The 230686-nt window shown below is 41.3% G+C and carries 201 protein-coding genes, 1 tRNA gene, 3 pseudogenes and 1 CRISPR repeat array; of the genes and pseudogenes, 109 read left to right on the top strand and 96 right to left on the bottom strand.

Annotation, left to right across the window (positions count from 1 at the left end; all coding sequences use genetic code 11):
* Positions 1 to 15: 15 nt before the first annotated feature.
* From EDD70_RS03450 to clpB, 7 genes are all read right to left on the bottom strand, one after another.
* Entirely contained in the window at positions 16 to 1017 is a 1002-nt protein-coding gene (locus tag EDD70_RS03450) for a deoxyguanosinetriphosphate triphosphohydrolase (protein WP_092752986.1), read from the bottom strand.
* Positions 1018 to 1141: 124 nt separating this feature from the next.
* The gene (locus EDD70_RS03445; RefSeq protein WP_092752988.1) at positions 1142 to 1564 is read right to left on the bottom strand and encodes a GNAT family N-acetyltransferase; all 423 of its coding nucleotides are present in this window, start codon (positions 1562 to 1564) and stop codon (positions 1142 to 1144) included.
* Between the two features lie 36 nt (positions 1565 to 1600).
* On the bottom strand, positions 1601 to 3148 hold the full coding sequence (locus EDD70_RS03440; RefSeq protein WP_341465115.1) for a YifB family Mg chelatase-like AAA ATPase: 1548 nt from the start codon (positions 3146 to 3148) through the stop codon (positions 1601 to 1603).
* 43 nt (positions 3149 to 3191) lie between these two features.
* Complete coding sequence (locus EDD70_RS03435) at positions 3192 to 3818, bottom strand: YigZ family protein (RefSeq protein ID WP_092752990.1); 627 nt, start codon at positions 3816 to 3818, stop codon at positions 3192 to 3194.
* A 199-nt stretch (positions 3819 to 4017) separates the two neighbouring features.
* Entirely contained in the window at positions 4018 to 4221 is a 204-nt protein-coding gene (rpmE, locus tag EDD70_RS03430) for a 50S ribosomal protein L31 (RefSeq protein ID WP_092752992.1), read from the bottom strand.
* Positions 4222 to 4324: 103 nt separating this feature from the next.
* Positions 4325 to 6034 carry a phospho-sugar mutase gene (locus EDD70_RS03425; protein ID WP_092752994.1) on the bottom strand — a complete coding sequence of 570 codons (1710 nt, stop codon included), beginning with the start codon at positions 6032 to 6034 and terminating at the stop codon, positions 4325 to 4327.
* Positions 6035 to 6291: 257 nt separating this feature from the next.
* On the bottom strand, positions 6292 to 8895 hold the full coding sequence (gene clpB / locus EDD70_RS03420; RefSeq protein WP_092752996.1) for an ATP-dependent chaperone ClpB: 2604 nt from the start codon (positions 8893 to 8895) through the stop codon (positions 6292 to 6294).
* 216 nt (positions 8896 to 9111) lie between these two features.
* Between clpB and EDD70_RS03415 the strand changes: the two genes are divergently transcribed.
* On the top strand, positions 9112 to 9435 hold the full coding sequence (locus EDD70_RS03415) for a DUF2500 family protein (protein ID WP_162840830.1): 324 nt from the start codon (positions 9112 to 9114) through the stop codon (positions 9433 to 9435).
* 193 nt (positions 9436 to 9628) lie between these two features.
* On the opposite strand, the gene EDD70_RS03410 is transcribed toward EDD70_RS03415, so the two are convergent.
* The 10 genes from EDD70_RS03410 to EDD70_RS03365 all read right to left on the bottom strand — a co-directional run bounded on the left by EDD70_RS03410 (position 9629) and on the right by EDD70_RS03365 (position 20272).
* Positions 9629 to 9832, bottom strand: a complete 204-nt coding sequence (locus EDD70_RS03410; protein WP_092753000.1) for a hypothetical protein — start codon at positions 9830 to 9832, stop codon at positions 9629 to 9631.
* 22 nt (positions 9833 to 9854) lie between these two features.
* Positions 9855 to 10868, bottom strand: a complete 1014-nt coding sequence (locus EDD70_RS03405; RefSeq protein ID WP_092753002.1) for a galactose/methyl galactoside ABC transporter permease MglC — start codon at positions 10866 to 10868, stop codon at positions 9855 to 9857.
* Between the two features lie 15 nt (positions 10869 to 10883).
* Complete coding sequence (locus tag EDD70_RS03400; protein WP_092753004.1) at positions 10884 to 12392, bottom strand: sugar ABC transporter ATP-binding protein; 1509 nt, start codon at positions 12390 to 12392, stop codon at positions 10884 to 10886.
* Positions 12393 to 12486: 94 nt separating this feature from the next.
* Positions 12487 to 13530, bottom strand: coding sequence for a galactose ABC transporter substrate-binding protein (locus EDD70_RS03395; RefSeq protein ID WP_092753006.1), 1044 nt, complete (start codon positions 13528 to 13530; stop codon positions 12487 to 12489).
* A 277-nt stretch (positions 13531 to 13807) separates the two neighbouring features.
* On the bottom strand, positions 13808 to 14797 hold the full coding sequence (locus EDD70_RS03390) for a substrate-binding domain-containing protein (RefSeq protein WP_092753008.1): 990 nt from the start codon (positions 14795 to 14797) through the stop codon (positions 13808 to 13810).
* Complete coding sequence (locus tag EDD70_RS03385; protein ID WP_162840831.1) at positions 14766 to 16550, bottom strand: sensor histidine kinase; 1785 nt, start codon at positions 16548 to 16550, stop codon at positions 14766 to 14768. Before EDD70_RS03385 ends, EDD70_RS03390 begins: the two co-directional genes overlap by 32 nt.
* Before the next feature lie 77 nt (positions 16551 to 16627).
* Positions 16628 to 18262, bottom strand: coding sequence for a response regulator transcription factor (locus EDD70_RS03380; RefSeq protein ID WP_092753012.1), 1635 nt, complete (start codon positions 18260 to 18262; stop codon positions 16628 to 16630).
* A 138-nt stretch (positions 18263 to 18400) separates the two neighbouring features.
* Positions 18401 to 18754, bottom strand: coding sequence for a hypothetical protein (locus EDD70_RS03375; protein ID WP_092753014.1), 354 nt, complete (start codon positions 18752 to 18754; stop codon positions 18401 to 18403).
* 48 nt (positions 18755 to 18802) lie between these two features.
* The gene (locus tag EDD70_RS03370) at positions 18803 to 19279 is read right to left on the bottom strand and encodes a DUF4358 domain-containing protein (RefSeq protein ID WP_092753016.1); all 477 of its coding nucleotides are present in this window, start codon (positions 19277 to 19279) and stop codon (positions 18803 to 18805) included.
* Positions 19280 to 19324: 45 nt separating this feature from the next.
* Entirely contained in the window at positions 19325 to 20272 is a 948-nt protein-coding gene (locus EDD70_RS03365) for a GDSL-type esterase/lipase family protein (RefSeq protein ID WP_092753017.1), read from the bottom strand.
* Between the two features lie 403 nt (positions 20273 to 20675).
* Between EDD70_RS03365 and EDD70_RS03360 the strand changes: the two genes are divergently transcribed.
* From EDD70_RS03360 to EDD70_RS03330, 7 genes are all read left to right on the top strand, one after another.
* Positions 20676 to 20751: transfer RNA gene (locus EDD70_RS03360), tRNA-Thr, on the top strand.
* A 211-nt stretch (positions 20752 to 20962) separates the two neighbouring features.
* A complete protein-coding gene (locus EDD70_RS03355; protein ID WP_092753019.1) occupies positions 20963 to 21862 on the top strand; it encodes a helix-turn-helix domain-containing protein in 900 nt (299 codons plus the stop codon).
* Complete coding sequence (locus EDD70_RS03350) at positions 21859 to 22395, top strand: hypothetical protein (protein ID WP_092753021.1); 537 nt, start codon at positions 21859 to 21861, stop codon at positions 22393 to 22395. The genes EDD70_RS03355 and EDD70_RS03350 overlap by 4 nt, the downstream gene beginning before the upstream one ends.
* 484 nt (positions 22396 to 22879) lie before the next feature.
* A complete protein-coding gene (locus EDD70_RS03345) occupies positions 22880 to 24973 on the top strand; it encodes a methyl-accepting chemotaxis protein (protein WP_092753023.1) in 2094 nt (697 codons plus the stop codon).
* Positions 24974 to 25206: 233 nt separating this feature from the next.
* Positions 25207 to 25926 carry an AzlC family ABC transporter permease gene (locus EDD70_RS03340; RefSeq protein WP_092753025.1) on the top strand — a complete coding sequence of 240 codons (720 nt, stop codon included), beginning with the start codon at positions 25207 to 25209 and terminating at the stop codon, positions 25924 to 25926.
* Positions 25923 to 26243, top strand: a complete 321-nt coding sequence (locus EDD70_RS03335; RefSeq protein WP_092753027.1) for an AzlD domain-containing protein — start codon at positions 25923 to 25925, stop codon at positions 26241 to 26243. Before EDD70_RS03340 ends, EDD70_RS03335 begins: the two co-directional genes overlap by 4 nt.
* Before the next feature lie 141 nt (positions 26244 to 26384).
* Complete coding sequence (locus EDD70_RS03330; protein WP_162840832.1) at positions 26385 to 26912, top strand: putative signal transducing protein; 528 nt, start codon at positions 26385 to 26387, stop codon at positions 26910 to 26912.
* Here EDD70_RS03330 and EDD70_RS03325 read toward each other — a convergent pair whose 3' ends face one another.
* The 5 genes from EDD70_RS03325 to EDD70_RS03305 form a co-directional block, all read right to left on the bottom strand.
* Positions 26913 to 27131: a DUF1653 domain-containing protein gene (locus tag EDD70_RS03325; RefSeq protein ID WP_092753031.1), complete on the bottom strand. Its 219-nt coding sequence runs from the start codon at positions 27129 to 27131 to the stop codon at positions 26913 to 26915. It lies immediately after the preceding gene.
* Positions 27132 to 27145: 14 nt separating this feature from the next.
* Positions 27146 to 27898 (bottom strand): exodeoxyribonuclease III, encoded by a 753-nt coding sequence (locus tag EDD70_RS03320; protein WP_092753033.1) that lies wholly within the window; start codon positions 27896 to 27898, stop codon positions 27146 to 27148.
* Positions 27899 to 28018: 120 nt separating this feature from the next.
* The gene (locus EDD70_RS03315) at positions 28019 to 29425 is read right to left on the bottom strand and encodes an ABC transporter permease (RefSeq protein WP_092753035.1); all 1407 of its coding nucleotides are present in this window, start codon (positions 29423 to 29425) and stop codon (positions 28019 to 28021) included.
* A complete protein-coding gene (locus EDD70_RS03310) occupies positions 29412 to 30959 on the bottom strand; it encodes a COG1361 S-layer family protein (protein WP_092753037.1) in 1548 nt (515 codons plus the stop codon). The genes EDD70_RS03315 and EDD70_RS03310 overlap by 14 nt, the downstream gene beginning before the upstream one ends.
* Positions 30960 to 30963: 4 nt before the next feature.
* The gene (locus EDD70_RS03305) at positions 30964 to 31758 is read right to left on the bottom strand and encodes an ABC transporter ATP-binding protein (RefSeq protein WP_162840888.1); all 795 of its coding nucleotides are present in this window, start codon (positions 31756 to 31758) and stop codon (positions 30964 to 30966) included.
* Positions 31759 to 32150: 392 nt separating this feature from the next.
* Between EDD70_RS03305 and EDD70_RS03300 the strand changes: the two genes are divergently transcribed.
* The 14 genes from EDD70_RS03300 (at position 32151) to EDD70_RS14875 (ending at position 45464) form a co-directional block, all read left to right on the top strand.
* A complete protein-coding gene (locus EDD70_RS03300; protein ID WP_092753039.1) occupies positions 32151 to 33584 on the top strand; it encodes an efflux RND transporter periplasmic adaptor subunit in 1434 nt (477 codons plus the stop codon).
* Positions 33585 to 33598: 14 nt separating this feature from the next.
* Positions 33599 to 34819: an ABC transporter permease gene (locus tag EDD70_RS03295; protein WP_092753041.1), complete on the top strand. Its 1221-nt coding sequence runs from the start codon at positions 33599 to 33601 to the stop codon at positions 34817 to 34819.
* Positions 34820 to 34858: 39 nt separating this feature from the next.
* On the top strand, positions 34859 to 35308 hold the full coding sequence (locus tag EDD70_RS03290) for a GNAT family N-acetyltransferase (protein WP_162840833.1): 450 nt from the start codon (positions 34859 to 34861) through the stop codon (positions 35306 to 35308).
* Positions 35309 to 35452: 144 nt separating this feature from the next.
* Positions 35453 to 36823 (top strand): 23S rRNA (uracil(1939)-C(5))-methyltransferase RlmD, encoded by a 1371-nt coding sequence (gene rlmD / locus EDD70_RS03285; protein WP_092753045.1) that lies wholly within the window; start codon positions 35453 to 35455, stop codon positions 36821 to 36823.
* A gap of 435 nt (positions 36824 to 37258) precedes the next feature.
* A complete protein-coding gene (locus tag EDD70_RS03280) occupies positions 37259 to 37693 on the top strand; it encodes a cytochrome b5 domain-containing protein (protein WP_092753048.1) in 435 nt (144 codons plus the stop codon).
* Positions 37690 to 38577, top strand: a complete 888-nt coding sequence (locus EDD70_RS03275; RefSeq protein ID WP_092753050.1) for a hydrogenase small subunit — start codon at positions 37690 to 37692, stop codon at positions 38575 to 38577. The genes EDD70_RS03280 and EDD70_RS03275 overlap by 4 nt, the downstream gene beginning before the upstream one ends.
* Before the next feature lie 15 nt (positions 38578 to 38592).
* Positions 38593 to 40002 (top strand): nickel-dependent hydrogenase large subunit, encoded by a 1410-nt coding sequence (locus tag EDD70_RS03270; protein ID WP_092753052.1) that lies wholly within the window; start codon positions 38593 to 38595, stop codon positions 40000 to 40002.
* Positions 39999 to 40466 carry a hydrogenase maturation protease gene (locus tag EDD70_RS03265; protein WP_162840834.1) on the top strand — a complete coding sequence of 156 codons (468 nt, stop codon included), beginning with the start codon at positions 39999 to 40001 and terminating at the stop codon, positions 40464 to 40466. The genes EDD70_RS03270 and EDD70_RS03265 overlap by 4 nt, the downstream gene beginning before the upstream one ends.
* A complete protein-coding gene (locus tag EDD70_RS03260) occupies positions 40459 to 40716 on the top strand; it encodes a hypothetical protein (RefSeq protein ID WP_092753056.1) in 258 nt (85 codons plus the stop codon). The genes EDD70_RS03265 and EDD70_RS03260 overlap by 8 nt, the downstream gene beginning before the upstream one ends.
* Complete coding sequence (hypF, locus tag EDD70_RS03255) at positions 40709 to 43009, top strand: carbamoyltransferase HypF (RefSeq protein ID WP_162840835.1); 2301 nt, start codon at positions 40709 to 40711, stop codon at positions 43007 to 43009. Before EDD70_RS03260 ends, hypF begins: the two co-directional genes overlap by 8 nt.
* Positions 42972 to 43193, top strand: a complete 222-nt coding sequence (locus tag EDD70_RS03250) for a HypC/HybG/HupF family hydrogenase formation chaperone (RefSeq protein ID WP_092753060.1) — start codon at positions 42972 to 42974, stop codon at positions 43191 to 43193. The genes hypF and EDD70_RS03250 overlap by 38 nt, the downstream gene beginning before the upstream one ends.
* Entirely contained in the window at positions 43190 to 44281 is a 1092-nt protein-coding gene (gene hypD / locus EDD70_RS03245) for a hydrogenase formation protein HypD (protein WP_092753062.1), read from the top strand. Before EDD70_RS03250 ends, hypD begins: the two co-directional genes overlap by 4 nt.
* Entirely contained in the window at positions 44274 to 45272 is a 999-nt protein-coding gene (gene hypE / locus EDD70_RS03240) for a hydrogenase expression/formation protein HypE (RefSeq protein ID WP_092753064.1), read from the top strand. The genes hypD and hypE overlap by 8 nt, the downstream gene beginning before the upstream one ends.
* Before the next feature lie 39 nt (positions 45273 to 45311).
* Complete coding sequence (locus EDD70_RS14875; protein ID WP_162840836.1) at positions 45312 to 45464, top strand: hypothetical protein; 153 nt, start codon at positions 45312 to 45314, stop codon at positions 45462 to 45464.
* Between the two features lie 224 nt (positions 45465 to 45688).
* Here EDD70_RS14875 and EDD70_RS03235 read toward each other — a convergent pair whose 3' ends face one another.
* The 3 genes from EDD70_RS03235 to EDD70_RS03225 form a co-directional block, all read right to left on the bottom strand.
* Positions 45689 to 46105 carry a hypothetical protein gene (locus EDD70_RS03235; protein WP_123811008.1) on the bottom strand — a complete coding sequence of 139 codons (417 nt, stop codon included), beginning with the start codon at positions 46103 to 46105 and terminating at the stop codon, positions 45689 to 45691.
* 60 nt (positions 46106 to 46165) lie between these two features.
* Complete coding sequence (locus EDD70_RS03230; RefSeq protein WP_092753068.1) at positions 46166 to 46546, bottom strand: nucleotidyltransferase domain-containing protein; 381 nt, start codon at positions 46544 to 46546, stop codon at positions 46166 to 46168.
* Positions 46547 to 47127: 581 nt separating this feature from the next.
* Complete coding sequence (locus EDD70_RS03225; protein ID WP_092753072.1) at positions 47128 to 47523, bottom strand: RidA family protein; 396 nt, start codon at positions 47521 to 47523, stop codon at positions 47128 to 47130.
* 715 nt (positions 47524 to 48238) lie between these two features.
* On the opposite strand from EDD70_RS03225, the gene EDD70_RS03220 reads away from it, so the two are divergent.
* Positions 48239 to 48739, top strand: a complete 501-nt coding sequence (locus EDD70_RS03220) for a dihydrofolate reductase family protein (protein ID WP_341465116.1) — start codon at positions 48239 to 48241, stop codon at positions 48737 to 48739.
* 402 nt (positions 48740 to 49141) lie between these two features.
* On the opposite strand, the gene EDD70_RS03215 is transcribed toward EDD70_RS03220, so the two are convergent.
* The 5 genes from EDD70_RS03215 to EDD70_RS03195 all read right to left on the bottom strand — a co-directional run bounded on the left by EDD70_RS03215 (position 49142) and on the right by EDD70_RS03195 (position 53933).
* Entirely contained in the window at positions 49142 to 49852 is a 711-nt protein-coding gene (locus EDD70_RS03215; protein ID WP_092753076.1) for an MgtC/SapB family protein, read from the bottom strand.
* Between the two features lie 173 nt (positions 49853 to 50025).
* Positions 50026 to 50862, bottom strand: coding sequence for a carbohydrate ABC transporter permease (locus tag EDD70_RS03210; RefSeq protein WP_092753078.1), 837 nt, complete (start codon positions 50860 to 50862; stop codon positions 50026 to 50028).
* 6 nt (positions 50863 to 50868) lie between these two features.
* Positions 50869 to 51744 (bottom strand): carbohydrate ABC transporter permease, encoded by an 876-nt coding sequence (locus tag EDD70_RS03205; RefSeq protein WP_092753080.1) that lies wholly within the window; start codon positions 51742 to 51744, stop codon positions 50869 to 50871.
* Positions 51745 to 51801: 57 nt separating this feature from the next.
* Entirely contained in the window at positions 51802 to 53085 is a 1284-nt protein-coding gene (locus tag EDD70_RS03200; protein WP_092753082.1) for an ABC transporter substrate-binding protein, read from the bottom strand.
* Positions 53082 to 53933, bottom strand: a complete 852-nt coding sequence (locus tag EDD70_RS03195) for a glycerophosphodiester phosphodiesterase family protein (protein ID WP_092753084.1) — start codon at positions 53931 to 53933, stop codon at positions 53082 to 53084. The genes EDD70_RS03200 and EDD70_RS03195 overlap by 4 nt, the downstream gene beginning before the upstream one ends.
* Before the next feature lie 264 nt (positions 53934 to 54197).
* Between EDD70_RS03195 and EDD70_RS03190 the strand changes: the two genes are divergently transcribed.
* Positions 54198 to 56387, top strand: coding sequence for an extracellular solute-binding protein (locus EDD70_RS03190; RefSeq protein WP_092753086.1), 2190 nt, complete (start codon positions 54198 to 54200; stop codon positions 56385 to 56387).
* Positions 56388 to 56505: 118 nt separating this feature from the next.
* Positions 56506 to 56751: a hypothetical protein gene (locus tag EDD70_RS03185; RefSeq protein WP_123811007.1), complete on the top strand. Its 246-nt coding sequence runs from the start codon at positions 56506 to 56508 to the stop codon at positions 56749 to 56751.
* A gap of 267 nt (positions 56752 to 57018) precedes the next feature.
* On the opposite strand, the gene EDD70_RS03180 is transcribed toward EDD70_RS03185, so the two are convergent.
* The 8 genes from EDD70_RS03180 to EDD70_RS03145 all read right to left on the bottom strand — a co-directional run bounded on the left by EDD70_RS03180 (position 57019) and on the right by EDD70_RS03145 (position 67457).
* Positions 57019 to 57447: a VOC family protein gene (locus tag EDD70_RS03180; protein WP_092753090.1), complete on the bottom strand. Its 429-nt coding sequence runs from the start codon at positions 57445 to 57447 to the stop codon at positions 57019 to 57021.
* 164 nt (positions 57448 to 57611) lie between these two features.
* On the bottom strand, positions 57612 to 58172 hold the full coding sequence (locus EDD70_RS03175) for an alpha-amylase family protein (protein ID WP_092753092.1): 561 nt from the start codon (positions 58170 to 58172) through the stop codon (positions 57612 to 57614).
* 441 nt (positions 58173 to 58613) lie between these two features.
* Complete coding sequence (locus EDD70_RS03170) at positions 58614 to 59066, bottom strand: hypothetical protein (RefSeq protein ID WP_092753094.1); 453 nt, start codon at positions 59064 to 59066, stop codon at positions 58614 to 58616.
* A gap of 29 nt (positions 59067 to 59095) precedes the next feature.
* Complete coding sequence (locus EDD70_RS03165) at positions 59096 to 60037, bottom strand: hypothetical protein (protein WP_092753096.1); 942 nt, start codon at positions 60035 to 60037, stop codon at positions 59096 to 59098.
* Between the two features lie 24 nt (positions 60038 to 60061).
* On the bottom strand, positions 60062 to 63181 hold the full coding sequence (locus EDD70_RS03160; protein ID WP_092753098.1) for a type I restriction endonuclease subunit R, EcoR124 family: 3120 nt from the start codon (positions 63179 to 63181) through the stop codon (positions 60062 to 60064).
* A gap of 15 nt (positions 63182 to 63196) precedes the next feature.
* Positions 63197 to 64414 (bottom strand): restriction endonuclease subunit S, encoded by a 1218-nt coding sequence (locus tag EDD70_RS15055; protein WP_205408589.1) that lies wholly within the window; start codon positions 64412 to 64414, stop codon positions 63197 to 63199.
* Positions 64407 to 67199 carry a type I restriction-modification system subunit M gene (locus EDD70_RS03150; RefSeq protein ID WP_092753100.1) on the bottom strand — a complete coding sequence of 931 codons (2793 nt, stop codon included), beginning with the start codon at positions 67197 to 67199 and terminating at the stop codon, positions 64407 to 64409. Before EDD70_RS03150 ends, EDD70_RS15055 begins: the two co-directional genes overlap by 8 nt.
* A 12-nt stretch (positions 67200 to 67211) precedes the next feature.
* A complete protein-coding gene (locus EDD70_RS03145) occupies positions 67212 to 67457 on the bottom strand; it encodes a MerR family transcriptional regulator (RefSeq protein WP_092753102.1) in 246 nt (81 codons plus the stop codon).
* Between the two features lie 186 nt (positions 67458 to 67643).
* On the opposite strand from EDD70_RS03145, the gene EDD70_RS03140 reads away from it, so the two are divergent.
* Together EDD70_RS03140 and EDD70_RS03135 are read left to right on the top strand one after the other, a co-directional pair.
* Positions 67644 to 67970, top strand: a complete 327-nt coding sequence (locus tag EDD70_RS03140; protein ID WP_092753104.1) for a DUF6809 family protein — start codon at positions 67644 to 67646, stop codon at positions 67968 to 67970.
* Entirely contained in the window at positions 67957 to 68493 is a 537-nt protein-coding gene (locus EDD70_RS03135) for a DUF6550 family protein (protein ID WP_092753106.1), read from the top strand. Before EDD70_RS03140 ends, EDD70_RS03135 begins: the two co-directional genes overlap by 14 nt.
* Positions 68494 to 68587: 94 nt before the next feature.
* Here EDD70_RS03135 and EDD70_RS03130 read toward each other — a convergent pair whose 3' ends face one another.
* On the bottom strand, positions 68588 to 69700 hold the full coding sequence (locus EDD70_RS03130; protein WP_123811006.1) for a DUF6076 domain-containing protein: 1113 nt from the start codon (positions 69698 to 69700) through the stop codon (positions 68588 to 68590).
* 287 nt (positions 69701 to 69987) lie between these two features.
* Between EDD70_RS03130 and EDD70_RS03125 the strand changes: the two genes are divergently transcribed.
* The 5 genes from EDD70_RS03125 to EDD70_RS03105 all read left to right on the top strand — a co-directional run bounded on the left by EDD70_RS03125 (position 69988) and on the right by EDD70_RS03105 (position 74744).
* Complete coding sequence (locus tag EDD70_RS03125) at positions 69988 to 71088, top strand: AAA family ATPase (RefSeq protein WP_092753110.1); 1101 nt, start codon at positions 69988 to 69990, stop codon at positions 71086 to 71088.
* A 220-nt stretch (positions 71089 to 71308) separates the two neighbouring features.
* A complete protein-coding gene (locus EDD70_RS03120; protein ID WP_092753112.1) occupies positions 71309 to 71638 on the top strand; it encodes a plasmid mobilization protein in 330 nt (109 codons plus the stop codon).
* Entirely contained in the window at positions 71625 to 72647 is a 1023-nt protein-coding gene (locus tag EDD70_RS03115; RefSeq protein ID WP_092753114.1) for a relaxase/mobilization nuclease domain-containing protein, read from the top strand. The genes EDD70_RS03120 and EDD70_RS03115 overlap by 14 nt, the downstream gene beginning before the upstream one ends.
* A 17-nt stretch (positions 72648 to 72664) precedes the next feature.
* A complete protein-coding gene (locus EDD70_RS03110) occupies positions 72665 to 72958 on the top strand; it encodes a hypothetical protein (protein WP_092753116.1) in 294 nt (97 codons plus the stop codon).
* A gap of 82 nt (positions 72959 to 73040) precedes the next feature.
* On the top strand, positions 73041 to 74744 hold the full coding sequence (locus tag EDD70_RS03105) for a recombinase family protein (protein ID WP_092753118.1): 1704 nt from the start codon (positions 73041 to 73043) through the stop codon (positions 74742 to 74744).
* Positions 74745 to 74845: 101 nt separating this feature from the next.
* On the opposite strand, the gene EDD70_RS03100 is transcribed toward EDD70_RS03105, so the two are convergent.
* Positions 74846 to 75154, bottom strand: a complete 309-nt coding sequence (locus EDD70_RS03100; protein ID WP_092753120.1) for a helix-turn-helix domain-containing protein — start codon at positions 75152 to 75154, stop codon at positions 74846 to 74848.
* A 43-nt stretch (positions 75155 to 75197) separates the two neighbouring features.
* The gene (locus EDD70_RS03095) at positions 75198 to 75506 is read right to left on the bottom strand and encodes a helix-turn-helix domain-containing protein (RefSeq protein WP_092753122.1); all 309 of its coding nucleotides are present in this window, start codon (positions 75504 to 75506) and stop codon (positions 75198 to 75200) included.
* A 141-nt stretch (positions 75507 to 75647) separates the two neighbouring features.
* Here EDD70_RS03095 and EDD70_RS03090 point away from each other — a divergent pair, with 141 nt between their 5' ends.
* Positions 75648 to 75875 carry a sporulation initiation factor Spo0A C-terminal domain-containing protein gene (locus EDD70_RS03090; protein WP_092753124.1) on the top strand — a complete coding sequence of 76 codons (228 nt, stop codon included), beginning with the start codon at positions 75648 to 75650 and terminating at the stop codon, positions 75873 to 75875.
* Positions 75876 to 75916: 41 nt separating this feature from the next.
* On the opposite strand, the gene EDD70_RS03085 is transcribed toward EDD70_RS03090, so the two are convergent.
* The 9 genes and pseudogenes from EDD70_RS03085 to EDD70_RS03045 form a co-directional block, all read right to left on the bottom strand.
* On the bottom strand, positions 75917 to 76660 hold the full coding sequence (locus EDD70_RS03085) for an ABC transporter permease (protein WP_092753126.1): 744 nt from the start codon (positions 76658 to 76660) through the stop codon (positions 75917 to 75919).
* Positions 76647 to 77381 (bottom strand): ABC transporter ATP-binding protein, encoded by a 735-nt coding sequence (locus EDD70_RS03080; RefSeq protein ID WP_092753128.1) that lies wholly within the window; start codon positions 77379 to 77381, stop codon positions 76647 to 76649. The genes EDD70_RS03085 and EDD70_RS03080 overlap by 14 nt, the downstream gene beginning before the upstream one ends.
* 55 nt (positions 77382 to 77436) lie before the next feature.
* Positions 77437 to 78213 carry a MerR family transcriptional regulator gene (locus tag EDD70_RS03075; RefSeq protein ID WP_242943094.1) on the bottom strand — a complete coding sequence of 259 codons (777 nt, stop codon included), beginning with the start codon at positions 78211 to 78213 and terminating at the stop codon, positions 77437 to 77439.
* 47 nt (positions 78214 to 78260) lie between these two features.
* Positions 78261 to 78353 (bottom strand): annotated as a pseudogene (locus EDD70_RS03070) (arsenate reductase/protein-tyrosine-phosphatase family protein); the annotation flags it as partial.
* A 2-nt stretch (positions 78354 to 78355) separates the two neighbouring features.
* Positions 78356 to 78460, bottom strand: a pseudogene (locus tag EDD70_RS15130) (thioredoxin family protein); the annotation flags it as partial.
* 250 nt (positions 78461 to 78710) lie between these two features.
* A pseudogene (locus tag EDD70_RS15125) lies at positions 78711 to 78978 on the bottom strand (permease); the annotation flags it as partial.
* A 62-nt stretch (positions 78979 to 79040) separates the two neighbouring features.
* A complete protein-coding gene (locus EDD70_RS03055; protein WP_123811005.1) occupies positions 79041 to 80036 on the bottom strand; it encodes a C45 family autoproteolytic acyltransferase/hydrolase in 996 nt (331 codons plus the stop codon).
* Between the two features lie 278 nt (positions 80037 to 80314).
* A complete protein-coding gene (locus EDD70_RS03050; protein WP_092753130.1) occupies positions 80315 to 81328 on the bottom strand; it encodes an SIS domain-containing protein in 1014 nt (337 codons plus the stop codon).
* 42 nt (positions 81329 to 81370) lie between these two features.
* A complete protein-coding gene (locus EDD70_RS03045) occupies positions 81371 to 82918 on the bottom strand; it encodes an amidohydrolase (protein WP_092753132.1) in 1548 nt (515 codons plus the stop codon).
* Between the two features lie 449 nt (positions 82919 to 83367).
* Between EDD70_RS03045 and frlC the strand changes: the two genes are divergently transcribed.
* From frlC to EDD70_RS03015, 6 genes are all read left to right on the top strand, one after another.
* Positions 83368 to 84198, top strand: a complete 831-nt coding sequence (gene frlC / locus EDD70_RS03040) for a fructoselysine 3-epimerase (RefSeq protein ID WP_092753134.1) — start codon at positions 83368 to 83370, stop codon at positions 84196 to 84198.
* 552 nt (positions 84199 to 84750) lie between these two features.
* Complete coding sequence (locus EDD70_RS03035) at positions 84751 to 86124, top strand: amino acid permease (RefSeq protein ID WP_092753136.1); 1374 nt, start codon at positions 84751 to 84753, stop codon at positions 86122 to 86124.
* 174 nt (positions 86125 to 86298) lie between these two features.
* Complete coding sequence (locus EDD70_RS03030) at positions 86299 to 87042, top strand: GntR family transcriptional regulator (protein WP_242943095.1); 744 nt, start codon at positions 86299 to 86301, stop codon at positions 87040 to 87042.
* A 31-nt stretch (positions 87043 to 87073) separates the two neighbouring features.
* Entirely contained in the window at positions 87074 to 87862 is a 789-nt protein-coding gene (frlD, locus tag EDD70_RS03025) for a fructoselysine 6-kinase (protein WP_092753140.1), read from the top strand.
* 25 nt (positions 87863 to 87887) lie between these two features.
* On the top strand, positions 87888 to 88619 hold the full coding sequence (locus EDD70_RS03020) for a GntR family transcriptional regulator (RefSeq protein ID WP_092753142.1): 732 nt from the start codon (positions 87888 to 87890) through the stop codon (positions 88617 to 88619).
* Between the two features lie 51 nt (positions 88620 to 88670).
* Complete coding sequence (locus EDD70_RS03015; protein ID WP_092753144.1) at positions 88671 to 89471, top strand: alpha/beta hydrolase; 801 nt, start codon at positions 88671 to 88673, stop codon at positions 89469 to 89471.
* Between the two features lie 315 nt (positions 89472 to 89786).
* Here the strand turns inward: EDD70_RS03015 and EDD70_RS03010 are convergent, their stop codons facing one another.
* The gene (locus tag EDD70_RS03010; RefSeq protein ID WP_162840837.1) at positions 89787 to 96854 is read right to left on the bottom strand and encodes a discoidin domain-containing protein; all 7068 of its coding nucleotides are present in this window, start codon (positions 96852 to 96854) and stop codon (positions 89787 to 89789) included.
* Positions 96855 to 97328: 474 nt separating this feature from the next.
* On the opposite strand from EDD70_RS03010, the gene EDD70_RS03005 reads away from it, so the two are divergent.
* The 5 genes from EDD70_RS03005 to EDD70_RS02985 all read left to right on the top strand — a co-directional run bounded on the left by EDD70_RS03005 (position 97329) and on the right by EDD70_RS02985 (position 103532).
* Complete coding sequence (locus EDD70_RS03005) at positions 97329 to 98993, top strand: HD-GYP domain-containing protein (RefSeq protein ID WP_092753148.1); 1665 nt, start codon at positions 97329 to 97331, stop codon at positions 98991 to 98993.
* 125 nt (positions 98994 to 99118) lie between these two features.
* Positions 99119 to 100297 (top strand): DEAD/DEAH box helicase, encoded by a 1179-nt coding sequence (locus tag EDD70_RS03000; protein ID WP_092753150.1) that lies wholly within the window; start codon positions 99119 to 99121, stop codon positions 100295 to 100297.
* A gap of 98 nt (positions 100298 to 100395) precedes the next feature.
* Positions 100396 to 102165, top strand: a complete 1770-nt coding sequence (locus EDD70_RS02995) for an ABC transporter ATP-binding protein (RefSeq protein ID WP_092753152.1) — start codon at positions 100396 to 100398, stop codon at positions 102163 to 102165.
* A 126-nt stretch (positions 102166 to 102291) separates the two neighbouring features.
* Positions 102292 to 102723, top strand: coding sequence for a large-conductance mechanosensitive channel protein MscL (mscL, locus tag EDD70_RS02990; protein WP_092753154.1), 432 nt, complete (start codon positions 102292 to 102294; stop codon positions 102721 to 102723).
* The gene (locus EDD70_RS02985) at positions 102720 to 103532 is read left to right on the top strand and encodes an amidohydrolase family protein (RefSeq protein ID WP_092753156.1); all 813 of its coding nucleotides are present in this window, start codon (positions 102720 to 102722) and stop codon (positions 103530 to 103532) included. Before mscL ends, EDD70_RS02985 begins: the two co-directional genes overlap by 4 nt.
* 70 nt (positions 103533 to 103602) lie before the next feature.
* On the opposite strand, the gene EDD70_RS02980 is transcribed toward EDD70_RS02985, so the two are convergent.
* On the bottom strand, positions 103603 to 104976 hold the full coding sequence (locus tag EDD70_RS02980; RefSeq protein ID WP_092753159.1) for a sodium-dependent transporter: 1374 nt from the start codon (positions 104974 to 104976) through the stop codon (positions 103603 to 103605).
* 184 nt (positions 104977 to 105160) lie between these two features.
* Between EDD70_RS02980 and mutY the strand changes: the two genes are divergently transcribed.
* From mutY to EDD70_RS02945, 7 genes are all read left to right on the top strand, one after another.
* Positions 105161 to 106285 (top strand): A/G-specific adenine glycosylase, encoded by a 1125-nt coding sequence (mutY, locus tag EDD70_RS02975; protein WP_092753161.1) that lies wholly within the window; start codon positions 105161 to 105163, stop codon positions 106283 to 106285.
* Entirely contained in the window at positions 106282 to 107157 is an 876-nt protein-coding gene (locus EDD70_RS02970; protein ID WP_092753163.1) for a radical SAM/SPASM domain-containing protein, read from the top strand. The genes mutY and EDD70_RS02970 overlap by 4 nt, the downstream gene beginning before the upstream one ends.
* Before the next feature lie 221 nt (positions 107158 to 107378).
* Complete coding sequence (locus tag EDD70_RS02965) at positions 107379 to 107954, top strand: xanthine phosphoribosyltransferase (protein WP_092753165.1); 576 nt, start codon at positions 107379 to 107381, stop codon at positions 107952 to 107954.
* A 223-nt stretch (positions 107955 to 108177) separates the two neighbouring features.
* Positions 108178 to 109005: a putative RNA methyltransferase gene (locus EDD70_RS02960; protein WP_092753167.1), complete on the top strand. Its 828-nt coding sequence runs from the start codon at positions 108178 to 108180 to the stop codon at positions 109003 to 109005.
* Between the two features lie 173 nt (positions 109006 to 109178).
* Positions 109179 to 109748: a LemA family protein gene (locus EDD70_RS02955; RefSeq protein WP_092754597.1), complete on the top strand. Its 570-nt coding sequence runs from the start codon at positions 109179 to 109181 to the stop codon at positions 109746 to 109748.
* 30 nt (positions 109749 to 109778) lie between these two features.
* Entirely contained in the window at positions 109779 to 110579 is an 801-nt protein-coding gene (locus EDD70_RS02950) for a TPM domain-containing protein (RefSeq protein ID WP_092753169.1), read from the top strand.
* Positions 110580 to 110621: 42 nt separating this feature from the next.
* Positions 110622 to 111335, top strand: coding sequence for a flavodoxin family protein (locus EDD70_RS02945; RefSeq protein ID WP_162840838.1), 714 nt, complete (start codon positions 110622 to 110624; stop codon positions 111333 to 111335).
* 42 nt (positions 111336 to 111377) lie between these two features.
* On the opposite strand, the gene rnr is transcribed toward EDD70_RS02945, so the two are convergent.
* From rnr to EDD70_RS02875, 14 genes are all read right to left on the bottom strand, one after another.
* Entirely contained in the window at positions 111378 to 113486 is a 2109-nt protein-coding gene (gene rnr, locus EDD70_RS02940; RefSeq protein WP_092753173.1) for a ribonuclease R, read from the bottom strand.
* Positions 113487 to 113643: 157 nt separating this feature from the next.
* A complete protein-coding gene (gene secG / locus EDD70_RS02935; protein ID WP_092753175.1) occupies positions 113644 to 113895 on the bottom strand; it encodes a preprotein translocase subunit SecG in 252 nt (83 codons plus the stop codon).
* Between the two features lie 278 nt (positions 113896 to 114173).
* On the bottom strand, positions 114174 to 116414 hold the full coding sequence (locus tag EDD70_RS02930) for a DNA gyrase/topoisomerase IV subunit A (RefSeq protein ID WP_092753177.1): 2241 nt from the start codon (positions 116412 to 116414) through the stop codon (positions 114174 to 114176).
* 25 nt (positions 116415 to 116439) lie between these two features.
* Positions 116440 to 117480 carry a threonine aldolase family protein gene (locus tag EDD70_RS02925; RefSeq protein ID WP_092753179.1) on the bottom strand — a complete coding sequence of 347 codons (1041 nt, stop codon included), beginning with the start codon at positions 117478 to 117480 and terminating at the stop codon, positions 116440 to 116442.
* 44 nt (positions 117481 to 117524) lie between these two features.
* Positions 117525 to 119507, bottom strand: coding sequence for a DNA gyrase/topoisomerase IV subunit B (locus EDD70_RS02920; RefSeq protein ID WP_092753181.1), 1983 nt, complete (start codon positions 119505 to 119507; stop codon positions 117525 to 117527).
* Positions 119508 to 119720: 213 nt separating this feature from the next.
* Complete coding sequence (gene ftsH / locus EDD70_RS02915) at positions 119721 to 121589, bottom strand: ATP-dependent zinc metalloprotease FtsH (RefSeq protein ID WP_207667223.1); 1869 nt, start codon at positions 121587 to 121589, stop codon at positions 119721 to 119723.
* 42 nt (positions 121590 to 121631) lie between these two features.
* A complete protein-coding gene (locus EDD70_RS02910) occupies positions 121632 to 121886 on the bottom strand; it encodes an ATP-dependent metallopeptidase FtsH/Yme1/Tma family protein (RefSeq protein WP_123811004.1) in 255 nt (84 codons plus the stop codon).
* Positions 121887 to 121933: 47 nt separating this feature from the next.
* Positions 121934 to 122473 (bottom strand): hypoxanthine phosphoribosyltransferase, encoded by a 540-nt coding sequence (gene hpt, locus EDD70_RS02905; RefSeq protein ID WP_092753183.1) that lies wholly within the window; start codon positions 122471 to 122473, stop codon positions 121934 to 121936.
* Positions 122470 to 123831: a tRNA lysidine(34) synthetase TilS gene (tilS, locus tag EDD70_RS02900; protein ID WP_092753185.1), complete on the bottom strand. Its 1362-nt coding sequence runs from the start codon at positions 123829 to 123831 to the stop codon at positions 122470 to 122472. Before tilS ends, hpt begins: the two co-directional genes overlap by 4 nt.
* Positions 123821 to 125170 carry a replicative DNA helicase gene (dnaB, locus tag EDD70_RS02895; protein ID WP_092753187.1) on the bottom strand — a complete coding sequence of 450 codons (1350 nt, stop codon included), beginning with the start codon at positions 125168 to 125170 and terminating at the stop codon, positions 123821 to 123823. The genes tilS and dnaB overlap by 11 nt, the downstream gene beginning before the upstream one ends.
* 67 nt (positions 125171 to 125237) lie before the next feature.
* Positions 125238 to 125684, bottom strand: a complete 447-nt coding sequence (rplI, locus tag EDD70_RS02890) for a 50S ribosomal protein L9 (RefSeq protein WP_092753189.1) — start codon at positions 125682 to 125684, stop codon at positions 125238 to 125240.
* A 42-nt stretch (positions 125685 to 125726) separates the two neighbouring features.
* Entirely contained in the window at positions 125727 to 127733 is a 2007-nt protein-coding gene (locus EDD70_RS02885) for a DHH family phosphoesterase (RefSeq protein WP_092753191.1), read from the bottom strand.
* A gap of 153 nt (positions 127734 to 127886) precedes the next feature.
* Positions 127887 to 129728: a ribonuclease J gene (locus EDD70_RS02880; protein WP_423230123.1), complete on the bottom strand. Its 1842-nt coding sequence runs from the start codon at positions 129726 to 129728 to the stop codon at positions 127887 to 127889.
* 677 nt (positions 129729 to 130405) lie between these two features.
* Positions 130406 to 132799 (bottom strand): sugar phosphate nucleotidyltransferase, encoded by a 2394-nt coding sequence (locus EDD70_RS02875; RefSeq protein ID WP_092753195.1) that lies wholly within the window; start codon positions 132797 to 132799, stop codon positions 130406 to 130408.
* A 320-nt stretch (positions 132800 to 133119) separates the two neighbouring features.
* Between EDD70_RS02875 and rnhA the strand changes: the two genes are divergently transcribed.
* The 4 genes from rnhA to mnmA all read left to right on the top strand — a co-directional run bounded on the left by rnhA (position 133120) and on the right by mnmA (position 136442).
* The gene (gene rnhA, locus EDD70_RS02870) at positions 133120 to 133569 is read left to right on the top strand and encodes a ribonuclease HI (protein WP_092753197.1); all 450 of its coding nucleotides are present in this window, start codon (positions 133120 to 133122) and stop codon (positions 133567 to 133569) included.
* 107 nt (positions 133570 to 133676) lie between these two features.
* Complete coding sequence (gene nifS, locus EDD70_RS02865) at positions 133677 to 134861, top strand: cysteine desulfurase NifS (protein WP_092753199.1); 1185 nt, start codon at positions 133677 to 133679, stop codon at positions 134859 to 134861.
* Between the two features lie 107 nt (positions 134862 to 134968).
* Positions 134969 to 135394 carry a Fe-S cluster assembly scaffold protein NifU gene (gene nifU, locus EDD70_RS02860; protein ID WP_092754603.1) on the top strand — a complete coding sequence of 142 codons (426 nt, stop codon included), beginning with the start codon at positions 134969 to 134971 and terminating at the stop codon, positions 135392 to 135394.
* Entirely contained in the window at positions 135378 to 136442 is a 1065-nt protein-coding gene (mnmA, locus tag EDD70_RS02855; RefSeq protein ID WP_092753201.1) for a tRNA 2-thiouridine(34) synthase MnmA, read from the top strand. Before nifU ends, mnmA begins: the two co-directional genes overlap by 17 nt.
* 70 nt (positions 136443 to 136512) lie before the next feature.
* On the opposite strand, the gene EDD70_RS02850 is transcribed toward mnmA, so the two are convergent.
* The 17 genes from EDD70_RS02850 to EDD70_RS02770 all read right to left on the bottom strand — a co-directional run bounded on the left by EDD70_RS02850 (position 136513) and on the right by EDD70_RS02770 (position 153194).
* A complete protein-coding gene (locus EDD70_RS02850; RefSeq protein WP_092753203.1) occupies positions 136513 to 137307 on the bottom strand; it encodes an ABC transporter ATP-binding protein in 795 nt (264 codons plus the stop codon).
* A gap of 16 nt (positions 137308 to 137323) precedes the next feature.
* Complete coding sequence (locus EDD70_RS02845; RefSeq protein ID WP_205408592.1) at positions 137324 to 138247, bottom strand: ABC transporter permease; 924 nt, start codon at positions 138245 to 138247, stop codon at positions 137324 to 137326.
* Between the two features lie 162 nt (positions 138248 to 138409).
* Positions 138410 to 139453 (bottom strand): ABC transporter substrate-binding protein, encoded by a 1044-nt coding sequence (locus EDD70_RS02840; protein WP_092753205.1) that lies wholly within the window; start codon positions 139451 to 139453, stop codon positions 138410 to 138412.
* A 225-nt stretch (positions 139454 to 139678) separates the two neighbouring features.
* A complete protein-coding gene (locus EDD70_RS02835; protein WP_092753208.1) occupies positions 139679 to 140113 on the bottom strand; it encodes a hypothetical protein in 435 nt (144 codons plus the stop codon).
* Positions 140114 to 140277: 164 nt separating this feature from the next.
* On the bottom strand, positions 140278 to 142398 hold the full coding sequence (locus tag EDD70_RS02830) for a polyribonucleotide nucleotidyltransferase (RefSeq protein ID WP_092753210.1): 2121 nt from the start codon (positions 142396 to 142398) through the stop codon (positions 140278 to 140280).
* A 240-nt stretch (positions 142399 to 142638) separates the two neighbouring features.
* Complete coding sequence (rpsO, locus tag EDD70_RS02825) at positions 142639 to 142905, bottom strand: 30S ribosomal protein S15 (RefSeq protein ID WP_092753212.1); 267 nt, start codon at positions 142903 to 142905, stop codon at positions 142639 to 142641.
* Between the two features lie 127 nt (positions 142906 to 143032).
* On the bottom strand, positions 143033 to 143947 hold the full coding sequence (locus EDD70_RS02820) for a bifunctional riboflavin kinase/FAD synthetase (RefSeq protein ID WP_092753215.1): 915 nt from the start codon (positions 143945 to 143947) through the stop codon (positions 143033 to 143035).
* Between the two features lie 14 nt (positions 143948 to 143961).
* Entirely contained in the window at positions 143962 to 144858 is an 897-nt protein-coding gene (gene truB / locus EDD70_RS02815; protein WP_092753217.1) for a tRNA pseudouridine(55) synthase TruB, read from the bottom strand.
* Between the two features lie 189 nt (positions 144859 to 145047).
* Positions 145048 to 146010 carry a DHH family phosphoesterase gene (locus tag EDD70_RS02810; RefSeq protein ID WP_092753219.1) on the bottom strand — a complete coding sequence of 321 codons (963 nt, stop codon included), beginning with the start codon at positions 146008 to 146010 and terminating at the stop codon, positions 145048 to 145050.
* Positions 146011 to 146027: 17 nt separating this feature from the next.
* Positions 146028 to 146381 carry a 30S ribosome-binding factor RbfA gene (rbfA, locus tag EDD70_RS02805; protein ID WP_092753221.1) on the bottom strand — a complete coding sequence of 118 codons (354 nt, stop codon included), beginning with the start codon at positions 146379 to 146381 and terminating at the stop codon, positions 146028 to 146030.
* 109 nt (positions 146382 to 146490) lie between these two features.
* On the bottom strand, positions 146491 to 149130 hold the full coding sequence (gene infB, locus EDD70_RS02800; RefSeq protein WP_092753223.1) for a translation initiation factor IF-2: 2640 nt from the start codon (positions 149128 to 149130) through the stop codon (positions 146491 to 146493).
* Between the two features lie 15 nt (positions 149131 to 149145).
* A complete protein-coding gene (locus EDD70_RS02795; protein ID WP_092753225.1) occupies positions 149146 to 149457 on the bottom strand; it encodes a L7Ae/L30e/S12e/Gadd45 family ribosomal protein in 312 nt (103 codons plus the stop codon).
* Positions 149450 to 149719, bottom strand: a complete 270-nt coding sequence (gene rnpM / locus EDD70_RS02790) for an RNase P modulator RnpM (protein WP_092753227.1) — start codon at positions 149717 to 149719, stop codon at positions 149450 to 149452. Before rnpM ends, EDD70_RS02795 begins: the two co-directional genes overlap by 8 nt.
* A 27-nt stretch (positions 149720 to 149746) precedes the next feature.
* Positions 149747 to 150808: a transcription termination factor NusA gene (gene nusA / locus EDD70_RS02785; RefSeq protein WP_092753229.1), complete on the bottom strand. Its 1062-nt coding sequence runs from the start codon at positions 150806 to 150808 to the stop codon at positions 149747 to 149749.
* A gap of 1 nt (position 150809) precedes the next feature.
* Positions 150810 to 151295, bottom strand: coding sequence for a ribosome maturation factor RimP (locus EDD70_RS02780; protein WP_242943097.1), 486 nt, complete (start codon positions 151293 to 151295; stop codon positions 150810 to 150812).
* 481 nt (positions 151296 to 151776) lie between these two features.
* Positions 151777 to 152901, bottom strand: coding sequence for a hypothetical protein (locus EDD70_RS02775; RefSeq protein ID WP_092753231.1), 1125 nt, complete (start codon positions 152899 to 152901; stop codon positions 151777 to 151779).
* A 56-nt stretch (positions 152902 to 152957) separates the two neighbouring features.
* Positions 152958 to 153194 (bottom strand): XRE family transcriptional regulator, encoded by a 237-nt coding sequence (locus tag EDD70_RS02770; RefSeq protein ID WP_123811003.1) that lies wholly within the window; start codon positions 153192 to 153194, stop codon positions 152958 to 152960.
* 328 nt (positions 153195 to 153522) lie between these two features.
* On the opposite strand from EDD70_RS02770, the gene EDD70_RS02765 reads away from it, so the two are divergent.
* From EDD70_RS02765 to EDD70_RS02750, 4 genes are all read left to right on the top strand, one after another.
* Positions 153523 to 153852, top strand: a complete 330-nt coding sequence (locus EDD70_RS02765) for a helix-turn-helix domain-containing protein (RefSeq protein ID WP_092753235.1) — start codon at positions 153523 to 153525, stop codon at positions 153850 to 153852.
* A 248-nt stretch (positions 153853 to 154100) separates the two neighbouring features.
* Entirely contained in the window at positions 154101 to 155060 is a 960-nt protein-coding gene (locus tag EDD70_RS02760) for a biotin synthase BioB (protein WP_092753237.1), read from the top strand.
* Positions 155061 to 155324: 264 nt separating this feature from the next.
* Complete coding sequence (locus EDD70_RS02755) at positions 155325 to 156158, top strand: MerR family transcriptional regulator (RefSeq protein ID WP_092753239.1); 834 nt, start codon at positions 155325 to 155327, stop codon at positions 156156 to 156158.
* Positions 156159 to 156307: 149 nt separating this feature from the next.
* On the top strand, positions 156308 to 157345 hold the full coding sequence (locus EDD70_RS02750; protein ID WP_092753241.1) for an NAD(P)H-dependent amine dehydrogenase family protein: 1038 nt from the start codon (positions 156308 to 156310) through the stop codon (positions 157343 to 157345).
* A 199-nt stretch (positions 157346 to 157544) separates the two neighbouring features.
* Here the strand turns inward: EDD70_RS02750 and EDD70_RS02745 are convergent, their stop codons facing one another.
* The 10 genes from EDD70_RS02745 to EDD70_RS02700 all read right to left on the bottom strand — a co-directional run bounded on the left by EDD70_RS02745 (position 157545) and on the right by EDD70_RS02700 (position 171701).
* Complete coding sequence (locus EDD70_RS02745) at positions 157545 to 158897, bottom strand: MATE family efflux transporter (protein ID WP_092753243.1); 1353 nt, start codon at positions 158895 to 158897, stop codon at positions 157545 to 157547.
* Positions 158898 to 158996: 99 nt separating this feature from the next.
* Positions 158997 to 160295: an ABC transporter substrate-binding protein gene (locus EDD70_RS02740; RefSeq protein ID WP_092753245.1), complete on the bottom strand. Its 1299-nt coding sequence runs from the start codon at positions 160293 to 160295 to the stop codon at positions 158997 to 158999.
* A 71-nt stretch (positions 160296 to 160366) separates the two neighbouring features.
* Positions 160367 to 161194: a carbohydrate ABC transporter permease gene (locus tag EDD70_RS02735; protein WP_092753247.1), complete on the bottom strand. Its 828-nt coding sequence runs from the start codon at positions 161192 to 161194 to the stop codon at positions 160367 to 160369.
* A complete protein-coding gene (locus EDD70_RS02730) occupies positions 161194 to 162105 on the bottom strand; it encodes a carbohydrate ABC transporter permease (RefSeq protein WP_242943098.1) in 912 nt (303 codons plus the stop codon). Before EDD70_RS02730 ends, EDD70_RS02735 begins: the two co-directional genes overlap by 1 nt.
* Before the next feature lie 64 nt (positions 162106 to 162169).
* Positions 162170 to 165274, bottom strand: a complete 3105-nt coding sequence (locus EDD70_RS02725; RefSeq protein ID WP_092753249.1) for a glycoside hydrolase family 2 TIM barrel-domain containing protein — start codon at positions 165272 to 165274, stop codon at positions 162170 to 162172.
* A gap of 4 nt (positions 165275 to 165278) precedes the next feature.
* Positions 165279 to 166202 (bottom strand): DMT family transporter, encoded by a 924-nt coding sequence (locus EDD70_RS02720; protein WP_092753251.1) that lies wholly within the window; start codon positions 166200 to 166202, stop codon positions 165279 to 165281.
* Between the two features lie 2 nt (positions 166203 to 166204).
* Positions 166205 to 167245 carry a LacI family DNA-binding transcriptional regulator gene (locus EDD70_RS02715; RefSeq protein ID WP_092753253.1) on the bottom strand — a complete coding sequence of 347 codons (1041 nt, stop codon included), beginning with the start codon at positions 167243 to 167245 and terminating at the stop codon, positions 166205 to 166207.
* A gap of 301 nt (positions 167246 to 167546) precedes the next feature.
* A complete protein-coding gene (locus tag EDD70_RS02710) occupies positions 167547 to 169334 on the bottom strand; it encodes a flavocytochrome c (protein WP_242943099.1) in 1788 nt (595 codons plus the stop codon).
* Between the two features lie 112 nt (positions 169335 to 169446).
* A complete protein-coding gene (locus tag EDD70_RS02705) occupies positions 169447 to 170121 on the bottom strand; it encodes a response regulator (RefSeq protein ID WP_092753257.1) in 675 nt (224 codons plus the stop codon).
* On the bottom strand, positions 170118 to 171701 hold the full coding sequence (locus EDD70_RS02700) for an ATP-binding protein (protein ID WP_162840839.1): 1584 nt from the start codon (positions 171699 to 171701) through the stop codon (positions 170118 to 170120). Before EDD70_RS02700 ends, EDD70_RS02705 begins: the two co-directional genes overlap by 4 nt.
* A 372-nt stretch (positions 171702 to 172073) precedes the next feature.
* On the opposite strand from EDD70_RS02700, the gene EDD70_RS02695 reads away from it, so the two are divergent.
* From EDD70_RS02695 to EDD70_RS02640, 12 genes are all read left to right on the top strand, one after another.
* Positions 172074 to 173450 (top strand): DUF6385 domain-containing protein, encoded by a 1377-nt coding sequence (locus EDD70_RS02695; RefSeq protein ID WP_123811002.1) that lies wholly within the window; start codon positions 172074 to 172076, stop codon positions 173448 to 173450.
* 81 nt (positions 173451 to 173531) lie between these two features.
* Positions 173532 to 175316: a glycosyltransferase family 2 protein gene (locus EDD70_RS02690; RefSeq protein WP_092753261.1), complete on the top strand. Its 1785-nt coding sequence runs from the start codon at positions 173532 to 173534 to the stop codon at positions 175314 to 175316.
* 229 nt (positions 175317 to 175545) lie between these two features.
* Complete coding sequence (locus tag EDD70_RS02685) at positions 175546 to 176451, top strand: DUF2935 domain-containing protein (protein WP_092753263.1); 906 nt, start codon at positions 175546 to 175548, stop codon at positions 176449 to 176451.
* 290 nt (positions 176452 to 176741) lie between these two features.
* Entirely contained in the window at positions 176742 to 177359 is a 618-nt protein-coding gene (locus EDD70_RS02680; protein WP_092753265.1) for a hypothetical protein, read from the top strand.
* Between the two features lie 85 nt (positions 177360 to 177444).
* A complete protein-coding gene (locus tag EDD70_RS02675) occupies positions 177445 to 177759 on the top strand; it encodes an ArsR/SmtB family transcription factor (protein WP_092753267.1) in 315 nt (104 codons plus the stop codon).
* An 81-nt stretch (positions 177760 to 177840) separates the two neighbouring features.
* Positions 177841 to 178857 (top strand): permease, encoded by a 1017-nt coding sequence (locus EDD70_RS02670; protein WP_092753269.1) that lies wholly within the window; start codon positions 177841 to 177843, stop codon positions 178855 to 178857.
* 29 nt (positions 178858 to 178886) lie between these two features.
* Entirely contained in the window at positions 178887 to 179243 is a 357-nt protein-coding gene (locus tag EDD70_RS02665) for a thioredoxin family protein (protein ID WP_205408593.1), read from the top strand.
* 103 nt (positions 179244 to 179346) lie between these two features.
* Positions 179347 to 179751 carry an arsenate reductase ArsC gene (locus EDD70_RS02660; protein ID WP_092753271.1) on the top strand — a complete coding sequence of 135 codons (405 nt, stop codon included), beginning with the start codon at positions 179347 to 179349 and terminating at the stop codon, positions 179749 to 179751.
* Positions 179752 to 180872: 1121 nt separating this feature from the next.
* The gene (locus EDD70_RS02655) at positions 180873 to 182687 is read left to right on the top strand and encodes a flavocytochrome c (RefSeq protein WP_092753275.1); all 1815 of its coding nucleotides are present in this window, start codon (positions 180873 to 180875) and stop codon (positions 182685 to 182687) included.
* 279 nt (positions 182688 to 182966) lie between these two features.
* Complete coding sequence (locus EDD70_RS02650; RefSeq protein WP_092753277.1) at positions 182967 to 185297, top strand: xanthine dehydrogenase family protein molybdopterin-binding subunit; 2331 nt, start codon at positions 182967 to 182969, stop codon at positions 185295 to 185297.
* Entirely contained in the window at positions 185294 to 186121 is an 828-nt protein-coding gene (locus tag EDD70_RS02645; protein ID WP_092753279.1) for an FAD binding domain-containing protein, read from the top strand. The genes EDD70_RS02650 and EDD70_RS02645 overlap by 4 nt, the downstream gene beginning before the upstream one ends.
* A 1-nt stretch (position 186122) precedes the next feature.
* Positions 186123 to 186608 (top strand): (2Fe-2S)-binding protein, encoded by a 486-nt coding sequence (locus EDD70_RS02640; protein WP_092753281.1) that lies wholly within the window; start codon positions 186123 to 186125, stop codon positions 186606 to 186608.
* A gap of 84 nt (positions 186609 to 186692) precedes the next feature.
* Here EDD70_RS02640 and EDD70_RS02635 read toward each other — a convergent pair whose 3' ends face one another.
* Positions 186693 to 186950: a GlsB/YeaQ/YmgE family stress response membrane protein gene (locus tag EDD70_RS02635; RefSeq protein ID WP_092753283.1), complete on the bottom strand. Its 258-nt coding sequence runs from the start codon at positions 186948 to 186950 to the stop codon at positions 186693 to 186695.
* 601 nt (positions 186951 to 187551) lie between these two features.
* Positions 187552 to 188307: a CRISPR direct-repeat array (repeat unit 32 nt; unit sequence GTCGCACCCTACGCAGGTGCGTGGATTGAAAT).
* 177 nt (positions 188308 to 188484) lie between these two features.
* Here EDD70_RS02635 and EDD70_RS02630 point away from each other — a divergent pair.
* The 28 genes from EDD70_RS02630 to EDD70_RS02495 all read left to right on the top strand — a co-directional run bounded on the left by EDD70_RS02630 (position 188485) and on the right by EDD70_RS02495 (position 215078).
* Positions 188485 to 188664, top strand: coding sequence for a hypothetical protein (locus EDD70_RS02630; RefSeq protein WP_092753285.1), 180 nt, complete (start codon positions 188485 to 188487; stop codon positions 188662 to 188664).
* Between the two features lie 53 nt (positions 188665 to 188717).
* A complete protein-coding gene (locus tag EDD70_RS02625) occupies positions 188718 to 189584 on the top strand; it encodes a tyrosine-type recombinase/integrase (protein WP_092753287.1) in 867 nt (288 codons plus the stop codon).
* Between the two features lie 77 nt (positions 189585 to 189661).
* The gene (locus EDD70_RS02620) at positions 189662 to 190435 is read left to right on the top strand and encodes a ParA family protein (protein ID WP_092753289.1); all 774 of its coding nucleotides are present in this window, start codon (positions 189662 to 189664) and stop codon (positions 190433 to 190435) included.
* Positions 190428 to 191348, top strand: coding sequence for a ParB/RepB/Spo0J family partition protein (locus tag EDD70_RS02615; protein ID WP_092753291.1), 921 nt, complete (start codon positions 190428 to 190430; stop codon positions 191346 to 191348). The genes EDD70_RS02620 and EDD70_RS02615 overlap by 8 nt, the downstream gene beginning before the upstream one ends.
* Positions 191349 to 191362: 14 nt before the next feature.
* The gene (locus EDD70_RS02610; protein ID WP_092753293.1) at positions 191363 to 191575 is read left to right on the top strand and encodes a transposon-transfer assisting family protein; all 213 of its coding nucleotides are present in this window, start codon (positions 191363 to 191365) and stop codon (positions 191573 to 191575) included.
* Between the two features lie 34 nt (positions 191576 to 191609).
* A complete protein-coding gene (locus tag EDD70_RS02605; RefSeq protein ID WP_092753295.1) occupies positions 191610 to 192716 on the top strand; it encodes an ArdC family protein in 1107 nt (368 codons plus the stop codon).
* Positions 192717 to 192757: 41 nt separating this feature from the next.
* The gene (locus EDD70_RS15335; RefSeq protein ID WP_162840843.1) at positions 192758 to 193207 is read left to right on the top strand and encodes a prepilin peptidase; all 450 of its coding nucleotides are present in this window, start codon (positions 192758 to 192760) and stop codon (positions 193205 to 193207) included.
* Positions 193208 to 193209: 2 nt separating this feature from the next.
* The gene (locus EDD70_RS02595) at positions 193210 to 193569 is read left to right on the top strand and encodes a division/cell wall cluster transcriptional repressor MraZ (RefSeq protein WP_092753300.1); all 360 of its coding nucleotides are present in this window, start codon (positions 193210 to 193212) and stop codon (positions 193567 to 193569) included.
* Positions 193570 to 193970: 401 nt separating this feature from the next.
* Positions 193971 to 194531, top strand: a complete 561-nt coding sequence (locus EDD70_RS02590) for a DUF6550 family protein (RefSeq protein WP_092753302.1) — start codon at positions 193971 to 193973, stop codon at positions 194529 to 194531.
* A gap of 52 nt (positions 194532 to 194583) precedes the next feature.
* Positions 194584 to 195255, top strand: a complete 672-nt coding sequence (locus EDD70_RS02585; RefSeq protein ID WP_092753304.1) for a hypothetical protein — start codon at positions 194584 to 194586, stop codon at positions 195253 to 195255.
* Between the two features lie 83 nt (positions 195256 to 195338).
* Positions 195339 to 197252, top strand: a complete 1914-nt coding sequence (locus EDD70_RS02580; RefSeq protein WP_092753306.1) for a DUF8193 domain-containing protein — start codon at positions 195339 to 195341, stop codon at positions 197250 to 197252.
* 80 nt (positions 197253 to 197332) lie between these two features.
* Positions 197333 to 197806 (top strand): hypothetical protein, encoded by a 474-nt coding sequence (locus EDD70_RS02575; RefSeq protein ID WP_092753308.1) that lies wholly within the window; start codon positions 197333 to 197335, stop codon positions 197804 to 197806.
* A gap of 18 nt (positions 197807 to 197824) precedes the next feature.
* Positions 197825 to 198085, top strand: a complete 261-nt coding sequence (locus tag EDD70_RS02570; protein WP_123811000.1) for a hypothetical protein — start codon at positions 197825 to 197827, stop codon at positions 198083 to 198085.
* Positions 197997 to 202718: a hypothetical protein gene (locus EDD70_RS02565; protein WP_092753310.1), complete on the top strand. Its 4722-nt coding sequence runs from the start codon at positions 197997 to 197999 to the stop codon at positions 202716 to 202718. Before EDD70_RS02570 ends, EDD70_RS02565 begins: the two co-directional genes overlap by 89 nt.
* A gap of 56 nt (positions 202719 to 202774) precedes the next feature.
* The gene (cpaB, locus tag EDD70_RS02560) at positions 202775 to 203869 is read left to right on the top strand and encodes a Flp pilus assembly protein CpaB (RefSeq protein WP_092753312.1); all 1095 of its coding nucleotides are present in this window, start codon (positions 202775 to 202777) and stop codon (positions 203867 to 203869) included.
* Positions 203866 to 204612 carry a MinD/ParA family ATP-binding protein gene (locus EDD70_RS02555; protein WP_092753314.1) on the top strand — a complete coding sequence of 249 codons (747 nt, stop codon included), beginning with the start codon at positions 203866 to 203868 and terminating at the stop codon, positions 204610 to 204612. The genes cpaB and EDD70_RS02555 overlap by 4 nt, the downstream gene beginning before the upstream one ends.
* Positions 204605 to 205948, top strand: a complete 1344-nt coding sequence (locus EDD70_RS02550) for an ATPase, T2SS/T4P/T4SS family (RefSeq protein WP_092753316.1) — start codon at positions 204605 to 204607, stop codon at positions 205946 to 205948. Before EDD70_RS02555 ends, EDD70_RS02550 begins: the two co-directional genes overlap by 8 nt.
* 14 nt (positions 205949 to 205962) lie before the next feature.
* Positions 205963 to 206928, top strand: coding sequence for a type II secretion system F family protein (locus EDD70_RS02545; protein WP_092753318.1), 966 nt, complete (start codon positions 205963 to 205965; stop codon positions 206926 to 206928).
* A 15-nt stretch (positions 206929 to 206943) separates the two neighbouring features.
* Entirely contained in the window at positions 206944 to 207807 is an 864-nt protein-coding gene (locus EDD70_RS02540) for a type II secretion system F family protein (RefSeq protein ID WP_092753320.1), read from the top strand.
* 33 nt (positions 207808 to 207840) lie between these two features.
* Positions 207841 to 208095, top strand: a complete 255-nt coding sequence (locus EDD70_RS02535; protein WP_092753322.1) for a hypothetical protein — start codon at positions 207841 to 207843, stop codon at positions 208093 to 208095.
* A 7-nt stretch (positions 208096 to 208102) separates the two neighbouring features.
* Positions 208103 to 208537 (top strand): DUF4320 family protein, encoded by a 435-nt coding sequence (locus tag EDD70_RS02530; RefSeq protein WP_162840844.1) that lies wholly within the window; start codon positions 208103 to 208105, stop codon positions 208535 to 208537.
* A complete protein-coding gene (locus EDD70_RS02525) occupies positions 208494 to 209063 on the top strand; it encodes a hypothetical protein (RefSeq protein WP_123810998.1) in 570 nt (189 codons plus the stop codon). Before EDD70_RS02530 ends, EDD70_RS02525 begins: the two co-directional genes overlap by 44 nt.
* A gap of 57 nt (positions 209064 to 209120) precedes the next feature.
* Entirely contained in the window at positions 209121 to 210155 is a 1035-nt protein-coding gene (locus EDD70_RS02520; protein ID WP_092753328.1) for a DUF3991 and TOPRIM domain-containing protein, read from the top strand.
* Positions 210140 to 210487, top strand: coding sequence for a hypothetical protein (locus EDD70_RS02515; protein WP_092753330.1), 348 nt, complete (start codon positions 210140 to 210142; stop codon positions 210485 to 210487). The genes EDD70_RS02520 and EDD70_RS02515 overlap by 16 nt, the downstream gene beginning before the upstream one ends.
* 4 nt (positions 210488 to 210491) lie before the next feature.
* Entirely contained in the window at positions 210492 to 211364 is an 873-nt protein-coding gene (locus tag EDD70_RS02510; RefSeq protein WP_092753332.1) for a hypothetical protein, read from the top strand.
* A gap of 12 nt (positions 211365 to 211376) precedes the next feature.
* Positions 211377 to 211697 (top strand): hypothetical protein, encoded by a 321-nt coding sequence (locus tag EDD70_RS02505; protein WP_092753334.1) that lies wholly within the window; start codon positions 211377 to 211379, stop codon positions 211695 to 211697.
* Positions 211675 to 214035 (top strand): VirB4 family type IV secretion system protein, encoded by a 2361-nt coding sequence (locus EDD70_RS02500; RefSeq protein WP_092753336.1) that lies wholly within the window; start codon positions 211675 to 211677, stop codon positions 214033 to 214035. Before EDD70_RS02505 ends, EDD70_RS02500 begins: the two co-directional genes overlap by 23 nt.
* Before the next feature lie 2 nt (positions 214036 to 214037).
* A complete protein-coding gene (locus EDD70_RS02495; protein WP_092753338.1) occupies positions 214038 to 215078 on the top strand; it encodes a M23 family metallopeptidase in 1041 nt (346 codons plus the stop codon).
* 45 nt (positions 215079 to 215123) lie between these two features.
* Here the strand turns inward: EDD70_RS02495 and EDD70_RS02490 are convergent, their stop codons facing one another.
* A complete protein-coding gene (locus EDD70_RS02490) occupies positions 215124 to 216065 on the bottom strand; it encodes a hypothetical protein (protein WP_092753340.1) in 942 nt (313 codons plus the stop codon).
* 421 nt (positions 216066 to 216486) lie between these two features.
* On the opposite strand from EDD70_RS02490, the gene EDD70_RS02485 reads away from it, so the two are divergent.
* The 8 genes from EDD70_RS02485 to EDD70_RS02450 all read left to right on the top strand — a co-directional run bounded on the left by EDD70_RS02485 (position 216487) and on the right by EDD70_RS02450 (position 228095).
* The gene (locus tag EDD70_RS02485) at positions 216487 to 216885 is read left to right on the top strand and encodes a hypothetical protein (protein ID WP_092753343.1); all 399 of its coding nucleotides are present in this window, start codon (positions 216487 to 216489) and stop codon (positions 216883 to 216885) included.
* The gene (gene mobP3 / locus EDD70_RS02480) at positions 216878 to 221434 is read left to right on the top strand and encodes a MobP3 family relaxase (protein ID WP_092753345.1); all 4557 of its coding nucleotides are present in this window, start codon (positions 216878 to 216880) and stop codon (positions 221432 to 221434) included. Before EDD70_RS02485 ends, mobP3 begins: the two co-directional genes overlap by 8 nt.
* A 19-nt stretch (positions 221435 to 221453) precedes the next feature.
* A complete protein-coding gene (locus EDD70_RS02475) occupies positions 221454 to 221966 on the top strand; it encodes a hypothetical protein (RefSeq protein WP_092753347.1) in 513 nt (170 codons plus the stop codon).
* A 108-nt stretch (positions 221967 to 222074) separates the two neighbouring features.
* Positions 222075 to 224066, top strand: coding sequence for a 5' nucleotidase, NT5C type (locus tag EDD70_RS02470; RefSeq protein WP_242943100.1), 1992 nt, complete (start codon positions 222075 to 222077; stop codon positions 224064 to 224066).
* A gap of 252 nt (positions 224067 to 224318) precedes the next feature.
* Positions 224319 to 225962, top strand: a complete 1644-nt coding sequence (locus EDD70_RS02465) for a type IV secretory system conjugative DNA transfer family protein (protein ID WP_162840845.1) — start codon at positions 224319 to 224321, stop codon at positions 225960 to 225962.
* A 144-nt stretch (positions 225963 to 226106) separates the two neighbouring features.
* Positions 226107 to 226763, top strand: a complete 657-nt coding sequence (locus tag EDD70_RS02460) for a hypothetical protein (protein WP_092753355.1) — start codon at positions 226107 to 226109, stop codon at positions 226761 to 226763.
* A gap of 64 nt (positions 226764 to 226827) precedes the next feature.
* On the top strand, positions 226828 to 227568 hold the full coding sequence (locus tag EDD70_RS02455; RefSeq protein WP_092753357.1) for a helix-turn-helix domain-containing protein: 741 nt from the start codon (positions 226828 to 226830) through the stop codon (positions 227566 to 227568).
* Between the two features lie 323 nt (positions 227569 to 227891).
* Complete coding sequence (locus tag EDD70_RS02450; RefSeq protein WP_092753359.1) at positions 227892 to 228095, top strand: AbrB/MazE/SpoVT family DNA-binding domain-containing protein; 204 nt, start codon at positions 227892 to 227894, stop codon at positions 228093 to 228095.
* A 3-nt stretch (positions 228096 to 228098) separates the two neighbouring features.
* Here the strand turns inward: EDD70_RS02450 and EDD70_RS02445 are convergent, their stop codons facing one another.
* Positions 228099 to 228674 carry an SOS response-associated peptidase gene (locus EDD70_RS02445; protein WP_092753361.1) on the bottom strand — a complete coding sequence of 192 codons (576 nt, stop codon included), beginning with the start codon at positions 228672 to 228674 and terminating at the stop codon, positions 228099 to 228101.
* A 128-nt stretch (positions 228675 to 228802) separates the two neighbouring features.
* On the opposite strand from EDD70_RS02445, the gene dinB reads away from it, so the two are divergent.
* On the top strand, positions 228803 to 230044 hold the full coding sequence (gene dinB / locus EDD70_RS02440) for a DNA polymerase IV (RefSeq protein WP_092753363.1): 1242 nt from the start codon (positions 228803 to 228805) through the stop codon (positions 230042 to 230044).
* A gap of 6 nt (positions 230045 to 230050) precedes the next feature.
* Complete coding sequence (locus EDD70_RS02435) at positions 230051 to 230290, top strand: hypothetical protein (RefSeq protein WP_162840846.1); 240 nt, start codon at positions 230051 to 230053, stop codon at positions 230288 to 230290.
* Positions 230291 to 230686: the final 396 nt, after the last annotated feature.

Below are 230686 nucleotides of genomic sequence, written 5' to 3'. Positions count from 1 at the left end.
TCTCCTGTCTAAAACTCATTGCTGTTTTGTCCACGAGCGCGGAATAAACAGCTCATCGTACAAACTGATAGCAAAACGGTCGCTCATACCGGAAATATAATCGCAAATAGCACGGTCTGCCCCTTCTTTATCTACAATTAATTTGTATTCTGTGGGAAGTTTATCCGCATGACGTGCAAAATATTCATAAAGCCGTTTCACAAGCTCGGTTGCCTTATCTTCTTCATCTCGCACAATAGGGCTTTTGTATACCTGTGCGAACATAAATTCGCGCAATTCTTTGTAAGCGGCAAGCTCTGGCGCACCCATCACAATGTCTTCTCCGCTGTTGCGCACAATCGAATCTACCAACGAACTGATGCGTTCGGATTTGCTGCGCCCCAGTGTGCATTTTACATGAAACGGCAGCTCCTCTTCGGTAATAATCTGCGCACGTACAGCGTCTTCAATATCATGGTTCATGTAGGCGGTTTTGTCGGCAAAACGGACAATCCTGCCCTCTTGCGTTACTGCATCCTCCCCGTGGCTATGGCATTGGATGCCGTTGCGCACTTCAAAGGTGAGGTTCAGCCCCGCACCGCCATGTTCAAGGTGTTCGACCACACGCACGCTTTGCATATAATGCTTGTACCCGTTGGGGCTAATTTCATCAAGCCCCTTTTCGCCCGCATGCCCAAACGGTGTATGCCCAAGGTCGTGCCCCATAGCAATTGCCTCGGTTAAATCCTCATTTAACCGCAAAGCACGTGCGATGGTGCGCGCAATCTGCGAAACTTCGAGGGTATGTGTCAAACGGGTGCGATAGTGGTCTCCCTCAGGGCAGATGAATACTTGGGTTTTATGCATTAAACGGCGAAACGAGTTGCAATGCAATATGCGGTCTCGGTCGCGCTGAAACGCGGTGCGTATATCGCATTCCGGCTCTTCACGGCCGCGCCCTCTGGTTTGGTCGGCAAATGCAGCATGGCACGAAAGCGTTTGGTGCTCCCAATCCTCACTACGTTTACGAATGGTCAAATTTACACCGCCCTTTCTTCAATCTAACTATACTATACCAAGATAATATAAAAAATCCTGCTTAAAATTATAAATATTTTTTCTTTCTGAATAATTTATCACAATTCAACAAAATAAATTAATTTTATACATTTTTTTGCATTAAAATATGGGGGACATGTTCGTCGGGATATTCTTTGCCAACAGGCATGTAGCCCAATTTTTTATAAAAACCTTTAACGCGCACCTGTGCTGAGAGTTCCAATTTTTTAGCACCCAACTGCAATGCCTTTTTTTCTAGACTTTGCACCACAAGTGCCCCTAAGTGTAACCCACGATACTCTTTTAAAACAGCAATGCGCCCCAAATGGTAGGTTTCTCCGTTTTCAGAAAAGGTTCTGCCTGTTGCCATGGGGCGGTTGCCGTCGTACACCACAACATGGTGTGCTGTTTTATCGGTTTCATCAAACTCGTCGCTGAACCCCTGTTCCCGCATAAAAACAGCCTCGCGGATTGCCGCGGCATCGGGAAGCATCGCCAAACCAAGCGCAAACTTTACCTCATACATATGTATTCTCCTTGAATAATAAAAACAATCGTGTGTTTACCTGTGTGCATTGCCTGCCCAATATTTACGGTCCAAGCTGCGGTATTGCACTGCCTCGGCAATATGGCAAGTATCAATTTTCTGTGCTCGGTCTAAATCGGCAATGGTACGTGCTACTTTTAAAATACGGTCATATCCGCGTGCTGAAAGCCCCATCGTATCAAACGCACGCTTTAAAATATTTTTTGCTGCGGGCGTCATAATACAAAACTCGTCCAGCATGGCAGGGGTAATCTTTGCGTTGCAGGATATGCCGAATTTTTTATATCGTTCTACCTGCAAAGCACGGGCGGCACTCACCCGTGCTCGAATATCTGCAGAGCATTCTGCCTTTTGCCCCGAAGAGAGATGTTCAAACTCAACGGGCATAACCTCGATATGCAAATCGAGCCTGTCGAGCAGAGGCCCCGATATTTTGGAAAGGTATTTTGAAACCGATACAGGCGAGCAACTGCATTGGCGTGTAGGATGCCCAAAGTAACCGCATTTGCACGGGTTCATTGCGCCTACAAGCATAACCGAGCACGGGTATGTATAGGTACCGTTTACACGCGAGATGCTGACGCAGCCATCTTCAATCGGCTGCCGAAGTACCTCCATAGCCGGTCTTGTAAATTCGGGCAGTTCGTCTAAAAACAACACACCATTGTGTGCCAAACTGATTTCGCCTGGCTTGGGGTAGGCACTTCCGCCCGAGAGTGCAACCGCCGAAACAGTATGATGGGGGTGGCGGTATGGGCGTGCGGAGATAAGCGATACTCCGGCAGGGAGTGCACCGGCGATGGAATGTATTTTTGTGGTTTCTATCGCCTCATCAAACGTTAACGGCGGCAAAATGGTTGGCAACCGTTTTGCAAGCATACTTTTACCCGAACCCGGCGGACCGATAAGTAAAACATTATGCCCGCCCGCGGCGGCAATTTCAAGCGCACGTTTTGCGCCTGCCTGCCCCTTTACCTCGCTGTAATCGAGCAAGCTGTCGGCAACTCCCGCCTCAAAAGGTTTTGCCTGAGCCGCGGGAAGAGTTTTAGTACCCTTTAAATGGTCAATCAATTCAGTGATGTTTTTAACGGGGTATACCTCAATACCTTCTACCACCGCGCCTTCGGCACTATTTGCATAGGGTACAAAGATAGAACGAATTCCCTGCGCTTTTGCCTCCATCACCATGGGAAGAATCCCGCTCGCGGGGCATATTTCTCCCGAAAGAGAAAGCTCGCCGATAAACGCACAATCCGATAAATCCCGTTCAATCACGCCGCTTACATATAGCAGACCAATAAATAACGGCAAATCGTACAAAGAACCTATTTTTTTCACATCAGCCGGCGCAAGATTTACCACAACCCTGCCCAAAGGGAACTCGAACCCTCCGTTTTTGATTGCAGAACGTACACGGTCGCGCGATTCTTTTACCGCGGTATCGGGCAGCCCAACAATCTCAAACATCGGTATACCGCGCGAGAGGTCTATCTCCACCGATACCCCGTAGGCATTCATCCCAAACAAACCAAAGCTGTTGATACTCGTAAATATTTCTGTCACCCGCCCCTCAAAAATGTCGCTATCGTAAGCCTTTCAAAACACTCTATTCTAAATCGGCAAATTTTTCTTGTACTACCTTTGGTAAAACCGCAGCAGCGGTTAACTCATTAAGTTCTTTATGAAACGCTGTTACCTTATCGCTTGTCATCATAATTTGCAGCTGTACCAAAACACCAAAATCACTTTGCAGTGTCACCGCATTGTATTTGGGTAAAATATAAGAAATTTTACCGTATAATGAATAATCAAACTCCATTTGCAGGATAGTGCAGGGGTTCATATGCATCACACGTGCAGCATCTACCGCAAGCTTTGCTGCATGTGAATAGGCGCGTACCAAACCGCCGGCGCCCAACAGAGTACCGCCGAAATACCGCGTTACTACCACACACACATCTACAATGCCCTCTTTTTGCAGTACATCCAGCACGGGCACCCCCGCAGTACCCTGGGGTTCTCCGTCATCACTGCAACGTTTTGTAAATCCGTCGCGGAGCACATAAGCAAACACATTGTGCGTTGCATTCCAGTGTTGGGTGCGCTTTTCTGCAATAAACGCAAGTGCCTCCTCTTCGGTGGTAACCGGCTGAATGCAACCGATAAAGCGGGATTTGCGCTCAACAAACTCATCCTCTGCCCGCTCGTAAATCGTTGTGTAACCCTGTTCCATCGGTATTCGGCCTCCAATCCACCAAACACGCGCAGATATCAGTACCTGCTGCATTTATTCATAAACTTCATGCAATTTTCTTAAAATAGACCTTATTATGTATTCCATTTCGGCTTAAAAAGATATTTTTCGCCGCTATATTACAACAAAGGCGGTGCATAGAATGCACCGCCTTAATTGGCAAACAATTATAGAATGCTTATTTTTCGATGTTAAAACGCTTTTTAAATCTGTCAACACGACCGCCGGTATCTACCAGTTTCTGTTTGCCGGTAAAGAACGGATGGCATTTAGAGCAAATTTCAACCTTCAGATCTTTTTTAGTGGAACGTGTTTCGATTACTTCACCGCAAGCACATGTAATTGTGGTGGGCTCATACTTCGGATGAATTCCCTGTTTCATGTATAGTTCACCTCGGTTCAAAGTTGTCTCATCAAATTGAGATGCGACACTAAAATATAGAATATCATAACATTGTCCAAAAATCAAGCCCTAAAAACTAGTTTTAAAAACCCAACATTTTTGTAACATCGGCAACCAAAGCTTTGCTGATGTTTTCTGCCTCGTCATCCGTTGCGGCCTTAACCATATAATAGGCTTTTATTTTTGGCTCGGTGCCCGACGGGCGGATAACCACTTGAATATCCCCTTGCAAACCATATGCCAATACATTGGATTTGGGCAGAGTAATCTTTTCTTCTTTGCCGCTAATCGATTTGACAGAGGTTTGATAATCGGCTACCGAGACAACTTTCATCCCCGCAATCTCTTTGGGCGCATTGGCTCGCAGCCCGCTCATCAGCTCGTTCATGCGCTGCATGCCCGAAGCGCCCTCGCAGTAAAAGTTGGATTGAATATTTTTGTGTACGCCATATTTCTCGTACAATTTGCCAAGTGCATCGACCAATGTCATGCCCTGCTCTTTGTAGTAAGCTGTCATCTCACAAATCAGCATAGATGCAACCACCGCATCTTTATCGCGTACGTAGGTACCCGCAAGATAACCGTAGCTCTCCTCAAAACCAAGCAAAAAGCGGTTTTGCTCACCCTTTTCTTCAAGCAGTGCAATCTGCTCGCCGATATATTTAAAGCCTGTAAGGATGTTCACCACTTCAACACCCAAATCTGCACCCATTGCGTCCACCATAGAAGTGGTAACAATCGTTTTAACCACAATCGGGTTCTTGGGTATTGTGCCAAGCTCGGTGCGTGACGTTGCGATATAATGCGTAAGCAGCACACCAACCTCGTTGCCGGTAAGCAGCACATAGCTGCCGTTGTGGTTCACAGCAATACCAACGCGGTCGCAGTCAGGGTCGGTCGCCAGCAAGATAGACGGGTTTTCTTTTTCGCACAAGTCAAGCCCTTTTTGCAATGCTTCGCGAATTTCGGGGTTTGGGTATGGGCAAGTTGTAAAGTTACCGTCGGGTTTTTCCTGTTCCGGCACTACAACCACATTTTTTACACCAATACGGTCTAAAATTGAGCGTACACAGCGGTTACCGGCACCGTTCAGGGGTGTATATACCACTTTGAGATCTGCACGTTCGCAAATGCCCTTGCGGATAGACTGCGCCTGCACGTTATCGAGGAATTTTTGCACAATGGTTTCGGGTATCATCTCAATCAGCCCCTCTGCCAAAGCCTCGTTGAAATCTGCCAGTTTTACACCATCGAAAAGATCGGTTTGGTTGGCAAACTGCAATACACGCTCGGATTCTTCTGTACCAATCTGACAGCCGTCCGCCCCATAGGCTTTATAACCGTTGTATTTTGCGGGGTTATGGCTTGCGGTAACCATGATGCCTGCACTGCATTTTAGTTCACGTACGGCAAACGAAAGCGCAGGGGTAGGCATCAATTCGGCATAAAGATAAACCTTGACACCGTTGCCTGCAAGCACACGTGCCGCCTCTTTGGCGAAAAGGTCTGCCTTGATACGGCTGTCGTAGCTGATAGCAACCGATGGCTGCTTACAGCTTTCGCAGAGCATAGCGGCAAGCCCTTGTGTTGCTTTGCGAACCGTATAAATATTCATGCGGTTGGTGCCTGCACCGATAACGCCGCGCAAACCTGCTGTTCCAAACTCCAACTCACGGTAAAAACGGTCAAAAATTTCATCATCCTTGCCCGCAATTGCTACAAGTTCCTCATGCAAATCCTTGTCCTCGCAGGCTTTTTCAAGCCATCTTAGGTATAGCGATTTTTCACTCATTGCAATGCCTCCAATATATCATAATATCATACATCAATTGTTCTTTATCCTAAATTATAGCTAGTTTTAACCCGATTAGCAATATAAGATTGTCCCGCATCTATGGAATTTTATGCACCAACACAAAAGCAAGGGCAGTTGCAAACTACCCTTGCTCTTTTTTACAGAAATTTATCGGATGCTCAAAGCAGCTTCTTTGCTGTATGCGGTTGAACAAAGGGGGTTCAGGCATCCGAATAAAAAGTTCAATCGTTATACTAATTCTTTTGTATGGTAAGAGATGTACCGTCATAATCCACAAGCAGTTTTGTGCCGGGAGCTAAATCTTCACCGATTATCATTTTTGCAAGCAATGTCTCCACCTTTTGCTGTAAAAAGCGTTTCAACGGCCTTGCACCGTAAATCGGGTCGTAACCTTCATCCACTACATAATCTTTCGCCCTTTGGGTTACTGTAACTGTAAGTTGCTTGTCACGCAGACGATTTTGCAGGTCATCGATCAGCAAATCCACAATCGACGATATCTCAAGTTTCGTAAGCGGTTTATAGAACACAATCTCATCCAAACGGTTTAAAAACTCGGGGCGGAACTGCTGCTTGAGCAGGCTACTCACTTGGTTTTTCGTCTGTTCGGTGATGCTGCCGTTTTCGTCAATGCCCTCTAAAATATAGCTGCTGCCGAGGTTCGAGGTAAGAATGATAATTGTGTTTTTAAAATCGACTGTTCTGCCCTGCGAATCGGTAATTCTGCCATCGTCGAGCACCTGCAACAGGATGTTAAATACATCGGGATGTGCTTTTTCAATCTCATCGAATAAAATTACCGCATATGGTTTACGGCGAACTGCCTCAGTCAGCTGGCCGCCCTCGTCGTATCCGACATATCCCGGAGGAGCACCAATCAGACGAGACACGGAGAACTTCTCCATGTATTCACTCATATCAATACGAATGATGTTGTGTTCATCGTCGAACAGGCTTTGTGCCAACGCTTTTGCAAGTTCGGTTTTACCAACACCGGTAGGGCCAAGAAACAAGAACGAACCAATAGGGCGATTGGGGTCTTGAATACCTGCACGCGAACGCATAATGGCTTCGCTCACCTTTTCTACCGCCTCATCCTGCCCCACAACACGCTTGTGCAAAATATCCTCAAGGTGCAGCAGCTTTTCGCGTTCTCCCTCCATCAGCTTTGATACAGGAATGCCCGTCCAGCGGCAGATGATACGTGCTATTTCTTCATCGGTAACCTTGTCGCGCAGCAGCGAGGTTTCTTGCTCTGCTTTAGAGGCAATTTCTTCCTCCTCTTTCAGCGCTTTTTGGATGGCGGGCAACTTGCCGTATTTCAGCTCTGCTGCCTTGTTCAGGTCATAGGCACGCTCGACTTTTTCAATATCGGCGTTTATCTGCTCTAATTCTTCACGCAGTTTTTGTACCTTTTGGATTGCGTTCTTTTCGTTTTCCCATTTTGCTTTCATTTCGGCAAAACGAGCGCGCATATCGGCAAGCTCTTTTTGTATTTCTTTCAAATGCTCCTGCGAGAGCTGGTCTTTCTCTTTTTTCAGCGCCGCTTCTTCAATCTCATGCTGCATAATCTTGCGCGAAAGGTCATCCATTTCCGTCGGCATTGAATCAATCTCTGTACGTATCATTGCACATGCTTCGTCCACCAAGTCAATCGCCTTATCCGGCAGAAAACGGTCGGAGATATAGCGATTAGAAAGCGTAGCTGCAGCAATGAGCGCCTGGTCTTGAATCTTAACACCGTGGAACACTTCGTAGCGCTCTTTCAGCCCGCGCAGTATAGAAATGGTATCCTCCACGGTCGGCTCGGTCACGAGTACCGGTTGAAAACGACGCTCCAACGCAGCATCTTTTTCGATATACTGGCGGTACTCGTTGAGCGTGGTGGCACCAATACAATGCAGCTCACCGCGCGCAAGCATTGGTTTTAAGATGTTGCCCGCATCCATTGCACCATCGGTTTTGCCCGCACCAACAATGGTGTGCAGTTCATCGATAAATAAGATGATTTTGCCCTCGCTCTTTTTGATTTCGCCCAATACCGCTTTCAGACGTTCTTCAAATTCGCCGCGGAATTTCGCACCGGCAATCAGTGCACCCATATCTAGCGAGAATATTTTGCGGTTTTTTAATGAGTTGGGCACGTCACCGCGAACAATACGCAACGCCAGCCCTTCGGCAATAGCGGTTTTGCCAACGCCCGGCTCACCAATCAGCACGGGGTTGTTTTTGGTTTTACGCGAAAGAATACGAATAACATTACGGATTTCGCTGTCTCGCCCGATGACAGGGTCAAGTTTATGGTTTTTTGCAAGTTCAACCAAATCCTGCCCGTATTTTGCTAGTACGTCGTAAGTATCTTCGGGGGTATCACTGGTAACTCTGGTGTTACCTCGTACCGTTTGCAATACGGAAAGAAATTTGTTTTTATCCAGATTGTATGCACTGAACACTTTGCGCATCGCATTGTTCGGTTTTTCTAAAACTGCGAGAAAAATATGTTCCACCGAGACAAACTCATCTTTCATCTTATCGGCTGTTTTCTCCGCCGCAACAAGGGCTGTATCCACCTCGTGCGATATATAGATTTCTCCGCTCTTGCGCCCTGAACCGGTTACGCCCGGCAGTTTGTTAATTTCTGCTTTTACCGATTGCGCAAAATTTTGTGCATCTATATTCATCTTTTTCAGCAGCTGCGGAATGAGTCCGCTTTCTTGCTCGACAAGCGCATAGATGAGGTGCTCTTGTTCTATTTGCATATTTTGATTTTCAATTGCCAAATTCTGTGCGTTCTGCAACGCCTCTAAAGATTTTTGCGTAAATTTTTGAGCATTCATGCGACCACTCCTTTTTATAGTCATGAATCATTTTATATAATGTTAGCACTCAATGACATAGAGTGCTAACATTATAATAGCGCAAGATATCAAAAAAAACAAGTATAAATTGTTAATATTTATTAAACCGCATGATTTTCTGGAAAAATGCTAACATTTTTAAGCAGAGCATGTTAAAATAATAATATTATTATTCTTAGAATGGAGATGCTTTTTATGAGCCCTTTTACATGGATTTTAATAATTGGCGCGATTGCAGTAGTTGTTTGGCTGTTTCTACGCAAGAGGGGCGCTAAAGAACAAGTGGCACAAGCGAAAATATTGGATAAAAAAGCCGTTGCCCATCAGCCGCGGGGCAACGATGATGATTCTTTTCACACAGACTGTATCGTAAACTTTCAAGTTGCAAATAAAAATCTTTCTTTAATTGTCAACCGCTCATTTTACGATTCAGTACAGGTTGGAGCAGAAGGAAAACTCACTTTTAAAAAAGATGTTTTTATTGATTTTGAGGACAACAACCCCAGAACCTATCGGTAATACTATTTCGCATTTAAAAAGCTTTACAGCTTTTTAAATCTCAGCAATTCAGTGTGCTGCCAAAGCGGCAGCGCATAGCATCGTACAGCATTTGCACAACCTTTGCTTGTAGCCGCGTTTTACACAGCTAACCAGTACAACGTAAAAAAAGCCTTACATTTCAAAAAGAAATGTAAGGCTTTTTATTTTGCAACTAAGCGGTTCTTCCGGCAACCATGCCCAGAATTACAGTTACAACAATCGCTGCAATCAGCAGTTTGATGATGATATCCAATGTATGCACCGTTACAGGAATTTTATCGTACAATTTTTCTTTTGCATTTTTTTGCTCGGGCTTTGGTTGTGTTACATCATTGTTGTTACTCTGCTTTTCAGGTACAGGGATATTCTCTTGCATATGCCGCTGCCGCCTTTCAGTCTTATTTTTTCGCGAGGTATTTTCTCAAGTCGAGGGCAACCGCAACGATAATAACAAGACCCTGTACAATGTAGGTATAGTCGGTTGGTACACCCAAGAACTGCATGGATATTTTAAGAATCTCGAATACAAGTACACCTACAAGGATACCTGAAACTCTACCAACACCACCATTGGTGGAAACACCACCGATGGTACAACCTGCAATTGCTTCCAACTCGTAGCCCATACCCATGTTAACACTGGTACCGCCCGATTTAGCAGCCAGCAAAAAGCCACCAAGACCGTAAAGCAGTGCAGCGAGTGTATAAATAGCAATTTTGGTTTTACTGGTATTAACACCTGCAACCTCTGCGGCATTTTCGTTACCGCCAATTGCATACATATATTTACCATGACGGGTTTTGTTGTACAAAAACCACATAAACAGGCCGCATCCAAGCGCTACAAACAGCAAGTAAGGTAAAAATTTAATATCAAATAATTTACCATTTGCTACATCGGTAAAACTCTTTTTAAACCCGCCAATCGGTTTGGCTCCCGTATATACCAGACAAATACCATATACCAGAGTTTGCATACCGAGTGTTGCAATAAATGGCGGTACTTTAAGAAACGAAATAACCGAGCCGTTTATGGCGCCAAATATACCGGAAACAATCAGAACAAGTATTAACACCAACCATACCGGCATATCAGGTAAGTTGTGAAAAAACTTATCCGAGTAATCCGGTTTTTGCAACAATGTAGCTGCAATGCAGGCAGCTAAACCTGCAATACGGCCTGCCGAAAGGTCGGTGCCTTTTGTAATAAGGCATCCAGAAACACCCAACGCAATAATAAAACGAGGAGCAACGTTCATAATGAGGTTTACAAAGTTATTTGCCGAAAAGAAATTGTCTTTTCTAAAACCTACATAAAATGCTATGAGCACCATTAAAATAATAATGGCATTGTTTAGCATAAAAGATTTAATACTTTTTGCGGTAATTTTTTTAGTAGCAATTGCTTCCATATCCTTTTATCCTCCTTATGAAAACTTTGTAGCCAAGGCCATTACGTTTTCCTGATTGGCATTATTGCCATCAATAAATCCAGTAACTTTTCCGTCACACATCACCATAATGCGGTCGGACATGCCAATAAGTTCGCTCATTTCGGAGGAGATCATAATGATACTCTTACCCTGTTTAGCAAGCTCCGCTATGATACAGTAAATTTCGTATTTTGCACCCACATCAATGCCGCGAGTGGGTTCATCCAAAATTAGTACATCAGGGTTGTTTGCCAACCAACGGCTAATAAGCACTTTTTGTTGATTACCGCCGGAAAGCGATTGTATGAGTGTTTTACTAGAGGGCGTTTTAATCGATAATTTCGCTACGTTTTCTTGCACAAGCTTTTCAATTTTGTGCTTATTAAGCACAATACCATAATCAAGGTATTTATCCAAAGATGCAATAGCAACATTGTCTGCTACAGATAATACACCCATAATACCGGTTGCACGGCGATCTTCTGTAAGTAAAGCGATGCCTTTTCTGATTGCATCTTGCGGTCGATTAATCGTAACGGTTTGCCCTTTGTAACGAATTGTACCTTGTTCGTGGCATCGAATGCCGAACAAGCCTTCCATTAACTCAGTTCGCTGCGCACCTACCAGGCCGCCTACACCTAGAATTTCGCCTTTACGCAATGTAAAACTGACATTACGGAATGATTTAGGGTTAATAGAGGTATAGTTTTCTACCTCAAACACTACTTCACCGGGTATATTTTCACGAGGTGGGTAAAGATTAGTCAATTCACGCCCCACCATCTTGGTAATTATCATGTCTGTTGTAATACTTTTCGATTCCCATGTTCCTATGTACTGTCCATCACGCATGATGGTAACTTCATCAGAAATTCTAAGAATCTCATCCATTTTATGAGAAATATAAACGATTGATACTCCCTTAGCCTTGAGATTTTCTATAATCTCAAACAGCGCTTCTACTTCGTTTGCTGTAAGGGATGAGGTTGGCTCATCCAAAATCAGCACTCTACAATCTGCTGAAACTGCCTTTGCGATTTCAACCGATTGCATCTGCGAAACAGAAAGAGTGCTCAATTTTGCTTTGGGGTCAAAATTCATTTTAACCTCTTTCAGCAATTTTTCTGTATCTTTATACATTTTGTCGTGGTCAATTACAGGGATTCCGAGAATCCTTTTTATGGGATAACGACCAACAAAAATATTTTCAGCCACACTTCTTTCGGGAATTGGCTGGAGTTCCTGATGTACCATGGCAATTCCGCGGTTCAGAGCATTCATGGGGTCGGTAATAGTGATTTTTTCTCCCTCATAATACAGCTCTCCACTATCCATTTTATAAATACCGAACATACATTTCATCAGGGTGGATTTCCCCGCACCGTTCTCACCCATCAAAGCATGCACTGTACCTGGCTTTAGTTGCAAATTCGCTCCATCCAAAGCCTTTACACCAGGGAAGGTTTTGACGATATTGCGCATTTCCAAACGATACTCCGACATAAACCGGCCCCCTCATCTTTCATCTTAAAAAATTGCGTGTGCGCTAATAACGCACACGCAATCTTCTAAATACCAATTTCAAGCAGCTACGCTATTATTTTGTAACTTTAACATAGTCTACAGTGTAGTTCTTCTCGAGTTTCTCGCCTGCAATTGCTTTAACAGCAACATCAGCAGCAGTGTGAGACTGACCAATATGGTCGTTCAGAACAGTACCAGTCATGCCGCCCTCTTTTACAAGGTTTTGAGCTTCTTCCAAAGCATCTACGCCAACGAGGTAAATGTCTTTGCCAACAGTACGGCCGTTTGCAGCGATAGCTTGTACTGCACCCAGAGCCATAGCATCGTTGTTACAGAAGATAACGTCAACTTTATTGCCAAACTGTGTCAGAGCAGTGTTAGCAAGCTCTTGACCTTTTGCCTGATCCCAGTCGCCGCGCTGTTTGAACAGCTCTTCAGTTTTAATGCCAGCATCTTTAAGTGCTTTCACAGAGAACTCAGTTCTGTACTGAGCATCAACGTTCTCAGGGTCGCCCATAATCATAACATAAGAAACAACGCCATCGCCGTTCATATCGCCTTTGTTTGGTGTTTCAGCAATGATCTCGCCCTGGAATGTACCGGACTGACGAGCATCTGCACCAACGTAAGCAACTTTGTCCCAAGCGCCGAGGTCTTCAGCGGTAGGCTCGCGGTTGATGAAAACAACAGGGATATCGGCTGTTTTTGCTTTTTCAACTACGGTTGAAGCAGAAGAAGACTGAACCAGGTTGCAGATGATAACATCTACTTTGTTAGCAATAAAGGTATCAATCTGGTTGGTTTGCTCAGCTTGGTCACCTTTACCATCAACAATTGTAACATTGTATTTTACACCGTCTTTGCTCAAATCCTCTTTAAAGTATCTCTCAAGTTCTGTACGATACAAGGTCATAAAGTTATCATCAAATTTGTAAATTGCTACACCCACGTTTACTTCTTTTGCAGCCGGAGCAGCCTCAGAAGCATTGTCTGCAGGAGCATCGGAAGATGTTTCAGCAGGAGCAGCGGGAGTTGAAGCACCGCCACCGCAAGCAGCGAGAGACAACATCATTGTCAATGCAAGAATCATTGCCAATACTTTTGTTAACTTTTTCATTGAAAAAACTCTCCTTTACGATTTTATTCTGTCTTTTGTAGTCCCATACAGGTTTAAACTCTGAAACGGGATTTTGACTCTTCCCGAAGCAGTGTAGTTTTAACCTACGTGCCTATTATAACAGCTTGATGAGTCGAAAAGAAGTGAATTTCATTCTCAAAGTGTTAGAAATCATACGATTCTATTTACAAAATAATCAAAAAGCCACTATTTTGTTACTGTTTTTTAACTTTTTGTTTTTTATATAGAAATATTGAATTAATGCATTATCTGTATTTTATTTGACATTGCTGAACGGAAACAGAAGCTTTTGGTTTTCGATATTGTACATGTTTTCGGCAGTGATTACTTTCGTACCCGTATCAATAAAATCTTCATGCTGCTTGTTTTTTTTGTATTCAATCGCCTGCTGGATACCGATATACCCCATAGCAAACGGATTTTGTACAATCAAACCGTCAAAAATACCGCGCTCCAACTGTTCAATCGATTTTAAATTATTGTCAAAACCAATCACCGCAATTTTATCTTTATCTATATCCATTTCTTTCAGTGCTTCGCCCACACCTAAGGTCGTCCACTCATTAAAAGTAGCAATGGCGTTGATTTCAGGGTTTTCTTTGAGCATATCAATTGTGTTTAGCTTTGGGTTTTCTATATTCGAAAGGGTGTAGCGGATATCCACCACTTCCATATTCGGATATTTGAGAATTGCATCAAGGCATCCCCGCTCGCGCTGCATACCGTTTGCACTGCCCTCTTCAAAGTTAATGATACCCACTTTGCCTTTATAATCGGTCAGTTCAGCGAGCTTTTCACCTGCTTGCACACCCGCTAAAATGTTGTCTGTACCAATCATCATGAGCTCTTTGCTTGAATTAATGGGGCTGTCGATGCTGATTACGGGAATACCCGCGTCAATAACACGCTCTGCCGCTTTTACCGATTTGTCAAAATCGCAAGCAGAAAATACCACTGCATCCACACTGTTATCAATTGCCCACTGCAGCATCTCATTTTGTTTGCCGTAATCTTCTTCGGTTTCAGGTGCTTGAATAACAACATTGACGTTATATTCATTCCCGGCAGCGCGTGCCCCTTGAAATGCAGTCTTCCAAAAATTTGACTGGCTTGATTTTGCAATAAACATAATATTCATTTTAGATTTATCACTTTGCGTAAAAGTGGAAAGGGTAAAAATCAGGAAAGAGAGAATCATCACTGCTAAAATAACTCTAATCGTTATCTTCATTACTTTTCCGTTCATTTGCGTCCCCCTCTATTTTTGGAATACGGATATTTACCGTTGTGCCTTCGTCCAGCTCGCTTTGAAAAGATAAACCATACTCTTTGCCAAAGTAGATTTGAATGCGATGATGCACATTTTTAACGCCGATTCCGTAACTGTTGGATGATTCGGATTCGAGTATGTGATTGAGTACCGATTCCGGCATACCCAAGCCGTTGTCAACTACTTGCATCAGTATCGTATCTCCGCAATCTTTAATGCGAATGGTAATCTTCCCTTTATCTACCATACGGTCAATGCCATGGTAAATGGCGTTCTCAATCATAGGCTGCAGGATAATTTTAAGAGATTTACAGTTTTTTATATTTTCGTCCACGTCAATGGAATATTCAAACTGTTCTTTATATCGTACCTTTTGGATAATCAAATAGCTTTCGGCATGCTGCAATTCTTCTTTAATAGTGATAATCTCATTGCCCTTGCTGATGCTGATGCGAAACAAATTGGCAAGTGCTTGCACCATAACAACAGCGCCTTTTCCATCATTGCGCTCGCACATCCAAAGAATAGAACCCAATGTATTGTACAAAAAGTGCGGATTAATCTGCGCTTGCAGAGCCTTGAGCTCGCTTTTGCGCAGTTCCTGTTCCTCCGATTTAATGCGTTCCAGCAGCTCATTGATACGGTCAATCATGTGGTTAAAGCTGTGGCGCAGGCGACTGACCTCATAAAAACCATCCTCATAAGAGTGAATGGTGAGGTCCCCTTTCTCCACTTTATCCATCGTTTCGGTAAGGCGCACCAACGGCTTTGAAATACGCCGTGACATGACAACTGCAATCATTGTAACAAGGATAATTGCAATCATAAACAGCCTGCCAAGGAAGCTGATTACTTCTACACGTGTTGCTTCTGCATCTTTCAAAAAGCTGATGCCAATCAACTTCCAATTCGTTTGGTCTAGCGAGCGAATTACCACTACGCTGTTGTTCTCTGCCTGTACATACTCTCCGTCGGGTTTGCCGCTGATAAAACCGATATCTTCATTCTTAATACTCGAATAAATCATCTGCTGCTGCGGATGATAGATAATATTGTCGTTTTCATCGAGAATAAATACATATCCACGCGACCCAATGGTGACCCTGCTGCAATTTTCTTCAATAGAATTAAAATTCATATCGATAGTAAAAACGGCATTACCCGAAATGCTGCTGTTGTAAAGGTCAAGCTTTCGGCTGAGCGTAACCACCCAATTGTATTTGCCTTTGTAGATGTTTTGCACATGGGGCGGCGAAAAGGTATAAGGAGTATAAGATTGCATCGATGAGCGATACCAATCCTGCTCGGTGATATTCACATTGTTTTTTACCTCAAGCCCAAGCGGTGCAGCAGCAACCACATTGCCTTTTTCATCAAACACAGTCATCGAAACAATATCATCACGCAGCTTATAAGCGGTATTTAAGGTATCAACCACTGCCTGCTTGTCCGAAATAAAATACGTATTCATATCGGTGACAATGCGATCCGATACATCCATGGTATTGTTGATATAGGAGTTGAGCGTCATCATCACCTGATCAACCACCTGCACCGAGTTGGTAATAACGTTTGCTGTAAGGGTATTGTTAAATTTAAGAAACATCACAATAGCAACCGTGATCATAGCAGAAAGCGCAAACAAGCTAATCCAAAAGCTCAAAACAAACTGCACACTGGAAAGACTGTTGGAAAACAGCATTTTAATCTTTTTAAATGACGGTTTCAAAATATCCATCCTTTCTTTGTATACAATCTGTACGTATCATTCTGTGTGCATTGCCTGCTTACGATTATTGGGTTGTATCATGATTCACTTACAGCATCCGATGAATCGTTACCGCTTCCTCTTCGCATTTCGTTGGGAGATACCTGAAAGTATCGTTTAAAGCAGTAGCTGAAATAGTGCTGGTCGGTATATCCCGTCTCTTGGGCAATTTCAAAAATCTTTTTGTTTGTGGTTAAAACCAGCTCTTTCGCCTTCTCCATGCGGATTTTGATTAATATATTGGTAAAAGAATCACCCGTAAATTTTTTGAAAATCGAGCTGAAATAACTGGAACTGATATGCAGTTGATCACTGATCATTTTGAGGGAGAGGTCGGACTGATGATAGTTTTTTTTAATGTACTCGTAGCCCATGTCCGCCAAAATATCGGTACTGTCTTGACGCTGCAGGTTAATGTACTCTATAATGCGGTGGCATAAACGCTCAAACCACTTTTTCACATCATCGATACTCTCATGATTAAATATCTCGGTAATAAAATTAAGGTTATTGCCTACATTAAGGTCAAAATCCGGAATCAGGCTTTTTGCCGTTTTAACCACCACAGAGAACATTTCAATAATATAAATTTGATAGTCGGAAAGGGTTGCCTTTCTAAGACGCATATTTTCGAACATTTTATTCACAAACTGCGTTACTTGCTCTTTTGTGCCGGTTTTTAGAATGGATTTCAAATTAGCTTCGCTGTTCTCATCAAATAAAAAGCGTACCTTGCCATCAGGCTCAATGTCACTGATATGAATAATTTTGTTGTTGTCAAGTATCAGGCGGTATTCCAAAGCAGAAATGGCACTTTCGTATGCCAGCTTGGTTTTGCTGATATCATCAAACTTTTCGCTGACACCTGTCGTTGAGGTAACCCCATAAAAATGCTCGATATTCTGCTGAATTTCCAGCATGAGAATATTACTATTCTCTTCGATGTTTTTGCGTGTATCCGAAAGGATTGTGACGAAATGCTCCAAATGCCAAAAGCTCTCGTTACGCACATAACGGTCTGCGGTTTGCGTAACCAATTTGGATATAGAGGCCATAAGCAAATCGGTATCATCTACGCCGAGAATATTGCTCTCCAGTGAATGTCTGCTTGGTTTTGTTACAAAAACCAAATTGCATTCGCCGTCAAGTTTAAGCCCCAGTTTGGGGATTACGGATTCGATGTATTTTTTCGATACGCCCCCTGCCACCAAAGCGTGCAAAAAGCCCATACGCATAATCTGCCGGTCGGTTTCGTAATTCTTTTTCATCTGTTCAATATTGCGCAACGTATCGCGCTCGCTGTCCAACTTCTGCCGTACAGAAGTCAGCGTTTTACCGAGATTATCTGCTGAAATGGGTTTAAGCAGGTATTCCATTACATTATATTTTATTGCTGACTTTGCGTACTCAAAATCGTTAAATCCCGTTAAAAATATGATTTTTGTGATTGGATTTTCTTCACGAAGTTCTTTTACAAACTCAATACCATCCATAAAAGGCATTTTAATATCGGTAATAATGACGTCGGGGTTTAGGCGCTGCGCAACATCCAGTGCCTCACGGCCATTTTCTGCTTCGCCCACCACTTCAAATCCAAGTTCATTCCAGTTGATTGTCTCAAGAATCGCTTTGCGCACATCGCATTCATCGTCCACAAGCATCAAAGAATACATAGAAACCTCCAATAATTTACTCTCAACCAATAACCATAGAATCAGATAAATCTTACTGTAAGCATTTATGATTGTCAACGGGTTACAATAAAAAAGAGCGGACACCGTTGTCCGCCCCCGATTGTTGCGAGGTATTATTTATAAGGGAAGAATACTATTAACCAACACAATAGTGAGCAGCGCACTGAAAACACCGCAAAGGATCATATACATGCGTCTGCCGCGGCGCGAACCCATATTGCCTGCAAGCAGCCCGTAAAGTACACAGGCAATTACAAGCCCCGCTACATCGATAGAAACATGGAACAGATTACCCGACAACGTGGGGAACCAACTGTCTAAAATGCGCGAAAGCGGGCCGCCAATCAGGTGGAAGAACGGTACCGTTGTAAGCGGAAGTACAGCAACCGCTTGGCCTATCCTACCTGTGCGAAAAATAATAGATGCCATCAGCAGAATAAGTACAATAATTACCCAACATTCCACTACCACTGTGTTCCGCCTCCATTATCCTATACTACTAACATATCAATTATAACATCAACCCAGTTGTTCGTCTACTATCTTCTGTGCAGCCGCAGCGTCATCTGCCACAACCAAAACTACAACACTACCACTTGTCTCTGTAACAGCTTCGGTAATCTTTTTTACCTCAGCAGGAACATAATCCTCGAATTGGAGCTTTAAATCTTCAAGGCGGGTTTCAATTGCTTTTTCGATATCTTTTACACTTTCTGAATCTTTAGCCTGAAACACGGCAATTTCCTCAGCTGTTGCACCAGATGCACCCTTATACATTTTGAAACCATTCAGCGTACTTACATCTATAGTAGGGTAATAGTCGCCCAAACGCGTTTCAGCAATTTCGTTCATTTCATCTTGAAATGTCAGCCCATCGCGAAATGCCTGGGCTACAGCAGATACATCCACTTGTGCAGCCGCGTGCTTACCGCAGCCGGAAAGCACAGCCCCTATTGCCAATAAAACCGCTATAGCGGTGGTAAGTGTTTTTTTCATAAACAAATATCTCCTTATGTCCGCAGCATTAAAGCACCGGTTGTTTTAGTTTTGTATCGTATGAGTTTTCAAGTAGTCAAACCAAATCTGATAGTATTTTGATGAAAAGTGCATTCCGTCGTTGGGGCTTGCCTCATTTGGGAGCGCTCCATTTTCATCTTTAAATGCCTCGGCTACATTCAAATAATGTACGCCTAGTTTTTTTGCAAGTGCGATAATATCCGCATTGTATCGATCTATCTTGCTGTTTGCATAAGCAGCGTCCGAATCAGACTTTGCTTTGGTAACAGGCAGTATTGACTGAATATAAATAATTGCATCTGGGTGCTGTGCTATTACAGAACGCAGAAAATCTTCGTAATACTCTATAAATTGATCCTCTCCTATCCAAGCAAAGCCATTTGAACCCAGCATAATATAAATTTTCTTTTTATCTATATTGCTTTTCATTGCATCCAAAATGGTAACCAATTCACCGGAACTGCTGCGAAAAACCTTTTTGGTTCGTATCGTATCGGGGTTGATGCCGGTATGAGAAATAACGGTTGTATTTTGCATAATTTGGTAGGACAAAATGCCGTTGGTAATAGAATCGCCTACGAACATTGCATCATCAAAATAAGAACTGCTTACGCGCTCACTTTCCGGTACAGCAACCGAAAGATCCAGTTCTACATCTTGCTCGTGCTTTGATGCCTGCTCGCTGCTTGCAGATTCAGACTGACCGCTTGAAGATTGCGTATCATCGGCGGAGGTTTGGGGACTTGAAGCAGATTGGTCTTCTTGGCTACTTGCCTGCGACGAGGCTGTAGATGATGAGGACTGCGTTGATTTTTTTGCTTCCAACTTTGCTTGGTCACCGCTGAGCATCTGCCATACATATGCACCGCTTAAAGCAACTAACAATGATATTGCTATAATTACCAAAGCCGGTGTTGCTGCAGATGGCTTTTTTTTATCTCGATTTACAAATACTTGACGTTTTCTTCGCATGCTTCTTCCCCTTTAATGAGTTCCATAATGCAAATCGGCTTGCATTTTGCATTAACCAATTATTTATTATACTACAACTTCGTATCTTTTACTATTGAATTTTTATTAATTTATCTGCTCAATAAAGATGTTTGTCTTTTCATCGGGTGCACTTTCAACGTGTTATCAACATTTCAACAATTATACGCATAGTAATCAACATTTTCAACCGTTTTTTCCACTCATATCTGTTGATTCCTGTGGAAACGCCTTTTTTATCACGTTTTTTCTGTTGAAAGAACGGTGGAATGTGTTGAAAACACAAAAATGTAAAATCTACCAAATGTAATTTTTCGTTAATTTGTTTTCGTCTGCTAAATTATCTTGACTGCACCTTTGCTTATATGTATAATATATGTTGCGTGCTAATATGGCTCAGTTGGTAGAGCAGCTCATTCGTAATGAGCAGGTCGTCGGTTCGAATCCGACTATTAGCTCCATGTAAAAGCAGAACTTTAAGAAATTTCTTAAAGTTCTGCTTTTTTATATTTGCACTATTTTTATGGTTTTACTTAAAAAAATTTAAAAAGACAGTAAAAAAGACTACATTTTTTTGCTATGCAACGCTGAGTTGACAAAACGAAACGCTAACTTGGTTGCATATGACTGCCTTGCTATTTATAATTAAGGCAGAAAAGAGGATGATTCTATATGACATTTGGTGAAAAATTAAAAAATCTTCGAAAAGAGCAAGGATATTCACAAGAGGAATTTGCACAGTGTTTAGATGTCTCGCGCCAAGCTGTGAGTAAGTGGGAGAGCGACAGAGGTACACCGGAAACAGAAAAATTATTGCAGATTAGTACCATATTTGGTGTAACCTTAGATTATCTTTTAAAAGATGAACAAACAGAAGATAACCAATATAGCAAAGGATATTATGTCAGCCGTGAGATGATTGACGGGTTTCTATCTTACAAACGGCAGGGATCAAAAAGAATTACAGTGGGTGTTGGCCTCATAATCCTTTCCAACATCTTCGGCTGCGTTTCCGATTACAGGCAAGCTGCAATGGTATTCTATTGGGTAGCTACGGCATTGGGGATAGCCATATTAGTATGGCATGTTTTCCAGCCTAAGCATTACCAAGAGATAGAGGAAAAAACACTTCTGTTTGATGACACAACAATCAAAGAGTTCAGAGTGGAGCATGAAAAAAATCGAAAGCGATATGCTGTCATGATAATCATTGGAGTTTTTATTTTAATTTTAAGCCCAGAACTTACCACAATTGTTGAAAATTATTTTGACGCTAATGTAGCAAATGGATTGTCATGGGTGTTAAACACTGCTTGGGTCGCTCTTTTTATTCTCGCAGCTCTTGCACTCCGTGCAGAAAATATGATTGTGCAAAATGCGCAATATATGTCTAGAAAAAACAGCAAAGGGCGGTTTACATGGGTCTATGTGGCTCTGCCTGTTACAGCAATAGCAGTTGTAATCGGAATCATTACAAATGTTTGGAGCCCAGTTGTACCCATCATTGCTTTGTTCTGTATCTTGTTGGTGACAGTATGTAAATTGCTGATTGAGAGGAGAAATCCTAAATGAGCAAAAAAATAATATTTATCATGTCATTGTTACTAATTACTGTTTTAGGCGCTTGTTCCATTGATACAACCAAAAATGATAAAGAATATACCTCTCAGGAATTGCAACGGCTTTGCCGTATAGAAGTCTATTCATCAGAAGATAATTCATTAATCAATACCATTGAAGACAGCGATATACTGTTTAAGTTTAACCAATGGAGCAGTGAAATTACAGGCTTAAGCGGTGAAAAGAACGAAATAAAAGAAAAACTTGAGGATAGCGAATCGCTCTATTGTATTGCGGCTTATAAATCACCTGCGGCACTTCATAAAGATGGAGAATTAGAAAAGAACATTACAGTTACAATATTTAAAGATACAAATATGATTAAGGTAGAAATATCACCTGAAGCAATAAAGTCATTTTCGGTGCCGTCTGAATACCTAACATTTTATGAAGATATTACGGATGAAAAAATGCAATTTCTTATCTCGTTAGCTACTTCTTCCTTAAATGATGATAAATCTGACAGCATACAGGCAGTTAAATAATCATTGTGCTGTAAAAATTGTAGTGTATAAAAAAGAAAGTAAATGATGACTGCAGCAACAGCTTGCGGTCGTCGGTTCGAATCCGACTATCAGCTCCAAATAAAGTCGTATCATTAAGTCATTTTATTAAGGCTTAACGGTACGGCTTTTTTATGTGCATTTATTCGTTAATCATTAATCAAAAAATATATTATTATTAAAAAATGTTTACAATTTTAGCTAATATATGATAAAATAGCTTACAAGATTTGACTATATTTGAAAGAAGTTGGTGGATATAACCTGATTATATTTCACGAGCCAAAATACTCTAATTATCTAAACAGATTTTCAGTGTGTGGATATGCACCAATGGTAGGGTTGGCAAAAATCAAAGTTCCCTAAGCAGCTTACTACCGTAATCATCAATTTAAAAATAGCATCCTTACCATTATACAAAACCGCAATAATTGCAAATTAACTCAAGAAAGGGAATTTTAATACAATGAAAAAAAACAAAAAACAAGAAAAATCAAAAAGTTTAAGTACTCTTATTATGAGGTTAAATGCATACACTGTTGCAATCACAGTTACTATTACTTCTCTCATCGCACTTTTTTTATCCAATAATACAATTCACCAAATTGCTGTGAACGAATCGCTTTCCAACATCAAAGTTCTTCAATCGGAAATTGAATTTAAAAAAGAAAATCTGATTACTTCAGCGAAAGCAATCGCTCTCGATTCTGATATCGTCGGTGCCGTAACTATGAGGGATTCTGCTAAAATCATTGCAGAAATCGGTAAGAAAGCAGAAGCCCTAAAACTGGACGCAATTACAGTAACCGACGGTAAAGGGGTTGTTTTGGGGCGGTCACATGATCCGAATAAAAAAGGGGATGACGTTTCATCGCAACAAAACATTAAGAATGCACTTTCGGGGAAAGACGCATCCGAGATTGAAAGCGGTACCGTAATAAAATACGCAGTAAAAGCAGGGGTGCCAATATGCGATAAATTAGGAAAAATAATCGGTTGTATCTCTGTAGGATATCAGCTTGATAACCCTGAATTCGTAGATAATTTGAAAGCGATGATGGGCGATGAATTTACCATTTTTCAAGGTGATGTGAGAATAAACACCACACTGATCGATAACGGCCAAAGAGCAGTGGAAACAAAATTAGACAGCAAAATTGCCGATATTGTTATTAATCAAAAGAAAGATTATAAAGGCACTGTTGAATTATTTGGTAAAAACTATATAGCTGTTTACAGCCCAATCCTATCTGAGGACGGCAGCAAGGTTACCGGAATTTTATATTCGGGTAATGATTTAACACAATCAGAGCAGACTTTTCTATTTCAATTGACATTACTCGTTTCAACTGCGTTAATCGCTATTTTTATCAGTATATTCTTTGTTACCCGTGTTTTAAAAAGGCGCGTAAAAACCCCGCTTGAAAAAGTAGTAAATGCTGCAAAGGCGATTGAAACGGGCAAGATTGATGAGGCGGTTCATCAAGAGCTGGCATCCATTCACAGCAAAGACGAAATTGGCTCTTTGGCGCGCTCTATGGAAGGCGCAGTCAACTCTGTGCAACAAATTGCAGACGATACTTCTGTGCTTGCAAAAGCTATCACTAATAAAGATTTGACGATAAGCATCGATTCGCAAAGACATAACGGAATCTATAAAACAATCGCAGAGGTTATTAAAAATCTGTTTACAGAAATTAAAATGATACTGGAGCAAATCAAATCAACGGCTGACGGCATTGTTGTGGGTTCCGGCCATGTATCCTCTGCTTCGCAGACTTTGGCACAAGGTGCTACAGAACAGGCAAGTTCAACAGAAGAGCTGGCGGCAACTATTTCTGAAATTGCACAGCAAATAAATGATAATACCGCAAATGCCAGCCAGGCAAGCGTCATGGTGGACGAAACCGGTAATCAGGTATCGGTGAGCAGCGAATATATGATAGACATGCTCACGGCAATGGATGAAATTAGCAAAACCTCTGGTGAAATAGCAAAAATCATAAAAACAATTGATGATATTGCATTTCAAACCAATATTCTGGCTCTGAACGCAGCGGTTGAAGCTGCCAGAGCAGGTGCAGCCGGCAAAGGATTTGCCGTTGTTGCAGAGGAAGTTCGAAACCTTGCAACAAAAAGCGCAGAAGCTGCAAAAAGAACTGCCGATTTGATTGAAAAAGCTTCGTCTGCAGTAACAAAGGGCAGTAAAATTTCAAAAGATACCGAACAGGCATTGAAAAGTGTTGTTGAAAGCACCAATAAAATTAACGAAATTGTACGCGAAATTTACGATGCTGCTCAAAGGCAAAAAGAAGGTATCTATCAAATTAATGCAGGGGTTGACCTGATTTCGAATGTAGTACAGACAAACTCTGCAACCGCAGAAGAAACTGCCGCAGCAAGCGAGGAGCTTGACGGCCAAGCGCAGTTGCTGATGAAAATGGTAGGTAATTATAAGTTTAATAATCAGCTATCCGGCTCGTTCACGCCATCTTCAGAAGAAATTGCAATAGGCGAAGATGAACTGATGCATGAAACAAAAATGATGGAAAAATACTAATCACTCACTAGTTTTATCAATTCAATCAAAGCATCATAGTAATTTGATAAAACATGTGCTTGAAACTCGGTTCAACATTTGCTAAACTATAAGTTATGATAATCTGTCGAATCATGGTTCCATTATCTTTTTGTAATACATAGGCAGCAGCTGCGGCGGCTTAATAAAAAAGACGATCTTCATTTAAAGGTCGTCTTTTTCACGGTTATCAAAAACATTTGGGAGTTAAATCAGTGGACAAAAAAAATGCATTTTTAAAAGGAATAAAAGATGGCGTTCCGATTTGTTTGGGGTATCTTTCGGTGTCGTTTACCTTTGGAATGATGTGTACAGAAAACGGCTTACCGTTTTGGATTGCACTGCTTATTTCGATGACCAACCTTACTTCGGCAGGGCAATTTGCCGGAACAGCATTGATTTTAGCGGGAGGCGGATATTTTGAAATTGCCATCACCACCTTCGTCATCAATATTCGCTACATGTTGATGTCGCTTTCATTATCTCAAAAAGCCGACCCCAAAATGACTTCGCTGCAACGCAGTACACTTTCGTTTGTTGTTACCGATGAAATTTTTGCAGTTGCTATGCAAGAAAAAGGGATGGTTACAGCTACATATCTTGCAGGGTTAGGGTTTACACCTTACTGGGGGTGGGCATTGGGCACTCTACTTGGGGCTACCGCTACCAGTTTGCTGCCCTTGGCGGTGCGCAGTGCTTTGGGCATTGCCATTTACGGTATGTTTATTGCAATCATTGTCCCCCCGGCACGTAAAGTTAAGCCCATTGCTATAGTAATAGGCATTGCGGTTGTTTTAAGCTGTATTCTCAAATGGGTACTTGTGTTCAGCGCACTATCGGGAGGATGGAAAATCATTATCTGTGCGGTGGCTGCATCTGCCTATGCAGCCAAGCGTTACCCGGTGGATATGGATGAGGAGGCATGTGAAAAATGAACTATACCCGTATTTTCACCGCAATTGCAGTTATGGCACTTGTAACGTATATACCACGTATGCTTCCGCTTACTTTTATGAAGCGCAAAATCCAAAACCGCTTTATACAGTCTTTTTTGCAGTATGTGCCTTATGCTGTGCTTGCGGCTATGACATTTCCTGATATCCTCTATTCCACTTCCGCATTGGTTTCGGCAGTGGTTGGCTTGTTTGCTGCACTGGCACTTGCCTATTGGAATAAAAGCCTGATTACCGTTGCATTGGGCTCTACTGCTGCGGTATTTATTACAGAGCAGATAGTAAAAATAATTACTTGAAAAAAGAGATGCAGAGTTTTTTAAACATCTGCATCTCTTTTTTTGATATAATCTTTCCACTTCATGTATTTGCAATGATATAATTAAACTGCTATTCTAAAAACAATTATAAATGTGTGACTGTAATAAGGAGGAATTGCATTGCCTTGGTGCCCAAACTGTAAAACAGAATATCGCGATGGCTTTTTCAAATGTTCCGATTGCGGTGCGGAGTTGGTTGATGAACTTCCACAGGAACCACAGAAGCAAGACGAGAATTTCAATTATTTTTCCGAGTGCAGTCAACCTGTTTTCTTTCTATCATCTAATAATGAGGTTAAAATAAGACAGATTACAGATTTACTACGCCAAAATGAAATTGCATATTTTACGAAAAATCAACCCTACGGTTCTCACCTAAAATTGTATTTTGGACAGCCTAGTTCGACTGCTGATATTTATGTAGATGAAAAAGACATAAACACCGCGACAGAGATTGTTGCCGCTTATTTGACTACTAAAGAAGAAATAAGCAAACCCACCAGTTCTTGGAGCAACACAAGTTATCGTTCATTTGACGTACGAAAAACTATAACAAAAATTCTTATTCGCATCTGGCTGTTCTTTATAATTTTTTCGTTTATAATCTCTGTAATTTATATTTTTATTCAGTTTTTTCTAAATAATTAGTTATTCCTCAATTTTAGTAAAGCGCTTATAAGTTTTTCCGTCGCGTTCTACGGTTTCGTTCCACATGCTTGCAGGGCGCACCCAAATGCCGCCCTCGCCATAAAGTGCTTGATAAACCACATATTCCTCTAAGGTTTCGGAGTGGCGGGCGGTGTAGAGTACACGGTATTGGTTGCCTTTAAAGTGGCGGTAAAGCCCCGGTTTAATCTCATAATTCATATCAATTTTCCTTTTTAAAAAATATCCAGCTCCACAGGGCAATGGTCGCTGCCCATCACCTGTGCATGAATTTTCGCATCTTTTATTTCGTCCTTCAGCTGCTGCGAAACCAAAAAATAATCAATACGCCACCCGGTATTGTTGGCACGGGCGTTAAACATGTACGACCACCACGTATATGCGTCTTTCAAATCGGGGTTGAGGCAGCGGAACGAATCCACAAAGCCCGCATCCAGCAGGTCGGTCATCTTTTCGCGTTCTTCATCTGAAAAACCTGCATTTCCGCGGTTCGATTTTGCATTTTTGATATCGATTTCTTGGTGTGCTACGTTCATATCACCGCAGATAACCACCGGTTTTACCTTGTCCAATTTGCAAACATAAGCTCGGAAGTCATCTTCCCATTGCATACGATAGTCCAAGCGAGTGAGCCCTCTTTGTGCGTTGGGTGTATACACATTGACAAGATAAAAACGTTCAAACTCCAGCGTAATTACCCGCCCTTCTTGCGCATGTTCCTCAATGCCGATGCCATATTCCACCGAAAGCGGAGTGATGCGCGTAAAAACAGCTGTACCCGAATAGCCCTTTTTCACGGCACTGTTCCAATATTGAGTGTATCCGTCAAAAATAAAATCCGCTTGATCTTGCTGCATTTTGGTTTCTTGTACGCAAAACATATCCGCATCTATCTCATTAAAAAAATCTGCAAACCCCTTGTTCATACAGGCGCGCAAACCGTTCACATTCCATGAAATCAGTTTCATACGATTCATCCTTTCATTTTTTTGTCTTAAAATCCTCGTGTTTTGTACCACGAGCTTTATGATTATTATAGTGCATTTCAATTAAAAAATAAAGGACACCTTTTTGGTGTCCTTTATTTTTTAGTCGTGCTTAATCGCTTCTAACGCACTGATTTTAACCGCTCTGTTCGCAGGTGTAAAACCAGAAACCAAACCGATAAATATACCAAACACTACCGCAACCAGTACAAGCCACGGGGGAATAAGCGATACTTTTGAGCCGCCTGCCATACCGCCTATCATACCGCCCATGCCACCCATCATACCGCCGAAGCCGCCCATTTCACCGCCTTGATCGCCTACCATACCCAAAGCCATCTTAATTGTCTCCCAATTATTGATAACCCAGCTGATACCAAAGCTGAAAATGGTGCCTGCAATACCGCCCATTAAACCAATGATTCCTGCTTCGGTAAGGAACATAGTGCGAATATTGGGCACCTCACAGCCCAGTACCTTCATAATACCAATTTCGCGGGTACGCTCGTAGATAGACATTACCATTGTATTGGTAATACCGATTGCTGCAACAACCAGTGAAATCAAACCAAGCCCGCCAAGTACCATGCTTTGCTGCTTAATTTGCTGTTGCATTGGTTTTCGTATGCTCTCCATACTGTTGGTATTAAAACCAAGGGTTTCTGAGATATAGCTTTCAACGCTCTCAACGTATTTAATGTCGCTGGTTTTTACCACAACATTTTGGTAGCCTTTATCACTATTGGGGTTTTCTTTGATTTTATTTAACTTTTTATATTCCGAAACCAAACGCTTCATTTCATCGATTGGCATAAAAACAGAATCTTCTGTTTCCCAACCCTTGCTATAGTCGGCAATCAGCACGCCTTGGGGCTGAACTTCATACTCAACCAGTTTTATTTTTTCTTCATCACTTCTGCCCAAACGAAGAGTGATTTCATCTTTCATAACATTAACCAACGGATCAGGGATTTTGCCGTTAGCATCGGGATACGGATAAACCCAGCCATCTCTTTTTTTTGTATTGTAAAACTGATAAGCAGCCTTTTCGCCCAAAACAATCGGTATCTTTTTGCCGTTGCCCTCGGTAAGGTAGCCGCCTTCTTTCATCTCGTAACCCAGTTTTTCCATTGCCTCGGGGTAGATACCAATCACTTGTGAGCTAAAACGAAATTTATCGCCTATCCAAAATTCCATTGCATCCCAATCGGCCCGTGCCAAAGGGGTAACAATTTCTACACCCTCAAGCTGAGCAATCTGTTTGATTGTTTTATCATCTAAAACAGGGGATTCCTTACCTCCTCCGCCACGGTTGTAAATCTCAATTTTAGTCAAATCTCCCATTTGCGCCAAAGCTTCTTCTTGAATTTTGGTCATACCAAGCCCCAAAGAAACTGTTACGATAATGGCACATGTGCCAATTACTACGCCCAAAACCGTGAGAACCGTACGCATTTTACGACGAAAGAGGTTGCGGAAGCACATTGAAATTAAATCAAATGTCTTCATCTTGTTCGTCTTCCCTCTTCAATTTTACTTTTTTTACAATTACCGTTCCTGTAAGGCCTGCTATCATCAATCCGCCGACAACTGCCATTACAATGGTTGCCGTATTGGGCTTATCTTCAGGCATAGGCTGCGGTACATCTGTAGGTTCTTCCCCCGGCATCATACCACCCATATCCATTACGGTAGTAGAAAATGGGCGTTCAACTGATTTTTCATTCCCCTTGGCATCCTCGTAAGTAACAATGATTTTACCGCTGATATCTCCCGGTTCATTTACTGTAACGGTAAAATCAATGGTACCGGAATCGCCGGGTTTAACGTTACCGACAACCTGACTGTCGCTGATTCCCGGAGCGTCACTTTCAAGCCGAGCCGAAAGGTTGGGAATTTCTGATTTGCCTTTGTTGACATAGTCAATGCTGATATAAGCGTTATCACCCGGCCAAATTTGATCGGGTACGCTCAATTCGCCAACGCTAAAGCGATCGAGCTGTACAATGGGAATTGCCAAAACTTCGGTTCTTTCACCTGTTTTTCTGGTTTTATCCAGTATGTATTCATAAGAGAATTTCACAGTTACCTGCTGTGGTTTAGGCTCAATCGATGAGCTTGCGGTTATCTGCAGCGTTTTTGTTTGAGATTCGCCTTTGCTCAAATTTTCAATATACGCGGAGTTGGAACCGTTTGATATAGAAAGATCGGTGCTTGTTGTCACATCCATAATGATGTTTTCGAGACTAAAATCTTTGCTGGTGTTTGCAAAGTTGATCGTAAGCGGGAAATCGTTGCCTGCCATTACATCGCGCCCGCCGTAATTGTACGAAGTTACAATGATGTTTGGAGTAGCAAGCAGGTAGCTGTCTTCGTCTGTATCATTTGCATCATCATCAAGTACAGCCTCACCCACACGAACGTTAATAGTCCCTTGCGACTGTGACGAACCACCTTTAGTAGCACCGTCTACAGGAACTTTATTATAAGTGTAGCCTATTTCTAAATTCATATTTCTTCCTTTGCCGTTTGACTTAACATAAAACTCAATTGTAAGTTCAGGAGAACCACCTTTGTTACCTTGAGCTAATATTTTAGCATCAGAATCAAAATCATCAGTGTTGATTGTACTAAAGTTTCCTCCAGTGCTTACAACATATATATTGTAATCACCTATTGACCCATCTATATTATCATAAACAACATTCGGATCAATGATTGTCATTTCAACTTTATATACATAACCTTTTTTAACGCTTCTAGCGGGGTCTCCATCTTTGTCAACAACATCACCATGGCTATCGACTTTAAAAAATTTGGGGGTGTTAACTAATCTTAGAGAACCAGAAGATGTGAAACCGTCGTCATCATCCTTGCTGGATGAACTGCTACTGCTGCTGTCACTGCTGCTTTTACTGCTGCTGGTATCACTTTTACTGTCTGTGTTTGCTGCAAAAGCAAGCTGCGAAAACAGCATGCCAAATGTGGTAAGCAGCATAAGAGCTGCAAGAAAGATACAAATAATTCTTGTTGATGTTTTCATGGTTTTACTCCTTTTCCTCCTGTGCTGCCGCCTGTGCTGCATTTTTAGCTGCGAGTTCCTCAGCTGTTGCCTCCTCGGCTGCAGCTGCACGGGCAGCGTGAACACCTTTAAATGCTATGGAATCATTGTATACATCCGACACAACTTTACCGTCAATCAGCGTTAAAATTCTATCGGCATATTCAGCTATTTCAGGGTCATGCGTAACAATAATCAATGTCTGGTTGTTTTCGCGCGACATCTGCACCATCAGCTCCATAACCTCAATCGTTGTCTTTGTGTCAAGGTTTCCTGTAGGCTCGTCCGCAAATACAATTCGTGGCTTACTGACAAATGCACGCGCTATACCAACACGCTGCTGCTGACCGCCCGACATCTGTGAAGGCTTGTGCTCGTACCGATTGCCCAACCCAACATTTTTTAGCATGTGTTTTGCAGCTTTATTGCGTTTACCCTTACTCACACCGCGGAACATCAGCGGCATACTCACGTTTTCTAGTGCGGTAAGCGCAGATAGCAGGTTGTATGACTGAAATACAAACCCCACATATTTTTGCCGAAACTTCGCAAGAGCTGTCTCATCCATCCTGGCAATGTCGTGCTTTCCAATCAACACCTGGCCGCGGGTAGGTTTTTCCAACCCAGCTAGCATATTCAGCAGAGTGGATTTACCCGAACCTGAAGTACCCAGGATACAGCAGATTTCACCTTCTCCAATCGTGATGTTGATATTATCCAGCGCGATGACTTTTTCACTGCCCAACTTATACACCTTACGAAGATTGTTTACCGTAATCATCGCTTTTTTCAATGGTAATCCCTCTTCAATCTTATGATTTGCACTCAATCCTGCAATTTGAGCATCATTTGTGCTGTTAATTATGCTCAACAGGCTTTTCCAAAACAATAGTATGTTTTTATCAGGAAATTATTGCACGAGTGAAAAGAAAAGTTATACTATTCTTTTTCCACTAATCTAAAAAATATCTTACCATATTGAAACAGAGAGTGCAACGAACCCATCGGCGATATTCGCTACATTTAGCCACAGAATTTGTAAACTTTTTTAAAATCTTGGTGTTTATACTTAGTTTGTTCATTATAATTTTACATGTCCTCTTTTGACAAAAAAATTGCTGTTGGGTATAATTACCTTGTTTAGGGCAATTTAAGAAAGCGGTGTATAATTTTATGGAGCAAACAACCAATGCACAAGCAACTTCAGAAACCACCACTATACCAGTTTCAGCGGCTGAAGTATCAAAACCAAAAAAAGTAAAAAAACCGAAAAACAAAAAGAAGAGAAAAAAGGCTATTATTTGGTCCGTTATCTTGCTTTTGATTGCAGGATATATTGGATACAGCATTTATGCAGCGTCCAACTACATACCTTCTGTGAAAGCGGGAGAAGTATCTTACCAGAAAATCAATTCCTATCTAAGTACTACGGCAACCATCAGTTCGCCCGACAGCAAAGCTTATTTTGCACCACCGCAAAGTAAGGCGGTAAAAGTCAACTTTAAAGTTGGTGACACGGTGAAAGCGGGAGATTTGATTGCCACATTTGATTTGACAGACTTGAACAATCAAATTCGTTTAAATCAAATTTCGCTAGAGGATGCAAAAATCAATTATGAAAATGTAAAAACCAATTTTGATGAAATTAATAACAAAGACGAAGAACGGCAAAAAGATATTGATGAACTTTCGGAAGAAATACGTAATTATAACACCCGTATTCGTAAAATCAGAGACGATAACGGCGGTTATCCTGCCCCGGGTGAACCTGGATATGAAGCTTACACACGCTATCAGCAAAAGCTGACACAGGCAGAGATTGAACGCGAAGGATTAGAAAACCAAGAAACCTCGGAAACTGACCTTTCCAAAGCAAAAAACGCACTCACCACAGCAGAAAATGCAATGGAAAGCGCGAAGATAAGCATTGCGTCTTTGCAGAAATATCAAAAAGATAAGGGCATTGTCGCTGACTTTGACGGTATTGTTACCGAGATGAACCTTGTGGCGGGCGGCGTCGCTACAAACACCTCTACCGCATGCGTCATCCAAACTACCGAAAATCTCATCGCTACATTTAATATCGGCAAATACGATGTTGGCACCATTAAGCTTGAGCAGCCCGCAACTTTATCACTCGGTGAATTGAATTACCAAGGTAAAGTTACGAAAATCGGTGCTGTTGCTGTAAAAGGTGTTAATTCCAGCGGCAACACAACCGCTGCACAGGTTCCTGCAGAAATTACCATCGGCAATCCCGATTCAAACTTAATTATTGGTTTGGAATTTGATGCAGAAATTGAAACTTTCTCAAATGACAATGCACTTGCGTTGCCTGTAGAAGCAGTTTTAACCGACCGAGAGGGTGACTTCTGCTATAAGCTGATTCCAACCGAAAAAGCCGATGTATTTACCTACGAAAAGACCTATGTTAAGACCGGTAATGCATCAGATACCTATATTGAGATTTTTGATGGTCTCAAAGAAGGCGAAAAGGTTGTTCTCAGCCCGCCCACAACAATCGAAACTCTCCCCGTTGTAAAAGTAGAAACGCCTAAAGATGCAGAATCTGCTCCTGCTACCGAATCAACAGCTTCGGCTGCGTAAGGGAGTGGTGAACAATGAATATAATTGATAATATCAAGATGGCAATGTTCAGTATACGCAGCAACAAAATGCGTTCGTTTTTAACCATGCTGGGCATCATCATCGGCATCAGTTCTGTAATTATAATCTTGGGTGTAGGCGGCGGTGCCAAAGCCTATCTGATGGGCTCAATGGAGCAGATGGGTTCATCCACCGTTACCATTTCCGTTCAAGATAAAAATGCAACCGAATCGGATTACATCAACTTTGAGGATATTGAAGCAATCAAGCAAAAAGTGGATCATGTCAAGTATATATCCCCTGATTGGAACACCTATGGTTCCGTCAGTTTTAAAACCAAGACCAACGATGCGGTCATCTACGGCGGCAGCGACGACATGATTTATCTTGCTCGTACCGAGATGATATCCGGAAGATTTTTCAGTGAAGAAGATTACCTCTCGGCGCGCAATGTAGTGGTAATTGATGAAATGGCTGCTATGAAGTTATTCGGCAACACCAATGTGGCAGGTATGACGCTTGATATAAATATTTTTGGTGAACGTGCTAGACCAAAAATCCTCGGCGTGGCAAAAAGCCAGTCTGGGGGCTTTTATATGGAAGGCATGCCTTATTTCTTTTATATGCCGATTACCACTATGATGAATATCGGCGGTATTGATGAAAAGCTGTATTCTATGTATGTTATGGCGGATGACCCGGCTTTTGCTGAATCTATGGGTAATTCGGTAAAAAATGTTTTGGAATCTCGCCACAGCAACCGCGGCAGGGATGTTTATAAGGCAGAGAGTTTGATGGGGCAGATTGATATGGTTAACAATATGCTGAATATCATCACAGGCTTTATCGGTGCCGTCGCCGCAATTTCACTTTTGGTTGGCGGTATCGGTGTTATGAACATTATGCTGGTTGCAGTAACCGAACGAACGCGAGAAATCGGTATTCGTAAATCGCTGGGTGCTAAAACAGGTTCTATTATGTTCCAGTTTCTCACCGAATCAGCTATCCTTTCCCTAATCGGCGGTGCCATTGGTTTGACTTTAGGTATCTTAGGTGCACATGGTGTTTCCAGCATAGTAAGCTCAATCGCAAAAGACACCATCAGACCTGATATTACCATGTGGCATGTTGCACTCGCTCTTGGCTTCTCATGCTCGGTTGGTATTTTCTTTGGTATTTACCCTGCAAAAAAAGCCGCAAAACTCAATCCAATCGAGGCACTGCGTCACGAATAATACACAAGTATCAGCAAATTAATGGAGGACTATTACAAAATGACAGTCAGAAGCATTACTTCATCCGATCGTGAACTCTATATCCAACTTGCAAAAAAGTTTTACTCCGGCGAAGCTACCTTACACGCCGCAAACCTCAATCACATAAACCGTACTTTTGATGAATGCGTGAAAGGTTCACCTTATGCAAAAGCATTTATTATTGAGGAAAACGGCAAAACTGCCGGCTTTGCGTTGTTCAGCTTTACTTGGAGCAACGAAAGCGGCGGAATGGTGGTATGGCTGGAAGAGTTGTATATTGTTCCCGATTTTCGCGGCAAGCAAATCGGTAGCCGATTTATGGACTGGATGATGGATGAATACAAGGACGTATCACGTATTCGTCTTGAGGTCTGCCACTGCAACAACGGAGCCCGCCGCTTGTATGAACGCTATGGCTTTAAGCCGCTTGATTACGAACAGATGGTATGGGACAAAGAAAATAAATAGATTTTTCGTACTTACAGGCAACTGCAAAACACGCCGAATTCTTTGCTAAATCGTAAAGAATTCGGCGTAATTTTTTTACTAATGGTATTCTGATTTACTATGTGTTAAAATACCATTATCTAAACAATTTGGAAGGAAAACAACATGTTATTAAAGAATGAAATCGTTAAAATAGAAATCGTTGATATTACGGATGAAGGAAACGGCGTTGGCAAAGTAGATGGTTTTACAATATTTGTCCCCGGTACTGCTGTTGGAGATAAACTCCGTGTTCGCCTTGTAAAGCTGCAAAAGCATTTTGGATATGGTATTATCGAAGAAATGCTTGAGCCCTCGCCCGACCGTATTGAAATGGATTGTAGCGTATACCGCCAATGCGGAGGTTGTTCGCTGCGGCATATTTCCTATCAAGCAGAGCTCGCTATAAAGCAAAACTGGGTAACGCAGCATCTGAGGCGCATCGGGGGTATTACTGCACCCGTTTTGCCCATTATCGGCTCACCGCAACAAGACAGATACCGCAACAAGACGCAGTGCCCTATCCGAGATGATGGGCAAGGTGTGTGCCTTGGCATGTTTGGCAAACGCAGCCACCGTGTCATTCAATGCACTGATTGCAAGCTCAATCCGCCACATTTCAAGCTAATTTTGCAAACTGTGCAAGATTTCTGCAAAGAGCAGCATATTTCTACCTACAATGAGGAAAAACATGACGGTTTACTGCGACACGTATACATTCGTGATGCACAGGCAACCGATGAAACGATGGTTTGCCTTGTAATAAACGGTGACGAAATACCTCACAGCGATTTGCTTATTAAACAATTAATTGCCAATTGTCCATCGGTAAAATCGATTGTTCTCAACATCAATAAAGCAAAGACTAATGTGATTCTGGGCAAAACATGTAAAACACTGTGGGGCAAAGACCACATTACCGATATTTTGTGCGGTGTAAAAATTGAGCTCTCTCCCCTATCATTTTATCAGGTAAATCGAGAAGGTGCCGAACAACTTTACCACATTGCCGCAGACTTTGCAGAGCTTACAGGAAATGAGCTGCTGCTCGACCTCTACTGCGGTGCGGGCACTATCGGGCTTTCTATGGCACACAAGGTGCATGAACTCATCGGTGTTGAAATAATCCCGGCTGCAATAGAAAACGCAAAACAAAATGCAATAAACAATGGTATCACCAATACCCGCTTCATTTGCGATGATGCAAAAGGTGCCGCAGCTATGTTAAAGCAGCAAGGTCTCACACCAAATGTTGTAATACTTGACCCTCCGCGTAAGGGCTGTGAACCCGAGGTACTGCAAACGGTAGCTGATATGAACCCGCAACGTATTGTAATGGTTTCATGCAACAGTGCCACCCTTGCACGCGACCTTGCGGTACTGCAAACACTAGGCTACCAAACCATAAAGGCACAGCCTGTGGATATGTTCCCAAGAACGACGCACGTGGAAGCGATAATAATGATGACGAAATGTGGTTCAGAGGGCGAAAAGTAGACTTTTATCACAATATATTGTGGTTTTGGAGCAATCTTGAGGCTTGAAAATGGGTAAAAAAGTGCCGTTTTTGAGCCTCAAATAATGGTGAAAATATAGATGACATGGGTAAAAAATCTAAAATTTCAAGTGTTTTTTCTTTTGAAAGAATGCATATTAAAACTTTAATATTAGAAAAAGATTCAATAACGTGTCTTCAAACCATATAAATATCGTGTAAGTAAATGAATAATATCAAAAAGAAAAGGTTAAGTTTTAGGTCTTTAAAAGATTTAAAACTTAACCTTTTTATTTATCAATTATGATGACAGTAACAAAAATCGTTTACTGGTTTACTGATTTAAGAGTATTTTCAAGTAAACCCATATAAACACATTTGAATTTATATAGAATATAATGTAATTATATTTAATAGATATATAAGGAGATTTTTGCATGATGAATAGTAAGATTATGATAAATTTAATAAACAATAATTTAAACGAAATAAACAACATTATTGACTGTTTATATACAACCACAAACTCTTGTGTTAAAAATAAACTTTTAAACCAATTGCGTAAAAATATATCCAATCTTTGTATGTTGGTGCAAGGTTTACAGAATAGTGAAAACACTAATAGTCCTCAGATAGATACAATAAGAACATTTACGGAAGCTGAGCTATCAAAATATAATGGGAGGAATGGTAACCCAGCGTATGTAGCGGTAAATGGTATAGTGTATGATGTAACGAATAATGCAGCTTGGGGAGGAGCAACACATTTCGGACTTGTGGCAGGTACTGATGTAACTAGTCAGTTCGCTTCATGCCACGCAGGTCAACCGATTTTAAGCAAATTAAAGGTGGTTGGGAAGATGGTAGAATGAATCAGGTTAATAGCAATTGTCCTAATTTTAACACTAGGTTAGAGACGACTTCAGTGCTTGTTAATAAGGTAATAGACGGTGTTAAACAAAAAAGAATAAAGAAAAGAAATTTAATATGGCTTGAACTTACCGGATGTTCAGGAAATATCATCTCTCTTCTGGACGGAGCAAATCCAGATTTTAAAAGTCTTGCAACTCAAATGGTTAATTTCATTTACGACAACAGTCTGATGGTTTCAGAGGGTGAAGCCGCCATGGAAAAACTGTTTAGTGTTATCGATGACGATTACATATTAGCTGTTGAGGGAGCTGTTTCAACAAAGGATAACGGTTTGTACAATGTTATTGGAAGATGTAGAGGCCAGCCTGTAACCGCATATGAAGCAATTAAAAAATTTGGTGAAAAAGCTGCACACGTCATTGCCGTGGGTACATGCGCTTCTGATGGAGGAATTTCGGCTGCAAGACCAAATCCAGCCCAATGCGTTGGCATTCAGAATTTACTTGACAGAAAGGTTATAAAGCTGCCAGGTTGCCCATGCCATCCAGACTGGTTTATGGGAACACTGGCTTATATTATGCTTTTTGGAGAACCCGAACTGGATAATAGACAAAGACCAGTTATGTTTTACAGCACATTAATTCATGATATATGTCCCCGTAGAAAATATTTTGATAAAGGTATATTTGCATCAAAGCTTGGCGAAAAAACCTGTATGTTTAAGCTTGGATGTAGAGGACCAGTTACAAGAGTTGATTGCCCAGTTAGAAAATGGAACGAAGGTGTAAACTGGCCCATTGGCGACGATAGCCCTTGTATTGGTTGTGCCATGTTTGGCTTTCCCGATAAAATGGAGCCATTTATCAGCTACAACACTACTTAAGGGAGGCGAAAAACAATGCAGAGAATTAAAATTAGTCCGGTTACCCGAATCAGCGGGTTTATGGAAATAGACGCAATGATTGATAAAAACACCATAATAGACGCGAAAACAGAAGGTTTGCTTTTCAGAGGATTTGAAAAAATGCTTGAAGGAAGAAGTCCTTTCGATGCGGTATATTTTACACAGCGAATATGTGGAATTTGTTCAACCGCTCATTCTATCGCATCTACACTGGCCTTAGAAAATGCTATGGGCATTATTCCTTCTCAGCAAGGTAGATATTTGAGAGATATAATTCATGGGTGTGAGTTCCTTCAAAATCACATTAGGCACTTTTATCAGTATACGGCCCCCGATTTTATAAGGTTACCTGAAGGAAACACACTTTTTGAAACGGACCATAATGATTTTAGGTTGCCAAAACAAAAAAACGATTTGATTGTACAGCATTATTTTGATTCTCTCAAATACAGCAGAAATGCACATGAAATGCTGGCAATTTTAGGCGGAAAAGCTCCACATAATCACGGAGTTTTTATTGGTGGAATTACTACACAAGCAACACCAGAAAAAATAAAGCAACTGTGTTTTCTCCTAAATAATATTAGAGATTTTATCTGTAAAAAAATGATACCAGATGCTTATACAATCGCTGGATACTATAAAGAGTACTTCAAAATTGGACGAGGTTATGGAAATCTTTTAAGTTATGGTTGCTTTAACGGATATGAAAAGTTGGGAACCCTTTTTGTTAATCCTTCAGCATACAGTGACGGCAAAATTATGAAACTTGATCCAACAGAAATTACTGAAAATATTTATTCATCATGGTACGTAGCAAATTCTGATACATATACTCCCTATCAAACAATTGCTGAACCAAGCATGAAAAAGGACGATGCTTACTCATGGGTAAAAGCACCAAGGTATAGAGAGCTTCCTTATGAGGTTGGCCCGTTAGCAAGAATGTGGCTATCTGGTGATTATAGAAACGGAATATCTACTATGGATAGAACTTTGGCAAGAGTTTTGGAAGCAAAAAAAATAGCAGATATTATGTTTACACTGCTTAGTAATCTTATTCCCGGTGTTTCTGTCCAAAAAGAATATAAAGCCCCACAAAATGCTCAAGGTGCAGGTTTGATTGATACTACACGGGGTGCTTTAGGTCATTGGATTAAAATAGAAGATAGTGTCATATCCCTTTATCAAATTATTACACCGTCTGCATGGAATCTTTCAACAAGAAGCGAAGATAATTTACCGGGGCCGGGTGAAAAAGCATTGATTGGCACAATAATAAAAGATTATGATAATCCAGTGGAGATAGGAAGAACCATACGCTCATTTGATCCATGTATTTCTTGCGCTACTCATGTTTACTCAAATGGCAATTTAATCAAAACAATGCAGGTGGTGCCATGATGAAACGAATCGTTGTAATAGGCATTGGAAGCGTAATTATGCGTGATGATGGAATTGGCTCAAAGGTTGTCGAAACAATTGAGGATAACCTTCATACACATAATATTAATTCAATAGTTGGAGAAACAGACTTTCAATGCTGTTTTGATGAAATTAAGCCAGATGATTTTTTAATTATAATAGACGCTATGACTCAAGGAAAAGACCCCGGATGTATTGAGATAATGTGTCTTGTTGACGCATTAAAAAACCGTAGAAAACTACGAACACAACATGAATTCAGCCTGTTAGACTTAATTGAATTGCATTATCCGGAAATAGAAGGTTACTTTATTGGCATTGAAGCAGCCGAAATAGGATTTGGCTTTGAATTTAGTGATCCTTTGCAAAAATGCTATGTGCAAATTTGTGAATCCGTATTAAACACTATATTAAATATAAAGGAGGAAATGGAACGTGCATGATACACATTTGATAGAGAAAATATATCAATCTATTGTTACTCTTTGTAAGCAAAATTCAATTGTTAAAATAAATGAAATAAATATAGAAGTTGACGAAGGCAGCCATATTGATGGACCACATCTTTTATCTCATTTAAAAGATAGGGACAGCGAGATGTTCGGCGACTGGACAGTAATAAACGTTGAACGTAAGCCATATGCAAAACTTACAGCAGTTATAAAAAGTATAGACGGTGATGGTTGTGAGTGATGTAAATAGATATATTATTACTCTAACTGGAATTGTTCAGGGAGTTGGATTTCGACCTTTTGTATTTAGAGTTGCAAATCGTTTGCACCTTAATGGATGGGTGGAAAATGGGGGTTCAAGAGTTATAGTAGATGTTGAGGGAAAAGAAGATAGTATCAAAGAATTTATTCATATTCTGCAAAATGAATATCCAAGTAATGCTACTATTACAGACTTTCAAATAAAATCTCAACAACTTTTTGGATACACCGATTTTTCAATAAAAACTAGTGATGCTGAGGAAAATACAGCAAATTTCTTGCCAGCTGATATAGCAGTATGCAAAAGTTGTATAAAAGAATTTAATACGTTAGGCAACAATCGATTTCAATATCCTTTTATAAGCTGCACAAATTGTGGACCAAGATATTCTATTATAAGTAGCCTGCCGTATGACAGAGAAACTACTTCTATGTCTGAATTTAAAATGTGCTCACAATGTATAAGTGAATATTGTACCCCGAGAAATAGACGATTTCATGCTCAAACAAATTGCTGCTCTGATTGCGGGCCAGTGCTGAAACTGTTGGATGCCCATGGAAATACAGTAGATTCATCTGATTGTGTAAAGCTTGCCAGGCAGTTGATTTGTCGAGGTAAAATTCTTGCGGTGAAAGGAATTGGAGGATATCACCTATGTTGCAATGCAAAAGATTTGACTGCTGTGCAAAGACTTAGAAGGCTAAAACATAGACCGCATAAACCATTGGCAGTAATGGCTCGTAATATAGAATCAATTAATAAGATTTGTGAAGTATCAAAACAAGAAAAAGAAATTTTAACAGGAAGTAAAAAGCCAATCTTATTGCTCCAAAAAAAATCACCAGAGTATTTACCTCAAGATATTGCACCAAATCAAAAAAGGCTTGGAATTATGCTTCCCTATGCCCCACTTCAGTTTCTCCTTTTTTCCGATGAAACAAACTATCTTGTTATGACTAGTGGTAATATCAGCGGTTCTCCAATTTGTTATCAAGATGACGTTGCCGTAAGTTCTCTTAGTCATGTTGCAGATTATTTTTTAGTACACAATCGTGAAATTATTGTACCAGTGGATGATGCAGTTGTAAAAGTTGCAGATGGCTACGAGATACTTGTTCGGTGTGGACGTGGTTACGCTCCTTTGATAATACCAATAGAAGCTAAAAGTAGGGTTTTGGCAGTTGGAGCTGAGCAAAAATGCTCTTTATGTATTACTGAAAATGGCTATGCCACAGTAAGTCAATACATAGGAAACCTAAATGAATATCAAACTTATAAAGTTTTTAATAAGCAAATTAAGCATTTTGAAAGTTTGTTTCGTTACTGTCCAGACATTTATGCGTATGATCTTAATGCGGATTATCTTTCTACACGCTATGCAAAAGAACAAGTTGGTAAAAAAATTGCAATTCAGCATCATCATGCACATATGGCTGGCTGTATGGCTGAAAACAAATTGTCAAATAAGGCGATAGGTGTTATATACGACGGAACGGGGCTGGGTACAGATGATGCGATTTGGGGTGGAGAGTTTTTTGTTGGCTCTTTTTCTGGATTTAAAAGAGTGGGTCATCTAAAATATGTAACCCTTCAAGGAGGCGATAGTGTAGTAAGGGAACCATGGAGGTGTGCATTATCCTATCTGTTAGCTCTTGATATTGATCCACAAGAATTTTTACCACAAATTAATTTATTAGCAATAGAAATGGTTAAGTCTGCAATTAAGAATAAAATTAAGTGTTTTAAATCGTCCAGCATGGGGAGATTTTTTGACTGTGTTGCGGCTCTATGTGGTTTTGAAACACAAATCACTTATGATGCGCAAGCTGCAATTGAATTAGAAAGTATTGTTGATAAAGAAATTTATGATTTTTATAAATATTCTATTATTAATACCGAAGATGGTTTTGTACTAGGGTATGAACATATTTTAAATGAAATTTTAAGAGATATAAGAAAACAAGAACAAAAGTCCATTATATCAACAAAGTTTCATAACACTTTGATTGAATCTACCGCTGAATGTGTATGTAAAATCCGTGAAAAAACAGAAATAAAGGATATTGTACTAAGTGGTGGAGTTTTTGAAAATATATATTTACTAGAACGACTCGCTTCTAAACTTAGAAATTTAAAGTTTAATGTTTATTATAATCGGTTGACACCTTCGAATGACGGTGGAATATCTTTTGGACAGGCGGTGGCTGCCGGTTCTATTTTAAAGGAGAATCATTATGTGTCTTGCGGTTCCAGCAAAAGTAATCAACATTGATAGTTCTCATGCTGAGGTAGATATAATGGGAGTTCATAAAGAAGTCAACATTTTGCTAATTGATAATCCAAGGGTTGGAGATAAAGTTATGGTGCATGCAGGATTTGCAATTAATAAAATTGATGATGAGTATTATAATTTTCTTAGAGACACTCTTCAAAATATGCTGAGGGATATACCATGACGCAAGAAGATAAAATATTAATTGGTAAAGCTGTTGCACAAATTAATAAATCTATCACAAACGATATTCGTATTATGGAAATTTGCGGCACACACACATATCAAATAGCCAGATTTGGAATTAGAAAACTTCTTTCTCCAAAAATTCACCTTGTTTCAGGACCCGGTTGCCCAGTTTGCGTAACTGAGCCTGGCTATATTGACACATTAATAAAGCTTTTAGAATATGAAGATGTTGTTGTAGCTACATTTGGAGATCTATTGAGAGTTCGCGGCTCGTATGGCAGCTTGGAAGAACAGCTGGCTTTTGGTAAAAAAGTAATAACAGTTTATTCTCCGGAAAATGTACTTGATATAGCAAAAAAACGTAAAAATGAAAATATTGTATTTGCAGCAGTTGGGTTTGAAACGACAGCACCTTTGTATGCTGCCCTTATTAAAATGACTCGCAAAGAAAGAATAAATAATTTGTTTTTACTAACATCGATAAAGCAAATGAAGCCAGTAATTAGATTTATACTTGGAAAAGACAACGTTAATGTTGATGGTATGCTTTGTCCCGGTCATGTTGCAGCCATAACCGGCACAGCCCCTTTTTTACCGATAACCACAGATTACAATATACCTGCAGTCATATGTGGGTTTGAGGCAATGGACATTATTGCATCTATTAGTATTTTATGTAGGCAAATTACAGGAGAAATTCCTGTTCAATTCATGAATACATATAAGAGATGTGTATGTGACACAGGAAATAGGCTCGCACTTGATCTTATAAATGAAGTGTTTGAGATATCTGACGTAAATTGGAGAGGCATAGGAATGATAAAAGATTCCAGTCTAATATTAAACAGAAACTATAAAGAGTACGATGCTTTGATAAAATTTGGCATTAAAATGCAATCAAGTTCTAATCTTTTTCCTAAAGAATGTGAATGTGGGAAAGTACTTATTGGAGAGAAAACTCCCGATATGTGTGTGAATTTCGCATGTAAATGTACTCCTGAACATCCAATAGGTCCATGTATGATTTCATCAGAGGGAGCATGTGCATCGTATTATAGATATGGAGGTTATAGCCTTGGATAAACGAATTACACTTCGACACGGTGATGGAGGTCTACAGACAAATAAGCTGATTAGAAATATTTTTTATAAGCATTTTGACAATGAAATTCTTACTGGATATCAAGATTCTGCTATTTTTCAAATGGAAGCAGGACGGCTTGCTTATACTACAGATAGCTTTGTTGTAAAGCCAATCTTTTTTCCAGGCGGAGATATTGGAAAACTTGCCGTATGTGGGACAGTCAACGATTTGGCAGCAGCTGGAGCAGTTCCCCTATATCTGAGTGCGGGTTTTGTTATTGAGGAAGGGTTTGAAATCGAAAAACTGGATATGATTGCGAAATCCATGAGTGATATATGTAAAAAGGTAGGAGCAAAAATTGTAGCTGGGGATACAAAGGTTGTAGAAAAGGGATTAGTGGACGGTGTATATATCAATACCTCTGGTATAGGAAGAGTACATGAGTTCTTCAATCCAAGGCACATTACTTCAGGTGATGAAATTATACTTACAGGCACCATAGGAGAACATGGAACTACTATTTTACTTGAAAGAAATGACCTTAGGTTACAAGGAGATTTTAAAAGCGACTGCAACCCGCTTTCAGAAATTATTTATGAACTTGGTGATAGCATCAAATATGTTAAGCTTATGCGAGACCCTACACGTGGAGGTGTTGCAAATGCACTTTGTGAAATATCTGAAAGTCACAATATTGGAGCAATAATCGAAGAAGAAAAATTACAAATAAGATCAGCTGTAAAATCTGTTCATGAACTTTTAGGGACAGACCCTTTATACTTTGCCAGCGAAGGCAGGATGATACTTGTTGTTGAAAAAGGCTTTGGTACAAACATTCTTAATATGATTAATACATTAGACAATTGTCATAACTCTCGAATAATTGGAAAATTCGACAAGTCATACAGCAAGGTCTGTCTTAGAACATCGCTCGGAGGAGAACGAATACTAACTATGCTAGAAAACCAAATGATATCGAGAATCTGCTGATTACTAATTTTATATTTTTATTTAAATGAGGAATATATTATGGCATGTTTCTTAGCGCCAACAGTTGAAGCTATTGTAGTGACTATTCTTAAGGAAAGTGTAAAAAAAGAAATATCAAGGATTAAATTAAAATCTAATTCTACAATTATTGACAATCAATCTAAAACAGGTTTTTCTTGGAGTACCCTATAAAAATATTTTTTTCTTGAGTAAGCAATAACATATTTTTCTCCTTTCAATACAATCACAGTGTTTTGTTCGCAGGAATGCCCTACGATTATACAAAGGAAAAACTATATAAAATAAACTGTACTTTTTGATGTAAACATAACAGTTCCTCATATACAACAGAAGATTTTACAATTTTCCGTTTCCTTTCTTTAATTTATTAATGGTTAGACCAGACTCTGTGTATGTTATGACAGAGTATTGGCCTGTATATAGTGATTGAGCAAGTCATATTGTTGCTGAACTTTATCAAAGCTTGAAGCAATACTTTCTTGAGTGAGGTTATACAGTGCAGCTTCTACATCCTGTGCAAACCCTTTTGGAATGTATGCATCTTTTTGTTGCTGAAGTCTTTGCAGGCAACCTTTTTCATTTAGCATATATAACTCATTTATGGCATACAAAACTTGCAGTAAACTAATCCAGCAACGAAATAGCGAACCGGCGGCGTAGAGAACGTCTCCTTTTTGAATGGATTTTTTTCCGCAAAGCAGAGAAAATTCACACTCCCACATAAACTTTACGATTGCTGCCTTTTGATAAATTGGCGGAAAGGATTTTAGGCTATTTTTTTGTTTCTGAATCAACTGATTATTGCTGTTCAATATTTTACAGTATACGACCTCGCCCATATAGATAGAGTTGACAAAGCCAAATGGATGACCTCATTGATAGTCAATTGTGATGTTTCCTTCCACACAATCTTCAATAACGGCAATAACATTTTTGGTCTCTCGAAAAAGAATATCTACTGCCATGTCATCTATTTTCAGCCAGCCGCCTCCATTGATCCATGTGCCCCAATCTCCGGGACGTGTTATAGCATCTTGGCGATGTTCATCATCAAGCAAAATAGCTTTTTGTCGAAAGGTTATAAAATCAAAGGTGAAAGAATCATAATATATTCCGATATCAATATCGGAATCCTTTCCAGAGGTTTCTGTTGCACGAGAACCTCCTAAGACAATTGCATCAACTCCCGTTACTCCAATAAGAGAATGGGTGATTTTTTCTAAGATATATTCAACTTTCTTGTTATTAAGCATTATAATTTCTCCTTTTTATTGATCAATTTTCCGAATGGATGATATCGTCATGGCTAATGCACCTATAAGGCATATAAGAATGCCGGTAATGGTAAACCAATGCTGAATCCCTATCTTGTCAGCAAAAACACCGGATAGGATTAGTCCAAGCGGCATAGCAAAGGAATTCAGACTACTAAGCAGTCCAAATATACGTCCTAGAAATTCGGATGAAATTTTACTTTGAATTAATGCAGTCTGCACCCCTGCATAGAAAGGGGCAGAAAACCCCATAAGCAAGCTACACTAAGCAAAAATCACAAATGAGCTTTGCGGCAATAAGCCTGATATGGTAATGGAAGCCCCCATCATGAAAATAGAACTTATGATACTGACTGCACGATTTCGGAATCCTCCCCACACACCAAGAAGTGTTCTTCATGTAAATATTAGTGATGAATAAATCAAGAAATAGTTATTATAAATATGTTGACTGCATATTGATCTATTTTATAGGCATGAAAAATGTCCTCAACGTTTTTTAAAACATTGAGGACATTTTTTAATAATAAAATATTTCTATATACGAGTATAGGATAAAATTATTTTGCTGCCCATATTTCAATTTCTAATTTTATCTCTTCTAACCCTAATGCAGTTACATAAGCGACAGTCATTGAAGGGGAAGGCTTACCAAAAAAGCCATTATATACTTTATCAAAGTAATCCCAGTCAATTTCTTCTGTCGACCATATATTAACCTTAATAACATTATCCGGTGTTAAACCGATACTCTTTAATAGGTTTGATATATTTAAAAATGTATTATCTACTTGTTGATTGAATTCTTCAGGAAGATTTCCATCTAAATCTGCTCCAATTTGACCAGAAAATGTGTAAAATGTTGCATTGGGCTCTATTTTTGTTACGTGAGAATAATTGCCTACTGCTCTGCTTACTTTTGAAGAATCTAATCTAACAACTACATTATTATTCATAATATAAAATCCTTTCTGTATTGGGATAAAATAATTTCTACCACTATATATTGTTTATGATATATAGTTATCCATTGATAGAAATCTATTTATAGAAAACAGAAATACAATGTTCGTTATTTTCATTGTTCCTATAATGTAAACATTCTTTCATTTCAACACCTCCTACGACACAGTATATATATTAAAGTAGGTTTCGTCAATAAATTATACACAGATTTATATAAATCAATCAATTTCAGGTTTTGCAGAAATTTAGAAATACATTCTGCATGCATACCTCAAAGTTATTGTTGACATTGACGGTTTATAGGAAAATACATCTATGTTTAAAGCGCAAAAGGATGGCGAAATATGGTCAGTGTAAAAAAGCAAGGGCTAAACAAAAGATGTTGTGGTTTTGGAGCAATTTTGAGGCTTAAAAACAGGCAAAAAAGTGTGAATTTCGGCTTGTTCTTTGCCGTTTTCATAAGTGACAAAGAATTTTAGAATTCATGCTTGAATTCCTCATAATTGGAAGATAAAATGATTATAGAAACATAAACAAACAGGAGTTTATCAAATACTCATAATTGATGTATATAGTAAATGATCATTTTGCAAATAAAGTAAAAATGCTAACTGTATTTACTTTGATTTGTAATTTAATATGATTACTATGTGCACGTATTAGAAAGGGTTTAAAATGAGTGTGTTTTTTTATGGCTGCATAACTATGGATGGCTATCTTGCTGATAAAAACCATAATTTGGACTGGCTTTATCAGGCTGGAACAATAGAAGAAACCGATTATGAAAGTTTCTATAAAAGTATGGATATTACTATCATGGGTAAAAGGACGTTTAATGAAATTCAAAATATGCAGAATATAGATAGTTTTTATCCGTCTACGAAAAACTATGTTTTTACACATGCTGAAAGCTTACCCATTAAGGGGTTTATTCCTATTAATTGTGATATTGTAGAGTTTGTTAAACAAATAGAAAAGGATAAAAACATTTGGATTATTGGAGGAAACACATTAGTTGCTCCTTTATTAGATAATGATATGATAGATAATATGATAATACAGATTGCACCTGTGTTATTAGGGATGGGAATACCATTATTTTCACAGAAAGAAGCATTAAAGCGATTTTACCTGAAAGAAGTAAAAAAATACGGGCAGTTTGCAGAATTAATTTATGCTCAATTGAAAAAGCAGGTTTTAGACTAAGTATATAAAGGTTTTTTTGACAAAGGAGGATGCAGTAAGCAGGGCTTTCTCCAAGGGGGTACCGGTCTTTTTGACCACTCAAGGCACGCGAAAACGATAATAGCAACGACAAAAAGTTGAGCTTTAAAATATAGATAGCTATAAACTTATAGAGTTACACTTTACAAATTATATGTAAATGGAAATAGACTAAACCTTAGGTCAACTTATAACCTACAGACTTAGCCTATTTTTATTTCCAGAATTAAAGATATAATGTCAGAACTATCTATGTACGGCACAAGGTTACAAGAATTCGAACAGATGACGATATTCGTGCCTAATTTTACTAGGTGGGGAAAGGACGGATCGTATTAAAAGAGTTTTCGTTCAGCGAAGAAGAAATATTTATAATTAAAAGCGTTAAACCTCTTCCACCATTTCTACGCTGGGATTTTCACTTAGAAATAGAAGGATCGAATTACGCTGACTTGAATTTTTTAAATATAAATTCAATAATACAGATACTCCGCGCTCAATTTTTTTCTTATATCCCTTATCTTGCCGTGCAACCTGAACATCGTTAATTTTACAGCCCTGCTTTTTTACAGTCTTTATAATCTCCCCTATGCAGTGCAATTCATTTGTTTCAAAATATATATCCATTACTTTTGAATGCCTGTTAACAAGTTCTTCTACTCTGCTTATAACAATAAATATAAACAGTACGCCAAACAGCATTAATAAAGCACCAGAAACATAACCTATACCGATTGCCAACCCAATACAAGCCGAGCACCAAATACTGGCGGCTGTAGTTAACCCTTTTACTTTGTTGTTGCCGGTTAAAATAATAGTTCCTGCACCTAAAAATCCAATTCCGCTAATTACTTGTGCGCCCAAGCGTGCAACATCATTAGAGCCTCCAAATTCATTAAAAATAAATTGCCCTGTCATCATTACAAGTGCCGATGCCATACACACTAATGAATGCGTTTTTATTCCGGCAGGTCTTCCCTTTCTGCCTCGTTCCCAACCAATTACAATCCCTGCCAACATCGAAAAAAGTACCCTGACGGCACTTGAAACAATCGACAGTTCTGTAAGATTCCATAATTTTTCAATCGTTTCCACTCGGTTCTCCTTCTCGTTATATAATATTTTCTATTTTTTTATAACGCAGCCCCTCTTCTTATCAAGAAGAGGGGCTGCGTCTTTAGCGTCTCTATACTATATTTCATTTTTACAATTTTATGAATAATACATAAATAAAGCTTTCTAGCTATCTCGAATTTGTGAAACGGTTTTTATTCTTTTACACCGCCTTCCATAATGCCTCCTAAGATATTTTTCTGGAAGATGAGAACCATGACCATAAGCGGTAAAATAGTAATGATACCCGCAGCAGCAACCGTACCAAACGGTATAGTATGGGTTGTTTGATATAACGTTAAGCCCACAACAACCGTTCTGTAATTTTCAAATTGGTTTAGCACCTGCGACAGCAAGAATCTATTCCAAGCACCAATAAATACTAATATGCTGATTGAGAAAATACCTGCCTTCATCAATGGTAAAAGAATGCGTACAAATATTTGGAACATGTTCGCACCATCAAGCTGTGCGCTTTCTTCAATAGAAGGTTGTACATTTTTGAACATTGCTGTAAGAAACCAAATTGTCATTGGCAAATCTAAAACAGATACAATTAGCGCTAACCCAAAGTGTGTATTTAATAGCCCCAATTCGCTGTACATTTTAAAAATGGGGTTAATTAGGGTGATGGTTGGCAGCAATGAAATTGCCAAAACCATGATTAGAAATGTCTTTTTAAAACGGATTTGGGTTCTTGCCAATGCATAGGATGCCATACAGCCAACTGCAATACATATCAAAACAGCAATTATTGTGGTAATAAAACTATTCAATATATAACGCAATAACGGCTGCCTTTGAAAGGCATCGATATAATTTTGCAAATTAAACCCAGATGGGAAGAATTTTGGCGGAATAGAGTTTAACTCTTTTTTTGTCATAAAAGAAGCAGATAGCATATAGAGCAGAGGATAAATCATGACAAACAAATAGCCTATTAAAAAACAAGGATATATTATTTTGCCGACAGCATTTTTATTTTTTTTCATGAATTATCACCCCACCCTAGATTTTAGGCTATCAGTAAAGAACATGCTGATACCAACCGAAAGAATAAGCATTATAACAGAAATAGCTGCACCATAACCAATATTGCCGTAAGTAAAATAAGTATTAACCGCATACATAGATACTGTTTCGGTTTTCCCTGCCGGACCGCCATTTGTCATTGCAACAATCAAATCGTAAACGCGTGTTGCAGAAATAATTCTAAACAGAATGGTTACCATCATGGTTGGTTTAATGAGAGGTATTGTAATATGAAAGAACTGTTTTATTTTGCTTGCTCCATCAATTTCAGCTGCTTCGTAGTATTCGGGAGCAATTGTTACCAGCCCTGCCAATAAAAGCAATGACATATACGGTGTTGCCTTCCAAATATCCGCAATTAAAACAGCTAGCTTTGCAGTTGCTTCTTTACCAAGCCAACTAAACGGTGCATCTAATAGCCCAAGTGTTGTACTAATGTAATTTACTAACCCGTTCTGAGAGAAAAACTGCGTCCATACAATGCCAGAAACAATCGTAGGGATTGCCCACGGAACCAAAACTGCGGTTCTAATGGCACCTTGCCCCGGAATTTTCTTCTTCATAAGCAGCGCAAGTCCCATTCCGATAATTAACTCCAAACCAACAGATACAATAGTAAACGCTAAAGTCCAAATTGTTGTATCCCAGAAGTGTCGGTCTTTAAAGGCTTTCATATAGTTTTCAAACCCAACAAATTTGGCACCCTGCGCTGCGGTTTGAATTCTGATTTCAAAAAAGCTATCTATAACCGTTCTGATAGTAGGATACAAAATCAAAACAGCGATTAGCAGTATACTGGGGAGTAATAACATATACCCCATTCTTGTTTTTTTGCGTTCCATGGTTCATCCTCCTATTATTTAGCAGCAGAATAAAACCTGCTGCAAGAACAAAAGCCGCTAATTAAGCAAAGCGTCAATTTGTTGTTTGATGTTTGCTGCGCTTTGTTCAGGAGTTGTCAGCCCGGAGATTACACTGTGAATTTCCAATTGCATAATGCCGGAAAGCTCTGCATAATAAGGGCTTTGCGGTCTGGGCCTTGCTTGCTCCAACACAGGGATAAACTTCGGCAGATATGGCGTAAGTTCAAGCACAGCTTTATCTTCATACATAGATTTAATCGTTGGTACAATTCTGGTAATTTCGTTTGCAAGAACCTGACTTTCGTAGCTTGCGCGGAATTTTGCAAAACGTACCGCTGCATCTTTGTTTTTGGAGTACTCAGAAACCATAACACCCCAGCCGCCTAAAGTACCGTTTCCGGGCAGTGCTGCAATTTCCATTTTGCCTGCTGCAGCGGATGCCTCTTTATCATTAAACGGCGCATATCCACTTAACCAATCACGTGTAAAAATAGCGTTACCTGCAGTGACAACAGCACGAGATTCTGCAGTACCAAAGGTTTCAATGCCATCAACAGTCATATTTTCTGTTTTCATCATGTTTTGCATCATAGCTAAAGTTGCTGTCATTTTGCTTTCATCAATAATGCTTTTTCCATTTTCATCTACAATGTTACCGCCGTTTGCCCAGTAAATTTCAATGGCTACACAAGCAAGGCTTTCTGCTTGCTTCCAGTAAGAGCTATAACCGCGAAGGTCTTTGTTGCCTTCTTTTTTAAGAATTTCACTTGCGGTTTGCAGCATTTCATCCCATGTTTTAGGGGCGCTTTTGCCATACTTCTCAAGCAGATCAGAACGATAGTACAGCGCGCCTGTATCTGCCATAAACGGGAGACCATAAGTTTTGCCCTGCATTTGGAATGCACTTAACGGGCCAGCTAAATAACCATTTAGTTCATCTGGTTTCAAATAATCATCTAAAGGAATTACCCAGCCTGCCGACACAAAAATTGGGGGCCAAACAACATCTCCTGCAAATACATCTATCGAATCATCGCCCGATTGCAGTACCGTGCTGATTGTTTTCAAACGGTCACCGGATGAGTCAGGTAATTCTACATAATTTACTTTTACATCCGAATTTTGTTTTTCAAAATTTGCGACGATGGTAGATTCTACGCCTTTATCATCAGGGCGGCCATAATAGTTGATGGTAACTACACTGTTACCCTTATTATCTGAGCTGCTTTCGCTCGAACCGGTTTGTTTGCCCTTGCCGCATGCTGTTACTAAGTTGATTAGCAGTGCCGAAGCAAAAATAATAGCTAGACATTTTTTCATATTTTTTCTCCCTTTCCATAGTTGTTCTTAATGTATTGGCTTAAATGCAGAGGCCAGTCTGTTTGAATAATGTCAAATCCTTTGTCGATTATCCACCCCCAACCCTTGTCCATATTTTGTAATATAGACGTATTGTCATCATGTCCTGCAGAAAGATAGGTCGTATCATCCAGCGTAATTGCATTTGCCCATGCCAGTAAACCCTCATTATGTAAGTTATCTATAAAGCTATTTGTTACAAGCGGGCTTTCTTCTGTGTTAAATATAATTTCTGTGCCAATTAAATTAACCGCATAATTTTTTGCCGTCTCAAGCTGCCCTTCTCTGCGTATAATCGGCATATACATCAATTCTGCGCCAATATTCTGCAACACTTGCAGCAGTTCTTTTTCGGGTGCACTTTTTAAAATAATTTGGTCGGGCATATTGTGGCGTTTTAAAAGTTTAATGGTATCTTCCCAAAACCACCAGCTTCTGTCGATATTAATAAGACAGCGGTTTTTAAAATGTTCTAGAATATCATCCAATCGGTTAATTTTTTCTGAAACAAACTCTTGCGTACAATTTGTAAATTTGCATGCTTCTATTTCGGCAGTCGTCATTTCCTTTAAGTTTTTTTCAATTCTCAACAGCCCGGGTTCTTGTCCCGTATGAAATGCAAAAAAATCACCATCTGTTGATTGAACGACGTCTACTTCGATAATATGTGCTCCGCTTAATAGCGATGTTTCATAAGCGCCGATTGTATTTTGAATGATGTTGCCGCCCCATGTACCTCGATGTGCTGCTATTAAAACTTTTTTGTCTTGTATTGTTTGTAGTAATCTATCGTTTTTAATTTGTTTCAAGTCCTACACTCCTTTTCTGTTGCTTCATTGTAATTTAAAAATTGAAACGTGTCAATATTTTTTGTATAATTTGATTTGAATTTTTGCAGAAGCAACAGTTTTGTTGTTTGGTTTTTGTTAATATCAACAACTAGATAGGAAAACTATTGAATTTATATCTTAATACTATTATAATTTCAATAAGAAAATAAGCAGTTAAAATCGTATTATGTGTTTTAAAAGGGCTTTACTTAAAAAATTATAATGTTTCAATTTGGAGGTCTTATGCCAACTATTAAAGATATTGCCAAACTTGCCGGTGTTTCGCAGGGGACTGTTTCGAACGTGCTAAACGGAAAAAGCAATGTTAGCAGCAAAAAAATTCAGCTTGTAGAAAAGACCGCATTAGAACTTGGTTATACAATTAATGAACGTGCAAAATTGTTAAGAAAAGGCAGCTCTCAAATACTGGCAGTAATTCTGCCCAATATCTTATTTAAACCTTATGTCGACTTTTTTATGAGCTTTAAAGCGCATGCCGAAAGCCATGGCTATTCTGTGCTGCAGTATATTACCAACGATAACCCCAACTTGGAAAAAGACATGATCGTGCAAATTAAATCTGCTTTAGTTGCCGGCATTGCTACAATATCATGTCTGGCAGATGCTCCAACATACTATTTTGAAAACGTTTTTCCTCCACACACTGTATTATTCGTAGAACGCAAGCCAAATACAGATTGTTGCTACATTGGTTTTGATTATAAAAAATGTGGGCATGATTTGGCAATTCAAGCGCTTAATAAAAATTACAGTTCGGTTTCGCTATTAACTGGGAATCTTACTTTTTCTAATGAGCTTGAAATTTACCAAGCATTTTGCGAAAGTATACAAAAAAACGGCTCTTGCCGCTTTACACATATCCAAACAGATATGCGGCGTAAGAGCCAAAATACTTTACAATTATTTAATTCTGCTGCCCCGTTAAATGCAATTTTCATTTCAAATTATGGGTTTGCAGAAACGGTTAAAGATATTTGGAAAAATTTTTACAGCGACGTAAAATTGTCTTTGTATACAGTTTCTCCTGTGTTTACAATGCCTGAAAATGATTTTAAAAAATATGAATTAAACTATCGCCTTTTGGGAAAAGAATCTGCAAGTCAGCTTTTATTGCAAATAGAAGATAGTACATCTTCTTGCACAAAAATTTTAAATAATTATGGCTTTCGCGATTGGTTTGATAAGTGCCTGCTGATTAAACCTGCACCCGAAAGCATTAATGTTTTAACTCTGGACAGCCCCGAAGCTTCTATCATGCAAAATTTGTCTCCCCTATATACAGCTGCAACAGGTACTAACATAAACATTGCTGTTTTTTCTTACGAAGAACTGCATGATATTATTTCGAACTTGGGCAATCACCCGATTTATGATGTGATTCGGCTTGATGTTACATGGCTATCTTGGTTTGCCAACCAAATATTATTCCCCCTTGAAGATATTGACCCGAACATTAACTCTCTTTCCAATCGATATCTGGATGGAGTACTGCAATCTTATTCCATCGTAAATAATAAAATCTTTGCACTTCCCACTACACCAAGTATTCAGTTACTGTTTTATCGTACTGATTTATTTGACAGTGTAATTTTAAAGCGTATGTTTCAAGAACAATACAAGCGCCCGCTCGCCCCTCCTACAACATTTGATGAATTCAATAAAATTTCACGGTTTTTTACTAAACGATACAATCCCGCTTCGCCTGTTGAATATGGGGCGACACTTACTTTAGGTAGTTCCGGTGTTGCTTGTTCAGAGTTTTTAGCTAGATTTTTCAGCCATTGCAAAAGCCTTTTTGATGACAACGGAAATTTACTTTTAAATACCCCTGAAGCAGAGCAATCGTTGAATGAGTTAATTGAACTCAAAACATTTTCTAAACCGCAATATAATAATTGGTGGAAAGATACTGCCGCAGAATTCTCGCAAGGCAATGCCGCCATGGCGATTCTCTACAGCAACTATGCATCCGATTTATTAAAACATTCATCAAAAATAATAGGCAACATAGGCTGTACATTTGTACCGGGCAACAACCCCGTACTGGGTGGAGGAACTTTAGGTGTTTCTAAATACAGCGAAAAAGCAGATGCTGCACTTTCTTTTATAAAATGGGTATGCAGCGAGCCCGTTTCGTCGGCTGCCACTTTATTGGGCAGTGTTTCAGCATGCAAACAAACTTACGAAAATTATGAATTAATTGATGCTTTCCCATGGTTAGAGCTTGTAAAAAGCGGATTTTCACTATCGAAACACTATCGGGCACATCAGGCTTTTCCGTGCACATTAGATGAACGTCAATTAATGAATATCATTGGCAAAGCCGTTAAAAATGCGTATTGTAATGCCACAACATCGAAAGAAGCTCTTAAAATTGCACAACAAGAATATGCCCAGATTGTAAAATGGTAAGACGAAATAATTATTATGTAAGGGTCCATGGCGGTGGAAAAAAGAGCGCTTATATCCTATATTAGGTACAGAACAATACAATTCTGAATTAATAGAAAAATCTGAAATACTAAAACACTTGCTTGAAAACTATAACGATGGACGTAGAAAGAGCTTTTTTAGTATAGCTGTAAACCTTTTAAATTTGCATGATTTGAAAAATATTATAGAACAAATTAATTCAAAAACTGCATGTGAAAACTTAGTGTTAAAAGAAAAAGCAAATGTTGCAGTAACAGTTTTTCAAACTGCTGCAGAACAGAAAAATATTGTCTTAAAGCCAATAAAAAGCGTACAAAGAAGTAATATATTTCAGCAAAAATAAAGCACCCAATTTAATTAACAATTAACTAGGCAAGTGTGTAGGTGTTAAGTTGACCTAAGACTTAGCCTAGTTTTTTATGCCTAACACGAATTGAAAACACTGATAATAATATCAAAACCGGTTGCGGTGCAATAGCAAGGTATATTGCAAAGAGCGTTTTCTCTACACTGCTTTCCAGATGACGTAGCTTTCAACAGCACTTAAATGCCTTTCAGAATGATGTGTGGTAACTTCATCCTATCAACTTTTTACAATAGCCGCTCTCTTTTACAACGCTTCAGCACTGTCGTGAGTAAATTGCCAGCCGATACCGAACTTATCAGTTATAGAACCGTACCAGTCGCTCCAAAATGTCTCTTGAAGCTCCATGCCTACTTGTCCGCCATCGTCCTTTAGGCGGTTAAATATGTGAGTTATTTCCTCCTTGTTCTTTGTGCTGTATGCCAGGCTAAAATTATTACCTAGAGTAACGGGCATTCCCGGCAGGCAATCAGAGAACATGACATCCTGCCCGTTAATGCTTAAGCATGTGTGCATAATATAATTTTTTTCTTTCTCAGACATATGAAAGTCTGATTCATTATGGAATTGTGCGAACGTTAGGATGTTTGGTTTTTGGCAGCCTAAAACTTCTGCATAATATTCTACCGCTTGACGACAGTTGCCGTTGAATCTGATATACATGCTCAATGACATTGAAAACACTCCTTTAATTTGTGATAGGATAAGCGTAGCATACAAGCGTTGACAGCAGTATGTCATCATTTTATAATAAAGCCAAGTTTTTTTATTAAGTGACTGATACAGCGTGAAAATGAATAAGCTTATCTCTATTATTATGTTGCTCTTAGAGCGCAAAACTATACGCGCCACCGAGCTTGCCCGAACGCGTTTGAGGTATCTAAATGTACAAGTTTACGCGGCATCGAAATTATGTTGGGGAGTCGTGCGAGTACCTTAAGCTGCAAGCCGTAAGTGAAAAGTTCGTTTTGCATTCTGTAACAGTGTTTATAAGAAGTATAACACCCCAGCATCGAAAGGCTGTAAAAAACAATGTGTTGCTGCGGTATTAGGCGGTCTGCAATTCGCGGCTGATCGTGATTTTCTAAAATAATGCAAAGAAAGCCTTTATCTTCAGCATCATCTTGTTTTGCAAAAACGCGGCGGCGAATTTCCTCCATCATTTTGCTCGCCTGAGGCGCCCACTGCGGATCACTTAGATTAAAGCGTATATGGCTAAAATCAAATATTGTGGAGAAATAACCGTCCTCCCCAATAGAGTCGCTTAATTCGTCAGGGCGAACACCATCAATTTCTGCAATTGTAAAACGACCAGCGGGTTGAAAGCAACGCATCTTCAGCTCATTTAAAAATACATTCAGCCCCTCTGCATTGCAGTAGTACGGAAATCCATCCGCCAAGCCGTGTCCGCACCATCCAGCGGCAAAATACCGCAGCTATAGTCTTTTTTCAGGTGGCCGATGGGATCAATACGAAAACCTGCCAATCCACGCTCCATCCGAAAAAATTACGTTAGATGTTTCGCTTGTAGAAAGGCAGTCCGTCGGCAAGGTGAATACAAACAATTTTTAAACTTTGCTGTTACGTGCGGCAATTTCAGCGGCTTATCCCGATATGAATAAAAAAATAAAACAGGTGGCTAAAGGTGAGTAGTCATAAAGACAACTTGTGAACCGAGGGTCAAGGCAAACTGAATACGATAAAAAGATACCCATACAAAGCTAAATTTGCAATGTATGGGTATCTTTTATAATAATTTCATTGAGTTAATATGTAATTTCTCGATTGCATATCCCGAAGTACTTAAAATATAGTTTAAGTGCGTAGTAAAAAGCAAATAGTTAATCTTTTAGCTTTGAGATTATAAAAATCAAACGCTTAATACACCATGCAAAAAATATAATACCAATAATTAGTGTGGCTATTTCTACCTGTATCAGTATTTGTTTTATATTATAAGTAAAATCGATAAAAAGCAAGATGAAAGCAGAAATAATTGTTATAACATTTGATATCATCCCTATAAACGCAGAACGATAAAGATTATCCAGATAATTGTTATTCCATAACCGTTTTATGCGTTCTTTGTCAATGGCGGAAATCAAAATACTAATCCCTGTAAACAGAAATCCTCCAATTATTGCTGACATTGAAATCGCATTATAATGGAAATCAGGTGCCAATAATTCTATCTGTTTAGTATCAAAGTAAGAACAATGAAAGAGGGATAAAGAAATTCCAACAGACAAAATTAGAACCATACCTAATTTTAGCCAATTTTTTAATTTGGTCATATCCATCACCTCTCTCACAAACACAGAAATTATATTCTGCTATATCTAAGCAATTCTTCCTTATATTGATCATATGTTCGAACAAGAGCATCTTTAAAGTTATCCAACGAAAGTAATCCTTCGTCATCTTGTCCCAGAACAACTGTTTTAGTAAAGTTATATTGTAGCAGATCGTATGACTGAGATTTTTCGTCTGCATCTTTAACGTTGGCAGACAACCCCTTTAAGTTATCTCCATGTTTTAACTTAATTGCCCCGATGAGTTCAGCAAGCTTATTGCTTGATGAAAACAGGTTCTTATTTCTCTTTCCAACTATTTTATAAGTTGCTATTTTAGTTTTCACATTGCGGATTGCGTCAAAATTCTCTGCATTTAATCCAATATCGCTAAGTATCTGATCTTCAGGTACAGCAACTGAAACAGAAACTTTACTGATAATATTTTTATGGACGAGAATTTGTAATATATCGTTTGTCATGATTGCTGCAAGAGAGGTAGAAATTTTTTCCTCTTGCAAGAGGTTTTGATCAAAAAGGTTTCGAATAGCAGAAATTCTTGGAGCGCCATTGATACCAATATAACTGACAATCCCTGTTAGGAAGTCAATTAAACAAAATGTAAACAGTTCCAACAACTGGCTCTCACTCATGGGCACATCAGAAGTTTCTAATGTTTCACGATCACGGAGAGCAACCGTATTAGACGGATTTTGTTGACCTATTTTAATAAAGGCGCGATGTTCCTCAAAGTTCATAACTTCAATTACATATTGACTACTGGATACATTTATGTTTTTTGCATGATTGCCATTAGAAAGCTGTTGCATTTTATCGTCGTAAATTTCTCTGAATTTTTCTTCGATTTCATTGTTTGTTAACTGACTTTTCTGAACAGTATGGCTTCCTTCTATAAAAACGCTCTTTTCCAGAGAAAGTCGGTAAAACGAAACTTTTCTTGTTTTACTCGCCATATGTATACTATTACTCCTCTCTATTTATGCAATATCAAATCCACCTTCAAAAATAAACTTTCTTAATATTTGGTCTATTTTCATATTGAGCTGAAAAGGTTTAATCCCTTTTCCCTCAGTTCTTTCAAGAAAATCCTTTGCCATACTCCTGTTAATGGTTGCCTTTAATTTGTCGAATCTACCAAATTCATTAATGCTCGATTCAGTCACCTTTAGTTGCATAAAGTTCCTGAGGGCAGATTCATCGACACCGATAGCCACTGCAAAAATATGTATTTGATCATTTTTAGCTCTTGTCATATATTCTGTGATATAATCGCGAAGTGTTTTTCCTTCGTCAATCTGAACGTCTCCACTCTGCACGTCATGCAAAAAAATATTGGCGTATTTCTGTTCCTCTTGGTTCAAGGTTGCAAATGATTTATGAAGCTCATCTAAAACAGCAATCGTTTCTGTTCCATCTTGCAGTGCTTTTAGATATTTTTTGAAACGAGAGTTCATGTAATTTGCATCTATAACGCCAGTATTGATCTCTGTGAGATAAGAGTCGATTTCATACGGAACATCTCCACTTAATCCACCCCCACCACCTGAGAACAGCTCTTTGTAACGAAGTACAAGAATTAAATATGTTGTTTCATCCAAGTGTAAGTTGATGGTAATTTTTCCGGAATCAGTCTTGATATCGTAAGAGAGCTTTTCCCAATCAAAGCCTTGGATTTTAGCTGCCTCAAGGAAATTGTTAAACTGTTTAAACAATTTAGCAAACTGTCCACGCTCAGAATGATCAGCAGGAAGTTTCTGAAAATTTGCAATTCCTGCTGATCTGAAAATTGCATTTATTTCATCGAAAAGCTCATTCATTTTGTTTAGATTTTGCTCCAATTTATCTGCAAATAGTCCAAGTGGTTTATCACCAGAATAAAGCTTAAATGCCTCGTCAATATTTCTTTGCATCGTATATGGCTTTCGATAATATCGAATTGTTCCAAAGGGTTTTTCCGGACCGTACAGGCGATTTGTACGAGAAAATGCTTGTATTAACTTTTCATATATCTGAACTTTATCCAAGTACAGTGTGTTGATCCATTTGGAATCAAAGCCTGTAAGCATTTGGTCAACAACAATCAATAACTCAATCTGCTGTTCGGTAGAATGCTCAATGGCTTTGTATTGTTCTTTATGTGCCAAACGATAGGAGATATCTTTTTTGAATAAAGAATAGGTAGACATCTGAAATTTCATGCCATAGTGTGTATTATAGTCCTCAATGATTTCTATTATTGCATCTTCTTTAAAAATTGCACTGCCATTATTATCAATGGTAGGATCGAACAAAGCTGTTACTTTTAATGCACTTTTTGATTTAAATATCTTGTAGTATTGAATTGCTTCCGGAATGCTACTGGTTGCAAAAATTGCATGAAATCTACTGTTGTGACTAAGTGTGATCCAGTTATCTAAAATATCGTCTACGACTGCACATTGATGTTCTTCACGCTCATATTGTGAAGAAGGCAAATAATCCTCAATGCCTTTCAAATAATTTCCATCAGCTTGGATATATCCTGCCATTGGTACACAGGTGTGATTCATATAGTGTAAATAGATTTTCTTCTTTTTCTCATCAGACAAAGCCTCTTCTTCTGTTGTAGCCTTCGCTTTTTCAAGTGCTACTGCTTTTCGCAAATCACGGTCTTTGTAGGTTGGAACCATATAAGGGTCAAAGCCTAAAACATTCTTATCTCTGATTCCATCCGCAATACTATATCGATGCAGTTCATTGCCAAATATATCTGAAGTCGTGCTCATTTTCTTCTGATTTTCATCATGTATTGGTGTGCCGGTAAATCCAAAAAACATGGCATTTGGAAAGGTGTTTTTAATCGTGCGAAGCATATCCCCAAACACATCACGATGTGCTTCATCAATGATAAAAACAATTCTTTTATCTTGTATGATGCTAATGTCATGTGCATTGAAACCGTTGTCCTCCTCCACACGACTCATCTTTTGAATTGATGTTACAATTAAGGTGTTGGCAGGGTTATCACTTTTCAGCTTTCCAACCAAAATATCTGTATTCTCTGTTGCCTGTACAGAATCAGCATCATCTGCAAAACCACGATAATCCATTAAAGATTGTGTGCCAAGCTCCACACGATCCATCAAAAATACAACCTTGTCAGCATCCTTAGAATCCGCAATCAGCTGGGCAGATTTAAAACTGGTCAAAGTTTTGCCGGAACCAGTAGTATGCCAAATATAGCCTCCAAGCTGATCCTTATCTGCCCAATGCCGCATTGCCACTCGGCTCGTGATACGGGAAGCTGCAAAATACTGATAGCTACGCATGACTTTCAAAACACCGTCTGTATCATCTGCCACTGTATAAAACCCAATCAGTTGATGTGCCATAGGGATTGAGAGAAGATACTGAGCAATATCTTTCCAATGATTCAATGGCTCGTTATTGGCATCTGCCCAATGAAAATAAAAATCTTTGTTAAATCTTCCATCAGGACCGGGGTTTGAAAAATATACAGTCTCGTCAGGTTGCATTGCAATAAAAATCTGCACAAGAGCAAAGAGCCCGGTAAAAACACCTTCATGGGCATACTTTTCAATCTGGTTACAGGCTTGGCTGACATCCACTCCGCTGCGTTTGAGCTCACAATGAATGAGTGGCATTCCGTTAATCAGTAGAACAAAATCGCCTCGGCGATTTTGTAAAATAGAGCTTTTTGCCTTAAATACAGGCTGTTGTGCAATCTGATAACGGCTTTGCCCTGCGGCAATTTCTCTACTATCATATATTTTTAGACTAACTTCCTTGCCAAAATGCAATTCATCTTCTGGGTTATCTCGCTTGATGGCAACAGTTTTACCATTGATAAAGCCATTCAGCTTAAGGGGTGTACGTAGACGGGTAACTTGTTCCAAAACCTGTTGCATCTCTCCATCTGTTAGAGAAACATCATTTAAGCGATCTACCTCTCGATTATTCTCAAAAAGAATCTGCTTCCAGTTTTGAATCAAATCTTCTTCTGTTTTATACCGCAGAATTTCCGGCTCCCATCCGTACTTTTCTGTAAGCAAATTGATAAGTGCCGCTTCAAAGCCAGCTTCGTTATCGAATGTCATAGTCAACCTCCAATCTTATGCAAACATTTTTTCAAGTAGGGCTTTTTTTATATTTTGGAGCTTATCAAGTTCTTTCTGATGGACATTAATGAGACTATACAATTGCTTCATATATGCTCCAATTTTTGCTTGTTCCCCATCATCTTTAGGTAAGTACAAATCTATATCGAAAAAATCTTCTGCAGAAATATTCAATAGTCCATGGTTTCTTGCACCCTCGGTAGCTCGCTCCGATACACCTTTATGCCATCTATCTGTATCAAAAAAAACAGAAAGAAAATCACTGTTTACTGACTTATAATTTTTTATACTAAAAACAATATAAAGTGTAGATAATACGCCTTTTTCGTATAAATCAAGTCGTTTCACTGCACCAAACGGAAATCCATCCGATGTGCTTTTATTATAAGCAAATTCGCCATTCAAAACCAAGTAATAATTGCTGACATCTCTACTTGCAATGCGATTATTGAAGTAGGTGATCTGGTCAATCAAACCATACTGAGCTGAGATCGTCAATGGTAAGCTACATTCGTTATTTAAGTTTTTTCTTACAACTCGTTCGACCAAATCACCCAATTTATGTTTTTCCCACGCACCTGAAAATCCCTTAAAGCGAATTTCAGGCACATCGGCACCATCTTTTGGAAACATCTTTTCTAACATGGATTTTTTTACAGTGAGTAACTTGTCATATTTGTGTTGATGGAGGTTAATAATGTGGTCAAGATGAGTGAAAAGTAACGCTATTTGTTTCTGTTCATCAACTTTAGGCACCGCTGTCTCTATTACACTAAATGCAGGATACTTTAAATTCCAAGTATCTGAAGTAATTCCCTGAGAATTAAGTTGAAATATATGTATCATTTTCAATGTTTTCAAACAGTATGCAAAGTACTTTGAATCAGTACCGCTTTTAGGAGTGATAACTGTATAGGCAGGGCTTAATATTCCACTATATGGAGAATACCCACTTGCACCTTGCCACATTCTCATTGAATTGTAGGCAATGTCACCAATCTCAACTTTTTTGTAGTGTGATTTATCAGCACTTGAATTGTCATGTCTGCCAAGCTCTGAAAATCGTTTTATGCCTTCATTAATAGTGACTGAAATCAGTTCACCATCAGCTGAACGCTCTTGCCGCTCATCAAAACACTCTCTTAATTCAAGTTCTTCCCAATCATCGGTAAATCCCGAAAATCGTATTGTTGGCTTCATCTGCTTACTCATCGCCCTCACCTATCAAAAGCGATTTTAGTTCCGCCAACCCTTTCATATCATATTCGTTGCCTTCCAATTCGTCAATCATAGACGAAAGTGCTTTCTCAGAGCTTTGAATCTGTTCACCAATGCTAAGATAGGTAACAGCGTATTTGTTCAGCAAGCTCTGAACCTCTTTTTCAAGTTCATTTATGATTGAATTAGGCATGGAACGAAGCTCAGTAGACAAGGGGGCAATCCATTTGAGGCGCAACAAATCAAGGGCTTGCTCGTCAGTGAGTCCCTCGATGGTTTCTTTTGTTTTTAAGTGTAATTCCTCGGCCATAGTTTTAACGTCTTTTTTGACGGCTTTTTCTTCTGTCATAAGTGCATCGGCTTTTACCATCTTTGCCTCAAATGAATCCTCTGGAAAGGCATAAGTTGATTGCAATGCCTTGATGTATGGAATGACCTTTCCCTTTCCATAAGGGGCATTGCCATCAATCAGGCTCCAGTTAATTTCAGAATGTGTTGCAATATACTGTAACTTGATAGCTTTTCCTGCCTTAGCATCAATCAGTTCAATGTATCCTTGCAAGCCTTCAAGCTCAGGAGATGATACGTCGGAATAAATTTCCGCTAATTTTGTAGCAAATTCCTTTGCTACAAAAGCGGTATTTTCCTCGTTTAAAAAGTCTCCCTTGTCACTCTCGTCAATAGAATCAATGACTTCTGTTAATTCGGCAGCAATCTCTTCTAATCGTGACTCTTTTTCCTTTAGAGCATTATAATCTTCACTCAATAGAGTTGTTTGCACCAAATCAAATGGAATGACATGTCCGACCCAGCCGTTCTGTACTTCTTCTTCCTTATCACCCTTCTTTTTAATCACCATGTTGGGGTCTACTTGTTTCGTTGCTTCAAATCCTTCTGTTTGAATGATTTCAAGGTCAGTAGAGATTTTCCCCCATTGATTATCAAACAATTGGTATGCCTGATATTTGTCTATTAAAGGCAGCGGAGTTACACGATCAAAAATATTTTGGGTGATTTCTGATTCTGTCTGCGAAGTATGTAGCTCCATCATTTTTTCAATTAATTTATGATTCAGATAGCCATCAAAATCAGAAAAAGCTGACCTGTGTTTAGCAATAAATGCTTGCACATCAGCACTATTTTCAATGGAATCGTTTAATTTTTCAACAGCTAAAGATGAATACGGCGTTTCATCAGTAGAGAATAAAACATTTCTTAATTTAGGAAATGCTGTCCAGTATTTTTCGAGCAAGTCAATCTCGTGATTTGGAACTCCCCCAAACATTGTAGCGTAAATATCCCATGTTTCTGTTGCCTCGGAGGAATCTATATAACGAGGAATATTTAAATTATATCCGTTCTGTCGAATTTCCTCTTTTGATACAATACGGGCGAACTTGGGAATTTCCTGTGGACGAATTTCAATCGCATCCACAATTTTTTTAATATCAGAAGCCATGAGCTTATTTGTTTTACCCACTTTTGTAAACCCTTTGGAAGCATCAATAAACAACACATCAGACTCTGTGCGTTTTTGACGTAAAACCATAATAATGGTGGGAATTCCTGTACCAAAGAAAATATTAGCAGGTAGTCCAATAATAGCTTCAATATTGTTATTTTCAATTAAGTTACGGCGAATACGACCTTCACCTTCACCTTGACCGTCCGCACCTCCAAGTGCATCTCCTCTAAATAGCACACCGTGTGGAAGAACAATTGTCATAATACCATTTGGCTTTACATGATATAGATCATGTAATAAAAACGCATAATCGGCTTTGCCTTTGGGAGCCATTCCATAACGATAGCGAGGATCGGTTTCTTTATGGGAAGGGTCCCAATGCTGAGAATACGGTGGGTTAGATACAACTGCATCAAAAGGCAATTTATAATATGTTCCAGATGGATTAGCATCATCAAACCATGGCCAGTCCTCTTCAAGAGTATCACCACAACGTGCAAAAATATTATCTGGCTTAATTCCACGCATAACCAGATTCATTCTTGTTAAATTGTAAGTGTTCTCTTTCCATTCCTGTGCGTAATATTTGATGTTATCCTTGCTTTTCATATATTTTGCAACACTTTTGCCTATGGTAATAAGCAAAGAACCAGAACCACTTGTTGGATCAAAAATCTCAATTTTTTCCCTGTCTTTCAAATGACTTGCAACAATTTCAGACATAAGCTGAGATACTTCGTGTGGTGTATAGAATTCTCCGGCTTTTTTACCAGCATTGGCAGCAAAATTACTGATAAGATATTCATAGATAAATCCCAAAACATCATAATCCTGTTTACCGTCAGTAGGGATATCCTTGATCAATTGAATTAGGTCACGAATCGCCTTTGTTTGATTGTTGGTATTGTCCCCAAGCTTACTTAATCCGGTTTCCAATGTATTAAATATTTTGCTGAATACTTTTTTCTTATTATTGCTGATTAAGCGATTGAACGCAGAAAGTGCAGTTCTTACATTATCAACTGTAAAGCTATTTCCTTTGGTCAACCATGTAGAAAATAGGTTATCATATGCAATAAAATAACCAAGCTGTTGCTGACAATAATCCACCAACTGCTCATTATTTTCATGCACCTCAGAGATGATATCTTCTTCCTCATAGCCATCTTTTTTTAGAAGTGTGACTTCTTTGTCAGAAAGAAATTTATAAAATATGAATCCCAAAATATAATCTTTGTATTCATTAGCTTCAATTTTGGATCGCATTTTATTTGCAGATTCCCATATCTTATTTGCAAGCTGTTGTTTATTCATCGGTTAATTCTCCTAATTTATAGTTTCATCTGGTTTGTGCTCCATATGAGAATCAAAATTCTTTTTATTTGATTTTGTTTTTATGTATTTTCCAGACTTGATTCTGCCATCTATCGGCTTTAAAGCATTTTCGGGTATACCCCATGTACGCCCAATAAGTATCGCACCTGGGATACGTCCTTCTTTACAGAGTATCTGTATGCGTCGTGTAGATATTTCCCACCGTTTTGCAGTTTCTGTGATGGAAAGATATTTCATTTCAAACCTCCTGAGACAGTATTCGACATAACTTACCATATATATTATAGTCACTTAAGCGAATAAAATCAATATATCGATACTAATAACATCCTGCAATTGCAAAATTAAATTATTACTAAATAAATGTATAGCTTTACTGAAATCTTTGTGGTATCCTTTGTGCTTACAAAGGAGGCGAAAAATATGCCAAACAGATTAGATGACCTATACCACAGCTTTTACAAGCCAATCGAGCAAACAGAACTTAAATCTTCAATTGAAGAAAACCACAAAAAGCTTATACAAATACTATCAAAAGAAGATAAAGTCTTGGTATTAAGAATTATTGATGCCTTGGAAATGATTTGTAACTACCAAAGCAAAGACAGTTTCATTCAAGGCTTTAAATTAGGCTTTGAGTTAACAAATGAATTACAGAGTTACAATGACCACAGTTTTGAGAAAGAAAATCTTAATGACTGTGGTCAATTTTTTATGTCTCAGGAGGTGCAGAAAGATGAAGAAAACTAAAATAGCATTGACAGCAACCACACTTGCAATTCTTTCTCTGATGATAAACGCTTATCATGCAGAGCCACAAGCACTACCAAGCCCGCCCCACAATCGCCCTGTGTCGGAGACTATAGAGATGGATAAGGCGTATGCACCAACAATAGAAACACCGTCACTTGCAAGTGACGAACCCCAACAAATCAGTACCCAAATTGAGGAAATTATTGAACCACCAACTGAAGAAAGCTCCACACCACAGCCAACAGAAAATATTGAACCGACCAATACTCCAACCACACCAATACAAGCGGCTACAAAGCCAACTACACCAACACCTAAAGAGCCACCAACTCCCAAAATGGGTGACACTCGTATAGTGGACGGTCAAAAGCAAAGCTACTTTTTAGGCTTCGGTTGGATAGACGATATGGGTGAAAACGAATGTATCTTCGTAGAAGATATGTTTGAGAACGGCAACAAGATTGGAATTATGGGTCAAAGCGACGGCGACATCAATAAAATGGTTGGCACTATGGATTAATGAGATAACGAATTGTTACATGATATAGAAAGGGCTGTCCGAATTGGACAGCCCTTGTCGTTGTTGATAACTCAAATGGAGGGTCGTAAATATCTTAAAACTTCTTCATCATTTCCATATACTCAAAATCCGAAAGCTCACCATTTTTGTTCTTCTCCATGAGCTCAACAGCCTCGGAAACTTTTGTGTTCCATTCATCAACAGTTAGCTTGCCACGATTTTTGCGTGTCTTGAGCCTATTATAAACCTTGTCGTACTCTTGCTGAGCAGGGGTACGCTTTTCTTTTTTCTGTGTTTCTTTAATATGAGCACCAATATCACGGCAGGTTTTTGTGTCACCCATGTTCTTTTGGTTAGGTGCGATATTGGAACAATAGCAAGTGTTATGTCCCGACAGCAACAGAAAGTATTTGCCACAGTTGTGGCATCTGCGTGGACAATGACCTTTCATTAGTGCTCGAAAAAAATCCATGTGAAAAAATGTACCCATGCTTTTAAATACAATGCGTTCAGCAATCAAATATTCTTTTTCATTTTCGGGATTACGCATGGGAGCATACTCAATTCCGACTTCTCTTGTCTGTGTAAAATCAAAAGTTGGCATGGGTGGCATAGTCATACGAATTTCATTTAAAAGTTTCGTGTCTGTAAAAAAGCTGTAAACTCCAACAGCATAATGCTCCTCGTTGCGTTTATTTAGTTTCTCAAAATACAAATCAAGCATCACTGAAATATATTTTTTGAAAGCAATAGTTTCATCAATAATAGAAATCAGCTTGAAAATAAAGTGATGAAAAACCTCACCTTGATGTGTGTTTCTGTCTGTCATTGCAACGAACCCTTGCGGCTGACTATTAAAAATATCAATGAGCATGGAGTGCCCAAACCCCTTATCAATTAAATAGTAAAACGGCGGTAAGGCAATCGCCAAATCTAAAACCTTGTTTAACTTGTCCTGTATTTCAGTAACGGTTGCAAGGTCTTTTTTTATGTTTGGATTAAACAAAGTCTGCATTCCGCCAACAAGAGCATTGCGACAGGTATTCATTTCAACTAAATAGTCATCGCTTAAATTGAGAATATCAGTTGTACACTGCCCCAAAGGAATTTTACTCTCATCTATCAATATTTGGTTTTGCCAAAACATCAAGGTGAATTCCTGTAATGTATTCACTTTTTCGTTTGTTCCTTTTATTTCCTCAATCATATCTTCCTCTTCCTTTGTATCAGATGAATTTTTGAGATGTACCTGACCTTGCGATACAGCCCCAAAAGCTATTGAAAAGTTTTTAAAATCTGTTACCATTATTGTATCAGATATATTTGAGAATATCAATCAGTAACTTCGTATCTTGAAAATTGAATGATCGTCTAAAGGTGATACGGTTGCCACGACCTCGAAAGAGCGAGCGACGGAAACGGCGGAGAGAACCTCGGTCAGGAACTGCTTTAGGTAGAACGACAACAACTGAAAATCAAAAAAGGAGTATGCAAATGAAAAACAAACTTGAAACTATGGATGCCGAAACTTTAATGACCACACCGCTTGAACAACTGAAATTTATTGTAGATGGTCTGATACCGCAAGGACTGCACATCTTAGCAGGTTCACCAAAAATCGGCAAGAGTTGGTTATCACTTTGGATTTGTCTGCAAGTTGCAAAAGGTGAAAATGTTTGGGAGTTTGAAACTCACAAAAGCGAAGTTTTATATCTTTGCCTTGAAGATAGCTTTGCAAGAATTCAAAACAGGCTGTTTGAAATTACAGATGATGCACCATCTAATTTACACTTTGCAATTATGAGCGACACTATTGGTAATGGTTTAGAAATTCAAATTGAAAACTTCATCAAGGAACATTCTGAAACTGGATTAATAGTAATTGATACTTTGCAAAAAGTTCGCAGCAATACATCAGCAAATATAAATCCCTACGCCGCCGACTACGATGACATCAACGCACTAAAACAAATTGCTGATAAAAATAAGATTGCGATTGTTTTGGTGCACCACCTTAGAAAAACGTGTGACAGCGATCCACTCAATATGATTTCCGGCACCAGTGGAATTGCCGGCGGTGCTGATACAAATTTTGTTTTGCAAAAGGACAAACGAACTGAAAATACAGCAAAGCTTATTTGTACCGGCAGAGATATTGAGGGGAGAGAATTGTTTTTGGAATTTAATAAAAATACTTTTGTTTGGGAACTACGAGAACCAATTGAAGTAGAACAGAAAAATGTTGACGAGGTGATTATTATTCTTTCTGGCTTTATAAAATCAGTTGGCACTTTCACTGGTACGGCAACGGAGCTTGCAGAAAGTTTAAAACTGGAGTGCAACCCATCTGCACTGAAAAAGAAAATCATTAAGCATATGAGTTATTTGACTGAAAACAACATTACCTATTCTGAAAACCGAACCTTTGAAAGGCGAGAGTTTTCTCTCAGTTATATTCCCAATGACACGATGACGGATGAAAACTCCCCTCAAAATCTCCCGTCTACGTGTCAGCTCCCGTCAGCAGAGAGTAATCTCGCCACTGTTGCCACCTGTTCGCCCCTTTGTGCCGAGAATGACGATGGAGTGGCATAATGCCCACCCATACAAATAAAACGCAAATTTAGCCACCGTTGACAACAACTTTTAATTTATACCAATTTCAGGTTAGCAGTGGAACTTTCGGTTACGAAATCCTACCCTTTTAGGGTAGGGCGAGCATAGCGTCCGCCTATACAGCGGCCACTGCTCGGCGGGAGACCCGCACCCCTTTAGAACTAAGAAACGACATATCAATGTGAAACGGAGGAATTTAATGAAACAAATAAAAGATAAGAATTACGCATTTAGAATATCCAGCAAGGACTTGAAAGAGATACAGGCTAAGGCTAAAAAAGCTAAAATGACCGTTACCAAATATATCACACAGTCAGCATTAGGCAAAGAAGTCATCATTATAGATGGACTTCCCGAAATAGTAAGTCAGCTAAAAAAGATTGGAAACAACCTCAATCAGCTAACAATGCTCAGCCACCAAGGTGTGATTAACACAGTTAAACTTGATGAAACCGAGGAAAGTCTAACTGCAATCTATTGGAAAATTAACGAACTTACAAAGGTGGTGGACAGCGATGGCAGTGTTTAGTGCAGTCAAAAACAAGAAGCAAACCAAGGGCGCAATGGCTGGGGTTCTCAATTATATCTCTGATAGTAACAAGGTTTATTACAACGACATGCCACTTCGCACAGGAATAAACTGTAATTATTACAGTGGCTTTGCAGAAATGTGCCTCACCAAACAGCAGTACAAGAAAGATGATGGCAGACAGTTCTATCAATTTGTTCAGTCGTTCCCCGAGGAAGATGATGTCACTCCCTTGGAGGTTCATCAGATTGGTTTGGAGTTTGCACAAAAATTGTTCCCTGATTTCGAGGTTATGGTTGCCACCCACTGCAACACTAAGCACCCACACAATCACATCGTGGTGAACTCTGTCAGTTTCAAAACAGGCAAAAAACTACATCAAAATCACGATGTTTTAATGGAGCAACGAATGGTGAATGACCAAATTTGTATGGCACATGGGCTGATGGTATTAGATCCTTACCAAAAATTAAAACGAGGACAAGCCATCAAGCAGCGAGAATATCGTGCAGCCGAGCGTTGTCAAAGTTGGAAATTGCAACTCATTGCCGCCATTGAAGATGCCCTTTTGTACTCTACCGATAGGGAAAGTTTCATTCACAATATGGAATATGAGGGCTACGAAGTCAACTGGAGTGACACAAGAAAATATATCACATACACCACTCCAGAGGGTTACAAGTGCCGTGATAACAAGCTACACGATGACACCTACCTCAAAGAAAATTTAGAAAAGCTGTTTATTTTCAGACAAGAAACAGGATTCAAACCACTTACCTATGAGCCACCGGAGGGATGGTTGGGCGAAATGCAAGCACACTATGGACTTGCGAAAGATGTAATTTCACTGGGCAAAAACCTTGAAAACGTTGGTGATACCCCACCACCAATTACCCTAAAAACTTGGACGGACAGAAAACAAAAGCAACGTGAAAATCTTAAAAAGCTTGCGGCAGGTTACAAAATTCAAAGCGATCAAGAACAAGATTTTGAGATGACAATGATGTAGAAAAGGAGATTAACAATATGAGAAATGAAAAAGAAATTGCACAGCACTATTTGAGAACCAAAATTTTAGGAGCATACGAAACCACCGATGTTATTTGGCAAAGCGACAGTGAGGGGGAAATGCGTCGAACCTTTGATGACAGCTTTGTTTATGCCGATGATGACCAACTGATTATCGAAAGAGCTATGGAGGTAGACGGCAAAGTATTTGGAGTACATTCTGTATTTCCCATTAAAACCACATCTACCCCAACAAAGAAACTGCTTCAAATTATAGAAAATGATTGTGAAAAATCTCTTAAAAATCAGTAGTTTCAATAGACTTGTGGCACTGAATAGGGTATGTTGAATGTACCGTATTCAGTTTGCCACACAAAAAAAGGAGGATACTTTTATGAAGGCAAACGATAAAAAATATACAATTCTTTACGGAAGATTAAGTCAGGAGGATGAGCGTGAGGGCGAGAGCAACAGCATTGGCAATCAGCGAATGATGCTCCAAAAATATGCAGAAGAAAAGGGATTTGAAAATACAAAAATCCTGTTTGATGACGGTTATAGCGGAACAAACTTTAACCGCCCGGCGTGGAATGAAATTATGGAGCTCATTGAAACAGGTCAAGTGGAAACACTGACCATCAAGGATATGAGTAGACTTGGGAGAGATTATTTGCAAATCGGCATGCTGATGGAACACACCTTTCCAAACTACAATGTAAGATTGATTGCAATCAATGATGCGGTGGATACCCTATATGGGGACAATGATTTTACTCCATTCCGAAATCTTTTCAACGATTTTTATGCCAAGGATTGTAGCAAAAAGATACGAGCAGTCAAAAAGGCACAGGCTGAACGTGGTGAGCGAGTTGGTACAAGGCCACCATATGGCTACAAAAAAGCTGAACAAAATCCAAAGAAGCTTGTAGTGGATGAGGATGCAGCAGAGGTAGTGAAGCACATCTTTAAGCTCTGCTCTGAGGGCAGAGGTCCCAGTCAAATAGCAAGACAGTTGACAGAAGAACAGATTGTAAATCCAAGCAACCATTACTTTAATATGACGGGTGCAACACTAACAAACTTGGATACATCAAGACCTTACAGATGGAGAGATAATAGCATTGTCAACATCTTAAACGATGAAACCTATCTTGGACATACCGTAAACATGAAGCACACAACAGCTTCCTATAAAAACAAAAAGCAGATTATTCGCCCTGAAAATGAATGGCTGAGATTTGAAAATACACACCAAGCCATTATTGAACAAGAATTGTGGGATATTGCTCATGATGTTCGAAAAAGTAAAAAGCGCTCAAGAAAAGAGATGGACGAACCTAACCCCTATTCTGGAATGATATTCTGTGCTGACTGTGGCTCTCCGCTGGTGCTCCATCGTGCTCATACAATGTCTGAAAGTCAAAACAACTTTATGTGTTCCAAATATAAACGATTTGGTAAGGAAGAATGCACATCCCACTATATCAGAGAAGTCCAACTTGAAAAAGTCATCTTGGATGAGTTAAAAAGAGTAACGCATTTTGCAAGACAGGATGAAGCCTTGTTCGCACAGGTCATTAACGAAAAAAATACTGCTGAAACAAGAAAAGAAATTACTCGCTTGCAAAAGGATATTGATGTGATGAAAAAACGTGACCTTGAACTGACAGCATTATTCAAACGACTTTATGAGGATAATGTCCTTGGAAGAATTCCTGATGAGCATTACAGAACACTGTCTGAACAGTATATGAGTGAGCAGAAAAGCTTGCGTGAAACCATACCACAATCAGAAGAAAGAATGGGAAAGCTTAAAAATTCTCTGACAAATGTAGACAGATTCATTGAAAAGGCAAAAAAATATACAGATCTCTCGGAACTTACTCCAGAGATACTGCATACATTCATCTCTAAGATTGTGGTGGAAGAAAAGGCTACGAAATACTCACGAACTGCAAAGCAAGATGTTTGGATTCACTATCGTGATATTGGAATGCTAAACGACGTGAAGAAAGAATTCGACATTGAATCACAAGAGGAAATGTTCGGAGATACCGAGTTCTATGCATGGGACTATGGCTTACAGCCTGCAATTTAAGGATAGCAAAAGGCAGACAGCCGAAACTGTCTGCCTAATACACCCCATTTTAGGTGGGTTCACAAATTGTCCTTGTGAACACCGACCTAAAGCCGCCTGTTTTATTTTTTTAACCCTTTGATGATTTCGTGAATGTTGGTGAACTGCTTTTCATCCAATGTGCTTAAATCATCAATTACCTCTTTTATTAAAGCCGGATTGCTCGTTCCCTCGTCAAAGAATTCCTTGGGTGAAATGTTAAAGTATTCGCAGATATAAAAGAATACCTGCATTGAGGGCATAGATTTTCCGTTTTCAATATGGTTAATATAATTCTCATTTTGTCCAATAGATAAACTCATATCACGAGCAGAAACCTTTTTCATCGCTCTTAATTTTGCTATACGTTCAGACAGATATTTCTCATACATATGTGAACACCGCCTTATATACAATACATGAAAGTTGTCTGTTTTATCTTTTTAGCCCTTTGATAATTTGGTGAATGTTGGTGATCTGCTTTTCATCCAATGTGCTTAAATCATCAATTACCTCTTTTATTATAGCGGGATTGCTCGTTCCCTCGTCAAAGAATTCCTTTGGTGAAATGTTAAAATAGTCACAGATATAAAGAAACTCCGTCATCGATGGCAAGGCTTTGCCTGAAACAATACTATGAATATAGCTCGGGCTATGCCCTAAATCAATGCTCATGCTTCTCTCGGATATATTTTTCTGAATACGCAATTCACTGATTCTATCACGGATAAATTTTTCGTTCATATGCTCACCTCTATCTAATTTTAATAGATAGTATGTGCAGATATAGACGAATAGATTAGTTGTTATTGTTGAATTGTACGATTAAATCGTCTATAATGATATAAATATATAAAACAATTAGATAGAAAAGGTGAATTCACAATGAGCATGAGAAGTATCTACCGTAAAATTGCTAAAAAACATAGTATTTCGGTTGCAGAAGTAAAAAGAGATATGCAGGCTGCAATTGACTATGCGTATAAAAAAACCGATAAATCGGACAATGAACAGATGATGCAAGAAAGTTTTTCTTATAAAGGAGAAGTGCCTACTGCCGAGGAATTTATTAAAGCTGTCGCTGATAAAATAAAAAACAGCGAATTAGAATAATCGAGTAAAAGCGGTTTGTTAATTCTAAAGCGAGCACCATCTCATTCCCATTTAAAGAACCGCACCGCAACAAATGAGCAAATAATTGTAATTGCAGTCATGATGATTATGGGTAATATCACATCATCCATAGGCAAGCCAAGCGTAGAAGATTTCAGTATCTTTATCCCCTGTGTAAGCGGCAATATATCAACAATTTTCTGCATAGCCGTTGGCATTACCTCGTACGGCAGTGTAGCACCCGAAAATATCAGCATAGGGAAATACAATAAACTTGCGGCAATTCCTGCGGTCTTTGAGTTTTTGGCAATCCCACCTACCATCATACCGATAGAAAACATCGAAACCATCACCAAAAGCCAGCCGAGAATAAACTGAAAAATGCTGCCTTGCATACGAAATTTAAAAAACAAAGCCGCAACAGCAAACAAGGTGAGCAGCGATGCAAGCGCGTACAGTGCGTAGATTGTAACCTGAACCAGTAAAATGATTGTGGGTTTTACAGGGGTAACTTTCAATCTTTTTAGAATGTGCTTGCTGCGATAATCCGACACCACTAAGGGCAACCCCATTACACCGCCTGCACAGATAGAAATGGTAGCGATCGCCCCAAAGGATTGCTCTAAAAAAGTGTAGCCGGCACCGGTAAACGCAGGCTTATTGCCGTAAATAATGCCAAGCGCCACAAGCACAACAATTGGCATGCAAATAGCGAAAATCAGCATATCCATACCACGAAGCGATAATTTAATTTCTGTTTTCAGCATTGTATTAAAGGTTTTCATGTTTTAATACCTCCTCATCTGTATACCAAAGATAAGCATCCTCTAATTTATTGTGCGGGCTTTTTTCAATCGCTTCTTTAACCGTTCCGTCAAACACAATGTTGCCTTTTTTCAGGATGCAGATATGATCGCATAAACACTCTACTTCATCCATAAAATGCGACGTTAAAAGAATGGTAAGCCCCTGCTCTTTTAACTCTTTTAAAATCTGCCATACATCTCGTCTTGCCCTTGCATCAAGTCCGGTTGTCAGCTCGTCGAGAAAAACAACCTGAGGGTTTGGAATAAGCGCAAGAATAATAAACAACCTTTGCTTTTGCCCGCCCGAAAGCTCTTTCACCAAGGTTTTTGATTTTTCCGCAATGCCAAATTGGGCGAGCAGTGCTTTGTAATCGGCGGGGTTTTGGTAAAGCGACGCCGTTATCTCGCAAAGCTCTTCAACACGAATATTTTCTTGGTAGTTGGCTTCTTGGAATTGAACACCAACTTTTTCAAACAGCTTTTTTCGGTTTACGTTTGGGTCTAGCCCTAAAATAGAAACTGTTCCGCTGTCAAACGGTTTTGTTCCAAGCACGCATTCAACTGTAGTGCTTTTACCCGCTCCGTTTGCCCCAAGCAAGCCAAAAACGGTGCCTTTTTTCACCGAAAAACTAAAGTTGTTTACCGCAACCAGTTGTCCGTATGATTTTGATAGATTTTCTACTTTGATAATATCATCCATCTTTGTACCCTCCTTTTGTGATAGAAAAAGAATAACACCAAACAAAAGTCTGGTGTTAAAGTGGAGGGTTTGAATATTTACTTTTCATCTTAAAAAGCATTGATTTAATTGCAACAGCATTTTGTTTTGCAGCACCCAGTGATAGAATCAGCCTATCACAAACGGATATAATGTCTTCATTCGGGTTGGGGTTGTTCAATACATTATTAATATCCACCCCTGCATTTTTATCAAGTGCATTCATCATACGAAGGATTGCAGATAACGAATAGTTGGCACATTTAAGCGAACGGATAATTTTCAGCTTTCTGATGTCCTCATCCGTATAAATGCGGTAGCCGTTTTCCCTGCGCTTTACCTTAAATAGCCCGTTCATTTCCCAATTACGCAGGGTATCCATTGTTATGCCAAGCATATCAGAAACTTCTTTTCGTTTTAAGGTATTACTATTTTTGCGGTTACCGCCTCGCAGCAGCTCTTTTACCATTTTCACTGCTTCGTTGGCGTTTTCAATTTCTGTTTCGATTGAGAAAATGTAGTTTTCTGTCAGCCCAATTGCTTTATCAAATTCGCATAACGCCGACAGCTTGACGATAGAAACTGCTTTTTTGCGCAGCCCGTTTTGAAGCACCTCAATTTGAAAAGCTATACGAGCCAACTTGAACTGCTCAAGGTGTAAATCTGTAAATACACGGTATCCGTTTTCTTTCCGTATGGGCTTCGAAATAAAACCTAAATCCTCGTACTTCCGAACGGTATTGGGGTGAACACGAACTTTTTTTGCAACTTGGCTTGTTGTGTAGGTTGTTTCTATAGTATCACCAACTTTCAAAAATAGAAGTTTGCAGCTACCGCATTGCAAAGATTATCTACCAAGGTATCTGCGGCAAGGTGCTTCCCCAGCGCCTCGGCTATTTGGCTGCGGCACGAGTTATGAACGCATACAAATGCTACTTTAGGCAATCGGCTCATTGTTAACTCCTTGCTTTTTGGATGAGCGCTATGACCTCACCCTTTTTCAGCACCTTACCGTAAGAAACCACTTTGCCATCCACTACAAGGGCAGGTGTAGGTATGATGATGGGTTTGTTTGGAAAATGAAAGAAGAAAAGAAAACCTGTTGCTGCGGGGGCAACTGTAACCCGCAAGCTATGCAACAAGTAAAAGCGGGTAAAAACGGTGGTGCGTCCATCAAAATTCTTGGTTCTGGCTGCGCTAAATGCAACCAGTTGGAATCTGCAGCAAAAGTCTAAAATTAAATAAATAAAAACTGAAATGCGTTGAACAAATACCCAACCAAAATAATGCTAATGGTATCCAATTGTGGATAACCGCACCCATGCCAACGCCAACCAACACATAAATTACGGCTACTTTTGCCCCAAAGATGCTCATAAGTAGTATGAGGTTGCTAAGGTCTACCATCGGTGATGAAATCAAAAAAGAAAATGTCACGCCAAGCGGCAACCCGGCACTGGTAAAGCAGATAAACAGCGGTATTGAAGAGAGCAAACGGTGTTACCGCTCCCAACAACGCGGCAACAATATTTGCCCCAATCCCCCGAAAGCGGTCTAATATCTTTTTTCTGCGTTCAGGCAGCACGGAACAGATACATAAATCTGCTCCGCGCTGTTAGAATGTTTTGGACTAATCGATTTTTAGCCGCGAATCTCTTTGAATGTTTTTCTGGACGGATTGCCCTCAACACGCCAAATTTGTTTTCGTTTTAAGTCGTAGACAACCGACCAAACAGTATCGGCACCTTGTTTTCGGTCGTACTGGCATATAAAGCCGTATTTACCCGATAAAAGTTCTTGTGCAAACGCGACATTATAATTGCCCTTGTTTTGCTCTAGCGTAGTGCGTACGGTTCGGTAGCGGTCATCCGAACGCCAGTCGTCAATATTTGGGTTTCGAAAATTCTGCATTATTTCGGAGTTAAAGTTGTTAGCGGTAGCTACAAACTGCTCTCCATCTTGGGGTTTTATTACTACAACTGCTTTTGGGTTGCATTCTACAACAACGATTTCGCCGTTTTTATCTGCAATGGTCAAGGTTTGTGCAGATGCAATCGGGAGCTTTTGCAGAGCGGATACTGCTTCTGCGGTTGTTTTGCATTTTTCTAAAAGATAACGCGTTAGCATACCAGCGTTGAAGCCCGGCTTGCGCAGTTTAGGATACACAAAAGTAAGCCCAACTGCTAAGCTATGTTGATTCACACCGTCCTCCATCTGTACAAAAGCTGTGGTGTTGCCATTAAATGAATAGCCTTCTTTCAGGTTATACAAGCAATTCATGTAAAGCTTTTCAAGGCTCACTAAAAAGTCGCTGTTCCGCGCAAATACAATTTCATCCTTGGTGGTGAAAGCAAAACAGGTACATTTGTTATCAAATTCAAAACAGTACATAGAAAAGAGCAATGCATGAAGTGTTTCTACCGGTATCTCGTTTCCATCGGCAATTCCCTGTATTTCATCCAAAACCTCAGGAAAATATTTTTGGTACTCCCCAACGCATTCTGCGGCAAAAGCATATTTGTCTGCCGTTAGCTTAAAGGTGGGGCAATAATCAAGTTTCTTGCCGTTTTTAAGGAGAATATTCCCCCACTTAAATCCGGCATCATAGTGTGCGCCGTTCCATCTTACATGATACAAACTAAACTCTCCCTTCGTGTAATTGAGAGTTGACGTCATCTCTAGTTATAAGCGTAATGGAATAAAAATTTATTGTCAAGCACTATATTAAATTCAAAGAAAATGCCTATAAACCGCATTGGTTCACCATCTTTTTATAAGAATTATCCGAACGGTTTTAGGGTGATAACAGAAAACAAAAAGTGAGCAGCCAAACCATAAACGGCAAGGCTGCTCACTTTTGCGATAATCAAGAGGGGGGCATGAAACTTATCAACTTATGTATTATCGGGTTTATATTAATAATCGAACTGGCGGTAATAACGGCGAATTTGCATAGGATGACAAAAAACTTGTTCAAGATGTGCATCCACACGGTTATTTACACCATGCATTACCAGATGAGAAATAGAACCGCGGAACTCCGGGCTGATACCGCGAAGCTCATAATCACGCGTATCAATTACAGTATAATTCGAGCATACTTTGGGCAAAAACTTAGCTACACGTTCAGCCAGCGGGCGCTGTTCATCTTCGCCCATAAATAGGGTAACGGGGGTGTCACGGTCAATAATCTCTAACGTACCGTGAAAAAACTCTGCTGTTGTTACCGATTTTGTGCGAAACCAAAACTGCTCCTCCCAGTAGCACATCGCGTAAGAATAGGTTGCGCCCCACTGGTTGCCCCCGCCAACAAAGTAGTGCGGCATTTCGGGGTGTTCTTTTACATACGCAAGTTTACGGTGAGCATATTCTTGTGCAAATCCATCTGCCTGTTCTTCCACTTCAATCAAAACACGCGCTAAGTTCTCTTCCATTTCGGAGTTGTAGCGCTCGTATTCGGGGAACTCGCCGTTTTTAAACATAAATCGGTTTGCAGTCATATAAAATTTGAGCTGCTCATTGCCCGGATATGAAATGCAGTAATCGCAAATATTTGCCAGCGGAGTATCCTCGCGGTCGATAAATCCGAAAACACGGGCACCTATTTTTTTAATTTTTTCAACCGCTACAATCATTTCTTGGGTAGAACCTGTAACAGATGAGCAAATAACAATGGAGCGGCTAGTAAAGCGACGGTTGCCGGTGGTATTAAACTCGGCAGCATTTTCTACAAATACAGGCAAGCTGCTTTTACCTCGCATATAAACCTCTGCCTGCATACCGGATGCCCATGTGCCACCAATGCCAAAAAAGTAGATGCCATCAAAACCGTCTTCCCACAAACCATCTACCACTTTTTCAATTTGAGTGCGCAGAGCCAATGCCCCTTGCACGCTTTCTATTTGCTTTTGTTTATCAAATTTTAACATATAACCATAAACCTTTCTCTTTAGAATCTTACCAAACCTCTGTTACAAGGTGCTGTAAACTATTTTTCCATTTACAAGTGTCAAACAAACTTTTACATCACGAATAGTTTCAATCGGCTCAACAAACAAATTTTTATCCAACACCGAAATATCCGCTGATTTTCCGCTTTCTAACGTGCCAAGCTCTGTTTCACGGCTTAGGTCGTACTGTCCGCCGCGCGTCCAAGCTGTTAAAAGCTCTGCAACCGTTAATGTGTTTTCTTTGTTGAAAGGGTCACCGCCCTCGGGGAACAAGCCACCCACCGCATGGTAAACCGATTCGGGAATATCATCAATCATCAAGGGCAAATCGGTTCCGCAGCATAAAACAACATCGTTATCCTGCATTTTTCTGCGGTTCCAATAGTTTTTGCCTCGTTCTCCCCCTATCTTTTCATTTATCATAGCAATTTTACTTGCTCTGTGAGCAATCGACATAATTTGGGGGTAAACTTCTGCAACAATGCCCAGTCTGCCCATACGCTCCAAATCGGTGGGGTCGCTGCATTCCAAATCGGTCATCGCATGGCGAAGCAATACTTTTCCATCGGCACCTCTGGCGCATTTTTCGTAGATATCCAATACCTTTGCAATTGCACCGTCTCCCTGCGCATGCAAAGAAAAACGAAAGCCCGCAGCATCTGCAGCAAGGGTATCACGTTCCAAGCCCTTCCAGTCGATTGCTTTTTTACAGCAAAAATCGGTGCCCTCGTAAGGCTGTTTCATCTCGCCCTCGTACTGGCTGATGGAGCCGTCTGTCATTTGATTATAGCCCGAAAAACGTACAAACTCACCTTTAAAGCGGTTCGCCATCGCCTTTCCGTACTCCAAATTCATTGGTGCACTCACAGGTTGGCTCATAAAGTGAACACGCATGGTCAGTTCATCCGATTGCTCCAGTTGCTCCAATGCATCTGTAAAGCCGTAAAAATCATCAAAGCCCATCTCTTTAATCGAGGTAATCCCGCGGGAATTCAGCATGGCAAGGTAACGCTTAAATTCCGGAACAGAATGCTTATAGTCCTGCAAGATATAGCGCAAAAGCTTCCAGCAGCTTTCGGGCCAGCAGGTATCGGGGGTAAAATCATAGGTTTTTATAGCAGCTGTGTTCATCCAACAGCTTTCGCCGCCCTGCAAAAACAAAATTGCCGGTACATCGCCAAATGCAGCATCCATCGCTGCGGTATCTGCCGCGGGGATTTCAGGGCTTACCTCACGGCAAAGAACGGTGTGTTCTCCCGTAAGGCTCTTAGAATAAGCGGCTGCCATTTCCAAAACCTGCTGCTGTGTTTTAGCACCGCTGAGGTCTGCCCCGCTGCGCCCAAGCAAATAGCCCGTAAAAAAGCAGTGTACGTCTGAAAAACCAGGGCAGATTAAACGGTCCCCTAAAGAATAAACTTTTGTTTTTGCACCAAGGTATTTTTCACCCAGGCCGGTACCCACAGCAAGAATTTTACCGTTTGAAACGGCGACAAACCCTTCAAACGGTTGAGATGATGCCGCTGTAAACACTGCTTTGGACTGCAATAGAATCTCAGCAAAATCACTCATCGTTGTATGCACGCTCCTCTGGTTTGAAAAGTAAATCTTTACTGCCGATACGGTCTTTCAACAGCAAAAACTGAATAAGGTATAGAATATTTCAAACCAATTTGCATTTTCACTATATCACAAGGCATACCGTATTGCAACAAAAACAATTTATTTTTAGCAAATTACCTATATATGGCAATTTATTGTTTACAAAATGTACAGATTTTGCAATAACAGCATTTTAGATGTTGCAGCAATGCTATTCTGCCTTTTGAAGGCCTTTTACTTGTTAAATATACTAATATTTGTCGAACCCGTTACTGCAAATTTACTAATTTGCTCTGCTATTTCTCGTAATAAATTGACTTTTATTGTCATCAATGCTATTCTTTATGGCAAATTGGTATGTTTTATAAATAACATGTGTATACGTTTCAAACCACACAGAATTGAAGGAGGCTTTTTTTATGAAACTAGGACTATTCACCTCGGGTTACCAGCGCAACCCCCTAGAACATTGCTTTATTGATGCAAAACGCTTTGGGTATGATTATATCGAACTTTGGGGAGCACGCCCGCATGCCTTTGCGCCTGATTTAAAATCCGGTGACATCAATGAGGTAAAACGGCTGATTGAAAAATATGAGATGCCCGTCCGCGGATATACACCCGAACACAATGCTTATCCTTATAACTTTATGATAGGCAGCGAGAGCCAACGCGAGGACGCGGTAAACTACCTAAAACTCAACTTGGATATGGCAAAGAAAATGGGTGCAGATTTCATGCTCGTTTCGCCTGCCAATTCCGGCTATCTGGCTACCTACGATGAAATTTGGAGCCGCATGACACGCACACTGCGCGAACTGACCGACCATGCAGAAAAAGTGGGCGTTAAGTTGGTGGTAGAAGCGCTTACGCCGTACGAATCTAATACGTTTAAGAGTGCAAACGATTTTGTTGAGCTGTTTAAGCGAATTAATTCCCCTTATATTGTAGGCATGTGCGATTTAGTACCCCCGTTTGTACAACATGAAAGCATTATGGCGTATTTTGATAAACTGGGAGAAAAAATGTACCACCTGCACATAATTGACGGTGAACAAGGAACGGACAGCCACATTATGCCCGGTGAGGGTGCTCTGCCGCTTCAGGAACTTATTTGCGAGCTCAAGGAGATTGATTACCGAGGAACTGCAACGATTGAACTTGTAACCGCCTATATCAACGAGCCCCGTATGTATGCCCGACGCGCAGTAAACAATGTACGTGAAATGATGCAAAAAGCCGGATATTAAACCTTGTAGATTTCTTTGCTACGGTGCAAGTACCCTTTTGGTTTTGAGGCAAAAAAGCAAATATTGGTATATCTTTTAGTTTGTGATGTTTAATTTGTTAAGTTCAATGCGTCCATTAGGCAAATTCTCCTCAACCAAGCTGTTCCAAACAAGCGGAAATTTTTTGAAATAGAAGAAAATTATATGTAAATAAGCACAGCCATCGCATTTATTATGATAAAATAGCGGTGGCTGTGTTTTTTGCAGCAAAACCAGAAATAGATAGTTTCATTTTTAAAAAATTGGTATGAAATTTGCTATCTAAAGAATGCCAAACCAAATATTCATAATGCAATATGAACATTATATCGCTTTTGATTTATGAAATTGTAACAATAATGATTAAATTGCTTGATTTTAATAAATTGTTATGCTATTATACGCGTTAAGTGGTATGGAATATTTTAAACGTTGTTTATTTGCATAAAGTTCCCTGCGGTCAAAGGACTTTCTGCAGAGAAAACAGAGAATTCGCTTTTGCAGCAATCTTGAATTGGAAAAGGGGAGTTATTTATGGCAAACAATACGGAAAAAACTGCAGTTGATACTGCACCAAGCACAGAACTGAAACGTAAACTTGGTATTGGCGCGGTTATTGCACTGGGTGTAGGTACCACCGTTGGTTCGGGCATTTTTTCATCTCTTGGCGCGGTTGCCGGCGCTGCAGGCAGCGCATTGATTATGCTTTTGGCATTTTTGGTTGGAGGCCTTGTTCAAATACCCTCCAACCTTTGTTACGCAGAGCTTGCTTCTGCATATCCAGAAGACGGCGGGCAATACATTTACTTTCGTGAAGCGGGTTTTAGACCTTTGGCGTTTCTTTGTGGATGGATTAGCTTTTGGGCAACCGATCCTCCGTCCATTTCCATCATGGCTCTGGCCATTGCAAACTATTTAGGGTATTTTATTCCGGTATCTAATTTAACCCTTCGTTTTGTTGCTGTTGCTTTGGTTCTCATTTTTATGTTCGTGCATCTGCGCAGCGTAGAGGGCGGCGGTAAATTCCAAACATTTATCACAACTTTCAAAATCTTGCCCTTTGTGCTGATTGTAGGTATTGGCTTGTTCCACATGAATGGCGATTTAATTTTAAACAGCACCCCTATGGTTGGTACTACTACCACAGGTATTGCAGCATTGCTTGCAGGTGTTTCTGCCACTACTTGGTCTTTCGACGGTATGGGGGCAGCCTGCTACATGTCGGGTGAAATTAAAGACCCGCACAAAAATATGCCCCGCGGCTTAATTATTACCGCATTGGTTGTTCTTGGCCTTTATGTTGGGCTTACATTTGTTGCTACCGGTATTCTCCCCATTCAAGAGCTTGCAACTTCAGAGGCACCGATTGCTTTGGTTGCTTCTAAACTGCCCTTAATCGGCAACGTTGCTGGTACGGCTACAGCTGTTATGGCAATTATCGTTATCATCGGTTCACTCTCCAGCTGCATTATGTTCCAGCCCCGTATTGAATACGCAATGGCAAAAGACGGCTTGTTCTTTAAATCTTTTGCAAAAGTTCATCCTAAATACGAAACTCCCTATTTCTCTATCATTGTGCAGTGTGCTGTTGCTATCCTGTTAATTTTTGCAACATCACTTTCTGATTTGCTGGGTTATTTCACACTGGTTGCGCTTTTGAAGAATTTTCTTACCTTTAGCATGATTTTTGTTTTACGCCGTAAAAAAAATTACAACCCCGCTTGGAAAATGCCCTGCGGTTATCTGATGGCCGGTATTGCAATGTTTATGACCGGTACGCTGATTGTTTCAACCTTTGTTTGGGCACCGATAGCAGGTCTTATCTGCGCAATTATTGCTGTTGGCACAGGTTTGCCCGCGTACTATTTGTGGGAGCGTCAAAACAAAAAATCTTCTTCAACCGACTAATTGCTATAATCTGCGGCTCTTTTGCGCCGAATTCGATGCAGAGAGCCGTATTTTAGTGAAACCACAGAGACAAAATTGGCATACATCCTCCGTACATACTTGCACCAATTGGCTGCAATATGGTAAAATTAATTAAACATTTGTTACCTGCAGTTGCGGAGGAGGTTTATTACCGTGGTTACAGAATATCGCAGCCGCCCGCGAGAAGAAGCGGCAGAACGGATAGAGTGTTATATCATTCAAAACAAACTGAGTGTGCATGATCGGCTGCCGTCCGAACGCGATATGTGCGAGATGTGGTCGATCAACCGATCTACATTGCGCAGTGCAATTCGTAGGCTGACAGCAGAAGGCATTTTATACAGCAAAGTTGGTTCGGGCACATTTGTGGCTCCGCCCAAATTTGAGCGCTGTTTGCAGGATGCGGAGGTAGACGGCTTTGGCCGTATGGTAGAATCTGCCGGTAGAAGAGTTACAACCCAAGTGGTAAGTGCACGTATTTGCGAAGCAACCAAGCAGCTATCTCGAAAAATGCATGTTATGATGGGACATCGCTTGTTTGAAACGGTGCGTTTGCGCTATTTGGATGAAATACCGGTTCTTTTAGTTACCTCTTACATTGATGCAGACCGTGCGCCCGGAATTGACCAATATGATTTTTCAAAATGTTCCTTGTACAGCACGCTAAAAGAACAGTACGGCATTGCAATTTGCGGCGGTGAGGAAATAGTAAACGTTACCTATACCGATAAAGAAGAATCTGAGCAGCTGAATATTCCAGAAAATGCACCGGTATTTTACCAATCAGGTGTGGTTTTCGACCAAGAAAAGGTTCCCGTTGAATATTTTAAAGCGATTGTACGGTCGGAATATATTCGGTTTGTCAGTACTCTGACGACCAAAAAGCCCAAAGAATGATAGAAGCTCTTTTCTGTAAAAGGAGAAAGGCATGGCTAAATTGGCTGCAGTTGGCGACAATTGCATGGATGTTTATGAAAATATCGGAAAGTCTTACCCCGGTGGAAATCCCGTAAATGTGGCAGTTTATTTTACGCGTATGGGAGGCCAAGCCTCTTACACAGGGGCAGTAGGCACCGACAAATACGGCGCTTTGATGGCTGATGCAATCAAGCAAAAGGGTGTTGACACCTCCCACATCAAATTTCTGCCGGGCAATACCGCTATTACACACGTTGAACTGATTGACGGAGAACGTGTTTTTGGCGATTATGAAGAGGGCGTTTTGGCTGATATGGTGCTGGATGCCTCCGATATTGATTTTTTATGCTCCCATGAAATGGTTGTAACGGGTTTATGGGGGAATGTTCATAATAATCTTGCTGAAATTCATTCCCGCGGGGTTCCTGTTGCGTTTGACGCAGCAACCAGACCAGACGACCCCGTGGTGGATATTGCAATCAGCAGTGTAGACTATTTGTTTTTTGCTTCAGATGACGGGGATACCCCTGCTTTGCGCGATTGCATGCAAAAGCTGCATGCACGCGGGCCAATGCTGGTAATTTGCACACTTGGCGAAAAGGGCAGCATAGCATATGACGGTAAAATTTTTACCGTCGGCGGTATTGTTCCATGCACCGTAGTGGATACGATGGGCGCAGGCGACAGTTACATCGCAGGCTTTTTGTATGGAATACTGCAGCAGAAACCTTTGCCCGAATGTATGCATATGGGTGCTGCAAACAGCAGCGTAACACTTGGTTACAACGGAGCATGGTAAATCCCCCCTATAAGGAGGATTTTTGTTGACTATCGAACGTGAAATTAATTATCAGTCACCTGTTTATCTTCAATTACGCGAGGTTGTGCGCACAAAAATTGAGGATGGTGATTATCTGCCGGGTACTACCATTCCTTCGGAAAACGAGCTTGCCGAAACTTATGGGATTAACCGTTTAACCGTACGCAATGCTGTGGATGCGCTGGTAAAAGAAGGTTTGCTGCGGCGTGTTCAAGGCAAAGGTGTTTATGTGGTAGGTAACAAAATAGAGCGAGATTTAGAAACTTTAGGCGGCTTTACGCAAACTATGCTTGAAAAAAACGCCAAGCCATCCACGAAGGTTTTAATTAAAATAAGAAGGCCTGCCGGCATTAAATATGCGCATATATTTTCCATCCCTCCCACAGAAAATATCTACTACATAAAACGCTTGGATTTGGCAAACGGCGAGCCGATTTCGCTGGAGGAGATATTTTTGCCATGCAGCTTGGTGCCAAAGCTGGAGGGAATTGACCTTGCGGTGTTCAGCCTTTATGAGGTTTATAACTTTTACGGAATACAGTTGGAACACGCACGGCAAGCACTGGATTTGGCAGAGCTTGAAACCAGCGATGCACGCATGCTTGGCATAGAACCGGGAAGTGCCACGCTGTTGTTTTCTTGCACAAGTTATGACCAAACCGGAAGGGTGATTGAATATTCGCGTTCTTACACACGAGGCGACAAATGCAATTTTACCGTACATTTTCACAAATAGTTAAAAGGGGCGGAAAAATTTTTCCGTCCTTTTTTTAAGGAGAAGATTATTATGGGAACATTTGCAGGAGATTTTTATTCCGAGAGTTTGCGAATGACAACACAATTAAAAGTAATTTTTCCGGATATCTCAAATGATGTGACACCGGTAGTAAGCGGGCAGCCTTCTGTACTTTACCTTTTGCATGGCCTTGCCGCCAATGCCGGAGAATGGACGCGCTTTTCTAAAATTGAGTATTATGCAAAAAAGTACAACTTAATTGTAATTATGCCCGAGGTACAGCGTAGTTTTTATATTGATGCAGCCTATGGCCCGCGCTATTTTTCTTATGTTGCAGAAGAACTGCCAAAGATATGCAAAAAATGGTTTTGCCTACCCGATACCCGTGAAAAAACGTTTATCGCAGGCGAAAGTATGGGCGGGTACGGCGCCGCAAAATGTATGCTTCGTTATCCAAAACAATATGCGGCAGCGGCTACTCTTTCGGGTGTTATGAATCTGCCGCGCATTGCAGATGACATTGCGGCGGGACGTTGGGAAGATGTTGCGCCGCAAGAATTCTCTGCCCTTTTGGGGCGTGATGCAACAGTTCGCCCAGAAGATGATGTGATTGCGTTGGTTCAAAAAGCCGCAACAGAACCTGACCGACCGCGCCTGATACAAATTTGCGGAACCGAAGATTTTTTGTATCAAGATAATCAAATTTTTCGCAAAGCGGCCGAGCAAGCAGGTTACAATCATACTTACCTTGAATGGCAGGGTGACCATGAATGGCCGTTTTGGGATGTCGCAATCCAACGTGCCATACAATTTTTTTATAACATGGATTTAAAAAGCACGCCTATCTACTAATATGGCTATTTCAGATGCAATGCTTTGCAGCAGTAATGTTTTTCAGTCTGCGCTGTATTAGCATAGTTGTAGTGGTGCACTCTGTAACGGTGTTTATAAAAGGAAGTACAGCCTGTTTGCTGCAATTTGTGGAGCACAAACCATCGTAATTTATATAGCTGCAATCGAAAAACACATGACTATAATCGAGATGTGTTAATGAAATACTAAAATTGGAAAGCAAAATAAAAAAACTGACTCCGTATTACAACAGAGCCAGTTTTTTTCATGTTATGCGCCGCTTAATTTAGTTGACTTTAGCTAAAGCTTACTTTATTATTGCGGCTTTTTGTTTTTCTTCCAGATGAACACGCCAACACCTGCTGCAGTAATAAGTAGCATTGCTGCCATAATTGCAGTAAACGGAACATTCTGGGCACTGCTGTATGCTTGTGAATCAGCACTATCAGCAGTTTCTTTTGTTGTAACATCGCCCCGCTCTGCTTTACGTGCATTGTCTACGGCAACTCCTGTAATTTTCTCTTCTTCCAGTCCTGCCGTTTTTGGGGTAACAATTGTTTGTACTTCTGCCTGCAAGGGCGCGGTAACAGTAATTACTCCGCCTGTCTCTGGGTTAACACCTGTCGGTTCATGTTCATACAACTCTGCCAGTAAAGAAAGCGGCCAATAAATACGACCGGTTTCGTCCGGCTGTGCTTTACCCGACGGAATAACAATTGTGCTGCCTCCGTTCCAGTTGATGATGAGCGACACATCTTTATTTTCTCGCAGCGCATCCATGACAAAATAGAACACTTTATCATACCACTTGGCGTTTACCGCTACGGTATCGCCTTTTTCTGCCGAGCGAATACGCTCCGCTGCATTTTTCCAAAACTCGAGTTGTTGGTCATGGGCAGAATTATTAGAGTTTTTATAAACCTTATTCGTTGCCGGTACATCTGCATCTTCTTTTGCTGTAACTGCATAAATACTAAAGTGATTTGTTAAAAACTCAATGTACCATTCTTCACCAATTTTTATGCTGCTTGCATTCATGTCTTCGTAAGCTTTGCCGTTGATGTAGAATACCTTAAGCTTGCCTTGTTCAGCACCTGAATAAAGCTGTGGAGAAAGTTTGATTCTTACTTTTACTTTGCCGGGTAATTTGCCTGATAAAATCCCGCTGCCCGTTGCCTTGATATCGTATGCAAACTTAGCAGATTCCCCATTAATTAAAATCTGTTCTGTTTCTATCATGGTTTTTGCCTTTACCGTAAACTTTATATTGTCGGGGAGTTTCACATCTTGCTCGGGTTTTATGGTAACAGCACCGAACAGCTCTTTATCGTTGGGGTTTTCAGGCACAGCAGGGTGCTCTTTGCCTTGTTCGCCTGCCTTAACCAAAGCTTTTATTGCTTTTTTCAGGTTTTCCACCATTGCATCCACATCATGCTGTGTTGCATCTGTCATAGCATTTAAATCGACAGCTTGTTTATGCACCTGTTGCAAATTCGCCCAAGTTTCACCCGTATAATCGCTTTCTTTTAGAGCATGAACCGATGATATCAGGCTGCTTAGTTCTTCTTTATTCGCGGGATGCTCATTGCCTTGTTCGCCTGCCCTTACCAAAGCTTCGATTGCTTCTTTCAAGCTTTCGGCTATTACGTCCACATCATGCTGTATGGCACCGGTCATAGCATTAAAGTCTACCGCTTGTTTATACAAACGCTTCATATTTGCCCAAGTTTCAGCTGTATAGTCGCTTTCTTTTAAAGCGTTAACCGACGAAATCAGGCTGCTTAGTTCTTCTTTATTCGCCGGTGATGTGGTGTTTTTGGGTAAAACTTTAATAGAGTAAACCGCTTTTAAATTTTTAACGTTTGCAACGTTTTCTTTAAACAGAATACCCTCTATTGTATAGGTGCCTGCAACATTGGGGTTATATTCTACCAAGTTCCATACTACAGGTAATGTATCCGTCTTATCTTCGCCAATCGTAACTTCAACCTCTTTCGGCATTGGGTACTTCTTTAGCACCTTTTCTATCGGCGTACCAAAACGTACCACTTGTTGCGGAATTTCTTTTACAGAGGTAATTGTATCACCCTTGAGCAATTCTATTTCTGCAATGGCCGCCGCGTTTGAAGATTCCGAATCCATGTCAGATTTTTCAACGCTTATTTTAATAAACTTTGCGGTTTGCTCTTTGAAATAAAACATGCGGTCGTTTTTATTTTTTTCAAAGGTTTGTGCACATACCTCTTTGTAGTTTTTTCCGTCATTGCTTACGTAGATTTTCCCCTCAAGTATTGCGCCGCCCACCTGGTCTTTTCTTGCACGGCAAACAACCATGTTAAGGGCAACCGGTTCTTTCAGTTCTACAGTAACCCACTGCGGCATTTTTTGCTCAGGATTTAAATAATCAGAATGCCAGAATGTATCCAACCTTCCGTCATGGATATTGGTTAACGGATAACTGCTATTTGAGCTGGATGCGTTAAATTTTGCACCATCCAACAATACTTGCTCTAAAGTAGCCTGACCTGCTGTAATGATAAGTTCGCTTGTGTACTCGTAGCCCTCTAAAAGCATTTTGGCTGTAACTTTAACCACGCCCCGCCCAACAGCGGTGATGACCCCTTTTGAAGAAACTTCGGCAATTTTATTATCTGTGCTTACAAAGGCAAGTTCTGCATTTGGGGGCATATTAATTGTTTCCCCTTTGTAATTGATGCATTTTACCTCAATTGCAGCGGTTTCTCCCACCGCGAGCTGATTTTTTGCTACGGTAGCTTTTATTCCTTTAAAATCTTTCGAGGGGATTAAATTTTTAAGGAATTGCGCGTCTACGCTTGCTTTGGGGTTAAACTCATTACTTTGCATGTAATCATAAATACAAGCAAGCAGCTGTTTTGATACTTGGTCTGTTTTATCAAGCAAGTTAATTGAACAGAACATCAGCTTGCCGCCAGAGACATTCGCCTCGAATATGGCAGCCAAACGATCGGGTAAATCAATCGTTGCAATCGGCTGCATAATCGGTTTTAATTCTTCCGGGGCGCCGTTGATGAGAAGCCCGCGGCCACCGGCCACTGTATTGTACCACTGCCAGTTTGCGTAACTATCGGTAGGGAAGTTTTTAAACAAAGGATGGTCTTTATCAATATAAGAACCAAGCATATAGCCATTGGTTGATTTAACTTCTTCCCTATGGAACATTGGGCTCCAGAAATCCGGTCTGAATGTTAAAGCTCTGCTTTTGGGCAAGCTTTCTGTCGTTCCCTCCGAAATAATCAGAACTTTTTTGCCTTCTGAAAGTGATTTTTGTGCCTTATTGCTAAAGTTGCGATACACCTCAATTTGTTCAGGCGCACGGGTATCGATTTGTTTTGGATATACCCATAAGCTGTAATTGTTTGTACCTACGCTGTAATATTTTTTTGAGCTTGGTTCTGGTTTATTTGTTAGCTCCAGTTTAAGCTCAAGCTGTTCCGCTTTGGTAATACCGTTTAAATTGGCGGTTATTTTGCCCACGGTTGTAACACAGCCCTGAGGTGCAGCTGCATCTGCAATTGTGCCCGAGGCAACCACCGTGCCAGATAACGTTTGGATTGACCATTTTATCGGGCTTGTAACATCTTCTGCAGAATAGTTTGATATTAATACATCGGCGGTAAAGGTTTGGTCGTTTGTAAATACAAACTGATTCATTTTTGCCATTACTACCAATTCCGAGCAAGATTGCCTAAACTCTTCTTCGGTTACATCGCCTTTGCTATCCAAAAATGCATCCAAAATTCCGACCAGTGCCGTACCCTGCCCGGGGAAGTCTTGCAAGCCTAAAAGGTGGAAGCCCCCAGAACCATTTGTTCTTATGTACGACTCTGTAAAATAACGGTACATCATTGCTGACAGCCCACCCGTAGATTCATTAAATTGGGGGGACATATCTCCGATACCCGCTTGCTTTAAGACGTTCCAGAAAAACTCAAGGTTTCTTGGTTTCACAATAGCGTCTTTGTATTTGGGTATCTCTTCCTCGTAATGCGGGTATACCTGCAGCTGCCCGGGCTCATGCCCTAATATAGCGATTGGGGCTTTTTTCACTGCATCGGCATAATCCCAGTTGTTGTTTGGCACAATTTGGGGTAAATATTGGGGGCTTATATATTTTGCAGCAAAATCGGCACTTTGGGGGTAAGTACTGTGCCCTGCAATGTCCGAATAAAGCAGGGTCGGCTCAAGAGCCGTGCAAAACTTCAAAAATTCTTCATAGTAGAAAAATCCGCTATGTTCCTCATTACCCAGTGCAAACATTACCGCAGAGGGCGAGTTTAAGTACGAGTTAAATATTTTTTTGGTGTCTTCTTCGTAATATTTTACGTCTGTATCATCGCCTTGCTCAATATCACCGAACATTTTTCTGCCCCAGTGCGGCAATTCAAAGTTAAGGTATAATCCAAGCATGTCCGCCGCTTTAAACGCCGCATCAGGCGGAGTCCAAGTATGGAAGCGAACATGGTTCATCCCGTAATTTTTATACGTCTGCATAATGTCAAGCCAATCTTCCAGTTCCATGGGCGAGTAACCTGTACGGGGGAACGCTGCACAGTTTATTTCGCCGCGGAGCATGGTGGTTCTATCATTGATTTGAAATTGCTTTCCATTATTAATTTCTTTTGTTGTAAACTTGCGCATACCAAAGTCTCGTTCTTCAACCGAAGAATATTGGTTCTCACCCTGTTTTGCCCGAAGCACCGCTGTCATTTTATACAAGGTGGGGCTAAACTCATCCCAGAGCAACATTTCTGAACCCATTTTGTAATTTAGCGTAACGGTAGTTTCATCGGCACCGGCTGCAAACGAAAAATGCAGTTCTTGCGGGTCGGCTCTATGGCTTTTTTTATCGTTGTTCCAGCTGTTTGCCGTAAGTAAAATTGCACCGCTTAAAGCATCGCTTGTATCTCTGCGCTTTACTGTTATAGTAACTTTTGCATTTTTCTCATCTACATTCGGCCTTATTTGAAAATTATTAATATACACAGGTGGAGTCGCCTGAAGTTCCATTTTGCCAATAATACCGTTCCAGTTTGTTTGCGTAAACTCGCTTACCTGATGCGACCATGCTGCACCATCTTCAAATGTATGGTACATGGCGAAAGGCATACCCGCTTCGGAGTTGTCCACCTCGATGGTAAGCGTTTGTTTTGTGCCGGGCTTTATAAACTCTGTAACGTTGTAAACGTGCGCTGTGGTATAGCTTTTTTGTTGCGGGCCAACAAGATTGCCGTCCAGCCATACTCTTGTTTTCTTGGTGCGTTCCAGGTTCAGTGTGATGTTTTTTCCGCTCCAATTTGCAGGCACGGTTATTTCACGCTGATAGGTTGCAGGCCCAACATATACGTAATCGCGGTTGAGGTGATGCTGTGTAATGTTAGCTGTATTACTATTTCCCTTTTTATTTTCATCCATACTGCCCGGAAGTTTTACTGTCTCATTAAGAGTGCTTGCCTCTTCTTTTGCAGTCATTTCAAACTTCCAAGTACCCGAAATGTCCATGGATTCATTATCATTTTTGATAATAATAGAGCTTCTAAAAGCAGACATCGCATTTTGCAGTGTAAGATAAGCATTGTATAAAGCGGTTATCTCTGCACTGGATGTATCAATGGCTTTGGCAGTGTTAATGGCAGCCTCAAAAGCAGACTTTGCCTCTTGTGTGCAATTTCCATCTGACGTACCAACTACAGTTTCGGCGTTCAGTTTTTCTGCTGCCACCAGTAACTCTGTAAAATACTGTGCAGAAAACATTTTTTTAGAATTTAAGAATGTTTGCTGCGCTTCAGCAAGTGTAGTTAAGGCTTCGTTATACCCTGCACTTTGCTCAAGTGCTGTTTTCGCGTTGTTGATAGCATCTTTTAAGTTATCCAAAGCCTCATTTGGGTATTGGTTAAAGTCTGGTCCAACATCTTTGCTTACCTGTTGCGCAAACTTTTCCAATTCAACAATTTTTCTAAACAACGTAAATAAATCATCCTTTGGGCTTGTATATACTGTAACATTCAACTCGGCTACCGATTGAAATGCATCATTTGCGGCTGCCAATTTAATATAAGCTGCATTTGCAAATACGGGTATTACTGTTTTTGCGCCTCTGCCGCTTTTAAGCGTAAAGTTATCTACTGCCAGTGTATAGTCTGTACCGTTTTGGCTCACAAGTACATCACACATTGCACCGTTCAGGCTAGGGTGTCTGTCATCGGCGTCTTTATCCCTTCTTGAAGTGACCTCTATACTTTTTACCGGCATTGAAGCTACATTGTCTTTGTCCAGTTTTATCGAAATCCAATGAGGGGGTATATTTGCTCCCTCCCATCTACCATGCCAAAGTGTATCGGCATTTCCATCAATTGCTTTATCTGCACTAAGATTACCATCTGCATTAGAACTGGCATTCGCGCTAAACTGGTGCTGGGGTAGGGTTAGTTGCTCGCCGGCAGGTACATCGGAGCTTTTTTTGCCAAATTTTATATCTCCAATGGACATGCTGTAAGTATCTTTTTCGTTATTGGGCATCCAACGGTTGATAAATACAATTTTCAGCTTGCCTACCGTTTGCAATGCAGGAAAATGAATTACCCTGTCATTCAAAGTCAGCTCGCCTTGAAGATATGGCGTATCACCAAATTGCCCGTTTACAGTAGGAGCTATGTAAATTTTATAACCTTTGATGTAGTGAGGGGCTCCGTGATTACCTCGCGGAGAATATTCAATTACATTGATTTCAGTTGGGTTTTGCAGTGTAAATTCAAGGTAATGCGGAAAATCAGTTTCACCTGCTTCGTATTTTGTATGCCAAATTGTACTGTCTACTCCATCCATTACTTTATCCGCACTATAGGTTGAATCTAATTCATCATCAGCTTCAACCAGTACTTTCGACATATCTATATAGCTGACATTTTCAAGGTTGCCAACCGCATAAGCGGGTTTGCTCAATTTTTCATCGGTAACCTCCGGTTCAGTACTCTGTGCAATTTGCTCATCATCCGGTACAGGCTGAACTTGCACATTTTCAGAGTTTTCTTTCGGTTCAGGCTGCTGCCCTGCGTTTGTTTCGGTATTACTTTCAGCAGCTTCTTCCTTGTTCTGTGTTGCAGATTGCTGCCCTGCGTTTGTTGCAGCGTCACTTTCCATAACTTCTTTCTGATTTTGTAGCACCGCTTGCTGCTCACCTGCTTGTTCCGTCCCCTGTTCTGGATTTGAAACTTGCTCCCCCGATACAAGCTGCACTTCACCGTTTGTAATTGGTGTGGTCTGCGCAAAGCCTACCAGAACATTTGCAATAACCAAATACAAAGCCAAAAAAACCGCTATTCCCTTTCTTGTTTTTCTCCCCATATCTTTATCCCCCTTCGTATTACAGTACACATTATTTCTACAACATATTATAAAATTAGTAAATATGCACTGTGCTGAGCTCATTATAAAATAGGGCAAAGGAAATAGCATTACTTAATTCTACCAAATAATTTCGAAATCCGACTTTTTTATGTGTAAATACAACTTAGTACAAAATTTTTATACATTGCAAAACTGAAACATATTGAATAGCGGACGGATTGGATCACATCGAGCAAAAATTTCATCTCAACCAGTTGATTATTCAAAGGTAAACCCTTTATTAACAAGGTTTGCATAGCGTTGCTATTGTTTTTAATTTAGGTAGAATAAAATTTCTAAATCTCCATTCACGTTATCCCCTCTTTGCGCACACTATGTTGTTATATACTGTAAAAGCAGCAATCAGTTTTTAAAGCTAATAATTATTATCTAATCGACAGTATAAACAATTGACAGGAAGCGGTGATAACTATGGAGCGGCAATTATTCAATACGGCAAACGAATATGAAAACAATCGGCTACTGGCTCGCTGTATGCTTTTAGGAATTCCATCTATCTTTATTATTTGGTTGTTAAATCAACTGGGATTTTTCGCAATTGATAAGGTTGTCATGGCTGTTTCATCCCTCATTTCGGTGGCTCTGCTCTCAATGCCGGTAATTATAACAGATTGCTTTAAAATTTCGGGTTGGTGGGTAAAGTACGTTTTAATTTTGTTACAAATAATCGTGGCAGGTTTACTGTACTCCCTTTTGACCTATCTTGTACTCCTGTTGTTTGTATTCCCTCTATTTACAGCATCTCTTTACTTTAACAGGCATTTGATTCTATATGCGTTTATCGTCACGGGTACAACGATGATAGTATCCCATCTTATCGGTTTGAAGCTGCATTTTATGCCAGATAAGCCTCTTACAACATTCCAAGAAGCGTTTTTTTACGGTATCATACCGCTTATTGTGTTGCTTTCGGGTTTATGTTTTATTGCACTGAACCTTGTAGAAAAAAACTCGAAAATACTGCATAATATTTTTTGTTATTCACGCGAACTTCAGCGCAGCCATCACGGGCTAGAAAGCATTTTTGAGCAATGCCAGCCGTTATTTGAAACACGCAGTTTTTATGAGCTTTCACGCCTCATCATACGTGCAGTATTCAACGTAACAGCCACTATAAAAAAGAATTATAGCAATCAAGGTGCATCCGTATATTACTTGTGTGTTCGTTACGAACCAGATTTGTTCTATGTAATAGACAAACTTTCTGCTAAGCCACGAAGCGAAATGCATAAAACCCAGTATTATGTACAAAGCGGAGAAAAGCAGTTTTTGGTTGATATTCAAAACAACCCTTGCCCCTCTGCTTGGATTGAAATCACTTCAGACACAGCAATTATGCGGTTTTACGACGATAAAGGGCTCACCGCTTATTTAATGTTTCAATTATCGGTCAATATCAAAGATTCCATTACGCACAATTTAATGCAGGCTTTTTACAACAACATTCAGCTTGCATTGCGCAATACTCAGCTTACGCAAGATATGATTGCTGCGCAAGAAGAACTGGTAAGGGCTTTTGCTGAAATTACCGAGAATAAATCACGCGATACAGGCAACCATGTAAAGCGCGTTTCGGAGTATGTTAAAATTCTCGCCTATGCATCGGGAATGAATGAAACAGACTGTGTAAATCTAAGTATAGCTTCTATGATGCACGATGTAGGTAAGATTTTAATTCCCAAAGAGATTTTAGAAAAGCCAGCCAGCCTTACCCCCGAGGAGTTTGAAGCCGTTAAAACCCATGTGCTCATCGGCTCAGAACTGTTAAAAAACTCACCTGGTGATATTATGCAGTTAGCGCGCACCATTGCACTGGAACACCATGAAAAATGGAACGGAGAAGGCTACTTGAAAAAGCAGGGCGAGCAAATCAGCTATAGCAGCCGCCTTGTTGCAGTTGCCGATGTGTTTGATGCATTGATGAGCCGCCGGCCTTATAAAGAGCCTTGGCCGCTTGAAGATGCCTACAACGAAATTGTTGCACAAAGCGGCAAACACTTTGACCCTGCCGTGGTGTGCCTTTTTCAAAATAATTTTGAAAAATTTGTTCAGGTAGCGAAAAAATACTGTGACTAACCGAATTCGATGTCTCTGCGCTCATCCCAAAAAACGCATTCCCCTTTGCAGCAGCCTCTGCCTGTGATATAATAAAGGTTAATTATAAAGAATTTTGTTTTAAGATAGAGAGGAAACTAGGCGGAATGATAAACTACAACGACCTCCCCATTTCAGCGGAGATACGAAAAGCGGTAGAAAAAATGGGTTTCTCCGAAATGACAGAGATTCAGCAAAAAGCCATACCCGTTATGCTCGAAGGGAGAGAGGTAATTGCAAAAGCACCTACCGGTACCGGCAAAACCTGTGCTTTTGGTATTCCTTTAATTGAAAAAATTGATATGACTCAACACTGCCTGCAAGCATTGGTGCTCTGCCCAACACGAGAACTTTGTACGCAAATTACAGATGAATTACGTGAACTGGCACAATTCAAGGCAGAGCTAAAAATTGCGGCAGTGTACGGCGGGCAGCCCATAGGCAAACAGTTTGCGGCACTGCGAAACAACCCCCAAATTGTAGTTGCAACCCCCGGCAGGCTCATCGACCATTTTAAGCGCGGTTCGCTTCGCCTTAACAAAGTACAGAATATCGTGCTTGACGAAGCGGATGAAATGCTGGATATGGGCTTTTTTAAAGATGTGCGTTTTATTTTGGACAAGCTGCCCAAAAGCAAAAAAATGGCTATGTTCTCGGCCACTATTTCGCGCCCTGTTATGGATATTGGTTGGCTTTATCAGCGTGATGCGGTGGAACTGGTGGTACTGCCTGTACAAGAAAGCAAACCGATGATTACACAGTATAGTATGCAAACACAGGGCAGCCAAAAGCTGGAAGATGTGATAGACATCATTCGGCTGAAGGACTATAAAAAAGCAATTATTTTCTGCAATACCAAATACGGTACCGAAGCATTGCGCAACCAGCTTGCAGAGCGAGGCTTGCAGGTGGAATGCTTAAATGGTGATATGAACCAATCTGCACGCAACAGCATTATGGCGCAATTCAAAACAGGTAAAATCGATTTTCTTGTAGCAACCGATGTTGCCGCACGGGGCATTGATGTGGATGATGTGGATGCTGTATTTAACTATGAAATGCCCAACGAAAACGAATCTTATACGCATCGCATCGGGCGTACAGGCAGAGCCAAACGCCAAGGCGTATCTTATATTTTTTACTCTGCCGATGAAAAGACAAGATTGCGTGATATGCTCAAATACACGGGCTCTGATGTTACTCCGCTTGAATTTAGCGAAAGCCGCAAACTTGTTGAACTGCCTGTACAAAAACCTACAGGATTGGAAACCACCATCATTCGGTAAATGCTAGGTGAAAAGCAACTGCTTTTCGCCTTTTCTTTTGTTCTGTTTTTTAGTATACTGGTTATAAAATGTATCATGTACGAGGGGAGCGAATTTTTATGAACAACACCAGGAATATGAAAACAAGCACTTTAATCAAACGTTTTGCGCCCTATTTTAAAAAATACAGTAAAATTTTAATACTGGATTTATTCTGTGCCTCTCTCACTACAATTTGTGAGATGGTTCTTCCGTTGATGGTACGTTTCATCACAAATAAAGGCATGAACGACCTGCAAAGCCTTACTTTAGAATTGATTTTTACCATAGGTGCATTATACCTTGTGCTACGCATCATAGATACGGCGGCGTATTATTACATGGCAAACATCGGGCATATGATGGGCGCTTACATTGAAACGGATATGCGAACTGACCTTTTTGCACATCTGCAAAAGCTGCCTTATTCTTATTACGATAATACCAAGGTTGGGCAAATTATGGCACGCATCACCAGCGACTTATTTGACATAACAGAATTTGCGCATCACTGCCCCGAAGAGTTTTTCATCGCCGCCCTTAAAATAGTGGTATCGTTCATTATTTTATCTTCTATAAACCTGCCGCTTACGCTTATCATTTTTTCGATTGTACCTATTATGTTTGTAAGCTTGCGCTATTTTAACCGTAAAATGCGCCGCGCATTTAAAGCATCCCGCCACCAAATCGGCGAGTTGAACTCACAGGTAGAAGACAGCCTGCTGGGTGTGCGCGTAGTAAAATCTTTTGCCAACGAAGAGATTGAAGAAGAAAAATTCGAGCAGGGCAACGGTGATTTTCTGCACATCAAAAAAGATATGTACCGCTACATGGCGGGCTTTCACAGCACTACCCGTTTGTTTGACGGCATCATGTACATCACGGTGGTGGTAGCAGGCGCAATCTTTATGCTGCACGGTAAAATTAACCCCGCCGATTTAATGGCGTACCTGCTATATGTTTCTACTTTGCTTACCACTATCCGCCGAATTGTAGAATTCACCGAGCAATTTCAGCGCGGTATGACCGGTATTGAGCGCTTTTTAGAAATAATGGATACTCCCGTAGATATTGCAGACTCTCCCGATGCGCAAGAGATGGGGGATGTTGTGGGTGACATCCAATTTGAACATGTCGATTTCCGTTATGAAGACAACAAAGACAACGTGCTCTCTAACATCCACCTTCATGTAAAGCCCGGTGACAACGTTGCGTTGGTAGGCCCTTCGGGCGGCGGCAAAACAACTTTGTGCAACCTTATCCCCCGTTTTTACGATGTAACTGCCGGCAGAATTTTGATTGACGGCAAGGACATTCGAGACTTTTCGCTGCACTCGCTGCGCTCTAAAATCGGTGTGGTGCAACAGGAGGTCTATTTGTTTTCAGGCTCGGTGTACGACAATATCGAATACGGTAAACCCGGTGCTACCAAAGAAGAGATTGTCCAAGCAGCAAAGCTTGCGGGTGCACACGAGTTTATACTCAACTTGCCCGAAGGCTATCACTCTTATGTGGGTGAACGCGGTGTAAAACTATCCGGTGGGCAAAAGCAGCGCATCAGCATAGCGCGTGTATTTCTTAAAAATCCGCCCATCCTCATTCTGGACGAGGCAACTTCAGCACTGGATAATGAAAGCGAGCGGATTGTGCAGCAGTCGCTGGAAAAACTGGCACATGGCCGTACCACATTTACCATTGCGCATCGCCTTACTACCATCCGCAATGCGGCTACCATACTGGTGCTGACAGAAAACGGCATTGAAGAGCAAGGCACACACGATGAACTGCTGGCAAAACAGGGCGTCTACTTTCATTTATACAATATGTCTGACCTAGGCAACAACAAGTAAACCATCAATCGGCTTTTATTTTGTTGAAAAAAATTAACACAAAAAACATTTGGCTTTTTGTGTTCTCCGTTTTATAATAAAACAATAAACATTCAAAATAGGTATGCAAAAGTTGGAGGAATCACTATGTGGAAAGAATTTAAAAAGTTTGCTTTTAAAGGCAATGTACTGGATATGGCAGTAGGTGTCGTTATCGGCGGTGCGTTCGGTAAAATTGTAACCTCGCTCGTCAATGACATCATTATGCCGTTTTTTGGTTTTATTACAGCAGGTATGGATTTTAACAAGCTAAAACATATACTAAGCCCTGCAAAAGTAGTTGCAGGTGAAATTGTAAAACCCGAGGCAGCCATAATGTATGGCAGTTTTATACAGAATGTCATTGATTTTCTCATCATTGCATTCTCAATTTTTGTAGTGGTCAAAATAATGAACCATAAAAGAGATGCCCAGAAAAAAGCCCAACCAGCAGTACCGCCCGCCCCTACCGAGGCAGAACTGCTCGCCGAAATTCGTGACTTGCTTCAAGAAAAAAGCAAGGAGACCTCAAACAAATGATAGAAGACATACGAAAATTAAAGATTACCGATGTTCACACACATATCTATCCGGGCAAAATTGCAGAAAAAGCCACTGCTTCGGTGGGTCAGTTTTATAATATCGGGATGAATCGCATTGGTTTTCCACATACTCTGGTGGAAAGCGGCGAAAAAATAGGTGTATCAAAATATCTTGTTTGCTCTGTAGCCACCAAACCCGAGCAATCACACTCCATCAACGATTTTATTTTTGATAAATGCAAGAAATACCCTCAGTTTTTGGGTTTGGGGGCACTGCATCCCGAACAAACCGACTGGGAAAACGAAATCGAACGCATCGTTGAAATGGGGCTGCGGGGTGTAAAATATCACCCCGATTTTCAAAAATTCAACATCGATGACCCAAATATGATACCCGTTTACCGCAAAATACGTGATGCGGGGCTGATTATCTTGTTCCATATGGGGGATGACCGCTACGATTTTTCGGCACCTCAGCGCCTTTACAATGTGATGCAGCAAATCCCCGATTTGGTTTGTATTGCGGCACATTTCGGTGGGTATCAGCGGTGGAGCGATGCCGCAAAATACTTGCTGTGCGATAATATCCATTTTGATACCTCCAGCAGTTTATGGAAGCTTACCCCCGATGAAGCCGCAGGGCTGATTCACCATTTTGGTGCAGATAACGTGCTGTTCGGTACGGACTTCCCCATGTGGGACCATGAACAAGAATTAAACCGATTTTTAAAGCTTAATCTTGCAGATGAGGAAAACGACAAAATTTTGTACCGGAATTTTGAACGCTTGTTTGGTGTATCGGTTTAAAACTTTACTCGATATACAATAATTTTAAAAAGGGCGGATATCAAATGATATCCGCCCTTTTTGAGACTGCTTATTTTACAAAAAATTTTGAGATGTAACCTTGCACAAAGATCAACAGAACAATTATTGGCAAGATGTAGCTGACATAAAAACGTGCCCATTGCGGGAATTTTACACCCTTGCCTTGATTGCATTCGGTAATAAAGTTTTTCCAACCCCAGCCGTAACGCGAGGTACAGAACAAAAGGTACACCAAACTGCCCAACGGCAAGAGATTGTTGCTTACAATAAAATCTTCAAGGTCAAGAATATTGCTGCTGCCGCCCAAAGGATGAAACCCGCTGAGCACAGTAAAACCAAGTACACATGGCAAAGAGAGCAATATAATTGCAACCAGATTAACTGCAACCGCTTTTTTACGGCTGCAACCGGTAAGGTCAATTGCAAACGAAATAATATTTTCAAATACCGCAATGACTGTGGAGAGTGCCGCAAATGTCATAAATACAAAGAACAGTGAGCCCCACAGGCGTCCGCCCATCATATTATTAAACACGTTGGGCAAGGTAACAAAAACCAACCCTGGGCCTTCGCCCGGGTTAATGCCATACGCTGCACAAGATGGAAAAATGATGAGTCCTGCAATCAGCGCAACGGAGGTATCCAACAATGTAATGCTGATCGATTCGCCCATAAGTGAGCGCTCTTTGCCGATATAGCTGCCGAAAATTGCCATTGCACCAATACCGAGGCTTAGGGTGAAAAATGCTTGTCCCATCGCCGCAAAAATAGTATTGGCAACACCGTTTTCTATCATTTTACTTACATCCGGCACCAAATAAAACTTTAAGCCCTCTATAGCACCCGGCAGCGTTACTGCACGGACGGCAAGAACAATCATAATGATGAACAAACTGCACATCATCAGTTTTGTAATTTTTTCTACACCTTTTTGCAAGCCCAAAGAGCATACACCAAAACCGAGCAAAACGATGACTATCATCCACGCAATCTGTTCCCATGTTTGGGCGGTAAAATTACCAAATATCGCCCCTACCTGGTCGGGTGTCTTCCCTTCAAACTCACCTCTTGCTATTTTAACAAAATACGCAAGCATCCATCCCGCCACTGTGGTGTAAAACATCATTAAAAGGTAGTTGCCCGCCATACCAAACCAACGGTAAACATGCCATTTTGTGCCCTTGGGCTGCAGCACATTAAAAGAGAGCGCAACGCTTTTTCGGCTGGCACGGCCAACAGAAAATTCCATAGCAATGATGGGCAAGCCTAAAATCAATAAAAATAACAGGTAAATCAGTACAAATATCGCACCGCCGTACACACCTGTGATATATGGGAAACGCCAAACGTTCCCTATACCGATTGCGCAACCCGCTGAAATGAGCAAGAAGCCCAATCGAGATGCAAATTTCTCACGTTCCAAAAAAAAACCCCCTCATTTTAAGAAAAGACTTGTCCATATATGAACAAATCGTATCTTAAGCAATCATACACTTTTTTGAGTGCATATGTCAATATTTTACGGTGTTTTAGTACATACGTAACTACTTGAAATACCAGCCTCAAACTGGTAGACTAAAAGTATCTATTTTAAATGTGAGGATTCCATGAGTATTTTTGATGATAAAACAACCTATTCACTTGCCCGCCTGCATGAGCCGTTGCTTGCTTGGTACGACACTTGCAAGCGCGAAATACCCTGGCGCGGTGCTTCCAGCAGCTATTTTGTGTGGGTGAGTGAAATTATGCTGCAGCAAACCCGTGTTGAGGCAGTGCGCGCTTACTTTTTGCGCTTTACCGCTGCTTTGCCAACTTTGCAGCACTTAGCCGAGTGCGATGAACAGACTTTGCTGAAACTCTGGGAAGGGTTGGGCTATTACAACCGTGTGCGCAACATGCAAAAAGCCGCTAAAATTGTAATGGAACAATACGGCGGTGAGTTACCCCGCAGTTACGAGCTGTTGCTTACGCTGCCCGGTATCGGTGAATACACTGCGGGTGCAATTGCATCCATCGCTTACAACATCCCGGTACCCTGTGTAGACGGGAATGTGATGCGCGTACTTTCGCGTGTTACAGCAAACAGTGCAGATATAACACTCTCTTCTGTCAAAAAAGACTATCAGGTGTTGGCTCAGAGTATGATTCCGATGGACGATTCGAGTAATTCGCCTGCTTTGCAAGACCGTTCTAGCCCTCGTGCGGGCGATTTTAACCAATCGCTGATGGAACTGGGGGCCACCGTGTGCGTGCCCAACGGGGCGCCTTTATGTGATGTTTGCCCCATACAAACACAGTGTAAAGCGTTCCTATCGGGCAATCCTCAACATTATCCTGTTAAAACAGCTAAAACAGCACGTAAAATTGAAAAAAAGACCATCGTTATTTTGATGTATGGTGACCAAGTGCTGCTGCAAAAACGCCCAAACAGCGGTCTGCTTGCAGGGTTATGGGAGTTTTGGAGTATGGACGGTTGGCTGAACCGCGACGAACTAACAAACGCTTTGATGGAACAAGGGATATTTGCAAATGCAATCCACTCGTTAAAAAAAGCAAAACATATTTTTTCGCACATCGAGTGGCAAATGCAGGGCTATTTAGTTTATTTAGAGAAACTTTCCACCATAGGTGGTGGAGAATGGGTAAAACTTACCGATTTGCGCGAAAACTATGCTTTGCCAAGTGCGCTGAAAGCCTACAGCAAAGAGCTTGAAAGGTGGGTTTTGCCATGACCAACTTTAAAAAAGCTTATATAGAAATTACGAATGTATGCAACCTCAACTGCAATTTTTGCCCCAAAACCTCTCGTTCGCCGCACTTTATGTCCTCCCAACAATTCGCACATTTGGCTCGGCAGGTAAAGCCCTTTACAGATTATGTTTATTTGCATCTTATGGGGGAACCCTTGCTGCACCCCCAACTTGATGAAATCTTAAAAATATGCGAGATACTCGAACTCAAGGTAACCATTACCACAAATGGTACGCTCATTAATCGCCGGCGTGAGTTGCTGCTGCAGTCTCTTTGCTTATACAAAATGCACTTTTCACTGCATAGTTTTGAGGCAAACGATAACAATATTCAGCTTGAGGATTATGTACACGATATTGTTGATTTTGCAAAAGCAGCTGCCGATGAAGGCACCATTAATGTGCTGCGGCTTTGGAACATGGACAGCGCTGAGCTCAAAGGCAGCAATCGCCTGAATAAAGATATCATCGACCTTTTGGAAGATGAATTCGGTTGTGTGTTTTCTCTTCGCAACGCGCTTGGGCAAGGCAGAAGCGGGTTGAAAATATATCCCCGCATTTATTTGGAAATGGCAGAAAAATTCCAATGGCCGAGCCTTCAAGCACCTGTTATGGGCGATGAGGTTTTCTGTTACGGCCTGCGCGACCAGTTTGGCATTTTGGCAGACGGAACGGTTGTCCCCTGCTGCCTTGACAGTGAGGGCACAGTAAACCTCGGCAATGCATTTGATACACCGCTGAAATCCGTTTTACTTTCCCGCCGAGCAGAGCGTATATACGATGGCTTTACCGCAAGAAAAGCATCCGAACCGCTTTGTGCACGCTGCGGATACGCCCAAAGATATGTAAAATAGACAAAACTGTGCGCCGTACACACACATTGGGTGTGCTATGTGATGATTTGTTGCAAGTACCCCTAAAAATCGACAAAAGCTATCACTCTCACGCATTATTTATGCTATAATAGTGTTTATACTTAAAAATTGTAATTATACCGCTTTCACTTCCCGCACGAAATGAACAGCGGTATTTTCTATCAATTATATCATTGGCGTGCGGAGAAACGGTGGAGGCAATGGAGCTTTTAAAACAGCGTATTATGAAAGATGGCCATGTTAAGCCAGGAAATATTATAAAAGTAGATAGCTTTTTGAATCATCAAATGGATATCGAATTGATGAACGAAATCGGCAAAGAGTTTGCACACCTGTTTGCAGACCAACCTATTACGAAAATTCTCACCATCGAGGCTTCGGGTATTGGTATTGCAGCGATTGCAGCACAGCATTTTGGCAATGTGCCCGTTGTTTTTGCGAAAAAAACAAAATCGAAAAATCTCGATGGGGAATTGTATATTTCGCAGGTAGAATCGTTTACTCGCAATACGGTATTTGATATTCAGGTATCCAAAAAGTTTATTACCGAGGACGATTGTGTTCTCATCCTGGATGACTTTCTTGCAAGAGGCAAGGCTTTGCTGGGGCTGATTGACATTGTAAACCAAAGCGGTGCAAAATTTGCAGGATGCGGTATCGTAATTGAAAAAGGCTGGCAGGACGGCGGAGAGGTTTTGCGTAAAAAAGGCGTTCGTTTGGAATCTCTCGCCATTATTGATAAGGCAGACGAAACAGGATTTACCTTTCGGAATTAGCTTTCATCTTTACTGAGCTTGAAAAAGCCTTTCTGCTTCGAGAGGTTTTATTATAAAAATTACAAAATCCGACTTACTCGGCACCACTGCCGCATGTGTCGACTGGGCAGGGAGAAACCCTGCCTTTTTTGTAATATTATATATGAATATTGCGTTTTGTATTCTCACCTTGTAATAAAGTAGCAAATTATAACTATATGTATCGTATTATGGAGGCTTTTGCATGAGTTTTTATCTCTGCCCTATTTGTAAAACAGCATTTTCAAGGCAGGGCAACAGCCTGAAATGCCCGCAGAACCATACCTTTGATATTTCGTCTGCAGGCTATGTCAACCTGCTTCGGAACGAAAGCAAAAAGTGCGTGGTGCCGGGCGACAGTAAAGAGATGTGTGTTTCGCGCAACCATTTTTTAAGTAAGCATTATTACCGTTGCCTTGCAGAGGGGATTGCACAAACGGTTGCAGACCTCGCTGCTGCACTGCCTGCACCTGTTGTTGTGGATGCTGCCTGCGGAGAAGGCTACTACACCACTGCTATTTACAAAAAGCTAACAGAATACGGCAAGGTACCTGCCGTTGGCGGTATTGATATCTCAAAATATGCCCTCAAATACGCAGGTAAGCGCTGTAAAGGCATACACTTTGCCACCGCAAGCATCTTTGATATGCCGTTGCCATCGGATTTTGCAGATGTTGTAACCAATATTTTTGCTCCCGTAGCCAACGAAGAATTTCATCGGGTACTGAACAGCGGTGGTTATATGGTGATTGTCGGGCCGGGCGAGCGGCATTTGTGGGAGCTAAAAGAATTTTTATATGAAACACCTTATCTCAATGAACCCAAGCACTACAGCTTTGATGGTTTTACTTTTGTAAAAAAACTGCATTTTGAAGATAAAATTCACATATCCTGCAATGAGGATATCTTGAACTTGTTTGCGATGACCCCTTATTTTTGGAAAACTTCGCAAGATGCAACCCAACGTCTACAGCAGCTAAAAATGATGGACATTCAAATCAGCTTTGAACTGCATATTTTTCGTAAACAATAAGACGAAAAAGATGCTACACAAGGAAAAATCGTACACAAAAAAGAAATGAACTTCACAATCTATTGATGTTTTGAAACCAAAATATGTTATAATATGAACAGTCAAATATTTGACAACATAATACAAAAAATAGATAAGAAACTATTTTAATGGAGGACAATTTTATGAAAAAAATGTCTGGCGGCATAATTGCTTTAATTGTGGTTGTACTTGTAGTAGCAATTGCTGCTGCATGGGGTGTTGGCAACTACAACAGCCTTGTCGGCTTGCGCGAAGATGTAACCGGTCAAAGCTCTAACATTGATACGCAGCTTCAGCGCAGAACAGATCTTATCCCAAACCTGGTGGCGACCGTAAAAGGTTATGCAGCGCATGAAACAGAGATTATGACCGCACTCGCCGATGCACGTGCAAACCTTGCTGGTGCAGGCACCATGCAAGAAAAAGCAAATGCAGATGCCCAACTGAGCGGTGCACTCAGCCGTTTACTGGTTGTGGTAGAAAACTACCCCAATTTGAAAGCCGATGCCCAGTATACCGCACTGATGGATGAACTTGCGGGTACCGAAAACCGCATTGCTGTCTCCCGCAAAGATTACAACGATACAGCAAGAGTATACAACAAGAGAATAAAAAGCTTCCCCAGTGTAATTTTTGCCAATATGTTTGGGTTTGACGCAGCAGAGTATTTTGAGGCAACCGAAGGATCCGACGTACCGCCAACCGTAGATTTCAGCAAATAACCCATTTCAACGACTTGAGGTATCAATAATATGAAATTTTTTGGACGTATAGCGGCATTCGTCCTTGTAACAGCATTACTTACAACAGCTGTATTTGCACTGCCCGAGCCTACCAACCGTTTTTATGTAACTGATACTGCGAACATCCTTACAAGTGAGACAAAAGACTATATTTTTAATAACAGCCGGGTTTTGGATGAAAAGACAACTGCCCAGCTGGTTGTAGCCACAGTAACCTCGCTTGAGGGCAAAACAGTAGATGAATATGCTTTAGAATTAGGGCGCAAGTGGGGCGTTGGCGGTAAAGAAAAAAACAACGGTTTACTCATATTGCTTGCACCCAACGAGCGTAAAATTACGGTACAGGTAGGTTATGGCTTAGAAGGTGCGGTAAATGATGCAAAAGCAGGACGTTTTCTTGATAATTATGCCGTTCCTTACCTAAAAAATGATGATTGGGACGGCGGCATCCGCAACCTGTATTCGGCGCTGCTTACCGAAGTATACAAAGAATATAATATGGAAGTGCCCAGTGATGTCACCGTGAACGAGCAGAAGGACAATGAAGGAAGCCGCTCATCCGGCTTTTTCTTTCCGCTTCTTGTTGTTCTCGCTATTGGCATTTCAACCGGAATTATGAATCGCAATCGACGCGGTCCGCGACCCCCACGTGGTGGAGGTGGCTTTTACGGAGGACCGCCGTTTTTCGGCGGAGGGTTTGGCAGCGGAGGAGGTTTCAGCGGCGGCAGTAGCGGTGGCGGCTTTAGCGGAGGAAGCTTTGGCGGTGGAGGCGGAAGCTTCGGCGGCGGAGGTTCGTCTCGAGGCTTCTAAAAACAATGCTTTAACAATTGACAAAAAGGTGGCGACACAATTGTGAATATTGTTATTATCAACGGCAGCCCACGCAAAAATGGCAATACCTATCAAGCAGTAAAAATTGTAAAAAGTAACCTCCTTCAACTCGACCCCAACACTACTTTTACAGAATACTTTTTGCCCCAGGATATGCCTGAATTCTGCCGCGGCTGTTTTAATTGCTTTGCGCACGGAGAGGAAAATTGCCCGCATGCAAAATTTGTACAGCCAATTTTAAACAATATGCTTGCTGCCGACGGCATTATTTTTACAACACCGGTATACGCGATGAGTTGCTCAGGCGCAGTAAAAGCCCTGCTGGACCACCTTGCATATACATTTGTAGTACACCGCGCAAGGCCGGAGATGGTGGGCAAGAATGTTTTTATTTTGGCAACCACAGCAGGCGCGGGTACAAACAGTGCAATAAAGCCCCTTAAAGAAAGCTTGAGCTTTTGGGGAACGGCAAAACCTCTCGTTTGCGGTATTGCAGTACGTGCAAAAGAACTGGATGAAATGCCAAAAAAACGACGCGACAGCGTTTATCGCATATTAAAGAAAAAATCAAATTTGTTTTATAACCGAATGAATAAAAAAAGAAAGCCAAGCCTGTTGTTTCGTACCTTTTTTTATACTATTTGCAGGCAGCGGATTCAATTATTCACCCCGCTTGAAAAAGATTTGAGCTATTGGAAAGCACAAGGATGGACAGCAGACAAACGCCCATGGTGATAAAAGCAGCCCCCGATGAATATTCATCGGGGGCTTTTATTTTTATTCTGCAAGTACAAAGTCAATATTGCCTGCGCTGACATCTGCACCGGCTACCTGCACGCGAACAAGCTTGCCCACGCGGTAACGCGTATTGGATGCAGTCTCAACGAGTTCAATCATACCGTCGTAATCGTAGTTGCCCTCGGGCAGGCTGTCAATCCGAATCATACCTTCCACAGTATTTACAAGTTCCACATAAATGCCGTGCGACGTGACCGAGGTAATGACGCCATCAAAGCATTCGCCAATATGGCGGGTCATAAACTCTGCTTTGTAGCAATCTTCACAATCTCGTTCTACTATCATAGCGCGCTGCTCGCGGTTGCTGGATTGCTCCGCAGAAATCTTAGCAAAATTACCGTATTTTCGTTTCAGCCGCTGCTCATCCATACCCGAAAGCATGCTTGTCATAATGCGGTGAATCGTAAGGTCGGGATAACGGCGGATAGGAGATGTAAAGTGCGCATAGTTGTCGAGCACCAGCCCAAAATGCCCCTTGTTTACCTCGCTGTATTTCGCCTTTGCCATAGAACGTAAAATCTGGTTATTTACCAACAGCTGCAGCTCTGTGCCGTTTACTTGGTTTAAAATGCGTGCCAATGCGCCCGATGAAATCTGTTTTTTCAGTTCGGAACAATCCACCGCAAGCGCATCCAACAAAGTGCACAAATTCGTAATTTTTTCAGGCGACGGATTTTCGTGAACACGGTATACAAACGGTATGATGCGCTCCATTGCAAGAGAAGCAGCTGCTTCATTGGCGGTAAGCATAAACTCTTCAATGATGTTTTCTGAAATACCCTGTTCACGCCCAACAATTTCAGCAGCGCGTCCATCCTCGCCAACCAATATTTTCGACTCGGTAGATTGTAAGTTCAATCCCCCGCGGCTCATTCTTCGCTTGTTCAATATATCCGCAAGTTTACGCATGTCTAATATTATTTGGATAAGACCATCGTATTTTTTTAGTATCGTATCATCAGCGTTGTTTGCAAGTATCTTATTTATTTCGGAGTACACACCCTTAACGCGCGAGCGGACAATGGATTTTTGGAATTGATAGCCGATCAGTTTTCCCGTTTTATCAAGCGACAAAAGCGCAGAAAATGCCAGCCTATCCTCTTGCGGGTTGAGCGAACAGATGCCGTTCGAGAGTGCAGGCGGCAGCATGGGTACTACCGAATTGGCATAATAAACCGAAGTCCCGCGCTCAAATGCCTCAACATCCAACGGGGTATTGGGTTTTACATAATGGCTCACATCTGCAATGTGAACACCAAGATACCATCCATTCTCATGTTTTTCCAGCGACACGGCATCGTCAATATCCTTGGTATCCGCACCGTCGATAGTAAAAATAATATCATAACGCAAATCAAGGCGATTTTGCATGTCGTTATCTGTAATACCCTTTTTACTGATGTGCTCCGCAAATTTAAGCACTTCATCAGGGAATTGCTTTGTAATACCATTTGCTGCCAATATTGCCTCGCTGCACGCTGCCGCACTGGTTGCTTTACCAAACACTTCGGTAACAGCAGCTTTGTGTGTAAAATGGTTGTCACCGCGTACAGTCAAACGCCCCAACACCTTGTCACCGTCGTGCGCGCCCAGTGCATCTGCCGGGGCAACTTTTACAGGTATTTTTGAGCCGGAATCGGGGATAATCTCACAGTGCCCGCCGCGTTTTTTAAACACGCCGCTAAAGGGTGCATCGCTTTGTACCGAGATACGCACTACTTCACCTTCAGGCAAATCGCCTCTGCCCTGCGTTTTTCGAATAAGCACAGTATCGCCCGGCATAGCCCCCTGCAACGCGCGCCCGGGGATAAAAATGTCTCGTTCAAGCTCGTCTGAACCTGCAAAGCCAAAACCTTCTTTTACGCTAATGATTTTGGCAGTAATCAGTTTTTCTAAATTATCGGCACGATATTTGCCTTTTTTTTCACTGACAGTCCCGTTCTTGACTAACTTGTGCAATGCAAGAAAAAACTCTTCGCGATATTGGCGTTTTACCCGCAGCTTATCACAAAGCTCACGTGCTGTAAGCCCTCTTGTACCGCTTTTACGTAACATATCCAAAATATTATTTGTAAAATCTTTTTTCATACAATCTCTTTCCGGAGCATTTTTAAATTTCGATTTTAGGCTGATGAAACATCCCAACTTTCAAAAATGTTCCTGCATAAAACAAACTTTTTCGTGCAAAGGCAAAAAAAGCCCTGCGCAATTGAGCGCAGAGCCTTTAAGTCACTTTATGCAAACATTATTTGACATAAACTGAAATGATACAAACTGCAAGAGAAATCGCAAAGAAAATAACCGCTGCAACCTTAGTTACTTTGTTCAACAGCATTTCTTTTGTTTTTGCTCTGTTTTTGCCATAATTAATGGCAGAGTCTGCACCGGAAACCGCGCTCATGCCGTCAGATTTTGATTCCTGCATCATAACGACCAGCACTATTATGATACACGTAATTGCAAGTACTATTCCGCCTACTATCTCAAAAGCATTCATTTTTTTGCACCTCCGCACTTTTGCATGTTAACTTTTAGTATTATACCACAAAAGCAAGTCCTTTGCAAGTAATCTTCTTTAATGTAATTATTTGTGCATATTTTTAATTCGTCTGCCTATACTAAATATGGTTTTACAGAGCAGCTACATCGTTCCCTTTGGGTGAAATTGTTGCGTTTGTGAGTAACCCCCCGTAGCTGAGTTGTAATTCCATTTGATAGGGCTGTCTGTGTTTGTACGCAGGCAGCCCATCTGTTTTAGTATCGTTTTTATTTCAATTATAGCGTTAACTGTTCGCCCATATCCTCGGCGCGAGGCAGCATACCCGCTGCCGGAAGAGTTTTTGTGCGGTAGCGGTGCTCATTGGCAAGGCTGTCGGCAGCATAAGGCTTAACAGAAAATACCTTTGCACTCTTTTTCAGCTTCATAACGGCAACGCCTTGTACACTCTTGGTGGGTTTGCTTGTAATTGCACCGGTGTGCAGCAACAACATGCGGTTTTGTGTAGATGTAAGCAGAAATTCTGCGTCTTCAGCGATATAATAAGCTGCCACCAAAGGCGATTTATCGCTGTATGCAGCAACCAATTTTTTGCGTTTTGTCACCGTCTGGTAAGATGCCATATCCACCTTGGCAACTTTGCCGTTTTCAAAGAAGAACAGCATATAACCTTCGTAATTGTGGGTGACAGCCATATAAACTGCGCGTTCTTCCTCATCCATACCCAACTTTGCGGGAATAAAATCACCTAGCACACTCGCTTTGGTATCTTCAAAATCGCTTGCACGGCTTTTGTATACCTGGCAGCGGTCACTGAAAAACAGCAGTTCGGCGGTATTGGTGTCTTCCTGCACCTGTACTACCTCATCGCCTTCTTTCATCTTCTGCTCATTGCTCATACGCAAGCTTTGCGGTGTAATCTTTTTAAAGTAACCCTCTGCGGTAAAAAACAGGTTAACCGGGTAATCGGGTATCTCCTCTTCTTCCATCAGCTCAGCAACTTTATCATCATTGTAAATGATAAGGCTTTTGCGGGGATTGCCATATTTTTTGCTGATGTCTTTCAGCTCACTTACGATGATTGCTTTTACGCGTTTTTCGTTCGCGAGAATGTCTTCCATATCAGCAATTTCTTTTTTAAGCTTATCAATCTCATCGGTACGTTTTAAAATATATTCTCGGTTGAGATGACGCAGCTTAATTTCTGCTACATATTCTGCCTGCTCTTCGTCAATGCCAAATCCAATCATCAAATTGGGCACAACTTCGGTTTCTTCTTCGGTTTCGCGCACAATGCGAATTGCCTTATCGATATCAAGCAGTATTTTTGCAAGCCCTTGCAGCAAATGCAGCTTTTCTTTGCGCTTTTTCAGGTCATAATATACTCTGCGCTTTATGCACTCCTCGCGGAACGCTATCCATTCGTTGAGAAGTTCTCGCACACCCATAACGCGCGGAGAGCCCGCAATCAACACATTAAAATTACAGCTGAAGGTATCTTCCAACGGCGTCATGCGAAACAGCTTCGCCATCAGTTTTTCAGCGTCTACACCGCGCTTTAGGTCGATGGTAATTTTAAGCCCCGACAGGTCGGTTTCATCCCTGATATCTGAAATCTCTTTGATTTTAGAAGATTTCACCAAGTCGACAATTTTATCGATAATCGCTTCAATCGTGGTGCTGGGCGGTATTTCTGTAATGTCGATACAGTTGTTGGATTTATCGTAACTGTAGCGGGAACGCACCCGCACACTGCCCCTGCCTGTCTCATAAATCTTGTTCAGTTCTTTTTCATCGTAAATAATATATCCTCCGCCCGAAAAATCGGGCGCAGACAGCGTTTGAGAAATATTGTGATTTGGGTTTTTAGACAGCGCAATGGTAGTTTCGCAAATTTCGTTTAAATTAAAGGAACAAATGGAGCTTGCCATACCCACTGCAATGCCCATATTCGGGTTGACCAATATGGTGGGAAAGGTAACAGGCAACAAGGTTGGTTCTTTGCAGCTGTTGTCGTAGTTGTCTACAAAATCCACGGTATCTTTATCGATATCTGAAAACATCTCGGTGCAGATCGGGTCAAGCTTCGCTTCGGTGTAACGGCTGGCAGCATACGCCATATCGCGCGAGTAGCTTTTGCCGAAGTTGCCCTTACTGTCTACATAAGGGTGAAGCAATGCCTCGTACCCTTTCGAGAGACGCACCATTGTTTCGTAAATTGCCGCATCACCATGAGGATTAAGATGCATCGTCTGCCCTACAATGTTCGCCGACTTGGTTCGCGAACCTGAAATCAGCCCCATTTTGTGCATCGTATAAAGCAACTTGCGGTGTGACGGTTTAAACCCATCTATTTCGGGGATAGCACGCGATACAATGACACTCATCGCATACGGCATATAGTTTTTTTCTATCGTCTCGGTGATGGGCTGATCTAGCACCACGCCGGCGTTTTCGATATAAATGTTGCCGCCCGTTTGCGGCTTTTTGTTTTCGCTTTTCTTCTTTTTGGGAGGCATCCAGTTCAACTCCTTGTATTTACATTTAGGCTTTTCTGCTCATACAGGCATTGTGTAAATCGGCACAAAACTGCAGTACATTTTCTTCACAAGTTGCCCAAGAGGTAACAAAGCGTACTGCTGTATATCCGTCGTTTCGTTTCTCCCAAACTTCAAATAGGTAGTTTTTCTCCATCTCTTCCAATACGGTATCGGGCAGGATGGGGAATTGCTGATTGGTGACCGAATCCGTCACAAAAGTAAAGCCCTCGCTTTGGCAAGCCTGTTTAATAAGCGCAGCCATACGGTTGGCATGCTGCCCAATACGGTAATACAAATCATCGCGGAACAGTTCGCCAAACTGTATGCCCAATAATCTGCCTTTGGCAAGCATTCCTCCGCGTTGTTTTATCATATAGCGAAAGTCTTGTTTCATTGCATTATTGAGCAGCACAACCGCCTCGCCAAACAGCGCACCGCATTTGGTACCGCCGATGTAAAAAGCATCACACAGGCGCGCCAAATCGGCAAGCGTAACATCGCACCCTTGCGCCGTGAGTGCCGATGCCAAACGTGCACCGTCTACATAAAGCAGCAAGCCGTTTTCTTTACAGCATACACTGATATCTTCCAACTCCTGTTTGCTGTAAATGGTACCCACTTCGGTAGGCAGTGACAGATAAACCATTTTGGGCTGTACCATATGTTCATCGGTATGTACATCGATTGTATTATGAATCAGTTGCGGCGTCAGCTTGCCATTTTCTGCCGCAACTGCTATTACTTTGTGCCCAGCAGCCTCGATTGCCCCCGTTTCATGCACACAGATGTGACCGGTTTCTGCAGAAATAACAGCCTGATAAGGGCGAAGTGCAGCGGATATTACGGTGAGATTGGTTTGCGTACCGCCTACAAGAAAGTGCACATCCGCATCTTGTCTGCCAATCTTTTCGCAAATGCTGCGCCGTGCGTCCTCACAGCAAGAGTCCATACCATATCCGACGGTTTGCTCTAAATTGCTTTTGAGCAGTGCTTGCATAATATTTGGGTGAGCACCCTCGCTGTAATCATTTTTAAAACTGTACATCCAGTCAATCCTCCACTTTTTCGGTTTGTTTTAAATACAACCTGTTAGGATACATCTACAGCATCAAGATAAAGATGCCCGAAATCTGCAATAAACTCTTTACGTGCAGCAAGATTGTCGCCAAGCATCACATCAAACATGTTGGCAGTTGCTTCTACATCGGCAGGTTTCACCGCAATTAAGCGGCGTGTTTCAGGGTTCATAGTGGTCATCCACATCATATCGGGGTCGTTCTCGCCCAGCCCTTTACTGCGCTGTATTTTATATTTTGCACTGCCTATTTCCTTAATACATTCCAGTTTTTCAGTTTCACTGTAAGCAAACCAGGTTTTGTCTTTGCTCGTAATCTCGTACAGCGGCGATTCGGCAATATAAACATAGCCTTCTTCAATCAAGGTAGGCACAAGGCGATAAAGCATGGTGAGTATAAGCGTGCGAATCTGAAAGCCATCCACATCGGCATCGGTACAAATAATCACTTTGTTCCAACGCAGCCCGTCCAAATCAAATGAAGAAAGCTCTTTATTTAACTTAGATTTTACTTCTACACCACAACCCAATACTTTGATAATATCAATAATAATATCGTTTTTGAAGATTTTGTCGTATTCTGCTTTTAGGCAGTTGAGTATTTTACCGCGTACGGGGATAATTGCCTGATACTCACTGTCGCGCGAAAGTTTACACGCACCCAGAGCCGAATCACCCTCTACGATATAAATTTCGCGAACGGAAGTATCTTTGCTGCGGCAATCGACAAACTTTTGTACTCGGTTGGCAATGTCGATGGAGCCGGCCAATTTCTTTTTTAGGTTCAGCCGGGTTTTTTCTGCATTTTCTCGGCTGCGTTTGTTGATGAGCACCTGCTCGGCAATTTTAGCCGCATCTTCGGGGTTTTCAACAAAATAAATTTCGAGATTATGTTTTAAAAACTCGGTCATTGTCTCGGCGATAAATTTATTGGTAATCGCCTTTTTCGTCTGATTTTCGTAACTGGTTTGCGTAGAAAACGATGAGGAGACCAATATCAAACAGTCTTCAATATCCTGAAAGGTAACTTTGCTTTCGTTTTTTAGGTACTTATTGTTCTGCTTTAAATACGCATCGATCATGGATACATAAGCGCTTTTTACTGCTTTTTCAGGGGACCCGCCATACTCCAAAAAGCTGGAGTTGTGGTAATACTCGGCAATTTTAAAGCGGTTAGAAAAACACATAGCCACTTGCAATTTCACCTTATATTCAGGCTTGTCCTCTCGGTCACGGCCGCGGCGTTCGCCTTGCCAGCACTGCACAGGGGTCAGCGCATCTTCTCCTGCAAGTTCATTTACATAGTCCACAATACCGTTCTGATATTTAAACTGTTGTTCTTCAAAGCCTTTGTCTGTTTCATTACGCAGTATAAATAATATACCATCATTTACGACAGCTTGGCGTTTCAGTACATCGGTATAATATTCAAGCGGAACATTGATGTCGGTAAAAACATCAAGGTCGGGCTTCCAATGAATTTTTGTCCCTGTTTTTTTGCGGTTGGTGGGTTCTTTTTGCAATTCACCTGCAATTTCGCCCTTTTCAAACCGAACATTGTACTTCATACTGTCGCGGTAAATTTCAACATCCATATATTCTGATGAATATTGCGTAGCACACAAGCCCAAACCGTTAAGCCCCAGCGAATACTCGTAGCTTTCGCCATTATTGGTATTGTATTTACCGCCCGCATACAGCTCGCAAAATACAAGGTCCCAGTTGTAGCGTTTCTCTCGCTCGTTGTAATCTACCGGGATGCCGCGTCCGAAATCCTCAATTTCGATGGAATGATCTTTGTATCGAGTAATTATAATATTATCTCCATGCCCCTCGCGTGCTTCGTCGATGGAGTTGGAAAGTATTTCGAATATCGAGTGCTGACAGCCCACAATACCATCCGACCCAAATATTACTGCAGGGCGTTTGCGTACTCTATCCGCACCCTTGAGCTGGGAGATACTGTCGTTTCCATATTCCGTATTTTTCTTTGGCATTTCGCGCCTCCCATATATTTTTAATCGTTGCAGAACTGCGTTTGTCTGCACCTTTTATTTACCCATGTCTTTTATTTTCTCTTATCTGGTGATATTTGTCAAGCAGGTGCAGCCCTGTGTACCTGCTTTTTTATCTTTTTTGCATTAAGGCATTGCTAATTAATTTTAGCCGTACACTGCAAAAGGAGCGCGAACGCGCTCCTTTTAAGTGATTTATTCTTCGTTATCTTCTTCGACAACATTCTCTGTTTGTTCGGGAATTTCAGGCGATTTGGCAATTGCTTCAGCAGTTGCTTTTTTTGCCTCTTCGTCACGCTTTTTGTTGTCGCGTTCCCGTTCTTCCATTTGTCGCTCGTGCTCTTCATCGGGGAAGTTCGGGTCCTCCATAAGGCGTTTAAATACTACACCATCAATTTTTTCATAACGATACAGATATTTCGAAACCTTATGCAATTCATCCATATGCTTGGTGAGTATATCCTTAGCACGTTCATAGGCATTGTCAATAATCTCGCGGATTTCTGAATCGATTTCTGCCGCGACGTTCTCGGAGTAGTTTCTGGACTGACCAAAATCGCGCCCCAAGAATACTTCGCTTTCGTCGGTGCCATACACAATGGGGCCTAGCTTTTCGCTAAAGCCGTACCGTGTAACCATGCTGCGTGCAGTTTTGGTTGCACGTTCAATATCGTTGGATGCACCGGTTGAGATGTCATCTAGCACCAATTTTTCGGCTACACGGCCGCCAAGCAGTGTGATGATATCCTCCTGCATCTTTTTCTTGCTGATATAGTTTTTATCCTCCAGAGGCAAAGACATGGTATATCCGCCTGCCCTGCCGCGCGGGATAATCGAAATCTGATGTACAGGGTCTTGCGTTGGGCAGCAGTAGGTAACGATTGCATGGCCTGCTTCGTGATATGCGGTGAGGGTTTTATCCTTCTCGCTTATTTTGTGTGACTTTTTCTCAGGCCCTGCCACTACCTTAATGGTAGCCTCTTCAATCTCCTGCATGGTAATTGCTTTTTTATTGCGTCTTGCAGCCAAAAGTGCTGCTTCGTTCGCAAGGTTTTCTAAATCCGCACCGGTAAAGCCAACCGTTGTTTTTGCTATGGTTTCAAGGTTGACATCGGGGCCAATCGGTTTATTGCGTGTGTGAACCTTGAGAATTTCTTCACGGCCTTTTACATCAGGGTAGCCAACATAAATCTGACGGTCAAAACGACCGGGGCGAAGCAAGGCATGGTCAAGAATATCGGCACGGTTGGTTGCTGCAATAATAATGACGCCCACGTTTGCACCGAAACCATCCATTTCAACCAGCAGCTGGTTCAATGTCTGCTCACGTTCGTCATGTCCGCCGCCGAGGCCTGCACCGCGCTGACGACCTACCGCATCAATCTCATCTATAAAGATAATACTGGGAGCGTTTTTCTTTGCCTGATCGAACAGATCACGCACACGCGACGCACCTACACCGACAAACATCTCTACAAAGTCTGAGCCAGATATGGAGAAGAACGGAACGCCCGCCTCGCCTGCAACAGCACGTGCAAGCAAAGTTTTACCCGTTCCGGGAGGGCCCACGAGCAATACACCTTTGGGGATTCGGGCACCAAGCTCGTTAAATCTGCGCGGGTCTTTGAGAAACTCAACCACCTCACACAATTCTTCTTTTTCTTCTTCTGCGCCTGCAACATCTTTAAAGCTGGTTTTACGCCCATCGTCGCTTTTTACCTTCATTTTTGCAAAGCTCATTGCTTTGCCGGCGCCGCCGCCTGCCTGGCGCATCATCATAAACCAAAATACTACCATAACCGCCAACAAAAGCAGTGTGGGCAGCCATTGAGACAACATAGAATTGTCTTTTGCACGAATATAATCCCATTCGATTTTATCGTCGGAATGCGCTGCATTGTAGTCTGCCACCAGTTGTTGGGTGTCTTCTACAAAATAAGGGACACTCGGGACCTTATACAAAATTTGTTTGCCCGGAGCCTCTTTCTTCGCTCCATCCGTTTTAGTTTGGTTCTGGTCACCACCTGCTTGCCCACTGGGCGTTTGAGTGGGATCACCAAACAATCCACCAAGCCAATTATTGCTTTGTTCGTTTCTTTGGGGTAGCTACTTGAGCTGGGCTTCGTACTGTGCTTTTTCTTGTTCGGTGGGTTTCAGGTTCAAAACCAAATCGCCCGTACCAAAATTAATGGTATAGCTTCTTACCTGACCGTTCTGAAAATAGCCGAGAATGGTCTGATAAGTAGTTGGTTTTTGAGGTTTTCCTCCCATTGTAAACACAGAAGCCGCACCCAGTACCACGACCAAAAGAATGATCAGGTAGATGCCGATACCCTTTGATTTTTTCTTATTAATTGCCAAACGGTTCACTCCTTGCTGCCAAATAAAATTGCCCGCCTAAAATCGAGTTACTTTGTGTAAATCTCGGGCTTTAATACGCCCACATAGGGCAGATTCCTATATTTTTCTGCAAAATCCAGTCCGTAACCGACTACAAATTCATCGGGTACGGTAAAGCAAGCATAATCTGCTTTTAAATCAACCATTCTGCGCTCGGGTTTATCAAGTAAAGTTGCGATTTTTAAGCTATTGGGCTTTCTTTGCAGCAAAACCTCTTTGAGGTATTGCAAAGTAAGACCGCTGTCTAATATATCTTCAACTATCAACACGTCATAACCTGCCAGGTTAATATCAAGATCCTTCACTATTTTAACCACACCCGATGTTTTTACACCAGATCCATAGCTTGAAACAGACATAAAATCAACTCTTGCATGAATATCAATTGCTCTCATCAAATCTGCCATAAACAATACAGAGCCTTTAAGCACACTTACCAGCAGCAGGTTTTTGTCTTCATAGTCTTTGCTAATTGTTTTACCAAGCTGCTTTACCTTAGTTGCAATTTCTTCCTCTGTAATAAGCACCTTTAATATATCGTCTTTCATGTCTCTTTCTCCTCCGCTATGCTAATGGTTAAAATATTTTTAGTTTTTGCTGTAACCGCTGTTCTTTCATCACACCCAAAGCCATATACCCACACCACACCTTGCTCATCGGCAAGCACCGGTGTGTTCTGCCGTTTTTCAACAGAGAGACTTGCTTCATTAAATAGTTTCTTTAGTTTTTTCGTCATACCGGTGGGATAAAGCTTTATCTTGTCTCCATCCAGTTTTTGCCGTAATACTAAATTCCCGTATATTCTATCATAATCCAGCGCATTTTTTAAGGCTTTTGGGTTATATTTTTCTATTTGTTTATAATGTTCATAGTTTGTTTTCTCAAAGGTAACCAAAATGGTATTATTTACGGGATATGTTCCCAAACTAACGGGTATTTCAAAGTATGGGATTGGCTGCACACTTTTTTCAACCGTAAGAACTCCTCTGTTTATTTTAACATAATGCCCTGTTGTCAGTTCCACTGCATAATGCTGGGATGCTAAATTTTCTAAAATAAGTGTTGCTTTAGCATCGCTGCAGGGCAGATGATGCTCGGCTACAATTGCCGCAATTGCACGGTATCGTACCGCAGGGTGTAAAGCCAAAAGCCTTTCCGCATCATAACCATGCAAACGCCTAAGCTCATCCAATGCACATTGTGCTGCCTGTGCAAGATAATCTTCATCGTCTGCCAGGTGTTCAGCCATACGCCGATATGCATTCTCCAACCCGCTGTGCACTTGTTGCAACTGTGGGATAACATGGTGCCGAATACGGTTGCGCGAATAATCATCGCTTGCATTGGTGCTGTCGTTAACATAAGCAAGGTCATTCGCTTTACAGTAAAGTTCAATTTCTACCCGTGTACAAGTAATCAGCGGGCGAATAATATTGCCGCGTACAGGCGGAATTCCGCGCAAACCGCGCAAGCCTGTTCCGCGTGCAAGGTGGAACAGCGTAGTTTCTAAGCTGTCACTCAAAGTGTGCGCCGTTGCAACCTTAGCTTTATATTTTTTTGCAACTTGCGTAAAATAACTATACCTTGCGTTGCGGGCATATTCCTCCAGCCCCTGCCCTGCCTTTTTTGCTTTTTCAAAAATATCCTGCAAAACAAGGGTATCTAATGGAATGTCTCGCTTTTTGCAAAAATCCTCTACAAAACACATATCGCGGTCGCTTTCTGCGCCGCGAATGCCATGATTAATGTGTGCTGCACGCACAGTATACCCAAGTTCACCTGCGCAGGTATGCAAAAAATGCAACAGCGCAATCGAATCTGCACCGCCCGAAACTCCCACGATGATTACATCATCTGCAGCAATCATTTTATATTTTATGATAGCTGATAGCGCCTTATCCCTCATCTCGGTACAACTCCAAGTTACTGAACAAAGTGTATTGGCCGTCCCACGCGAGTTTTACGCTGTCGGTTTCGCCATGACGGTTTTTTGCAATGATACATTCAGCAATATTTTTATCTTCTGTATCTTTGTTATAGTATTCATCACGATACAAAAACAGCACCAAGTCAGCATCCTGCTCAATCGAGCCCGATTCACGAAGGTCAGACAGCACCGGACGGCGAGCATCCAACCCGCGCATTTCGGGGCCACGTGAGAGCTGCGACAACGTAATCACCGGCACATTCAAATCTTTTGCAAGAATCTTCAGCCCTCTTGTAATTTCAGATACTTCCTGCACACGATTATCAATACGGCGGCCGGAGGACATCAGCTGAAGGTAGTCGATAACCACCAAACCCAAGTCTTTCATACGGCGCAGGCGTGCCTTCATTTCGGCAACGGTAATTCCGGAGGAATCATCAATGTACAAAGGCACCTTGGATAAAATCTCCGCCGCCTCTGCAAGCCTTGTCCAGTCATCGGTTGCAAGATTGCCGGTGCGCAGCAAATGAGACTGTACTTTTGCCTCGGATGATAAAATACGTTGCACCAACTGCTCTTTGCTCATCTCAAGCGAGAACACCGCAACCGTTTTGCTTTTTTTGGCAACATTGGTGGCAATGTTGAGCGCAAATGAGGTTTTACCCATTGCAGGACGAGCCGCCAGCAAAATCAAATCTGATTTATTTAAGCCCGTTATCAAGTTATCCAGCTGCGTAAAACCGGAGGGCGTACCCAGATGTTGGCTTTTGTCGGTGCCCGACAGCTTTTGCAAATGGTCATACGTATCGATAATAATTTCGTTAATGCGTTGTAACCCTCTCGTCTCACGCCCCTTGCGGATTTCAAAAATCCGTTGTTCAGCGGTATCCAACAGGGTTTTGGCATCGTACGAAACATCGCGAGAATTCTCAATGATATCGCGCGCCGCCGTCATCAGGCAGCGCACATAGTATTTTTCTTGTACGATTTGGGCATAGCTTTCTACATTTGCAGTACTGGGTACAATTTGAACCAATTGCGTAAGATAGATTTTCGCATCTTGCTCAGACGGAAAAACCTCTTCGCTTTTCACCTGCTCCAGTACCGTAATGATGTCGATTGGCTGGCCCGATGTAAACATCCGCATCAAAATCCCGAATATTTCGACATGCTGCTGTTTATAAAAACATTCGGGCTTGATGTACTCCAAAACACGCGCGATGCAGGAGGAATCTACCAAAACGGCACCCAGAACAGATTGCTCCGCCTCAAGATTGAACGGCATCTGGGTATCAAAGATGTTATCAAAATCCGCCATTGGGATGCTCCTTTATCGTAAATTCAAACAACGTATTTAAGCAGGGCTTTTTCAATGCGGAATAATATTATTCTTCGGTTACTGTTACAAAAAACTTAGCCTGCACCTGTGTATGCAGCTTTACCACTGCATTGAAAGTGCCAAAGCTCTTAATATCGGCATCGATGCTGATTTTTTTCTTATCCATTTCAACGCCAATCTGCTTTGATGCACCCTCGGCAATCTCTTTGGATGTAACCGAGCCAAACAGCTTGCCGCCTGCACCTGCTTTTGCGGTGAGTTTAATGGTTTTGCCATCAATTTTTTGTGCGAGTTCTTTTGCATTCTGTAACTCTACCTCAGCACGGTGTTTCAGTGCCTCATCGCGGTTTTTCAGCTCGTTCATCGCTTGTGCATTTGCCTCTATTGCAAGCTTTCTCGGCAACAGATAATTCCTTGCGTATCCGTCGGATACATTGACAAGTTCACCTTTTTTACCGGTTCCCTTAAGATCTGCCTGTAAAATAACTTTCATATCTATACTCCATTCCGCCGCAATTGCGGCAAAGATTATTAACTAGTTGGTTAGTGCTTTTTGCTGTTTTGCAGCATTTTCAGTATGGTATTCATCAATTGCTTTAAACAAGCGCTGACGTGCATCTTCTATGGAGACACCTGCCAACTGTGCACCAGCCATTGTCTGGTGCCCGCCGCCGCCCATTTTCTCCATAATCAATTGAACATTCATCGCACCCATTGAGCGCGCCGAAAACGATGTGCCACCCTCATATTCATACATCACAAACGATGCATCCACCCCGTTGATGTTCAGCAGTTCATCTGCTGCCTGCGGCGCCACCAGCTTAATGTCCTCATTGGAGCTGGACGTGGTTGCTACCGCACATCCTTTGTAAATTTCTGCGGCTGCAACAAGCTGCGTTTTATGCTGGTAACTCTCCATCGAGTTGGCAAAAAGCTTGCGCACTTCAACGGTATCCGCACCCAGTTTTCTTAAATAAGCCGCTGCTTCAAACGTTCTTACACCGGTGCGCAATACAAAGTTGCGTGTATCCAACATAATACCTGCAAGAAGCGCCTCGGCCTCCAACCTGCCGATACTGCGGTTTTCGCCGAAATATTGCAGCAACTCGGTTACCATTTCAGATGCGGAAGACGCATATGGCTCGTGATAAAAAATAACCGAGCGGTCAATGTGCCCCACCATCTTGCGGTGATGGTCGATAACCACCACGTTTTTGCATGCCGTATACACTTCTTCCGACTCCAAAATATGTTGTATATGGGTATCTACCACAATGAGCAAGGTTTTTTTAGTGATAAGTCCTACCGCCATGGCGGGGTCAAGAAACGCATCTTCGTAGCCGTTATTAACCAAACGCTCATAAAGCGGCTGCGCCAAATTACGCTCTTTGTTCAGGACAATCGAAACCGGTTTGCCCATCATTCGGACACCTTTGAGTAAACCTACTGCTGCGCCGAGGCAGTCAAGGTCGGCAAACTGGTGCCCCATAATCATCACATTGTCGCTGCCTTCGATCAGTTCCATCAAAGCAGAGGCAACAATTCTCGTTTTTACCTTGGTACGCTTTTCAATGCCTTTTGAGACACCGCCAAAAAACTCATAACCGTTTACATTGCGCACAGCGGCTTGGTCTCCCCCTCTGCCAAGCGCCATTTCCAACGCCTGGCGTGCCATTTGCTCGCTTTCGCGCAGATTCGGTGCACCCCGCCCAATGCCGATGGAAAGGGTTGCCGGCATGAGATTGTCGCCTACAACAATTTCGCGTACTTTATCCAGTACATCAAAGCGGTTATCTATCATAGTCCGCAGATATTTTTCCTCAACCACCATCAAGTATTTATCACGCTCTAACTTTTTTAACAGCCCATTGCTTGCAGCAACATACTGTATTAGAAGATACTCTATTCTGCCGATCAGTTGTGCGCGCTCGCTTTCTTTTGCTGCCTGCAGCAACTCTTCGCAATTATCAATCATGATAACGCCCACAGACGGTCGGGTATCTTCAAACTCTTGCGCTATCTTTTTCAGCCTGGTGTCATCATTAAAATAAAACACAACCAGCGGTGTTTCTCTTTCAAGTGACTCTACTGCATAAACAGTAAACATGTGGTCACGGAACTCAATTTCGTAACCCTCACTGCCCGCTAAGTTGTCCATATCAATGTTGGGTATAATCTCATCGATGTTGCAGCCGTACATATCGTCCTGCCCCATCGTGCTTTTTTGAAACAGCGTATTGTACCAGACAATTTCACCTTTTTTAGTGGCTACAAGTACTGGAATGGGGAACGCGGTAAGGGTTTTTTGCTGTGCAGAGGTAAGTGTCTGCCCCATGTTCTGCAAAAATAATTTTATATCCTTTTGAATGTGCCGCAATTTGATAATAACAAATAGAATGACAACCGTTGTTAGCGATGCCTCTATATAAAACAGTATTGTATTATCGGCACTGCGAAACAAGCCCGTGAGCAGTGTTAGCACTACACTCAGGATAATCAGCACATAAAAAATTGGCTTAAACAACCATACTTTGCTTTTCATGAAGCTCCTCCTGACAATTCTGTCTGACGCCAATAGCTTTATCCAAATATTATAGCATCATCGGCAATTTTTCTCAACCGATATTGCACACTTTCACGGTATTTTACTATTTCGTAACAAAAGGCCGCCCCCTATGCGGAAGCAGCCTTTGTTTTAAATCTCTTGTATTACCGGTAAAATCATGGGTGTGCGCTTGGTAACCTGCCATAGGTAATCGCCCACATCATCTTTAATTTTATTCTTAATATTGCCCCATTCATGGGTGTTGTTCGCCATACATGTTTCAACCGCTTTTTTTGCAATTTTACGCGTCTGTGCCATCATGTCCTCAGCCTCGCGCACATACACAAAACCGCGTGAAACAACATCCGGCCCTGCTACAATTTCGCCTGTCTGCCCGTCAATCGCGGTAACTACAATAATCAGCCCATCTTCTGCAAGGTGTTTTCTGTCTCGCAGCACAATGCTGCCTACGTCACCCACGCCGAGGCCGTCTACCATCACTCTGCCAGCAGGCACGGTACCGATGACTTTCATATCAACACCATCGAGCTCAATTACCTTACCAATTTCGGTTATAAGGATATTTTTACGGTCAACCCCCATTGCAACGGCAAGGTCTGCGTTCTTTTTCAGATGCAGGTACTCACCATGCGCCGGGATAAAGAACTTTGGTTTTACCAGCCCGAGAATCATTTTAAGTTCTTCTTGGCAGGCATGCCCCGAAACGTGAACCTCGTACATCTTCTCGTAGATAACCTCTGCGCCGAGTTTGAGCAGCTCGTTTATCACGCGGTTCACCAGTTTTTCGTTGCCGGGGATGGGGCTTGCCGAAATAATGATAAAATCATTGGGGTTAACGGTTACTTTGCGGTGATCGCTCATTGCCATGCGCGTCAAAGCAGACATCGGCTCGCCCTGGCTGCCTGTGGTGATAATTACAAGCTGATCGGGACGGTAACGGTTAATCCCTTCTATTTCAACTAAAATTCCTTCTGGGATTTTGAGATAGCCCAGCTCGGTTGCTTTTGCAACAACATTGATCATGCTGCGCCCCGATACCGCAACCTTACGTTTATATTTTACCGCATAATCCACAATCTGCTGGATGCGATGAATGTTCGATGCAAAACTTGCGATAATAATGCGCTTATCTTGTGCTCGCTGGAACAAGTTGCTGAAGCTTTCGCCCACTTTGCGTTCACTCATAGTCATGCCGGGTTTTGCAGCATTGGTCGAATCCATTAGCAAGGCAAGAACGCCGCGGTTACCCAGTTCTCCAAAACGTGCAAGGTCGATGATGTCCCCTTCGATAGGAGTTGAATCGATTTTAAAGTCTCCGGTCATAACAATGATACCTGCAGGAGTATGAATTGCAACGGCGAGAGCATCCGGTATCGAGTGGTTTACATGGATAAACTCCACCGCCATGCAGCCAAGTTTAATGGTATCACGCGGCTGTACCACATTCAACTGGACTTTACCCAACAACCCATGCTCTTTCAGTTTGCCTTCAACAAGGCCGAGTGTGAGGCGAGAAGAATAAACAGGGGCATTCACACTCTTGAGTAAAAACGGCAAGCCGCCGATATGGTCCTCATGGCCGTGCGTCAGCACAATGCCGCGCAGTTTTTCTTTATTTTTTTCTACATAGCTGAAATCGGGAATAACAAGGTCGACACCAAGCATCTCTTCATCAGGGAATGCCAAGCCGCAGTCGACAATAAACATATCGTTGCCGCACTCAATTACGGTCATGTTTTTGCCGATTTCATGCAAACCGCCCAACGGAATAATTCGTACAGGTGTTTTTTTCTGGGGTGTTGCGGTACGTTTTCCGCGCTTATTCTTTGTGTCAGCCGCCTTTGCAGGTTGCTGCACAGCCCCCTGTGCCTGTGTTGCATTTGGCTGCGGTTGTGTTTTTTTGGGTGCGCTGTGTTGCCTTTTGGGCTTTTGCGCCGCCGGTTTTGCCGCAGCAGCAGGTGCAGGAGCCACTGCATCAACCGCCGGATGCGTTACCGCCTCAACTGTTTGCGGTTTCTTCGCAGTTGTTCGAGGTCTGCGATACCCCCTCTGGTTGCTTTTTGGCTTCGGAGCAATATGTTCGGTCAAGTCGTTCTGTACGCCGATTCGAGCAACAGGTGCTTCAGGGGTCGCCTTTTTAGGTGCGATTTTTTCTGTGAAATCTTTGAGATCTCCTATTTGGTCATTTGCCACAATTTGTACCTCCATTATTATTGAAACCCTCTATGCACAACGAAATAAGCCTGCTTATAATTTTCGATTAAGCAGGGAAACATAGAAAGTTATATTCGGTTTTGTCCGTTCAAAATCGCTTTGGGTTCCAATATCCGAGCCCCAATTATCAGGGCATATCTTCAAAAGAAAATTGTTCCGCATAGTATTCTCCCGCGGAAACCGATCCCGCTCCTCCTGTAGCAACTGCTTAACAGGCGCGGCTATGGCGTCAATCTGCCTAAGTAAGCGACGAAGCCGCAGGGGTGCAGCAATCCTGCCGATTACTGCCCGTCCACTGCGTATCGCTTTGTATGATATTGTGATTCCGAACACTACCTTAGGTTAAATTTTATACTGTTTGCTAAAATCTGTCAAGTAGAATTACCGATAACGCAGGTTTGAAATTACTGGAAATTAGACCCAATTCCCTTTAATCAGTAGCTAATGAACGGTTTTATTAATTTTTCATAACTCTCACAAAGTTCCATTGCTGTCTCGCTGTTGAATGCTTCGGCAACCAGTTTAACCCCTCCTCCGCGTTTGAGCGGACGGACTAAAATCACACCGCGGTCATCGCGCAGCACCACACCTTCTCCAATGCCTTGTTCTTCAACTCTGTTGCCGTTTTTGGCAAGCTCTCGCAAAATTCCGGCAGGGTTTTTACCGGTTTTAATCATCACGGATGCCGTATCAAATTCAGGCAGCATGGTAAACAGCTGTATCGGGGTCATTCCCTCATTTATAAGGTAATCGAGCAGCTTGATACTGAGCATTAACGCATCACGGCTCCAAAGCTGCACACATGCAAGTTCTCGTGCATTGCTGTCGCTGTTGTCGGCGGGGCAGCTTAGATACCGCTTTACCTCTGCTCCGTGACGTATTGCGAGTTCATCCATAATACGGGGGGCATCAAAGGGCAGTGCAACATCGCACCCTTGTTCAAATTCAGTGACACAGCAGATCGCCAACGCTTTATTGTGAGACAAATAGCCGCTGCCTGCATGGGTGATGCTTACCGTATCCCCGTCAGGAGATATTTGAAGTGTGAATGCATCATCGTGGTGTGCGCCAAGGCGGTATAACGTCTGCCGCAGCATTGTTTCGATATCCTTATTGGCGCACTTTACCGCAACTCCTAGTTCAAAAAGCCCGCGCGGTGCGTATTTAATCAGTTCGTTTTCGTACAATACACGCATTCCGGTAAGGTTACTCACCTCACCAAAACCAGAGCTGTTGCAACGTTTGTATTCACCGCGCTGCAGTGCTCCTTCGATTGCCCGCTCCTGCGCACGGGTAGCCGGCAGCCCCCCTGCCGTAAACAAACGGAGGCTTGCTGTTTCGCCTCCTGATATAAATACACCCAACTTCAACCCGCAAAACGCCAAGTTAAACCGAAACATCGCCTCAAAGCCCGCACCAAAATCAAGCGCATCGCAGCCGGCTGAAAGTACACCCGAAATCAAAGCCTGGGTTAAAACACGTGCTGCACGGTCTGTAGTGCATCCCACACCCACTCTGCCCTCTTTGATAGAAGAGCCCAGTGCAAGCCCAAGACGAACGGCAAGCTCCGGTGTAAGCTCTACGCCTGTTTCTCCGCATAGCCCATTATCTTCAAAGCAAAGGTTTTTACCTGCACCGTATTGCAGATTATCGCGCAGCGTAACGCCCGCTTCGACATGCTTGTTTGCCCACACGCGCACACCTTGGCGGATGACACTGTTTGCACCCGCAACAGCACCGGCACCCAGCACCGCATTTTCAAACAGCATTGCCTGCTGTTGTGCAGATGCCCCTGCGCAGATTACAGCGCCTGAAAGAGTACTGCCTTTGCCTGTATAGCTATCCGGTAAAAGAACACTGCCCGAAACCCGAGCACCCGCGCCTACAATGGAACCATCGTCAATTACCGACATCCCGTTGATAACAGCGCCCTCACCAATTTCTACACCGGAACCGATATATACAGGCGGTTCAATGGTGTAAGTACCCCGCGGTCGCGAATCTTTAAAAATATTGCCGTTTGCATCCTGAACACCTACAATACGGCACCGCACTTTTCCCATCAGCATATCCTGCTGGCAGCGGCGGTAACTTTCAATATCCCCGATATCGCACCAATACCCTTTATCTTCATAGGTTGCAATTCTAAGCCCATTACTGAGCAGTTTTGGAAAGAGATCTTTTGCAAAATCGTATTGCTGATGGCTTGGTATCAGTGTCAATGCCTGTTGGCTCAAAATGTAAATGCCTGTGTTTGCGAGGTTGCTTACAGCCTGCGAAAAACAGGGCTTTTCAACAAACGCACGTACATTGCCGCTTTCATCTACATCTACCAACCCATATTCGCGCGGGTCTTCCACCGCTTTTACGATGATGGTAGCGGCAGCACCGCTTTTGCAATGACGCTTGTATGCTGCGGTAAGGTCAAAATCGCACATGGCATCGCCGCTTATAACAATACAGCATGCAGATTCGGATTCGCTTTTATCCGAAAATTTTAGGAATTTCTGCTTTTTTGTTTCTTCGTTGTCTGGCTGGGCAAAATATTTTGATGCATTTTTTACACTGCCCGCCGTACCGAGCGGCTCTGTCTCTTCAACAAATGTAAGGTTGATACCGCAGTATACGTTATCAAAACGCTCCGATATCCGCTGTGGCAAATACTGTACCGTTACAGCTGCATTGGTAACATTGTGCTCTTTCAGCAATTCAAGAATATATTCAATATTGGGGCGCCCGCAAAGACGTGCCATTGGCTTTGGCAGGTCGCAGGTGAGCGGACGTAGCCGGCTGCCGATACCGCCTGCCATAATTACTGCTTGTAACATTGTTTGTTCCTCCGGTTCTCAGTTTTGTGTCCAATCGTTACCATTAGTATTGCTCGGATTTATCAATGTTAACCGCAGTATCTTAAAGCGAAATAAGATTATCTTTGGATATGTTCAGCAAAATATGATTTTTTATCTTAAAAATCGGGTACAATTGCATAGAAAAGTTGCATTTGCAAAATGAACATACTATAATATATTGTAGCGAATTTTTAAGTTGGCATTCCCTTAAAAATACTTTGCCTGCGTTACCAGCAGAACGCCGAATTTGACAGGATAAGCGCGTTGAATCTACAAAAACTATTCATCAGGAGGCAGCTATGCCGCAGGAATTAAAACAAGTTGAAATTTTCACCGATGGTGCATGTTCAGGCAACCCCGGCCCGGGCGGTTACGGCGTAATTTTGCGCTGCGGAAATGCAGAAAAAGAAATTTCGGGCGGCGATGCAAATACAACCAACAATCGTATGGAATTGATGGGCCCAATTGTTGCATTGCAAGCATTGAACCAGCCCTGCAAAGTAACCATGTATACCGATTCGCAGTATTTTGCCAACGGTATCACCAAAGGTTGGGCGCAAAAATGGAAAGCAAACGGCTGGATGCGCAATAAAAAAGACCCTGCACTGAACGCTGATTTATGGGACCAGCTTCTCAACGAATTGGCTCGGCATCAGGTAACCATAAAGTGGGTGAAAGGGCATGCGGGGCACCCCGAAAACGAGCGTTGCGACCGTTTGGCTGTAGCAGAATGCGAACGTTTTAAATAGTTTACAAATAGGTATTGATTTTCCTACCGAAAAGGTATATTATTGGCTTGTAGGATAAAATAACATTTATATAGAATATTCAGATTTCGATCTGGTGGAGGACAATTATGGCAGAAAAAAGATTTGTTTACGCAGATAATGCGGCAACCACTAAAATTTCGGATGCTGTTTTTGATGCGATGGTACCATGGCTGAAAGAGGGCTACGGCAATGCATCCAGCATCTACCGTAAAGGCGATGAATCGGCTCGTGCATTGAACAAGGCTCGCGAGCAGGTGGCTACCGCTCTTGGTGCAGAGCCAAGAGAGATTTTCTTTACCTCCGGCGGCTCAGAGGCAGACAACTGGGTGATTAAAGGTGTGGCGCATTCGCTTGCGGCGAAGGGCAAAAAGCACATTATTACCTCGGTGTTTGAACACCATGCCGTACTGCACACCTGCGAAACTTTACGCAAAGAAGGCTTTGAAATCACCTATGTTCCCGTTAGCGATCAGGGTTTGGTAAGCGTAGAAGATATAAAAAATGCAATCCGTGAAGATACCGCACTTGTGTCAATTATGTATGCGAACAATGAAATTGGTACGATTCAGCCTATTGCTGAAATTGGTGCTGTCTGCAAAGAAAAGAAGGTATTGTTCCATACCGACGCGGTACAAGCCGTTGGCAATGTACCCATAAACGTAAAAGAGCAGAATATTGATATGCTCTCGCTTTCGGCGCATAAAATCCACGGGGCTAAGGGTGTGGGTGCAATGTATTGCCGCAGAGGGATTGTTTTGCCCAACTTGATTGACGGCGGCGGACAGGAAAGCGGCAAACGTGCAGGTACAGAAAATGTTGCGGGTATTGTTGGGCTGGGCGTAGCCATTACCAATGCAATTGCCACCTTGCCCGAGCGCACTGCAAGGCTGCGTGTGATGCGCAACCGCCTGATTGACGGCCTGCTTACAATATCGCATTCGCGCCTTAACGGTGACCGTGAAAAACGTCTTGCCGGCAACGTGAACATTTCGTTTGAAGGTGTTGAGGGCGAAGCGTTGCTGCTCACCTTGGATGCCAATGGGATTTGTGCTTCTTCCGGTTCGGCATGCACCTCCGGTTCGCTTGACCCTAGCCATGTTCTGCTCTCCATCGGGTTGCCCGCAGAAATTGCACACGGCTCGTTGAGGCTTTCGCTAAGCGATGAAACCACCGATGAGGATGTCGACTACATGCTCTCGGTAATTCCGCAAGTTGTGGATAAAATCAGAGCAATGTCCCCATTATGGGAAAAAATCATAGCGTACAGCTAAAAAATGAAATTTACCAATAATTTGTAAATAGATTAACACAGCTTGCTATATTATGATACTAAACGGTACAGTGGCAAGATAGTAAGAAAGGAACAAAACATATGGCAATGTTATATAGCGACAGGGTAATGGATCATTTCAGCAATCCGCGTAACGTAGGCGAGCTTACAGATGCCAACGGAGTTGGCGAAGTGGGCAACGCAAAATGCGGTGATATTATGAAAATGTACATTAAAGTGGACAAGGGCGTCATTACCGACGTAAAATTTAAAACGTTCGGCTGCGGCGCTGCAATTGCTACCAGCTCTATGGCAACCGAAATGATTAAAGGCAAAACCATCGAGGATGCACTCAAGCTTACCAACAAAGCGGTGGTTGAAGCTCTTGAGGGGCTGCCTCCGGTAAAAATCCATTGCTCGGTACTTGCCGAGCAGGCAGTGCGCGCGGCAATCTCCGATTATTATACCAGATTGGGTGTTGACCCCACTCCGATCGTAGGCGAAATTGGTGACTGCCATGCCTGTGAACACTAACGGCAAAAGAGTACTTGTTGCATTAAGCGGAGGAGTTGACTCCTCCGCTTGTGTTTATTTGCTGCAAAAAGCAGGTTATACCGTTGAGGCTGTGGTGCTCGATCTTTTTCCTGCCGCCGCACCAACGGTTGAAGCAGCACAGCAAACTGCCCACCTCTTGAATATAAAACTACATGTGGTAACAGAGCACAAAGCTTTTTTGCAAAATGTAATACTGCCCTTTTGTGAAGAATACCGTATGGGCAGAACACCCAACCCCTGTGTGATGTGTAACCCCTCTACTAAATTCCACTTTATACTCAAAGTGGCTGATGAACTGGGCTTTGACTACATTGCCACAGGGCACTATGCTTCGGTACAGTGTATTACAGCCGAAGGCAGCGAACGTTATCTGCTCAAAAAATCAGATTTTCTCCCTCGCGACCAAAGCTACATGCTCTATCGTTTGGGGCAGAATGTGCTGTCTCGCCTGCTTTTGCCCTTGCAGCATCTCACCAAGGATGAGGTTCGCGCCATTGCGTCGGAAGCGAAGCTACCCTGCGCCTCGAAACCGGACAGCCAGGAAATCTGCTTTATCCCCGACAATGACTACCCCGCATACATCGAAAACTTGTTGGGCAAGTTACCCGCGGGCGATTTTATTGCACCCGACGGCATACCCTGCGGCAAACACAAAGGGATTTTACATTATACGGTGGGGCAGCGCAAAGGGCTTGGCATTGCTTTGGGGCGCCCCGTGTTTATTAAAAGCATTGATGCCGAAACCAACCGCATTTACCTTGCAGATTCGGGGGAGGAATATGCAAACGGAGTGCTGCTGCACAGCTGTGTTGTTCACCCTCACCCTATTCTTGCCGATACCATGCACCTTGGTGTAAAGATACGTTCGGTTGCAAAAGAGGCACCTGCCACCGTTACCCTATTGCCGAATGGCAATGCGCGGGTATTGTTCGATACCCCGCAGCGTGCGCCCGCACCGGGGCAAAGCGTGGTGTGGTACCACGGCGATTGCGTTGTGGGCGGCGGATACATTACAGAACAAATATAATAAAAAAGAGTGATGCACACTAAGTATGCGTCACTCTTTTTTGCTTTACGTAGCATATCAAAAATGTTTCTTAAGCAAGCATCATTCTGTCGTTGGCAAACTCGTCACCGCTTACCGTTTCAAACTTCTCAAGCAAATCTTTTACATGAAGGTTTTTCTTTTCTTCCCCTTCAATATCAAAAATGATTCTGCCTTCATGCATCATGATTAACCGGTTACCAAGGCGGATGGCATCCTTCATGTTATGGGTAACCATCAACGTTGTAAGGTTGTCTTTCGCAACAATCTGTTCGGTAAGCTCGAGTACTTTGCGTGCGGTTTTGGGGTCAAGTGCCGCGGTGTGCTCATCCAACAGCAGCAGTTTGGGCTTTTGCAGTGTAGCCATCAACAGGGTAAGCGCCTGCCGCTGCCCGCCCGAAAGCAGCCCCACTTTAGAGCTCAGGCGGCTTTCCAACCCGAGGTCGAGCATTTTCAGCCTCTCCATGTAAATTTCGCGTTCTGCTTTAGAAATACCCCAGCGCAAACCACGTTTTTTACCGCGCCGAAATGCCATAGCAAGGTTTTCTTCAATGCCCATATCCGCGGCAGTTCCCATCATTGGGTCTTGAAATACACGCCCCAGCAAAGCTGCGCGCTTATACTCCGGCAGTTTGGTAATGTTAATGTTGTCCAACATAATCAAGCCTTTATCGCAAGGGTACACCCCCGCTGTGAGGTTAAGCAAAGTAGATTTACCTGCCCCATTTCCGCCGATAACCGTTACAAAATCACCCGGTTTAAGGTGCAGGTCTACGCTGTTCAGTGCTGTTTTTTCATTGATGGTGTTTGCATTAAACGTTTTTGATACATTGGTAAGCGTTAGCATTTTACCCGCTCCTTTCTTATTTTACTGCCTGTTTTGGCGAGAATTTACCGATTTGAAATTTGCTTTTGAATACCGGTACAGACAGTGCTATAGCAACGATAACAGCGGTAAGCAGCTTAAGGTCGGTAGTGTTCATACCAAAATGCAGTACAACCGCAATAATGATACGGTATACAATCGAACCAATCACTACCGATGCAAGCTTGTATGCAAAGTTAAAGCGTTTGCCCATCATCACTTCACCGATGATGACCGATGCAAGCCCCATCACAATGGCACCAATGCCCATACTCACATCCGCATAGCCTTGGGTTTGAGATACCATTGCCCCCGACAGCGCAACAATCCCGTTGGAGAGCATAAGCCCTATAATTTTCATTGCATCGGTATTGCCGCCAAGTGCACGCACCATATATTCGTTGTTGCCCGTTGCACGTATACAGCAGCCTATCTCGGTACCAAACAGCCAGTACATTACTGCAATAACCACTGTAGTTACAATTACCCCCAGCAAAAGTGCTATTGTGTTATCCGAAAATGAGGGGAACCATTTTTTAATCTCAGATACAACCGTGTTTACACCAAGCAAAGGCGTATTGGGCTTGCCCATAATGCGAATGTTGATGGAATACAATGCAAGCTGCGACAAAATACCGGATAGGATTGCAGGAATCTTTAGTTTTGTATGAAGAATTCCCGTTGCACAACCTGCAATGCATCCTGCTATCAACGCGAACAGCATCGATAAGAACGGATTCACGCCATTCACAACCAAAACAGCGCTTACCGCACCGCCCGTTGCAAAGCTCCCGTCAACGGTTAAATCGGCATAATCCAACACCTTATAAGTTATGTATACTCCCAACGTCATAATGCCCCACAGCACACCCTGTGATATCGCACCAAAAACCATCAGCAGCAAGCTTTGTATTATTGTCATAAAACCCTGTTCCTCCTAAAATATACATTAGCGAAGTGGTTTGCTTGTACAAATGTAAGTAAGAATTCGCTGTAAAATGCAATAATCTACAGCGACAGATGCCATAAAACTTCTGTCACTGTAGATAAATGCGGTGTAATAGATAAATAAAACTATAAAATTTTATTTTACGCCAGCCGTTTCTACCATTTTGGCTTTATCTGCAAGTGCCTGCGGGATTGCAATACCAATTGCTTCGGCTGTTGATTTATTGATGAGAAGCTCTGTTTCTTTAAGATATTCAATCGGCATATCGGCAGGTTTTGCGCCCTCTGCCAAAATTTTTACCGCCATGGCTGCGGTTTGTTTACCAAGGTTATAGTAGCTCAAACCATAGGTTGCAAGCGCACCTTTTTCTACCAAAGCGCCCTCTGCACCGATGACAGGTAGCTTTGCAGGGTTTGCTACCATGGTAACGGTTGCCATGCCGGATGCAATGATGTTATCGGTTGGAGTGTAAATTGCATCTACCTTACCAACCATAGACTGCGCCACCTGCTGGATTTCGTTTGAGTTGGATACAGTAAAATCTACACCTTCAAGTCCGAGTGCTTTCAACTCTTGTTTTGCAAGATTTGCCTGAAACAGAGAGTTCGCCTCGCTGGAACTATAGAGGATACCCACTTTTTTTGCATTGGGTACCAGCTCTTTTAGCAGCCCCATTTGCTCTTTAATCGGGTTTAAGTCGGAAGTACCTGACACATTGCCGCCCGGTGCCTGATTGGAGGCAACCAGTTTTGCATCTGCCGGGTCGGTAACCGCAGTAACCAAAATAGGGATATCTTTTGTTTTGTTTGCAACAGCCTGTGCTGCGGGGGTTGCAATTGCCAAAATCAAATCGTTTTTGTCATTGACCAATTTATCTGCAATCGTAACGCAGTTTGCCTGCTCGCCCTGTGCGTTTTGATAATCGATCTTGAGGTTTTTGCCATCTTCATACCCGGCTTCTTTCATTGCGTCTACAAAACCTTGATATGCGGCATCCAGTGCATCATGCTCTATCAACTGAACAATGCCTATTTTATAAACTTTATCTGCGGGGGCACTTTCTCCTGCTGTAGATTGGGAACCTGCAGAAGAAGCAACCGAAGAATTGCCTGTGCTGCCGCAGGCTGCCATACTTAGTACCATAGAAGCTGCCAATAAAACTGTCAAAAGCTTTTTCATATTATTATTCTTCCTCCCAAGGGTGCTAGCGCTTTAATAACGCAAAGCGTTAATGCTTTAAATTGGTTAGTGATTAAAGTATACAGCTTTTTTCTGCTCACGTCAAGTGGCAACGTAGCAAATATCTTCTCTTGGTTGACGCTAAAAAAGCAGAGGAGCGTGCCCTCTGCTTTTGTTATTCAGTTTGTTGATTGGATTATAAGTAAACAGCTACAGCCTTTTTTATTAAACCTTACGTTTGAGCAAATTGATCTGATGACTGTTGCGTTCTGCTTCGTCCCGCAGTTCGCGCATCTCATACGATAAACGGTCGCTGTTGTTCTTTAGTGCATCGGTAAGTAACAAAGAAATGGCACGATTATTGCGTTCGATGTACTCGAACAGTTTTTGATTGTTCATTTGGATATAATCAAACATACGCTGGTTATTGTCGCACAAAAGCAGCGATATTCTATTGTTATTTGCCTCTAATTCTTCTTTGGTCATTTCACGCAGTTCGCGCACCAGTTCACGATTATTGTTATTCATATCCTGCCGCAGTGCTTTGAGGTTGGAATCAAGCTCCAGTTTCAGCACTTTCAGGCTTGCCTCAGTATCCATACGAATCATACTGTTGTTTTCTGCCAACATCGATTTCAAAGTAGAAAAAGTATCCTCCATTTTATCACCAACCCTTTGTTTTTCTAGTTTCGTTTGCCTGCCTACTTGTTTGGTAGCCCTTATTATAACACAGCATTTTTTCAATTCAATAGGCTTTTTATGTACGAAAAATAAAAAAATGCATTCTCTGTGTAAAACAAAGAATGCATTGTGTGTTTATTCTATTAGTTCTGCTGAGCCTTTTTCTTTTCTTCCAGCTTTGCAATAGCATCTTTTCTGGAAAGGTTGATTCTGCCCTGTTGGTCGATTTCGGTTACCATAACCACAATCTCATCGCCAACCGAAACAACGTCTTCTACCTTTTCAACACGGTTGTTTTCCAGCTTAGAGATATGGCAAAGGCCCTCTTTACCCGGGGCAATTTCAACAAATGCGCCAAAGTTCATAATTCTTGTAACTTTACCCTTGTAAATTGCGCCCACTTCAGGGTCGATTGCAATGGTTTCAATTACTTGAATTGCACGGCGGCAATCTGCCATATTGATGGAAGATACAAACACTTTTCCGTCATCATCAATATCAATTTTAACATTGCAGTCTGCACAAATTTTTTGAATGACTTTACCGCCTGAGCCGATGACTTCTCTAATCTTATCAACAGGGATTTGAATGGAAATCATCTTAGGTGCATATTCAGAAAGCTCTTCACGAGGTGCTGATATGACCGGCAGCATAATATCATTAAGGATATAGTCTCTTGCTGCATGGGTTTTTGCAAATGCCTCTTTGACGATTTCCGGAGTTAAGCCGTCAATTTTAAGGTCCATCTGGATGGCAGTGATACCTTTATGTGTACCGCCAACTTTAAAGTCCATATCACCGAAAAAGTCCTCAAGGCCCTGAATATCTACCATCGTCATCCAACGGTCACCCTCGGTGATAAGCCCGCAGGAGATACCGGCAACAGGTGCCTTGATGGGAACACCCGCATCCATAAGTGCCAAAGTAGAACCGCAGATGGAACCCTGCGAGGTAGAACCATTGGAAGAAAGAACCTCAGAAACCAAACGCATTGCATAGGGGAACTCATCAACAGAGGGCAAAACAGGCTCGAGTGCTCTTTCTGCAAGTGCACCGTGACCAATTTCACGTCTGCCGGGGCCTCTGCTAGGTTTGGTTTCACCTACCGAGTAAGAAGGGAAGTTATACTGATGCATATAACGTTTATTTTCTTCACCGTCGATACCGTCAAGTATCTGAGCATCGCGCAGCTGACCGAGCGTTGCAATGGTAAGCACCTGTGTTTGGCCACGAGTAAACATACCCGAACCATGTACACGCGGTATCAAACCAACCTGTGCGTTCAAAGGTCTGATTTCATCAATACCTCTTCCATCAACACGTTTGCCCTCATCAAGCAGCCATCTTCTTACGATGAATTTTTGCAGCTTATAGATACACTCATCAATCATCGCTGTTTTTTCGGGGTACTGCTCGTCAAATTTCGCATGGATGTCATCGACAATGGGAGCAAGGTTGGTATCTCTCTCGTTCTTATCATCGGTATCCAGCGCAGCTTTCACGCGGTCGATCGCAAACTCTTTGATTGCCTCGAACATGTCGTGATCAACTTCTTGAGACTCAAACTCAAACTTGGGTTTACCAATTTCAGCGGCAACGCCTTTGATAAACTCAACCATTTTTTTATTCTCTTCATGGCCCATCAAGATTGCTTCGAGCATCGTATCATCGTCAATTTCGTTTGCTCCGGATTCAATCATAACGATTTTTTGATCGGTAGATACTACAGTTGTTACCATCTGAGATACTTTGCGCTGCTCTGCATCGGGATTGATAACAATTTTGCCGTCTACAATCCCCATGTTGACACCCGAAATCGGGCCGTTCCACGGAATATCAGAAATTGCGATTGCAAAGGATGTCCCCAACATACCGGCAAGTTCGGGCGAACAATCGGAATCAACGGACATCACGGTCATAACAACCGAACAGTCGTTTCTCATATCTTTGGGGAACAAAGGGCGAATGGGACGGTCGACACAACGGGAAGCCAAGATGGCTTTGTCGGACGGTCTGCCCTCTCTTTTCAAAAACGAGCCGGGGATTTTACCCACAGAATACAATTTTTCCTCATAATCTACCGAAAGAGGGAAAAAGTCTATACCGTCGCGTGGGCGTTTGCTTGCTGTTACGTTGCACAATACGGTTGTTTCGCCATAGCGAACGAGACAAGAACCGTTGGAGAGTGCACACATTTTTCCGGTTTCAAAACTAATTTTTCTGCCGGCATATTCTGTTTCGAATACTTTAAAATTTTCAAACATTTTGCTACCTCCATCGCGCCCCGGCAGCTTTTGGGTTTAGCAATAAATCCGCTGTTCAAACTGATTGTTTGAGCCTCCGATTCACTGCTAAATCACCTTTTGGCAGCCGAAGCTGGGCTATTAATTTTTTTATTTCACCTGTGTAAGGGGTATACCCTTTGCAGAATTGTGAATTTTGCTAATACGTAAATATGCACCGAAAGGCAGATGAAAATCCATCTGCCTTCCAATTTGCATTTATTACTTACGAATGCCGAGTTTAGCAATAATGGCACGGTAACGCTCGATATCCTTTTTCATCAAGTAGTTGAGCAGGTTACGTCTGTGACCTACCATTTTAAGCAAACCACGTTTGGAGTGGTGGTCTTTTTTATGGGTTTTTGCATGCTCGGTGAGGTCGATAATTCTCTTGGTGAGAATAGCAATCTGAACCTCAGGCGAACCTGTGTCTTTTTCGTTCAAACGGTTTTCAGCAATTAATGCGCTTTTTTCTTCTTTTGCAAGCATTGTAATACCTCTTTCTTTTCATTGGCGTTTATCACAGCAGAGGGTAGGTATGTTCCCGTTTATCGGGCTTAATCCCTAGGCCGAGATAACGACTGCGTTAGCCTTATAAGTATAGCACAAGAGTTTGCTATTGTAAAGCAAAAACTTCGCATACTTCAACGGCTTTTTCTATATCACAGTGGATACTGTTTTTTAATTCTTCTACCGATGCATATTTCATTTCGGGGCGCAAAAATTGTACCAAAGTAATTGGTATTCGCTTACCGTAAAAATCTTCGTTAACGCCGATAATATAGGTTTCGGCAAGGGGAATATGATCGCTTTTTACAGTGGGTTTTACACCAATGTTGGTAACTGCCGGGTAGAGTTTTCCATCCACTTCGGCAAAAGAGGCGTATACGCCGAATTTAGGTAGCTCAAAACCACTGGGAAAATGCTGATTGATGGTAGGTGCATTGATGGTTCTGCCTAACCGTTTACCCTGCACCACTTCAAAATCAAAACCATATCGCCTGCCAAGCAGACGGTTTGCAGTTTCGATATCTCCCTGACGCAGTGCCTCGCGAATGCGGGTGGAACTGATGGCTTTACCTTCGTCAAGAATCGCAGGCACCACACAAAGCCGAATACCAAAATTCTTGCAAAGCTGCATTAACTCTTCAATACCGTACCGCGCATTTTTTCCAAAATGAAAATCAAAACCGCAGGTCAGCGCCTTTGCATGGTACTGCTTCAACAACATATCTCGTACGAATTCTTCGCCCGTCATATCTTTAAACAGTTCAAAATCGGGGCAAAAAATTTTTTCAACCCCAAGCTTGTACAATTCTGCCTCTTTGTTCTCTTCGGTGATAATGGCGCCTCCGTTTAATTTAGCAGTAGGAGCACTATGACCGGTTGTAAAAGTAAATACACAAGGAACCAGAGATTGTTTGTGTGCAAGTTCTACCGCTTGACGGATAACCGTCTGGTGCCCTATATGAACACCATCAAAAAAGCCCAAAGCAATTGATGTATTACTATTTTCTCCAATACTATTCAAATCATACCACCTCTTTAAAGCAACGAGAACAGTTTTTCCATAATAAGTTCGTTCTTATCGTAATCGTTATGTGCAATACCCAAAAAGCCTTTTTTTTCGCCATAAACAGTAAAAGAGCCCGCTATTGGGGGGATTTTGTTGCGTACCAAATCAAGCCTTACCCCGTTTTGAAACAACTGTGTACGCCGCTCATCCAAAGTAATACGCGGTAAGGATGCAAATACAGATTCTATCGGCAGCAAACATTTGGTTAATGTGCCCTCATCTGCTTTTTGCTGTGCCTCTTGCAGCGTGATGCAATCGCGCAATGCAAAGCCCGCTGCTTCGGTACGGCACAGTTGTGTAAGCGTGGCACCGCACCCCAAAGCTTCTCCGATATCATTGCACACTGTGCGGATATAAGTACCTTTTGAACAGCTTACATCAATGGTATAAGTATGCGTGGTGTCATCGGATTCAAGCAATTCCAGCTCGTATATTGTTACAGGGCGTTTTTCGCGTTCTATGGTTTTGCCCTCTCGTGCAATGTCGTAAAGCCGCTGCCCGTTTACCTGTATTGCCGAATACATAGGGGGCAGCTGCTCGATATTGCCGCGAAAGTGCTCCAGTACTGCCAGTACATCGGCGGTACCCGCAGTTACTTTCGTTTCGGTTAAAATTTTGCCTGTAATATCTTGCGTATCGGTAGTAAGGCCCAAACGGAACTGTGCTCGATACCGTTTATCTTGGTTTGGCATGATATCGCATGCTTTTGTAGCATTTTCAAAAAACAACGGCAGAACACCGGTCGCCATCGGGTCGAGGGTTCCGGCATGTCCGATTTTGCGTATTTTTGTAATGCCCCGCATCTTGGCAATTACATCAAACGATGTAAAACCAGCTGGTTTATCGATTAGTAGTATTCCTGTCATGAAAACCTCCAAAATCGGGCTTCTCTATCGGGTAATAATGCAAAGCCTTTCCAAAAGGAAAATCTATTTAAGAGTAATTAAAATCTTTTATTCACAGACAAAGCAGAGAAAGCTGTTAGGTTCCCCCAACAGCTTCTTCAAGAATGCGTACCTGTCCGGTAAACCTTGCAACAATACCAATGTGCTGCATCATAACTGTGCGGCCGCAAATGCCTTTTTAACAACAGCAAGCACCTTTTGCTTTGCACTTTCGAGTGTATCTTTTATAAAGCAGCCGGACGCACGTGCATGGCCGCCGCCGCCAAACTGAGCACAGATTTCGGATGCATCGATGTATCTGCTGGTACGCAGCGATATTTTGTAGCCGCCTTCTTTTTCGCGCAAGGTAACGCCTACTTCTACGCCTTCTATTTGGCATGGAATGGCGGAAACACCTTCCAATTCGCTGTCATCCGCCCCTGCCTTTTGCAGCATTTCTTGAGTCATGCAAATCACAGCACATTTGTTATCACAGTGATACTCCATTGTATTGTAAACTTCGCGCTCAATTGCAATTCTGCTTTGCGTTTTTCGTCCAAACATTTCGCGGTTAATCTCTGCATTATCAACGCCTAGTCCGATTACGCGCGATGCCGCCCTATGGGTTTTTGCCGTGGTATTGGAAAAACGAAAGCAGCCTGTATCGGTAGAAATACCGGTATAAATGCAAGTTGCCATGGCAAGGTTCAGTGAAACACCCAACCCGTCAATCACATCCATCATCACCTCTGCCGTTGCCGCGGCATCTGCCACCAGATAAGTTTCTGTCGCGTAAAAGGTGTTGGAGGGGTGATGATCGATGCAAAGGTCAACTTTATCGATATATTTTTCGCTGTTTTTCCCGAACAGCTGCGTATCGGCGATATCGGCTGCTACAATGTACTGTTCCGTAAATTGCTCCGGTACATAATCGGGAAACATAAATTGATAACGGAGGGGAAATGGGTCGGAACATTCTACCCGCGCATGCTTGCCCATAGACTGCAACGCATACAAAAGCGCAAAGCAAGAGCCCAAAGTATCTCCATCAGGATTTTGGTGAGCAAGTATCAAGATATTATCCTGCTTTTTTAACCGATTGCATACCTGTTCCAATGTAATTGAACCGCTCATCCAAATCCCCCCAATTTCTATTTGTTTTTAGGATGTTCGATATCATCCATAATCTTAAAAATTTCTGCACTTTGCTCAATTGAATTATCTGCTATAAATTTTACCGAAGGAGTATGGCGCAATGCCAAACGGGCGCCCAGCTCACGCCGAACAAAACCTGCTGCATTGTTGAGCCCTTTTACTGCCTCAGTAGCGGCTTGTATGCCGTCGAGCGAACTAATATACGCCTTGCACACCGAAAGATCTCTTGCGAGATCGATTTTTACAATACTCAGCATGCCGGTGATTCTGGGATCTTTGAGAGTTCCCATAATCGCGGTGAGTTCACGCTTTACATCTTCTGCTGTACGGTCTGCACGATAGCTTCCCATAGTATATCTCCTATATATTCTATCATTTCATCTGTTGCCCTTTTCACCGGTCACATAAGGCACCGGTGAAAAGAAGAGTATTCCCCGAAATTACATCGGATTTATTTTATCAGTCACGGTATTCCTCAACTTCATATGCCTCAAAAATGTCGCCCTCTTTGATGTCGTTAAAGCGTTCGAGGCTCATACCGCACTCGTAACCGCTTGCAACTTCTTTTACATCATCTTTAAAGCGCTTCAGGCTATCCAGTTTGTCATCTGCAATGATAATGCCGTCACGTACGATACGAATTTTGGCATTTCTGGTAATTTTACCATCCAGTACATAACATCCTGCAACTTTACCTACGCTTGTGATGTTAATTACCTGACGAACCTCTGCTCTGCCCAAATCCACATCACGGTATTTCGGTGCAAGCATGCCTTTCATCGCTGTGCTGATTTCCTCAATTGCATCGTAGATGATACGATACAGGCGGATATCAACACCGTCGTTCTCTGCTTTGAGTTTTGCAACAGGGTCAGGGCGAACGTTAAACCCAACGATAATTGCGTTGGAAGCAGCTGCAAGCATGACATCGCTTTCGCTGACTGCGCCAACAGCGCCATGAATCACGCGAACACGAACCTCTGTATTTGAGATTTTTTCAAGAGACTGGCGAACAGCCTCAACAGAACCTGCGACGTCTGCTTTTACAATAATCGGCAGTTCTTTCATTTCGCCCTCGGCAATCTGATCAAACAAATTATCCAAAGTAACTTTATGATAGCTTTGGAAGACTTCTTCTTTCTGCTGATGTTTTCTTTGTTCAACCAGCTCACGAGCCAGTTTTTCATCCTCAACCGCGTTGAAGATATCGCCTGCAGAAGGCACTTCGGTAAGGCCTGTGATTTCAACCGGTACGCTTGGGCCTGCCTCTTCTACTTTTTCACCGCGGTCGTTCAGCATTACACGAACTCTGCCGGTAGTGGTGCCTGCAATTACAATATCACCTGTACGCAGGGTACCGTTCTGCACCAAAATAGTTGCAACAGGTCCGCGGCCTTTATCCAGCTTCGCCTCAATAACCGTACCTTTTGCTTGTCTAGCCGGGTTGGCCTTAAGCTCTTTTACTTCTGAAACCAACTGAACCATCTCGAGCAGGGTATCAATGCCTTCATGCGTTTTTGCCGACACCGGTACGCAGATGACGTCGCCGCCCCATTCTTCGGGAACAAGTTCGTACTCGGTAAGCTCCTGCTTTACTTTATCGGGGTTGGCAGTGGGCTTATCCATTTTATTGATTGCAACGATAATAGAAACACCGGCGGCTTTGGCATGATTGATTGCCTCAACCGTTTGCGGCATGATACCGTCATCGGCAGCAACTACAAGGATAGCAATATCGGTAACTTGCGCACCACGTGCTCTCATCGAGGTAAACGCCTCATGTCCGGGTGTATCTAAAAAGGTTACATAATTGTTGTTGTTCACTTCAACACGGTATGCACCAATGTGCTGGGTAATGCCGCCTGCCTCTACCGCGGTTACATGCGCATTGCGGATGGCATCGAGCAAAGAAGTTTTACCATGGTCAACGTGACCCATAACAACAACAACGGGGCTTCTTGGATGGAGGTTGCCGGTATCGTCTTCACTATCGTCAATCAAGCGGTCTTCTATAGTAACAAGTACTTCTTTTTCAACTTTTGCACCGATTTCCATTGCAACAAGCGCAGCGGTATCGTAATCGATCACGTCATTCTGAGCCGCCATCACTCCGTTGACCATCAGCTTTTTGATAATTTCAGCTGCCTGAACTTTTAGCCTCAATGCAAGTTCGCCTACGGTAATCTCTTCCGGAATGGTGATTTCGAGCTTTTGACGTCTTTGACGCTCCATCTCAAGTTTGCGAAGCTTGAGCTGCTCCTGCTCACGGCGTGAATAATTCGGTCTGCCACGCTGAGCACTGCGCTGTGTCAGTTTTTGTTTCTTTACAATGTTATCTTTTGCGAAGGTTGTAGGTGCAATACGCTCGTATTTCTCGTTATATTTGTCTAAGTTTACCTGCGAGGCTCTCATATCAACCACGCGTACGTCTCTGCCCTTATTCCCCTGCGCATCTACAATGAGCGGAGCTGCCGGTTTGGCAGGATTGACTGCCGGACGCTGATACGTAGGTTTTGACGGTGCTTTGGCAGATGAGTTATTATTGTTGTTGTACGGTCTGTTCCCCTGATATGCAGGACGTTGACCGCCTTGACCTCCACCCTGATAGGAGGGACGGTTGCCTTGCTGATTGAACGGTCTCTGTCCGCCGCCCTGACCGCCTTGGCTCGATGGCCTGTTGCCCTGATACGCCGGCTTTTGAGCATTCTGAGCACCACCCACCGGTGGACGGTTGGTGTTGGGGCGAAACTGAGGAGCAGGTCTGCCATTGGGCATGCTCTGTTTCGGCTGCTGTGCGGGTGTTGCGGGTGCTGCGGGTGCTGCAGGTGCTGCAGGTGCTGCAGATGTTGCAGGTGTTGCAGCCGGTTTCGGTGCAGGCTGGGGTGCCTCTTTTTCATCTGCCTGCGCAAAATATGTGTCAAAGCTCTCCACCTGTTTTTTCTGAGTGTAGTTCTCAAACACAACGTTCAGCTCGCTCTCGGAAAGAGCAGTTTGCGATTTAGGCGGGGTTTCGCTTACCTTACCAAGCAATTCAACAATTTCCTTGCTGGCAACGCCCAAATCTTTTGCAACCTCGCTGACTTTATATTTAATCATCATAGAATAAAATCCTCCTTATTTCTCTGTTTCGCGGCTTAACATTGTACGTAGCTTCCCGGCAAGGCCCGGATCTGTCACCGCTATTATTCCTGTTCGCTTACCAATCTCATACGCAAATTCGTCCATTGAGATTGGCAGTGTGAAGCTCTCTATGTTTTCCGCCTCGCAGATAAGGTCCATTCCTTTACGTGATTTTTCTGATAAATCCGATGCGGTAAGCACAATCTCTGCTTCGCCTTTTAAGACTGCATCCTTTACCTGATCGAATCCCATCAAAAGCTTTCCTGCCCTTTTTGTCAGCGAGATGGTTGATAAAAGCCTATTCACCTTTTTCCAATTCCTCCTCCATGCGGTTGTATACCTCCTCCGGTATTTGACAGGAGAAAGAACGTTCAAACCGCCTGGTCTTTCTCGCTTTTTTCAGACATTCTATATTATTGCAGACATAAGCACCTCTTCCCGGTTTTTTACCCACCGTGTCGAGAGATATTACGCCCTCAGGGCTTTTAACAACACGAATCAGCTCTTTTTTCGGCTTCATCTCACCACAGCCCGAACACATCCTCAAAGGTACCTTTCTGGTTTGCATATGTCTGCCTCCTAATTTGTAACGCTATTATTCTTCCACTTCTTCGCCAAAGAAACCACTCTCAGGGCGAATATCAATTTTCCATCCGGTAAGTTTTGCGGCAAGACGTGCATTTTGGCCCTTGTTGCCGATTGCCAGCGAAAGCTGATTGTCGGGAACGGTAACTTTACACATTCTTGCACCTTCCGGATCTACCTCGACGGACACAACATCGGCAGGCGAAAGTGCAGCAGAGATAAACTGCGCCGGGTCCTCCGAGTATTTAACAACATCTATTTTTTCGCCGTCAAGCTCATCTACAATTTTAGCAACACGGCTGCCTTTGGGGCCGATGCATGAGCCTACCGCGTCAACGTTTTCATCTTTGCTCCAAACCGCAAGTTTGGTACGGCTGCCCGCCTCACGCGATATTGCTTTAATCTCAACGGTGCCGTCATAAATTTCGGGGACTTCTATCTCAAACAAACGTTTTACCAAACCGGGATGGGTACGTGAAATCATTATACGGGGGCCTTTTTCAGAGTTTGTAACTTCAACCACATAAACCTTGATGCGCTGGCCTTCCACAAGCTCTTCGGTAGGGACTTGCTCAGATTTGGGAAGAACTGCCTCGTTTCGACCGATTTCAAGAGAGGCAATGCCTTTTTTGCTGTCGATACGAGAAACAATTGCAGAAACGATTTCATGCTCTTTGCTCTGAAACTCCTGCAACAGTTGGCCTTTTTCAGCCTCACGAATGCCCTGACGAATGACATGCTTGGCAGCCTGTGCAGCAATACGGCCAAATTGTTTGGTTTCCAATGCAATCTCGACGGTTCCGCCAATTTCTGCATGTTTGCTGTGTTTGAGGGCATCCTCTAAAAGGATATCGGTGTATTCATTTTCGATGTGGTCAACTACATCTTTGCGGATAGCAACATGAAAAGAGCCTTTTGTGGGATCGATATCGACCAGAGCATTCTCCGTTCCGCCGTAATCGCGCTTTACCGCAATGGCAATTGCCGCTTTGATTTTTTCCAGCAGGTAGTCTACAGGAATGCCCTTTTCTTTTTCCAGAAGCGCCAGTGCCTCAAAAAACTCGTTATTCATTTTAGTCGAGTCCTCCCATATCAAAATCATCGTATAGTCTAACATATGCAGTTTCGGTAAGGGGAATGTTCATCTCCAAATCCTCATCCAGCAATAGTGTAATCTCATTGTTATCGTATGCAGTAAGCTTCCCTACAAAATCCTTTTGCCCTTCCACCGGGCGAATAAAACGCACATTCACCATCTGACCAATATACTGTTTAAAATGCCAGTCTTTCACAAGTTCACGTTCAATCCCCGGTGAACCAACCTCAAGATAATAGCTTTGGTCGATTGGGTCGGCTTCATCTAATAGTTTATCCACTGTTCGGCTGAAATTCTCACAATCGTCAATGGTTACGCCGCCCTCTTTATCTATAAATAGGCGCAAATACCAGGACGCACCCTCTTTTTCAAAGCGCACATCCCAGAGTATCAGCCCCATTTCATCAGCAACCGGCTGAACCACTTCGCTGACGAGTGTTACTGTGTTTTTCCCTTTTGCCAAGATACCACCATTCCTTTTTTTGCAAGGTTTTGTTTGCATTGCGCATTGAACAGGCGCGCTTCGATAATTGCTTTGAGCGGTATTTTCTGCCCGCGTTACTTGACTGTAAAATGCAGAAAAATAAATGTGCAAACAAGCTGTTTACCCCATACATAAACAAAAGAGCGGGTAACCCCACTCTTTCACAACTCAATCTTTTACTTTTAATATAGTATCATGATTTTTTTGCTTTTGCAAGTAAAAAAAGAATTAATTTGATAAAATCGGCAAAAAAGAAAGACACCGTTGGAGATGCGGCGTCTTTCCTTTGCTCTTGCCTTGCGGCTATTGTCACTCTATTGCGAGAGTTAGATGAATGTCGGTTTTGCTTTTATAAAGGCACAGCATATGTATATGCCCTTATAAAAGCAGCGGACGGTGTGGAGAAACCACCGTCCGCCATAAATGCTAGTTAAATAATATTAATCGTTACCGAATAAAATTATTTGCGTTTTGCAACAGCGATACCAGCAACAGAAACTACTGCCAAAGCAACAGCCAGGCCTACGAAATCGTTAGCACCGGTGTCAGGGTTTTTCTCAGCGCCGTCTTTGTCGTCTGTCTTTTTGTCGTCGTCTTTAGCTTCTTCAACTTTCAGCTCTTTGTCAGAGATGACATAGTTGCCGAGTTTGTTTGTTTTGATGATGAATGCCTCTTTGTCAGAGTCATATTTAGCATCTTTGCAAACAGAGAGTTTGCCTTTGTTGTTCTCGTAGATGAAAGGAGCAACCATTTTGCCGTCTTTGCCTTCTACCATATCTGCATTGATTTTCAGCTCGCCGGAACGACGGAAAGTTTTGTTGTTGCCTGCGAAGTATCTGATTTCAATAGAAGCCTCAGGATATTTATCCTCGAGAGCATCGTCGGAATCGTCGAGTCTCAGGAACAGGTCTTTTTGACCATCAGCATTAACGGTGAAGTATGCTTTGTCATCGCCGAATTCCATCTCAATTTCACCGTCGATGTCATCAAAGCTTACAACAGGACCGCCAACTCTAAAGAAAGTTTTTGCTTCAGAAGTACCGTAACCAATTGTACCATCAAGAGTGATAGCGCTTTCGTTAGCATTACCATCTTTATCATACAAAGTAATGGTCATTTCAAAATCTTTGTCTTCCATCTGGAATTTGTCAGCAGTTTTGAAAGCAACAAATCCAAATTTTTTGCCTGCTACAAGTTTACCAGCTTTTTCAGCGCCTTCATTTAAAGAATCTACTTTTTTAATAACAAAAGCAGGTTTTGCAGCAATGTAGCCGTTACCTTCATCAACACTGCATCTTACTTTCACATCGTTCAAAACTGAACTTTTGTCAATAATGATGGGAGTTTCAACTTTTTTATCATTTGTATAGGAACCTTCGAGTTGAATAAAGTATTCTTTATCAGCATCAAGATCAGAATTACTATTAACAAATTCAGCCTTACCATCATCAAAAGTGTAAAGTATAGGATTACCACCGCTATCTTTGACAAATTTTACTTCGTCAGCTTTATTAGCAGCGAACGCAACAGTTGTCATGCCAAAAGCAAGAACAACAGCAAGTACAAGTGCAAGTACTTTTTTCATTGTAAATTCCTCCATAAATTTTGTTTTTTGTTTATAGTAAGCGGTTCTCCCTCCGCTCAGCTAACTAATGCGGTTCTGTCAAAAAGCTCCTCAATCGGTTCGGGGGCTTCCAACAAGGTTTGCAGCTTAATGGCTTCATCCAGTGTAAAACAGCTGGAGCCTTTCAGCTTTAAAAGAAGTGTGTTGTACGAAATACCCAGTGCATCGGCTACTTCGCGTTTTGTCTTTCCGGAGAGTACAAGATGTGCCTCTATTTGCCGGTACATCGAAATCATCTCCTTTTCTGTTCTCAAATGCTCTCCTTTAAATTATGACATAATGGTAACATATTATGTAACCTATGTCAACCACATATTTCCAAGTTATCACCACAATATAGTGTTTATTTACCAATTATGTGTTGTTTTATTAGTATATTGGATATTCTCTATCACTTCTCCAACACAATTCAAACATGATACAAACATTGTTTAAACAAAATGAAATGAATCTATTACAATTTAGTAACACGATATTTTGCCGTTTTTATGTTCGGTTATTCGTTTTTTTAACAAAAAATTGCCATTTTCGTTGAATTCCAATTAAATACATGCTATTATTTGGTAAAAGGAGCTGATGCAAATGAGCCGTGAGCAGTACATAAAGCGATTGATTAAAGAAAAAGGCTGTACCATTAAAGATTTTGCACAAGAGATAGGTATGCCTTACAGCACCTTGCTCTCTATGCTCAATGGGTCAATCGGTGGAGCAGCCATTGATAACGCAATCAAAATTTGCAGGGGGCTTGGTATTACCATTGGCGACTTGCAGCAGCATGTAAAAAACTATGATGAAGACGACCATTTTGAAATAACCGAGGCAGAAAGACGGCTGATTACTCAATATCGCCTCCACCCCGACATGCAAGAAGCCGTTCATAAACTGCTAGACTTTGACCCGGGCAATGGCTGATGATAAAGCGATACCGCACCTAAAACAAATGGGTGCGGTTTTTATTTTGTATAGCAACATCATTTTGGTCGTTTAATCGGTGGCGTATACATTTATTATACATAAGAGATAATTATTGCAATTTTTATCAATATCATTCTATATTTAGCCCACTCATCTAAGTAAGATATAGTTATAAAACATTTACGGTTTGTTTTTTAACGCTTTTATAAGTACTATTCTTGCAAATTGAGAAAGGGGAAAACAATATGATTGACCGCATTTTACAAAAAGCAACCGATGGCTCGCCACTATCTAAAGATGATGCAGTTGCTTTGCTTAACATCAAAAACACATCAGCAGATTTTTATAAGCTGATTGCAAAATCCAATGAACTATCTAGAAAGGCATACCATAACAAAGGGTATATCTTTGCTCAAATCGGTATCAATGCCGACCCATGTTCGGGCAACTGCAAGTTCTGCTCTCTTGCCAAAGATAATTTTTCGGTGGACGGGCGTTACGAAAAAAAGCGGGATGATGTCATTGAACAGGTCAAATCGATTAACCTTAATATGTTAAGCGCACTTTTTTTGATGACAACGGCAGATTATGATGTTGAAAAATTTTTTAAAATTGGTTCTGAAGTAAAAAAATTGCTGCCTGAGCCTGTAACCTTGGTTGCGAATATCGGTGATTTTGATGTTTCTACAGCGCACAAATTAAAAGAGGCGGGGTTTGGTGCCGTCTATCATATTGTAAGGCTGCGCGAAGGTTTTGACACCGATATTGCGAAAGAAACAAGGCTAAAAACGCTGGATGCTATTTGTACCGCAGGGCTTGATTTATATTATTGTGTCGAACCCATCGGAGAGGAACATACCTACGAAGAAATAGCCTATGAGATGATAAGAGCGCGAGATTATCATGTTGATGTGATGGCTGTTATGAGCAGAGTTGGGGTTGCAGGCACCAAATACGAAAACGTGCCCGAAATATCAGAACTTGAACTCACAAAAATTGCAGCGGTTGCGCGTCTTGTAACCAACCCCAAACAATCGATGAACACACATGAGCCTAAAAAAATGTCTTTGCTTGCAGGGGTGAACCAACTGTACGCCGAAATTGGTGTTAACCCGCGCGATACCAGCGGAAATACCGAAATGAACCGAGGGCGCAGTATTGAAGATATTGCCAAAATGCTTTTAGATGCAGAATACACCTTGTAACTGTTTCTATCCGACAACCTTATATAAACCTTTGGTATACCACTACAAACGCGGCTGCTCTTATATATATAAGAGCAGCGGTGTTTTTTATTATTCTAAAAGAAAAATACGCATTGGTATGGGTTGTTTGCCAACTTCAGCAAATTTATTTTCTTGTGCATTTACCTGCAAGTTAACAATATGATTGGAATAAGACAAAAACAAACTTTGTTGTAAGAATAAGGTTTATCAGGTATACTTGTATTAGAGAGAGGAGGCCGTGAATTGGAATATTTAACGATTGGGAAAATGGCAAAATTAAACCATATTTCTGAGCAGACATTACGGCTTTACGACAAAATGGGGCTGCTGTCCCCTTGTGAAATCGGTGAGCAAAACGGATATCGGTACTATAACATTAAACAAAGTGCAAGGCTGGATATGATCCAATACATGAAATCGCTTGGTATGAGTTTAAAAGATATCAAAAAGCAGCTGAACAGCAAAGAAATGCCTTTAATTGCAAGTATTCTCCGCCAAAAAAGCGCGCAAATCGATGAGCAGATCAGAGAGTTAAAATATCAAAAGCGTGCGATAGAGCGCACCATCGAAAGCTTTGAACGGTACGAAAATGCACCTCCCGACGGTACCATTTTGGTGGAATACATTGGAAAAAGGCGAATGTACTGCATCGACTCCAAAATAAATTTTTACGATTATGAAATTGATGTGTATGAAAAAATACTCCGCGATTTAAAAGACAGCTTGGTGGAAGACCGTCTGCCCCAAATCTATTTCTGTAACGCAGGCTCACTGTTACGTCAGCAAAATCTGGAGCAGCGGCGATTTGTTTCAACAGAAGTTTTTGTTTTTGTGGATAAAGATTATGTTGCAGAAAACCTAATTACGGTAATCCCCGCCAATACTTACCTTTGTATCTACTGCGACCGCTTTGAAAAAGAAAAGGAATATGCCCTGCGCCTTTTGGATGCAATTGACGAACGCGGGTATACCATATGCGGCGACTATATCTGCGAAGCAATATCAGATCTACCTGTCCCCAGCGATAACGAGCGAGGCATGTTCTTACGGCTACAAATACCAATAAAGTTTCGTTAAATTTATAACAATTGACTATTGACCTTATAGCAGAAACAACCTTTATACTGATAGTAACACTAAACTGCAATCAAATTATTTAGGAGTTTAGTATAACAAGTAAAACCGCACTTTATAAACACAAATTACTATAGAAAGAGGTTGTTTGTATGTACAATGAAAAAATCAGAGTCGTCCAGTACGGATGCGGAAAAATGGCAAAATACATTCTGCGTTATCTTTATGAAAAGGGCGCAGAAATCGTGGGCGCAATCGATGTAAACCCCAATGTTGTAGGTATGGATATTGGTGATTTTGCGGAATTAGGTGTTAAACTCGGGGTAAAAATCCGCAGCGATGCCGATGCCGTGCTGGATGAATGCGATGCCAACATTGCGGTTGTCACACTGTTCAGTTTTATGGATGATGTATACCCGCATTTTGAAAAATGCGTCAGCCGCGGAATCAATGTGGTTACCACTTGCGAAGAGGCAATTTACCCATGGACAACCGCATCCTCTATCACCAACAAGCTGGATAAATTAGCAAAAGAAAACAACTGCACCATTGTAGGCGCAGGTATGCAGGATATTTACTGGATTAATATGATTGGTTGTGTAGCAGGTGGAGTTCACCGCATTGATAAAATTGAAGGTGCTGTCAGCTACAACGTAGAAGATTACGGCCTTGCTTTGGCACAGGCACATGGCGCCGGCCTCACCCCGGAGGAGTTTGAAGAACAGATTGCACACCCCGAAACACTGGAACCCGCTTATGTTTGGAACTCCAACGAAGCACTTTGCTCAAAAATGGGTTGGACAATTAAATCTCAAACGCAAAAATGTGTCCCCTATTTTTACGATACCGACCTTTACTCCGAAACACTGGGTAAAACCATCCCCAAAGGCAACTGCATTGGGATGAGCGCAGTGGTTACAACCGAGACTTTCCAAGGCCCTGTCATAGAGACACAATGCATCGGCAAGGTATACGGGCCGGACGACGGCGATATGTGCGACTGGAAAATCATCGGCGAACCCGACACCACATTCTTTGTGAAAAAACCCGCCACGGTAGAGCACACCTGCGCCACCGTTGTAAACAGAATCCCCACCATTTTAAATGCACCTGCCGGTTACATCACCGTTGAAAAGCTAGACGACGTAGAATATCTGTCTTACCCCATGCAGATGTACTTAATGGATTAAAGTTGTTATAAAAGAGCCCTCTGTAAGTTGAAAACAGCTTACAGAGGGCTTTTCTGATGGTAATATTCAGTTGCGTACGCCGTTTGTTACCCAGCAAAGATACAGAGAATCAATTACGCACTCGGTATAAAACTAATTTAATCCACGCCTTTATTTTTGGTGATCTATTAAACACAAAACAGGCATTTGAAAGTAGCAATTATTCTGCGGTTCGCAGGGCAAATATTTTGTTTTTCTTCGCATAAACAAATACACTCAATAAAAACCGTGATATTTGATCCAACGCTATCACAATCCAAATGAATAAGATATCCCATTTTAGTATATAGGCAACCAGCAAACAAAGAGGTATTCGAATAACCCATATACCAAAACCCGCCACATACATAGGAATATTTTTATATCCCGCGGCACGTAGCGTGCCATTATAAATACGAGACAGATTTTGAGGAATTTGCACAAACCCCATAATAAATACATAGAGCGCACCAATCGCTTTTAGGCTCGGATTGTTGGTCATCATATTCATAAAGTAATGAGGAAGGAACAGGAGCAGCAGCGATGTACAGATGCTGATTGCTGCAGATGATTTTAGTAGCTGTTTAAAGTAAATTTGCTGCAGTTCATGATCTTTTTTACCAATGGCACGTGCCGCCAAAGTAGTTGCTGCTGTACCAAAGCCGATTGCAGGCATTTCTGTAACGGTTTCTGCCTGAATACCAAGTTGATAAGCTGCAAATGACAGTTGCCCGTACGAAAGAATAATTTTACTTAGAATAATTGCTGAAAACTGCCAGAACATGCTTTCCAGCGCAGCGGGAATACCCGTGGTATAAATCTCTCGAATACAGCAGCGGTCAAGAGTAAAAAAGCTTTGTTCGGTTTTTACGTTTCTTAAAAGACCATTTTTATTGTAAAGCATATACAGCCCTATCAATGCCCCGCTGAACTGTGCAACAACCAAAGAAACGGCAGCGCCGCGAATTCCCATACCTTTTATGCCAAGAGCACCGAATATAAACACATAACCGCAAACTATATTAATTAAATTCATGATAATTGCAATAAACATAGGTGTTTTGGTGTTGCCGTGCCCATGAAATGTTGCAGTCACTACCGACATAACCACTATAAACGGGAAGCCAAATACGATGATACGCATATACTCCTGTGCTTTCAGCAAAACCGCCTGCTCTTTTGTAAAAAAGCCCAAAACCGGTTTGCAAAACAAAAACAGTACAATCTGGAAAAACAATGCGATTGCAATTTCGGTCAGCAGGGTTTGTTCGGCAATTTTCTTACACTTTTGTGCATCGCCTTCTCCGTACGTTCTTGCAATCAGTACCGTTGCACCCACAGAAATGCCTTTGTAAAGGCACCAAAGTGTATCTGTTACCCTAATGCATATCCCCTGCGCAGAAACATCACTTGCCAAAAGCCTCCCGATCATGGCAGTGGAGATAAGGCCGGCAGAAATTTGCAAAATATTTTCCAAAATCATCGGTATAATCAGCCGGTAAATTTCTTTGTTAATCTCTTTTTTATTGTACAATCATGCTACCCCCATCTGATGTGTTCACCTTGTCTGACAACAAAGGGCGTCTGTGAAAAGCTTCACAGATGCCCTTTTGCGCAAGTTTAAATAATCAATTTATTTGCCAAACTTAGCAACCATCTCTTTTTGCAGGTTATTCATAGTTTCTGTGGGGTCTGCAGCGTCTAAAGTAACCTTACTTACCGCATTTTTAGAGAGGTCAATTGCCTCTGCAAAATTTGCAGTATAGTTAACCTGCGGTACTTTTTTACCGATACGGTTAAATATTTCGTAAATCTTCTGTCCACCGAAGAAGTCATCTCCGTTTTGGAAAACCTCAGAGTCCAGCGCAGGAATATAAGAAGGATACAAGCCATAATTTGTAAAGCCTTGCTCATGGCCCTCTTTATCCGTCATAGCAAATTTTGCAAACTCGATTGCAGCTTTTTTGCTTTTGCTGGTAGCAGGGACAGCAAGAACCGAACCGCCGTTGGATGCACCGTAAGTTTGAGTTTCTTTATCAAATCTCGGCAACTCCATCACTGCCCATTTGCCTTCCTGGTCGGGTGCTGCATCTTTGATAGAACCAACCATCCAAACAGCCTCGGGCACAGTTGCTACTTTGCTGCCGCTGATAGCAGAGATAAAATCATCCCAACTGGTATCGCTTGCCGTGATACCTGCTGCATATAACTTTTGTACTGTTTCCATAGCGCGAATCGATTCGGGCGAGTTGACGCTTGTGTTGCCGTTTTCATCAAAATAGAAACCGCCAAGTTCCATCATCATCAATCTGTAAACAGCGTCTTTTCTCGAGGTAGCAAGGCTCAGCATAGAAACGCCTAATTTTTCTTTTAGGGTTTTGCCTGCTTCAATATAGTCATCCCATGTCACAATATCTTCTGCTTTGATCCCCGCTTGTTCAAATAAATCTACTCTGTAAAACAAACCGCAGGGGCCTGCATCCCAGGGATATGCCACGATTTTATCATTAACCGTTACTTCTGCTATTTTGATAGGCAGAAAATCTGATTTATTTACATGCTCGGTAAAATCAACAAATTTATCGGGGAACTTTTCGCCGAACTTTGCCATCTGCTCGCCTTCTAAAGTAACGATATCCGGCAAGCCGATTCCGGATTGCAAAGAAGTAGTCATTTTGCTGTAAACCTGATCAACACCCATTTCTTCGAAAACAAACTCTACATCGGGGTAAGTTTCGTTGAATTTTTCGGCTTCCTCCTGAAGATGAGCAAGAGCAACGTCCCAACTCCAAATGGTAACTGTTCCGGAGAGTTCACCGTTCTCTTTACCGGATGCCGCGGGATTTTCTGCAGGAGACTGAGATGAACCACAAGCACCCAAAGATAGAACTAACACCATGGCAAGAAGTGTTGCTAATATGCGCTTTTTCATTTGAATCCTCTTTTCTGTTTAATCGTTTATTTATTCCGCACTGCAAATTTGAGTGCGGTATAAACCATAACTTATTCTTTTACCGCGCCACCCATTACGCCGGATACGAATTGTTTTTGGAAAACGAAGAAAATTAACATGATCGGCAGGGTGGCCAAAGAGGTTGCAAGCATAATTACACCGTAATCTTTTCTCCATACAACACCGTTGAGCATCGAAAGTGCAACGGGGAAGTTGTACATTGATTTGGTACCTAAAATAATCAGCGGCCACATAAAGCTGTTCCACATACTCATAAACATGTAAATGCCTAAAGCGCCCATTGCGGGTTTCATGTTTGGCAGAACAATTTTGAAGAACAAAGAGATCTCACCGTAACCGTCAATCCTCGCAGCCTCCATCAGCGCGGTTGGGAATGCCATCATATTCTGCCGCATTAGAAAAATACCAAATGCATTGGCAAGTGCCGGCAATATAACCGCTTGATAGGAGTTTGCCCAGCCGATTGTATTCATTAATGTAAACAATGGTACATATAAAACCTGGCTGGGAATCATCATAGTAACCATTATGACACCGAACAATAAGCCTTTGCCTTTAAAATTAAATTTGGTCAGAGCATAACCCGCCATCGAGTGCAGCAAAACAGACAGTGCCGTATAAATAAACGTGATGATAACCGAGTTCAGAAAAACTCTCCCGATATCAATTCTTTTATTTAAGTTTGCATAGTTTTTAAGCAGGTTACTGCCAAAAGTTAATTTAGGTGCAATACTCAAAATATCGTTGTTTGTATTGGATGCAGACACAAACATAAAGTAGAAGGGGAAAAGCGATACAAAAACAGCAATGGTTAAAAATACATAAGTAAATATCTTTCTGCCCGATAATTTGTTCATCAGTTCTCCCCTCCTTTTGTCATTTTGAACTGAATTAACGAAAGTACACCTATGATTACAACAAGTGCATAGCTCAGCGCTGCTGCGTAGCCGAATTTAAAAAACTTAAAGCCTGTATCGTATAAGTAATGGCCAATTGTAATGGTTGCATTATCAGGGCCGCCCGAGGTTAAGATATAAGATTCATCGAACAACTGCAGCGTACCGATGGTAGATGTAATGCTGACAAACAGCATGATGGGTTTTACCATTGGTATTGTAATTTTCGTGAGTTTTTTAAAAAAGCTTGCGCCGTCAATGTCGGCAGATTCGTAAAGCTCGTTGGGTATCCCCTTAATGCCTGCAATCATAATAATGGTGTTGTAGCCCGTCCAACGCCAGGTAATTGCCATAATAATAGAGAACCTGGCTCCCCATTCGGTATTGAGCCAATCTACCCCGGCAAAACCGATTGCACGCAGAAAATGGTTGATTAAGCCGTAATCGGTGTTTAAAAGCAATTTAAATACAATTGCATAGGCAACCAAAGCGGTGATAGACGGAAGAAATACGCTGATGCGGTAGCAGGAGCGGAACTTCAGAAAATCCTGTTCTACAAGAACAGCCAAAAACAGTGAAAGAAGAACCATAATAGGTACTTGAATTACCAAATAGATAAAGGTGTTCCCCAATGACTTGTAAAAAATGGGATCTTGAAACATGGTTGCATAGTTTTGAAAACCTATCGGCTGATATTGCCCGCCTTCAAAGTTAAAAAAGCTGAGAATAAATGAATGGATGATAGGATAAACCATGAAAACCAAAAAGATAATTACTATTGGTAACAAGAAAAAATAAGGTGCATTTTTTTGTGTGATGATACTTTTTCTTCTGCTTAACTTGCATCGGATACCGATATTGTCACTACTCAAAACTTCTTCTCTCCTTTGTAACTCTATTTACATGGATTTTTCAGTCACTTGCTCGCTCCTGCTGCTATTCTTCTATGGTTACCCGCTCAAATTCGGGTTTGTTGGGTGCTTCGCTGCTGTCGAGCCCAAACACTTTCCATACAAAACAGAACGGGAGCGGCTTTAGCTGGTCTTTTTCCAGAGTCTCTGCTCCCCAGCTTGCGCTGCCCAAACCATTTTGCGCATAGTCTAGGGATAGAATGACCTGTTCTTGCTTTTTAAGCTGATTGGTATGGGTTGCCTTTGTTAAATCTTCGGCAGTATAGTAGAGTGCACTAAAACCGAATTTATCTTTTGCTGCTGCACACAGTGCCGTGCCGTTGTTTTTCGACAAAACCACCCAACGCGTATCCTCTCGATTACCTGTTTCCTGCGGCACCACATACGGGAAGTAAAACTCATCTACGGTGCTTTGATACAGCCCGATTGCATTTCCTTCTTTGCAGTCGCAATAGGTTTCAAGCGGGCCTCTACCATACCACTTAACTGTTTCGCACCCTTTGTTTAAAGCAAACCGCAAGCCGATTCGCGGGAAGCACTCGGGGAGCGTACCAACCGGAACGCCTTCAACCTTTATGGTGATAACGCCCGCGGCATTGATGGTATAAACCGAATTGTATAAAATCTTCCACTCCATTACGATTGGTGCAAAAACCTGGCTGCACCGAATTACAGCTTGGCAGTCATCAAATTCTACAGTAACCGAGTTTACAATGTTCTTTAATGAACCAACCATCTTTTCATCCCACATCAAACGCACATTTTTGTCGTTGTCTACGGGTGCTCTCCAAAGGTTTAGGTCATACCCTTTTTCAATGAGTTTTTCACCGCGGTAGGTATATCCGCAAAGGTTGGCATGGATGCGGTCAAACACTGCTTCAAAATCCTGCCCTGTTATGTACAGCTTTCCGTTTTTCTCTTGAACGGATATTGTTTTGCTTGTGGGCTGGGGCATGGGAATGATTTTTGGCGTTTCCAGCAGTTCCTGATGAAATGCCACTTCAAGATTTGCATCATCCAGCCATTCCGGTTTTTGTTTGTAAGTAAAGCTTAAATTCAGCCACCACTCTGAGTAACCCTCGGGAATTTTCAGCTCATCGGGATGGAACAGCTTTAATTCTTCGGTGCTGTGCGGCTCAATGCCTGAAAGGTCAATTTCTTTTTCCAAAAGGGTGGTATCCAGGCTTTGTACCTTGCAGATACATTTGAGGTAATCGAGCGAAACAAAATCGTAACGGTTTGTAATGCTGATATCACCCGTTGATTGATTCAATTTGCCAAACGCTAAAGGCTCTAGTGCCTTCTTCAATTGTTTTAAAGCCGGCGTAGGTGTTCTGTCCGCTTGAATCAGCCCGTCACAGCAAAACGCTCCGCTGTTTGGGTAGTCCTGATAATCACCGCCATAGGTAAAATATTCCGTTCCGTTTTCGTCTTTCTGCTTAATTCCGTGGTCAATCCATTCCCAAACAAAACCGCCCTGCAGCCTTGGATATTTGTAGAAAATATCCCAATATTCCTTTAATCCCCCGGGGCCGTTACCCATTGCATGGGCATATTCGCAGACGACATGCGGCTTTTTCTTAGAGGTGTCACGTCCCCATTGCTCCAACATATGGTGGCGTGTGTACATCGAGCTATACATATCTGCAATTACTGCATCGCGGTCTTCTTCATAGTGAATCAGTCTGGTAGGGTCATACGCTTTGGCGAACCGCCCGCTCGCCACAAAATTATGCCCAAAACCCGACTCGTTGCCGAGTGACCAAAACAGGATGGATGCATGGTTTTTATCCCTGCGTATCATACGTTCTACCCGTTCAACGTAAGTTGCCTCCCAAATTGGGTCTTCACTGATTTTGTTCATCTTGCCCTTTATGTATGCCATCTGGTTGCATTCAAGGTCCGCCTCTTCCATCACATAAAGGCCCAATTCATCGCACAAATTCAAGAAATCGGGGTGGCTGGGGTAGTGCGCTGTTCTTACAGCATTGATGTTATTTCTCTTCATCAGCAGTAAATCCTGCTTCATATCCTCTGTTGTAATACATCTGCCTGCATATTGGTTCCAATCGTGCCGATTGACGCCTTTGAGTTTAATTGCTTTTGAGTTTACCAATAGTAAGCCGTCTTTCAGCTCCACACTGCGGAAGCCCACCTTCTGAGGATATACCTCAATTACCGTGCCGTTCTCATCCTTTAATGTGATGAGCAAAGTATAAAGATAAGGTGTCTCGGCAGACCATGGGTTCACATTTGGTAAGCAGTCTTCTATTTTAACCAAATGTTTATTTTGCGGCTGCAGCGTCAGTTTTTCGTTCTTTGAAAGAACCAGCCGTTCACCGTCGAACAATTCTGCCTCTAAAACCAGTCCGCATTGTTTTTCGGAGTTGTTTTCTACCTCCATTTCAGCCGAGAAAGCACCGTCGTTATAGTTGTTTGTCAGCAAAGAATCAATTTTGTAATCGGAAAGATGAATTTTATTCCTTTTTATTACACTGACATCGCGGATAATCCCCGCAAATGTCCACATATCCTGATTTTCTAAATAGCTGCCTTCACAGAACTTATAAACCTTGACAGCCAGCAGGTTTTCGCCGTTTTTTACTAATTCGGTGATATCAAATTCCGCCGTCAGCCTAGGGCCTTGGCTATACCCTGCAAATTTTCCGTTTATCCACACATGGTAAGCACTTTCTACACCGTCAAAACGCAGGATGCATTCCTCTTCTTTTGTTTTATGAAAAACAAAGTTGTGTCGATATGCTCCCGTTGGGTTGTCGATTTGGATAGACGGCTCATCTGTAATGGGGAAAAGCGAAATTGCATCGGTATAATGCGGAGAATCATACCCGTTCAGTTGCCAGTGTGCGGGCACAGGCATTTCGCCCCATTTGCTGTCATCGAATTCAGCATTCATAAAATCATCCGGTATTTCAAGTGGTGTAGATGAGTAAAAGAACTTCCACATTCCGTTGAGCAGCTGATAATTACCACTGTTGATACGTTCAAAGGTAAGGGCTGCCTCTTTATCCTGATAACCGCAGTACATCGGTCTTGTCTGCATACGGTTTCTTTGTAAAACTTCTATGTTGTTCCAGTCTTCTTGTCTGTAGTCAAATGTAAGCTTCATCTTCTTACCCTTGCCCTTCCTTTATTATTTTTTTTGCTTTATCGCTTTTTGTAAAATCAACTTCTGCCATTAGGATAGAAACAATGATAATCAATCCGCCTGCCACCATATTTGCCGACAGTTTGTCGTATCCGAGCAGGACGGAAAAAAATGTGCCAAACAATGCTTCTGTAGAAAGAATCATTGCCGTTTTTGATGATTCGACATTTTTTTGTGCAACTGTCTGCAAAAAATAGCATATGCAGGTGCTGAATACGCCTAAGTAGATTACCGCCATCATCCCTTTCGGCGAAGCAAATGCGGTAAAATCGCGGTTGGTAAACATAAAAACCAAAAATGATAAAACAGCCGAAACCGTAAATTGTAAAAATACTAGAACTCTTGCATCCATGCTTGCTGCAAGAATGCCCGTAGCAACAATTTGGCATGCAAACAGAAAAGCACAACCTAAGGTTAATAAGTCACCTACCGAAAAAGAAAACCCATTAACAAAATTTAAAGATAAAACTCCAATACCAATCAAGCATAATGCAGAAGATATGAAAATTTTATTTTTAGGCTTTTTCTTGCTGACAACCCACCATAAAAAGGGAACCATGACAACATTGGACGCAGTGATAAATGCGTTGTTTGCAGGTGTTGTGTACTTTAAGCCCACTGTTTGAATAAAAAATGCCAAAAACAAGAACAGCCCTATTATCAAACCGCCTTTTAAATGCTGCGGGCGTAAATTTTTTTTAATGTCTTTAAAAAATACGGTACCAATAATAAAAGTTGCAATGGTAAAGCGAACAAACATAATAAAAGACGAATCCAGCTTTGCATCCAATGCCATTTGTGTGCCAATAAACCCCGACCCCCAAATGGTTGCGACGACAAATAGTAACGCAATCGATACGATGTGCTGTTTATGTTGTTTTGTATCCAAACTTAATTCTCCTTTACTTCACAGCTCTGGCGGATAATCAACTTGTTCGGCACCACTATGTTTACGCCCAGCATACGCTTTGTTTTTATTCTTTCAATCATCAAACGTGTTGACATAATACCGATTAAATCGCTGTAGATGTGAACTGACGAAAGAGATGGTGTTAGAAACTCCGCAGTAGGTATGTCGTTACATCCTATCACTGAAATCTGCTGTGGAATTTTAATGTTATGCTCTTTAAACGCCCTTAGGCTTCCGATAGCCATTGAATCGTTCTCTACAAAAAATGCCCTGGGCAGCTCGCCTTTTTCAATTGCCTGCTTGGCAAGTTTATAACCCGATTCGGCAGATGCATTATCATCTTTGTAAACATACTTTTCTTGATACAAGCCTTGAACTTTTAATATTTCTTCAAAAGATACACAGCGTAAATCAAGATGTTTTTTGCCTTTTAAGTTGCAGCCGTTACTGCCTATGTACCCTATTTCACGGTAGCCGAGCGAAAAAAAGTAACAGAGAGCCTTGTCTACTATCTGCCTGAAGTCATTGATAACGCAATCTGCTTCTACATCCGTTTCTTTAGGGTCAAAATCTACGAAAGATATTGGTAAGCGCGATGTTAATACAGATTTTCTGAAATTTTCTTTCAGATACCAATCGCCCGAATCGCCAATGATGATAATTCCCGAAAATCCCGTAAAATCAATTACTTCATCTCTATCCGAGGGCAAAAAGAATTCTTTTACTTCTACACCGTTTGCAGCAGCTTCTTCTTTTGCATTTACTCGGATGGAAAGATAGTAAGAGTCCGAAATCTCCCAAAACTCACTGTAAAGCATTATCAAAGCTATTTTTAGGTTCTCATCGGGGATAAATTGGTGTGCTGCTGACTTGTTCACTTTATATTGTAAATCTTGTGCGATTTGAAGAATTTTTAATTTTGTTTCACTGGATATAGAAAAAGTTTCATCTTGGTTAAGTACCCTTGATACCGAAGCGATAGAAACCCCCGCCAATTCGGCAATATCTTTTAACGTAGCCATATATATCCCCTTTTAGTAAAATAGTTTAGTAAAAATAATCGATGTTTTACCTGTAGTATACTGTTCTATTTATAAAAAGTCAATATAATAATTTAATAATATTGATATATTTTGTGATATAATCAATAATTTTGCTGATTAATTGATTATTTTGAAGGTTTTTTATTTATATTTTACTAAAAGTTTCATCAATTTTTATTAATACATACAAATATCAAATAACATACTATTATTTTAATATTTCAATTAAAAATAGGCAGAACAACCTAGGTTGTTCTGCCTATCCATTTTTACATCTATGTTATTTTGCTTCGTTTAAAATCTCTTTTACACAATTTAAAACAGCATCGCTGGATTTGGTTGCACCTGCAACTGCATCTACATCTGCACTTTGTGCCTCAATAATCGCGGGGAACAAGCTTTTTTGTACGGCATCAAAAAGAGCCTGTGTTTCTTTGTGTTCTGTCGCTTTAACATCGGCAATCGAGCCGTCTTTGATTGTCACTTCTATAGTAACATCACCGTTATTGCCTTTTGCGGTTTTTGTGTACACACCATCTTTATAGCTTGCTGTACCGGCTGTACTTTTTTTGCTTTCTACTTTAGGCATTACCAATTCGGTTGCGCCATTTGCCAAAGCAAACTGAGCAGCCTGTTTACCTGCTTGTCTGCCAAAAACAGTAATATCTGCTACAGCGTTACCGCCCAAACGGTTTGCACCATGTACACCGCCTGTAACCTCGCCGGCAGCATACAAGCCTTTTATTACAGCGCCTTTCGTATCCAGCACTTCTGTATTGGTGTTGATTTTAATACCGCCCATTGTATGGTGTACACCGGGTGCAACTTTAACCGCATAATACGGTGCCATTTCCAAACTTGCATCCATGCCGGTATCGCGGCCAAACTCAGCGTCTTTTTTATCTGCAACTGCTTTATTCCAAGTAGCAAGGGTTTTTGTCATTGCTGCTGCATCCACCTTTAAGGTTGCAGAGAGTTCTTCTAGGGTTTTGCCCTCGGTAACAATGCCTTTTTCAACCATTTCTTCGATTGCTTTCATGTTGTTTCTTAGATTCTGGTCAAAAATAATGTAAGCATATTTACCCGGTTGAGCCAAAATATTTGCAGATAACACATCTCTTGTCAACATCTCATTTGTAAAGCGTACGCCTTTTTCGTTTACAAGAATTGCGCCGATACCGCGAACGGAATCTGAAATAACTTCGTTCGTTGTTTGCTCAACGGTTGGATGTGTTTGAATTTGTTCCATATCTACCAATGCAGCACCGATTTTTTCTGACATACGAATGCCATCACCCGTTGCACCGGCATGGTTGGTTGTAATAAAGCCTTTTATGTCGGGGCGATAGGATGCATACATTTCTTCGTTTGCACCAAAACCGCCTGCTGCAACAATTACTGCATCGGCATTAAATGTAAGCTCGTTGCCTTTTGCATCTTTTGCTTTTACCCCGGTAACCGCATTGTTTTCAACAATCAATTCAGTTGCCTCTGTCTGATACAAAATGTCAATTCCACGGTCCTCAAGGTTTTTTGTAAGAACCGATACCAACACATTACCAATGCTGGAGCCGTCAACAGGGCGATGCATTCTGGGTTTGGAAGCACCCGCAGCAGCAACCACACCGTTCACATCCATACCGATTCCCAGCAGCCAATCAATTGCAGCTGAGCTGTTTTGTGCCAGATAAGTTACCAGCGATAAATCGTTGATTTCTTTGCCGCCCTTCATTGTATCATCAATAAAGGTTTGCACACTGTCTTCAATGCCAAGGGATTTCTGAGGTTTTGTTTCAGAAGCATTCAAGCCGCCTTTTGCACGAACTGTGTTGCCGCCGGCATATGCCATTTTCTCTAACACAATTACATTTGCACCGGCATCTTTGGCTTCAATGGCTGCTGTCATACCTGCGCCACCTGCACCAATGATAACAATGTCACTTTTATAGCTTTCTTGCTTTTGGGGAACTTCTGCTGTTTCTGGCTGCGACTGTTGCTTTACTTGGCTTGAACAACCGCTTAATACCAATAAGGCTGCAAGACTGAAAGCGCATAATTTTTTTAACATAGATACTCTCCTCATTTAATCGATTGTTATAAAAATAACATAATATGAATGATTTGTGTTGTTTTTAAAGTTTATTAGGGGTTTTTTAAATAAAAAAAGTGCAGTGAATTTCTCACTGCATCGTCTTTTTATGATATTTGATTTTTGGGCGCCCAACCTTACCGTACACAGTGCCCTTGCACAACTTTTTGCAATCCACCAAATAGTCTAAGTATAATCGCAAGGTTACCATGGATATCCCAAGTGATTTTGCAATTGCCTGCGCATCCAATATTCCGGTCGATGATAATCGAATGGCATCCTGTATCTTTTGCAAAGTGATGGGATGAATGCCTTTCGGCAGTTCAAGCGGTTGATTATTCTCAAACAATTCATCCAAATTATCTTGATTTAATACCGCGTTTGTCTGAAATAATTTGTAACGCTGCAAGTATTTTTGCAAAGCTATTTTAATTCTATCGAACGTAAACGGTTTGATTAAATAATCCACCGCGCCCAACTGCAAAGCCCTTTGTATAATTTGCTTGTCTTTTGCGGCTGTTACAAAAATAACATCTACTTGGTTAAACTCTTGACGAATTTCTTGTAAAAAATCGATTCCATTCATCTTTGGCATAAATACATCCAGTATGAGCAAATCAATTGTTTTGTGCTGTTTTAAATAAGCGAGTGCCTCTTCCCCGTTTTCTGCCACTGCCTGAACTGTAAAATGTTCGATATTTTTAATGTATTCCTTATTAATTTGAGCCACCATAGGGTCATCTTCTACAATGAGCACTTGTATCATTTATGTTTCACCTGCTTGAAAATTATATGGAACTCAGAACCTTCGTTCAACTTTGTATCTACTTTAATTGAACCGTTGTATTTTTCAACATTTTGCTTTACCAAATAAAGTCCGTATCCCCTGCTTTTTTGCTTGGTGGTATAGCCTTTTTCAAATATTTTGCGAGTATCTTCTATCCCCCTGCCGTTATCTTTAACAACGATTTCAAGCTGGTTATCCTGATCATTCAGATACAATTCTACCTGTTTGTCCTGTTTATCCAGGTATTCCAGGTTGTCCATTGCATTTTCGATTAAATTGCCAATAATCACAACAAGCGCATTGACATCAAAATTGAAACTATTCTCAAAATAGCAATCTTCATGCAGATGAAAATCAACTTTAATCTCGTTTCCGCGCTGGCACTTTCCAATACACAAAGCGGATATTGTTGGTTCGAAAATCATATTCAGCACGTTGCTGATGTTTGATTGAATCTGGTTATTAATCGTGCCTATATACTCTTTTGCTTTATTGGTATTGTTTGTTTCGATAAACCCTAAAATGACATGAAGTTTATTTTTAAATTCATGCGTGGTTGCCCGTAGGGAATCCACTATTTTTTTTACGCCGGTAATTTCTTCGGCTAGCTTGTTTACTTCGGTTTGGTCACGAAAAGACGAAACTCCGCCCACTACTATGTTTTGTTCGGAGAGAATTGGGACATTATTCGAAACGACTATCACGTCCTGCAAGGCATAAGGCACGTCGAGCATAGCCGTTTGCTGTTCCATTGCTAAAGGCAATTTTGATTGCGGAAAAACTTCTTTTATGTTTTTACCAACCACAAAATCCTTGCAAATGCCCAAATAGCGCATCGCTTGCTCGTTAATCAGCGTAATCACGTAATCTTGGTTCACTGCAATAACGCCCTCATGAACCGTCGCAAGTATCCCTTTATTCTCAAGATACAATCTGGCAATATTCTCCGGCTCATAACCAAGCAAACTTTTTTTAATGTAACGGGATACATACACTGCCCCCAGCACCCCGATGAAGCATCCCATCAAAATAAAAAGCACCATAATCAAGGCAATGTCTTGTTTTGTTTTTGCAATGCTGTCCAATAATGTTCCCGCCATAACAAAGCCCAAAATTTTACCGTCATGATTGGTAATTGGGGTAAAAGCGCGCAGTGAGGGGCCTAACGTGCCTGGGCCTTCTGATACATATGTTTCGCCGTATAAAACAGCCCTGTCGTTGTCATAAGCCGAAAACATTTTTCCAACACGGTTTGATTTGGTATGGCCGTACCTTTTGCCGTTTACATCTGCCACTACAATAATGTCGATGCTTTTCAATTGCTGCTGCGTGGTTTCTACAAACTTTTGAATTTCTTGCGACTCTTTATTTGCAATCCCATCTATGATAATGGGCGACATGGCTACAATTTGCACGGTGTTCAGTGTATTTTCCTTAACCTTTTCCATCAAGCTTTTGATATTGTATTGGCCTGCCACATATATGGATATGCCCACAGAAATCATCACTATCACAACTACCAATAGTGATATTTTTTGTGCTAATTTTAATTTTCTCATCTTCACACTCTCAAAAAATCCTTTTCGTAACAATATCATACGATTTTTAACTTGTCAATTATTTTGCAAAATCACGTTATGGCTAGCACCGGCAAAAGGTTTTGGAAGATTCGGCTATCTTGTTGCTTTTAAATAGTGAACGCGCCAACATCAATTATATACAGATAATTTACAAAACAGCTTATTGCAACTCAAGCTGTTTTTTTAGCTTACAGAGCAAAGATTTATGCAAAAATCTTATTTTAGCTGAAGTTGATTTTGTCGGTTAACTTCGTGTTTGTAACTGAATAAATATTTTCTTCATACAATGCAGTGTGTCTAGCCTTTAAGGTTGACACTTTAAACGTCTAAGAAATTGAAAGGAAAATAAAGATGAACTCTTTGGTTTTTAATACAACTGCTTCGGAATTATCCGCAGGTGTTTACGGCTATAATCAAAACACCTCCACTTTGCAACAATTACAGCTCAACTCTGATGGGGAGCTTTTGATCGCAGCTGCCGCCGCAATGGCAGTTACCGTTACAAATACCACATTAACGGTAGGAGGTAATGTAACAGTTTCTAACCCTGTAACCATTGCAAACACTTCTCTAACAGTAGGCGGTACAGTTACTGTTGGTAACTCTATTACCATCGCAAACGCCAGCTTGGTTGTTGCAGGTGATGTGACTGTTTCCAACCCTATTACCATTGCAAACACTTCTCTAACAGTAGGCGGTACGGTTACTGTCGGCAACTCGATTACCATCGCGAATGCCAGCTTGGTCGTTGCAGGTGACGTGACTGTTTCCAACCCTGTTACCATTGCAAACACTTCTCTAACAGTAGGCGGTACGGTTACTGTTGGTAACTCTATCACCATCGCAAACGCCAGCTTGGTTGTTGCAGGTGACGTAACTGTTTCCAACCCTGTTACCATCGCAAACACTTCTCTAACAGTAGGCGGTACGGTTACTATTGCAAACGCCAGCTTGGTTGTTGCAGGTGACGTGACTGTTTCCAACCCCGTTACCATTGCAAACACTTCTCTAACAGTAGGCGGTACGGTTACTGTTGGTAACTCTATCACCATCGCAAACGCCAGCTTGGTTGTTGCAGGTGACGTAACTGTTTCCAACCCTGTTACCATCGCAAACACTTCTCTAACAGTAGGCGGTACGGTTACTGTCGGCAACTCGATTACCATCGCGAATGCCAGCTTGGTTGTTGCAGGTGACGTAACTGTTTCCAACCCTGTTACCATCGCAAACACTTCTCTAACAGTAGGCGGTACGGTTACTATTGCAAACGCCAGCTTGGTTGTTGCAGGTGACGTGACTGTTTCCAACCCTGTTACCATTGCAAACACTTCTCTAACAGTAGGCGGTACGGTTACTGTTGGTAACTCTGTTACCATTGCCAACTCCAGCCTTAATATGACGGTTATCGGCAACAACTTCACTTCCGATTCAGCTCCCCTTACCAACGTACAGGGGACAGATGTCATCTTCGCAGATAAAAATATTTCAACCCTGCGTACAGCAACGATGTTTATTAACAACACCGGAACTGCCCCAATTACTGTTTCTCTGCAATTAAGCCCCGATGGGACATTCTATATGAATGACCCCAGCCACGACAATGTTGTTGTGCCCAACGGCGAAGGCGCGTATATTGTTATCGACACTTTTGCACAGTATGCACAGCTGCAATACAATCTAGGTACAACTATCGCATCGTTCATTGCTTATTTTAACGGTCAGGCATAAATGAATTAAGAAAGACCGTAGTGCTAATTTTTAGCTCTGCGGTCTTTTCTTTCAAACCCAAAACACAGAAAGGGGTATACTATGCAAACTTTAAGCCTTTGTATGATCGTTAAAGACGAAGAAAAATATATAGAAAAATGTTTAAACAGCGTTGCCGATGCAGTTGATGAAATTATTATTGTAGATACCGGATCAACCGATCATACTTTGGATATTGCCAAGCGCTTTAATCCTAAAATTTTTTCGTACAAATGGGATGATAATTTTAGTAATGCGAGAAATGAAGCGCTTAAAAAGGCAACCGGAGATTGGATACTTGTATTGGATGCCGATGAGGTAGTTTATAAAGATGACTTGAAAATTCTTACAGAAAAGATTCAGACGACAAAAGCAAACGGATTGACTTTAGTGTTCCACAATTTGACCAATGAAAACTCGGAAGAATTCTATAATATGCATACCGGGCTGAGGCTTTTTAAAAACAAGACTTTTCATTACGAAGGCGCAATCCATGAGCAATTGGTTCCCATCCGTAAAAGCATCGACTTTCAAATTGAACTTACAGATATTAGGGTACTCCATTACGGGTATCTACTATCCAATCTAATTCACAAAAACAAACACGAAAGAAACATCCCCATCATCCAAAAGCTGCTTGATTATAACCCCAACGATGCATTTCAGCTGTTTAATATGGGCAACGAATATATCAGCCAGCATGATCACAACAAAGCATTGGAATATTACGAAAAAGCATATGCAAACAAAGACATTACCTTGGCGTACTGCCCCCATTTATTATTCCGAAGGGCGGTTTGCCTGAATTGCCTGCAAAGAAACGAAGAAAGTCTTCTGGCATTGTCAGAAGCGCTTAAAATTTACCCTGCTTGTACAGATTACGAGTATTACAAGGGCATCATATATAAAATGCTCAAACGCTATACCTTGGCTATTGAAAGCTTTAAAAAATGCATTGAAATGGGTGCGGCGCCGCAAAACCTTACTTTTTTAAACGATATCCACAATTTTAAGCCGCTAATCGATTTAGGGCAAATTTATTATTTGTTGGATGACTGGGCGAATTGTTTGGATTGTTATATTCGGGCTTTGCAAATTAATAGTAAACGATATGATATCATTTATAAGATAGGTCAAATCTTAAATAAAATGCTGCCCAACAAGCAAGATGTGGGTAAAAATTTAGAGAACCTTTTTTCGGATAGTTATTATATCACCAATGTATTGGTGATAGTTGACGTGTTAATTCATGAAGGGTTATATGATGAGGCAGAACGGTATTTTAAGAGAATTGAAAATCAGTCTGATTATCAGAACGACAAAAACTTTCTGCAAGGAAAACTGCTTTTCTATAAAAAAGATTACAAGTCTGCTTACACTGAGTTTTTGAAAATAATCGAAGCAAGCTCTCATCAGGGTATTTTGCCAAACAGAACAGAAAAATTACTCGAATATCTTACGCTATGTTGTTTCGCCGGTAAGTTGAATACCAAAAAATGCAATGGGATCATACAAAGCTTAACAAACGAAACAGAGAAGCAAGTATTGCTTTATTTTCTAAACAAGAAATCTTGTTCGTTTGATAAAACAGCAAGCCAAAAAATCTTTAATATACTATCTGAGCTGCTAAAAGTAAAAGAGCTCGATATTTTTGAAACTAGTTTACCCATTTTAAACCTGATTGACAGCAATCGCGTGCTGTTGGATTTGGCAAATGTATATTATGCAAACGGTTATAAAGATATGGCAGTTAAAAATATTCTGGAATCCATCAAAAAGTTTGGTGCGATTGACGGCGAGGCGTTATATATCCTCAATAAAGAAATTTTACAATTCACCTCGTCCTAACATTATCTAATTTAGAATTATCTATTTTACTGCAATGTAAAATATTATTTGATATAGAAACACCAAAAAGTAAGAGACACCCATATGTCTCTTACTTTTTTTATTTTAAGGCAAATAAAAAATCATATGTCTGTAAATGGCATTTATTAAAATAGTTTATCTAAAACACAGCTGAATAATATAGTAAAAATATACATAGACTTAACCAAAACAATAAAGGGGTGACCTTATGCTGAGCCAAAAAAAGTATGTAGTTTTATCGTTGGAACTGCATTTGTTTTTTGCTAGGATTATGAAAGAGCATGCTTTGTTTTTAGAAGCAGGTTTTACACCTAAAAATGCTGATTATGCCAAAAGAGCAGATGGCTTCAAGGTAAAATTTGAAACACTTTTATTCAATGTGGTAAACCTCAGCAACGGATTGATAAGACCAAATGTGTTAGCGTCGGGTGAAATTGTCACCGACTTTACACTGGGCGCAGAAATTAAAACGCAAAACTTTACCGGAATACCCATCAACCAAAACATTACAAGAATGGAGGCAAAACTGTACAGCGACTATAATGCTTCTGTTACGCAAAAATTGGTTGCAGATGTCAAAAAGATAAACAATGAGGCGAAAGTTTTAATTGATGGATTGATTACCTTTAAGCAAGATGTTTTAAATGGGATGTTATCTTGCAATATGTTTACCGTAAACTATCCGTTGTTAATCGAGCATATCCTGCGCGAAGCCCATTTGTATCGCAACTATGTAGAGTATATCGAACAAGGTGTAGATATTGACAGCATGGATGCCAAGCAAACCGAACTATTTTGGGATAATATTATGTTGGAACATGCACTGTTTATTCGCGGGCTGCTTGACCCATCGGAAAACGGTCTCATACAAACATCAAACGACTTTGCATTTGAATACGGCAAATTGCTGCAAAGTACAGAACAAGCTACCGATGCAACCATTGCAAGTATAACGGATATCACCCTAAAACAAACAATGAAATACAGAGATTTTAAGCAAGCCGGTACAATAGGCATTGCCGAGTGCAAAATCAGGTCTATTATACTGCCGCTGCTTGCAGACCACGTACTGCGTGAGGCAAATCATTATATCCGATTGCTCAGAATGAGTTAACCGCCCGGTAAATTAGTACTATTTTTATATAATCAAAATTGCTCATTAGTAAATTGTTTTTCTTAGAGCTCCCCCTCAGAATCAGCTTGTTTTAACATGAAAAAGCCTTGTAAGCGCAAGAACTTACAAGGCTTTTTAAAACTTTTAATAGCATCCTGTACACGCTGCCTATTTTCCAGTGTGAGATGAGAGAGTTCATCAACGCGTATTGGATTTTTTTACCACTATGGTATAATGAGGTGTAGTGGTTAAATTCCTTAACTCAATAGGCAATGATAAGGAGACAGAAAATGAAACGAGTACTTAAATTGGCAGCTATTTTGATTTGCATGTTAACTCTTCTGGCAGGCTGTAATACAAACAGATCAACAATTAAATACAAACAATTGAGCAAAAGCGAAAAACAAATAGCAGATTTAGTTGAAGCAGATGTATCAAAATTCCAATCTTCTCTTGATGACACCGTTAAATCAATTGCTGTATACAAAGAAGTTTGGACGGTTAAAGGAATGGAGTCATCCGAAAAGTTGGTATATGGCAACGTAGAAGAACTTGGTTTCGATAAATCGGGAGCATTCACTGTTGCATCAAAACTTACAACCGATGAGAACCACACTTGGAACGGAATTGACTGGAATGTTCAAATGGGTACTAAAATTAGTTTTCATACCGATTTACCCAACGCAAATTATAGCGGTAGCTCGATTTATACTCTTGCCAATAAAGGCAGCTATCCTATAAAAAACGGAGAAAGTGCAGTTCTTCTGGTACGAGTATTCCAAACTGATAATACGCCTATTCGCAACATATCTTGTGAAGAAATGAGTCAAAAAAAAGATTATAAAATGGATTATGGATCGATTGCGATAGCAATTAGAGTGGAGCTTTTTGATAGCACAATGTCATAATCAAAAATATGCAAAACACATTGACAAATATCAATATGATGCATATAATATTAATGGATAAAACAAATTTGAAAGAAGTGAGATTTTGAAAACAAGTTATGAATTGACAGCAGAAGTGTTTAAAGCATTCTGTGACCCGAATAGATTGATTGTGTTAGAGCTTTTGCAATCAGGCGAAAAATGTGCTTGCAAATTGCAAGAAAAATTGAATATTAGCCAGCCAACCTTATCCCATCATATGAAAATTTTATGCGACTCGGGTATCGTACAAAGCCGAAAAGAAGGCAAATGGACTCACTATTCTTTATCGGAGGATGGGTGTAACAAAGCAATCCATTTGTTAAAACAAATTACATCGTTATCACCTACAAGTGATTGCAATGATTGTTCTGGTAGATAAGCCATCGTATAAGATGGCTTATCTAAACAATTACATATTGATACAATTAGAACTATCAATATATCGAAAAGGGGTATTTTCATGCAAATAATAAAATTGATATGGCTGTTCTTTCAAAATCAAATTTTAGCAATGAAATGGCTTAACACATTGATTGGGAACATTCTTACCACAATAGGCATTGATATTACACAGCGGATAGGCGGCAGCATTCAATTTTTTATCTATGACACGATTAAGATTTTCGTGCTGCTTTCTGTTTTAATTTTTACTATTTCCTATATTCAAAGCTATTACCCACCAGAAAGAACAAAGAAGATTTTAGGGCGATTTCATGGCATTACTGCAAACTGCTTGGCAGCATTACTCGGTACGGTAACACCTTTTTGCTCGTGTTCTTCCATACCGCTGTTTATGGGTTTTACCAGTGCAGGCTTGCCGGTAGGTGTTACGTTCTCATTCCTTATTTCATCGCCTTTGGTGGATTTAGGTTCGCTGATTTTACTGATGAGCATATTCGGTGCAAAAATAGCAATTGCCTACGTTATAGTTGGGTTGATTCTTGCAGTAGTGGGCGGTACGCTTATTGAGAAATTTGGTATGGAAAAACATGTTGAAGAATTTGTGCGAGCTGCCGGAAGTGTTGATATTGAGTCCCCAGACTTGACGAGGCACGACCGAATGGTGTACGCGTGGGAGCAGGTGCAAGCTACTGTTAAAAAAGTATTTTGGTATGTTATTGTTGGCGTTGGGATTGGCGCAGCCATTCATAACTGGATTCCTGCAGAAATCATTCAAAACGTTATAGGAAAAAACAATCCTTTTTCTGTTATTCTTGCAACCGCAGTCGGTATCCCCATGTATGCCGACATTTTCGGCACTATCCCAATTGCAGAAGCTCTTTTCGCAAAAGGGGTTGGCATCGGTACAATTTTATCCTTTATGATGGGAGTCACTGCACTTTCGCTTCCATCTATGATCATGTTGAGTAAAGCGGTAAAGCCAAAGCTCCTTGCTGTTTTTGTCGGCATTGTAGCGGCTGGCATTGTTCTAATAGGGTACTTCTTTAATGCGTTTCAATTTTTATTTATAGGATGAGTATTTATTTTTGATAGGAGGATTTATTTATGGGATTATTGGGGATTGGAAAGAAAAAAGAAGAAGTAAAAGACGAATGTTGCTGCGGCGGCAACTGCAATGCTAAAGCAACAGCACACACAGAAATTGCAAATAAAGTGGGAGCATCTGTAAAGGTATTGGGCAGTGGTTGTGCAAAGTGCAACCAATTGGAAGCTGCTGCAAAAGCAGCTTTAGAGCAGCTTGGTATGAACACCGTCATCGACCATGTTACCGATTTTACGCAAATTGCTGCGTATGGAGTAATGACCACTCCCGCTTTGGTTGTGGATGGCAAGGTTGTATCTTTTGGTAAGGTGTTAAAAACAGAAGAAGTTGTAAAGATTCTTCAAAAAGTAAGAGGCTAAAGTATATAGCAGCGTGTAGTTAAGAGTAACTTGAATGCAGTCCAATAGAATATCAAAGAAAAAGAGATAAACTATCGCAACTGTAGTTCAAACAGGAGGTTTTATGGTTAAAGTAGCGTTTATTTGTGTTCATAATTCCTGCCGTAGCCAAATTGCCGAAGCATTGGGCAAATACTTTGCCGGAGATGTACTGGAATGTTATTCCGCAGGTACAGAAAAGCAACCTCAAATCAACCAAGATGCTGTACGCTTGATAAAACAGCTTTATGGTATTGACATGGAACGAACTCAATTCTCTAAGCTTATTTCAGAAATTCCGCCTGTAGATATTGTGATAACTATGGGGTGCAACGTCACCTGCCCTTTTCTGCCATGTAAATATCGCGAAGATTGGGGTTTGGATGATCCAACCGGTAAGGATGACCATGAATTTAAAAAAGTTATTTCAACCATAGAAAATAAAATCCTTGAATTAAGCTGCAAAGCAAAAGATATTGTCAATGCTTAAGGTAAATTAAAAAATGAAATGAGCCCCTGCAGTAATTTAAACTGCGGGGGCTTTGTTCATGCAAAAAAGCAGTCTATCGGTGTTTTACTGAATGTGAACATATAAGAATTTATTGATTCCCGCTTTGATGCCCAAGTATGTACACTTTCTAATCATTACTTTTTACTTAGTTTTATTAATACGCTAGAAAGGCAAAGAATGAATATTATGTTTTTTACAATCCATAACCACCTGACAAACGACTTAAATGCAGGAATAAGATTACAAAAGATGTTGTAGCCAAACATGCTGATTTCAGCAATGCAAATTATACAATAGATGTAGTAAGTAATAATGCACCATTTGGTTTGTTGGGGGTTGTTATATTGCGCAGTATAAAACAATAACAGCCTATCTCGTACTGATTGCTCCTTATATATCTTTGTTCTGCGTGTTTTACTCATACCATAAAAAGCAAAATGATAAACAAATTGCCTCAGCAACGCAGCTTTTATTATTGCACCCGCAGCAAGGAGTAAAAGCCCTATAATCCTACCTATATAATTCATTCTAAATCCTTTTATTCATATATATTTTTTTTACGTGTTATTAATCAAATCATAAAACTTATGAAAAAAGCAGTGCTGCTTTTTTTATTTGTGAAGCCTAATCTAAGTGTTAACACCTAACCGAAATTTCTGAAAATAATCAAACATTCCACTAAACTGTAACTTGGTTCAAGAGGCAAATGGCACGCTAATTCGGTACATTATTTTAAACGCATGTAAACTGCAATGTAAATCTAGAGGGACACAGGTACTTAAAAATGGGCAAAAACAGTTTTCGGCAGAGTTTTTATTGGTATAATTTTCATCCATCTATACCATACTATACAACAAAGGAGGACATAATAAAGCACTTAAAATTGGGCAGAAATTATTGAATTTTAACGGAATAAATAAAGAAGAATGTATGCAAATGAATTTACGAATCGCTTAAAATTTACCCTAATTAGCATAAAAAATTTTGGCTCAATAGAACAGTTGCCATTGACAAAATAATGTCATACTCATATAATAATAACTGGCTTAGGGTAAATTAGCCAATAAAGCAACAGTAAAATTATGCAAAGGAGCAAAAAAATGAAACGATTAACGTCAATCTTATTATCATTGCTTATTGTCGGTTCTAGCGTATTGGGCGGATGCAAAAACAAAAATACGTCGGAAGGCAAAACTCCGGAGAGCAGTGCCGCAACAAGTTCGGTGGCAGCACCTACGGATAAAGAAGCAGATATTGTTGTAATCGGCGGCGGCGGTGCAGGCATGACAGCTGCACTTCAAGCAAGCCAAAACGGTGCAAAAAATGTTGTTATCGTAGAAAAAATGCCTCAAACCGGCGGTAACACTGTTTACGCAACCGGTGGTTTGAACGCTTCTGAAACATCTGTACAAAAGAAGCTGAACGTAAAAGACAGCAACCAATCGTTTATAGACGAAACCATTGCAGGCGGCAAAAAGCTGAATAATCCTGAATTGGTAAAAACTATGGTAGAAGGCTCGGCAGCAGCTGTGGATTGGATTAACCAAATCGGCGGAGACCTTTCCGAACTGGGTCGTTCCGGCGGCATGAGCGTCGACAGACTTCACCGCCCCAAAGGTGGCGCAGCAGTTGGCCCCATGATTGTAAAAACCTTAAACGAAAACATTGAAAAAGAGAACATTCCTGTATTGCTGAACACTACAGCAAAAGAGATTGTTCTGAATGATAAAAACGCAATTGCAGGTGTAAAAGTTGCAGACGCAAGCGGCGAGTATACCATTAAATGCAAAGCCGTTGTATTGGCTGCAGGCGGTTTTGGTGCAAACTCTGATATGGTAGTGAAATACGCACCAAACCTGAAAGGCTTTGGAACAACCAACCACAAAGGTGCAACCGGTGACGGCATCATTCTTGCCGAAAAAGCAAATGCAGCTTTGGTTGATATGGAGAAAATCCAAACTCACCCCACTGTAGAACCCAGTACTTCTGTTATGTACACAGAGGGTGTTCGCGGCGACGGCGGTATTTTGGTAAATAAAGAAGGCAAACGCTTTATAAACGAGCTGGAAACCCGCGACGTTGTTTCTGCAGCTATTTTGGAGCAGCCTGAAGCAATCTCTTTCCTTATTTTTGACCAAGCTGTAAGAGAAAAACTCTCTGCAATTGAAAAATACATTAATCTTAAAATTATTGAAGAAGCAGAAACCCCTGAAGAGCTTGCAAAGAAAATAGGCGTTGACCCTGCCGCATTTGCTGAAACCATGAAAGCTTACTCTCAAGCTGCTGCATCCGGTGTAGATAAGGATTTTGGCAGAAAAGAAATGAAATCTAAATTGGATAAGCCCAAATATTATGCAGGCAAATGTGCACCTGCAATCCACCACACCATGGGCGGTGTTAAAATCAATACCGTTTGTGAAGTTCTAAAAGCGGACAACGCCGCTATCCCCGGCTTTTTTGCAGCTGGTGAAGTAACAGGCGGAGTACACGGCGGTAACCGTATCGGCGGTAACGCAATGGCTGATATTATTGTATTCGGCAGAATTGCTGCTAATTCTGCATGCAAATATGTTGAAGCCAACGGTGGTTATACCGAGCCTTCAATTGTATTAGAAGAAGCAGAAACCCCTGCTGTTCCTGAAGTAAAGGGCAATTTTAAAGATGGCGAGTATACCGGCAAAGGCAAAGGCAACAACGGTGATATTGAAGTAAAAGTTACTGTTAAAGATAGCAGCATTGTATCCATTCAAGTGACTAAACACAGCGAAACCCCCGGCATCTACGAGAATGCAGAAAAAAATGTTATCAATTCTATTATTAAAAAGCAAGCATTAAAAGTTGATACCGTTGCCGGTGCAACAAACTCCAGCAAAGGTATTATGGAAGCTGTAAACAATGCTTTAAACCAGAAATAATGATGTTGCTGTATTAATCAGCACTCATACCAAACAGGTCAGAGATAGTGTTCAAAATCGCTATCTCTGGCCTGTTTTTTATCTTTAATTCATTGCATTTAGCGCACCGTGCAATAGCTTTTTGTCTAGCATGGGCAGAAAGCTACTTAATTAAGCCGCATTGGGAAAAACGGAAAGAGCCGCCCGCTCAGCACAGTTGTAAAAAGATGTTTGATTTTTGATAACGCGGAAACTTTTGCATAGAATAGATACATGATAATACCTCAAAGGAGGATTGTTGTGAACACACAATTGGGTCAAGATATTATACGTAAAGAAGCCTGGAATAAGGTAACCGGAGTTGCTGAATACACAAACGACCTACTTGAGCCTGATGCGTACCATGCAAAACTTTTAACCAGCCGTTATGCCCATGCCAGAATCATGGCTATCGATACATCAAAAGCAAGCAGTATGGCAGGAGTAAAAGCCGTTGTTACCGGAAACGACTTTGATATTTTATGCGGTGACCTGCTTAGAGATCGACCCATACTTGCTAAAGATAAGGTACGATATTTTGGCGAACCCATAGCAATTGTGGTAGCCGATACCGAACAGCATGCAAAAGCCGCTGTGAATTGTATTCGGGTAGAATATGAGAAGTTACCGGTAATCAATACAATAAATGATGCTATAAAGCCAAACACCACGTTAATTCATGAAAACCTTATGTCTTACAAAAAAATGATAGAAGAAGTATACCCGATAGAGAATTCAAATATCTGCAGCGTTCATAAAATTCGTAAAGGAGACATGCAAAAAGGTTGGAATGAAAGCGAAGTTACGGTTGAGGGTACCCTTACACTTCCTCAATCGGACCATGCAGCAATGGAGACTCGAGCTGCCAGCTGTATCATTAAACCGGACGGTAAGGTTGTAATTAAATGCTCATCGCAGTCCCCTTTTATGGTAAAAGAGCTGATTAGCGAATATTTTAAGTTGCCGCAAGGGAATATCGTGGTGCATGTTCCGCTTGTAGGCGGCGGTTTTGGAGGAAAAGCGGCAGTCGCTCTTGAAGTTTTAGCATTTGTTGCAGCAAAAGCTGTTGAAGGTAAATGTGTTAAGCTAAATAACGAACGGGAGGAGGATATGGTCAGCTTCCCCTGTCATATGGGGGTACAAACAAAAATCAAGTTAGGTGCAAAAAAAGACGGAAAAATTACTGCAGCTGAAATGACCTATTATATTGACTGCGGAGGGTACGCCGAGACAGCACCCAAAATGACAAAGGCGATTGCGGTAGATTGTGCCGGCCCGTACAATTTTGAAAACATTTTCTGCGATTGCTACACCGTTTATTCAAACCACCCCTATACTACTTCTTACCGAGGTTTCGGGCATGTATCGCAAGCTTTTTGCTTGGAGCGTATGATGGACAAGCTTGCTGCCGCTCTCAACATAGACCCATTACAGCTACGCATCCTAAACGGTATAAAAGAAAACGACCTTACACCAACTCAAACTAAGGTTACTTTAAGTAATACCGGTGATTTTACTCAATGTTTAAACAAACTCAAAGTCCTCATCCACTGGGACGAGAGTGCCAAAATTAACCTGAGCAACAACCTTGTTCGCGCAAAGGGAATCGGCTGCTTTAGTAAAACTTCGAATACCCCTACGGATGCTGCAGCCTGCGCGTTTATCAGTTTTAATATGGATGGAAGCATAAATTTAGACTGCGGAGCAGTGGAATGCGGACCGGGTATGAGAACCACTATGGCGCAAATCCTCGCTGAAAAAATGAAAATGAGCGTTGATAGAATTAACATTAAAATGGAGATTGACACGCAAACCACCCCAAGATATTGGAAAACGGTTGCCAGCATGACCACCCACATGGTGGGCAGAGCCATTATAGAGGCAGCAAACGATGTGACTCGTCAACTGCTAAAACTCGGTTCATTGGCTCTGCACTACTCCCCCGATGATTTGGAAATCGCCAACGAAAGGGTTTATCTGCGAAGTGACCCTACCATTTACGCTGCATTTAAAGATTTAGTGCATGGCTATCGCTTTCCGAACGGTAATTCTATCATTGGCCCGGTTATTGGCAGGGGCAGTTATGTTATGAATCGCCTCACCCCGTTGGATGCGGAGACCGGAAAAGGTAACTCGGGTATGGCTTGGACGGTAGGCGCTCAAGCTGTAGAAATAGAGTACGATACCCAACAACATACCTACCGTATTCTAAAAGCCGCTACTGTTATTGACGCAGGGAAGGTTTTAAACCCGAAAACGGCAAAAGGAATTTTAATGGGCGGAATGTGCATGGGATTGGGACTGGGAACCTGTGAACACTTTATTTACGATGATAAAGGGATTGTACAAGACACCAGTTTTCGCACCTATAAGTTACTGAGATATGGAGAGACTCCGGATTATTTAATTGATTTTGTAGAAACGCCTCATATCGAAGCGCCATTCGGAGCCAGAGGAATCGCCGAACATGGTATCATAGGTATTCCGCCGGCTTTGGCAAACGCCTTGTCGCTAGCGTCAGGTGTAGATATTACCGAGTTACCAATCACCCCGGAATATTTGTGGAAGAAAAAAACAGGTGCGTTGCAATGATATCTTTTGATTTTGAATATTATAAACCTGAAACTTTAGAAGAAGCTGTTTTATGTTACCACCAGCTTGTCTCTTGCAGCAAGCAACCGCTCTATTATGGAGGAGGTACCGAAATAATCAGCATGGCAAGAGCCGAAAGCCTGCAGTTTGATGCCGTTATTGACCTGAAAGGGATACCAGAATGCAATTATATGGGCTTTGACAACGGCAATCTTGTTTTGGGCAGTACCGTAACATTAACACAGATTGCAGAAGCAGGGTATTATCCCCTATTATGTAAAACCGTTGATAGAATTGCCGACCATACCATCCAAGGCAAAATTACGCTGGGAGGTAATTTAGCAGGTACCATCAAATACCGTGAAGCTGCCTTGCCGCTTATGATATCCAAATGCTGGGCAAAAGTTATGACGCAAAACGGTTTACAAAAACTGTTGTTCTCACAAGTTTTTGACGGCTATCTAAGGTTAAATAAAGGGAATTTTTTGGTACAGATTTCGCTAAATGAAAATGATTGTTTGCTGCCCTATGTCCATGTAAAAAAGACTAAGATGGATAAAATCGATTACCCGCTTATTACCATGGCAGGAACAAAAAACTCATTAAAAATCAATGCTGCGGTCAGTGGATTTGCCGACTGCCCATTTATTCTGCCGTCCGATTTGTTAAGCAACACCATGTTGACTGAAGAAGAACGAATTACACAGATTACCGAGCTGGTTAAAAACTCTGCTATCAGCGATTATTTGGGAAGTAAAGACTACCGCCTGTTTGTATTACAAAATATTTTACAGCAAATGTATGATAATTTTAGGGGAATATAGTATGATATCTTATACAGGAAAAAGCATTATCGAATTAAATGTAAACGGACAAACCGCATCCGTAATGATTCAACCATCTGATACTTTACTCTACGTTTTAAGAGAAAAACTGTATCTAACCGGAGCAAAGCCCGGGTGTGAAAATGGAGATTGCGGAACATGTACGGTTCTTGTCGATGGTTGGCCGATAAAATCTTGCCTGATGCTGGCGGTAGAGGCTGTCGGGCACGAAATCTTAACCGTGGAGGGGCTTAAATATGCTCCTGTTCAACGGGCATTTGTTGAACAGTGGGGTTTTCAGTGTGGATATTGCACTTCAGGGTTTTTAATGGTCTGCCACTCGTTAAGCCAAATCCATCCTGATGCAAATGATTTTGTGATAGAACAGTGGCTGCAGTCTAACCTTTGTCGATGTACAGGTTACGCTGAAATTAAAGATGCGGTAAAATCTATTTTGGAGGGAAATATTAAAGAGAATAAGCCATAGTATTAAATACTATGGCTTGCTTTTTCTATAGATTTAGTTTCTCTATGATCTCATAAATAAAATCAGACTAAGTTATCCTCAATTTTAAGTTTTTATTCGCCTTATTGCATTTACAATTAACAACAGTACGACAGCACCACCTGTTGCTACAAGCAGACTCCAGATATTAAAACCTGTTATGCCGTATCCTCCTATCAAGTTCATTACAAGGCCGCCAATAAAACCGCCAACAATACCTACTAAAATATTCATTCCGGCGCCCATTTTTTTGTCGTTGCCAGTAATAAGGCTTGCAATCCATCCGGCAAGTGCACCAAAAGCTACCCACGCAATTATACCCATTTTTTCACCTCCTTGTATTTATTATTTGATATTATGTGTAAAGTATTACAATAAATAAAGAGATGTCTTGGGATATACGTTGATTACTTTAAAATCGACTTTATACTTTCACTGTTTTCATTCGCGCGTCACTTATTTTTATTTATGTAGGTGCTTAAAATCTTTTACAATACATTTCAATGATTGAGTACTCGATGTCCGCCCCTCAGCCTCACTCAAAGTAGGTGGACAAGGTATGCGTTATACCGAATGTTGGGGTACAAAGTATATTTGTTTTTTTGCAGATAACAACCGTTGGTTTGATGCGGAAAGGATAGACAACGCAAAAATGCATCGCCTATCCTTTTGTAGAAATATGTGGAATTTTATTGTATAATAAAACTAGAACACATTAATGTAAAAACACAAAGGCGTACTGATTGTTTAAGCAAGCAAAAACAAGTGCGAACTAGAAGCAAACAGCTTTCTTCCGGAACGTTCGCACCCCAAAATAAGGAAGATTTATGCTTAATCAACATTATAGCTTTTGCTGCTTGCAGTTCCAAAGGCTAAATATAGTAAAACATTACAAAAATTCAATTGATTTTTGTTCGTTTTTGCTGTCGCACCCTACGCAGGTGCGTGGATTGAAATATCGAACGGTGGCGTAGGTGGTTTAGGTCAAGTTGGTCGCACCCTACGCAGGTGCGTGGATTGAAATGCTGTAACGTTAACATAAGTCCTAGTCAACTATGTCGCACCCTACGCAGGTGCGTGGATTGAAATATTTCATTTGTAAATGTCAATAGCTATAATTTAAGTCGCACCCTACGCAGGTGCGTGGATTGAAATACAAGCAATAGCTCTATGATTGCCATCTGGTATGGTCGCACCCTACGCAGGTGCGTGGATTGAAATTGCAAACCATATTGCTGTACGATGTGGCACCGTAGTCGCACCCTACGCAGGTGCGTGGATTGAAATTATTTTTTAATTACATATAACCAACACAAAAATAGGTCGCACCCTACGCAGGTGCGTGGATTGAAATCTGTGGATTCTTATCTAAAAAAGGCTGCTTTTGGTCGCACCCTTCACGGGTGCGTGGATTGAAATGATTGAAAATATACACGCAGGTCGTCGCCGTTTGTCGCACCCTACACGGGTGCCTGGATTGAAACTTCATAATATCACCTCAATAGGTATCATATCAAGGTCGCACCCTACACGGGTGCGTGGATTGAAACAGATGATGACATAAGCATCAACCCAAGTATTATCGTCGCACCCTACACGGGTGCGTGGATTGAAACAAATGGTAAATATTATCTATACCATACATACTAGTCGCACCCTACACGGGTGCGTGGATTGAAATATTGCTTGGGATAGCCACGACATCGTGGAACCGTTGGTCGCACCCTACGCGGGTGCGTGGGCAGAGTCAAAAAACCTCGAACACGCAAATTACGTGTTCGAGGGTCAAAGATGGTTGAGATATTAAAATTATACAATTACAATTATTTCAACATCATTTTAATGGAGGCTCTACGCAATGACAGAATACAACATAGCAGAATTAGTAAAAGAAAACTATGAATTAAAAGCTAGAATGAATGAGTTAAATGAAGTTATAGTTAAGTTGAATTTACAACTATATAATTCATCAAATGAGACTTATATTCCTGCAATTAATCAACGAACACTTTTTTGTGACTTTTATAAAAGTGGTTAACAGAGTATCATAAAAATTTTGTACAACCAACATCCTATCAAGAATATGAGCGTTTGATGAATAAACATATTTATCCATATTTTAAAAAAGAAAATGTTTATTTAGATGAACTCAAAGCAGATGATATACAAAGATACTATTATCGAAAGTCACTTGAAGGTATTACAAGTAATTCTTTGTTAAGACATCATTCCAACTTATACACATGCCTTAAATATGCCACCAAAAAGCACCTTATCCAACAAAATCCTATGATGGACGTTGTTAGACCGAAAGCTGTAAAATTCGTACCAAACTTTTACAGCCCTACTGAGCTAATCAATCTGCTTGAAGTATCCAAAGATAGCAAAATTTATGTTTGCATAATTTTAGCTGCGTTACTTGGCTTGAGGAGAAGCGAAATTATTGGGCTAAAGTGGCAAAATGTAAATTTTACGGACAAAACTATAATGATTAAATTAAAAGCTTACCGTCTTAGAAAAGATGATAACGATACAATTTCTCCAAAATTAAAAACTTCTTCAAGTTATCGTATCCTTTGCTTGCCAGACGTTCTTATCAAATATTTGACAAATCTGAGGGATTTGCAGCTAACAAAACTTAAATCTCCTGACTATAATCAGGAATATAAAGATTTTATATGTGTTGATGAATGTGGTAATCGATTAAATCTTGACCAAGTAACAAATACATTTATAAGATTGATAAAGCAAAAAAATTTAAGAAAAATAAGATTTCATGATTTGCGCCACTCTTGTGCTACCATGCTAATGATACTCGGCTACAGCATAAAACAAATACAATTGTGGTTGGGACACAGCGATATATCAACAACTGGTAATATATATTTACATATCTCTACCAAGGACAAAAGTGACATGGCAAAACGGATAAACGATGTTATACAAATTTATCTCTAAAAGATTGAAGGCTCTGTATCTTATGATACAGAGCTTTTTATATTCAAGTTCAGTAAAAACGATAGGAGGAAAACAAAATGAGTAAACCAATTATTATCTCAGTTGCAAATGAAAAGGGCGGTGTTGGAAAAACAACCACTGCATTGAATGTAGGCGCAGGGTTAAACAAACTCGGCAAAAAAGTGTTATTGATTGACCTTGACCAACAGGGTAACCTTTCAGACTATCTCGGGTTCGATTTTAGCAATCGCCCGACCATTAGTGAACTTATCTATGCAATGGTAGCACGTCAACCACTTAACCCTGACTCTTTTGTACTTACCAATGCAGAGGGTATTGATTATATACCATCTTCAAAAATGTTGGCAACAACAACCAGTATTTTAAGTAATGACCGTGACAGTAACACTGTCTTGCAACGAATTTTGAATGAGCCATTTTTTGAAAAATATGATTACATTCTTATTGATTGCCGTCCGTCTTTAGACTTACTGGTAGTAAATGCAATGGTAGCGAGCGATAAACTAATCATACCCGTGCAAGCAGAGAAGTTTGCCGTTGATGGTGTTGGCTCCTTGCTTGATACCTACGAACGTATTCGTCACAACCAAAACCCTGCACTTACCATTAGCGGCATCTTAATTACAATGTCGGATGCTCGTACCAATATGGCAAAAGATGTGGATGCAGTCTTGCGAGATACATTTGGAAATAAAGTCTTTCAGACGGTTATACCGCGGTTGTCTGAGGCATCAAAATCAACATCGGAACAAAAGAGCCTTGTAGAAACGAAGAACAGCAAACTCGGTAAGTTGTACATTAAGGTTGTGGAGGAGATTTTACATGGCTAATCTAAGAACACGGCTTTCATCAGTACCAACACCTGAGCAATCATATGATGCTCTGTTTGGAAATGTATCTTCCAGCATGCAAATAGCTACACTAAGAATTTCAGACTTGGAAGCACATCCATTGCAAAAAACTATTTTCAGCCGTTATTCTTTAGAAAAATTAGAAGAATTAACGCAAAACATTAAACTAAATGGTGTTCTCTCCCCTATCATTGTGCGACCAATGCCATCGGATGAACAACATCCGTACAAATATTATCAAATACTTGCTGGACATCGACGTGTACAAGGTTCTGACAAAGCAGGATTAGAAACTATTCCTGCAATAATTAGAGATGTCGACGATGACACTGCAAATTTAATATTTACTGACACGAACTTAAACCAACGAGAACAGCTGTTACCTAGTGAAAAGGCACTTGCCTATAAATTACAAACGGATTCATTAAAAAACCTTGGGACCAATGGTCCCAGTGTTTCAATAATTGCAGAACAAAATGGTACAACAAGAAAAGAAATTTATAGATATATCCGCCTGACCGAACTAATTCCAACGCTCTTGCAACTGGTGGATGATAGCATTCTCCCTTTTCGTGTCGGTGTAAACCTTTCGTATCTTACGACCGATGAGCAAGAAATTATAGATGCATATCTTTCTGAAAACAAAGTAAAGATTTCAGTTGAGCAATCAGAGAACATCAAGAAATATTCAAAGGAGATTGCACCAATCACATATGCTGTTTTGAATAATATGTTTAAGCCTGCAAAGACAGTAAAAACGACTGAACGTAAACTCAAATTCAGCAAGCCTGCTTTAAATAAGGTGTGGTCATATATACCTGATACATTAGATGACAGCGAGGTTCAGAATTACATTTTAAAAGCTCTCATCTATTATCATAATAATCAGTAGAAAGGAGGTTTTTTATGTTTACTATTGATGAATTAAGCGTGATTAATATGTATGCTAAATCACCGCTTAACAAAAACCAATTGCTTTCCTCTTTAAAAGAGGTTCAACCGTTCATTGAAGATGCAGATATGCAAAATTTAGTTTCTACGCTGATTGGCAAAATTGAAAGAACTTCTCAAAATGAACTTCAAGAATTAAACCTTACAACAATATTTGATGAATTCTAATTCAAATCAGAGCTAAAAGGAAGGAGTACTAAATTTGGAAAATACCAATGATAAGAAAAATCCTCTTAAAGAAATTACTGACCGCTTAGAACAAGGGATTAAAGAGCTTTTTGAGAGCGAACGCTATAGAAATTATTTAAACGTAATGTCAAAATTCCACGAGTATAGTATTAACAACATGGTGCTGATAGCTATGCAAAATCCTCAAGCAACACTTGTTGCAGGGTTTAATGCATGGAAGAAAAACTTCGACAGGTTTGTCAAACGTGGTGAAAAAAGCATTAAAATTATTGCCCCTGCACCATATAAGATTAAAAAGAATGAAGAAGCTATTAACCCTGAAACACAAAAGCCTATAATCGGTAAGGATGGAAAACCAGTAACAGAAACTATAGAGATAACCATACCAGCTTTCAAAGTTGTATCTGTTTTTGATATTTCGCAGACCGAGGGCAAGCCTTTACCTGAATTAGAAATAAAAGAATTAACTGGTGACGTGAATAATTACGCCACCTTTTTTAATGCCTTAAAGGAAGTGTCACCCTTTCCTATCGACTTTGAAAATATTACTGACGGTGCAAAAGGTTATTGTAACTATATAGAAAACCGTATTGCAATAACAGAAGATTTGAGTGAAGCTCAAACTATAAAAACTGCTATACATGAAATTACTCATGCGAAGTTACATAATTACTACGGAGAGAAAGAAAAAAATGTTCCAATCGAACAGCGAAAAAATCGCAACACTAAGGAAGTGGAGGCTGAAAGTGTTGCTTACACTGTCTGCCAACATTACGGAATAGATACATCGGATTATTCTTTTACTTATATTGCAAGCTGGAGTACAGGGCGCAACTTGGATGAATTGAAAAATTCATTAGAAACTATCCGTACCACCGCCGCTGGGCTAATTACTGATATTGATATGAAGTGTAAAGAGATTACACAGCAAAACGCAAGGTCTACCAAAGATGAGTTAGAACAGCTCTCAAAGTTTGCTATTCAGAAGAAAGACGAAATTAAAGAAAAAGAAATTTGTTCCTCAGTCCACGCAACCACCGAAAAACAACCTTATGCAAACCAACAATCGAGCGATACACAAAAAAAGCCAACCATACTTTATGAACCAATAGGGTATTAAAAATAATAGAATCGGGAGGGTTTTATCTGATATACATAGCGGTGCTGCTAATATACGTAGCGGCCACTGTTACCGATATACGCAGCCGTACCATACCAAACGTCCTGCCGCTCTTGCTCATCGTGGCAGGCACTTTACACTGTCTAATCAATGGATATGCTATAATTCAACCCGTAATAAACTGCATATTAACCCTGTCACTTTTTATGGCAATATCCTTTGTTGGAGATTATATATTAAAAAAGAAACAGAAAGGGGGTGAACACTGCTGCTTCGGCGGTGGTGATATTAAACTCATATCCGCAACTGCATTTGTTGCAGGAATAAATGCCACACTGATAATTGTACTTATTTCTCAGCTGGCGGTACTTGCATATACATTGTTCCAAAAGATTAGAGGCAAGCAAACAGTATCGTCTGTTCCACTTGCCCCTTTTCTTTTATTCGGGTTAATTGCCCTATTCACATTAATATATTTTAAAGGAGGATAGCAATGGAAGACCATTTGCTAGCAACGGAAAGAAATCTAGATATGTTGGGGCGTTTGGTGTTGCCCCCGCTGTACCGGAAGACACTAGGTTTTGAAAAAGATGCTGTTAATAACAAAAGAAATTACATATATATGGAACTTAATATCGAGTCAAAGGAAATTAAACTTACGAATGCAAACAGGAAACCTCCAATAGACTCAGTTCAATCCATTAAACGATGTTTTGACAATTGGGGAAGATTAATGCTGCCACCGAATTTTAAGGAAAAACTGGGTATACATCAAGTTAAAAATGCTACCCTACGACTTGAACTTAACACAATAACAAAGGAAGTTTTTATTACTAATCCTCATCGAATTTGACAACGGTTTATTTGACGGAGTTTGTAAAAATATGCTAAAATGAGTTAGCAAGAGATAAACCGTAAAAGCAGAGTGTGGTTGCCGACGCCCTCCGAAAGGAGGTGGTCGCCACTTGGTTACTTATGAAGCGTTAATGTTCGCTGTAGCACTGGCTGCGCTAGTCGCTCAGATTATCATAAACTGCTCCAATAAAAAGTAACAGCCACTCTGCATTGCACGCAGAGTGGCTGTTCGGAGCAATCCCTATAAACACTTACGCGGCAACCGCACTTTAAGCGGTACGGTTACCTCTTGCTTTTATTATAATCTATGACAAGTGGGTTGTCAAACAGCTTTACTTTTATAACCATCCATAATATAATGATATTAGGGAATAATATCCTATAAAGGAGATGTAGACCATGACCAATAAAACAAAAATCATTATATCCTCTGTGGCTGCACTCGCTGTTATCCTTGTCGCGGTTGGAGTAAGCATTGCTTGGGATAGCCACGACATCGTGGAACCGCTGCAAATAGAAAGCTCATCGGCTGTAGAAGAAAAACCAGTTGAAAGTTCTGCATCAGAAGATGCAGCTGAAAAATATGATATACCGCCTATCCTGCCTCTGCCATCGAAAGAGGAGAAAGAGACTCAAGAACCTCAGAAGAATGAGCAGGTTGTTACGAAAAACCCCGATGGGACAAAAACCACTGAAATAGTGAGACCTGAGTTTGAAAAGCCTGAACCACCTGAACCACCAAAGGTGGATGAGGACAAAGCGACCGACCCCGAAAAGCCACCCGAATACACACCTGAACAAAAAAAGCCAAATGAAAAGCCCGATGAGCCAACGGGCGGTGAAAAAAAGGACGGTCAAATATACGTGCCCGGCTTTGGATGGATAGAAGACGAGGGCGGCGGTTCTACTACCACTATTGCTGAAAATATGAACCCCAACGGTAATATTATAGGATATTAGCTTCAAGTATTTGCAAAATTGAGAGAATTTCAACAGCATGGAGGACATAAGATTGAAACAACTATTCCGTATCGTGTTTATTTTAATATTACTACTAAGTCTTTCTGGATGTTATAAAGCTGATTTTAATGTCGAGGTTTTAGAAAACGGAAACACTAAAGTAGAGTGTATTGTACTTGTCAAAGATAGTGACCGACAATATTTAGATAGTAATGATATCCCGCTAAATGATTTACAAAAAAGCATGGGCAAAGACTGTGGAGTAGAGGATATAACAAAAAATATAGACGGCTATTGGTACTCTGGGAGAAAATTCAGCCAGTCATATGTTTCACCCAACGATATGTTCTCTGTTGAAAACCCTAATCCGGTATTTGGTGGTTTTGAAGTAAAGGCTCAGAGAAAATTCGGAAAGAAATTATTTACAACAAGTGCTACAATCCTTCCCACCTTTACAAAAGATAGTAAATTGGCACACGGAGAGGCACAACTAAACATAAAGGTGCCTGGAGAAATTATTAAAACGAATGCAGAAATAATATCCGATTCTACTGTTCAACTTAATTTGCGGGACATTTATATGGAAAAAGAAATATCCATATTGAGTGAACAGGCAACAAATGATGCCACGATTCTTAAATGGGTATTGTTGTTAATAATTACAGTCATCGCTGTAATCTTCTTATTTCTTCGTTACCATAAAAAACACAATTCGGAAAAGTAATATTTATTTAAAAACAATAAAAAACAACAAGGTAAAGGCAACTAGCCATTATCTTGTTGTTTTTCTTTTAGGAGAAGAATGACATGAAAAATTTTATTGCATTACTGCTTTGTCTTACTCTCTTGTTTACATATGCACTGACTACCTATGCCGAAGGTGACCCGAACATGGATGGAGGCGGCGGCGGGACAGAGGACGGCACAAAAACAAACTCTTGGAACATTGGAGACGATGGTGTTCGAGTCACAATTGTACGAGAAGACAATAAAAGCGCGGTAACAACACCATTGGACTTTAGCAACAAAAATCCCATTGATATAAACATGTATTTTGGATTAAGAAGTAAGCTTGATTATAAATCAAAATCCCTAAAACCTATTACATCAAACCATGAAGCAATAAAGCCCGCTACCCCCATACCAGCTGTAGTAAATGCCAACGGTGGAGGTAACATAGTTGCAGTCAAAACTTACTTTTCAGACGAAGGCAACTTGCGGGGAATGTGTGAGCAAATCGGGTTTGACTTCGATGAACTCATCAGCGGTGAATATGTATTGATGATTGAACCCCTTGTTTACATAACATACAATGGCATCAAGTTTTGTATGACGGCTACCGAAGCTGCCTTGTATGACCGCATGACAAGCGGAGATTTAAAAAGCAAACTCGGCAATATCACGCACCAAAACCTGCCCCTTGCAATGTTCCTTGAAAAACCTGACTTAGGCTTCCCCGCTTGGGGCGGAGCATCCAGCGGAATCCGCAGTAATGAGGATATCATTTCATCACTCGGTATCGGTACGGTTCGATTCAGTGAGGGGGCTTGCTGTAACCATGCTGCTGATTGTCCTTGCATAGCCGACCACGACCACCCAAATGAGTGTGAGTGTAAAAAGAACCATCCTGACCAACCTTGCGGCCCCGATACACCGAACTGTGATTGTGTACCAGCAGATGACCCTGACACACCATCAGGTGGTGTGAAGTATTATGATTATCACACCGATACGGATGTCATCACTACCATTGAGGTAAAAGACACCAAAGGCGGAAAAAGCGGAATCAGTCCCGACGAAAAAGCGAAAGTAACTTTTCACGTTAACGGGAACACCTATACAAAATCATTTGTCACACCGCCCCATGAAAGCACCCTGTTGTGGATTAAATGGCATACCCCCTCTACTCCTCAAAAGGTCACTATCAACGTAAGTACCACGCACGGGCAGGTAACTACACCCACGGTCATTGCCAATGTCACGGAACTAACTGAAAGCACCCCGCCTGACCCTCAGCCCACCGATGAGCGCAACGGGTTTACGGTATCAGCTGTACCATCCCGTAAGGATGTCGACCGCTTGACTTGGGGCGAATGGCTGCCAAAGTGGCACGAGAATTGGGAATGGGAATCGGACTGGCATTGGGTGTCCAAAGGTCATAGCGATTCCTGTAAACCCGATTGTACTAAAAGCCACGGAGGCAAGTGGGTTGACCGTGGAAAATATGTGGACAACGGTTGGTGGGTTTACACTTGGAAAGAGTACTATGCATCCATTACCGCAGAAACAACCGTAACACCAGCTCGCGAAGTTCCTACCGCTTATAAACGTTCAGGCAAGTACACGATGAAAAGCGGGTACGGTGTAAACATCAAAGTATCATCTTCAGTTGTAACTAACGCTAAGAACGATGATGTTACAGGTGCACAAAATGCGATTACTACGTTTCCTGAATTTCAATACACGACTTACAACCGTGTGATGGAAAAGTATCACGGCACTATGCGGGCAGAATTCCAACTGAAAACGAATAAGTATTCTTACCGCGGTGCAAACAGCCATTACACACCGCTGTGGTATCCAGATGGCGCACAGTATGCGCCGCAAACTGAAATTATAGATACATGGACACCCGCGGGACAGCTTATCGCCTATGGTGACGATTACGTTAACATTGAGGGCGATTGCTACGATGACTGGAATGTAAGACCAGTCAAATAAAAGGAAGGAAGGTTAAATAAAAGGAATCCTTATGACGGTTATTTTAGAATTTAGAAAGCAGAAAGATGAGGAGGGTAAAAATGAAAGCAGAGACTATAGATATGATTAAACTTGTTTTTTGGTTTAACTATTGGCTATTAAAACTCGCTATTATCGGTTCAATTGCATTTGTTTTACCAATGCTGCCATTCTGTATGTTTGGCAGTGATTATATTCATTTTATGGTGCAATCAAATAACTATTTCCATTTAATTAATATCCAATTTGTAATAACTACTATTGTAATAATGCAATATTATTTACTTAGAATAGGACAAAAAGTCTTAGTTAATGAGCCAAATAGTTCACTAGGCTTAATTGTTTCCTATATCGTAAAAAGCATAATTCTTATTGGGTCGTGGTTTGTTTGTAAATCAATAGCAATTTACTGTGGTTTTACAGATAAACAGACTGCATCCACATTAATCCCTGTTTGTATAATTACAGTAACAATATTTACAATGTTATCAGGTTTCTATTTTGCAATTAAAAAAAGCAGTTTGAAACCCAACTAATCAGATTGGAGGTAAGCCGTGGCATTTAAAATTATTAGAGTGAATAACAAGTTTAAAGAAACGCGCCTGTACCGTCTGCTTGAACCAGAGGAGCTGCCCCATTACATAGGGAGTAGCTTTTGGATTGAAGTAGACGAACAAGGCGCGTTTTGGATGTACATTATGACATTGAAAGAGGAGGGACGACAATATGAAAATATCCAGCCATCGGATAATGGCGCTGGTGTTGGCAATTGCTCTGCTGTTCTCCGCGACATCATCGGTAACACTTGCCAATGACAGCGCATTTGACAGTGGTGGCATAGACAGCGGATATGCAGACAGTGGCGAAACCGACAAAAGTTACGATGAAGTAGATGGTTTAGATTTTGCTGCTAGACCCGCTGTAAAAGCAGATGACGGGGTGGACTTAACCGAAAGTGGTACAGGTGGTGCAGCAACACTACCCTGCATATGGGTATCCGAGTATGACGATGCAACGCACTTTAAGCGTTGTATTAACCATACGGGCACAGGTGCATGGAACGGTGTGCAGCATTACAACGGTAAAACAGAGATTAAAAACCACACATTGCAAACAGTGGGCAACCCGCCGACATGCGATGAATACGCCACATTGGGATATGAGTACTGCACAGATGGATGCGGATACAAACGAAAATTTACCCATCTGCCGCATCAACACCCCGAACCGCCCAACTGGATAGATTGGAACGGGCTGAAACACATCGACTACCGTTGTAACGCATGCGGAGGAAAGGGCAACAACGCAAGAGAGGGCGAACACACCTATCATGGGGTGCGTTTCAAAGATTTGCCGAATATCCATAGTTATGGTGTACTGGTGTGCGATACCTGCCACTTATCAATTGATGTAAGAAATCACCGATGCTATTCGAGTATCTGTAACTTATGCGGTGCCGTTTTGGGGCCCAGCATAAGTTACGATACGGATACCATTGACCTGATAAACAATGCAACGGATTATGTGTACTTTACGGTGCAGATGAACGGTCACTATCATCGCATCAAAAGCATTTTAGCCCGTAACCTTAATTCGGATGCACAGTTTGTTGTTGGCTCGCCGATAGAAATCAGCCGAAACGGCGATATTGTAAAATACAAAGTACCAGTGAGTATGGCTGACCGAAGCCAAACCATTACACCTACGTTAAGTCTTTGGGTTCGTATCAATTTAAATTTCAGCGACTTGGGATTTGAGACAAAGGGCGAGTTGAGTAAAAACATTTCCGTGCTGGGTGGCAGACCTTACCCTGTCGGCAATGCTGCTATCCATAAAACCTCAGTCGAGGGAGAGTGGACAACAGGACTGATAATCCAATCTGTTTTTAAAGCACCACACGCAACAGCGGTGGAATTCGCTTTGTTCGATAATCAAGGCAAACAAATAACCGATTGGAAATCAGGAGTACCGACTGGAAATCAGTTTGAATTCACAGGTTTGTTTACGCCCATATTGAACGTAAATGGTAGAACACAGTTTTACATTCGATGCCGCGATTCTTTAGGGGGGACTGGTGAGCAATCTCTCCACCTTGAAAAGACAGATACTGCCTCCCCTGCCTTTGTGCATACAAGTCAAGATTTAACAAGCACTTGGGCGAGAAGAAAAACCGCTACCTTTATTGCGGAGGATGGCGGAATCGGACAGGTACAGATTGCCTTTAACACCGAAGTCGATTACCTGCCTGCACAGCAGAACGGCATCCGATTTGCAAGAACATATCATTTTGTGGGTGACGTATACAGCAAACAGATACGTCCCGTATACGCGAAAGACGGGCTGCGCAATGCTCTATCTCAGTTGGTTGAGATAGACAAGCTGGACAACACGGCACCTACGATAACAGCTGTAAGCCAGTCAATCAACGAAAGTCATACCCAAATAACTCTAACCGTTACGGCGCATGATAGACATCCCTCGTTGGGCGAGGGTTCAGGGCTATCCAAGTATGCAATTTCGGATAGCCGAACAGTCCCTACATCAGGATGGCAGGACAGTAACCAGTTCACGGTCAACACCAATGGTACATATTATTTGTGGACACAGGACGTTGTCAGCAATATATCCGTACCCTACGCTGAACAGGTAAACAGCCTTGACCATACGCCCCCTACTCCGCCGACAATTACCAAAACTCCAACCTCAGAGTGGCACAAAGACAATGTTACGGTCACCATAAGCGGTGGTACGGATGCAGAAAGCGGTGTGAAAGGTTATCAGTATCAAATCAACGGTGATAAATGGATAGATTACGTTGCGCCTTTTTCTGTGTCCGACAGCGCAAATATTTATGCCCGCACCATTGATAATGTAGGACTTCCGTCCGAGCCTGCTTTTTCGGGCGTACACATTGACCGCATTAAACCAACAGGTGTAATCACCTACAGCAAAGAGTGGACGAAAGACAGCGTGGAACTTACCTTTACCGCCACAGATTTAGGCGGTGCGGGTGTACAGCACGTTCGCCCCGCAGGTGGCAGCTGGACAGACGGAGACACGGTCAAGCACTCTGTAACAACTAATGGTTCACATAGCTTCGAAGTGGAGGACAATGCAGGAAACCCCGAAACAGTCAGCACCGAAATCAGTAACATTGACAATGTACCTCCTGTTATAGAGGAAATAAACTTTGTCAAAGAAAATGATGACCTTATCAGCAGCATACTTCACTTTTTTAATAAACAGGTAAGCATACACATTACCGCAAGTGATGATGCATCTGGTGTAGACAAGATTCAATATCAACTTATTGAAAAAGGTAATGCAATCAAAGAAGATGGATGGCTGATTTACAATCCCGATGAGTTACCGAAAGTGTCCCGCCGTTTCAGCGGTACGGTTGCAGCACGTTGTTCGGACGTTGCAACCAACATATCATTGGTGAAAGAAGAACCCGTTACAGTTGAAGATACACCGCCTACAGCAACGCACACCCTGAGCACAACCGACTGGACAGACGGTAAAGTCACCATCAAGTTAAAGGCACAAGATGACCTATCGGGTGTAGCAAATATCACTTTGCCCGATGGGACAGTTGTGGATAGGGATACCGCAGAGTTTACTGTTAGCGAAAACGGTACGTACCGTTTTATTGTTGTTGATAAGTGCGGAAACATCTTAAATTATTATGTGGAGGTCACCAACATCGACCTCACCCCCTGCACTGCAACCCACACGCTTAACCCGATTGGATATACCAACGAGCGTGTAGAAATTACTGTTACAGCTGAAGATACAGAAAGCGGTGTAAAATCTATCACCCTGCCCGATGGCACAGTCATAGATGGGGATACCGCATCCTACATAGTGGCTGCTAACAGCACATACACGTTTCAGCTTATCAACAATGCGGGTACAACTACCGACTATGATGTTGTGGTGGATAAGATTGACAAAGTGCAACCGACCATAACCAAGTTTGAGTTGCGGGAGACGGAAGAAAGTTCTGTCAAACAGTTCTTCCGTAGCATTCTGCCTAACATGTTTACCAAGCAGGTTGAAATGATTGTTGAGGCAGAAGACGATTACTCAGGTGTCAACAAGATTGAATATCAAGTTGTACAGAAAGGTGCTCAGTTACTCGACAGCGGTTGGACGCTATATCGAGGTGGAGAAAAACCATCACGATTAAAAAAAGACATGGATGCAACGGTACATGTTAGAACAATCGACAATGCCACTAACATATCCGCGGTTGTATCCAAAGACGCTATTATAGACGGCACTGCACCGACCGCAACATATACGTTAAGTACAACCGACTGGGTAAAAGATGGCTTAGACATCACTGTTAAGGCAAAGGATAACATTGTCGGTGTTGCCTCCATCACCCTGCCCGATGGCACAGTGGTAGATGGTGATACCGCTACCTACCACGTATCTCGCAACGGTACTTACACCTTTGTACTTACCGATAAATTAGGTACAAGTACAAAGTACATAGTAACGGTTAGCAACATCGAAGAAAAAATGCCGACTGCACCCACCGTTGATGGAGACTTAAAACAAGAGTGGTCACGTACTCCTACAAAGCTAATTTTTAAATCAAGTGCAGAATCAGGTATCAAAGAATACCAATATCAAATCATTAAAAAGGATGCTGCTAACGGTAACTGGCTTATCAGCAGCAACGGTGAAGTTGTCGCTGATAAAGAGGGCATTTTTGATGTTATCGTGCGTTCGGTGAGTGTTGCAGGAAATGTATCAACAGTAACCAAAAACACTGTAAAGAACGACTTCACCCCGCCTACCGTTACTTACAACACCACACGTAATTCCATCGAACTCAAAGCGGAGGATAATCTATCAGGTGTTGCAAAAATTGTATGTGAACACGGTGAGGTTTTGGGCAATGAAATCTCGTGTCCGATGAAACGAACCGAAGACCATGTCTATACGGTTACGGATAACGCAGGCAATCCTACGGTAGTTACCGTGGAATTTAAGCGGAAAAGCAACCCATCAAAACCCGACTATGAGCCTGTAGAATCCGAACCCCAAAATGATACAAAGAAACCACCACGCAAACCAAAGCCATCCACGAGCGTACCCGAACAGCAAAGCAGCATTGAAGAAGATTCTAAGACTGAGGATACAATCAATTTGCCTGAACCCGAAGAAAAACCACGTGCGGCAAACTCATCCAAACCGCAAACGGGGGAAAACAGTGAAACGAACGTTTGGACGAAAGTGGTGCGTATATTAAGTTCATTCGTGCGTAACACCGCTGAAATAGCAAGCAACATATGGGCATGGCTAATGAGCCTACCTATAATATGGCGTGTTGTTTTATTCAGCTTGTGGTGGCTGTTGTTATTACTTATTGCATATCTTATATACCAAAAGGTAAATAAGGATAAAGAAAAGAAAGCTGACAAACAGGAATAACCGTTTTGTCGGCTGTTTTTATCTTCAGCTGAAAAATAATACAAAGGAGAGTATCTATGTTTGGCAGAAAAAAACAAGTATACACGTTTAAGGAGGATAAGCCAAAAAAGAAAAGCAAGAAACCTAAGAATGAATTAAAAGAGCTTTCCGAAGACAGCACCCCACCTGTTGACGAAATCGAAACAACCGAAGCACCTGTACAAGAAACAGATGCTACAACAGAAACCCCTATACAGCAGGAACAGCCTAACAAAAAGAAAAAAGGAAAGAAAGAAAAACCACCCAAACAGCCAAAAGAACCGAAAGAAAAAGTACCATTTTTTAAAAATAAAAAGAAAGTGGGCATTACCCTCATTGTATTGTCTCTGCTGGTGATGCTGGTCGTGTCTCCCCTGCTGAATTACTTTACGTCAACAGAACAGGCAGTAACAGTAATTGCAACACAGGATATCCCAAAAGGAACGCTCATTGAAGATAAGATGCTGGCAAAAGTAGAAGTGCCTGCGGCCGCTCTGCTCCCTATCCATTTAAGGGGGCAAGAGCAGGCTGCGGGGCAATACGCAAAAACGGATATCGCAAAAGATGAGATGATTTCCACACCGAAACTGTCTGAAACAACTCCCTTTGACGATAGCTATCTGTACAAACTGCCCGAGGGCAAAAAAGCAATGTCCGTTACCATCTCGTCACTTGCCGCGGGCTTATCGGGCAAACTGCGGCAAGGGGACATTATAACCCTGTATGCCAACCTTGACACAAAAGAGGACAAGGAAGACTATACCGCCATCCTGCTGCCTGAGCTAACCTATTTGGAGGTTTTGGCAGTAACCAACGCAGACGGTTACGACATCACAAAGGCAGTCGAGCAGTCCGAGTTGGAGGATGCGCTCTCCGCTACGGTAACCGTTGCCGTGGACGACTTGCAGGCGGCAAAACTCGCAGGCTTGGAAGTCAACGGCAAAGTGTATGCTGCACTGGTAACCCGCGGGGATAAAGAACGTGCTGTGCAGCTGCTATCAGTACAGGACAATTACCTGCAACAAGCAAAAGAACAGAAAAAGGCTGAGCCGATTGTACCACCCGTGCCGGCACAGCCAACCACTCCGCCCGAATCAGTTGTGGTTATGCAGCAAGGCGGTGATAAACAATGAAAGATATCATAGCGGTATGGGGCAATGCAGGTGCGGGTAAAAGCCTTGTTTCTTGTGCGTTAGCAAATGCGCTCACGGCGAAAGGCAACAATGTGATTGTCATCAGCACCGACAAGCTCACTCCCATGTTTCCTGTATATCTTCCGTTCACAGAGGAAAAGCCCGAATACTCCTTAGGTAGACTACTCTCCGCCCCCGTAACGGAAGACCGCTTGCGTTATACCATCCACATCCATCCGCACAATGCTCATCTTGGTTATATGTCTCTGCTGTCAACCGAAAACGGACTGAGCTATCAGACAAGCTGGAAAACAGATACCATTCATCAGCTGGTACAGTTGCTCCTGACAAGAGATTATGCAGACTACGTGCTGTTTGATTGTACAAGCGATGTGCTCAGCGATAACGCAACCTTGTATGCCCTCAAAAACGCAAAGCAGGTTGTGCGTGTCCTATCCCCTGACACAAGCGGCATTACCTTTTCCAAAGTACAAATGCCAATCCTGCAAAACGGCGGAATGAACGCCAACCACATTGTGGTGCTCAACAACGTATTTGAATACAGCCCATCGGCGCAGATACAAAAGGATTACGTCATTGAGCACATCTTACCACATTGTCGTGATGCTTACTCCAAATATATTGGCGGGCAGCTTATCAAAGGCTTATCGGATGTAGATGGAGTGCGATTTACCGAAACTATCCAAAAAATTTATCAACAGGTGGTGACAATCGATGAATAACATCGACTCGTTTTACAACGTTCAAGGCGAAAGCGCCTATTTGGATGTGCTCAATTTTGTGCAGGAATATATGGCAAAGAACACAAGCTTTGACACAGACAAAATGAGTAAGGATGATGTGTTTCGCTATAAAAAGCACATCGAAACCTGCATTACAACCAATCAGTTGCGATGCAAAGGTTTTGATACCCTATCCCAGTTGGTTGAGCGATTGTATAACAGTATGACACAGTACGACATTCTCACAGAATATCTCAAGCCCGAAGTCTATAACACAGAGGGCATTGAAGAAATTTATGGTCGTTGGAACTGCATCTATATCCTTGCCAAGAATAAGAAGAAACGGCTGAAAGAAAAATTTCCATCGGTTGACTCTTGTAGAAACATCTTAAACCGAATCTCTAACAAGTTTAACTTTAACATCAACGAGGGAACACCAACAGCACTTGGTGAGTTTGCTCCAAACATTCGTGCCTCCATTGTATCAGAGCCAATCACATCAGAAGAAATGGGGCCTGAATTTAACATTCGAATTGTGCACGGAAGTAAGATGAAGCGAAAACTACTGCTTGAGGGCGGTACAATAGACGAATACGGACTGCGGTTTCTAGAACTTTGCATTGAGAACAAAATCAATATCTGCATAGGTGGCGCAACGGGTTCGGGCAAAACTGGCACCATGTACTACCTGCTGTCCCACATCACGCAGGATGATACTTACCGCGTGGGAACAATCGAAATAGAGAGCCGCGAATTTAACCTTGTGAAATACGATGAAAACGGGGACTGCATCAACGATGTGTTTCATTGGGTGACTAAAGCAAACGACGACGAGAGATACAACGTTTCAGCCAATGACCTCGTCGAAATCGTACTGCGGTTTAAGCCCGACGTTGTAGGTGTTGGCGAGATGCGAAACAGAGAAGCCCTTATGACCTGTGAACTGGCAATCACTGGTCATGGCGCAATAACAACCATTCATCCCCAAGATGCTCAGGACACGTATTCTCGTATTGTTATGTTGTGCAAAAAATCCGGTATCAACTACGACGACCAAACGCTCTACGATATTGCAATCAAAGCCTTTCCTATTATTGTTTATCAAAAACAAAACAAGAGAACTGGCGACCGTAAAATTTATGAAATTGTTGAGGGTATCGAGTACAAAGACCGCAAGGTGATTGTAAATCCATTGGTACAATACGTTGTAGAGGACACCATTGAGAGCACCGGTGAAACGATAGGCAGCATTCAGCACGCAAATAAAATCTCTCAAAAGCTTCGTCAAAGGTTTTTGGATAATGGATGCTCCCGTGCCAAACTCAACGGTTTTTGATGAGGGGTGAATTTATGTATCTACTTTGTATTCCGATTGGCTTCGGACTTCTCCTGTACTTTTGGGATAGCCTGCAACGGATTTGCTGTATGATACGCAGCCATTACAAGCAATACCTACAGCAAGCGGTTCATTACATACTCCAAAAGCTTTCCCGCAAGCCATCCCTAAAAACACGGGTAAAAATCCTCAACAACGGTAAAAAAGAAAACTTTATCTTACGGTCGTACAACACGATGACAGGTATCCTATCTGCTACGGGTGAAAAGGAAAAGATAAAGAACATGAGAATCATATCGGCAGTTTGTTCTGCATTCGGTATGGTTCTTTCTTTCTATCTACGCAGCTACATGCTGATACCAATTCTGACCGTGGGGTTTGCCCTTTTACCGATGTGGCTCATTAAGTTTAAACTGTTTCGGTACAACCTGCGCATGCAAAACGAGCTTTCGGTTGTCCTCTCTATGGTGACAAACTCGTATATCCGAAACGAGAACATTGTGGAATCCATAAAAGAGAATTTGGTGTATATGAACGAACCCTGTAAATCTATTTTTCAGTCGTTTGTCTATGCCAGCAGGAGTATCAACCCCGACCCCATTAAAAACTTGACGAGCTTGAAAAGCAAAATTGATAATCACATTTTTCACTTGTGGTGCGAAAGTCTCATTTTGTGTCAAAACGACATCAACCAAAAAAGCGCACTCAACGCCGTAGTGGAACAGTTTGCAACGGATAAAGAACTTTACAATATGCTCTCTACAGAAATATCAAAACCAATGTGGACATTCATTATTGTAGCAATACTGTCAAGCACATGTTTTCCATTGATAGCCCTTATGGGTCATCAACTCGGTATGGGTGATTTGCTGGGTATCATGTTTGACACTTGGCTAGGTCAAGTTCTTATTGTGTGCTATGCTCTTAACCTATTGTATGGCATTAACAAAGCCATTGATTTATCAACGTCAATGGAATGATTGAGAGGTGATTTTTTGATTCAGCAACTACTATTCAGCCTGCTCTTTGTATTTGGCATTTATTTGCTTTACAAAGAGTTTTTTATTAAACCCACATCAGCCACTGTAAAAGCTGTAACTAAAGTAAAAGTCTTTGGGGTTACAAAGCGGTATGAAAAACTAATGCAATTCATTTCAAGTAAAATTGAAAATCATGTACGAATTCCTGAATATAAACGGAATGAATATGTACGCATGCTTGAAGTGTTGGGACTCACCTATACACCTGAGCAATACACTGCTAGAATATACGCTCAATCAATATTTGCGTTCCTTATAGGGCTGATACCTGCTATTCGAGTTCCTTTATTGGTGCTGTTAGCTCCGATATTGGCACTTTTCATTTACCAACTACAGTTAAAATCCTTGAAAAAACAATACACCAAAAGGAAAACCGACATTGAAATGGAATTACCAAAGCTATGCAGTGTTATTAATTCACGGCTGAAAAGCACATCCAATGCTCAGACTATTTTGTCATCATTTTTGCCAATAACGAACGACTCTATGTCATCGGAACTTACCGTAACTTTGGCAGATATGAAAACAGGCAGTCCTGAGACAGCTTTGCGACGATTTGAAGGTCGCATCAGTTCGCCGAAAGTGAGCGATGTGGTTCGAGGCTTGATTGCAGTACAAAACGGCGATGACTTGAGTGTTTATTTTCAATCTAAACAGCACCAGTTTAACAACGACCGTGTCACTGTTAAGAAAAAAAACATTCAGGCGCGTCCGCTTCAATTAAGCATGCCTGTGATATGCTCTTTTCTTATAAATCTTATCTTCATTTTATATGCCTTGTCGCTTGGCATAAAGCTACTATTAAACGGCGCTTTCTAAAATTATTATATAAAAACAAGGAGAATGACACCTATGAAAAAACAACTTATTAAAAAAGCAAATAACCTTACTACTCGTTTTGGTGCAAAATTACAGTTGCTTGGTCATCATTGCAAAAAAACCTTACAGTCTGAATCTGGTATAGAAATGATACAGGTTATACTTATGACTGCCATTGTTATTGTTATTGGGGTTGTAATATTTTTTCCTGAATTAACTAAATTGGTAAAAGGCTCATTTGATAATGCGGATACTAAAATGGACTCCATTTGGAATTATAAGGGGTAATCCTATTATGAATCGCGCTTTTTATAAGGTTATTAATAAGCTGCAAAGTAAAAATGGCAGCTCGGAATTTATTGCTGCTATTATCGTATTTATGGGACTGAGCTTATTTATTAGCGGTGGGATTAGCGTTTGGGGACAAATGAGCAAGCGGGATGACCTCCAGCAAATCGCACAAACGATGGCACGCGAAATCGCGCTGGAGGGTGAAGTCAACAGCACCATCCAGCGCAGGCTAGAGAATGTTGAACAACTGATGCGGATGGATGTGGATATGGATGTGGATGGCAGCTACATTGGAACTTCCAAAAAGCTGCGAACAGAATCCGATTTTACCGTGACCATTTCTTACCACACCAAATACGGTGTAGGATGGATAAACTGGAGAAAGGAGAAAACCTATGTCGCAAAGGCTACCGGAACGGTTGAAGAATATCACAAATAAACTTCGGTGTCTTATTACCTCCAACAGAGGAAGCAGCAGTCTGATATGGGGTATCTTCTTAACCTTAGCTCTCTCGTTTTTATCTATGATGCTGTTTGAAAAACAACAGCTGCATGGAGTATCAGGGGATGTATCGAGAGATATCACTGCGGTACTCACCTCAACAGCAAGCAGCCATCTGTACGACAGCTATGCTCCCATCCGTGACGGCAGCAGCGGTGCCTACCAGTTCGACGGTAGACGGTTTCGCGAAATAAAGGACACGTCCAAGTTTCGCGAGCTGTTTCAGCAGCTGTATCGAGATACAAAACTGCAAGGTAATGATATCGTAAAAATGCAAAACGGCAGAGTGGTGTTTACTATATCCGATTTGAGGCTTTATGTAAGTAATGCATCGGGCAGTGATATTAAATCAACCTATCGCGCAGAGTACACACTCAACATTGCTCAAGATTTGCTTTGGCAGGGGGATATGCTAAAACTGAAAAATCAGGTACAGAACGTAGAGTACATGAACAAATATTAATGCAAACGGGGCGGTGTCATAACCGTCCCGTTTCTATTTAATAAGGAGGAATTTGTAATGGCAGATGCGAACCAACGGCGCGACAGAGGTGGCAATGGGAAGGTGTGTCAAGCCATTAAGGAACACTTTGATATACTGGAATACATACAAGCTTGCGGATATCACTTAGAAGAAAAAAAGCAAGGCGAATATCAGTGCGTAGAACACAAAAGCCTGTGGGTAACACCTGCAAAGAATATTTTTGTATGGCACTCTAAAACCAAAGGCGGTAGTATTATTGATTTTGTTATGCTCAACGATGGGATTTCTTTTGAGGAGACTGTCTCAAAATTGAGGCTTGAAATGACGGGAAAAACACCTACCTACTCGCCCATTAAGTACGAGAAGTTTAAGAAAGAAAACAAGCCATTTGAGCTGCCGCAACCACTGAAAGATAAATACCGTAGGGTATTTGCCTACCTCACAAAAACGCGCTGCATCGACCACAAAGTGGTGCAGGACATGGTTGACCGAAAGTTCGTGTACGAAAGCGCGAAACACCACAATTGCGTGTTCGTGGGCTACGATTACGACCATACTGCAAAGTTTGGTTGTGTACGCTCCACAGGAACTAAAAAATTCGGCATCGATGTTGCAGGCTGTAAAAAAATCGGTTGGATGGTGAACCCGAACCGCCCTGCTATGTTTATCACCGAGGCACCAATAGACGCGATGTCCATTATGACACTGCTCAAAGAAGGCGGCAAAGATTACAACCAGTACACCCATTACGCACAAAGCGGTAACCCGCCGAACGGGATGCTGCAATACCACATAGAAAACAACCCAAACGTCAAGACGGTGTATCTTTGCTTTGACCGCGATGACGCGGGGGAAGCTTTTGTAAAAAAAGCAAAGATGGAGTTAAAACAAGCGGGGTTTCAGGGGGAGATTATCCGCAAACTACCGATGACAAACGATTTTAATGAGGATTTGCAAACACACACAGCACAAATTCGGGCCGCTCGTTCCCCTGTTCTAACACAGTCGAAACAGCGGCTCGTTTCATCTCAAAAAACATTTCAGGAGGACAATTTATGTATCAGTCGTTAAAGCTTACGCTATTAAATGCAACCAGCAGTAGCACATTAGATGATATCTCGAGTGAAATTATTAACTCTGGTAGCAGAGCAATGAAAAGCGGTTACGGTACAGTAAAAGGACTGTTTGATAAAGTGGTTGTGCCATCATCGCTGCTTATAGTCTTATTAATAATATTTTGGTTAATACTTTCTATCTCCTATGCGAAAAAGAGAAAAGATGGAGAGGGAGTACAAGAAAAAGTATCTTGGCTCTTGTTAAGTTTCGTCGTCTTCGGTTTACTTGCTGGTTATGGTGCGATTTTTGGTGGTCTGTTTAATATGGTTTTGGGGGGAGCTGCGTAAATAAATGACTTCAAAAATTGTTGCAAACTTATCCAAAGTAATCATTGATGTAATCGGTCACTTTTTCAAAGTAGGTACAGACCCGATTAAAGCATCAATATTAGAGCTTTATAACTTTTTGTTCACAAGAATGAATGACAGTATCGTTGGGTTGTTTGACAATCCAATTGTCAAAGCATTTTTGTATCTCGCAAATATGGCAAGTTGGTTAGTCTTAGGTTATTCTTTAATATTCTATTTTTTGAGCATTGTACAGGAAAAAGACCGAAACTGGTATGTTATTTTTAAATGCTTTGTAACCACTGTTTTCTTTATCTTATTTAACCAAATACTTGCCCGCCTTGTATTTTTCCTGCCCTCTTATGTCGCATCGACCTTAGATACATTTATCAGCGGGGATGCTACATCATCAAACGTAGGGAAGCTCATCGGCAGTGAATTAAACTCAATTGCAGAAACTATCTTTTCTAAAAATATGGCATTATCTATCATCCTTTTCATTGCATTGGTCGCTTTCTTTGTTGTTTCAATTATGCGTGTAGGGGCAATATTCATTCAAATAATGAGTGCCCCATCTTATGTACAATATTTCTTGTTAGGCAAAGACCAACAAGGTTTTGAATGGATAAACAGTACAATTGCTATAGGACTTACATATATCATACAATACTGCTGTTTCTATTCTGGCATTTGTATACTAGCATATTCAAAAAATATTATTACCTCTTATGTTTTAGGCGGTGCTTTTATACTAGCGACCTTTGCAGTACCGAAACAATTACAAAAGCGCAGTTGGATTTCTGGTGCTGGTCAAGCTTTTCAGTCGGCATATATGGGGGGGAATATGATGCTATCCCTGCTGCGCAACAAGGTATAAGGAGGTTAATAAATGAGAGATGAAAAAATATATCGCATTCCCAAAAATTTAAATGAAGAATTTTCACTGATTGGAATGTATTCTATTTTAGATGTTGCAATGATTGTTCTGTTGGGTGCTGCCAGTACGTTTGCCGTACTGCACACCCGCATTTACTTTCTATTCTTTTTCCCTACCTTATACGCTTTTCTGCGTTTTAAAATGAACGGCTACCCCGTCCATTACTGGTGTAAGGTTGGCATAAGTTATCTTCTAAAAAAGACTACTCGCTTTAATGAATACACCCTGTTTGAAAAGGAGCTGAACACCGATGGAAATGACGAGTTTAATTAACTTTAATTTTGAACAAAATTACATATCAACACCAAAAGGGCACTTTCATTTCTTCAAATTGAAACCGCCCAATTTTACAACACTGAGCGAAAATGACAAAGATTACTATTACAACGGTTTTGAAAACTTGATGCGCACCGTTACAGAACATTCCTTTTCAATGCTTGCCATTGACCAAACAATAAACCTGAATAAAAACAGGGAGTTTATTAAAACACTGGATAACCGTTTTGAGTACATCATGGACGATTTATTAAGCGAACTCAACAAAGTAGAAGACCGCATCGGTAATACACAGCGTGTTTATTATTTTGTTGTTAAATCAAAGCAAGCTATTACTGTAGAAAAATTCAAAGAAGCCTTGGATGCTTCGGGCAACGTTTGTGAAATCGCAGAAAAATCAGAACTGATAAGTGTTATGCGCTGTTTTCTGCTCAGAGAGTTTTGTGACTGTGATATTTACCTAGATGTCGATGAAGAAGAAACAGAGTCGGATATTTCTCCTATTGTCCGTCATCTGCTCCCCACGAAAATGGACTTTGATATTAATTATGTTCTGCAAACCAACTTCTATCGAAAAACCTTAGTAGTAAGAAATCTTCCGCAAAACATTACCAGTGGTAACAATGACATACTCAAAAAAATCATTCAGCGACCAAACACCACCGTTCATATCCGTATATCGGATATGAACGGTGAACAGGTCAAGAAGCTTGTAGATAAGCAGTTTAATAACAAAAGCAGTGGCTTTTTTGCCACCAAACAGACTAAGGTGCTTGAAACTGCCAATGACGTAAATACACTAACCGCATTTTATAACGACTGTCTGCAAAACGCAGGCAGTGGCGGTGGAGTAAAGTATGTAAACATTTACATCGAACTTTATGGAAAAACGGTTGCGGAACTGGAGGAAAACATAAAAGCAATTTCATCGGAATTTTCTGCCTCTGGCATCACGTTGGAGGACTTTGTACTACGCCAAAAGGATGGCTTTTTGGGAGTATCCCCTATCGGTTCTGACACACGTGGAAAACTGCTTGCCAATAATATTCCGTCCAACACATTTGGCAGAATGTATCCGTTTAGCGCATCTTATATCAATGACCATACTGGCATGTTATTGGGCAAAACCATTGATAATGGTATTATCTCTATTGATAACAACGTACGCAGTAAGAGCAGAACAAATACCAGTATTGCAATAGTTGGTGACCCGGGGCAAGGAAAGTCTTGGCTCATTAAAAAAATTATCTGTCAAAAGGCTCTGCGGCACGCAACCATATTTAATTTTGACTCCGACAGGGATGAATATTGTGATGAGTTTAAAAAACTAGGCGGAACGAACATCAACTGTGCACGAGGAGACTTTGCAATCAACCCAATGCAAGTAAGGGGATTTCGCGATAAGCAAATTGATGACTTGGAATGGGATGAAACAGCCTATGAAGCCGATATATTTCAAGATACCAAAGCACTTGAAACACCTTTTTATCAACATCTCAGTTGGCTCTCAGATTTTTTCAAGGTACTTATCCCCAGTATTAATCCCATTCAGTTAGCGGCGCTTAAAATATTGATGCAGGACGTATACAAAAAATTCGGCATTGACGAAAACACCGATATATCCGTATTAAAACCAACCGATTACCCTATATTTTCAGATTTGTATGAGTTCATCGATGACATTTTGGAAAACCCAAAGAAATACAGTGGTCTATACAAGATGATTGATGATACTGTGCTGAAAGAATTACTACTGCTTCTTTATGATGTACACAAAGGCTCTCTCAGTCCCCTATTTAATAAGCACACAAATATCATAAACAGTAAGCTAATAAACTTTAATATAAAAGAATTGCTTACAGGGTCAAGCGATAATATGCAAGCGGTGTTGTTTAACTACCTTACTTACATATGGAATAGAATTATCTGCGGTGAAAAAAATGTAATGTTAGCAATCGATGAACTTCATCTTTTGGTGAACCGCGATAACCTTATGGTTGTAAAATATCTAAACTCGTTTGTACGCCGTGCAAGAAAATACGAGGCAACCCTATTAACGGGAACACAAAGGCTGGCAGATTGCCTTGACCCCGCAATTGTGCATATTACGGCATCCATCTTGGATACACCCACCTATAAATTTATTTTTTATCCTGGTAATGTAGATATGGATTTGGTACAGCAAAAGCTACAGCTTACAAAAGGTGAAGTTGATAGCATCCGATATTCTAACCAACGCCATTGTTTATTGAAAGCAGGTAAAGACAATTACCATATGATTGTTGGCAGTTTACCCTTTGAAGCTGAATTGTTTGGTACTGGCGGAGGTCGATAACTATGGCAGACCCTATTACCGCCGCCAAAATTGCGCTTGTTTTATCCGATAAGAAGAATTTAAAAGTCATCTTCTTCGGACTGCTCTTTCTTCTTTTGCTGGTGTTACTGATAATCGCACTGCCATTTCTCATTATCTGTGCAGTTCTGCTGACACTAAACCCATTTGGGCAAGCAGAACTGGACAATGATATTTATTTTCAGTCGATACAAGATGTTAAGGCAGAATACCGCATCGAAAACGAACTGCCGACAAGTGTTGTAAAGACAATTGATTTCACCTTAAACGGCGACTTGATGGATAGCAAACGCGAGATAACAGCGTTTATCAAAGATTACTTTGTTGACTCCAAAGTCGTTGCAGAAAAAAAGGATGTTCCCAGCGATGACCCGATGAGCGGAGAGTCAAAGACAGTCACGGTCAAAAAGACCGTGTATTTTTTTATATCTGCTGAAGAAATTAGTTCTATGTTAAGGACTACTCCCTTTGAATTTTCAGAGGATGACATTGAGTTCATTCAGCTACTTTATGACGAGGGTGAAGAAGATACAGAAGATGTTCCTGTTATTGGTGATGACGGTTCTTTAACGGGTGGTGTTATCTCTCTTGTGAAAGGTGGTGCTCACTACACACAAGGGTGGCACGGTATGGGACGCGGAGCAGGTGTTGACATTGGTGCAACCATTGGCACTCCTGTGGTAGCTGCCTTTGATGGCAGCGTAGATTATTACATATGGCGCAACAACAGCGGTGCCATTGTAAGCTATGGAGCGGTTGCATTTCTTCGTTCAGACAATGGCAAGACTGCGATTTATGCGCACCTTTCTCGGTTCGATACCTTTGAGAGCGGAGCATATATTGCGGCGTTTCCATCCATAAAACAATTTGCACCGAACGTAGAACAGTACTACCAATCCAAGCAAGTAAAGCAAGGCGATGTCATTGGAGCGGTCGGAAACACAGGCTACAGTTTCGGGCCGCATCTGCACTTCGGGCTTATGATTGACGGTAAGGCGGTTAATCCAATGAAGTATTTTAGATAAAACAAACCGTTGGTTTCCCCAACGGTTTGTTTTATGATAATTGCTTTAGAAAACAGTAACTTCATCAAAAGTCTCTTTTATAAGATTTATGCGATCTTGTTGCAATAGTTTGTGTTTCCTGCTTTCGAGTTCTAGTTTTTTACTTTTATTATCTTCTATTATTTTGCACTCAACTACATATAAATAGCCATCTTTCTTTGATAAAACCGCATAGCATACTTGTTTTAAATCATTATTCTGAGGTTGTTCAATTAAAATATCAAATTTGCTTTTTGAAGCAGCATTAGAATAAGACAGAATTGCTACATAAACTATTATAGCAAATATAATAGTACATGCTGTAAATATGACACCTCCTATTGAACATTTTTTATTTTTGTTTTTATAAGTTTTACCTCTAATACAATCAAATTCTTTTGTATTTGAAAATATACCAAAGCCTAACAAATTAAAAATAAATAAAAAGCCCAAAATAAATTCTGCAGCTAAAAATATGGGCATAATTATCGATTGCTGTTCAGGAGATGACTTATTCCATATACCCTGAACTGTAAAAGGTAACACCATCATTATTATTATAGGGAAAAATAAAAAAAGCATTATAAGAAATAGTGTGATTTTTATTTTAAAATTATGATGTATCTTTATAAAAAAACTTCTTACAGTATGGTAAGCTGGGTAACCTATTACTATAAATAAAATTGCAAATATAACAATCGAATATAAAATAAATTTTTCATTTACTAAAACATAATCAAAATCAATTTTAAAATACAACGCATATGAATAGTACCAAACATAAGAAACAAATTGAATAAAGAATGCACAAAATGCACCAAGCAAAGTACTGCAAGAAATTAATACACTTGTACTTTTATTTTCAAATTTGTATTGTAAATTATTTATCAAATTATCTAAAACTTTTTTATTATTTTTGAAATCTTGTTGTTTAGTTTTCAATTTAATAGGTATTAAATACTTTTTCAATGCTTTTCCCGCTTCCTAATTGTTTTATACATATCATACTATGAAGAAATAAGAATATCAATATTGCCACCTACAAATTACTGATACCTAAGCCATTTTTTAAAGATTGGGTGGCAAGATTAATATTTGTGCCACCTGCACAAACGCTTTAGTTATCAGCTTATCGCACTTTCTGCCACCTATAGCGTGGTTTTCAAAAGCATGATGGGTGGCAAAAGTGCCACCCATTGATATCAGCCCGCACTGCGGGCTGAGGTGGTGAGAGGTGGCAAACGTGCCACCTCTCCTTTATCCTGTAGCATAGCAATAAATGAAACGATAAAGTATATGGATTTTTCCACTAAAGTTAATTTAATGTTAAAAAGATGCCGCCATCTTGTATGACGGTGTCTTTTTAATTTTAAACAAGGAGGTAACTATCATGGGAGTAATAAAAAGAAGCATACGAATTGACGAGCAGCTTGCGAATGATATTAAATGCATTGCCGCGGAACAGACCAACAAAACGGAAACTGACATCATTGAAACAGCATTGAAGTTTTACCGTGATTACTACTACATGCAAAACAAAACTAGTTTTTTCAACGAGCAAGTCATTGAGATTATTCAAAGCACTTTCCGCACTGCCGAAAATTCCATCAATCAAAAAACCAACCGAGTTTTGTCCGAACTGGCAATACAGGCAGCTGTACAAAATCTAATCCTTGCAAATTCGTTAGATGTCAAAATGAAAGATTTACACGTGTATCGACTGAAAGCGTTGGACTTTTTGAAAGAGAATAATCGAGTGCTGAGAATGGATGAAATAATCGATGGCTAGTCCAAAATTAATTTGTAAAAGCGGATACATCCAAGACATTAGCCATACCCTCAACCAACTTGAATATGCCGGAAACAAAATTGCTGCGCAATTTATCGTCTATAAGGATGGCGGTGTATTAGAGGTAGACTCCGAAACCCGCATTACCCTCACCGACTCAGCGCTTACCAATGTAGCAGGCATTAAGCTTGACTACAAAGACGGGGGCAGCAAAACTGTTAGCTACGCGTCATACTGCAAATTTACGGATGAATCACAGGAGAGCATCCGCGTACACGAATTACAACAAGTACAGGATGACTCAGAATTGCTTTTAAACAGTGACGGTAAAAGCTATCACAAGATGGAGGATTTGGACTTTTTTAAATACCTGCCTTACATAGCCGAACGTGAGGGTGTAGAAAAAGAAGATGGGCACGGGTTGTTTGGGCTGACGGGTAACATTGACATCGAGGACGCAAAAGCAATGGCATTGGAGTGTGAAGACAGCATCAAGTGGTCACACATTATTTCGCTCGATACCATTGCCGCCAAAGAGGCAGGCTTTGACCATAGAGCCGCTTGGAAAAACCTCATTGTCTCCAAAGCACCTCAAATTGCAAAGGCATACAACATCAGCCTTGAAAATTTGGTGATGAATTGCGCCTACCACGACAATACAGATAACCCGCATGTGCATCTGCTGTTTTACAGCAAAGATAAACGTGAAGGGTTTATTAAGGGTGGCAAGCAAGGCATGCAGCGAGCCAGTGAAAGCTTGAAATCTATGTTTTTTAACTCCATCTTTAAAGATGAAGTAAAGGTACGGGAGGCAGAAAAACACCAACAGCGCAGTGAACTGAAAAATGAATTGGAGCAACTGCTGCAAAACTGTTACTCCAAAGATTACGGACACACAGAACTTGGGGATAAACTATTGAACCTAGCAGACAACCTGCAAGTGCTGGACGGTAAAAAGCAATACGGATATTTGCCCAAAGCAGTGAAAACACAGGTGGATGACATCCTGCATTGGGTAATCGAAAATGATGCCGATATGCAGGCAATGTTTAACCGATACTGTGAATTGCAGAAAGAGTTTATCACTGGTTATGTGGCTGACCCTGAAGTAATCGAAAAAAAGCTGGAGCAATTCAGGCAAGAGTTTTTTCACCCCGACAAAGACAAACTGCGTATTTATCACAACACCATTGTAAAGTGTGTTGTCGAACTGAACGAGCAGACCACCCCGCCCCTAAATTTGGAGCGAGCGACTGAGGAGAAAATTTTCAATTCTACTCCCGCAGAGGGGATTGTGTCAACTGAAAGTTTTGAAGAAATCCCCTTTCCCAATGACGAGGATGCACCGCCACCGATGGAATCCGAGTACCACCCCCCTATTTTCGAGCGAGCAGCTGAAGGGGAAATTTTCAATTTTACTCCCTCAGAGTTGGTAGTGTCAACTGAAAGTTTTGATGGTATCCCCTATCCTGATGACGAAGGTGCACCGCCACCGATGGAACTTGAGTATCCCCCTGCTTCAGAGCGAGCAGCTGAAGGAAGAAATTTCGATTATCCCTCCGGCTCACCCACAAAGTCAAGCAAGGATAAAGAAATCAGGGAGTTTTTAAAGAACAAAAAGGGATGTTTGAACTACAAATCTTTTTCTCAGCTGTATCGCAAGGCTTTGGACGATATATTTAATCCTAAAACAACCAACACCGCCCTGCAAAACTTTGTGCTGGACGAAATGCAAGAACTGAACTATCTGCTAACTGTTGAAAAAACAAACAAATACAGCGATGGCTGTAAAAATCATGTGCGCAATGTCTTGAGCACCATCTACCACACCGACAATGATTTTCGTGCCGGAACAGATCAGCTCATACATAACACACGCAAGGCTCTCATCCACAAGTATGATGAGGAGCAGGTAGACAAATATCTGCATCAGTTCGAGCAAAATATGTGGTCTTTACATCGAACCAACGATGCGCACGACTATATCTATTATTTTGCAAAAACACTGGATGACCAAAAATACTACCAGCTGCTGAGTGCATACCGCGAATTTAACAGCCCACTAAACAAAGCAATATATAAAGTGATGGATAACCTTTACGAAAACAAAGAAATATCGGAACTGTTAAAAGACATTCGGTATATTAAAAAAGAAATCGCTCAGTACATCAGCAACGATGAAGTATCCAACCTGCTGTGTACCGATGTGCAACCTGTTTTTTCTCAGCTGTGCCATGATGCAGAATTTTATGATGAATTTGACACGTACAAAGCAAACTATCATCAAGTGTTTTATGAAAACTATGACAATCAAGAAACTGCCGAAAAATACTGCAAACGGCTTGACGATAATCTGCTGAACGTGCGCCGCTTAATGCGACCGCATTATACTGTCGTACAATTTGCAGAGCATTTGGACGAATACCTTTACGGTAAAGTCGCAAGAGACAAAAAAATAAATAAGCCCTTACACAAAGCTCTGTTTAATCGGCTCGGTTCATCACTTACAGATGAAAGTAATTCCGTATTAGCACAGTTTGTTCGGCAAGAGCTGGAGCAGATGCACAGTGACGGTAATCGGCAGCACACAGCAAACATACTGAAGATGCTGTACGATACAGATGAGAACTTTAGAGATATCCTGGATGCGCATACCAATACCATCTATTCACAGCTCAAAGAAAAATTGGGAACAGCAAAAGCACTGCGCCTTATTGAGCAACATAAACAGAATCTGTTTTCAGCTGATAGCAGACTGCCGATTAATTTTTTAATCTCCAATTATGCTAAAAACCTCAGCGAAAGCTACTATCAGCAAATTACTTATGAAAACCGTAATGTTTTTTCCGATGTTAACGGGATTGTATCAACAAGATTGCGTAACTGCTGGGAAAATCCCCAAATCGTCGATGCAGCATTTATACTCCATCAGCTTATGGATGCTGATGATACAAATGCGGCCGAAATTGAGGAAGCGACCACCAACCTGTTTAAACTCATTTACGACAAGCCGTTGGAAGAAGAACTTGAAAAAGCCGTTACACAGATGACAGCGAAATTCAAAGAGCATTGCAGTGACCCGAATATGGTGCTGGAGATGGAAGAACGCCTTTACAGTGCAATTTACCTCGGGGATAGCAGTTCCCCTGTAAATTATCGCATTCAAAGCTTTTGCAAGAACATTAAAGAGGAATATTGCCGCAAAGTGGCAAAGGACAAAGAAATAAATAAGCCTTTGCACAAAGTTCTCTTTCGTTGCCTTGGCTCATCACTTACGGATGAAAGCAATTCCATCTTAGCGCAGTTTGTCCGCCAAGAGCTGGAGCTGATGCATATTGATGGCAACTCCCAGCACGCAGTAGACATTCTTAAAATGCTGTACGATACAAGCATCGAATTCAAAGATGCATTGGACACTCATACTAACACCATCTATGCACAACTCAAAGAGAAGTTTGGAACAGAAGATGCGCTGCGACTTATCAAGCAACATAAGCAGAACATCTTTTCAGCTGACAGCAAATTACCTGTGAATTTTTTGATATCCAAGTACTCCGAAAATCTCAGCGAAAGCTATTATCAACAAATAACACATGAATATCGCAATGTGTTTGCATGTGTCAATCAAACAATATCAAAAAGACTGCGCAACTGTTGGCATAATAAAAAAATTGTTGAAGCGGCGTATGAACTGAACCAGCTTTTTAACACAGAGGAAACAAATGCGGTCGAAATTGAAAAAGCAACTACCAAATTGTTTAAGCTGATTTACGACAAGCCGTTGGAAGATGAACTTGAAAAAGCCATTACACAAATGGCAGCGAAATTCAAAGAGCATTGCAGTGACCCGAACATGGTGCTGGAACTGGAAGAACGATTGCGCAGTGATATCTACCTCGGTGACAGCAGCTCATCGGTTAACTTCATTATCCAAAGCTTTGGAAAGAATGTAAAAGAAGAACACGCAAAAGCAATTCTCCGTGAAATGCCCGAACTAAAAGAATATCGCTCTCAGCTCTATCGACACTTGAGCGGTGCACTTGTAACAGGCAATCAACAAATCCTGCAATTATTCTCCGCATATCAAATGGATGCACGCGGGATTGCTCAACTTGACGAAATATTAAAAATGCTTTCCTGCAAAGATTTTGACTTTGTAGCAGAAAAAGAAAAACTCTATCAATCTTTTTTATCTCAGCTGCAAAAGCAAGGAGTCCCGCGCCCAGCAGGTGAATATCAACAAATATTTGAAAATTTATTTTACAGAAAGGAGAACAACAAATATGATACAATGCATATCAGAGAGGTTGTTGAGGATGTCATCCAAAACAAAGCAGAGATACTGCACCGATACCGCACCATGAGGTGCTGCCAACTGGCAAAGGCTCTGTTCCACGACCTCGCCCGTATTTTAAACGGACAAAGCCAAAATATGAACCGCTATGCAGAGCATAATCAAAGAGCCTCATTCAAGGCTCAAAAGCAATTTAAAAACCGAAAGCAATTTGTGGCTCAAACATTTGACCACGATGATGCAATATCTTATTAACAAACGGAGGAATGACAAAATGTATCAAAACCCAAGCATCGAAACGCTGACAGCCTTCCCTTACTACAAAAATCTTATTGAAAACGAAACCGCAAGCTGCTGTTACTTTGTTGACAACATGGCAATTTACAAGACGGATACGGGCAAGTACTTTTATCACAGTCTTATGGATGAGGACAGAGAATTTTTCTTTTTTGGGCAAGTTGAAGTTCTTAAGGAACTGGAACCTGTGTCTGACGAAACGCGAGACAAAATTTCTACGCTGGAAGAACGCAACCGTATCATTTCCCATTTTGATTTTCGTCTCATTGAAATTGTGTACGAGGACGAAGAACACATCCAATACACAATTTACAGTGAGGGACTACAAGTTTTTTGTAAGCTCATGCGTGACAGCTTCGACGCCATCGGCGATGATACGCACCGCCAGCTGGCAGAGTTGAGTCCAACGGTAAATACCTTTGCAACACCGCTCACCCTCAAGTTGGATGAGGACGGAAATGTATTGCAGGGGGTACAAGAGAATGATTGATAACAAAAATCAAATAAATCAGCCCAAAGACTCTCTGGAAAGGGAGTCCTTTTCTTTTTCAGATGAAAGTATCGCACGAAAAAGCATTGGCAGTCCTTTGTTGGAAAGGTGCTGTATGACCCTGCCGCCAATTTGGAATTCCATTCCTACGATGCTGAGAACTCAAGTTTTACGGTTCGATATCATGGAGGTCCCGACGATTATATTGAAGAAACGCTTACACCTGAAGAACTGGACAAACGGTACAGTTTTTCTGAGGATTTCCGAGCGCAGTTTTTTGACATGAACTACATTAATCCAAAACAGCGTCTGTTCGTCGATCAAGATGGTACATTGGTCGAATTTAAGCATGTTGATTGTTTGGATACCTTGTATGAGCCAGGCTACTTTGCAAACCTCAAACCAATGGAAAACGTGGTACAGGCTATCAAAGAGATTATCCGTAACCATCCAGCAATAGAAGTGTTCCTCCTTTCGGCTTACCTTTCGGACAGCAAACACGCGTTGGACGAGAAAAACCAGTCGCTTGATAAACATTTGCCGGAAATCGACGCCGCTCATCGTATTTTTGTCCCCTACGGCAGAGATAAGAAAGAATTTGTGCCGGATGGTATCCGACCAAACGATTATCTGCTGGATGACTACACCCAAAACCTTATTCAGTGGGAGCCACCAGCAAAAGGCATCAAGCTGCTCAACGGCATTAACCATACAAAAGGCACTTGGCAAGGCAGTAAACTGTCATACGATATGTCGGCAAACTCTTTGGCACAAAGTATCGTAGATGTTATGCGCGGAAGCACCATTTCTCAGAGGGAAAATATAATCAGAGATGATAAACCTGCTAACAAAACCTTACCTCTATCCCCCGAGAAAATCCCTATGTTTTCCGATTATCTAAAAAATGTTCAGAAGCAATCTGATATTACGGCTTTTGAAGCAAAGGCAAATTATTTGTCCGAGCTGGAAGAAGTTAAATCAGTACTAACAAATGAGCAGAAGGCAGACAAAAAACTGCTGCAGCTACTTGATCTAGCTCAGCAGTCCGCCAATCTTGCTCCAATACCTATTACTTTGCCTGAGCTGAGAAACGCTGTAACCCGTCGGTTAGATGATTTGCTGTTGGACGGTAATATCAATCGCCTGCTGTTGGATAAGAATTTGATGAAATACGGCTTAGAAAATGCGGTAGCTATCCGACTGCAAAACCCTAGTGCAACCAAGTTGTATACACAAATGGAACTCAGCAAGCTAGGCATACGCGTAAAGAAAGGGCAGAAACCAATTTATATATATTCTGCGTCCGTTAAAGCGTACTTTGAAAAAGATGGAAAACGAGTACTGGCTAAGGATGCAGCCACGGCAGAACAGCTGCAAATTGTATCGGGTAAATTACCTATCAATCGACAAATACAATATGGGCTTAATCGTGTTTTTGACATCGAGCAGTTTGACATAACCAAAAGCCAACGTCAAATGATATTGGATATGGAGCAAAAAACGGAATACACCTACGAAAACCTTATTGAATTTACCGCTATGACACGCACCACAGGTAGTCTCGGCATTAAAACAGAAGAAGTTGCTATGAATGGACTCGCCATCGACAGTTTTTACGACAAGGAATCCAACACCATCAAAATCAATCGCGAGTTGCATGACTCACAGAAAGTATCAAAATACATTAACAGTCTGTCCGATGCAATTATTACTCTAACATCCGAATCACCTGCAAAGCTTCAGACTTTTGAAAGCCGTATGCTCTCTGCAACCTTGCATACATCCTTTGAAAAGCCAGTAAGCATGGCAGATGGGGAAACTTTGACGACTACTTTTCAAGAGGTGCGCGAACTTTTTTCTGACGTTGGAGAAAATAAAGCCAGCTTCACGTTGGAAACGTTGGAAAACACGCTAGCAAAAGTCAATCGTGCTGCGACCTATGTCATAAGAGGTGTCGACAAGGTTGTAGAAAGCCACATAGAACAAAGCCAACAGCAGGAAGTAAAACAACAGCAAAAACAGTATCAGACACAAACCCCTGCCCAGCAACAGGGGGTTACAACAGATGAACTCGTAAATTTCATCCAACAAATACAGTAGGAGGAGGGGATAAAAAACAACTATTTAAAAATTTGAAAAAGAAAGGAACAAGTTAATATGTTTTACGGAATGGATAAGGTGGAGAAACGAATCGCCTTATCTTTATTTTTTGTGTTTTTTTATATCGCGTCCACTTGGATACTAAATTTGCCTGTACATGGGTTAAAAAATATTGGGATGGTAGCATTTTTGATTACCATCCCAAAGCATTGGTATATAAAATTATTTCTCTCAGCGGCGATGACGCTGCTAATGTCATGGTTACCGAATTACGACCTGAAGAACATCAAGGCAAAAGAGGCGGGTGACGGGCAGTACGGTAAGGCACGTTGGGCGACTGAAAAAGAAATACGCGAATATAATGCAGTGCTGCCAATGGGCAAGGAAAAGGAATCGGGCTTTGTTTTGGGCAGAACCGACAAGGGCGAATGGATTGTTGATACCTCCGACATGAGTGCCCTGCTCATCGGACCTCCTGGCTGCGGTAAAACAACAAGAAATATACTACCAACTATTATGTACAATGCCATTGTAAATAAAAAAACCAACGGCAAAGGGGCAAGCATGATTGTAACCGACTTAAAAGGTGATGCAATCCGTCTTTGCGGTACGTTTTTGGAAAAGCACGGCTATAACATCGTTTATCTTAATTTGCGCGAACCTTTTAAAAGTTACAACTTTAATTTATTAAATAACGTAAATAAAAATATGCATGCATATCGTAACGCCACGAATGAGCGTGATAAATTGATTGCCTACGGCAAGGCAGAAAGATATGCCAAAATCCTTGCACAGAGCATCGTCTATAACATCGATACACAAAACACCAGTGATGCCTCTGCGTATTTTAATGAAACGGCACAAGGACTTATCACAGGCATTATATTGTTGGTAAGTGAGTACGCGGTAAACGAAGATGAAAAGCACATCTTGTCGGTGTTTAACCTTATCATTGATTTAAACGGCACAGTGGACAGCGATGCCGCGAATCCAAACCAAAAGAACAAACTACAGGAGCTGTTGGAGCACATTGACAACCCTCGTATCAAGCAGTACGTCGGGCCCGCAATGTCCGCAGACTTCCGTAGCTCAATGAATATCTTTTCATCTGCACTCGGCAAGCTGGTGGGGCTGATAGACGCAGAGATGGAGCAGATGATTTCAAAGCACTCACCCGAAATTGACGATGTTAGCTTTATTGATACACCCACTGCCGTTTTCATCATCTGTCCCGATGAGAACCCGACAAGATACTTTTTCGGCACACTGTTTTTGCGGTATTTCCTCAACGACCTCATTGAGCAGGCAAGGACAAACGGCACGGGAGTGCTGCCTCGACAGGTGCTATGCCTTTGGGATGAGTTTGGTAATATGCCCACAATCAAAAATGTGGACGTGCTATTTTCAGCGGCACGCAGTGCGGGAATACGCATTATGCCCGCATTGCAAAGTTTGGCTCAATTGCAAAAGAGCTATAACCAAACCACAGCAAAAATCATCCGAGAAACCTGTCAAATCACTGTTACCACCTATGTGGCACCACAGGCTTACGATAGTGCCAAAGAGATATCGCAGATACTTGATAACCACACGGTGCAAAGCGGCAGCGTATCGATGGGCAAGGGCGGCTCGCAGACCGTACAAATGATGGCGAAGCCTTTGCTTTCAGCGGGTGAAATTATCCGCATCCCGTTTGGTGAGTACATCATTATTAAATCGGGAGGTTGCCCACCTATGAGGACGAAATTACCGTATTACGCCGACTATCTGCCTAAAATGGAAAACTACAACCTAAATCGCAGAAATGAAGTATCACCTATTGCTCGTATGTCAACGGAGGACATCAAGAGCATTGCAAATACACAATTCGAGCTTACCAAAGGTATGTTTGGATGATATAATATAGCCTTGCGGTTAACCTGCAAGGCTATTATTAGTCAGTAGATATTTAATTTTGAGTATGATAAACTAGATATATGCCGTGAATATGTATAAGATGGAACATATATTTACGATTTTAATGAAAGGATAGAATTTAGTATGGCAATCGAAAAAGACAAGCCTCTTCCTGAGCATACAAAACCGAAATACGATGAATGTCTCGCAAAAATTTTTTTAGAAGAATTATTCCCTAGAGAATTTTATGACTTGATTATTTCAGACAAACCTGATTTACAGAATGAGCAATTAGATATTGGGGTTGAAGTCGTATCTTCAGTCAACCCAAAACATAGAGAAGCGGAAAATTTATATTCAAAATTGCCCGAGCAAGATGATATTGGAAAGAAAAAAATAGAAAAACAAATAAAAAAATGTGGTGCTAAAATTGATGGAATTTTAAGTGGTTTATCCGGCAATGATAATTTCAACAGAATCTTATGTACGTTAAAATTGAAAATGGAAAAGCTAAAAAAATATAAGTCTTTCCGCGAACAATATCTATTTATTTTTTCAGATATATTTGCCAATTCTGAAATGAGGAAATCAGCCCTTTGGGAGATGCTCAATATTTGTTCTAATGAAAGCTATAAATTCAATAGGGTATATGTTCTTGTTCCCAATGCAATCTATGTCTTTAATCTCACTAACAATACTACTTTGGAAAGAGAAATAAATAGTGAAATGCAATATGATATATCTCTAAGAGCTAGAGAAATGGTTGAACAAGGGGAAAAAGAATATCATACAGTTTTTTAAGTGAGTCAAACTTTAAAGACACTTGGTATACCAAGTGTCTTATTTTTATGAAAGGAGTGCCAATATGAACCGCTATATCAAACTACCCGATGCCGTTTTTAACTACAATCTAAATGCAACAGAGCTAATGGTATATACTGCTTTGCAAAAGCATGCCAATATTTTTGGTCGCTGCATCGTCAAGCACAGCACCATTGCGCAGCTCATCGGCGCGACTGCCGGCACTGTATCACGTGCTACAAAGGCACTCAAAAACAAAGGGCTTATCTTTATCCACACATGCCGCAACCGTAAAACAGGCGAGCAAATTGCCAACGGCTACACCCTCGAATCGTTCACTGGCGGGTACACGAAGTTACCCGTCAATATTCATGCCTATAAGCTTCCTAAAAGCGTTTTTAAGGTCTATACATACTTACTCAAATGCAGATGCAATAAGAGCCTTGAAGCTGTACCCAGCCTGTCACAGATGGTATCCGCATTACACATGTCAAAGCGCACCGTCATTGATGCAGTTACTTATCTTCAGCAGCATTTGTATTTATCCAAAGAGCGTTACGACCGTAAAACCGATAACCGCATCGGGCATAACAGGCATGTTGTCTTTACCCCTGCCCTGCGCGCCATCATGCTGCGCCTTGTAATTGCTGCGAAAAAAGCACAAAAGAAAATACGGGCAACCCTCTCACAAAAGGTTACCCGCGTAGCAAAAAATTATTTTACCAAGTTTAGTTACAGTATAGCTTATCCTACCAAAACAGTCAATAGATTACATCATAAGATGGGGTTTTATCTTTTGATTTGAGTGGTACTCTTTTGCGGGGGCAGTAACTATACCCACTGTTTACTGCAACTGAAAAGATAATATTATCATGTTCTAGGATAGTATTATCTAAACTTAGATAATGGGTGATTGAGCAAACAACTAATCTTGCATAAAATCAAACATAACAAGGTCGGCCAACGTGCTTTTATGAATTTTATATAATTCAACTTGCAAATAAATATATTGGTCTTGACCTTGTTTGTTAATTCGCACCGTATTTGTTGACGGTGCTTTTTTATTTTCAGCTGTAAAATACAGACAGGCTAAAAGCCATAATATTTTAAGAATGGAGATTTAAAACCATGCCAAATGAAAAACAACGCAATATTTATCCGTGCTCTGCACAAAACGATGTGTATTATCGCAGTGTCACACTGAACAACGATTATCGGCTTCGGCTACCGCTTGAAATTGTTGACGAGCTGGGGTTAGGTGAAGTTGCAACCCTTGTACTGTGGATGAACGACAAAGGGCAGCTTGTAATTGAGCCATTCATAGAAAAGTAGCAATTATACGGGTACTTTCGTAAGCATCGGCGGTACACGATGCAGAATGCTTAATGCCTTGTCGCTGTCAAACACCCAGTCATTGAGCATACTTTTTTGCAGTACAACAGGCATACGGTTGTGCACGTCTGCTGTAGATTGATTGGCATCGGTAGTAAGGATAATATAACGCCGTTCTCCTTTAAATTCGCTGTAAAACCCCGCCATATAAAGCGTCGAAGTATCGGACAGGTTAAACCGATACTTCTGTTTGCTTTCGTCATGCTGCCATTCAAAAAAGCCCGTGGATGGTATGACACAACGCCGCCGAATAAGGCTGTCGCGGAACATCCTCTTTTCTTCGGCGGTTTCCGCACGGGCATTGATAATCACACCGCTGCCTTTAAAATGCGGGAATCCCCAAATTAACGGCGCAGGCTCGAGCCGCTGCCCTTTGGCTACCAGCACAGGAGCAATATTTGTTGGATAAATCTCACCCGTTTTTATATCACTGCCATAATATTTTTTGTTTACTTCCTCGATGATATTGCGAATTTCTTCATTTTGCTCATCGGTAAATAGGCTATATCTGCCACACATAACAATCACCTCTTATCTTATTATGCACAGCATTTTTGCTATTTACAATAGATTCCATTGATTTGCAATTAAAATAGCGGTATACTAACGGCATAGTAAACATATGTTCTTTTTGTGGAGGTGAAAAATTGGATAGAGAGATTTTACATGTGGATTTAAACAATTTTTATGCCTCGGTAGAATGTCTACATCGTCCCGAACTACGCGAAAAGCCAGTTGCAGTTGGCGGTGATGTAGAACAGCGTCACGGTATTATCCTTGCCAAAAACTATATCGCCAAAAGATTTGATATCAAAACTGGCGATGCAATCTGGCAAGCAAAACAAAAATGCCCAAAGCTTGTAGTGCTACCACCGAATTTTAAGCTTTATTTGCGATTTAGCCAACTGGCAAGAAACATCTATCTTGATTATACCGACCAAGTCGAACCGTTCGGCATCGATGAATGTTGGTTAGATGTAACAGGCAGTAAAATTTACGGTACGGGTGAGCAGATTGCTGAAAAGATACGCCAGCGTGTCAGAGACGAAATGGGCGTTACCGTTTCCATCGGTGTGAGTTTCAACAAGATTTTTGCAAAGCTCGGCAGTGACTACAAGAAACCCGATGCCATTACGGTAATTACGAAAGAAAATTATAAAGATATTGTTTACCCTCTGCCCGCAAGCGATTTGCTCTATGTGGGCAGGGCTACTGCAAATAAACTACACAACTACGGCGTCAATACCATAGGCAGCCTTGCCCACACCGACCCACAGCATCTCAGACGTTGGTTTGGTAAATATGGCGATATGCTTTGGGTATTTGCAAATGGTTTGGATACCTCCCCTGTCGCCCGTTATAATAACCTTGCTATTATCAAGTCAATCGGCAACAGCACCACCACCCCACGTGATTTAGAGGATGATAACGACGTAAAAATGGTATTTTACGTACTTGCTGAAAGTGTGGCAGCACGAATGCGTGAGCAGGGCTTTAAAGGGCAAACTGTGTCTATCAGTATAAGAGATAGTGAGCTATACAGTTTTACGAGGCAAATTAAAATTACGCACCCTACGTGTTTAGCATCCGAAATAACCCAAATCGCAATGAAGCTTTTTGCAGACAATTACAAGTGGTATCGCCCCATCCGCAGCATTGGCGTAAGTGTAACCGATTTTAGTCATGGTGACGAGAGTATCCAGCTGGATATGTTCTGCAATCAACAACGTCGCGAGGAACTTGAAGTACTAGAGGGTACTGTGGATTGGCTGCGCCGAAGGTATGGGCATTTTTGCGTACAGAGGGCTGTAGTGTTGCAGGACACCGCCCTAACAAGTTTTAACCCAAAGGGCGATCACACGATACATCCTGTAAGCTATTTGAGGTGATAAAAGGTGAAAAGAACTTATGTTGATGTGACAGCAAAGTTCGATTCAAGCGGCAATGTAACGCCGCTTGAAATTCAGTGGGTGGACGGACGAAAATTTGAGGTTGATAGAGTGCTTGATGTCCGCCCTGCTGCATCGCTCAAAGTGGGTGGGCAGGGGATACGCTATACCTGCCGCATATTAGGGCATGAAACGTATTTATTTTTTGAGGATAACACCCGCTGGTTCGTTGAAGCAAAAGGATAGACAGTGCTAAATAACACTGTCTATCCTTTTGTAGCAATATGTGGGAATTTGTTGTATAAAATAAAGGACCAACAGTTATATATTCTGTAACTGTTGGTCCCTTTTGGTTAATTAAATCTTAATTCTTATTTAATTTCACAATATTAGCTATATTTTTGCTTAGTTTCTGCTATCCAGGTAGGCAATTCCTTAGTCAATTTCATAATGTGTCTTAACCTATTCCCCGCAGATTTATTTGTTGCCTTATCAAAATCAACACTTTTAGTTAGTTCATCAATATATGGGATAACATCTGACCGAGAATCAGGATATGAGGATACAGATTTGCTAAGCAACTCTGCATCTAACCCCCACACTTCAGCAAAAGCATCTACACCCCTTTTTTGTCTAATTTTT

It is taken from the genome of Hydrogenoanaerobacterium saccharovorans (genome assembly GCF_003814745.1).
In the GTDB taxonomy this organism is placed as follows: domain Bacteria; phylum Bacillota; class Clostridia; order Oscillospirales; family Ruminococcaceae; genus Hydrogenoanaerobacterium; species Hydrogenoanaerobacterium saccharovorans.
Note: the sequence above shows the minus strand (reverse complement) of the source record. Positions and strands in the feature narration are given on the sequence as shown.

Excerpts from the sequence above, each read along its gene's own strand:
- EDD70_RS02505 (WP_092753334.1), top strand. The coding sequence starts at position 211,377 with ATGAGAGATGAAAAAATATATCGCATTCCCAAAAATTTAAATGAAGAA.
- EDD70_RS03230 (WP_092753068.1), bottom strand. The coding sequence starts at position 46,546 with ATGCTTAATAACAAGAAAGTTGAATATATCTTAGAAAAAATCACCCAT.
- EDD70_RS02500 (WP_092753336.1), top strand. The coding sequence starts at position 211,675 with ATGGAAATGACGAGTTTAATTAACTTTAATTTTGAACAAAATTACATA.
- EDD70_RS03130 (WP_123811006.1), bottom strand. The coding sequence starts at position 69,700 with ATGATTGAGGAAATAAAAGGAACAAACGAAAAAGTGAATACATTACAG.
- EDD70_RS02515 (WP_092753330.1), top strand. The coding sequence starts at position 210,140 with ATGTATCAGTCGTTAAAGCTTACGCTATTAAATGCAACCAGCAGTAGC.
- rplI (WP_092753189.1), bottom strand. The coding sequence starts at position 125,684 with ATGAAAGTTATTTTACAGGCAGATCTTAAGGGAACCGGTAAAAAAGGT.
- EDD70_RS03410 (WP_092753000.1), bottom strand. The coding sequence starts at position 9,832 with ATGCAAGAGAATATCCCTGTACCTGAAAAGCAGAGTAACAACAATGAT.
- rpmE (WP_092752992.1), bottom strand. The coding sequence starts at position 4,221 with ATGAAACAGGGAATTCATCCGAAGTATGAGCCCACCACAATTACATGT.
- clpB (WP_092752996.1), bottom strand. The coding sequence starts at position 8,895 with ATGAATGCTCAAAAATTTACGCAAAAATCTTTAGAGGCGTTGCAGAAC.
- EDD70_RS02580 (WP_092753306.1), top strand. The coding sequence starts at position 195,339 with ATGAAAAATTTTATTGCATTACTGCTTTGTCTTACTCTCTTGTTTACA.
- EDD70_RS03105 (WP_092753118.1), top strand. The coding sequence starts at position 73,041 with ATGAAGGCAAACGATAAAAAATATACAATTCTTTACGGAAGATTAAGT.
- EDD70_RS02760 (WP_092753237.1), top strand. The coding sequence starts at position 154,101 with ATGATTGACCGCATTTTACAAAAAGCAACCGATGGCTCGCCACTATCT.
- EDD70_RS02610 (WP_092753293.1), top strand. The coding sequence starts at position 191,363 with ATGTTTACTATTGATGAATTAAGCGTGATTAATATGTATGCTAAATCA.
- EDD70_RS03305 (WP_162840888.1), bottom strand. The coding sequence starts at position 31,758 with ATGATTACGGTAAACAATCTTCGTAAGGTGTATAAGTTGGGCAGTGAA.
- EDD70_RS03045 (WP_092753132.1), bottom strand. The coding sequence starts at position 82,918 with ATGAGTGATTTTGCTGAGATTCTATTGCAGTCCAAAGCAGTGTTTACA.
- EDD70_RS02595 (WP_092753300.1), top strand. The coding sequence starts at position 193,210 with ATGGAAGACCATTTGCTAGCAACGGAAAGAAATCTAGATATGTTGGGG.
- EDD70_RS02535 (WP_092753322.1), top strand. The coding sequence starts at position 207,841 with ATGAAAAAACAACTTATTAAAAAAGCAAATAACCTTACTACTCGTTTT.
- EDD70_RS03280 (WP_092753048.1), top strand. The coding sequence starts at position 37,259 with ATGATGAATAGTAAGATTATGATAAATTTAATAAACAATAATTTAAAC.
- EDD70_RS02565 (WP_092753310.1), top strand. The coding sequence starts at position 197,997 with ATGAAAATATCCAGCCATCGGATAATGGCGCTGGTGTTGGCAATTGCT.
- EDD70_RS03080 (WP_092753128.1), bottom strand. The coding sequence starts at position 77,381 with ATGGATGATATTATCAAAGTAGAAAATCTATCAAAATCATACGGACAA.
- EDD70_RS02455 (WP_092753357.1), top strand. The coding sequence starts at position 226,828 with ATGAACCGCTATATCAAACTACCCGATGCCGTTTTTAACTACAATCTA.
- EDD70_RS14875 (WP_162840836.1), top strand. The coding sequence starts at position 45,312 with ATGGCATGTTTCTTAGCGCCAACAGTTGAAGCTATTGTAGTGACTATT.
- EDD70_RS03425 (WP_092752994.1), bottom strand. The coding sequence starts at position 6,034 with ATGAGTGAAAAATCGCTATACCTAAGATGGCTTGAAAAAGCCTGCGAG.
- hpt (WP_092753183.1), bottom strand. The coding sequence starts at position 122,473 with ATGAAAGACGATATATTAAAGGTGCTTATTACAGAGGAAGAAATTGCA.
- EDD70_RS02960 (WP_092753167.1), top strand. The coding sequence starts at position 108,178 with ATGAGTTTTTATCTCTGCCCTATTTGTAAAACAGCATTTTCAAGGCAG.
- rlmD (WP_092753045.1), top strand. The coding sequence starts at position 35,453 with ATGTTATTAAAGAATGAAATCGTTAAAATAGAAATCGTTGATATTACG.
- EDD70_RS03270 (WP_092753052.1), top strand. The coding sequence starts at position 38,593 with ATGCAGAGAATTAAAATTAGTCCGGTTACCCGAATCAGCGGGTTTATG.
- EDD70_RS02575 (WP_092753308.1), top strand. The coding sequence starts at position 197,333 with ATGAAAGCAGAGACTATAGATATGATTAAACTTGTTTTTTGGTTTAAC.
- EDD70_RS03160 (WP_092753098.1), bottom strand. The coding sequence starts at position 63,181 with ATGACATTCGATAACGAAGCTGGCTTTGAAGCGGCACTTATCAATTTG.
- EDD70_RS02525 (WP_123810998.1), top strand. The coding sequence starts at position 208,494 with ATGTCGCAAAGGCTACCGGAACGGTTGAAGAATATCACAAATAAACTT.
- EDD70_RS02475 (WP_092753347.1), top strand. The coding sequence starts at position 221,454 with ATGTATCAAAACCCAAGCATCGAAACGCTGACAGCCTTCCCTTACTAC.
- EDD70_RS03135 (WP_092753106.1), top strand. The coding sequence starts at position 67,957 with ATGAAGAAAACTAAAATAGCATTGACAGCAACCACACTTGCAATTCTT.
- frlD (WP_092753140.1), top strand. The coding sequence starts at position 87,074 with ATGGCTAAATTGGCTGCAGTTGGCGACAATTGCATGGATGTTTATGAA.
- EDD70_RS03210 (WP_092753078.1), bottom strand. The coding sequence starts at position 50,862 with ATGAAAAAAAATAAAAATGCTGTCGGCAAAATAATATATCCTTGTTTT.
- rbfA (WP_092753221.1), bottom strand. The coding sequence starts at position 146,381 with ATGGGAAGCTATCGTGCAGACCGTACAGCAGAAGATGTAAAGCGTGAA.
- EDD70_RS03325 (WP_092753031.1), bottom strand. The coding sequence starts at position 27,131 with ATGAATTATGAGATTAAACCGGGGCTTTACCGCCACTTTAAAGGCAAC.
- EDD70_RS03350 (WP_092753021.1), top strand. The coding sequence starts at position 21,859 with ATGAGCAAAAAAATAATATTTATCATGTCATTGTTACTAATTACTGTT.
- rpsO (WP_092753212.1), bottom strand. The coding sequence starts at position 142,905 with ATGCTTGCAAAAGAAGAAAAAAGCGCATTAATTGCTGAAAACCGTTTG.
- EDD70_RS03095 (WP_092753122.1), bottom strand. The coding sequence starts at position 75,506 with ATGAACGAAAAATTTATCCGTGATAGAATCAGTGAATTGCGTATTCAG.
- EDD70_RS03315 (WP_092753035.1), bottom strand. The coding sequence starts at position 29,425 with ATGAAGACATTTGATTTAATTTCAATGTGCTTCCGCAACCTCTTTCGT.
- EDD70_RS02485 (WP_092753343.1), top strand. The coding sequence starts at position 216,487 with ATGGGAGTAATAAAAAGAAGCATACGAATTGACGAGCAGCTTGCGAAT.
- EDD70_RS03345 (WP_092753023.1), top strand. The coding sequence starts at position 22,880 with ATGAAAAAAAACAAAAAACAAGAAAAATCAAAAAGTTTAAGTACTCTT.
- EDD70_RS03145 (WP_092753102.1), bottom strand. The coding sequence starts at position 67,457 with ATGAAATATCTTTCCATCACAGAAACTGCAAAACGGTGGGAAATATCT.
- EDD70_RS02840 (WP_092753205.1), bottom strand. The coding sequence starts at position 139,453 with ATGAAAAAGCTTTTGACAGTTTTATTGGCAGCTTCTATGGTACTAAGT.
- EDD70_RS02620 (WP_092753289.1), top strand. The coding sequence starts at position 189,662 with ATGAGTAAACCAATTATTATCTCAGTTGCAAATGAAAAGGGCGGTGTT.
- EDD70_RS03265 (WP_162840834.1), top strand. The coding sequence starts at position 39,999 with ATGATGAAACGAATCGTTGTAATAGGCATTGGAAGCGTAATTATGCGT.
- EDD70_RS03165 (WP_092753096.1), bottom strand. The coding sequence starts at position 60,037 with ATGGCGAGTAAAACAAGAAAAGTTTCGTTTTACCGACTTTCTCTGGAA.
- EDD70_RS03355 (WP_092753019.1), top strand. The coding sequence starts at position 20,963 with ATGACATTTGGTGAAAAATTAAAAAATCTTCGAAAAGAGCAAGGATAT.
- EDD70_RS02970 (WP_092753163.1), top strand. The coding sequence starts at position 106,282 with ATGACCAACTTTAAAAAAGCTTATATAGAAATTACGAATGTATGCAAC.
- cpaB (WP_092753312.1), top strand. The coding sequence starts at position 202,775 with ATGTTTGGCAGAAAAAAACAAGTATACACGTTTAAGGAGGATAAGCCA.
- EDD70_RS02645 (WP_092753279.1), top strand. The coding sequence starts at position 185,294 with ATGATATCTTTTGATTTTGAATATTATAAACCTGAAACTTTAGAAGAA.
- mnmA (WP_092753201.1), top strand. The coding sequence starts at position 135,378 with ATGCCTGTGAACACTAACGGCAAAAGAGTACTTGTTGCATTAAGCGGA.
- EDD70_RS02680 (WP_092753265.1), top strand. The coding sequence starts at position 176,742 with ATGAAACGAGTACTTAAATTGGCAGCTATTTTGATTTGCATGTTAACT.
- EDD70_RS02510 (WP_092753332.1), top strand. The coding sequence starts at position 210,492 with ATGACTTCAAAAATTGTTGCAAACTTATCCAAAGTAATCATTGATGTA.
- EDD70_RS02465 (WP_162840845.1), top strand. The coding sequence starts at position 224,319 with ATGTCATGGTTACCGAATTACGACCTGAAGAACATCAAGGCAAAAGAG.
- EDD70_RS03125 (WP_092753110.1), top strand. The coding sequence starts at position 69,988 with ATGAAAAACAAACTTGAAACTATGGATGCCGAAACTTTAATGACCACA.
- secG (WP_092753175.1), bottom strand. The coding sequence starts at position 113,895 with ATGAATGCTTTTGAGATAGTAGGCGGAATAGTACTTGCAATTACGTGT.
- EDD70_RS03300 (WP_092753039.1), top strand. The coding sequence starts at position 32,151 with ATGGAGCAAACAACCAATGCACAAGCAACTTCAGAAACCACCACTATA.
- EDD70_RS03220 (WP_341465116.1), top strand. The coding sequence starts at position 48,239 with ATGGATGGCTATCTTGCTGATAAAAACCATAATTTGGACTGGCTTTAT.
- EDD70_RS03320 (WP_092753033.1), bottom strand. The coding sequence starts at position 27,898 with ATGAAACTGATTTCATGGAATGTGAACGGTTTGCGCGCCTGTATGAAC.
- EDD70_RS03000 (WP_092753150.1), top strand. The coding sequence starts at position 99,119 with ATGATAAACTACAACGACCTCCCCATTTCAGCGGAGATACGAAAAGCG.
- nifS (WP_092753199.1), top strand. The coding sequence starts at position 133,677 with ATGGCAGAAAAAAGATTTGTTTACGCAGATAATGCGGCAACCACTAAA.
- EDD70_RS02665 (WP_205408593.1), top strand. The coding sequence starts at position 178,887 with ATGGGATTATTGGGGATTGGAAAGAAAAAAGAAGAAGTAAAAGACGAA.
- EDD70_RS02965 (WP_092753165.1), top strand. The coding sequence starts at position 107,379 with ATGGAGCTTTTAAAACAGCGTATTATGAAAGATGGCCATGTTAAGCCA.
- EDD70_RS02520 (WP_092753328.1), top strand. The coding sequence starts at position 209,121 with ATGGCAGATGCGAACCAACGGCGCGACAGAGGTGGCAATGGGAAGGTG.
- EDD70_RS03225 (WP_092753072.1), bottom strand. The coding sequence starts at position 47,523 with ATGAATAATAATGTAGTTGTTAGATTAGATTCTTCAAAAGTAAGCAGA.
- EDD70_RS02705 (WP_092753257.1), bottom strand. The coding sequence starts at position 170,121 with ATGATACAAGTGCTCATTGTAGAAGATGACCCTATGGTGGCTCAAATT.
- EDD70_RS03250 (WP_092753060.1), top strand. The coding sequence starts at position 42,972 with ATGTGTCTTGCGGTTCCAGCAAAAGTAATCAACATTGATAGTTCTCAT.
- EDD70_RS02995 (WP_092753152.1), top strand. The coding sequence starts at position 100,396 with ATGAACAACACCAGGAATATGAAAACAAGCACTTTAATCAAACGTTTT.
- rnr (WP_092753173.1), bottom strand. The coding sequence starts at position 113,486 with ATGAAAAAAGATTTTACAAATAATATTTTGGATATGTTACGTAAAAGC.
- EDD70_RS02740 (WP_092753245.1), bottom strand. The coding sequence starts at position 160,295 with ATGAAAAAGCGCATATTAGCAACACTTCTTGCCATGGTGTTAGTTCTA.
- EDD70_RS02450 (WP_092753359.1), top strand. The coding sequence starts at position 227,892 with ATGCCAAATGAAAAACAACGCAATATTTATCCGTGCTCTGCACAAAAC.
- EDD70_RS02445 (WP_092753361.1), bottom strand. The coding sequence starts at position 228,674 with ATGTGTGGCAGATATAGCCTATTTACCGATGAGCAAAATGAAGAAATT.
- EDD70_RS03395 (WP_092753006.1), bottom strand. The coding sequence starts at position 13,530 with ATGAAAAAGTTAACAAAAGTATTGGCAATGATTCTTGCATTGACAATG.
- EDD70_RS03445 (WP_092752988.1), bottom strand. The coding sequence starts at position 1,564 with ATGTATGAGGTAAAGTTTGCGCTTGGTTTGGCGATGCTTCCCGATGCC.
- EDD70_RS03380 (WP_092753012.1), bottom strand. The coding sequence starts at position 18,262 with ATGTATTCTTTGATGCTTGTGGACGATGAATGCGATGTGCGCAAAGCG.
- EDD70_RS02955 (WP_092754597.1), top strand. The coding sequence starts at position 109,179 with ATGTCTGGCGGCATAATTGCTTTAATTGTGGTTGTACTTGTAGTAGCA.
- mobP3 (WP_092753345.1), top strand. The coding sequence starts at position 216,878 with ATGGCTAGTCCAAAATTAATTTGTAAAAGCGGATACATCCAAGACATT.
- EDD70_RS03335 (WP_092753027.1), top strand. The coding sequence starts at position 25,923 with ATGAACTATACCCGTATTTTCACCGCAATTGCAGTTATGGCACTTGTA.
- EDD70_RS03310 (WP_092753037.1), bottom strand. The coding sequence starts at position 30,959 with ATGAAAACATCAACAAGAATTATTTGTATCTTTCTTGCAGCTCTTATG.
- EDD70_RS02670 (WP_092753269.1), top strand. The coding sequence starts at position 177,841 with ATGCAAATAATAAAATTGATATGGCTGTTCTTTCAAAATCAAATTTTA.
- EDD70_RS03110 (WP_092753116.1), top strand. The coding sequence starts at position 72,665 with ATGAGAAATGAAAAAGAAATTGCACAGCACTATTTGAGAACCAAAATT.
- EDD70_RS03435 (WP_092752990.1), bottom strand. The coding sequence starts at position 3,818 with ATGGAACAGGGTTACACAACGATTTACGAGCGGGCAGAGGATGAGTTT.
- EDD70_RS02950 (WP_092753169.1), top strand. The coding sequence starts at position 109,779 with ATGAAATTTTTTGGACGTATAGCGGCATTCGTCCTTGTAACAGCATTA.
- EDD70_RS02845 (WP_205408592.1), bottom strand. The coding sequence starts at position 138,247 with ATGACAATAATACAAAGCTTGCTGCTGATGGTTTTTGGTGCGATATCA.
- EDD70_RS02530 (WP_162840844.1), top strand. The coding sequence starts at position 208,103 with ATGAATCGCGCTTTTTATAAGGTTATTAATAAGCTGCAAAGTAAAAAT.
- frlC (WP_092753134.1), top strand. The coding sequence starts at position 83,368 with ATGAAACTAGGACTATTCACCTCGGGTTACCAGCGCAACCCCCTAGAA.
- EDD70_RS02590 (WP_092753302.1), top strand. The coding sequence starts at position 193,971 with ATGACCAATAAAACAAAAATCATTATATCCTCTGTGGCTGCACTCGCT.
- EDD70_RS02735 (WP_092753247.1), bottom strand. The coding sequence starts at position 161,194 with ATGAACAAATTATCGGGCAGAAAGATATTTACTTATGTATTTTTAACC.
- EDD70_RS03140 (WP_092753104.1), top strand. The coding sequence starts at position 67,644 with ATGCCAAACAGATTAGATGACCTATACCACAGCTTTTACAAGCCAATC.
- EDD70_RS02555 (WP_092753314.1), top strand. The coding sequence starts at position 203,866 with ATGAAAGATATCATAGCGGTATGGGGCAATGCAGGTGCGGGTAAAAGC.
- truB (WP_092753217.1), bottom strand. The coding sequence starts at position 144,858 with ATGACAGGAATACTACTAATCGATAAACCAGCTGGTTTTACATCGTTT.
- EDD70_RS02635 (WP_092753283.1), bottom strand. The coding sequence starts at position 186,950 with ATGGGTATAATTGCGTGGGTAGCTTTTGGTGCACTTGCCGGATGGATT.
- EDD70_RS03205 (WP_092753080.1), bottom strand. The coding sequence starts at position 51,744 with ATGGAACGCAAAAAAACAAGAATGGGGTATATGTTATTACTCCCCAGT.
- EDD70_RS02460 (WP_092753355.1), top strand. The coding sequence starts at position 226,107 with ATGGCAATCGAAAAAGACAAGCCTCTTCCTGAGCATACAAAACCGAAA.
- nifU (WP_092754603.1), top strand. The coding sequence starts at position 134,969 with ATGTTATATAGCGACAGGGTAATGGATCATTTCAGCAATCCGCGTAAC.
- EDD70_RS02700 (WP_162840839.1), bottom strand. The coding sequence starts at position 171,701 with ATGAGAAAATTAAAATTAGCACAAAAAATATCACTATTGGTAGTTGTG.
- EDD70_RS03120 (WP_092753112.1), top strand. The coding sequence starts at position 71,309 with ATGAAACAAATAAAAGATAAGAATTACGCATTTAGAATATCCAGCAAG.
- EDD70_RS02685 (WP_092753263.1), top strand. The coding sequence starts at position 175,546 with ATGCTGAGCCAAAAAAAGTATGTAGTTTTATCGTTGGAACTGCATTTG.
- EDD70_RS02885 (WP_092753191.1), bottom strand. The coding sequence starts at position 127,733 with ATGAAAAGCAAAGTATGGTTGTTTAAGCCAATTTTTTATGTGCTGATT.
- EDD70_RS02850 (WP_092753203.1), bottom strand. The coding sequence starts at position 137,307 with ATGCTAACGCTTACCAATGTATCAAAAACGTTTAATGCAAACACCATC.
- EDD70_RS02545 (WP_092753318.1), top strand. The coding sequence starts at position 205,963 with ATGTATCTACTTTGTATTCCGATTGGCTTCGGACTTCTCCTGTACTTT.
- EDD70_RS03010 (WP_162840837.1), bottom strand. The coding sequence starts at position 96,854 with ATGGGGAGAAAAACAAGAAAGGGAATAGCGGTTTTTTTGGCTTTGTAT.
- EDD70_RS03015 (WP_092753144.1), top strand. The coding sequence starts at position 88,671 with ATGGGAACATTTGCAGGAGATTTTTATTCCGAGAGTTTGCGAATGACA.
- EDD70_RS03275 (WP_092753050.1), top strand. The coding sequence starts at position 37,690 with ATGAATCAGGTTAATAGCAATTGTCCTAATTTTAACACTAGGTTAGAG.
- EDD70_RS02810 (WP_092753219.1), bottom strand. The coding sequence starts at position 146,010 with ATGAGCGGTTCAATTACATTGGAACAGGTATGCAATCGGTTAAAAAAG.
- EDD70_RS03200 (WP_092753082.1), bottom strand. The coding sequence starts at position 53,085 with ATGAAAAAATGTCTAGCTATTATTTTTGCTTCGGCACTGCTAATCAAC.
- EDD70_RS03400 (WP_092753004.1), bottom strand. The coding sequence starts at position 12,392 with ATGTCGGAGTATCGTTTGGAAATGCGCAATATCGTCAAAACCTTCCCT.
- EDD70_RS02550 (WP_092753316.1), top strand. The coding sequence starts at position 204,605 with ATGAATAACATCGACTCGTTTTACAACGTTCAAGGCGAAAGCGCCTAT.
- EDD70_RS03415 (WP_162840830.1), top strand. The coding sequence starts at position 9,112 with ATGAGCCCTTTTACATGGATTTTAATAATTGGCGCGATTGCAGTAGTT.
- EDD70_RS02830 (WP_092753210.1), bottom strand. The coding sequence starts at position 142,398 with ATGTTTGAAAATTTTAAAGTATTCGAAACAGAATATGCCGGCAGAAAA.
- EDD70_RS03005 (WP_092753148.1), top strand. The coding sequence starts at position 97,329 with ATGGAGCGGCAATTATTCAATACGGCAAACGAATATGAAAACAATCGG.
- EDD70_RS02775 (WP_092753231.1), bottom strand. The coding sequence starts at position 152,901 with ATGAAAAAAGTACTTGCACTTGTACTTGCTGTTGTTCTTGCTTTTGGC.
- EDD70_RS02655 (WP_092753275.1), top strand. The coding sequence starts at position 180,873 with ATGAAACGATTAACGTCAATCTTATTATCATTGCTTATTGTCGGTTCT.
- EDD70_RS02660 (WP_092753271.1), top strand. The coding sequence starts at position 179,347 with ATGGTTAAAGTAGCGTTTATTTGTGTTCATAATTCCTGCCGTAGCCAA.
- EDD70_RS03290 (WP_162840833.1), top strand. The coding sequence starts at position 34,859 with ATGACAGTCAGAAGCATTACTTCATCCGATCGTGAACTCTATATCCAA.
- mutY (WP_092753161.1), top strand. The coding sequence starts at position 105,161 with ATGAGTATTTTTGATGATAAAACAACCTATTCACTTGCCCGCCTGCAT.
- EDD70_RS02715 (WP_092753253.1), bottom strand. The coding sequence starts at position 167,245 with ATGGCTACGTTAAAAGATATTGCCGAATTGGCGGGGGTTTCTATCGCT.
- EDD70_RS02930 (WP_092753177.1), bottom strand. The coding sequence starts at position 116,414 with ATGCCTCCCAAAAAGAAGAAAAGCGAAAACAAAAAGCCGCAAACGGGC.
- EDD70_RS02495 (WP_092753338.1), top strand. The coding sequence starts at position 214,038 with ATGGCAGACCCTATTACCGCCGCCAAAATTGCGCTTGTTTTATCCGAT.
- EDD70_RS02710 (WP_242943099.1), bottom strand. The coding sequence starts at position 169,334 with ATGTTAAAAAAATTATGCGCTTTCAGTCTTGCAGCCTTATTGGTATTA.
- EDD70_RS02690 (WP_092753261.1), top strand. The coding sequence starts at position 173,532 with ATGCAAACTTTAAGCCTTTGTATGATCGTTAAAGACGAAGAAAAATAT.
- tilS (WP_092753185.1), bottom strand. The coding sequence starts at position 123,831 with ATGAGGGATAAGGCGCTATCAGCTATCATAAAATATAAAATGATTGCT.
- EDD70_RS15055 (WP_205408589.1), bottom strand. The coding sequence starts at position 64,414 with ATGAGTAAGCAGATGAAGCCAACAATACGATTTTCGGGATTTACCGAT.
- EDD70_RS03050 (WP_092753130.1), bottom strand. The coding sequence starts at position 81,328 with ATGTTAAAATTTGATAAACAAAAGCAAATAGAAAGCGTGCAAGGGGCA.
- EDD70_RS03295 (WP_092753041.1), top strand. The coding sequence starts at position 33,599 with ATGAATATAATTGATAATATCAAGATGGCAATGTTCAGTATACGCAGC.
- EDD70_RS03035 (WP_092753136.1), top strand. The coding sequence starts at position 84,751 with ATGGCAAACAATACGGAAAAAACTGCAGTTGATACTGCACCAAGCACA.
- EDD70_RS03100 (WP_092753120.1), bottom strand. The coding sequence starts at position 75,154 with ATGTATGAGAAATATCTGTCTGAACGTATAGCAAAATTAAGAGCGATG.
- EDD70_RS02985 (WP_092753156.1), top strand. The coding sequence starts at position 102,720 with ATGATAGAAGACATACGAAAATTAAAGATTACCGATGTTCACACACAT.
- EDD70_RS03115 (WP_092753114.1), top strand. The coding sequence starts at position 71,625 with ATGGCAGTGTTTAGTGCAGTCAAAAACAAGAAGCAAACCAAGGGCGCA.
- dnaB (WP_092753187.1), bottom strand. The coding sequence starts at position 125,170 with ATGGCGGATTTTGATAACATCTTTGATACCCAGATGCCGTTCAATCTT.
- EDD70_RS03150 (WP_092753100.1), bottom strand. The coding sequence starts at position 67,199 with ATGAATAAACAACAGCTTGCAAATAAGATATGGGAATCTGCAAATAAA.
- EDD70_RS02765 (WP_092753235.1), top strand. The coding sequence starts at position 153,523 with ATGAGCCGTGAGCAGTACATAAAGCGATTGATTAAAGAAAAAGGCTGT.
- EDD70_RS03085 (WP_092753126.1), bottom strand. The coding sequence starts at position 76,660 with ATGAAAACCTTTAATACAATGCTGAAAACAGAAATTAAATTATCGCTT.
- rnpM (WP_092753227.1), bottom strand. The coding sequence starts at position 149,719 with ATGCAAACCAGAAAGGTACCTTTGAGGATGTGTTCGGGCTGTGGTGAG.
- EDD70_RS02630 (WP_092753285.1), top strand. The coding sequence starts at position 188,485 with ATGACAGAATACAACATAGCAGAATTAGTAAAAGAAAACTATGAATTA.
- EDD70_RS03190 (WP_092753086.1), top strand. The coding sequence starts at position 54,198 with ATGCCAACTATTAAAGATATTGCCAAACTTGCCGGTGTTTCGCAGGGG.
- infB (WP_092753223.1), bottom strand. The coding sequence starts at position 149,130 with ATGATGATTAAATATAAAGTCAGCGAGGTTGCAAAAGATTTGGGCGTT.
- mscL (WP_092753154.1), top strand. The coding sequence starts at position 102,292 with ATGTGGAAAGAATTTAAAAAGTTTGCTTTTAAAGGCAATGTACTGGAT.
- EDD70_RS03365 (WP_092753017.1), bottom strand. The coding sequence starts at position 20,272 with ATGCGAAGAAAACGTCAAGTATTTGTAAATCGAGATAAAAAAAAGCCA.
- EDD70_RS03170 (WP_092753094.1), bottom strand. The coding sequence starts at position 59,066 with ATGACCAAATTAAAAAATTGGCTAAAATTAGGTATGGTTCTAATTTTG.
- EDD70_RS02835 (WP_092753208.1), bottom strand. The coding sequence starts at position 140,113 with ATGGAGGATACTTTTTCTACTTTGAAATCGATGTTGGCAGAAAACAAC.
- EDD70_RS03405 (WP_092753002.1), bottom strand. The coding sequence starts at position 10,868 with ATGGAAGCAATTGCTACTAAAAAAATTACCGCAAAAAGTATTAAATCT.
- EDD70_RS02725 (WP_092753249.1), bottom strand. The coding sequence starts at position 165,274 with ATGAAGCTTACATTTGACTACAGACAAGAAGACTGGAACAACATAGAA.
- EDD70_RS03090 (WP_092753124.1), top strand. The coding sequence starts at position 75,648 with ATGAGCATGAGAAGTATCTACCGTAAAATTGCTAAAAAACATAGTATT.
- EDD70_RS03180 (WP_092753090.1), bottom strand. The coding sequence starts at position 57,447 with ATGTCATTGAGCATGTATATCAGATTCAACGGCAACTGTCGTCAAGCG.
- EDD70_RS02875 (WP_092753195.1), bottom strand. The coding sequence starts at position 132,799 with ATGTTACAAGCAGTAATTATGGCAGGCGGTATCGGCAGCCGGCTACGT.
- EDD70_RS03370 (WP_092753016.1), bottom strand. The coding sequence starts at position 19,279 with ATGAAAAAAACACTTACCACCGCTATAGCGGTTTTATTGGCAATAGGG.
- EDD70_RS02925 (WP_092753179.1), bottom strand. The coding sequence starts at position 117,480 with ATGTACAGTTTTAAAAATGATTACAGCGAGGGTGCTCACCCAAATATT.
- nusA (WP_092753229.1), bottom strand. The coding sequence starts at position 150,808 with ATGAATAACGAGTTTTTTGAGGCACTGGCGCTTCTGGAAAAAGAAAAG.
- EDD70_RS02640 (WP_092753281.1), top strand. The coding sequence starts at position 186,123 with ATGATATCTTATACAGGAAAAAGCATTATCGAATTAAATGTAAACGGA.
- EDD70_RS03390 (WP_092753008.1), bottom strand. The coding sequence starts at position 14,797 with ATGAACGGAAAAGTAATGAAGATAACGATTAGAGTTATTTTAGCAGTG.
- EDD70_RS02920 (WP_092753181.1), bottom strand. The coding sequence starts at position 119,507 with ATGCCAAAGAAAAATACGGAATATGGAAACGACAGTATCTCCCAGCTC.
- rnhA (WP_092753197.1), top strand. The coding sequence starts at position 133,120 with ATGCCGCAGGAATTAAAACAAGTTGAAATTTTCACCGATGGTGCATGT.
- EDD70_RS02750 (WP_092753241.1), top strand. The coding sequence starts at position 156,308 with ATGTACAATGAAAAAATCAGAGTCGTCCAGTACGGATGCGGAAAAATG.
- hypD (WP_092753062.1), top strand. The coding sequence starts at position 43,190 with ATGACGCAAGAAGATAAAATATTAATTGGTAAAGCTGTTGCACAAATT.
- EDD70_RS02695 (WP_123811002.1), top strand. The coding sequence starts at position 172,074 with ATGAACTCTTTGGTTTTTAATACAACTGCTTCGGAATTATCCGCAGGT.
- EDD70_RS02615 (WP_092753291.1), top strand. The coding sequence starts at position 190,428 with ATGGCTAATCTAAGAACACGGCTTTCATCAGTACCAACACCTGAGCAA.